The organism is Pseudoalteromonas rubra (assembly GCF_000238295.3).
In the GTDB taxonomy this organism is placed as follows: Bacteria; Pseudomonadota; Gammaproteobacteria; order Enterobacterales; family Alteromonadaceae; genus Pseudoalteromonas; species Pseudoalteromonas rubra.
In genome coordinates this window covers 862,605-1,093,290 of sequence record NZ_AHCD03000035.1, presented here as the reverse complement: position 1 = coordinate 1,093,290, position 230,686 = coordinate 862,605, and the positions used below count along the sequence as shown (strand labels likewise).

The 230,686-nt window shown below is 47.5% G+C and carries 205 protein-coding genes, 21 tRNA genes and 5 pseudogenes (2 of these 231 only partly in view); 145 read left to right on the top strand and 86 right to left on the bottom strand.

Features of this window, described 5'->3' with window-relative positions; translation table 11 throughout:
- A protein-coding gene (locus tag PRUB_RS16145; protein ID WP_010382382.1) for a TonB-dependent receptor crosses the window boundary here: on the bottom strand, positions 1–2,117 show its 5' portion. Its footprint begins 235 nt before the window's first position; 2,117 of the gene's 2,352 nt are visible here — the first part of the coding sequence; the start codon lies at positions 2,115–2,117; the stop codon falls past the left edge of the window.
- Positions 2,118–2,412: 295 nt separating this feature from the next.
- On the opposite strand from PRUB_RS16145, the gene PRUB_RS16140 reads away from it, so the two are divergent.
- Positions 2,413–2,571, top strand: coding sequence for a hypothetical protein (locus tag PRUB_RS16140; protein WP_155946258.1), 159 nt, complete (start codon positions 2,413–2,415; stop codon positions 2,569–2,571).
- Between the two features lie 45 nt (positions 2,572–2,616).
- On the opposite strand, the gene PRUB_RS16135 is transcribed toward PRUB_RS16140, so the two are convergent.
- Both PRUB_RS16135 and dsbB read right to left on the bottom strand, forming a co-directional pair.
- A complete protein-coding gene (locus PRUB_RS16135) occupies positions 2,617–2,919 on the bottom strand; it encodes a hypothetical protein (RefSeq protein ID WP_010382380.1) in 303 nt (100 codons plus the stop codon).
- Positions 2,920–2,926: 7 nt separating this feature from the next.
- Entirely contained in the window at positions 2,927–3,439 is a 513-nt protein-coding gene (gene dsbB / locus PRUB_RS16130) for a disulfide bond formation protein DsbB (RefSeq protein ID WP_010382378.1), read from the bottom strand.
- 175 nt (positions 3,440–3,614) lie between these two features.
- Here dsbB and PRUB_RS16125 point away from each other — a divergent pair, with 175 nt between their 5' ends.
- Together PRUB_RS16125 and PRUB_RS16120 are read left to right on the top strand one after the other, a co-directional pair.
- Positions 3,615–4,022 carry a nucleotide triphosphate diphosphatase NUDT15 gene (locus PRUB_RS16125; RefSeq protein WP_010382376.1) on the top strand — a complete coding sequence of 136 codons (408 nt, stop codon included), beginning with the start codon at positions 3,615–3,617 and terminating at the stop codon, positions 4,020–4,022.
- 15 nt (positions 4,023–4,037) lie between these two features.
- Complete coding sequence (locus PRUB_RS16120; RefSeq protein ID WP_010382374.1) at positions 4,038–5,144, top strand: helix-turn-helix domain-containing protein; 1,107 nt, start codon at positions 4,038–4,040, stop codon at positions 5,142–5,144.
- Here the strand turns inward: PRUB_RS16120 and PRUB_RS16115 are convergent.
- Positions 5,093–6,268, bottom strand: a complete 1,176-nt coding sequence (locus PRUB_RS16115) for a DUF418 domain-containing protein (RefSeq protein WP_040644694.1) — start codon at positions 6,266–6,268, stop codon at positions 5,093–5,095. The two genes, PRUB_RS16120 and PRUB_RS16115, sit on opposite strands and share 52 nt — an antisense overlap.
- Positions 6,269–6,439: 171 nt before the next feature.
- Complete coding sequence (locus PRUB_RS16110) at positions 6,440–6,844, bottom strand: helix-turn-helix domain-containing protein (RefSeq protein WP_010382369.1); 405 nt, start codon at positions 6,842–6,844, stop codon at positions 6,440–6,442.
- Positions 6,845–6,951: 107 nt separating this feature from the next.
- Here PRUB_RS16110 and PRUB_RS16105 point away from each other — a divergent pair, with 107 nt between their 5' ends.
- From PRUB_RS16105 to PRUB_RS16095, 3 genes are all read left to right on the top strand, one after another.
- Positions 6,952–7,557, top strand: coding sequence for a class I SAM-dependent methyltransferase (locus tag PRUB_RS16105; protein WP_242065249.1), 606 nt, complete (start codon positions 6,952–6,954; stop codon positions 7,555–7,557).
- 222 nt (positions 7,558–7,779) lie between these two features.
- A complete protein-coding gene (fadR, locus tag PRUB_RS16100) occupies positions 7,780–8,493 on the top strand; it encodes a fatty acid metabolism transcriptional regulator FadR (protein WP_010382365.1) in 714 nt (237 codons plus the stop codon).
- Positions 8,494–8,806: 313 nt separating this feature from the next.
- The gene (locus tag PRUB_RS16095) at positions 8,807–9,412 is read left to right on the top strand and encodes a peroxiredoxin C (protein WP_010382361.1); all 606 of its coding nucleotides are present in this window, start codon (positions 8,807–8,809) and stop codon (positions 9,410–9,412) included.
- Between the two features lie 67 nt (positions 9,413–9,479).
- On the opposite strand, the gene PRUB_RS26615 is transcribed toward PRUB_RS16095, so the two are convergent.
- The 4 genes from PRUB_RS26615 to smrB all read right to left on the bottom strand — a co-directional run bounded on the left by PRUB_RS26615 (position 9,480) and on the right by smrB (position 11,683).
- Positions 9,480–9,605 carry a hypothetical protein gene (locus tag PRUB_RS26615; protein WP_257721229.1) on the bottom strand — a complete coding sequence of 42 codons (126 nt, stop codon included), beginning with the start codon at positions 9,603–9,605 and terminating at the stop codon, positions 9,480–9,482.
- Between the two features lies 1 nt (position 9,606).
- Positions 9,607–9,918 carry a hypothetical protein gene (locus PRUB_RS16090; RefSeq protein ID WP_010382360.1) on the bottom strand — a complete coding sequence of 104 codons (312 nt, stop codon included), beginning with the start codon at positions 9,916–9,918 and terminating at the stop codon, positions 9,607–9,609.
- Between the two features lie 193 nt (positions 9,919–10,111).
- Complete coding sequence (locus PRUB_RS16085; protein WP_010382357.1) at positions 10,112–10,912, bottom strand: response regulator; 801 nt, start codon at positions 10,910–10,912, stop codon at positions 10,112–10,114.
- Between the two features lie 216 nt (positions 10,913–11,128).
- Positions 11,129–11,683 (bottom strand): endonuclease SmrB, encoded by a 555-nt coding sequence (gene smrB / locus PRUB_RS16080; protein ID WP_010382355.1) that lies wholly within the window; start codon positions 11,681–11,683, stop codon positions 11,129–11,131.
- Positions 11,684–11,768: 85 nt separating this feature from the next.
- On the opposite strand from smrB, the gene prmB reads away from it, so the two are divergent.
- Complete coding sequence (gene prmB, locus PRUB_RS16075) at positions 11,769–12,704, top strand: 50S ribosomal protein L3 N(5)-glutamine methyltransferase (protein ID WP_010382353.1); 936 nt, start codon at positions 11,769–11,771, stop codon at positions 12,702–12,704.
- Positions 12,705–12,760: 56 nt separating this feature from the next.
- A complete protein-coding gene (gene aroC / locus PRUB_RS16070) occupies positions 12,761–13,861 on the top strand; it encodes a chorismate synthase (protein WP_010382352.1) in 1,101 nt (366 codons plus the stop codon).
- A gap of 48 nt (positions 13,862–13,909) precedes the next feature.
- Here aroC and PRUB_RS16065 read toward each other — a convergent pair whose 3' ends face one another.
- From PRUB_RS16065 to PRUB_RS16025, 9 genes are all read right to left on the bottom strand, one after another.
- Positions 13,910–14,521 (bottom strand): superoxide dismutase, encoded by a 612-nt coding sequence (locus tag PRUB_RS16065; RefSeq protein ID WP_010382349.1) that lies wholly within the window; start codon positions 14,519–14,521, stop codon positions 13,910–13,912.
- A gap of 16 nt (positions 14,522–14,537) precedes the next feature.
- Entirely contained in the window at positions 14,538–15,041 is a 504-nt protein-coding gene (locus PRUB_RS16060) for a hypothetical protein (protein ID WP_010382346.1), read from the bottom strand.
- Positions 15,042–15,257: 216 nt separating this feature from the next.
- Positions 15,258–16,118, bottom strand: a complete 861-nt coding sequence (gene yghU, locus PRUB_RS16055) for a glutathione-dependent disulfide-bond oxidoreductase (RefSeq protein ID WP_010382343.1) — start codon at positions 16,116–16,118, stop codon at positions 15,258–15,260.
- A gap of 155 nt (positions 16,119–16,273) precedes the next feature.
- A complete protein-coding gene (locus PRUB_RS16050) occupies positions 16,274–17,833 on the bottom strand; it encodes a chitinase (protein ID WP_198452363.1) in 1,560 nt (519 codons plus the stop codon).
- Positions 17,802–19,988 (bottom strand): Ig-like domain-containing protein, encoded by a 2,187-nt coding sequence (locus PRUB_RS16045; protein ID WP_242065248.1) that lies wholly within the window; start codon positions 19,986–19,988, stop codon positions 17,802–17,804. The genes PRUB_RS16050 and PRUB_RS16045 overlap by 32 nt, the downstream gene beginning before the upstream one ends.
- A 73-nt stretch (positions 19,989–20,061) precedes the next feature.
- On the bottom strand, positions 20,062–20,901 hold the full coding sequence (locus PRUB_RS16040; protein ID WP_010382339.1) for a mechanosensitive ion channel family protein: 840 nt from the start codon (positions 20,899–20,901) through the stop codon (positions 20,062–20,064).
- A 72-nt stretch (positions 20,902–20,973) separates the two neighbouring features.
- A complete protein-coding gene (locus PRUB_RS16035) occupies positions 20,974–21,666 on the bottom strand; it encodes an LrgB family protein (RefSeq protein WP_010382338.1) in 693 nt (230 codons plus the stop codon).
- Positions 21,659–22,015, bottom strand: a complete 357-nt coding sequence (locus PRUB_RS16030) for a CidA/LrgA family protein (RefSeq protein WP_010382337.1) — start codon at positions 22,013–22,015, stop codon at positions 21,659–21,661. Before PRUB_RS16030 ends, PRUB_RS16035 begins: the two co-directional genes overlap by 8 nt.
- Positions 22,016–22,085: 70 nt before the next feature.
- Positions 22,086–22,880, bottom strand: coding sequence for a crotonase/enoyl-CoA hydratase family protein (locus PRUB_RS16025; protein WP_010382334.1), 795 nt, complete (start codon positions 22,878–22,880; stop codon positions 22,086–22,088).
- 218 nt (positions 22,881–23,098) lie between these two features.
- Between PRUB_RS16025 and PRUB_RS26470 the strand changes: the two are divergent.
- The 3 genes and pseudogenes from PRUB_RS26470 to PRUB_RS16015 form a co-directional block, all read left to right on the top strand.
- Positions 23,099–23,272: pseudogene (locus PRUB_RS26470) on the top strand (DUF440 family protein); the annotation flags it as partial.
- Positions 23,273–23,320: 48 nt separating this feature from the next.
- Positions 23,321–24,136, top strand: coding sequence for a DUF481 domain-containing protein (locus PRUB_RS16020; protein WP_040644409.1), 816 nt, complete (start codon positions 23,321–23,323; stop codon positions 24,134–24,136).
- A gap of 12 nt (positions 24,137–24,148) precedes the next feature.
- Positions 24,149–24,589, top strand: a complete 441-nt coding sequence (locus PRUB_RS16015; protein ID WP_010382327.1) for a hypothetical protein — start codon at positions 24,149–24,151, stop codon at positions 24,587–24,589.
- Positions 24,590–24,619: 30 nt separating this feature from the next.
- Here the strand turns inward: PRUB_RS16015 and PRUB_RS16010 are convergent, their stop codons facing one another.
- Together PRUB_RS16010 and ygfZ are read right to left on the bottom strand one after the other, a co-directional pair.
- Positions 24,620–25,099: an FKBP-type peptidyl-prolyl cis-trans isomerase gene (locus PRUB_RS16010; protein ID WP_010382324.1), complete on the bottom strand. Its 480-nt coding sequence runs from the start codon at positions 25,097–25,099 to the stop codon at positions 24,620–24,622.
- Between the two features lie 11 nt (positions 25,100–25,110).
- Positions 25,111–26,028 carry a CAF17-like 4Fe-4S cluster assembly/insertion protein YgfZ gene (ygfZ, locus tag PRUB_RS16005; RefSeq protein WP_010382322.1) on the bottom strand — a complete coding sequence of 306 codons (918 nt, stop codon included), beginning with the start codon at positions 26,026–26,028 and terminating at the stop codon, positions 25,111–25,113.
- Between the two features lie 161 nt (positions 26,029–26,189).
- Here ygfZ and PRUB_RS16000 point away from each other — a divergent pair, with 161 nt between their 5' ends.
- Both PRUB_RS16000 and PRUB_RS15995 read left to right on the top strand, forming a co-directional pair.
- Positions 26,190–26,441 carry an FAD assembly factor SdhE gene (locus PRUB_RS16000; RefSeq protein ID WP_010382320.1) on the top strand — a complete coding sequence of 84 codons (252 nt, stop codon included), beginning with the start codon at positions 26,190–26,192 and terminating at the stop codon, positions 26,439–26,441.
- 40 nt (positions 26,442–26,481) lie between these two features.
- Positions 26,482–26,832, top strand: coding sequence for a protein YgfX (locus PRUB_RS15995; RefSeq protein ID WP_339327536.1), 351 nt, complete (start codon positions 26,482–26,484; stop codon positions 26,830–26,832).
- A gap of 35 nt (positions 26,833–26,867) precedes the next feature.
- On the opposite strand, the pseudogene nadB (PRUB_RS15990) reads toward PRUB_RS15995, so the two are convergent.
- Positions 26,868–27,896 (bottom strand): annotated as a pseudogene (gene nadB, locus PRUB_RS15990) (L-aspartate oxidase); the annotation flags it as partial.
- Between the two features lie 49 nt (positions 27,897–27,945).
- Positions 27,946–29,565: an L-aspartate oxidase gene (gene nadB, locus PRUB_RS15985; protein ID WP_010382317.1), complete on the bottom strand. Its 1,620-nt coding sequence runs from the start codon at positions 29,563–29,565 to the stop codon at positions 27,946–27,948.
- Positions 29,566–29,823: 258 nt separating this feature from the next.
- Between nadB (PRUB_RS15985) and rpoE the strand changes: the two genes are divergently transcribed.
- From rpoE to pdxJ, 10 genes are read left to right on the top strand one after another with little or no spacing between them, the layout of a single operon-like run.
- Entirely contained in the window at positions 29,824–30,408 is a 585-nt protein-coding gene (gene rpoE / locus PRUB_RS15980; protein WP_010382316.1) for an RNA polymerase sigma factor RpoE, read from the top strand.
- The gene (locus PRUB_RS15975; RefSeq protein ID WP_010382314.1) at positions 30,405–31,004 is read left to right on the top strand and encodes a sigma-E factor negative regulatory protein; all 600 of its coding nucleotides are present in this window, start codon (positions 30,405–30,407) and stop codon (positions 31,002–31,004) included. Before rpoE ends, PRUB_RS15975 begins: the two co-directional genes overlap by 4 nt.
- Entirely contained in the window at positions 31,005–31,958 is a 954-nt protein-coding gene (locus PRUB_RS15970; protein WP_010382311.1) for a MucB/RseB C-terminal domain-containing protein, read from the top strand. It abuts the gene before it with no gap.
- Complete coding sequence (locus PRUB_RS15965) at positions 31,955–32,413, top strand: SoxR reducing system RseC family protein (RefSeq protein WP_010382310.1); 459 nt, start codon at positions 31,955–31,957, stop codon at positions 32,411–32,413. The genes PRUB_RS15970 and PRUB_RS15965 overlap by 4 nt, the downstream gene beginning before the upstream one ends.
- 58 nt (positions 32,414–32,471) lie before the next feature.
- The gene (gene lepA, locus PRUB_RS15960) at positions 32,472–34,259 is read left to right on the top strand and encodes a translation elongation factor 4 (RefSeq protein ID WP_010382307.1); all 1,788 of its coding nucleotides are present in this window, start codon (positions 32,472–32,474) and stop codon (positions 34,257–34,259) included.
- 11 nt (positions 34,260–34,270) lie between these two features.
- Positions 34,271–35,206, top strand: coding sequence for a signal peptidase I (lepB, locus tag PRUB_RS15955; protein ID WP_010382306.1), 936 nt, complete (start codon positions 34,271–34,273; stop codon positions 35,204–35,206).
- A 1-nt stretch (position 35,207) separates the two neighbouring features.
- Positions 35,208–35,885 (top strand): ribonuclease III, encoded by a 678-nt coding sequence (rnc, locus tag PRUB_RS15950; RefSeq protein WP_010382304.1) that lies wholly within the window; start codon positions 35,208–35,210, stop codon positions 35,883–35,885.
- Positions 35,875–36,777: a GTPase Era gene (gene era, locus PRUB_RS15945; protein ID WP_010382303.1), complete on the top strand. Its 903-nt coding sequence runs from the start codon at positions 35,875–35,877 to the stop codon at positions 36,775–36,777. The genes rnc and era overlap by 11 nt, the downstream gene beginning before the upstream one ends.
- The gene (gene recO, locus PRUB_RS15940) at positions 36,778–37,485 is read left to right on the top strand and encodes a DNA repair protein RecO (RefSeq protein ID WP_010382301.1); all 708 of its coding nucleotides are present in this window, start codon (positions 36,778–36,780) and stop codon (positions 37,483–37,485) included.
- Positions 37,486–37,490: 5 nt separating this feature from the next.
- The gene (pdxJ, locus tag PRUB_RS15935; protein WP_010382299.1) at positions 37,491–38,222 is read left to right on the top strand and encodes a pyridoxine 5'-phosphate synthase; all 732 of its coding nucleotides are present in this window, start codon (positions 37,491–37,493) and stop codon (positions 38,220–38,222) included.
- 62 nt (positions 38,223–38,284) lie between these two features.
- On the opposite strand, the gene bcp is transcribed toward pdxJ, so the two are convergent.
- Together bcp and PRUB_RS15925 are read right to left on the bottom strand one after the other, a co-directional pair.
- Positions 38,285–38,755, bottom strand: coding sequence for a thioredoxin-dependent thiol peroxidase (gene bcp / locus PRUB_RS15930; protein WP_010382297.1), 471 nt, complete (start codon positions 38,753–38,755; stop codon positions 38,285–38,287).
- A 10-nt stretch (positions 38,756–38,765) separates the two neighbouring features.
- Positions 38,766–39,299: a glycine cleavage system transcriptional repressor gene (locus PRUB_RS15925; protein ID WP_010382295.1), complete on the bottom strand. Its 534-nt coding sequence runs from the start codon at positions 39,297–39,299 to the stop codon at positions 38,766–38,768.
- A gap of 334 nt (positions 39,300–39,633) precedes the next feature.
- On the opposite strand from PRUB_RS15925, the gene bamC reads away from it, so the two are divergent.
- A complete protein-coding gene (bamC, locus tag PRUB_RS15920) occupies positions 39,634–40,701 on the top strand; it encodes an outer membrane protein assembly factor BamC (protein ID WP_010382294.1) in 1,068 nt (355 codons plus the stop codon).
- A gap of 98 nt (positions 40,702–40,799) precedes the next feature.
- On the top strand, positions 40,800–42,170 hold the full coding sequence (locus PRUB_RS15915; RefSeq protein ID WP_010382292.1) for a YjiH family protein: 1,371 nt from the start codon (positions 40,800–40,802) through the stop codon (positions 42,168–42,170).
- A gap of 32 nt (positions 42,171–42,202) precedes the next feature.
- On the opposite strand, the gene PRUB_RS15910 is transcribed toward PRUB_RS15915, so the two are convergent.
- Positions 42,203–42,379, bottom strand: coding sequence for a DUF2897 family protein (locus PRUB_RS15910; protein ID WP_010382290.1), 177 nt, complete (start codon positions 42,377–42,379; stop codon positions 42,203–42,205).
- Positions 42,380–42,741: 362 nt separating this feature from the next.
- Here PRUB_RS15910 and PRUB_RS15905 point away from each other — a divergent pair, with 362 nt between their 5' ends.
- On the top strand, positions 42,742–44,103 hold the full coding sequence (locus tag PRUB_RS15905; RefSeq protein ID WP_155946174.1) for an ankyrin repeat domain-containing protein: 1,362 nt from the start codon (positions 42,742–42,744) through the stop codon (positions 44,101–44,103).
- Between the two features lie 53 nt (positions 44,104–44,156).
- Here the strand turns inward: PRUB_RS15905 and PRUB_RS15900 are convergent, their stop codons facing one another.
- Positions 44,157–44,516 (bottom strand): outer membrane protein assembly factor BamE, encoded by a 360-nt coding sequence (locus tag PRUB_RS15900; protein ID WP_010382285.1) that lies wholly within the window; start codon positions 44,514–44,516, stop codon positions 44,157–44,159.
- A 130-nt stretch (positions 44,517–44,646) separates the two neighbouring features.
- Between PRUB_RS15900 and PRUB_RS15895 the strand changes: the two genes are divergently transcribed.
- Entirely contained in the window at positions 44,647–44,955 is a 309-nt protein-coding gene (locus PRUB_RS15895; RefSeq protein ID WP_010382281.1) for a GIY-YIG nuclease family protein, read from the top strand.
- Here PRUB_RS15895 and PRUB_RS15890 read toward each other — a convergent pair.
- The 4 genes from PRUB_RS15890 to ilvC form a co-directional block, all read right to left on the bottom strand.
- Positions 44,895–45,785 carry a M20/M25/M40 family metallo-hydrolase gene (locus PRUB_RS15890; RefSeq protein WP_010382279.1) on the bottom strand — a complete coding sequence of 297 codons (891 nt, stop codon included), beginning with the start codon at positions 45,783–45,785 and terminating at the stop codon, positions 44,895–44,897. The genes PRUB_RS15895 and PRUB_RS15890 overlap by 61 nt on opposite strands.
- Positions 45,766–46,971: a tetratricopeptide repeat protein gene (locus PRUB_RS15885; RefSeq protein ID WP_010382277.1), complete on the bottom strand. Its 1,206-nt coding sequence runs from the start codon at positions 46,969–46,971 to the stop codon at positions 45,766–45,768. The genes PRUB_RS15890 and PRUB_RS15885 overlap by 20 nt, the downstream gene beginning before the upstream one ends.
- Before the next feature lie 204 nt (positions 46,972–47,175).
- A complete protein-coding gene (locus PRUB_RS15880; RefSeq protein ID WP_010382275.1) occupies positions 47,176–49,083 on the bottom strand; it encodes a methyl-accepting chemotaxis protein in 1,908 nt (635 codons plus the stop codon).
- Between the two features lie 219 nt (positions 49,084–49,302).
- The gene (gene ilvC / locus PRUB_RS15875) at positions 49,303–50,775 is read right to left on the bottom strand and encodes a ketol-acid reductoisomerase (protein WP_010382273.1); all 1,473 of its coding nucleotides are present in this window, start codon (positions 50,773–50,775) and stop codon (positions 49,303–49,305) included.
- Positions 50,776–50,903: 128 nt separating this feature from the next.
- Here ilvC and ilvY point away from each other — a divergent pair, with 128 nt between their 5' ends.
- From ilvY to PRUB_RS15845, 6 genes are all read left to right on the top strand, one after another.
- Positions 50,904–51,794, top strand: a complete 891-nt coding sequence (gene ilvY / locus PRUB_RS15870) for an HTH-type transcriptional activator IlvY (RefSeq protein WP_010382272.1) — start codon at positions 50,904–50,906, stop codon at positions 51,792–51,794.
- Positions 51,795–51,856: 62 nt separating this feature from the next.
- Positions 51,857–52,555 carry a winged helix-turn-helix domain-containing protein gene (locus PRUB_RS15865; protein ID WP_010382270.1) on the top strand — a complete coding sequence of 233 codons (699 nt, stop codon included), beginning with the start codon at positions 51,857–51,859 and terminating at the stop codon, positions 52,553–52,555.
- Positions 52,556–52,888: 333 nt separating this feature from the next.
- On the top strand, positions 52,889–54,688 hold the full coding sequence (locus PRUB_RS15860; RefSeq protein ID WP_010382268.1) for a DUF4856 domain-containing protein: 1,800 nt from the start codon (positions 52,889–52,891) through the stop codon (positions 54,686–54,688).
- A gap of 85 nt (positions 54,689–54,773) precedes the next feature.
- Positions 54,774–56,048, top strand: a complete 1,275-nt coding sequence (locus PRUB_RS15855; RefSeq protein ID WP_010382266.1) for an imelysin family protein — start codon at positions 54,774–54,776, stop codon at positions 56,046–56,048.
- A 10-nt stretch (positions 56,049–56,058) separates the two neighbouring features.
- Positions 56,059–58,287, top strand: a complete 2,229-nt coding sequence (locus tag PRUB_RS15850; protein ID WP_010382264.1) for a TonB-dependent receptor family protein — start codon at positions 56,059–56,061, stop codon at positions 58,285–58,287.
- 108 nt (positions 58,288–58,395) lie between these two features.
- A complete protein-coding gene (locus PRUB_RS15845; RefSeq protein ID WP_010382262.1) occupies positions 58,396–59,373 on the top strand; it encodes a sterol desaturase family protein in 978 nt (325 codons plus the stop codon).
- Between the two features lie 56 nt (positions 59,374–59,429).
- Here PRUB_RS15845 and PRUB_RS15840 read toward each other — a convergent pair whose 3' ends face one another.
- The 3 genes and pseudogenes from PRUB_RS15840 to PRUB_RS15830 form a co-directional block, all read right to left on the bottom strand.
- Positions 59,430–59,714, bottom strand: coding sequence for a hypothetical protein (locus PRUB_RS15840; protein ID WP_010382259.1), 285 nt, complete (start codon positions 59,712–59,714; stop codon positions 59,430–59,432).
- A 284-nt stretch (positions 59,715–59,998) separates the two neighbouring features.
- Positions 59,999–61,414 (bottom strand): annotated as a pseudogene (locus tag PRUB_RS15835) (cation:proton antiporter domain-containing protein); the annotation flags it as partial.
- Positions 61,414–62,742, bottom strand: a pseudogene (locus tag PRUB_RS15830) (cation:proton antiporter domain-containing protein); the annotation flags it as partial. The pseudogenes PRUB_RS15835 and PRUB_RS15830, both read right to left, overlap by 1 nt.
- A 214-nt stretch (positions 62,743–62,956) precedes the next feature.
- Between PRUB_RS15830 and PRUB_RS15825 the strand changes: the two are divergent.
- A complete protein-coding gene (locus PRUB_RS15825) occupies positions 62,957–63,700 on the top strand; it encodes a sporulation protein (protein WP_010382254.1) in 744 nt (247 codons plus the stop codon).
- A gap of 50 nt (positions 63,701–63,750) precedes the next feature.
- Positions 63,751–64,185 carry a GNAT family N-acetyltransferase gene (locus PRUB_RS15820; RefSeq protein ID WP_010382251.1) on the top strand — a complete coding sequence of 145 codons (435 nt, stop codon included), beginning with the start codon at positions 63,751–63,753 and terminating at the stop codon, positions 64,183–64,185.
- A gap of 57 nt (positions 64,186–64,242) precedes the next feature.
- Here PRUB_RS15820 and tpx read toward each other — a convergent pair whose 3' ends face one another.
- The gene (gene tpx / locus PRUB_RS15815; protein ID WP_010382250.1) at positions 64,243–64,830 is read right to left on the bottom strand and encodes a thiol peroxidase; all 588 of its coding nucleotides are present in this window, start codon (positions 64,828–64,830) and stop codon (positions 64,243–64,245) included.
- A gap of 202 nt (positions 64,831–65,032) precedes the next feature.
- Here tpx and PRUB_RS15810 point away from each other — a divergent pair, with 202 nt between their 5' ends.
- Positions 65,033–66,037 (top strand): response regulator, encoded by a 1,005-nt coding sequence (locus tag PRUB_RS15810; RefSeq protein WP_010382248.1) that lies wholly within the window; start codon positions 65,033–65,035, stop codon positions 66,035–66,037.
- A 4-nt stretch (positions 66,038–66,041) separates the two neighbouring features.
- On the top strand, positions 66,042–67,013 hold the full coding sequence (locus tag PRUB_RS15805) for a sensor domain-containing diguanylate cyclase (protein ID WP_010382246.1): 972 nt from the start codon (positions 66,042–66,044) through the stop codon (positions 67,011–67,013).
- 58 nt (positions 67,014–67,071) lie between these two features.
- Here PRUB_RS15805 and PRUB_RS15800 read toward each other — a convergent pair whose 3' ends face one another.
- From PRUB_RS15800 to PRUB_RS15785, 4 genes are all read right to left on the bottom strand, one after another.
- On the bottom strand, positions 67,072–68,583 hold the full coding sequence (locus tag PRUB_RS15800) for a SpoVR family protein (protein ID WP_010382244.1): 1,512 nt from the start codon (positions 68,581–68,583) through the stop codon (positions 67,072–67,074).
- Positions 68,584–68,597: 14 nt separating this feature from the next.
- Positions 68,598–69,878, bottom strand: a complete 1,281-nt coding sequence (locus PRUB_RS15795) for a YeaH/YhbH family protein (protein ID WP_010382243.1) — start codon at positions 69,876–69,878, stop codon at positions 68,598–68,600.
- Positions 69,879–69,901: 23 nt separating this feature from the next.
- On the bottom strand, positions 69,902–71,824 hold the full coding sequence (locus PRUB_RS15790; RefSeq protein ID WP_010382242.1) for a PrkA family serine protein kinase: 1,923 nt from the start codon (positions 71,822–71,824) through the stop codon (positions 69,902–69,904).
- Positions 71,825–72,246: 422 nt separating this feature from the next.
- On the bottom strand, positions 72,247–72,828 hold the full coding sequence (locus PRUB_RS15785) for a Fe-Mn family superoxide dismutase (protein ID WP_010382239.1): 582 nt from the start codon (positions 72,826–72,828) through the stop codon (positions 72,247–72,249).
- Between the two features lie 273 nt (positions 72,829–73,101).
- Between PRUB_RS15785 and PRUB_RS15780 the strand changes: the two genes are divergently transcribed.
- The 5 genes from PRUB_RS15780 to PRUB_RS15760 all read left to right on the top strand — a co-directional run bounded on the left by PRUB_RS15780 (position 73,102) and on the right by PRUB_RS15760 (position 80,843).
- Positions 73,102–73,449 (top strand): Grx4 family monothiol glutaredoxin, encoded by a 348-nt coding sequence (locus tag PRUB_RS15780; protein ID WP_010382236.1) that lies wholly within the window; start codon positions 73,102–73,104, stop codon positions 73,447–73,449.
- 524 nt (positions 73,450–73,973) lie between these two features.
- Complete coding sequence (gltB, locus tag PRUB_RS15775) at positions 73,974–78,434, top strand: glutamate synthase large subunit (protein WP_010382234.1); 4,461 nt, start codon at positions 73,974–73,976, stop codon at positions 78,432–78,434.
- An 8-nt stretch (positions 78,435–78,442) separates the two neighbouring features.
- Positions 78,443–79,858 carry an FAD-dependent oxidoreductase gene (locus PRUB_RS15770; protein ID WP_010382233.1) on the top strand — a complete coding sequence of 472 codons (1,416 nt, stop codon included), beginning with the start codon at positions 78,443–78,445 and terminating at the stop codon, positions 79,856–79,858.
- A 177-nt stretch (positions 79,859–80,035) separates the two neighbouring features.
- The gene (locus PRUB_RS15765) at positions 80,036–80,431 is read left to right on the top strand and encodes a hypothetical protein (protein WP_010382231.1); all 396 of its coding nucleotides are present in this window, start codon (positions 80,036–80,038) and stop codon (positions 80,429–80,431) included.
- A 46-nt stretch (positions 80,432–80,477) separates the two neighbouring features.
- Positions 80,478–80,843, top strand: a complete 366-nt coding sequence (locus PRUB_RS15760; protein WP_155946175.1) for a hypothetical protein — start codon at positions 80,478–80,480, stop codon at positions 80,841–80,843.
- A gap of 304 nt (positions 80,844–81,147) precedes the next feature.
- Here the strand turns inward: PRUB_RS15760 and recN are convergent, their stop codons facing one another.
- The 3 genes from recN to nadK all read right to left on the bottom strand — a co-directional run bounded on the left by recN (position 81,148) and on the right by nadK (position 84,436).
- On the bottom strand, positions 81,148–82,824 hold the full coding sequence (gene recN, locus PRUB_RS15755) for a DNA repair protein RecN (protein ID WP_010382228.1): 1,677 nt from the start codon (positions 82,822–82,824) through the stop codon (positions 81,148–81,150).
- An 89-nt stretch (positions 82,825–82,913) separates the two neighbouring features.
- Entirely contained in the window at positions 82,914–83,489 is a 576-nt protein-coding gene (locus tag PRUB_RS15750) for a hypothetical protein (protein ID WP_010382225.1), read from the bottom strand.
- Between the two features lie 62 nt (positions 83,490–83,551).
- The gene (gene nadK, locus PRUB_RS15745) at positions 83,552–84,436 is read right to left on the bottom strand and encodes an NAD(+) kinase (RefSeq protein WP_010382222.1); all 885 of its coding nucleotides are present in this window, start codon (positions 84,434–84,436) and stop codon (positions 83,552–83,554) included.
- A gap of 92 nt (positions 84,437–84,528) precedes the next feature.
- Between nadK and PRUB_RS15740 the strand changes: the two genes are divergently transcribed.
- The 3 genes from PRUB_RS15740 to PRUB_RS15730 all read left to right on the top strand — a co-directional run bounded on the left by PRUB_RS15740 (position 84,529) and on the right by PRUB_RS15730 (position 87,058).
- Positions 84,529–85,473 carry an HrcA family transcriptional regulator gene (locus tag PRUB_RS15740; protein WP_040644412.1) on the top strand — a complete coding sequence of 315 codons (945 nt, stop codon included), beginning with the start codon at positions 84,529–84,531 and terminating at the stop codon, positions 85,471–85,473.
- Positions 85,474–85,531: 58 nt separating this feature from the next.
- Positions 85,532–86,143, top strand: coding sequence for a nucleotide exchange factor GrpE (grpE, locus tag PRUB_RS15735; RefSeq protein WP_010382216.1), 612 nt, complete (start codon positions 85,532–85,534; stop codon positions 86,141–86,143).
- Positions 86,144–86,260: 117 nt separating this feature from the next.
- A complete protein-coding gene (locus PRUB_RS15730; protein WP_010382214.1) occupies positions 86,261–87,058 on the top strand; it encodes a M48 family metallopeptidase in 798 nt (265 codons plus the stop codon).
- A gap of 1 nt (position 87,059) precedes the next feature.
- On the opposite strand, the gene PRUB_RS15725 is transcribed toward PRUB_RS15730, so the two are convergent.
- Positions 87,060–87,584 carry a M48 metallopeptidase family protein gene (locus PRUB_RS15725; protein WP_010382212.1) on the bottom strand — a complete coding sequence of 175 codons (525 nt, stop codon included), beginning with the start codon at positions 87,582–87,584 and terminating at the stop codon, positions 87,060–87,062.
- 71 nt (positions 87,585–87,655) lie between these two features.
- Here PRUB_RS15725 and PRUB_RS15720 point away from each other — a divergent pair, with 71 nt between their 5' ends.
- Positions 87,656–88,063 (top strand): GFA family protein, encoded by a 408-nt coding sequence (locus tag PRUB_RS15720; protein WP_010382209.1) that lies wholly within the window; start codon positions 87,656–87,658, stop codon positions 88,061–88,063.
- 33 nt (positions 88,064–88,096) lie between these two features.
- On the opposite strand, the gene PRUB_RS15715 is transcribed toward PRUB_RS15720, so the two are convergent.
- Complete coding sequence (locus PRUB_RS15715; protein WP_155946176.1) at positions 88,097–88,261, bottom strand: hypothetical protein; 165 nt, start codon at positions 88,259–88,261, stop codon at positions 88,097–88,099.
- Between the two features lie 63 nt (positions 88,262–88,324).
- Complete coding sequence (locus tag PRUB_RS15710; RefSeq protein WP_010382207.1) at positions 88,325–89,173, bottom strand: DUF72 domain-containing protein; 849 nt, start codon at positions 89,171–89,173, stop codon at positions 88,325–88,327.
- Between the two features lie 178 nt (positions 89,174–89,351).
- Between PRUB_RS15710 and aspS the strand changes: the two genes are divergently transcribed.
- From aspS to PRUB_RS15525, 37 genes are all read left to right on the top strand, one after another.
- The gene (aspS, locus tag PRUB_RS15705; RefSeq protein ID WP_010382205.1) at positions 89,352–91,127 is read left to right on the top strand and encodes an aspartate--tRNA ligase; all 1,776 of its coding nucleotides are present in this window, start codon (positions 89,352–89,354) and stop codon (positions 91,125–91,127) included.
- Between the two features lie 125 nt (positions 91,128–91,252).
- A complete protein-coding gene (gene ruvC / locus PRUB_RS15700) occupies positions 91,253–91,774 on the top strand; it encodes a crossover junction endodeoxyribonuclease RuvC (RefSeq protein WP_010382203.1) in 522 nt (173 codons plus the stop codon).
- Between the two features lie 2 nt (positions 91,775–91,776).
- Positions 91,777–92,394 carry a Holliday junction branch migration protein RuvA gene (gene ruvA / locus PRUB_RS15695; protein ID WP_010382201.1) on the top strand — a complete coding sequence of 206 codons (618 nt, stop codon included), beginning with the start codon at positions 91,777–91,779 and terminating at the stop codon, positions 92,392–92,394.
- 20 nt (positions 92,395–92,414) lie between these two features.
- The gene (gene ruvB, locus PRUB_RS15690) at positions 92,415–93,422 is read left to right on the top strand and encodes a Holliday junction branch migration DNA helicase RuvB (RefSeq protein ID WP_010382199.1); all 1,008 of its coding nucleotides are present in this window, start codon (positions 92,415–92,417) and stop codon (positions 93,420–93,422) included.
- Between the two features lie 982 nt (positions 93,423–94,404).
- Positions 94,405–95,109: a protein TolQ gene (gene tolQ, locus PRUB_RS15685; protein WP_010382197.1), complete on the top strand. Its 705-nt coding sequence runs from the start codon at positions 94,405–94,407 to the stop codon at positions 95,107–95,109.
- Complete coding sequence (gene tolR / locus PRUB_RS15680) at positions 95,096–95,524, top strand: protein TolR (RefSeq protein ID WP_010382196.1); 429 nt, start codon at positions 95,096–95,098, stop codon at positions 95,522–95,524. Before tolQ ends, tolR begins: the two co-directional genes overlap by 14 nt.
- Positions 95,524–96,465 carry a cell envelope integrity protein TolA gene (tolA, locus tag PRUB_RS15675; protein WP_010382194.1) on the top strand — a complete coding sequence of 314 codons (942 nt, stop codon included), beginning with the start codon at positions 95,524–95,526 and terminating at the stop codon, positions 96,463–96,465. The genes tolR and tolA overlap by 1 nt, the downstream gene beginning before the upstream one ends.
- Before the next feature lie 9 nt (positions 96,466–96,474).
- Positions 96,475–97,833 (top strand): Tol-Pal system beta propeller repeat protein TolB, encoded by a 1,359-nt coding sequence (tolB, locus tag PRUB_RS15670; protein WP_010382192.1) that lies wholly within the window; start codon positions 96,475–96,477, stop codon positions 97,831–97,833.
- A 41-nt stretch (positions 97,834–97,874) separates the two neighbouring features.
- Positions 97,875–98,408 (top strand): peptidoglycan-associated lipoprotein Pal, encoded by a 534-nt coding sequence (gene pal / locus PRUB_RS15665; RefSeq protein ID WP_010382191.1) that lies wholly within the window; start codon positions 97,875–97,877, stop codon positions 98,406–98,408.
- A 15-nt stretch (positions 98,409–98,423) separates the two neighbouring features.
- Positions 98,424–99,179, top strand: coding sequence for a tol-pal system protein YbgF (gene ybgF, locus PRUB_RS15660; RefSeq protein WP_010382189.1), 756 nt, complete (start codon positions 98,424–98,426; stop codon positions 99,177–99,179).
- Positions 99,180–99,673: 494 nt separating this feature from the next.
- Positions 99,674–99,749: transfer RNA gene (locus PRUB_RS15655), tRNA-Lys, on the top strand.
- Positions 99,750–99,785: 36 nt separating this feature from the next.
- A tRNA-Lys gene (locus PRUB_RS15650) sits at positions 99,786–99,861 on the top strand.
- Positions 99,862–99,897: 36 nt separating this feature from the next.
- Positions 99,898–99,973 (top strand) — tRNA-Lys (locus PRUB_RS15645).
- 36 nt (positions 99,974–100,009) lie between these two features.
- A tRNA-Lys gene (locus PRUB_RS15640) sits at positions 100,010–100,085 on the top strand.
- 36 nt (positions 100,086–100,121) lie between these two features.
- Positions 100,122–100,197, top strand: a tRNA-Lys gene (locus PRUB_RS15635).
- A 36-nt stretch (positions 100,198–100,233) separates the two neighbouring features.
- A tRNA-Lys gene (locus tag PRUB_RS15630) sits at positions 100,234–100,309 on the top strand.
- Between the two features lie 36 nt (positions 100,310–100,345).
- Positions 100,346–100,421 (top strand) — tRNA-Lys (locus tag PRUB_RS15625).
- Positions 100,422–100,457: 36 nt separating this feature from the next.
- Positions 100,458–100,533 (top strand) — tRNA-Lys (locus tag PRUB_RS15620).
- A 36-nt stretch (positions 100,534–100,569) separates the two neighbouring features.
- Positions 100,570–100,645: transfer RNA gene (locus PRUB_RS15615), tRNA-Lys, on the top strand.
- A 36-nt stretch (positions 100,646–100,681) separates the two neighbouring features.
- A tRNA-Lys gene (locus PRUB_RS15610) sits at positions 100,682–100,757 on the top strand.
- Between the two features lie 36 nt (positions 100,758–100,793).
- Positions 100,794–100,869, top strand: a tRNA-Lys gene (locus PRUB_RS15605).
- A 36-nt stretch (positions 100,870–100,905) separates the two neighbouring features.
- A tRNA-Lys gene (locus PRUB_RS15600) sits at positions 100,906–100,981 on the top strand.
- A gap of 36 nt (positions 100,982–101,017) precedes the next feature.
- Positions 101,018–101,093: transfer RNA gene (locus PRUB_RS15595), tRNA-Lys, on the top strand.
- Positions 101,094–101,129: 36 nt separating this feature from the next.
- Positions 101,130–101,205, top strand: a tRNA-Lys gene (locus PRUB_RS15590).
- A gap of 36 nt (positions 101,206–101,241) precedes the next feature.
- Positions 101,242–101,317 (top strand) — tRNA-Lys (locus PRUB_RS15585).
- 36 nt (positions 101,318–101,353) lie between these two features.
- A tRNA-Lys gene (locus PRUB_RS15580) sits at positions 101,354–101,429 on the top strand.
- A 36-nt stretch (positions 101,430–101,465) separates the two neighbouring features.
- Positions 101,466–101,541, top strand: a tRNA-Lys gene (locus PRUB_RS15575).
- A 36-nt stretch (positions 101,542–101,577) separates the two neighbouring features.
- Positions 101,578–101,653, top strand: a tRNA-Lys gene (locus PRUB_RS15570).
- 36 nt (positions 101,654–101,689) lie between these two features.
- Positions 101,690–101,765 (top strand) — tRNA-Lys (locus PRUB_RS15565).
- 821 nt (positions 101,766–102,586) lie between these two features.
- A tRNA-Lys gene (locus tag PRUB_RS15560) sits at positions 102,587–102,662 on the top strand.
- A gap of 131 nt (positions 102,663–102,793) precedes the next feature.
- Complete coding sequence (gene nadA, locus PRUB_RS15555) at positions 102,794–103,837, top strand: quinolinate synthase NadA (protein ID WP_040644638.1); 1,044 nt, start codon at positions 102,794–102,796, stop codon at positions 103,835–103,837.
- A 109-nt stretch (positions 103,838–103,946) separates the two neighbouring features.
- Positions 103,947–104,037 (top strand) — tRNA-Ser (locus PRUB_RS15550).
- 157 nt (positions 104,038–104,194) lie between these two features.
- Positions 104,195–105,223 carry a GGDEF domain-containing protein gene (locus tag PRUB_RS15545; protein WP_040644639.1) on the top strand — a complete coding sequence of 343 codons (1,029 nt, stop codon included), beginning with the start codon at positions 104,195–104,197 and terminating at the stop codon, positions 105,221–105,223.
- A 155-nt stretch (positions 105,224–105,378) separates the two neighbouring features.
- The gene (recC, locus tag PRUB_RS15540) at positions 105,379–108,678 is read left to right on the top strand and encodes an exodeoxyribonuclease V subunit gamma (protein ID WP_040644640.1); all 3,300 of its coding nucleotides are present in this window, start codon (positions 105,379–105,381) and stop codon (positions 108,676–108,678) included.
- Positions 108,665–112,201, top strand: a complete 3,537-nt coding sequence (recB, locus tag PRUB_RS15535; protein ID WP_010382180.1) for an exodeoxyribonuclease V subunit beta — start codon at positions 108,665–108,667, stop codon at positions 112,199–112,201. The genes recC and recB overlap by 14 nt, the downstream gene beginning before the upstream one ends.
- A complete protein-coding gene (recD, locus tag PRUB_RS15530; RefSeq protein WP_010382178.1) occupies positions 112,201–114,117 on the top strand; it encodes an exodeoxyribonuclease V subunit alpha in 1,917 nt (638 codons plus the stop codon). The genes recB and recD overlap by 1 nt, the downstream gene beginning before the upstream one ends.
- Before the next feature lie 233 nt (positions 114,118–114,350).
- Entirely contained in the window at positions 114,351–114,872 is a 522-nt protein-coding gene (locus tag PRUB_RS15525) for an Mpo1 family 2-hydroxy fatty acid dioxygenase (RefSeq protein WP_010382176.1), read from the top strand.
- 12 nt (positions 114,873–114,884) lie between these two features.
- On the opposite strand, the gene PRUB_RS15520 is transcribed toward PRUB_RS15525, so the two are convergent.
- On the bottom strand, positions 114,885–115,841 hold the full coding sequence (locus tag PRUB_RS15520; RefSeq protein ID WP_010382174.1) for an FHA domain-containing protein: 957 nt from the start codon (positions 115,839–115,841) through the stop codon (positions 114,885–114,887).
- 344 nt (positions 115,842–116,185) lie between these two features.
- Here PRUB_RS15520 and PRUB_RS15515 point away from each other — a divergent pair, with 344 nt between their 5' ends.
- Positions 116,186–116,776: a CBS domain-containing protein gene (locus PRUB_RS15515; RefSeq protein ID WP_010382172.1), complete on the top strand. Its 591-nt coding sequence runs from the start codon at positions 116,186–116,188 to the stop codon at positions 116,774–116,776.
- 1 nt (position 116,777) lies between these two features.
- Here PRUB_RS15515 and PRUB_RS15510 read toward each other — a convergent pair whose 3' ends face one another.
- The 3 genes from PRUB_RS15510 to PRUB_RS15500 all read right to left on the bottom strand — a co-directional run bounded on the left by PRUB_RS15510 (position 116,778) and on the right by PRUB_RS15500 (position 119,129).
- On the bottom strand, positions 116,778–117,689 hold the full coding sequence (locus PRUB_RS15510; protein ID WP_010382170.1) for a M14 family metallopeptidase: 912 nt from the start codon (positions 117,687–117,689) through the stop codon (positions 116,778–116,780).
- Positions 117,690–117,751: 62 nt separating this feature from the next.
- Positions 117,752–118,162: a hypothetical protein gene (locus tag PRUB_RS15505; RefSeq protein ID WP_010382168.1), complete on the bottom strand. Its 411-nt coding sequence runs from the start codon at positions 118,160–118,162 to the stop codon at positions 117,752–117,754.
- 106 nt (positions 118,163–118,268) lie between these two features.
- On the bottom strand, positions 118,269–119,129 hold the full coding sequence (locus PRUB_RS15500; protein WP_010382167.1) for a hypothetical protein: 861 nt from the start codon (positions 119,127–119,129) through the stop codon (positions 118,269–118,271).
- Between the two features lie 228 nt (positions 119,130–119,357).
- Here PRUB_RS15500 and PRUB_RS15495 point away from each other — a divergent pair, with 228 nt between their 5' ends.
- Entirely contained in the window at positions 119,358–119,750 is a 393-nt protein-coding gene (locus tag PRUB_RS15495; RefSeq protein ID WP_010382165.1) for a hypothetical protein, read from the top strand.
- A gap of 34 nt (positions 119,751–119,784) precedes the next feature.
- Here PRUB_RS15495 and PRUB_RS15490 read toward each other — a convergent pair whose 3' ends face one another.
- The 5 genes from PRUB_RS15490 to PRUB_RS15470 form a co-directional block, all read right to left on the bottom strand.
- Positions 119,785–120,723, bottom strand: a complete 939-nt coding sequence (locus PRUB_RS15490) for a LysR family transcriptional regulator (RefSeq protein WP_010382163.1) — start codon at positions 120,721–120,723, stop codon at positions 119,785–119,787.
- Positions 120,724–120,735: 12 nt separating this feature from the next.
- A complete protein-coding gene (aceK, locus tag PRUB_RS15485) occupies positions 120,736–122,460 on the bottom strand; it encodes a bifunctional isocitrate dehydrogenase kinase/phosphatase (RefSeq protein WP_010382161.1) in 1,725 nt (574 codons plus the stop codon).
- A gap of 115 nt (positions 122,461–122,575) precedes the next feature.
- Positions 122,576–123,049, bottom strand: coding sequence for a DUF4124 domain-containing protein (locus PRUB_RS15480; RefSeq protein ID WP_010382159.1), 474 nt, complete (start codon positions 123,047–123,049; stop codon positions 122,576–122,578).
- A gap of 83 nt (positions 123,050–123,132) precedes the next feature.
- On the bottom strand, positions 123,133–124,629 hold the full coding sequence (locus tag PRUB_RS15475; RefSeq protein ID WP_010382156.1) for a DUF3413 domain-containing protein: 1,497 nt from the start codon (positions 124,627–124,629) through the stop codon (positions 123,133–123,135).
- A 4-nt stretch (positions 124,630–124,633) separates the two neighbouring features.
- A complete protein-coding gene (locus PRUB_RS15470) occupies positions 124,634–124,846 on the bottom strand; it encodes a YejL family protein (RefSeq protein WP_010382154.1) in 213 nt (70 codons plus the stop codon).
- Positions 124,847–124,912: 66 nt separating this feature from the next.
- Between PRUB_RS15470 and yejK the strand changes: the two genes are divergently transcribed.
- Positions 124,913–125,929, top strand: coding sequence for a nucleoid-associated protein YejK (gene yejK / locus PRUB_RS15465; RefSeq protein ID WP_010382152.1), 1,017 nt, complete (start codon positions 124,913–124,915; stop codon positions 125,927–125,929).
- 63 nt (positions 125,930–125,992) lie between these two features.
- Here yejK and PRUB_RS15460 read toward each other — a convergent pair whose 3' ends face one another.
- From PRUB_RS15460 to PRUB_RS15450, 3 genes are read right to left on the bottom strand one after another with little or no spacing between them, the layout of a single operon-like run.
- Positions 125,993–126,988, bottom strand: coding sequence for an LPP20 family lipoprotein (locus PRUB_RS15460; protein ID WP_010382149.1), 996 nt, complete (start codon positions 126,986–126,988; stop codon positions 125,993–125,995).
- Positions 126,978–127,592 carry a penicillin-binding protein activator LpoB gene (locus PRUB_RS15455; RefSeq protein ID WP_010382148.1) on the bottom strand — a complete coding sequence of 205 codons (615 nt, stop codon included), beginning with the start codon at positions 127,590–127,592 and terminating at the stop codon, positions 126,978–126,980. The genes PRUB_RS15460 and PRUB_RS15455 overlap by 11 nt, the downstream gene beginning before the upstream one ends.
- 5 nt (positions 127,593–127,597) lie before the next feature.
- A complete protein-coding gene (locus tag PRUB_RS15450) occupies positions 127,598–129,307 on the bottom strand; it encodes a COG3014 family protein (RefSeq protein WP_010382147.1) in 1,710 nt (569 codons plus the stop codon).
- A 202-nt stretch (positions 129,308–129,509) separates the two neighbouring features.
- Here PRUB_RS15450 and PRUB_RS15445 point away from each other — a divergent pair, with 202 nt between their 5' ends.
- Together PRUB_RS15445 and PRUB_RS15440 are read left to right on the top strand one after the other, a co-directional pair.
- On the top strand, positions 129,510–130,088 hold the full coding sequence (locus PRUB_RS15445) for an LPP20 family lipoprotein (RefSeq protein ID WP_010382144.1): 579 nt from the start codon (positions 129,510–129,512) through the stop codon (positions 130,086–130,088).
- 49 nt (positions 130,089–130,137) lie between these two features.
- Positions 130,138–131,451: a transglycosylase SLT domain-containing protein gene (locus PRUB_RS15440; protein ID WP_010382142.1), complete on the top strand. Its 1,314-nt coding sequence runs from the start codon at positions 130,138–130,140 to the stop codon at positions 131,449–131,451.
- Positions 131,452–134,991: 3,540 nt separating this feature from the next.
- Here PRUB_RS15440 and rne read toward each other — a convergent pair.
- A pseudogene (rne, locus tag PRUB_RS15430) lies at positions 134,992–137,977 on the bottom strand (ribonuclease E); the annotation flags it as partial.
- 509 nt (positions 137,978–138,486) lie between these two features.
- On the opposite strand from rne, the gene rluC reads away from it, so the two are divergent.
- Together rluC and PRUB_RS15420 are read left to right on the top strand one after the other, a co-directional pair.
- Complete coding sequence (gene rluC, locus PRUB_RS15425; RefSeq protein WP_010382139.1) at positions 138,487–139,449, top strand: 23S rRNA pseudouridine(955/2504/2580) synthase RluC; 963 nt, start codon at positions 138,487–138,489, stop codon at positions 139,447–139,449.
- Positions 139,439–140,107, top strand: coding sequence for an HAD-IA family hydrolase (locus tag PRUB_RS15420; RefSeq protein ID WP_010382136.1), 669 nt, complete (start codon positions 139,439–139,441; stop codon positions 140,105–140,107). Before rluC ends, PRUB_RS15420 begins: the two co-directional genes overlap by 11 nt.
- Here PRUB_RS15420 and PRUB_RS15415 read toward each other — a convergent pair.
- Positions 140,069–140,656, bottom strand: coding sequence for a Maf family protein (locus PRUB_RS15415; RefSeq protein ID WP_040644442.1), 588 nt, complete (start codon positions 140,654–140,656; stop codon positions 140,069–140,071). The two genes, PRUB_RS15420 and PRUB_RS15415, sit on opposite strands and share 39 nt — an antisense overlap.
- Positions 140,657–140,776: 120 nt before the next feature.
- On the opposite strand from PRUB_RS15415, the gene yceD reads away from it, so the two are divergent.
- The 18 genes from yceD to PRUB_RS15325 all read left to right on the top strand — a co-directional run bounded on the left by yceD (position 140,777) and on the right by PRUB_RS15325 (position 159,026).
- The gene (gene yceD, locus PRUB_RS15410; RefSeq protein WP_010382131.1) at positions 140,777–141,301 is read left to right on the top strand and encodes a 23S rRNA accumulation protein YceD; all 525 of its coding nucleotides are present in this window, start codon (positions 140,777–140,779) and stop codon (positions 141,299–141,301) included.
- An 11-nt stretch (positions 141,302–141,312) separates the two neighbouring features.
- The gene (gene rpmF, locus PRUB_RS15405) at positions 141,313–141,483 is read left to right on the top strand and encodes a 50S ribosomal protein L32 (RefSeq protein WP_010382129.1); all 171 of its coding nucleotides are present in this window, start codon (positions 141,313–141,315) and stop codon (positions 141,481–141,483) included.
- A gap of 11 nt (positions 141,484–141,494) precedes the next feature.
- Positions 141,495–142,538, top strand: a complete 1,044-nt coding sequence (plsX, locus tag PRUB_RS15400) for a phosphate acyltransferase PlsX (protein ID WP_010382126.1) — start codon at positions 141,495–141,497, stop codon at positions 142,536–142,538.
- Positions 142,539–142,597: 59 nt separating this feature from the next.
- Positions 142,598–143,524 (top strand): ACP S-malonyltransferase, encoded by a 927-nt coding sequence (fabD, locus tag PRUB_RS15395; RefSeq protein ID WP_010382123.1) that lies wholly within the window; start codon positions 142,598–142,600, stop codon positions 143,522–143,524.
- Between the two features lie 15 nt (positions 143,525–143,539).
- The gene (fabG, locus tag PRUB_RS15390; protein ID WP_010382120.1) at positions 143,540–144,286 is read left to right on the top strand and encodes a 3-oxoacyl-ACP reductase FabG; all 747 of its coding nucleotides are present in this window, start codon (positions 143,540–143,542) and stop codon (positions 144,284–144,286) included.
- Between the two features lie 209 nt (positions 144,287–144,495).
- The gene (gene acpP, locus PRUB_RS15385; RefSeq protein ID WP_010374019.1) at positions 144,496–144,732 is read left to right on the top strand and encodes an acyl carrier protein; all 237 of its coding nucleotides are present in this window, start codon (positions 144,496–144,498) and stop codon (positions 144,730–144,732) included.
- Between the two features lie 84 nt (positions 144,733–144,816).
- The gene (gene fabF / locus PRUB_RS15380; protein ID WP_010382118.1) at positions 144,817–146,055 is read left to right on the top strand and encodes a beta-ketoacyl-ACP synthase II; all 1,239 of its coding nucleotides are present in this window, start codon (positions 144,817–144,819) and stop codon (positions 146,053–146,055) included.
- A 114-nt stretch (positions 146,056–146,169) separates the two neighbouring features.
- Positions 146,170–146,937: an aminodeoxychorismate lyase gene (pabC, locus tag PRUB_RS15375; RefSeq protein ID WP_010382117.1), complete on the top strand. Its 768-nt coding sequence runs from the start codon at positions 146,170–146,172 to the stop codon at positions 146,935–146,937.
- Entirely contained in the window at positions 146,937–147,947 is a 1,011-nt protein-coding gene (gene mltG / locus PRUB_RS15370) for an endolytic transglycosylase MltG (protein WP_040644456.1), read from the top strand. Before pabC ends, mltG begins: the two co-directional genes overlap by 1 nt.
- A 116-nt stretch (positions 147,948–148,063) precedes the next feature.
- Positions 148,064–149,926 (top strand): DUF885 domain-containing protein, encoded by a 1,863-nt coding sequence (locus PRUB_RS15365; RefSeq protein ID WP_010382113.1) that lies wholly within the window; start codon positions 148,064–148,066, stop codon positions 149,924–149,926.
- 245 nt (positions 149,927–150,171) lie between these two features.
- The gene (locus tag PRUB_RS15360; RefSeq protein WP_010382111.1) at positions 150,172–153,177 is read left to right on the top strand and encodes a TonB-dependent receptor; all 3,006 of its coding nucleotides are present in this window, start codon (positions 150,172–150,174) and stop codon (positions 153,175–153,177) included.
- A 57-nt stretch (positions 153,178–153,234) separates the two neighbouring features.
- Entirely contained in the window at positions 153,235–154,263 is a 1,029-nt protein-coding gene (locus PRUB_RS15355; RefSeq protein ID WP_010382109.1) for a proline racemase family protein, read from the top strand.
- Complete coding sequence (locus PRUB_RS15350) at positions 154,260–155,336, top strand: M24 family metallopeptidase (RefSeq protein ID WP_010382106.1); 1,077 nt, start codon at positions 154,260–154,262, stop codon at positions 155,334–155,336. The genes PRUB_RS15355 and PRUB_RS15350 overlap by 4 nt, the downstream gene beginning before the upstream one ends.
- A gap of 10 nt (positions 155,337–155,346) precedes the next feature.
- Positions 155,347–156,285: a bifunctional Delta(1)-pyrroline-2-carboxylate/Delta(1)-piperideine-2-carboxylate reductase gene (gene lhpI / locus PRUB_RS15345; protein WP_010382104.1), complete on the top strand. Its 939-nt coding sequence runs from the start codon at positions 155,347–155,349 to the stop codon at positions 156,283–156,285.
- Between the two features lie 40 nt (positions 156,286–156,325).
- Complete coding sequence (locus PRUB_RS15340; protein WP_010382102.1) at positions 156,326–156,535, top strand: hypothetical protein; 210 nt, start codon at positions 156,326–156,328, stop codon at positions 156,533–156,535.
- An 86-nt stretch (positions 156,536–156,621) separates the two neighbouring features.
- Entirely contained in the window at positions 156,622–157,035 is a 414-nt protein-coding gene (locus tag PRUB_RS15335; protein WP_010382100.1) for a hypothetical protein, read from the top strand.
- Between the two features lie 154 nt (positions 157,036–157,189).
- Positions 157,190–158,200, top strand: coding sequence for a substrate-binding domain-containing protein (locus PRUB_RS15330; RefSeq protein ID WP_010382098.1), 1,011 nt, complete (start codon positions 157,190–157,192; stop codon positions 158,198–158,200).
- 61 nt (positions 158,201–158,261) lie between these two features.
- Complete coding sequence (locus PRUB_RS15325) at positions 158,262–159,026, top strand: substrate-binding periplasmic protein (RefSeq protein WP_010382096.1); 765 nt, start codon at positions 158,262–158,264, stop codon at positions 159,024–159,026.
- Here the strand turns inward: PRUB_RS15325 and PRUB_RS15320 are convergent.
- Positions 159,011–159,715, bottom strand: coding sequence for a hypothetical protein (locus PRUB_RS15320; RefSeq protein WP_010382094.1), 705 nt, complete (start codon positions 159,713–159,715; stop codon positions 159,011–159,013). The genes PRUB_RS15325 and PRUB_RS15320 overlap by 16 nt on opposite strands.
- 124 nt (positions 159,716–159,839) lie before the next feature.
- Between PRUB_RS15320 and PRUB_RS15315 the strand changes: the two genes are divergently transcribed.
- On the top strand, positions 159,840–161,036 hold the full coding sequence (locus PRUB_RS15315; RefSeq protein WP_010382091.1) for a helix-turn-helix domain-containing protein: 1,197 nt from the start codon (positions 159,840–159,842) through the stop codon (positions 161,034–161,036).
- 109 nt (positions 161,037–161,145) lie between these two features.
- On the top strand, positions 161,146–161,313 hold the full coding sequence (locus tag PRUB_RS15310; protein ID WP_155946189.1) for a hypothetical protein: 168 nt from the start codon (positions 161,146–161,148) through the stop codon (positions 161,311–161,313).
- Between the two features lie 112 nt (positions 161,314–161,425).
- Here the strand turns inward: PRUB_RS15310 and PRUB_RS15305 are convergent, their stop codons facing one another.
- On the bottom strand, positions 161,426–162,925 hold the full coding sequence (locus tag PRUB_RS15305; RefSeq protein ID WP_040644444.1) for an alpha/beta hydrolase: 1,500 nt from the start codon (positions 162,923–162,925) through the stop codon (positions 161,426–161,428).
- 146 nt (positions 162,926–163,071) lie between these two features.
- Between PRUB_RS15305 and PRUB_RS15300 the strand changes: the two genes are divergently transcribed.
- Entirely contained in the window at positions 163,072–164,601 is a 1,530-nt protein-coding gene (locus PRUB_RS15300) for a LytR/AlgR family response regulator transcription factor (RefSeq protein ID WP_010382085.1), read from the top strand.
- Between the two features lie 44 nt (positions 164,602–164,645).
- On the opposite strand, the gene PRUB_RS15295 is transcribed toward PRUB_RS15300, so the two are convergent.
- The 9 genes from PRUB_RS15295 to PRUB_RS15255 all read right to left on the bottom strand — a co-directional run bounded on the left by PRUB_RS15295 (position 164,646) and on the right by PRUB_RS15255 (position 174,010).
- Positions 164,646–165,542, bottom strand: a complete 897-nt coding sequence (locus PRUB_RS15295) for a Tim44 domain-containing protein (protein WP_010382082.1) — start codon at positions 165,540–165,542, stop codon at positions 164,646–164,648.
- 289 nt (positions 165,543–165,831) lie between these two features.
- Positions 165,832–166,563, bottom strand: a complete 732-nt coding sequence (locus tag PRUB_RS15290; protein ID WP_010382080.1) for a DUF3379 family protein — start codon at positions 166,561–166,563, stop codon at positions 165,832–165,834.
- Positions 166,563–167,078 carry a sigma-70 family RNA polymerase sigma factor gene (locus PRUB_RS15285; protein ID WP_010382077.1) on the bottom strand — a complete coding sequence of 172 codons (516 nt, stop codon included), beginning with the start codon at positions 167,076–167,078 and terminating at the stop codon, positions 166,563–166,565. Before PRUB_RS15285 ends, PRUB_RS15290 begins: the two co-directional genes overlap by 1 nt.
- Before the next feature lie 51 nt (positions 167,079–167,129).
- Positions 167,130–168,761 (bottom strand): BatD family protein, encoded by a 1,632-nt coding sequence (locus PRUB_RS15280; protein WP_010382074.1) that lies wholly within the window; start codon positions 168,759–168,761, stop codon positions 167,130–167,132.
- The gene (locus PRUB_RS15275; RefSeq protein WP_010382073.1) at positions 168,755–170,677 is read right to left on the bottom strand and encodes a vWA domain-containing protein; all 1,923 of its coding nucleotides are present in this window, start codon (positions 170,675–170,677) and stop codon (positions 168,755–168,757) included. The genes PRUB_RS15280 and PRUB_RS15275 overlap by 7 nt, the downstream gene beginning before the upstream one ends.
- The gene (locus tag PRUB_RS15270; RefSeq protein ID WP_010382070.1) at positions 170,674–171,663 is read right to left on the bottom strand and encodes a vWA domain-containing protein; all 990 of its coding nucleotides are present in this window, start codon (positions 171,661–171,663) and stop codon (positions 170,674–170,676) included. The genes PRUB_RS15275 and PRUB_RS15270 overlap by 4 nt, the downstream gene beginning before the upstream one ends.
- Positions 171,656–172,084, bottom strand: a complete 429-nt coding sequence (locus tag PRUB_RS15265; protein WP_010382068.1) for a DUF4381 domain-containing protein — start codon at positions 172,082–172,084, stop codon at positions 171,656–171,658. Before PRUB_RS15265 ends, PRUB_RS15270 begins: the two co-directional genes overlap by 8 nt.
- A gap of 6 nt (positions 172,085–172,090) precedes the next feature.
- Entirely contained in the window at positions 172,091–173,041 is a 951-nt protein-coding gene (locus tag PRUB_RS15260) for a DUF58 domain-containing protein (RefSeq protein ID WP_422624322.1), read from the bottom strand.
- A 12-nt stretch (positions 173,042–173,053) separates the two neighbouring features.
- A complete protein-coding gene (locus PRUB_RS15255; protein ID WP_010382063.1) occupies positions 173,054–174,010 on the bottom strand; it encodes an AAA family ATPase in 957 nt (318 codons plus the stop codon).
- A gap of 316 nt (positions 174,011–174,326) precedes the next feature.
- On the opposite strand from PRUB_RS15255, the gene fadI reads away from it, so the two are divergent.
- The 6 genes from fadI to PRUB_RS15225 all read left to right on the top strand — a co-directional run bounded on the left by fadI (position 174,327) and on the right by PRUB_RS15225 (position 181,411).
- Positions 174,327–175,637, top strand: a complete 1,311-nt coding sequence (fadI, locus tag PRUB_RS15250) for an acetyl-CoA C-acyltransferase FadI (RefSeq protein WP_010382059.1) — start codon at positions 174,327–174,329, stop codon at positions 175,635–175,637.
- Entirely contained in the window at positions 175,637–177,736 is a 2,100-nt protein-coding gene (fadJ, locus tag PRUB_RS15245) for a fatty acid oxidation complex subunit alpha FadJ (RefSeq protein WP_010382056.1), read from the top strand. Before fadI ends, fadJ begins: the two co-directional genes overlap by 1 nt.
- Before the next feature lie 147 nt (positions 177,737–177,883).
- Positions 177,884–179,380 carry a GGDEF domain-containing protein gene (locus tag PRUB_RS15240; RefSeq protein ID WP_010382055.1) on the top strand — a complete coding sequence of 499 codons (1,497 nt, stop codon included), beginning with the start codon at positions 177,884–177,886 and terminating at the stop codon, positions 179,378–179,380.
- A gap of 72 nt (positions 179,381–179,452) precedes the next feature.
- Positions 179,453–180,007, top strand: coding sequence for an elongation factor P hydroxylase (locus PRUB_RS15235; RefSeq protein ID WP_010382052.1), 555 nt, complete (start codon positions 179,453–179,455; stop codon positions 180,005–180,007).
- Entirely contained in the window at positions 179,997–181,124 is a 1,128-nt protein-coding gene (locus PRUB_RS15230) for an ATP-NAD kinase family protein (RefSeq protein ID WP_010382050.1), read from the top strand. Before PRUB_RS15235 ends, PRUB_RS15230 begins: the two co-directional genes overlap by 11 nt.
- A gap of 8 nt (positions 181,125–181,132) precedes the next feature.
- Entirely contained in the window at positions 181,133–181,411 is a 279-nt protein-coding gene (locus PRUB_RS15225) for a YfcL family protein (RefSeq protein ID WP_010382048.1), read from the top strand.
- Positions 181,412–181,664: 253 nt separating this feature from the next.
- Here the strand turns inward: PRUB_RS15225 and PRUB_RS15220 are convergent, their stop codons facing one another.
- Positions 181,665–182,840, bottom strand: coding sequence for an NRAMP family divalent metal transporter (locus PRUB_RS15220; protein WP_010382045.1), 1,176 nt, complete (start codon positions 182,838–182,840; stop codon positions 181,665–181,667).
- 166 nt (positions 182,841–183,006) lie between these two features.
- The gene (locus PRUB_RS15215) at positions 183,007–183,852 is read right to left on the bottom strand and encodes an HDOD domain-containing protein (protein ID WP_040644460.1); all 846 of its coding nucleotides are present in this window, start codon (positions 183,850–183,852) and stop codon (positions 183,007–183,009) included.
- Between the two features lie 215 nt (positions 183,853–184,067).
- On the opposite strand from PRUB_RS15215, the gene PRUB_RS15210 reads away from it, so the two are divergent.
- Both PRUB_RS15210 and PRUB_RS15205 read left to right on the top strand, forming a co-directional pair.
- Positions 184,068–185,621 (top strand): AbgT family transporter, encoded by a 1,554-nt coding sequence (locus tag PRUB_RS15210; RefSeq protein ID WP_010382038.1) that lies wholly within the window; start codon positions 184,068–184,070, stop codon positions 185,619–185,621.
- 501 nt (positions 185,622–186,122) lie between these two features.
- Complete coding sequence (locus tag PRUB_RS15205; protein ID WP_010382036.1) at positions 186,123–187,025, top strand: LysR family transcriptional regulator; 903 nt, start codon at positions 186,123–186,125, stop codon at positions 187,023–187,025.
- Here the strand turns inward: PRUB_RS15205 and PRUB_RS15200 are convergent.
- Entirely contained in the window at positions 187,022–189,241 is a 2,220-nt protein-coding gene (locus PRUB_RS15200; protein WP_155946190.1) for a GGDEF domain-containing phosphodiesterase, read from the bottom strand. The two genes, PRUB_RS15205 and PRUB_RS15200, sit on opposite strands and share 4 nt — an antisense overlap.
- A gap of 827 nt (positions 189,242–190,068) precedes the next feature.
- Here PRUB_RS15200 and PRUB_RS15195 point away from each other — a divergent pair.
- The 15 genes from PRUB_RS15195 (at position 190,069) to PRUB_RS15125 (ending at position 202,407) form a co-directional block, all read left to right on the top strand.
- Positions 190,069–191,520 (top strand): tetratricopeptide repeat protein, encoded by a 1,452-nt coding sequence (locus PRUB_RS15195; protein ID WP_010382031.1) that lies wholly within the window; start codon positions 190,069–190,071, stop codon positions 191,518–191,520.
- Positions 191,521–192,188: 668 nt separating this feature from the next.
- Positions 192,189–192,365, top strand: a complete 177-nt coding sequence (locus PRUB_RS26805) for an IS3 family transposase (protein ID WP_198452360.1) — start codon at positions 192,189–192,191, stop codon at positions 192,363–192,365.
- 240 nt (positions 192,366–192,605) lie between these two features.
- On the top strand, positions 192,606–192,845 hold the full coding sequence (locus tag PRUB_RS26800; protein ID WP_081694258.1) for an integrase core domain-containing protein: 240 nt from the start codon (positions 192,606–192,608) through the stop codon (positions 192,843–192,845).
- 591 nt (positions 192,846–193,436) lie between these two features.
- Positions 193,437–193,715 carry a CPCC family cysteine-rich protein gene (locus PRUB_RS26795; RefSeq protein ID WP_010382028.1) on the top strand — a complete coding sequence of 93 codons (279 nt, stop codon included), beginning with the start codon at positions 193,437–193,439 and terminating at the stop codon, positions 193,713–193,715.
- Positions 193,716–193,962: 247 nt separating this feature from the next.
- Positions 193,963–194,271: a hypothetical protein gene (locus PRUB_RS15175; protein ID WP_010382027.1), complete on the top strand. Its 309-nt coding sequence runs from the start codon at positions 193,963–193,965 to the stop codon at positions 194,269–194,271.
- A 489-nt stretch (positions 194,272–194,760) separates the two neighbouring features.
- Positions 194,761–195,075 (top strand): hypothetical protein, encoded by a 315-nt coding sequence (locus PRUB_RS15170; protein ID WP_010382025.1) that lies wholly within the window; start codon positions 194,761–194,763, stop codon positions 195,073–195,075.
- 216 nt (positions 195,076–195,291) lie between these two features.
- The gene (locus PRUB_RS15165) at positions 195,292–195,741 is read left to right on the top strand and encodes a hypothetical protein (RefSeq protein ID WP_010382023.1); all 450 of its coding nucleotides are present in this window, start codon (positions 195,292–195,294) and stop codon (positions 195,739–195,741) included.
- A 92-nt stretch (positions 195,742–195,833) separates the two neighbouring features.
- Entirely contained in the window at positions 195,834–196,364 is a 531-nt protein-coding gene (locus PRUB_RS15160) for a hypothetical protein (protein ID WP_010382021.1), read from the top strand.
- 90 nt (positions 196,365–196,454) lie between these two features.
- The gene (locus tag PRUB_RS15155; RefSeq protein ID WP_010382019.1) at positions 196,455–196,910 is read left to right on the top strand and encodes a Coq4 family protein; all 456 of its coding nucleotides are present in this window, start codon (positions 196,455–196,457) and stop codon (positions 196,908–196,910) included.
- Complete coding sequence (locus tag PRUB_RS15150) at positions 196,898–197,287, top strand: VanZ family protein (protein WP_010382017.1); 390 nt, start codon at positions 196,898–196,900, stop codon at positions 197,285–197,287. Before PRUB_RS15155 ends, PRUB_RS15150 begins: the two co-directional genes overlap by 13 nt.
- A 618-nt stretch (positions 197,288–197,905) precedes the next feature.
- Positions 197,906–198,298 carry a DUF6678 family protein gene (locus PRUB_RS15145; protein WP_010382013.1) on the top strand — a complete coding sequence of 131 codons (393 nt, stop codon included), beginning with the start codon at positions 197,906–197,908 and terminating at the stop codon, positions 198,296–198,298.
- Positions 198,299–198,908: 610 nt separating this feature from the next.
- On the top strand, positions 198,909–200,615 hold the full coding sequence (locus PRUB_RS15140) for a CocE/NonD family hydrolase (RefSeq protein ID WP_162144632.1): 1,707 nt from the start codon (positions 198,909–198,911) through the stop codon (positions 200,613–200,615).
- Between the two features lie 80 nt (positions 200,616–200,695).
- The gene (locus PRUB_RS15135) at positions 200,696–201,319 is read left to right on the top strand and encodes a LysE family translocator (protein WP_010382004.1); all 624 of its coding nucleotides are present in this window, start codon (positions 200,696–200,698) and stop codon (positions 201,317–201,319) included.
- Positions 201,320–201,370: 51 nt separating this feature from the next.
- Positions 201,371–201,874: a hypothetical protein gene (locus tag PRUB_RS15130; protein WP_010382002.1), complete on the top strand. Its 504-nt coding sequence runs from the start codon at positions 201,371–201,373 to the stop codon at positions 201,872–201,874.
- Positions 201,875–201,888: 14 nt separating this feature from the next.
- Positions 201,889–202,407 (top strand): hypothetical protein, encoded by a 519-nt coding sequence (locus PRUB_RS15125; protein ID WP_010382001.1) that lies wholly within the window; start codon positions 201,889–201,891, stop codon positions 202,405–202,407.
- A 65-nt stretch (positions 202,408–202,472) separates the two neighbouring features.
- On the opposite strand, the gene PRUB_RS15120 is transcribed toward PRUB_RS15125, so the two are convergent.
- Positions 202,473–203,129 carry a VC0807 family protein gene (locus PRUB_RS15120; protein ID WP_010382000.1) on the bottom strand — a complete coding sequence of 219 codons (657 nt, stop codon included), beginning with the start codon at positions 203,127–203,129 and terminating at the stop codon, positions 202,473–202,475.
- Positions 203,130–203,319: 190 nt separating this feature from the next.
- Complete coding sequence (locus PRUB_RS15115) at positions 203,320–204,858, bottom strand: choice-of-anchor A family protein (RefSeq protein ID WP_010381998.1); 1,539 nt, start codon at positions 204,856–204,858, stop codon at positions 203,320–203,322.
- Between the two features lie 359 nt (positions 204,859–205,217).
- On the opposite strand from PRUB_RS15115, the gene PRUB_RS15110 reads away from it, so the two are divergent.
- Complete coding sequence (locus PRUB_RS15110; protein WP_010381996.1) at positions 205,218–206,255, top strand: acyltransferase family protein; 1,038 nt, start codon at positions 205,218–205,220, stop codon at positions 206,253–206,255.
- Positions 206,256–206,336: 81 nt separating this feature from the next.
- On the opposite strand, the gene PRUB_RS15105 is transcribed toward PRUB_RS15110, so the two are convergent.
- Positions 206,337–208,052 (bottom strand): S8 family peptidase, encoded by a 1,716-nt coding sequence (locus tag PRUB_RS15105; RefSeq protein ID WP_010381995.1) that lies wholly within the window; start codon positions 208,050–208,052, stop codon positions 206,337–206,339.
- Between the two features lie 409 nt (positions 208,053–208,461).
- Here PRUB_RS15105 and PRUB_RS15100 point away from each other — a divergent pair, with 409 nt between their 5' ends.
- Positions 208,462–209,889 (top strand): MATE family efflux transporter, encoded by a 1,428-nt coding sequence (locus PRUB_RS15100; RefSeq protein ID WP_010381994.1) that lies wholly within the window; start codon positions 208,462–208,464, stop codon positions 209,887–209,889.
- Positions 209,890–209,933: 44 nt separating this feature from the next.
- On the opposite strand, the gene PRUB_RS15095 is transcribed toward PRUB_RS15100, so the two are convergent.
- Both PRUB_RS15095 and PRUB_RS15090 read right to left on the bottom strand, forming a co-directional pair.
- The gene (locus PRUB_RS15095; RefSeq protein ID WP_010381993.1) at positions 209,934–210,878 is read right to left on the bottom strand and encodes an endonuclease/exonuclease/phosphatase family protein; all 945 of its coding nucleotides are present in this window, start codon (positions 210,876–210,878) and stop codon (positions 209,934–209,936) included.
- A gap of 127 nt (positions 210,879–211,005) precedes the next feature.
- The gene (locus tag PRUB_RS15090) at positions 211,006–211,914 is read right to left on the bottom strand and encodes a LysR family transcriptional regulator (protein ID WP_010381992.1); all 909 of its coding nucleotides are present in this window, start codon (positions 211,912–211,914) and stop codon (positions 211,006–211,008) included.
- A 157-nt stretch (positions 211,915–212,071) separates the two neighbouring features.
- Between PRUB_RS15090 and PRUB_RS15085 the strand changes: the two genes are divergently transcribed.
- From PRUB_RS15085 to PRUB_RS15065, 5 genes are all read left to right on the top strand, one after another.
- A complete protein-coding gene (locus PRUB_RS15085; protein WP_010381991.1) occupies positions 212,072–213,040 on the top strand; it encodes an NAD(P)H-dependent oxidoreductase in 969 nt (322 codons plus the stop codon).
- Between the two features lie 26 nt (positions 213,041–213,066).
- Positions 213,067–214,107 carry an ankyrin repeat domain-containing protein gene (locus tag PRUB_RS15080; protein ID WP_010381990.1) on the top strand — a complete coding sequence of 347 codons (1,041 nt, stop codon included), beginning with the start codon at positions 213,067–213,069 and terminating at the stop codon, positions 214,105–214,107.
- 114 nt (positions 214,108–214,221) lie between these two features.
- Positions 214,222–214,830 carry a TetR/AcrR family transcriptional regulator gene (locus PRUB_RS15075; protein ID WP_010381989.1) on the top strand — a complete coding sequence of 203 codons (609 nt, stop codon included), beginning with the start codon at positions 214,222–214,224 and terminating at the stop codon, positions 214,828–214,830.
- Positions 214,831–214,991: 161 nt separating this feature from the next.
- The gene (locus tag PRUB_RS15070; protein WP_010381988.1) at positions 214,992–215,465 is read left to right on the top strand and encodes a DM13 domain-containing protein; all 474 of its coding nucleotides are present in this window, start codon (positions 214,992–214,994) and stop codon (positions 215,463–215,465) included.
- 113 nt (positions 215,466–215,578) lie between these two features.
- Entirely contained in the window at positions 215,579–217,009 is a 1,431-nt protein-coding gene (locus PRUB_RS15065) for a glycerophosphodiester phosphodiesterase family protein (protein ID WP_010381987.1), read from the top strand.
- A 50-nt stretch (positions 217,010–217,059) separates the two neighbouring features.
- Here PRUB_RS15065 and PRUB_RS15060 read toward each other — a convergent pair whose 3' ends face one another.
- The 5 genes from PRUB_RS15060 to PRUB_RS15040 form a co-directional block, all read right to left on the bottom strand.
- Positions 217,060–217,830 carry a MipA/OmpV family protein gene (locus PRUB_RS15060; protein ID WP_010381986.1) on the bottom strand — a complete coding sequence of 257 codons (771 nt, stop codon included), beginning with the start codon at positions 217,828–217,830 and terminating at the stop codon, positions 217,060–217,062.
- 120 nt (positions 217,831–217,950) lie between these two features.
- Entirely contained in the window at positions 217,951–219,303 is a 1,353-nt protein-coding gene (locus PRUB_RS15055) for a DUF1501 domain-containing protein (protein WP_010381984.1), read from the bottom strand.
- Positions 219,304–219,314: 11 nt separating this feature from the next.
- Positions 219,315–221,198 (bottom strand): DUF1800 domain-containing protein, encoded by a 1,884-nt coding sequence (locus PRUB_RS15050; protein WP_010381982.1) that lies wholly within the window; start codon positions 221,196–221,198, stop codon positions 219,315–219,317.
- 167 nt (positions 221,199–221,365) lie between these two features.
- Entirely contained in the window at positions 221,366–222,748 is a 1,383-nt protein-coding gene (locus PRUB_RS15045; protein ID WP_010381981.1) for a sensor histidine kinase, read from the bottom strand.
- Positions 222,741–223,424, bottom strand: a complete 684-nt coding sequence (locus tag PRUB_RS15040) for a response regulator transcription factor (RefSeq protein WP_010381979.1) — start codon at positions 223,422–223,424, stop codon at positions 222,741–222,743. The genes PRUB_RS15045 and PRUB_RS15040 overlap by 8 nt, the downstream gene beginning before the upstream one ends.
- A 136-nt stretch (positions 223,425–223,560) precedes the next feature.
- On the opposite strand from PRUB_RS15040, the gene PRUB_RS15035 reads away from it, so the two are divergent.
- Positions 223,561–223,755, top strand: coding sequence for a hypothetical protein (locus tag PRUB_RS15035; RefSeq protein ID WP_010381977.1), 195 nt, complete (start codon positions 223,561–223,563; stop codon positions 223,753–223,755).
- Between the two features lie 31 nt (positions 223,756–223,786).
- Here the strand turns inward: PRUB_RS15035 and PRUB_RS15030 are convergent, their stop codons facing one another.
- Complete coding sequence (locus tag PRUB_RS15030) at positions 223,787–224,293, bottom strand: lactoylglutathione lyase family protein (RefSeq protein WP_010381975.1); 507 nt, start codon at positions 224,291–224,293, stop codon at positions 223,787–223,789.
- A 93-nt stretch (positions 224,294–224,386) separates the two neighbouring features.
- On the opposite strand from PRUB_RS15030, the gene PRUB_RS15025 reads away from it, so the two are divergent.
- The 3 genes from PRUB_RS15025 (at position 224,387) to PRUB_RS15015 (ending at position 226,417) form a co-directional block, all read left to right on the top strand.
- Complete coding sequence (locus PRUB_RS15025; protein WP_010381974.1) at positions 224,387–225,256, top strand: LysR family transcriptional regulator; 870 nt, start codon at positions 224,387–224,389, stop codon at positions 225,254–225,256.
- Positions 225,257–225,372: 116 nt separating this feature from the next.
- On the top strand, positions 225,373–225,708 hold the full coding sequence (locus tag PRUB_RS15020; RefSeq protein ID WP_010381971.1) for a zinc ribbon domain-containing protein YjdM: 336 nt from the start codon (positions 225,373–225,375) through the stop codon (positions 225,706–225,708).
- Between the two features lie 217 nt (positions 225,709–225,925).
- Complete coding sequence (locus PRUB_RS15015; protein WP_422624410.1) at positions 225,926–226,417, top strand: lipocalin family protein; 492 nt, start codon at positions 225,926–225,928, stop codon at positions 226,415–226,417.
- 11 nt (positions 226,418–226,428) lie between these two features.
- Here PRUB_RS15015 and PRUB_RS15010 read toward each other — a convergent pair whose 3' ends face one another.
- The 3 genes in view from PRUB_RS15010 to PRUB_RS15000 are tightly spaced (at most 18 nt apart) and all read right to left on the bottom strand, a layout consistent with a single transcriptional unit that may run on beyond the window.
- Entirely contained in the window at positions 226,429–227,718 is a 1,290-nt protein-coding gene (locus PRUB_RS15010; RefSeq protein ID WP_010381965.1) for a sensor histidine kinase, read from the bottom strand.
- Between the two features lie 2 nt (positions 227,719–227,720).
- Complete coding sequence (locus PRUB_RS15005) at positions 227,721–229,127, bottom strand: sigma-54-dependent transcriptional regulator (protein WP_010381963.1); 1,407 nt, start codon at positions 229,125–229,127, stop codon at positions 227,721–227,723.
- 18 nt (positions 229,128–229,145) lie between these two features.
- Positions 229,146–230,686, bottom strand: the 3' portion of a protein-coding gene (locus tag PRUB_RS15000; RefSeq protein WP_010381961.1) for an ABC transporter permease. The gene runs 847 nt beyond the window's last position; the window shows 1,541 of its 2,388 coding nt (coding positions 848–2,388); the start codon falls outside the window, past its right edge — the gene reads right to left on this strand; it ends in the stop codon at positions 229,146–229,148.

Below are 230,686 nucleotides of genomic sequence, written 5' to 3'. Positions count from 1 at the left end.
TTGCTGCGAAAGCCCCAGTTAAGTGATAGCTTTACCGGGTGCCGCTGTGCAATCGGCCAGTGGTAACGTAATCCTAATGCTGCAGTCCAGCGCGGTGAACGCATTACTGTACTGTCTGTTGTTACCTGCGTGGCTGTACCGACTGAATCAAATTGGGCATCGGTATACGACAGGTTACCGGAAAGGTGCCAGTCGTGTGTAGGTATGGCCTCAAAACTGGCTTCAATACCCCGAATACTGGTTTCTCCGACATTGTCGATAAAGATCTCAAGGCCGGCTTCTGTCGATTGGCCGCCCCTTAGCTGCATGGCTTTGTGTTGCATATCAAAAGCCGCTACGCTGAGCTGAAGGGTGTCTGCCAGCAATTTGGTCTTATAGCCCAGTTCATAAGCTGTCAGGTATTCGGGGTCAAATGGCTGAGCTGAAGTTGGTGAATTCGGAATGCCGTTAAACCCGCCTGATTTAAAGCCCCGTGATGCACTCAAATAGACAAAGTGTTTGTCGCTGAAGTGATACTCTATTCCGCCTTGCGGAGAAAACACGCGCCAGCTTCGTTCAATAGGACCGCCGTTTTTTTGCCCCTGAGTTTGCAGCGTTCTGTCAATCAAAATGACCCCGGCATTGTCAGCGTCACTTTGCACCTGTTGCATCTTATCTTCGAATGTGAGGCGCCCTCCAAGGTGAAAAGACCAGTGGCGTGTCAGTGCGTATTTGGCATGGGTATATATAGCGGTACTGTTAATGTCTACTTCATTATCAAAACCACTGTCTATGTCCAGACCAATATTGAGCGGGTTACCAGGCCCGCCTATGCTGGTGGGGTTGCTCAGTGGCGAGCCATCTAACGGCCCTGGTACATTTTCCAATGCCTGATATAGTCCACCAATAAAGACCAGATCAGTGAGATGATTGATGTGTTCATCAAAGTGGAATAAGCCGACTAACCAACTGAGTTGATCATCCAGGGCACTGCCGCTGATATTCAGCTCCTGACTGAACTGAAACTGGCGCTGAAAGTCCTGTGTATCACCAATCACAGCGGGATTATTATCGAAATCCCGGCCATAGGTTGCGTAGAACTCCCGATAGGCAGTTAATGACTTTACTTGCCACTGTTGCGGGGTTTGCCATTCGACAGAGAGTAAAGCCCCGGATTGATCCAGTGTGTTAAAGTTGGTACCGAGCGAAGCACTTTGGTGTGATGAGCCGAAGATCTGCAACGGCGGATAAGGGTCAGCAACGCCACTTTGTGTGACCAGATCGTTGTACAGCACCAGCAAGTCGGCCTGATCGTTTTTTGCTGCAAGGATAGACGGTGCGGACCCTGAATTAATTCTGCGCTGATCCAGAGACAACTGCGCCGTTAAATTTGGTGTTATCTGATAACGAAATTTGGCGGTGACAGCCCATTCATCTTGCCCGCCCTCAAACTCACCATTATCACGCCTGACAAAACCATCCCGATTGAGGTGAGTGAATGTCAGGCGGCTACTGAGTGAGTCGCTGAGTTCAAGGTTGGCGCGCATACGGGCATCTCGGCGTTCAAAAGCGCCCAGCGTGATTTCGCCATCTGCAAAAGTATCCGCGATGGGGTCGTGCGTGTAGATTGTGACTGCACCACCTATGGTATTTTTACCGAAAATGGCGCCCTGTGGGCCTCGCAGTACTTCTACCTGACGCACATCGTACAGGTCAAAAATCCCCCCCGGGGAACGAGCATAGTAGACCCCGTCGAGGTAGAGCCCTACACTAGGGTCAACCGTGGGCAGTGGGTCAACCTGTCCAATGCCACGGATGGTTATGTTGGCGCAGTGTGTACAGCCAGAATTTTCGCCAACTGTGGTGATATCTATATTGGGGATAAAGTACGCGGCCTCCAGCAAAGTATTGGCGTTGCGTTCGCGCAGAAATTGTTCAGACATAACAGAAATTGAGACGGGGATAGCCAATGCATTCTCTTTGACTTTACGTGCCTCAACGGTGACTTCCATCAGCTCATCAATAGATAAAGCAAATACGTCGTTGTCACTATCGGGCTGTATATCGGCCCAGGAAATTGAGCTAAACAGCACACAACTTGCGCATAAGCGCGCGATGCTGGGGAGTTTATTGTTCATTCAGTACCTTATTAATGACAATTATTCCTACTCCCTGGAGAATAATCCAGCTCTAATGACCCCATCTATCGGATCGTTGCCATTGAGTATAGCAGCTAAATTGTGGCCCGCAGGGCTAGTGTCTTAACTCAGCCAGGCAGCAGAGCGTCAGCAGAGTGATCAGTAAATCTCAATAATGTGATGGGGTGTGTCGAATGCATTAATTTGTAACATTTGAGTGTTTTTTGTACTTGTTGCTATCCGGATTTTTGTGATTTTATGGTTATGAAACAATAACCGAGAAGGAAGCTAAACCATGAAACTACAGTTGAAAACCAGCAAACTAAAGCGTCTGAATAAACAACATAAACAATTGGACCAGGTCAATACACCTCAGGTGGGAGGTGGATACACGACTAAGCCTTGGACGGTGTGGTGTGAAGAGTTGAGTAAAGGACCTGAGTGCCGCGCATAGCGCCAGAGGCTGACGAGTAGTTAAGTGGTGCGGTGCACCACTTTTTTAGGAGTGTGTTTTACGGAACTCTGAAATCGCATGGTGCAAATGAGGCCGGGCGAACTGTATTTCCAGTGGTACGGTGAGCAGAGGGTACGCCAGTCCACACACAAGTAGCACAGGTAACAGTAGCCAGCCCTCTATAAACGCCAGTGCCATAAACAGTGGCGTCAGTAGCAAAAGCTTGGCGATATTAAGCAGAATCTTGTGCGATGCTGACAGCTGGGCCAAAGCCAGTGCTTTGATACGTTGTTTATCGCGCAGTGCAAAGTCATTTAATTCGGCAAGTTTACTGAGTCTGAAAACCATTTACTTCTCATCTTTTAGCAATAAATACAGCGGCAAAGGCGATAAAACAGAGGCTGTAAAGTGCAAATATGACTTCCATCCAGCCAGGCATCGACAAGCCTGCGAAAAACCAATCTATATTACCACAATCGCCGGTTGCCGCGAAGAAGGCCGGGAGCCATTCATGCAGGGGCATAAAACTTGGAAAATTAGGTACAAAGTCACAGGTAAAAGCAAAAGGATCTGTGGTAGTTTGCATACTGATGTGCTCTTTTGCCAGTAGCCAGCCCCAAATGGCCGATATGCCCCAGCAGCTCAAGGCAATGACTCTTACAGGCAGGCTCGCTGGTGAAGCCAGTCCAATCAAGCCCGCGGCGACAATACCCAATGTGGCTGTACGTTGATAAATACACATGATACAGGGCTCAAGACCCATTCCATACTGGAAATACAGGGCGATAGCTTCTAGCACAAAAGCAGAAAAAAACAGTAAGCCCCATGCAAGCCGGGTACGAGAAAATTCAGCAAGTTTGTTTAACATAAGTGTTCCTTTTTTTGCCCATTATTATGGCTTTGTCAATGCATCCGGGCAACTGGTTTCAGACTAGTCGTGCAGTTTGACTGCTGAATGTAATATTAGTTTCAGGGACAGAGGTGTTTCAGAGATTAAATGTGGTATCTTCTGTGCCACTCAATAGTATAAGGAAAAATGAGCAATGCAGTCTGTTGTACGAGTTGGTGTGGCTGTGGTGATTAAACGCCGGGGACAAATCTTACTGGGTGAACGCATTGGTGCGCATGGTGCCCACACCTGGGCGACGCCAGGCGGTCATCTTGAAGTGGGAGAGACGATAGAGCAGTGTGCGCGACGTGAAGTACTGGAAGAGACCGGACTTGAACTGACCCGGATCACACAATTGGAATACACCAATGATGTTTTTGAATCCGAAGGTAAGCACTACATCACCTTATTTGTGCTGGGAGAGTGCTTAGAGGGTGAAGCTCAGTTACTGGAGCCTGATAAATGTTTGCAGTGGCGCTGGTTCTCACCCGATACTTTGCCGCAGCCCTTGTTTTTATCTTTGCAGAATTTATTGGCTCAAAACCCCACTGGGCTGAGTTAACACGCTGAGGTACAGGTGTCATTTCAAGACCTTATTTTGGCAAGTAGCGCGACAACCTGCCTGTTATTTGCGTTTTTATTGCTGTCTTTGGATCACAAAATACGTAAAAACAGCCGTTATCTGCTGAGCTATTTTGCGTTAATTGGGCTGGTGCAGCTGCTGGATATTGCCAGTGATACCCGTGACACCTTACACCTTTTTATCGTGCCAATGGCACTGATGCTGGGTCCGTTTTTTTATTTATACGTGGGATCTCAGACCCTTCAACAGACTGCCAGTCAGCGACAGCGGTGTTTACTCTTCTTGCCTGCTGGCTTGTTTTTGTTGCACATTGTGCTGGTCAAGACGTCAGTGCTCACAGTGCCGTTAATGGCGCATAAAACAGCCCTGATGCTAGTTGCACCAGCTGAGCTAATCTATGTCATTGCCGCCTGTCTCAGGTTAAAACAAACATCTCATTTGTTCAGCGAGACATCAGGCGCCTCTGAGCCAGTCAAACTGCGTTGGCTTCACTCTTTGTGTTACCTCAATATGCTGATCTTGATGTTTGAAATTATCTATCATATTTCATACTCAACCGGAGCGCTGTCTGTGACGCATAGCAGAGTGTTCATCAATATCGCGTTGCAGTTGTTTTTACTGCTGATAGCCTGGCAGGTGCTCCGTTCACCTGAGGTGATCTATACCGAACAGCAACGTCTGGCAGTGCGCAAAAAGTACCAAAAGTCGGGTTTGACGCCTGCGCTGTCAGCCTATTATGGGCGCAAACTGGATACCCTGATGAATGATGAGCAACTGTTTCTGGACAGTGAACTCACCTTAGGTACATTGGCAAAGCGAGTCGGGCTCAATCCACATAATTTATCGCAGTTGTTAAACGAACATGTTGGCACAGGTTATCACGACTATATCAATGGCTTTCGTGTCCGACAGGCGGCTGAGCTGCTCACAAGCACCGGTTATTCGGTGGAAGAGATTGCTTTTCGCTCTGGGTTTGGTACCCGGGCTCCATTTTATGCTGCCTTTAAAAAACACCATCACCTCACCCCTGCAAAGTGGCGTACTCAGTCTCAGCGACCCGACAGTTTGCGCCAGAGTAATTCAACGGGTCCAGAAGAATAACGCTCCAGCCATCGTTTTGAGCCGTACAACTGGATAGCCCAGACGACCATGATAGTTATGACAGCACCCGATACTTGGGTATTGGTATAGAAACCTAGCCCATAAAACCAGAACGTACAGAGCAGGCTTTGTAGTAAATAATTGCTCAGTGCCATGCGGCCTACCAGACCTAAATAATTCCGCCAGGGCTTCAGCCAGGTGCGCTTACTGATATAGGCCAGTAGAGCTATATAGCCGCATGCGGTAAGTACAGAGCCCCAGTAGTTCCACAGCGTATTTTTGAAAAAGAACTCCGGGAATTGCCAATGTTGGTGCTGATTAAGCCACAGCCCGGTGACAGATAAAGCCATACCAGTTGGAATAGCTAGCAGTGCCACATTGCGATAGCTGCGACAAGACAAGTGACCCGATATAAACCCGAATCGATAGAGCGCAAGGCCAATTAACATCAAACCAGATACCCGAAATCCCCCCCAGGCAGGAAAAGTCGAGAGGTGGAACTCGGCTGCCAGCTGCACGCGCATGCTGACTTGCTCTAACCAACCGGCAGTGAAAGCGTCCAGTTCGGCCTGATTGACGAGTACGGCATGGGCAAAGTGTTGTGCAACGACTTCGGACAACACCGGGTCTGGCAGGTGTTTGAGTGCATTAAATGTCATCAGGCTGTTGGCACTGCCAGCAGCCAGTATCAGTAATCCAAACAGCAGCGTAAGCAAAGCGGGCACACGGACAAATAACAAAGGGAGCAGACCACACAGAGCATAATAGACCAGAATGTCACCATGCCAGATCAGGTAGGCATGGATCAGACCAATGAGCAGCAGAATGGCTAACCGTCTCAGGTAATAGCCATAGGGTGACTTGCCCACAGTCAGTTGTTTATCGCAAATAAGGGCTGTACTGGCCCCAAACAGCATGGAAAAGATCGCCATAAATTTCTGGTCGGCGAAAAGATACTGTATCTGCCACCACAGATGCCCACTGATAGATTGATCTGTGTGTGCCAGGGGAGAGAAATAAGCAGCATAGGGCTCAGAGAAAAGACGAATATTCATTAACAGAATACCGAGCACGGCGGTGCCTCTGATGACGTCGAGTAACGTTTGTCTGGATTGGTACATCATAATGTTCAGCAAAATTTAAATCATGCTGAACGCTAACATGCTCAGAACGTCGGCTTGCTTAATCTGGCCGGAATTGACATCAATGTACACTTAAAATATGCAAGTAAAAAATTTAACTATTTGATACTGTTAATTATAAAGCTTGATTGGACATAGTATTTAAAAACGCGGTTATAGTTTACTTTTTTGTGGCTTTAGGCGCTTTCCTGCCAGTTTCATGAGTCGCTGAAAAGTCGGACAGGCCAGATGATTCGGCGCCGGGCAATGTGCCGCATGATGGAGGCCGTCTCTAATGGCTTGCATAGAAGCTATTTGTTTATCCAGCTCCGCGGTTTTTTGGCGCAGCAAGGCGCGGTCTATGTCTACTCCTTTGGGCAGCAGCATCTGACCGATTTCATCCAGAGATAAGCCGACAAAACGGCCCAGGTTTATGAGTGCGAGCTTCTCCAGTACTGTGGCGTCGTAATAGCGGCGCAGCCCGTGTCGACCAGCGCTGTGGATCAGGCCTTTTTGTTCGTAATACCTGAGTGTGGAAGGTTTCAGCCCGGAGGCTTTGGCGACATCAGCAATATCCATGTGTTCCTCTTTGATATGAAATCGCAGGCAAAGTGTGCCTATCAGTGCTTGACCTAAAGTCGACTTTAAGTTGTAGCATGGTTTATATCACTTGACGAGAGGAGACTATGATGAATTTTGATCCTATGTGGGATGTCCGCTTTGCCGCATCCGATTATGCTTATGGCACAGAGCCGAATGATTTTTTAAAGGCAAAAGTACAGCAGCTTAAAGGCAAGCGTGTATTGAGTCTGGCGGAAGGAGAGGGACGTAACGCGGTGTATCTGGCAAAGCTGGGTTTTGAGGTAACGGCTGTCGATGCCTCCATTAAAGGGATAGAGAAAGCACGGCTGTTGGCCGAGGCGATGAATGTGCGGGTCCAGTTTATTCATGCTGATTTAGCTGAGTTTGAACTGGGCATAGAGCAATGGGATAGTATTGTGTCGATATTTGCACCGTTTGCAAAACCTGTGCGTGTGCAATTACACCAGCGTGTGGTAAAGGCGCTTAAACCCACTGGGGTGTTCTTAACCGAGGCTTATTCACCTGAACAGATCCAGTTCGGAACGGGGGGGGGAAATGATGTGGAAACCATGCTGAGTGCGACTCAGCTGGCTGAAGAATTATCAGGGCTGGATTGGGCGCATCTTGCACAATTAGAGCGACCAGTTGTAGAGGGTCAATATCATACAGGGCAGGCTGCTGTGGTTCAGGGGATCGGCGTTAAACCTTAATGTTCCGGTAAAAAAGTATGGCGACTTGGCCAGGTGTGTTCCTTTATTCGCGCTTTTCCTTCATGATGTTACCTGAGCTAGCACCGTGGTACAGATATGCCTTGTTAGTTCTAAATCATCTGGTACAATCAGTGGATTATTGAGTTGCAGAAGCCTGTCGGTGTGCTACGCACAGAAGCACAGGCTTGTCGACGTACTTTATGTTGTCAAAAGTGGTGTTAAATGAGAATCTTTAAAGCCAAGAGCCCAGCAGGTTTTGCTGAGGAGTATATTGTCGAGTCAATTTGGAATGGCGAATTTCCTCCCGGCTCCATTTTACCAGCCGAGCGTGAGCTGTCAGAGCTTATTGGTGTTACTCGCACCACCTTGCGTGAAGTATTACAGCGCCTGGCGCGTGATGGCTGGCTGACTATCCAGCATGGTAAGCCAACGCGGGTAAACAACTTCTGGGAAACGTCCGGTCTGAATATTCTCGAGACGCTGGCACGGCTGGACGAGGACAAGGTCCCTGAGTTGACTGACCAATTGTTGTCTGCACGTACCAACATCAGCGCTATCTATACGCGTGCGGCTATTAAGTTCAATCCTCAATCTGTGGTCGACATTTTGTCTAAGCATGCGGAAGTCGCTGATACGGCTGAAGCGTTTGCTGAGTATGACTACCGAGTTCATCATCAGCTTGCCAGTGCCGGCAACAATAAAATTTACGTGCTAATCCTTAACGGATTCAAAGGACTCTATTCAAAGATTGGCTGTCATTACTTTTCAGATCCGCGTACCCGCGAACTTGCTCGCGAGTTTTATGCTGATTTGACAGCGCTGGCAGAAAAAGGCGAGCACGACGGCGCCATTACACTGATGCGTAAATACGGTCATCGCTCTGGTGAGATTTGGCAGCAGCTACGTGGTGATATGCCTGACGACATCATGGATTAAGGGTTAACCGACCCGCGTGAAAAAGCACCTTAGGGTGCTTTTTTTGTACCCTAAAATGGTTGTGACCCTGGTTAATCACTGTGCCATCAATTTATTAGATGGCTGCTATCGGATAATTCGATTGTATCCTTTTGAAGGAACAGCATAAACTGAGCGCCAAATAATACCAATTGGTATAAGGGTTGTTTTTTTATAAAACGCCTCAATAATAAGTGACAATTCACAGTGATACAGAAACACATTGCCTTATTGGCCGTGTCACTCTGTGTGAGTGTGGAACTTTGGAACTCAAACTAACTATTTGGAGATAACAATGGGTGTATTAGTAGGCCGCAAGGCACCTGACTTTACAGCAGCAGCAGTTTTAGGTAACGGTGAAATCGTAGATGGTTACAATCTACATGAGCGTATTAAAGGTAAAAAAGCGGTTATTTTCTTTTACCCACTAGACTTCACTTTCGTTTGTCCTTCTGAGCTAATCGCATTTGACAAGCGTTACGAAGAATTCCAAAAGCGTGGTGTTGAAGTGATCGGTGTATCTATCGATTCTCAATTCTCTCACAACGCATGGCGTAACACCCCTGTAAACGAAGGCGGTATTGGTCCGGTTAAGTATGACCTGGTTGCTGACGTGAAGCACGAAATCTGTCAGGCATATGACGTTGAGCACCCAGAAGCTGGCGTTGCTTTCCGTGGTTCATTCCTGATCGACTCTGAAGGTAATGTACGTCACCAGGTAGTAAACGATCTGCCTCTGGGCCGTAACATCGACGAAATGCTGCGCATGGTTGACGCGCTGGCGTTCCACGAAGAGCACGGTGAAGTATGTCCAGCTGGTTGGACTGAAGGCAAAAAAGGTATGGATGCAAGCCCTGAAGGTGTTGCTAAGTTCCTATCTGAAAACGAAGGCGACCTGTAAGCTCGACTTTGTTGTTCTGAGAAAAACCCGCTTTGTGCGGGTTTTTTTATACCCCGATTTTGCCTTGTCATGATGCACGTCCTATCGACCACTTATGATTGAGACGTTTGATTAACTCTACCGAGCCATACGCCAGCATTAAACTGATAACCGGCGTGACCAGTAGGCTAAAAAGTGTCATTTCATTCAGCATCTTACTGTTCCTTGCCTGATGTTTGTTGCGCTTCTTCTTGCTCTGGTGTGAATGACTTAATCAATGCAGCTTTGGTGCTTTCTTTCAGTTCAACCAGATTTGCTTTGATGGTCTGGCTGATGTGAGACTTCATTTCAGTGAGTATTTCCTGAGTTGCAGAAGTAGTCCCGCTATTGATTGCTGACATTGCGCTGACGCTGGCGACGGTTGTGGCATTGACGCTGGCTGTCACACTGGTATTGCCTGCTGCGATAGCGCTGGTGCTCAGACCAAAAGTCAGGATAAGAATGCTAAGTTGGGTTGCGGTTTTCATTGTCTGGTTCCTTTTGCGTTAGTTACGATGACTTTACTGTGTTAGTCGTTCTAACTATTACAAAGGTTGTGCCAGCTTAAAGAAAAATTATAAATATATGAATTATATTGTTTTTTAAGTTTTTGAACTCGCTGGTCAAAATCTAGATTGAGTATTTTGACCAGTCTGGATGGTGGTTTTAACCAATAAATGGTTAACTTTGTTCAAGTAGCTGATAGATCAATTGTTTCACGACCTGAGGTTCGAAAGGCTTATCACATAAAGCGTTCACGCCAGATTGTGCAATATTAGCCAGGTGCGTTTCATTGGCCTCAGAGGATACCATAAGGATTGGCACGTGATTATGCTCGTTGGAGTTTCGAATGGCTTCAGCCAGCTCCTGGCCGTTCACTTCTGGCATATTGAAGTCGGTAATGATCAGATCAAACATGGTGTCTTCTAATATTGTGAGTGCTTCTGCGCCATGCTCCGCTTCACTGATCCGGGTGGCACCCAGGTTGTTCAGTACCCGGCGGATGTGATTGCGCGCCAGGCGTGAATCGTCTACGACCAGGATCCGCAACTCCTGGATATCATACAAGTCCAGCTCCAGCTCTTCCGGAGAGAGAATATCCAGTGTCGCGTTGATGGCTTTACCCAGGTGCGTTTTGTTGAAGGGTTTCGGCAGAATGGCAACCACACCAGATTGCTTGAACGCTTCCAGCTGTATTCTACGCGTCTCACTGGATACCAGCATAAAGGGCAGTTGGTGATCCGCCAGCTCGGTATGGATGTGCTGCAATAAGGTGAGTGCTTCACCGTCAGGCAGATACAGTGCACTGATCACCAGATCGGGCTTGCTGTTATTCAGGCTCTCGATGGCAGCAGCAAGTGTGTCCACGCTCTCGATATTGCGGATCCCTTCTTCCTGAAGTTCGTTGCTGATGATCCGTCTTTGTGTCTGGGACGGTTCCAGAAGTAGGATGCTCAGATCTGAGCTTAAAAGTTCATTCATGGTATGACAGCAAATGTTGAAAATAAATAGTCAGATTACCTAGCAATATAACGTATTTGCAACCGTGTCGCTAGCTTGGTGAGCAGAGTGTTAAAAGGTCTTACACGAAAATGGGATGGGAGAGGCGATAGGCGAAGTTGGGGTGTTTGTCTATTGGGTAAACCTGGATGGCGCGACAGGGCGATGCGACTTTGATTGCACACGCCCGGTTTGTCATTAGCGACGAAATTCCATATTTTGTGGTAAATCGACCAGGATCAGGACTGCACCTTTGCCACCATATTCTAATGGGGCCTGATGGATTGCTAATATATCCGGGTGTTGCACCAGATATTGCGGCACTTTGTGCTTTAACACGCGTTCGCCAATGCCATGTACAACACAGGCACAAGCGACATGCTGTTTTTTGCAGGCATGGATCAACGCAGCCAGCTCATCTTTGGCCGTTTCTTTGTTCATACCATGCATGTCGAGGATCAGCTCAGGCGCGTAATCACCGCGGCGCAGTTGCTTGGCGAGATACTTGTCCGCACCCGGGCGAACATAATTGACGGTGCCATGAGTGTCTATGTCCGGAACATATTCGTCTGAAAAATAGAACTCAGCCTGATGCTGCTTTTTTTGCTCGGCGATCACTTCACCCTTAAAGCGCGTCTGACGTCTGGCTTGTTGCACGGTATCTTGTTTGAACTGACTGGTGCCCGATATTGCCTCGCGGAACAAGGCGAAATCATCAGCTGGCAGTTGTGAGTTTGGTTTATCTGTGTTCATAGCGCCATTTTAAAGAAAAAAAGCGTAAAAACCTAGCGTAAAAACCGTTACAATGCCGCCATGCATTTAGTAGTGAGAGCAACTCATGAGCGACTCTGTTATTTCTCAGGCGATGGCTGAAGAAGCCTATCAGGATTTAGTCACCATACAGGATTGGTTACGCTGGACTGCCAGTCAGTTTGCGGGCAATGGTGTATTTTTTGGTCATGGCACCGATAACCCATGGGATGAGGCGGTTAGCCTGGTTCTGCCATTGCTTAACTTGCCCGTTGATGCGCCGAAAGAGTTAATCAGTGCGCGCCTGACACACAGCGAGAAAGTCAGGCTGGTAGAGTACCTCAGATTGCGCATCGATGAGCGTATTCCGGTTGCTTACCTGACTAATCAGGCCTGGTTTGCGGGGCTGCCGTTTTATGTGGATGAGCGTGTGCTAGTGCCCCGTTCGCCTTTTGCTGAGTTAATCGAAACGCAGTTCACGCCGTGGTTAAAGTCACCGGAAAAAGTGACGCGTATATTAGATATGTGTACGGGATCGGGGTGTATTGCAATCGCGCTGGCCAAAGCTTTTGAACAGGCTCAGGTGGATGCGGTTGATATTTCTTTCGATGCCCTGGCGGTGGCCGAAATGAATATTCATGATCATCAGGCACAGGAGCAGGTATTTGCGATTCAGTCCGATGTGTTCAGCGGTGTACCTGGGCAGCAATATGATTTGATCGTAGCAAACCCACCTTATGTTGATGCGGAAGACATGGCGGATCTCCCTGAGGAGTTCCACCATGAACCAGAACTTGGCCTGGCCTCAGGTGAAGATGGCCTGGATGTGACCCGGACTTTATTGCAAGAGGCTGCCGGACATCTTACAGATGAGGGCTTGTTATTTGTCGAGGTGGGTAATTCTATGGTACATATGGAAGCGCTTTATCCAGGCGCGCCATTTACCTGGCTGGAATTTGAACGCGGCGGACTGGGCGTGTTTGTGATCAGTAAAAAACAGTTACTGGATTACTTTAACGACTAAGTGTTTTCCTGCAGGCAGGGAAGCGCGATGGTGTTTTTTTGGAATGAGGAAAATCAATGGCAGGCAACAGCATAGGCCAATTATTTAAGGTATCGACTTTTGGTGAAAGCCATGGTCTCGCACTGGGCGGTGTAGTAGATGGCGTCCCGGCGGGGCTTGAATTGGACGAAGCGGATCTTCAGGTGGACCTGGACAGGCGCAAACCTGGGCAAAGCCGCTATACAACTCAGCGCCGCGAGGGGGATGAAATTAAAATCCTCTCTGGGGTGTTCGAGGGGAAAACAACTGGCACCAGTATTGGTTTGTTAATCGAGAATACCGATCAGCGCTCCAAAGACTACAGCAAAATCAAAGACGTTTTCCGCCCTGGTCACGGTGACTACAGTTATTGGCACAAATACGGACACCGCGACTACCGCGGTGGCGGACGCTCGTCAGCCAGAGAGACAGCCATTCGTGTTGCGGCGGGTGGCATTGCTAAAAAATACCTTAAGCAGGTGCATGGTGTTGAGATCCATGCCTGTTTGTCCCAGCTCGGGCCGATTAAAGCTGAGCAGTTTGACTGGCAACAGGTTGAGCAGAACCCCTTTTTCTTTCCCGATGTAACCAAACTGGACGCACTGGACGAATATATGCGGGATCTGAAAAAGCAAGGTGATTCGGTTGGCGCCAAAGTCAAAGTGGTGGCAAAAGGGGTTCCGGTTGGCTTAGGCGAGCCGGTATTCGACAGACTGGATGCTGAACTGGCGCACTCTCTGATGAGTATCAATGCCGTAAAAGGCGTTGAGATCGGTGACGGCTTTGAGGTGGTTGAGCAAAAGGGCTCAGAGCACCGCGACGAGCTAACGCCAGAAGGGTTTACCAGTAATCATGCTGGTGGTGTACTGGCGGGTATCTCGACAGGCCAGGATATCATTGCTTCCATCGCACTTAAACCGACTTCCAGTATTACGATCCCGGGTCAGAGTATCAATACGCAAAATGAGTCGGTAGAGATGATCACCAAAGGGCGTCATGATCCGTGTGTTGGGATCCGGGCGATACCGATTGCAGAAGCTATGATGGCAATCACTTTGATGGACCACTTACTCAGACAACGTGGTCAGAATCCACATGTTGAGTTATCCCACGGTCCTATCCCTGCGCAGCGCACTTAACGGCGCTCAGGAGAAAAAAAGCCAGCGCAATGCCGCTGGCTTTTTTGGTTAGCTTACCGCTTCAAGAAAACGACGTTCTACTTCCTGCCAGTTAACCACCTTGTAAAAAGCCTCAATATACTCCGGTCTGCGGTTTTGATACTTGAGATAGTAGGCGTGCTCCCACACATCGAGCCCTAACACAGGCGTCAGACCGTCCATAAATGGACTGTCCTGATTGAGTGAGCTGGTGACCTGCAGACGCTTTTGATCATCCACGACCAGCCACGCCCAGCCGCTTCCAAAACGACTTACCGCAGCCTGGGTAAATTGCGTTTTAAATGTGTCGTAATTGCCAAAGTGCTTGTCAATGGCTGCGGACAGCTCTCCCTGATGCAGCTGCCCGCCTTGTGGCGACATGACTTCCCAGAATAAAGAATGATTGTTGTGACCACCGACGTGATCGCGTACAGCACCACGCAATGTCTCCGGGAGATCATGGATATTGGTTAGCAATTCTATGGTGGATTGACCTTCAAACTCGCTGCCTTCAAGCGCAGCATTGGCTTTGTTGACATAAGTCTGGTGATGCAGAGTGTGATGGATCTCCATGGTTTTGCTGTCAATATGCGGCTCTAACGCATCATAGGCATAAGGTAACGCGGGCAGTGTAAATGCCATACTTCTCTCCTTTAAATTAATGATAATGGTGTGCTGATTGGGGAGTATTGAGTGCCTGAGTGGCCCAGTTGACCAGGTTTTTATGGGCTTTATGGGCGGTAATAAAGTGCATTAACTCAGTTCGTGTTCGCATACAATGGCGCATGGCAATCCAGCCAACTTGCGGGTTGGCATGGTCGCATAGCTGGATCATACTTTGATGGACGTCAATGAGCTGCTCACATGCTTTGTGCGGTAAACCCAGCGCCAGGTAGCAATCAGCCAGGTTGTGTGAGGCGACAATTAGCGCCGGGCAACAATGCATCAGTGCATCTTCCTGGAGCTGCGGATCATACTGATGAGTAAAGTGGGCAATTAAATTGCTCACCAGATACAGTGCGCTCTGGTAGTGGTCTCTTGCGCTATAGAATGATTGATTTTCAAAAGCATCGTTCCCAGCGGTGATGGCTTTTTGCCAGGGGGCTAACGCATGCTCTAACTGCTCTGCCGCGCTATTCGACGTTGAATTAGTTTGCAGCATAAGGACTCCTCGTCAAGGGTTACCGGATTTGAACCACTCAATTGTTACAGTTTGAATATGAAAACATAAATGGGAATGATTGTCATTTATATTTGATCTTAATTGAATGTATGCTGCATATTATTGGGTATCAGAAATGGTGCGGAGTTAAGAAGCTGGGTGGCTAAGGCGGTAACAGAGCGGAAAATTAGCGCGTGGAGGACACGCGCTTACTCATTAAGCTTTTAATGCCAGTACAGCATCAATATCGGCAGCATTGTGGCGCTCTCTCAATTGCTCCCAAGGCTCACCGAAGGTACGGTTGACGATCCTGCCTCGTTGTACGGCAGGGCGTGCATCCAGTTGTTTTGCCCAGCGTACAACATGCTCATATTGGTGAACCTGTAAAAACTCACCGGCGTCGTACATTCTGCCTAGTGCAAGGCTGCCATACCAGGGCCAGATGGCAATGTCGGCAATGGTGTATTGCTCACCGGCAACATAGGTATTATTTGCCAGGTGTTTATCCAGTACATCAAGCTGACGTTTTGCTTCCATGGCAAAGCGGTTGATGGGATATTCTTGCTTTTCATCTGCATAGGCATAGAAGTGGCCAAACCCGCCACCAACGAAGGGTGCCGAGCCTTGTGCCCAGAACAACCAGTTAAAGGTGTTTATTCTGTCTGTGCCTGATGCGGGCAATAGCTGTTCAAATTTCTCGGCCAGGTAAACGAGGATGGAAGCAGATTCAAATACATTGATTTCATTTTCGCCGCTTTTATCAACCAAAGCAGGAATTTTCGAGTTCGGGTTGACGCCTACAAAGCCTGAAGAAAACTGCATACCCTCACCAATGTGGATCATGTGTGCATCATATTCGGCCTCACTGACTCCAAGCGCCAGAAGCTCTTCCAACATAATGGTAACCTTTTGCCCATTTGGTGTGCCCATTGAATAGAGTTGCAGTGGGTGTGCGCCCACGGGCAGTGCTTGCTCATGGCGGGCACCGGATTCCGGGCTATTGATATTGGCCCATTTGTTGTCGCTGCTAGGCTGGTGTGTCCACACTTTGGGTGGGGTATACGTGTTGTTACTCATAAGTTCTCCTTGATTCAAATCGGGGGGTAACAGATTAACTCCACCTTAACGTTAATTTTACCGAACTGCCAGTAGCAAAGAGTCTTAAATTGGCTTCAATATACGGTGGAATGAGGGTAACGAGCGGGAACCGCCGTTACCCCGTTATGGAACGTTTATTGTCCCTGATTCATTTCTGTGAGTTTATTGCCCACAGGCACAGAGAAGTTATAACCATCAAATTTGTCCCAGTTAATTGACCAGGTCATCACACCGCCAAAAGCGGGATAAGGCTGGCTGGGCGTAATCGTACCGCATTGCGTACCTTTGGTCAGACAGTCCAGTGCCGCAATAATATTGGCAATAGGTGCCTGACCTGAGTTGGCCGACTGCGGACCTGAGGGTAGTCCAATGGCAACCTGATCATCTCTCAGTGGCATAAAGCGACTGCCATCGGCAAGATCAAAGCCTTCAATCAGCATTTTTGCGTGGGCGACCATCATGTTAACTGATCCTTCCGGCGCACTGCCTGGCTCGTATGGATTGGGCAGTCCACCATTGTTGTAGAGCTGCACATGCAGTAAATCCAGCGTGTCTCTGAGTTCGTTGATCAATGGAATGTATGCGCCCCAAATGCCGGAGTAGGCTATCATGCCCCCATGTACATAAGGGTGCTCGGGTGCCATGGTTAAGACCATGTCTCCGCCCATATTCTGCTCTATCTGTTTAATTGCCCTGGGTAAACGAGCCTGTATCTGAGAGCCGTGTAACAGGTTTGAGCCACTTTCAAGGTCAATATCTAGGCCATCAAATCCCCATTCCTGAATAATGGCTGTGAGGCTGCTGACAAAATTCGCTTCATCAGCATCTGTGTTCAGCGTAATGGTGCCTTCAGCGCCACCCAGGCTGAGCACAAAAATTTTGCCCTGGGCCTGTAGTGCCTGCATATCGGTTTTGAATTTAGCGGGATCGATGGGTGGGCAGTTAGAGCGGATGTCCTTTTCAAAGGGCTTGAAGTGAACCGTACCATTAGAAGAGCGGTCGTTTTCCGCAAAGGCAATGTCGATGATGTCCCAGGCATCTGAGATCTGATCCAATGGAATAGGGCAGCCAGCCGGGTTAACAAAGTTGTGCCAGTAGCCTATGAGTTTATGGGTTTTGCCAACCGGCGGCGTAATGACAGTGACAGTGGCGGCCGGGCTGCTTGCAGTATCTCCCGATGTGCTGGTCGCAGTTGCATAGATACTGTGTTGTCCAACGGTTGCTGGTGCGTAGTTAAACTCATAAGGTGCCTGGGTATCACTGCTAACTTTTACCCCGTTGGCATAAAAATCGACCATCGAGATCTGACCGCTGAGCGCCTGAGCATTGGCTTTGATAGAAATGGTATTACCCAATACATATTGAGTACCCGAAGTCGGGGCGGTTAAATCAACGACCAGTGGCTGATCTGTAACTGTAACCTGGAGAGATTGTTGGCTCTGATTGCTCTCATTATCGGTTGCAACGGCACTGAGTATAACCGGCCCGGTGTTGGTTGGAGTCCACTCAACAGTCAGTGTATTTTGTGCGGTACTGCCAAGTAAGGTTTGATCAGCAAATAACTCTAACTGCGAGATAGTCCCGTCGGCATCGGAGGCACTGACAGCAATTTGTGTCGGCTGGTTACGCAGCAAAGTGGCATTATCGTTAGGCTGACTAAAGCTAATCTCGGGCGCGATCGCACAGATCCCCAAATCGCGTGTCTCTGAGTTCGTTGATCAATGGAATGTATGCGCCCCAAATGCCGGAGTAGGCTATCATGCCCCCATGTACATAAGGGTGCTCGGGTGCCATGGTTAAGACCATGTCTCCGCCCATATTCTGCTCTATCTGTTTAATTGCCCTGGGTAAACGAGCCTGTATCTGAGAGCCGTGTAACAGGTTTGAGCCACTTTCAAGGTCAATATCTAGGCCATCAAATCCCCATTCCTGAATAATGGCTGTGAGGCTGCTGACAAAATTCGCTTCATCAGCATCTGTGTTCAGCGTAATGGTGCCTTCAGCGCCACCCAGGCTGAGCACAAAAATTTTGCCCTGGGCCTGTAGTGCCTGCATATCGGTTTTGAATTTAGCGGGATCGATGGGTGGGCAGTTAGAGCGGATGTCCTTTTCAAAGGGCTTGAAGTGAACCGTACCATTAGAAGAGCGGTCGTTTTCCGCAAAGGCAATGTCGATGATGTCCCAGGCATCTGAGATCTGATCCAATGGAATAGGGCAGCCAGCCGGGTTAACAAAGTTGTGCCAGTAGCCTATGAGTTTATGGGTTTTGCCAACCGGCGGCGTAATGACAGTGACAGTGGCGGCCGGGCTGCTTGCAGTATCTCCCGATGTGCTGGTCGCAGTTGCATAGATACTGTGTTGTCCAACGGTTGCTGGTGCGTAGTTAAACTCATAAGGTGCCTGGGTATCACTGCTAACTTTTACCCCGTTGGCATAAAAATCGACCATCGAGATCTGACCGCTGAGCGCCTGAGCATTGGCTTTGATAGAAATGGTATTACCCAATACATATTGAGTACCCGAAGTCGGGGCGGTTAAATCAACGACCAGTGGCTGATCTGTAACTGTAACCTGGAGAGATTGTTGGCTCTGATTGCTCTCATTATCGGTTGCAACGGCACTGAGTATAACCGGCCCGGTGTTGGTTGGAGTCCACTCAACAGTCAGTGTATTTTGTGCGGTACTGCCAAGTAAGGTTTGATCAGCAAATAACTCTAACTGCGAGATAGTCCCGTCGGCATCGGAGGCACTGACAGCAATTTGTGTCGGCTGGTTACGCAGCAAAGTGGCATTATCGTTAGGCTGACTAAAGCTAATCTCGGGCGCGATCGCACAGATCCCCAAATCGCTCCAGGCGTCCTGCCAGTGTTGACCTGTGCCGGGCTCGTAGGCCCATGCAGCACTGGAGCTGCACCAGCCAGCGATGTCGCAGCGATATTTGCGATTATTGTGTGCTACCAGCTCACCACTTTGATAGCTTTGACCAGCTCGATAAGTGCTCAGACCTGCGCAGCCACCTGAGCTTGCAGCGCTCACCTCAATGGTCACACTGGCTTCAGCGGTTGCACCTTTGTCGTCTTGTGCAATGACTCTGAGCTGTTTGCTGCCGGGACTCACGGTCACAAAATCATGGCGAAAAGGTGGGGTATTGAGCGTTGTCAGGCGCTGAGCATCTCGCCACATTTCGACCTGCACAACCTGGCCATCTGTGTCAGTGGCCTGCACGGCAAGGCTAACGGTATCGCCAACTTTAAATGCTTGGTTGTTTGTCGGTGTATCAATGGTGAGAGCGGGAGGTACATTGCCGTTGTCATCTCGCACCGTAATGCCAGCTGTTGCAGGTGTACTGAGGTTTCCTTTGGCGTCTACTGCCACTGCGCTCACTGTGTGCATACCCAGCTGTGCAGACCAGGTAAGCTGATAAGGAGGCTGGCTGAGTATACCGACACTGATGTCGTTAACAAAAAACTCAACCTGGGCGAGATCGCCATCCTGATCACTGGCATTTGCAGCAAAAACAGCGCTGTCATTTTTGTTCAGCACAGCGCCATCCTGGGGGCTTACCAGGGTAACCACCGGGGCGTTGCCGCTGATGCACTGGCCAAGTTGTCGCCATACGTCAAAGGTATCGGAATTGTTCGCGGGTCGCTCATTTTGATTGAACCATTTTGCTTCATAAGCTTGAGCCTGAGCACGCACTTGATCGCCTTTGCGGTACACCGTTGAACTGGACCATTCGGCGAGCGCGCTGCAGTCATAGTTGGCGGTATCGGCCTGAGCCCAGCTGTGTACTGCAATCATTTGCAGGCCTGCGGCACAGCATATCTTCATTAACTTTCTTGTGTTCATAGATCACTCCGTTTTACATGTTGTATGTTTTGTAGACAAAACATTGACAGCATAGGGTGAAAAACAACCAGGATCAATCTGCGGACGTATGCTTCTCTTTGATTGTGACAACTCGTTGTGGAAACGGGATTTCTATGTTGGCGGTCTGGATTGCGGCATAAATGGCACCGTTGATAGTCAATTTATGCTCGATGATTTGAGTGGTCGGCACCCAGTAACGGTAGCTGATCAGTACGGCACTGTCGCCAAACGCTTCTATACCAACCTGAGCTTGCGGGGTGCCTGCGACCGCTTCATGGTTCGATAAAATACCATTGATAATCGCAATTGCCTGCTCGGCGTTGGCACTATACGCGATGCCAATTTCTCCTTTCACCAGCGAGTGGGCGAAGGAGTTTTGCATAATTTCACCAATGATATGCTTATTAGGGATGGTGATTTCAACCTTTTCCTCATTGACCAAAATGGTATGACCCAGCTCAATGCTTTTTACCTGACCACACACGCCTTTAACAGCGATTGTATCGCCCACCACAAACGGTCGGGTCGCAATGATGGCTAAGCCAGAGCCGTAGTTGGATAACATGCCCTGGACTGCGAGACCAGCCCCCAGTGAGGCCGCACCGATTGCGGCCACAAACGGGGTCACACTGATCCCTATTTTGCCCAGTGCAATGATGGTGAACATAATAATGAGCAGCACTTTGACTACGTTGCTGATGAAGTTTGTCAGTGTCACATCAATATTGTGTTTGAGCATCAGGCGTTCGGTGGCTTTAGCCAGCTTTTTAGCCAGCCACAGACCGAACAGTAAGATCACCAGGGCACCAAATAATTGCATACTGTAGGTAACCAGGTAGTCTCGGATCAGCACGTAGTAGTGTTCAATTTGTGCAATTTCTTGTTCTATCATGCTGTGCTCCTGCCTTGCTGTTATGATATGTGTGAGCGCTTATCGGTTGATGACATTGGGGTTTCTTTTAGTTTAGCTGATTATGCCCTGTAATAGCGTAAAAAGCACTGGCACCCAGCTCGCTGTGATCACGGCGCTGATTATCATTGCTGCGGAGGCAAAAGCACCGGCGGCAGGATGATGTTCCATCGCTGCGGCTGTGCCGATCGCGTGACAGGCCACACCCAGTGCGACGCCTTTGGCCTGAGGCTGTGTCACGCCGACTAAAGTAAGTAGTGATAAGCCAAATACGCCGCCCAGCACACCAATCAGGATCACCATAATGGCGGCAATACCGGGCAGGCCGCTCAGTGTGTCTGTTACGATCAGTGTAATAGGTGTGGTGACTGACAAAGCCATTAACGACGCCATGAGGGGCTCAGGTGCACTAAACCACTGACAGAGGATAAAGGCTGTGATTGTCGCACAAGAGATCCCCAAAAAGCTGCTGAGGCTAATGAGCAGCAGGTAAGGTCGTATCGCATGGAGCTGTTGGTATAACGGCAAAGCGAGGGCAACCACAGCTATCTCCAGAAAGAAACTGATCGGTGTGGTGGCATTGCGGTAGTCTATATAGTCAATATTGCCGAACAGCAGAACGACACTGATAAGTACAATGCAGAGCAATACGGGGTTGAGCATAGGTGAGCGCCAGCGTTGATTGACGCGTCGCATGATGGCAAACAGGATTAGCGTGAACGCGCAGCCCATGAGCATACTAATCATGAAACCTGCCCTGACTTGCCAGTTTGCCCGTCAGTAGTAAGCCCAGTGCGGGTACCAGGATGATCACGCTTGCCAGCAGCCAGGCATATTGGCTGAATATTGTCAGATAATTTATCAATCCAACGCCAGCAGGTATAAAAAACAGTGCCATATACTTTAAAATAGGATTACAGGAAGGAAGTAAATACTCACTCTTCAATAAGCCGGACTGCAACAGTCCAAACAGGAGTAACAGCCCCAGCAAAGGGGCAGGCAAGTTCAGTGCAAAGCTAGCAGTGATGAGTCTGGCAGCCCAGAGGCACCCAATCAGAATAGCCAGGGATGCGATAAATCTAAGAGCAATCATCATAATAGACACGTTCGTGATTAAGCCTTGCGTTATTCTGGATGCAATCTGTGGCGCACACAATGCGACCTTATTACCATTTGCCTCTTGGGCGATAGGGTTTGGCTTGTTCCGTTTGACGGCCATTATGCATCGCAGTGCGGGTATTTTTCGACAGTAACAACTTAATCTGATACCAGGTTTCCTGTCTCAATAGTTTACGCCGAGGCGGATGATAAGCATGATTGTAAAGGTGTTTGATGGCCGCCAGCGCATCGGGTGATATGTGTGCGAGTTGAGCGAGTCGTTGTTTTATCGTGTCCAGTGGGTCGTCGCTGATTTGTGTAACGAGTCCCAGCTCACAGGCTTTATGGGCATCGATACGTTGTGGATTAGAAGCCAGCCAGAGCGCTTGATCATGACGCACGATACCAGGCAACATCAGACTGGTACTCATGTCTGGACACAGCCCCCAGCGCGCTTCCATAATGGCGAACTGAGCATCGGGTGACACAATACGATAATCTGCGCCCAGGGCGATGTGTAAACCCCCTCCCAGGCAATTACCACGGACTAATGCGAAAACAGGCACGGGCAGAGCACGCCAGCCCAGCGCAACACGCTGTACCAGATTGGCATTACCCGGTAGCCATTTCCCCAGCAATGATAAGATATTGCGGGGCTTTTTCATGACCGCACTGACATCCAGACCTGCGCAAAAATGTGCACCCTGACCCTGGATCACAACAGCGCGCAACTGACGATCTCGTTTGAGCGTATGGATAATGTGATCCAGCTGCCTGAACATCTCAAAGGATAACGCATTTTGTTTTTCAGGCCGGGAGAGGGTAACCCAGGCGATGCCATCAGTTGTCTCTAACTGGACCATATCTTTCCCCTTTTGCAGTGCATCTTCATTATTCTTGTCGAGCCAGCATAGAGTATTTACTTTAAACTTACCACCGTTGTGGGTGGTACTGTGAGTAGGTCAATTTACTGTTTTCATGCATTTGGGCGACATTTTTGTTAAAACTAACTAAAAGCCGTAGCCTTGTAAATTTGCAATTTGCTACTATACCCCTCAATTTTGACAGACGAGGTGATGTAATGTCTGCACGTTTAAGTTCTATCGAAGAAGCAACGCAACAAGCCTATGATATTTTCCTTGAGCTGGCCGGTGATAACCTGACTGCTGAAGACGTTGAGTTGTTCGACAGCCAAAGTGAAGAATTTGGCTTTATTGAAGACAGTGTACCTGATGACAGCTGGCATACTTTGGTTGCCTATGATCAGGAAGCAGTAAGAGAAATCAGTGCAGTGAAACACGCCATCTTTTTCCTTGTCTGTGCTGGGTTGTTACTTAGTGCGCAGGCCCTGGCCGTTGATCCGTTTGAAGATTTCCACGAATATGGGGAATTGTCGGAAGAAGAGATCCATGCGCTTCATGAAGGAGAGTTTTTATACGGTGACGTTGAGTTTGGTGTTTTGCTCAATCGGGGCAATACCAGCAATACCGCGTTTAAACTTAAAAGTAATCTCTATCAGGATTTTAAATACTGGCGTAACCAGTTTAAGTTTGATGGGGCTTATCGTCGCGAGGTTGACCCGGACACCAACATTGAAGATGAAACCGCGTCCCGTTACTTCATTTCCGCACAGGGTAACTATAAAATAGGACAGAAGAATACGTCCTTGTTCCTGTATGGCGACTATGAGCTGGACAAGTTCAATGGTCGTGAATACACCACCACTTTTGTTATCGGTTATGGTAAACGTGTCTTCGAAGGACGCAAAAATACCGTTGATGTAGACGTGGGTCCGGGTTTGTCTATGTACAGGCGAGATGATGAGACCGAGTTAGAGCCTGAACAGGAAAGGGTTGAGCGCGGTCACCTGTTGCGTGCTGCATTACAGTGGGAACGCACCGTTTCTAAGCGCACGCGTTTTAATCAGGATATCAGTTATGAAAGATCTGTATCGGGTCTGGGTGCACGTATTTTTTCAGAAACAGCTTTGATCAGCCAGGTCATGGGCGGTGTTTCCATGAAAGTGGCCTACACCTATCGTTATCACTCTCAGCCTGAAGAAGGCAAAGAGAAAGTCGATAGCGAAATCGGTGTGACGCTTGTTTATAGTTTTAATTAAGGTAGTAAGTGCATGTATAAAAAGACGCAATGGTCTTGGATAATTTGGGCGTTTTTAGGCTGGTTTGCCACTTTTGTCGCCATGGCAATCTATTTGTTGGGCCATAATGCACTACTGTATGGTTTCATTGGTATTTTGGCGCTGATAGGTTACCTGTTCTACGGACTCACTGTGCAGGTAGATAAAGTACAGCAAACAGTGAGCTGGTGGTTTGGCCCGGGCATACTGAAGAAATCGGTTAAGATAACAGAGTTACAGTCGTTCGCGGCCGTGACAAACTCGTTTCGCCATGGCATTGGTGTCAAGATCACGCATGATGGCTGGGTGTATGCTGCGCATGGCTTCAAAGCCATTGAGTTTGTGCTTGAGGATGGCTCACAGTACCGTATTGGTACTAACGACCAGGAAGGCGTGCTTGCAGCGCTTGAGGAGATCAAAAAAAGCGCCAAATAGGCGCTTTTTTAGTGTGTGGGTGCGTGAGTGCTAGTGCGCACATCCGCCCTCGCTGTGGACGTGACCATGTGCCAACTCTTCCGCTGTTGCTTCACGAACTTCCAGAATTTCCACATCAAAGTTTAACGTGATACCGGCAAGAGGATGGTTGCCATCAACGATGACGTCGTCGCCTTCTACGCCAATCACAATCACCGTTTGCTCACCTTCGTCTGTGGTGGCGCGAAACTGCATACCGACTTCTACTTCCATGTCTTCGAACATGCTTTTAGGCACAGCCTGCATTAAGTTATCGTGACGTTCGCCATAGCCATTTTGTGGTTCAACAGACACGCTGAGTTTGTCGCCGGCCTGTTTGCTCATCAGCGCCTCTTCCAGGCCTGAAATTAAATAACCCGTACCTACGATAAACTCAAGCGGTTCATCATCAAAGGTGTTGTCTATGCTGTTGTCATCATTGTCCAACACAGCGTAGTGCATTTTTACAACGGTATTCGGGGCAATCTTCATAATCTTTCCGCTTAATTGTCTTCTAAAGAGTAGGGAAGTGGCTGAATAGCCAGCTCAACTTCCGGGTGCGTTTTGCAACGCAAAACTGCTGAATCAGTCAAATCGTTGGCCATCACGGCCAGTGCATAATAGTCCTGACTGGCGCTGTCGTAGGCCTGGTGGATCACTTTGCCTGCCCGGCGCCAGTTGTCGCCTTCCAGTTGGACTTCAAGCTCTGATTCCTGAGGATGCGCGCTGGCCTGGCCCTTTACGATATAAAGCGCACGTTTATTTTTACCCAAATAACGCATCCGGGCCACCGTCTCCTGACCAGTATAGCAGCCTTTCTTGAAGCTGATCGCACCCAGCGCCTGTAGGTTTACCATTTGAGGCACGTATTCATCGACACTGGTTTCACCAAGTTGTGGTTCTCCAGCCAGGATTGTGGCACTGTCAAACGGTGTTGGGTCAGTGTGAAGCGCAACACCCTGTGGCAGTGTGTAGCCATGCTCGACAATGAGTAAAAGGCGCTGGTCATCCAATTTCAGCGCTTTGTTATTATCACCAAATGTACAGGCGTTGGCATCTTGAGCAAAGCTGAGCCCCAACAGATCGCACGTTTGGGGTAGGTCATCCGTCAGTATGCCCAGCACCTGATGATGCGTTATTTCAATATCAACCTTGGCAAATACGCCATATTTTTTGAGCTCCCGGCAGGAAGCGTCGGTCTCGGCCTGAGACCCGAGCAGCAGATAGGCATCGTTTAATTTACTGAGCCTGAGGGTCGCCCACAATTTACCTTTCGGGCTGCAATGCCCGGCCCAAAGGAAGTTATCATCCGTTAGCAGATTAAGATCCTGGGTGACCTGGCCATGCAGGTAACTTAACTTATCGGCGCCGCTTACAGAGATCAATTGTAAACTAAGAGGATATGCATTTGCTTGTGCCATCTTATTGATCCTTGTTGAAGAATTTACCTAATATTACCGCAAATCTTGCGACTGAGATAGGCGCGAAGGGCGCGATTATTGTTTCTTCACACAGTTAACGCGCACCGCAGGATACGTTATAATCACGGTGACACAATAAAATTTAAGGGTATGTGGAAATTATGGCTGAGTTGTATTCAAAGGCTCGTACAAAATGGGCATGTCGCCGTGGCATGCTGGAGTTGGATATTTTGCTGGAGCCTTTCGTTGATGAAGCGTACGACCAGTTATCTGAGCAGGATAAGTTGGTGTTTCAACGTTTACTGGAAGTAGAAGACCCCGATTTATTTGCCTGGTTTATGGGCCATGAAGCGTGTCCATATCCTGAGCTGGACACTATGGTAAAGTTTGTTCTTGACCGGGTCCGCGCTTAGTTTTTATTTCCAGCAAAATACACCTGACCACAAAATTATTGTGGTCTTTTTTTGTTGCCTGATGTCAGCGTTGCTTATCGTGACGCCAACACTTTGGTGGTGGCATTTGGCAACGTGCTTTTTGGGGTATCGCTTTGCCAGACACAGGATGAAACACTATTTCGTTTTGTCAGGGCAACTGGGTATGTTACCAGAGCAAGGCACACTCATTGTGTCTGCCGGACAGCAGCGTTGGCAGGGGCAACTCAAGTCTGCGCGCCTATATTTTCATTATTCGCTGTTACTAACTGTGCAAACAGATAAAGGAACCCGGCATATCGGGATTATGCGTCACGCTATGCAAGAAGAACACTGGCGACAATTATGCCGCCAGGTATTTTCGATGGTATGAGGCTTCTCCAGGTTAAGCGGAGGAGTGTAATTTACTCAATCAGACTGGCGTTTTGGCGCGTCTGAGCTGAGCACTGTCGGCTCTGTGGTTTCAGCACTGTCCGGAAAGTCCAGCGTATAGTGCAACCCTCGGCTTTCCTTTCTGGCCAGCGCGCTGCGAATGATCAGTTCAGCCACCTGTACCAGATTACGCAGTTCTAGCAGGTTATTGCTTACCCTGAAGTGAGAGTAATACTCCTGAATTTCCTGTTGCAATAACTCAACCCGGCGAAGTGCCCGCTCTAGTCGCTTGGTTGAGCGTACAATGCCGACATAGTCCCACATAAATAATCTGAGCTCGTGCCAGTTGTGGGTGATCACGACTTCTTCATCTGAATCATTGACCTGGCTTTCATCCCATTCAGGTAACTCAGGCGGAAGCGGCTGAGTGTCTAATTTTGCGAGGATGTCTTTGGCCGCAGCATGCGCAAATACAATACACTCGAGTAGCGAATTACTTGCCATGCGGTTGGCACCGTGAAGCCCGGTATAGGCCACTTCGCCTATGGCGTATAAATTGCTGATGTCGGTCAGACCGTTAAAGTCTGTCATGACGCCACCACAGGTATAATGTGCCGCAGGGACGACCGGGATCGGTTCTTTGGTGATATCCAGGCCGACACTCAGGCATTTCGCATAGATAGTCGGGAAATGTTCTATGATGAAGTCTTTGTCTTTATGAGAAATATCCAGATAGACACAATTGGCACCCAGACGCTTCATCTCGTAGTCGATAGCGCGAGCGACAACATCACGGGGTGCTAACTCTTCCCGATCATCAAAATCTGGCATAAAGCGTGTGCCATCCGGGCGTCTCAGCAAAGCGCCTTCGCCTCGCATGGCTTCAGTGATCAGAAAATTCTGAAGCTCGGGGTGGTACAGGCTGGTTGGGTGAAACTGATTGAATTCCATGTTTGCCACACGACAGCCGGCACGCCACGCCATCGCGATACCATCACCACTGGATACATCCGGGTTAGAAGTATAAAGATACACTTTACTCGCGCCACCTGTTGCCAGGGCAATTTTCGATGGTATGAGGCTTCTCCAGGTTAAGCGGAGGAGTGTAATTTACTCAATCAGACTGGCGTTTTGGCGCGTCTGAGCTGAGCACTGTCGGCTCTGTGGTTTCAGCACTGTCCGGAAAGTCCAGCGTATAGTGCAACCCTCGGCTTTCCTTTCTGGCCAGCGCGCTGCGAATGATCAGTTCAGCCACCTGTACCAGATTACGCAGTTCTAGCAGGTTATTGCTTACCCTGAAGTGAGAGTAATACTCCTGAATTTCCTGTTGCAATAACTCAACCCGGCGAAGTGCCCGCTCTAGTCGCTTGGTTGAGCGTACAATGCCGACATAGTCCCACATAAATAATCTGAGCTCGTGCCAGTTGTGGGTGATCACGACTTCTTCATCTGAATCATTGACCTGGCTTTCATCCCATTCAGGTAACTCAGGCGGAAGCGGCTGAGTGTCTAATTTTGCGAGGATGTCTTTGGCCGCAGCATGCGCAAATACAATACACTCGAGTAGCGAATTACTTGCCATGCGGTTGGCACCGTGAAGCCCGGTATAGGCCACTTCGCCTATGGCGTATAAATTGCTGATGTCGGTCAGACCGTTAAAGTCTGTCATGACGCCACCACAGGTATAATGTGCCGCAGGGACGACCGGGATCGGTTCTTTGGTGATATCCAGGCCGACACTCAGGCATTTCGCATAGATAGTCGGGAAATGTTCTATGATGAAGTCTTTGTCTTTATGAGAAATATCCAGATAGACACAATTGGCACCCAGACGCTTCATCTCGTAGTCGATAGCGCGAGCGACAACATCACGGGGTGCTAACTCTTCCCGATCATCAAAATCTGGCATAAAGCGTGTGCCATCCGGGCGTCTCAGCAAAGCGCCTTCGCCTCGCATGGCTTCAGTGATCAGAAAATTCTGAAGCTCGGGGTGGTACAGGCTGGTTGGGTGAAACTGATTGAATTCCATGTTTGCCACACGACAGCCGGCACGCCACGCCATCGCGATACCATCACCACTGGATACATCCGGGTTAGAAGTATAAAGATACACTTTACTCGCGCCACCTGTTGCCAGGGCAACAAATTTAGCAGTGACCGTTTCGACTCGGTTGGCACGGCGGTTGTAGACGTACAAGCCATGAACGACCTTTTGATCTGAGGTGCTCTGGGAGATCAAGTCGATGGCGTTGTATTGTTCTAGTAGCAGAATATTCGGATGTTCCTGAACACGCTCAATCAAAGTCGATTGCACTGCTTTGCCGGTAGCATCGGCGGCATGCAATATACGGCGGTGACTGTGTCCTCCTTCTCGGGTAAGGTGAAAACGCTCCCGTCCTTTACTGTCAAACTCCATATCAAACGGTACGCCTTGCTCAATTAACCACTTGAGGCATTGCTTGGCATTGCTGGCTGTGTAATGTACCGCTTCTCTGTCACAGAGGCCGGCACCGGCGGCCAACGTGTCATCAACGTGTGATTCTATGCTGTCATTCTTCTTATCAAACACCGCAGCTATGCCACCTTGTGCGTACAGAGTTGAGCCTTCGCGCAGTTCGCCTTTACTGAGCACCGTGACGCGGCATGTGTTTGCAAGCGATAAGGCCAGGCTTAATCCGGCTGCGCCGCTGCCGACGATAATGACATCTGTTTGGTGTTGAACTTGTTCTTTCATGTTAGTGGGTCTTAGCTAATTAAACCTGTTATTCTGCGTGTTTTGATAATTCTGCTATGCTTAGCCCAGTAAGGCTGCTAGCTGACATATCCAACACCGAATACGTTTATGACGTGACAATACGGGGTATTTTAAAAAAAATATCAAAAAAACAGAACTTTTTATTCAGCACTTAGTCAGAGTAGCTGTAAAAGATGGCAACAATGCGCGACAATGTGTGTGAAAAACAAGTAATAACAAAGAGGAGTACCGGCTCGAATGAGCGAGCAGGATTTAGATTTAGAGATAGTTCGGCGTGTTCAGCAAGGAGATAAAAATGCGTTCAATTTGTTGGTTGCCAAATATCAGAACAAAGTTGCAGCATTGATCTCGCGCTACGTATCCAATTCGGGCGACGTGGCCGATGTAGCACAAGAGGCCTTCATTAAGGCATATCGGGCTTTACCCAATTTTCGGGGCGACAGTGCGTTTTACACCTGGCTGTACCGAATAGCGGTTAACTGCTCGAAGAACTATCTGGTGGCACAGGGGCGTAAGCCGCCTGCCAATGATGTTGATGCTGAAGAAGCAGAGTTTTATGACGGTGCAGAGCAATTAAGGTCAAATGCATCTCCGGAGAGCTTATTGCTAAGCGATGAGATCAAAGCGGTAATTTTCAAAACCATTGAATCATTACCTGATGATCTTAAAACTGCGATCACGTTACGCGAGATCGAGGGCATGAGCTATGAAGAAATCGCCGTTGTGATGGATTGTCCGGTAGGCACGGTCAGGTCGAGGATTTTTCGGGCACGTGAGGCCATTGACAATAATATTAACCCACTCATAGGTAATAGTAGATGACGCAATCAAACTTTAATGTCAAAGACGGGCAAGTAACATCCAGTATTTTTGATGCCGAACAGGCACTGGATAACGCCAGTCAGGCACAGTTCGATGCAGACAAGTTTGCCCGTTACGCGCTGATAGGTGATGCAATGCGTAGCCAGCAAAATCAGGCACCTTGCATAGATATCACAGCCAGCATGGCTGATGCGCTAGCTGATGAGGTTACTTATGGCGAACAGGCTCCACAGCAAGAGCCGCAAAAAGTGCGTCAGGAAGACAACGTCGTTGCGTTATCAAATTGGCGTAGGCCTCTGGCACAAGTCGCGATCGCTGCAAGTGTTTCGTTAGTTGCTGTGCTGGGCGTTAGTAATTATACACCTCAGGAACAAGCCAACGGTGATTTTCCTGTGTTACAATCGACCCCAGTTACCGGGTCCGTGTCGCCAGTGAGCCTCTCGTCGGAGCCTGCACTAGAAAGTGCGGAAAAAGGTTTACGAGAGTTACAACAGCAACGTATTGGTGCACTGGTGTTAGAGCATCAGCGCCAGTCCAGAATGGCACATGCGTTGACTCAACAAGCACAGGAAGAGAAAGAGGAACAAAAAAAGTAGATGAAGTGGCTTGCGTTACTACTGGGAGTGGGCCTGAGTGCCCAGGTTGTTGCCAGCGATATCATTAATGCAAAACAGCTGCTCACAGATATGTCTTCTGCTATTCAGGAGCGTAACTTTGATGCATCATTTGTGGTGGTAAAAGGTAAAGGTATGGAACCCTATCGCTGGCTCCATGGTAAAGTGGAAGACAGCGAACTGGAAATTCTTAGCCGACAAAATGGTGCAGGTCTGGAAGTGGTGCGCGTCGACAATAAAGTCACTTACTTTGAACCGCAAACTCAACCTTACTCTATAGAAACGGACGCCATTGCGGGTCCTATTCCTGAAATTTTGTTTGGCGAAATAGGTAGTCTGTCCAACAGCTACGATTTTGTGCTCGGTGGTAAAGAGCGTATCGCCGACCGGGCTGCACAACTCGTTCGTCTGGTTTCTAAAGATGAACACAAATATAACTATTGGTTGTGGATCGATATTCAGTCTGCGTTATTGCTTAAAGCTGCGTATGTGACACAGCAAGGTGAAGTGCTGGAACAATTACAGCTCACTCACATCAGCGTGACGGAGCAACCTGCACCGCCTTTGATAGAGCTGAGCAGCAAAGACTTTCCAATGCCTCTGGCTTCTCTGGCAGAGACAGAAAACACCCAGAAATTGCAAAATAACTGGCGTATTGGCTGGCTGCCTGAAGGCTTTAAACTGCTCAAATCAGATCGCCATAAGCTTGATTTAAATAATGAACTGGCGGATTACTTTTTGTTTTCTGACGGGCTTGTTGAGTTCTCTGTGTTTGTGCAGAGGCCTTTGTCGGGACAAAGAGCCAGTGGTGCGCTCAGCTCTGGCGCAACCACGGTTTATGTTCATAATTCTGGTGCGTTTGATGTGTCCGTGGTTGGCAAAATCCCCACGATGACGGCCAAAGCAATTGCAGAGTCGGTAACGCGACCATTATGATAGAGCAAACACTCACAGTGTCACGTGTCGAGCCTGGGACCGTCTGGCTTGTTGCTGAGGAAAAACCGGCATGTGCGGGTTGCAACGGTAAATGCGGCTCACAGATTTTTAGCAAGCTGTTTGGCAGCCATAAGAAAGCCTTACCCATTGCCTGTGAGGAGCCAGTTCAGGTTGGGCAAAAAATGACCCTGACGCTGGATGACAGCAAAGTAGTCGAAAATGCCTTGTGGGTTTACCTGCTGCCGCTGGCAATGGCGTTTGCAGCCATGTTTATGACACACCTTTTTTTGCAAGCGGCTGAGCCCTGGCAAATACTGGCTGCCGTATTGGGTGGCCTGGTTGGCTTCCAAATCGCAAAACAGCGCACAAAAGCACTGCGTCACGACATCAAAGTGATAAAAATTTATCCAATTAGCCTTCCCCTAACGCAAATAGATGGTGATTGCGCCAAATAAATTGTAAAATCGGCGTTTAATCTCTATTTGTGAAAAACAGAAGTTTAGAATCCAGTATATGAAGCACATCCGTAACTTTTCAATTATTGCCCACATCGATCACGGGAAATCGACCCTTTCGGACCGCTTAATCCAGGTATGCGGCGGCTTAACAGATCGCGAGATGCAGCAGCAGGTGCTGGATTCGATGGACCTTGAGCGAGAGCGTGGGATCACCATTAAAGCGCAGAGCGTAACGTTAAATTATAAGGCCAATGACGGCGAGACGTATCAGCTCAACTTTATCGATACGCCGGGACACGTAGACTTCAGTTACGAAGTATCCCGTTCACTGGCAGCCTGTGAAGGCGCCTTGTTGGTTGTTGATGCCGGTCAGGGTGTTGAAGCTCAGACTCTGGCGAACTGTTATACCGCGATTGAAATGGACCTTGAAGTGCTGCCGGTGTTGAATAAAATCGACTTGCCGCAGGCTGATCCATTGCGTGTTGCTGAAGAGATTGAAGAAATCGTCGGTATTGAAGCGCTTGAAGCGGTACAGTGTAGTGCGAAAACCGGTATCGGTATCGATGAGGTACTGGAAATGATCGTACGTGACGTACCGCCACCCGAGGGTGAGCCAGAGCAGCCTCTGCAGGCATTGATCATCGACTCCTGGTTTGACTCTTACCAGGGCGTTGTGTCATTGGTACGTATTAAGCACGGTGAGTTACGCCGTGGTGACAAGATTAAGATTATGTCGACAGATCAGACGCACATTGCTGATAAAGTCGGTATTTTCACACCAAAACAAACCGAAACGGGTGTCCTGAAAACGGGTGAAGTAGGCTTCGTGATTGCCGGTATTAAAGACATCCATGGTGCTCCGGTGGGGGATACAATTACCCTGACTAAGGAACCTGCTGAGGAGCGTTTACCTGGCTTTAAGCGAGTTAAACCTCAGGTCTATGCAGGTATGTTCCCTATTTCGTCTGATGACTATGAAAACTTCCGTGATGCACTGAATAAGCTGAGCCTGAATGACGCGTCTTTGTTCTTCGAGCCTGAGAACTCAACTGCACTGGGTTTTGGTTTCCGTTGTGGCTTCCTTGGCATGCTTCACATGGAGATTATTCAGGAACGTCTTGAACGTGAATATGACATGGACCTCATCACGACGGCACCTACGGTTGTTTACGAAGTAGAAACAAAAGATGGGGTGATCCAGATTGATAACCCATCAGACTTGCCACCTGTGAACGACATCATCGAAATCCGCGAGCCGATTGTAGAAGCGAATATTCTGGTGCCGCAGGAATACCTGGGTAACGTCATTACTCTGTGTGTTGAAAAGCGTGGCGTACAGACCAAAATGAGCTACCACGGTAAGCAGGTTGCCGTGACCTACGAATTGCCAATGGCTGAAGTGGTCATGGACTTCTTTGATAAGCTTAAGTCGACCAGCCGAGGGTTTGCTTCTCTTGACTACAACTTTAAGCGTTTCCAGACGTCTGACATGGTCCGTGTAGACATTCTGATCAATGGTGATCGGGTTGATGCTCTGGCGATTATTGCACACCGTGAGAACTCTCAAGGTCGTGGACGTCAGTTGGCCGACGCACTGCGTGAGCTGATCCCGCGTCAGATGTTTGATATTGCTATTCAGGCTGCAATCGGCAACCATGTGATTGCACGAACCACTGTGAAACAGTTACGTAAAAACGTCATCGCGAAGTGTTATGGTGGTGACGTCAGTCGTAAGAAGAAACTACTGCAAAAGCAAAAAGAAGGTAAGAAACGCATGAAGCAACTGGGCAATGTTGAAGTGCCACAGGATGCTTTCCTGGCGATTCTTAAAGTAGGTAAGTAACAGGAATTATTATGGCAGGTTATTTTTCAGTATTTTTGGTGTTATTGACGCTCGGTTCGGGCTTGATTTGGTTAATCGATCACTTGTTGTATGCGCCCAAGCGTAAAGAGCGAATCGCATTAGCTCAAGGCGCGTCTGAGCAGCCGCTCGATGAAGAAACAATTGAGCAGATAGCACCAGTGCCTGCCATCACTGAAAGCGCCAAATCAATATTCCCTATGATTGCGGCGATTACAGTGTTTCGCTCGTTTATTTTTGAACCTTTCCAGATCCCGTCAGGCTCTATGATGCCGACGCTGTTAGATGGTGATTTTATCCTGGTGCAAAAGTATGCTTATGGCATCAAAGATCCGGTCTGGCGCAGCCAATTGGTTGAAGTAGATGATCCTCAGCGAGGTGACATCGCGGTGTTTAAGTTCCCGCTGGATGAGCGCATTGATTTTATTAAGCGCATCATTGGTTTGCCGGGCGATCGCATTGTGTACCGTGATCGTCAGTTATACATCAAGCCTCGGTGTAACGATGGTGAACAACAACGAGACGGCCTGGCGTGTGGTGAATTCAACAAGATCAATTTGGACATTGTTAATCGCGACGAGTTTAAACAAGGCGCGATGCAAATGGTTCGTTTGACTGAAAGTTTGCCTAACGTGACGCACGACGTATTAGTGACGCCGCAATTGCCAGAGCTGACAGAACGTTATTATCAGCAACCTGGCACGCGCCGTGATGAGTGGGTAGTCCCTGAGGGAAGCTATTTTGCAATGGGTGATAACCGCAATAACAGTCAGGACAGCCGTATGTGGGGATTTGTACCCAAAGAAAACCTGGTTGGTAAAGCGGTATTTATTTGGATGAGTTTTGATTTTGAAAATGGCCAGGACAGCGTTTTGCCTTCCTGGGTTCCAACAGGAGTTCGGTTTGAACGCCTAGGTAATATTCAGTAGCATGAAAAAAAACGTCACAGAATTATATAAGAAAATCGGTTACGAATTCACAGATCAAAGCCTGCTTGAGCAGGCTATGACACATCGTAGCCATAAGGGTCAGCATAACGAACGTCTGGAATTTTTGGGCGATTCGATTCTAAGCTTTGTTATTGCAAATGCGCTGTATAAGCAGTTTCCTAAAGCGCGAGAAGGCGATCTTAGCCGGATGCGTTCAACGCTTGTACGAGGGCAGACGCTGGCAGAGTTTGGTGTTGAGTTTGGTTTGGGTGATTACCTCAGATTGGGTCCGGGTGAGTTGAAAAGCGGTGGTTATCGTCGTGAGTCAACTCTGGCAGACGCAGTTGAAGCGATTATTGGCGCGGTGTTTTTAGACTCAGACATCGAGACCTGTAAGACGTTGGTATTAAAGTGGTATGACTCGCGTTTGGCGGCAATCTCTCCAGGACATAACCAGAAAGACCCGAAAACTTTGTTGCAGGAATACCTGCAAGCACGCAAGTTACCGCTACCCGGTTATACTGTAATTGACACTAAGGGACAAGCGCACAATCAGACCTTTACGGTTGAATGCATTGTGGAAGGGATGGAAAGTATTATCTCAGTAGGCAGCTCTCGTCGTAAGGCTGAGCAAAAGGCCGCTGAAAAAGCACTAAAGATTTTAAAGAATGACTCCTAATACCCATTGTGGCATGGTCGCGATTGTCGGGCGACCCAACGTTGGTAAATCAACGTTATTAAACAAGCTGGTTGAACAAAAAGTCAGTATCACTTCGCGTAAACCGCAAACTACTCGACATCGCATCATGGGGATCCATACTGAGGATAACTATCAGGCGGTGTATGTTGATACTCCCGGCTTGCATAGCGAAGAAAAGCGTGCCATTAACCGCCTGATGAACCGAGCGGCGTCTAGCTCGATTGGTGACGTTGAGCTCGTAATTTTCGTTGTTGAAGGCACCTTGTGGACCAAAGATGACGAAATGGTGCTGAGCAAAGTTAAAGCCAGCGGCCGACCTGTTTTGGTGGTGATCAATAAAAGTGATCAGGTTAAAGACAAAAGCGAAGCTTTGATGCCACACTTGCAGTGGTTATCTGAGCAAGGTGACTTCGTGGGCATCATCCCGATTTCGGCCAAGCAAAACCGCAATGTCGATATGGTTAAAGCGGAAGTACATAAGCACCTGCCTACATGTGAGTTTTTCTTCCCGGATGATTATGTCACGGATCGCTCAATGCGATTCTTGGCTGCCGAAATTGTGCGTGAGAAACTAATGCGCTTTATGGGTGATGAACTGCCGTATTCGGTCACGGTTGAAATTGAGCAGTTTAAATGGCTTGATAATGGTGTATGGCAGATCAACGCACTTATTCTGGTGGAACGCGAGTCGCAAAAGCGCATGGTGATTGGCAACAAGGGTGAAAAACTCAAAGTCATTGGCCGTGAGGCACGTCGCGACTTGGAAGAAATGCTGGATAACAAAGTATTCCTCGAGTGCTGGGTAAAAGTGAAGTCTGGCTGGGCAGATGATGAGAGGGCACTGCGTAGTCTTGGCTACGGGGAAGACTAATTGAACAATGACTTTCGACAGGCTTATTTGCTGCATCGCCGACCGCATAGCGACTCTCAGGTGATGCTCAATATGCTGGTCGAAGGGGTGGGTCAGCTAATGATGCTGGCCCGTATTAAAGGGCGTCAGGCGCTCAGACATAATGCACATCTACAACCCTTCAGCCTGTTGCTGGTTCGCTACAGCGGCCGACACGATTTAAAATACCTTAACGACATTGAGCTACATACTCAGCCTTTGGCTTTAAAAGGACAGGTATTGTATTGTGGTTTCTACCTCAATGAACTCAGTGCACGGGTTATTCCAGTGAATGAACCGCTGGAGTCGATTTTCTCACTCTACCATCAGCACTTATTACAGCTTCATAGCCTGGTCGACAGTGCCAGTAAGCACCAATTTGAACTGACATTGCGTAGCTTTGAGTTTCAGTTACTGGAGCAACTGGGATTCGGGGTTGAATTTGACTGTGATGCCGATGGCGAGGCAATTAGTGAGACTGCCTACTATCAATATACCCGAGAGCTGGGATTTATCAGAACAGATGACAGACACATCGGCTTTTTGGGCCGGGTGCTTCAACAGATCGCTCAGCATGACTTTACTGATGAGCAGGTCAGGCGTCAGGCGAAGGGCTTAAGCAGATATTTACTCAGGCCGTTACTTGGCCATAAACCGCTGAAAAGCAGAGAGCTATTTCAACCAAGGTAATAACAATGAAAGAAATATTATTGGGCGTAAACGTCGATCATATTGCCACATTGCGCCAGGCGAGGGGCACCAGCTATCCGGATCCGGCTCACGCTGCGGCAGTTGCTGAACATGCCGGTGCAGATGGGATCACCATCCATTTACGTGAAGACCGTCGTCATATCCAGGATAGGGATGTGTACGTGATGGCGAAGACCATTCAGACACGTATGAACCTGGAAATTGCAGTGACAGATGAGATGCTGGATATCGCCTGTGAGGTCAAGCCTGCTTATGTTTGTCTGGTGCCGGAAAAGCGCGAAGAGCTGACCACTGAGGGCGGTCTTGACGTGATAGCCAATAAAGAAAAAGTGGCTCAGGCCGTTGAGCGTCTTGCTGATGCGGGTATCAAGGTATCTTTGTTTATTGATGCTGATCCTAAGCAGATTGATGCTGCGAAAGAGACAGGTGCGCCTTATATTGAAATTCACACCGGCGCTTATGCTGATGCAGAGTCAGACGCTGAGATGCAGGCAGAGCTGGAACGGATCCGCACTGGCGTAAAATATGCGCATAGTCTGGGCATTGTGGTTAACGCAGGGCATGGTTTGCACTATCACAACGTGAAGCCCATTGCTGAAATGCCAGAAATCTATGAGCTCAACATTGGTCATGCGATTATTGCCAGAGCCGCCATTGATGGATTAGAAAAAGCCGTCAGAGATATGAAGCGCTTGATGCTGGATGCACGCAGCTAATACCACGTAGCTAATATGATGCGAAAGGATCTAAAAAGGGGCTGAATTCAGCCCCTTTTTCTTTACTGTGCTGCCAGATAGTCGATCACCACCTGGTGATGCTCTTTGGTCTTAAACTTGTTGAATACGTGTTTAACGTTACCATCTTGCCCGATCAGGAAGCTGATGCGGTGGATTCCGTCGTATTCCTTACCCATAAACTTTTTCAGTCCCCACACGCCGAAGGCATCAGCGATGGCATGATCTTCGTCTGACAATAAGTCAAAGTTCAGCTCTTTTTTGGTCTCGAAATTTTTTAACTTCTTAACCGGATCTGGGCTGATCCCTACTGCGACCGTATTATACTGTGCTAGCTGGGCTTTGTGATCTCTGAGCTGCTCAGCCTGAACGGTACAGCCTGGTGTCAGTGCCTTTGGATAGAAATACACCAGCACCTGGTTTGACTCCAGAAGTGTGCTGAGTGCGATACTGTCACCATCTTGATTTTGTAAAGTAAATTGTGGGGCCTGAGCGCCTGCTTGTAGCGTATTCATAGGATGCTCCTTAACGAATGCGTCGAAAAATATAATCCAGATCTAGTGAGTTTGAGAGATGCTCGAACTGTATTTTAAATGCGTCGGCATCAACCTCAATGGGAATATTGACTTCGATTTCACAGCGCATATGTAATGCGTCACTTTCTTCGTATGTATCAGACTTCAAAGAACAAATGCTGATATTTTGCTCTGCAAAAAAGCGCGTCACCTTGCTTAGCGTGCCGGGGGCGTCTAGCCCTTTATATTCCAGGGTGTAACCGGCACTGAACTCGTTTTGTTGATGGCTGGCGGTGCGCTTCATCATGGTCAGTAAGCCAAGCTCCATCCCTTTTGTCGGCAGGGTATGCTCAACCCGGCTGATTGCCGCCATGTCGCCCGATAACAGCATAATGAATGTAAACTCGTTACCGAGTATCGCGATACGGCTATCGATGATGTTGCAATTACATTCACTGACTAGCATAGTCAGTTCACTGACAATCCCCGAGCGATCTTCGCCGATTGCGGTCAAAACCAGTTGTTGGTTGGTAAATGTGGTCATTTAAGAGCACCCTATACGCTGAGAATATGGTAATGCCTAACGGCAGTTTTTAGATGTATAGCCGTAAATACTAACATAATTTGGTTACTTGGGATACCGGCAGCGTGAGGCTTTACGGTTTAGCTGTGCCAGATAATGGGTCGGACTGGCTCACATCTTGTGTTTACAGGGCGAGGCAAGTAACATAGGGCAAATTTTGCAAGTTGTTTAGGCTCGCCGGACGGATATAAAAAGTTGTTCCGGCAGTGAACCAAATCGGCAATCCCCACTCATATAAAGACGATATTCGTTTACCGTAAATAAATATAACAGGGTTTGCTAAGGAGTTTTATTCGTGCAGTATTGGGTTCCAAAAGCACTGACTTTAAGTGTTTTACTTGGTTTAACGGGATGTAGTGTATTTCCAAATGATGCACATCACAGCAAAAACTACCGCGTTAGTGAAGCCATTAGCGTCCCTGAAGGGCTAGAGCAGCCGTATCAGGATCCGCAGTATAAAATGGCGGTTGCTGTTTATGACAACGACTCGGATGACGAAAATAAGCTATATCGCCCCCCTCAGCAAGTGCTGACGCTGGCACAGGGCAGCTGGGCAGAGAGCAAAGACAGAGTCGCCAGAGTGTATTTTGATAAAAACGATGGTATTGACGACCTGGCAGGTTTTATCTGGCAATCGCTGGATGGCGTTATGGCGAACCATAATACTCAGATTGCTAAGGATACCCGTCAGACAGGCACAATCGAAACTGACTGGTATGCATTGATCAAAAAAGATGAAGGCTGGCTGTGGGAAGACATTGTTGAAGTGTCGCGTCAGCGTTTCGCCTTCACTGTTGAGCAAAAAGAACACCAGCGCACCGCCTCTTTGAGTGCGAAGTTGCTAGATTATCAAAGTGAAGAGCAGCCGCTTACTGACATGCTTAAGCAGCAGTTAGAAGTGCGAGCTCTGAATGAAGTGATTGCAGAATTTGACTACCGCTATCGATTGCTGGCCGTTGAGTTACGCAAACAGCAGGGCTTGTTATCTCTGGAAGGCGGGTTCGATCAGGATGGCAATGCAGCCATGCTGACGCTGGTCGAAAAAAGTGCGGTAATGGATCGTCTGTCGAACTTCCTGGAGCGTGTTAACTTTACGGTGATTCGCCTCGACCGAGAGAATGATTCGGTGAAAGTGCGTTATGAAGCACCTGAGCAAAGCGTCTGGGATTCTATCTGGGGCGAGGAAGCGATGGTCTTGCCACTGGCGGACGGCGATTATGTCGTGCAAGTATCTACAACGGATGACGGTCAAACGGCGTTGACCTGGTTGGATAGCGAGGAGCAAGTGCTGGATGCACCGACTATGGAGCTGTTGTTGCAATCTCTGTTAGAGGTGTTGCGCAGTCGAGGTCTGCAAATATAATATTTTATATAAATCAAAATATTAAAATAAAAACAATGAGTTGAAGTAATATGAAAAAGAGCCTTACGCTCTTTTTCTTTTTAGTGGGTAATCATATGATGTCAGAATCTACGGGTTCAGCGTCGCCAAACTGGCGCACGCTATTTGCGTTTATCGTGCCTTCCCTGGTTGGGGTGTTTTTATTTATGACACCTGTTGCAATAGGCGAAGCCATGACCATTCCTATTGCTGTGATGGCGAAGACTCTGCAAGGCTGGATAGCCCCCTTTGCACAGGCCATGATAGTAGCCATAGTGTGTATCACTGGGGTGATGAGTGCTTTTGTTGCTCTGGTAAAGCCCAGGCAATTGCTAAAAAATCACTTGTTCCGGCACTTATTTGCTGTCAGTCCAATTTGGTTAGTGACCCGACTGGCAGGTATGCTGTTTATTCTAATGACCTATTTCAAAGTGGGTCCTGAAGCTATTTACTCGTCAGGGACCGGTGCATTGGTGCTGCATGAGCTTTTGCCTGTGTTGTTCTCTGTGTTTGTGTTAGCGGGTCTTTTGCTGCCTTTGTTACTTAACTTTGGTTTGCTGGAACTGGTTGGTACGTTACTGACGAAGGTGATGCGGCCTTTGTTTGGGGTACCCGGACGCAGTGCGGTGAATTGTGTGGCTTCCTGGCTTGGTGATGGCAGCGTGGGTATTTTGATGACCTCTCGTCAGTATGAAGATAAGCACTACACGCAAAGAGAGGCAGCCATCATTGGCACGACGTTCTCTGCGGTATCCATTACCTTCTGTCTGGTAGTTATAGGTCAGGTTAAACTGGAGCATTTATTTGCCCCCTTTTATCTGACTGTATGTGCCGCAGGTATTACCGCCGCGATTATTGTTCCCCGCTTACCACCATTGCGATGGAAAAAAGATTGTTATGTTGACGGCAGTGATGCAAACCCGGGTGCAGAGCTGGTACCTGAGGGTAAAACCTTGTTTGGTCATGCGCTGGACGTGGCACTGGCAAAAGCAGAAAAAGCGCCTGGGGTAAAAGGGACGCTAAAAGAAGGCGTGCATAATGCGCTGGATATGGTGTTTGCTGTTTTGCCTGTGGTGATGGCGGTCGGTACGTTCGCTTTGATCATCGCAGAGCACACACCTGTTTTTCAGATCCTGGGTAAACCGTTTATCCCTTACCTTGAGTTGCTTCAGGTACCAGAAGCTGCCAAAGCCGCCGAAACCATTGTCGTTGGTTTTGCAGACATGTTCATTCCTTCTATTTTGGCGGCCTCAAACATCGAAAGCGACGTGACACGTTTTATTGTTGCGGCATTGAGTGTCACTCAGTTGATCTATATGTCGGAAGTCGGCGCTCTGCTACTGGGCAGTAAGATCCCGGTTAACCTGTTTGAGTTGTTCTGTATTTTTATTTTGCGTACGCTGGTGACATTACCGGTGATTGCGCTGATGGCGCACTGGCTGGTCGGTTAAGCCAACAGAAGTAGGGCTGGCGCAGTGTGGCCCTACTTATCTTCCTTTTCCTCGGGTTTGGTTTCTGGCTCTGGTTTGGTTTGCTTATCTAGTTTGCCTTTTACATCAAAGCGGGTCATATATTTCAATAACATAATATTACTGATAATGAACCCCAGGACCATGACAATGATCAGTATCACGTGCCAGGTTGGTAAGGTGTTTTCCATCTTGACTTGCTCCCTATCGCAGGGCCTTCATTGGACGTTCACTTCCATTGTATATCTTAAGCGTTCAATACCTCAAGCATAGACCTGAGTTACTTACAGAACAGCCTTGTTACTCACCGCGTCAGGCATCAAAGAGCGGGATCTTTTTCCGTAATAACAAAGTGGTATAGCGCTCTTTCTGTGCTCAGGAAAGGCGGTTTAGGCAAGCTTTGAGAAATATAAGGAACGTGATAATTGTTTGACTGTCCATATATTAGGTAAGGTGGTGAGATTATTGAGATCAGCAGCAGCTTTTTTAAGATGCAATTGGTATCATTCCGCTAACAGCGTTGCGACAATATTGATGGCAATAAGCGTGTGATATGACTAATAAGGTGGTTAATTCTTTAATGGAGCATGTTTTAATTTGGCCGGCTCAGTTTCCTTTGCTACTCAAAGGCCTGGTTGAAAATAATGGGGCATTTATTCTGGATGCACTGGAAGCCTGGCCTGAGTGTGAAACACTGACAGACCAACAAGGTGTACGCTCATCGGTTTTACCTCCGTTGATGTATATTTTGTGGCTTAAACCATTGGAGCCATTCGAGTCTTGTCATTATCAGCATATTGATGACTACGATGAGGCGCACCAGACTTATTGTGATGACTTACTGGCGCATATTGCCGATGCAGGCGTTAGCAAGGATGAGTTGATTGCCAAATTGCTGGGCGTGTTTGCTCAATATGCTGATATTAAGGCGCAGCTTGCGTATCATACTGAGGTCTCACCTGCGACATTGCTGCTGAATAAAACTTACACCCGCGCTCTGTTGCTACTTCTGCATCATGGTTTAATGCTTACAGCACAAGAAGCCTGCGAGCTATGGCGTATTGCTGACGAAGAAATGCGACAGCAACTGAGTGATATGCTTAACTCGGTGTTGCAAGACACCGTAGCGACCTTACAGTTAGCTGTGGAGTGCCTGCAAAGCGATGAAGCCTATGTTGGACTGCTACAACATCTGTGTGATGGTGACGAAGTTGAACGTTTGCTGGATCAGGCACTACTGGCTCATGTGATGTCTAAGCAAGCTAAGCAATCTATTGCTCTTAAGCTCATAGAGAAAGGAGCCAGTGGACAAAGCAAAGATCAATCCGGTAAATCGGCCATGATGTGGCTGGTAGAGCAGGGCTTTGTAAGCGCTGCCGAGGCGCTTAAAGAGCAGTATTGTCCCCAATCCCTCGATGATCTTGGCCGTAATCTGATGCACTATGCAGTGCTCTCTAATTCAACGGTCATACTTGAATTGGTGGAGTCTATGGGGGTTGACCCGAGACTGGCAGATGTCACTGGAATGACGCCATATCGTTTGGCAAATCAAGCACAAGCGGTCGCTGCAAAAAAGTTTCTCGAAGCGCGCGGTATCATTGAGCTATCCTTTGCTGCCAAATACGAGAAAGTCGCACGGGTTTACAGTTTGTACGCGTTGGTGGCAATCCTGATGCCGGTGCAGTTGAATTTCTTTTTTAATGAGTCACACAGTAACAAGCTGTCCGCAACCATTATGATCTCTAGTCTGACACTGTTGTTTTTCGCGCTTGCACGGTGGCAAAAGCGCAGTCCGCTTTACCCTCAGGATGCGTCACCCTGGAGCCTGATAGGTGTGAATGTGTTGGCCTGGCTGAGTATGTCACTGCAATTTTTATTCAGTGTTGTCGTTTTGATTGCGGTGATGGGCAGCTAAAAGCAGAGCACAAGCTCTGCTTTTAATGGGGAGAAAGTGGCGAGAGAATCAAATCACTCTGTGAGCGGCGTATTGAAATCCGCTGGTTTATCAAAATCCCCTGAAATATCATTCAATGCATCACCATTGAAATAAACCACCAGCTCTTTGCGTTGCTCTGAGTCTCGACCCAGATTGAACACATAAGAGTAATGCCAGATTTCGCTGTTAAACGCGTCTTTAGCTACCGGCGTGCCCAATACATATAAAACTTGCTCTTTTGTCATAGCAATTCTGAGCTTATCGACATCGGATTGCTCCAGGAAGTTACCCTGAGGCACGTTTATCCGGTATACCCAGCTGGAACAGGCAGACAGCAATGTCGTCGCAAGAATAATACTAAGCCAAACAAAAAGGCGCTTTTTTAACTGCATGTATGTGTATCCTTATTTTTGGTTGTATGAATGATACAGAATGGATAAAGAAGGTAAAGTAGAATTATTGGTAAGTTTCGACTGTTCACCGTTAAAATAGTTCCATTAATTGTATTGAGTTGTCAAAGCAATGAGTAAACCCCAGCAGCCCTGGTATTTGTACATAATTGAAAATCGATTTGGCCACTGGTATACCGGGATCACCAACGATGTCTCTCGGCGTTTTTCCGAGCATGTTGCTGGCAAAGGTGCCAAAAATTTGCGTGGCAAAGGTCCGTTAAAGCTGGTTTATAGTCTGGCGGTTGAAGACAAGCGCACAGCAGCCCGGCTTGAGTGGCGGTTTAAACGCTTGTCTAAGTCACGCAAAGTTGCACTCGTTCAGGGGGCGGCTGACACAGATAATGCAGATATAAAAGCACTGATATGTTCCGACACCTGATTCAGCTTGGGCAGGTCTACCTTGTCAAATTGGTCTTTTGGGGTGTGGTGATTGGGGTCAATGCCCACGCCAAAATAAGCGAAAGGTATTCCGACTTTATGAAAGGCATAGTGGTCACTGGCACGGAGCCAGTCTACCCGGGGCGTGTCTAAACGACGTGCCAGACTGGTCGCAGACGTATAGACCAAAGCACGGATCTGACTGTCGAATGCTGGCTCAATAGCATAGGTAAACTCACTTGCTTGTTTTGAGGCAAGCACATACAAACGATTCTTTGGGCTTACAGCAAGCATATCCAGATTAATATTCAGGGCAACCTGGCTGGGAGTCAGCGTGGCTGCGAAAAAATGTGCGCCGTAGAGGCCTTTTTCTTCGGCATCGGTGGCAACAAATGTGATTTCCCGATGCCTAAGCCGTGAGGCCAGGCGCTGCGCTATGTCCAGCATCACCACCACACCAGAGGCATTGTCATTGGCGCCGGGGTAATAACGCGAGCCCCTGCTGCCTAAATGATCGTAATGGGCACTGATCACCAGTGCTTTGTGACATACCGGCACGTTACAGGGCAAGGTGGCAACAACATTGTGACCGTGCCCGAGTTTACCGAACCCCTGACGAAAGCGAAAAGACTGATAATAGGCATCTAATCCCGCTTCTGAGAAGCGTGTGTGAATATAGCGGGCACTTTCATTGATGGCGATGCTGCCCGAACCCCGACCCGCGTGTTCCGGGCTGGTCAGTACTTTTAGATCTGTTTCCAGCTGAGTATTCGCGTGCGCGACAGCAGCAATACAACATAGCCATAGAATACTAATTTTTAGCCGTAGCACTGAGCCACTCCAGCTTATTCCGATAGCGTTTCTTGTCATGGTTGAAACTGGCATGGTTCAATGCCCGGTTTAGAAATGTTTTGCTCAGCTCTAACTCACCCTGTACATAGTAGACTTTGGCCAGACCAAAGTAACCTTCGTGGATAGACGCAGACAATTTGTTTGCGGCGCGATAGTGCTTCAGTGCCTTATCGTAGTTTTCAGCAGCAAAGGCTTCGTCACCGAGTGCGATAAGATAATAGGGGTTATCTTTTCGCAGGGCATGCAGTTGTGTTCTGATCTCCTGTGCCTCGTGTGGTCTGTCAGTCAATTCATATAACAGTGCTAAATTACCCATCGCAGTTTTGTTTTCGTCATTGATAAGCAGTGCCTGTTGATACAGAGATTCGGCTTGTGCGTTATGGTCGTTAATACGATAGAGTACGGCCAGGTTCCCCCAGGCTGCTGAGTAGAGTGGATCAATATCTATGGCAGCACGAAAGTAGCTGTATGCCTGATCCATCTCTTGATTGATCATGTGCATGGCGCCTCTGTTGCTGTAAAACATAGCGGTGATGCGTTCTTTACTAATTTTAGATGTGGCGAATTTTTGTTGTCGGCTGTTGGGGTCAAAGTCAATCACAACACGCGCCGGGCGCGTGTATAACACCTCGCGATTATCGCCATTTTTTCGGGCCCCGGAATTGGTCTGGGTTACCACCAAATTAACGTGTCCTGTTAGCAGGCTGTAGCCTTTAGTTTGCGCCCAGTACTCAGGAATATGCACGCGTTGAAACTGACCCTTAAAGCCCAGATAGTCCGACAAGCTATAAGCCAGGATCGACAGCGACAGGCAATTGGCATTGAGGTTGTAAAAGGCATCTGAGGCACTGAGGTTGGCACCGCGCATATATGCGAGGCTTGAGTCACCATTTTCAACTAAAAATTGCAGTAACTGCTCGGCCACTTTGATATTGGAACCATTGTTGCGTTCCAGATACCGGTCTAACGTAGCCCGAATATTGGCGTCTAATGCAAAGATGCTGCTTTGTGTCTCTACTTCATGTTGTCTGAAGGGGGCATTATCGAGCAATACCATGTTGATTTCTGGCTGGACCTTGGTTGTTTCACAGCCGCTGAGTAACAAAGTAGAGGCGGCCAACAAAGGGCAGAGATAGCGTCGGGCAAAACGAGTATACGACAACATAGAGACGTTCCTAAATTCTACAGCTTACTTTCAGTGTAGCTATTTTGGCCATTTAAGAAAGCAAAAATTGTTACAATCCGTTGCAATAAACACGCGTTTTATCGGGGAAATACGCCTTTGGGAAAGGTCAGGAATGAAATGACAAAGCTGGATTTTTTGGTAAAAGTAAGCGGCCACATACAGGTGACCGCCTGGTAATAAATGCTAGAAGCTGGCAACCAGTTTATCGAGTGCTTTGGCCGAATTAGCCAACTGCTGGATCGCCTGCTCAGTGTCAAGTTGCTCACTCATAACAGCGTCACTGATCACACTGATCTGCTCAATACTGCGACCTACATCTGCGACTACGTTACTCTGTTGCTCGGTGGCTGTCGCGATTAAAGTGGTCATATCGTTTATCTGATCGGCAGTTTCACTAATGGTGTTCATCAATTCTACTGACGTTTGCATGTTGCTGACGCTTTGCTGCGCCTGATCAGAGGATTGTGCGATTTGTGTCACAATTGAATCCGATGCAGCGGTAAGTTCCTGGATTGTTGCCTGAATCTCGTCTGTTGACTGAGAAGTTCTGCTCGCCAGTGCCCTGACTTCATCTGCAACAACGGCAAAACCGCGACCGTGTTCGCCAGCACGTGCAGACTCTATCGCTGCATTGAGTGCGAGCAGGTTGGTTTGTTCCGAAATCCCTCTGATCACATCTAAGATGCTGGCAATGGATTGCGTTTTGCTTGCCAACGTTGCGACCTGATCTGCCATTTGTTGTATATCCAGTGCTAACTGATGCAAGGTAGACTGACTTTGTTGCACACAGCTGTGACTGTGTTTGGTGTGCTCGCGGCTCTCATCGGTGAGTTTGGCGGTATTGTTGGCACTGCCTGCTATTTCCTGCACTGTTGCGGCCATCTGGTTTATCGCCGCTGCAACGGAGAGTGTCTGAGACTTTTGCTCATCCAATGACGACGAGTTTTTCTTTGCCTGGGTAAAAACATGCTCACTGGCAATGCGTATATCGCCGCTTTCTTTAGCCACATTACAAATCGCGGCCTCTATCTTTTCAATGAACTGATTAAAGCCCTGGCCCAGAGCTTGTAGCTCAGGCTGCTCTGCATTAGGCACTCGGTAATTGAGCTTGGCATCACCGCTACCAAGCTGACGGAACACGTCAGCCATTTTCAATAATGGCGCACTGAGGCTGCGAGCCATCAACATACTGGCAATACAGACGACAACCACGACGACCAGCGCCCAGATTACAATTTGCCATTGCAAAGAGGAGACTTGTGCAAAGACTTCGGATTTAGGCACTTGTGCAATAACAAGCAGATCGGTACCTGCTATCGGGCTGGCAGCAACCAAAGATGGCGTGCCATTGGCCTCCAGGTCGAGCACAACAAAGTCGTGACTATTGCGCAATTGGCCAGCTGCTTGTGCACCATATAAGTCAAGTAATTTGGTTTTGGCTACTTTACTCGCATCAGGGTGAAGCTGGACTACGCCCTGAGACTGTTCGACCACAAAGACAAAGCCACTTTGCTCAATGGTCATGTTAGCCAGCATGGTTTGCATGGCATCGATACTTTTTGCAAGACCTGCCAGACCAATACCATTGGTTTGCTGATGATTGACGAACATTTTCACATCACCAGGTGCTTCCTGGTAAATACTGATGGAGTACTCCTCAGCACTTTGCGTGAAGTGGAAAAACCAACCGTCTTGCTGCTGGTTCAGTACACGCAAGAAGCCGTTCTGATTCCAGTACTGATGCGTTTCTCTGTTTGCCCAGGAGGCGGTAACCAGCGCGTATTGATTTTGCACACGTGTCAATTCAGTGAGCAAAACTTGCTCATCTAACTGACCTTTGTTGACCGCATCGAGTAAAAATTGGTTGCTTGAAAGTTGTTTTGCCGCACTCTTAAGCTGGTCAATTTGTTGGCTAATCGACTTGTTGATGCTCTCAACCTTGCTGGGTAATTCAGAGCCCAGCATGCGTGTCTCGATCATAGACTTAGCCTGATAGGTTGAAATAAATCCGATCAGACAAGCGACAACAACCGCGATTAGACTGCCCAGCAGAGTAATACGTTGTGTAATTGTTAAACCAGTGTTATGCATTAAAGTTACTACTTCTATATCCCGTGGATGATAATTTTAGCATGGTCAATAATTAACACCTATAGGTATAAAGTCGTTGTCATAATACTGTCATGTTTTATAAAGTAAAAAAGCCCGCTGCATAGCAGGCGGGCCTTGGTTTCTAACAAGCGAACTAAAATGGCAAAAGGGCAGAGTACAAAACACTAAAAATCTATTGTACTCTTATTTTTCAAAAGGTTAGATGATCTTCTTCATGGCAGACATGTAGCCGCGCAGGGTATTACCAACCACTTCAACCGGGTGATTGCGGATGGCCGCGTTGACCTGGATCAGCGCCTGGTTATCCACTTCGTTGCTGTCTTGTGGCAACCCTTTACCAATGACATCTGTACCGATTTTCTCCATAAATGGTTTAAGTAACGGTAAGCAGGCATGGTTGTATAAATAACAGCCGTATTCCGCCGTGTCTGAAATTGTACGGTTCATTTCGAACAGCTTTTTACGGGCAATGGTGTTGGCGATTAACGGCGTTTCATGCAAAGACTCATAATAGGCCGACTCTTCGATAATACCCGCAGCGGTCATCGTTTCAAACGCAAGCTCTACACCAGCCTTAACCATAGCGACCATCAAAATGCCCTTGTCAAAAAAGGCTTGTTCGGTAATTTCTTGTTCACAGTTCGGCTGTTTCTCAAACGCGGTTTCTGCGGTTTCGGCGCGCCAGCTAAGCAACTTGGCATCGTCTTCATGCCAGTCAGCCATCATACCCTGAGAAAACTCACCACTGATGATGTCGTCCATATGCTTATTGTAAAGAGGTCGCATGAGTGTTTTAAGCTCTTCGCTTAATTCAAACGCCCTGATTTTGGCTGGGTTGGACAGGCGGTCCATCATATTGGTGATACCACCATGTTTCAGTGCTTCGGTGATCACTTCCCAACCGTACTGGATAAGTTTTGAGGCATAACCGGCGTCGACCCCTTGTTCGACCATTTTATCAAAACATAACAAGGACCCGGTTTGTAACATACCGCACAAGATGGTCTGCTCACCCATCAAATCAGACTTCACTTCGGCAATGAAGGATGAGTGAAGCACGCCGGCTTTGTGTCCACCAGTCCCTGCTGCATAGGCTTTAGCCTGAGCCAGGCCATGACCTTGAGGGTCATTTTCCGGGTGTACTGCAATTAAGGTCGGTACGCCAAAGCCACGCTTGTATTCTTCCCGAACCTCGGTGCCAGGACACTTAGGAGCCACCATGATAACGGTAATGTCCTCACGCACCTGCATACCTTCTTCAACGATATTGAAGCCGTGGGAGTAGGCGAGGGTAGATCCGTGTTTCATCAGCGGCATTACCGCTTCAACAACCGCACTGTGTTGCTTGTCTGGCGTTAAGTTAAGAACCAGATCAGCTTGTGGGATTAAGGTTTCATAGGTCCCCACTTCAAAGCCATTTTCGCTGGCATTTTTATAAGACTGACGCTTTTCATCAATGGCAGATTGACGCAGCGCATAGCTGACATCTAACCCTGAATCGCGCAAGTTCAGACCCTGGTTCAGGCCCTGAGCGCCACATCCAATGATAACCAGCTTTTTACCAAGTAGTACGTTAACACCGTCCTCAAACTCTTTGGGGTCCATGAAATGGCACTGCGCCAGTTGGGCCAGTTGCTCACGTAGTGGCAGTGAATTGAAATAGTTCGCCATGATTTGTCCTGTCTGAATGTTCTAACATTATGAGTTAGGTTCTAGACTAGTAATAAGTTTAAGTTGCGTAAAATGATATATTTAAACTATTGTATTTCACATTATGAAACACACTAAGTGATAACAAGATGGACCATAAACAATTAAAGTACTTTCTGGCGCTGGCGGATACACTACATTTTTCCCGTGCCAGTGAACGCTGCTACATCAGTCCCCCGACACTTAGCCGGCAGATAAAACAGCTTGAGGAAGAGGTTGGCGCGCCGCTATTTATCCGGGACAACCGCAGTGTCGCTCTGACATCACAAGGGCAGGCTTTTATTCATTATGCACAGGCTACACTGGCAAGTTGGCGTCAGTTTAAAAGTGAATGTCTGGATGAAGACAAGCCGCTTAGTGGTGAACTGAGCCTGTTTTGCTCCGTGACGGCTTCTTACAGTTTTATTTACGATTTATTTGCGCGTTACCGACAGGATTTCCCTCAGGTCGAACTTAACCTGTTAACTGGCGATCCGGCAAACTCTATCGCCCAGGTACAGGGAGAGGTGGTGGACGTTGCCGTTGCCGTTCGGCCTCGTAACCTGCCTCAGGGCCTGGAGTACCTTAGTATTGGTCGCTCACGGCTGCTGTTCATTGCGCCAACGATGAAATGCCCTTTAAGTGAGTTGCTGGAGCAGCACCGCGGAGAGCTACCATGGCAGCAAGTGCCTTTCATCGTGCCTGAGCACGGCGTCTTGAAGGAGCGTCTTGATGTGTTTTTCAAGAAAAAAGCATTACAGCCAAAGATCTACGCACATGTCTCCGGTCATGAAGCCATGGTTGCCTTGACCAGCCTGGGTTTTGGTATTGCTTATGTACCAGAGGTCGTATTGGAGCAGAGTCCATTCAGAAACCAGGTTCAAACGTTGGGGTTGCAAAGCGAAGAGATTGAAATTGGCCTGGTATGCAAAAAAAAGCGTTTGCAGGACCCGGTTGTGAGTGCCTTATTTCGAGTTGCCGCGCGTTTGTTTGCTGCGTAAAGCGTTTGTTCAGCTAGGGTCACTAGACTAGCCTGCATAGTTAGTTTGAACGAGGCTTTTTCGTGTCAACGGTATTAATTGCACAAGATGAAAAAGGACACAGCATCGCACCTTTTGAGGCATTGCAACAGCATGGTTATGTCATGCGGTTTATGAATATTCATGAAGCAACCCGCAAAGGGTATCCGGCTCAACAGGTAGACAGTATTGTGATTGGTCAGGCGCTGGCAACCAGTGCGCAGTACGATACAATCAATACGCTCAAATCCTGCTTCGATGCGCCTCTGATGGTATCGCTTGATGAGGATAATGAAGACTTGCAAAGCCTGATGCTGGAACTGGGCGCAGATGATGTGATTCCCTGTATGGCCAAACCCCGATTATGGCGTGCCCGACTCGATGCTTTGGTACGTAAACATCCGGCCATGTTGACGGCACATTCCCAAACCCCGGACGAACTTCATTTTGGTCAGCTTTACTTAAATTTGCATGAACGCAGTGTTTCGTTGAGACAGCAAGCGGTGAACCTGACCAGTCATGAGTTTGAGCTGCTCTGGCTATTAGCTTCACGCGCCCCCGAAGTTGTCAGTCGCGAAGACATATATAAAAAGGTGGTTGGACAGCATTACCAGGTGAACAGTCGAACCGTAGATGTACGTGTATCATGCTTACGCAGAAAACTGGGGGATACTGCTGTCGGCGCAGAAAAAATCAAAACGGTTTGGCGTAAAGGTTACCTGTTTGTAAAAGATGCCTGGTGACCTTAACGCTTAGCTCATAATTTGGTGAAATTTCCACATTGGATAGTTCCAATTATTCGAACTATCCATTCGCTCTCGTTTGTACATTGTTTCTTTTCTCTGTTCTGTTTTAGTGATATTACCTCCTTGATAGTCTATATAAATCAATTGTATAGCCATCTTTTGCATTTGAAAAAACAGCGCCTGCCCGTTTTACACACAGAGTGAAATTGCGCATTCCTTGATCTAAATCGTGTATTTAGCAACGTAAATAGAATTGATTGCTATTTAAAGCGGTGTATACTTAACGCGACTAAGAATAATTTTTAACATTGCTTTATTAAGGAATGCTCAATGATTTTCAAAAAATCTCTGCTTGCTACTTCTATTTTAGTTGCCACTTTAGGTTTGACCGCATGTGGTGGTTCAAGCTCAAATGACAACAATATCAATAACGGTCAGACACCTGACACATCAACAAATGCAGCGCCGACCGCTGTTACTCTGACAAGTAAGGATGCAGACGCAACAGAAGTCACTGTGACTGAAAACATGGTTGCGGTAGAGATTGGTACGCTGGTTGTAACTGACAGCGATGATGACAGCCACACTTTTGATGTGTCTGATGCGCGTTTTGAAGTTGTTGAAGGCGTTTTAAGATTGAAAGCCGGTGAACACCTGAACTATGAATTAGAGCAGGAAGTTACTGTGACTGTTACCGTTAACGACGGTGAAAATACTGAAAATTTCGATGTTAAGTTCAAAGTATTGGATGAAATGGACTATGACTTCATCAGCCGCTTTGCTGAGGGCGAATCAAGTGTTGCTTACTCAGGCCAGATTGCGCGTCACGTGTTAATCAAAGAATTGTTTAACTATATCGGCAGCGACCAGTTCGTTACTGATGCACAAGATGCAAACGCAACTAAAGAAACGCTACTTACTGAGCTAGACAAGTTCTATGGCGTAACTGAAGAAGACTACAATAGCATCTGGGAAGATCGTAATCTGACGATCGTCACTGATCCGGCTGCGCAAACTAAACTAACAGACATTTCATCATCTCACAAAAACCTGAGCGGTAAAGTAGCTGGTAATGATGCAAAAGGTCAGTACAAAGACTGGACGGAAGACGGCAGCTTCGAGGGCTGGACAGCCATCGCAGCGGACGGTGAGACACCAATTCCAGAGTTATTTGTAAAACAATTATTTGATCACTTAGCTGAGCGTGCGATTACAGGTAATGTAACTGCACCTGGTGGTGAAGAGATTGACACTATCTATGTGACTGAAACGGGTGTTGACCTTAACCAGCTGATCCAGAAGTTCTTATACGGCGCAGTGGCTTTCTCTCAGTCAGCCGATGATTACCTGGACTATGACACAGAAGGCAAAGGCCTGCAGACTGATAACACGGTTGCCGTTGAAGGTAAAACTTATACTAACCTTGAGCACCAGTGGGATGAAGGTTTCGGCTACTTCGGTGCAGCGCGTAACTACATGAACTACTCGGATGACGAGATTGCAGGTAAAGGCGGACGTGACGGCTTCAGCACCGGCTACAACGATGCCAATGCCGATGGCAAAATCGACTTCAACTCAGAGTATAACTTCGGTAACTCGACCAACGCAGCAAAGCGTGACCGTGGTACTGTTGATAATGCAAATCCAACGGACCTGACCAAAGACGCATTTGAAGCGTTCTACAATGGCCGTAAGTTGATTAACGCAACTGAAGGCGCGCTGAGCGAAACGCAAATGGATGAGCTGAAAGGCCACGCAAAAGATGCACTGATGGCATGGGAAAAAGCCATTGCAGCGACAGTTGTGCACTATATCAATGACACAACTAAAGACCTGGAAGCATTAAAAGCAGGCGTTAACGGCGGTGAGTACAAAGCATCAGATTTCGCTACACTAGCTAAGCACTGGTCAGAAATGAAAGGCTTCGCACTGAACTTCCAGTTTAACCGTTTCTCGCCTTTCTATGCAGAAGGCAATGTTGGTAAATTTAAGCAAATGCATGACCTGATGGGGACGCAGCCTGCGATCGAACCAAATGATGTAGATGCTTACATTGAGAAGCTGGGTCAGGCACGTGACATCCTGGAGGAAGTATACGGCTTTGATGCAGAGAATGTTGCTAACTGGTAAGTTATAAACGATTCTTTGAACTGTCAAAAGGTTAGCAGGTTTTGCTAGCCTTTTGCGTATCTAGACTATTCATTTGAGGCAAATAATGAGAATACACTCCAGACCTATCATACTGGCAACGGCCATTGGTTTGGCATTAAGCGGATGTGGCGAAAGCACGTCCAGTTCTGCGGGTCCAGGATATAATCAGGGCACTCCGGTGGTAGAGCCAACAACGTTCGATCAGAAAAAGCTCGTAGCTAACCTGACCGACAACGTTTTTACTCCCACGTTCCAGCAATTTGCTGATAAAGCAAGTACACAGCCTGCGGTGATAAAAGCGTACTGTGACCTGGAAACGGCATTTGACCCAACCTTGCAGGACGATGCAGCGAAGACAGCACGAGATGAAGCATTACTTGCTGCACAAAACAGCTGGAAAGAGGCCATGGTGAGCTGGCAACATGCCGAACTCATGATTGTTGGCCCATTGCTCGCAGATGATAAAGCTCTGCGTAAAGACATCTACTCCTGGCCAGATACCAATTATTGTAACGTTGATCAGGATGTGGCTTATTTTGCACAGGGCGAAATCAATGGTGTTCCTTACGACATCAGCAAGCGCAGTGATAAACGTCGTGGTTTAGATGCCCTCGAGTATTTGCTGTTCAACAACGAGCTTGACCACAGTTGCTCTGCGGCAGCCAGTGGTGACATTCTAACTCAGTGGAATACGCTTGAAGATCAGCAACGTCGCGTCATGCGCTGTCAGTATGCCGTTGAGGTGTCCACTGATCTGAAGGCAACGTCAGAACGGCTGATGTTTGAATGGGCAGGTGAGCAAGGGTACGCGGCTAAACTAAAGAATGCGGGTGAATCTGGTAGCGAATTTACCACAGTCACAGAGGCCGTTAACCTTATTTCCGACGCGCTTTTCTATATGACGGAAGAGCTCAAGGACTATAAACTTGCGACCCCGCTGGGCTTATTTGCTAACCAATGTGGTACAGAAGTGTGTCCTGAGGCAGTAGAGTCACGCTTTGCTAAGCACTCAATAGAAAATATCCAGGCCAACATTGCGGCATTTGAGCAAATTTTCCTTGGCCAGGGCACTGACAGTGAAGATACGACGGGGTTTGATGATTTCCTCGACGAACAAGACGCCAGTCAGACCAAAGAAGTGATGTTGCAGGGTATTGCAGATGCCAAAGCGGCGACAGATGCACTCAATGGTAGCTTACAGCAAGCATTAGATGAAGATACCGCGGGTGTGACGAATACCCACGCTAAGGTGAAAGATGTCACTGATGAGTTGAAAAATGACTTTATTCAAAAGTTGGCGCTGGAACTACCTCAAACATCGGCAGGTGATAATGACTAAAGGACCCATGATGAAAAGATCTGTGTTGGCTATGGCTGTTGCGCTAGCAGCGCCTCAGGTATTGGCAAATAGTGATGCAAACAATGACGACATGGAACATATTCAAATCCTGAGTCATTACGATAAACTTCGCACAGAAGCGGGCTCTGCGACACTGTTAACTGAAGAGCAGTTGGCGGAGTTTGAGTACGATGATATCCATCGTATTTTGGCATCAGTACCAGGTGTGAATATCCGTGAAGAAGATGGTTATGGCTTGCGTCCTAACATCGGCTTTCGTGGTGTAACACCAGAACGAAGCAAAAAAATCACCATTATGGAAGATGGTGTGCTGATTGGCCCGGCACCTTATTCAGCCCCTGCTGCGTATTATTTCCCTGTGACAACTCGGATGACAGCCGTTGAGGTCTTTAAAGGTCCCGCTGCCATCAAACATGGACCTCAGTCTGTCGCCGGTGCACTGAACCTGGTGACTCGAGCTGTACCTGAATTTTCGGAAGGGTCTATTGACCTTGCCATGGGCAGTGACGGCTACACCAAAGCGCATGCCTATTTTGGGTCTGTAGTGAACAATGTTGGGTTTTTACTCGAAGGGGTGAATTTGCAAGCAGATGGGTTTAAAGACCTGGATGGCGGTGCAGATACCGGATTCGAGAAAAATGACCTGCTGGCTAAGTTCAACTACAAGCTGCAACAAGGGGAGTTTGAGCACACGTTCGGACTCAAGCTCAGTTATGCAGATGAGCTATCTAATGAAACGTATCTTGGCCTGACCGATGCGGACTTTGACGCTACGCCATATCGTCGTTATGCTGCGTCTCAGCCTGACAATATGGATACTAAGCACAGTCAGGTGATGTTCTCCCACCATCTGAAGTATCAAGATGTGAGCCTGACATCACGCGTTTATCGCAATGATTATGAGCGCGCCTGGTTAAAGCTGGATGGCTTGACTAACACGGATGCGACCTTGCCTGAGATCCTAGCCAATCCGGAAGATGAGCAATACCAACGTTTGTATCAGGTGATCAGTGGCACGGCTGACTCGATTGCCGACAGTGGCCGTCCCAATTACCTGTCGATGGGCACCAATGACCGCGAGTACTTCTCGCAAGGGATCCAGGTTGACGGCTCCGCCAAGTTTAAGCTGGCAGGTTATGATAATACCTTATCGTTCGGTGTCCGCTTTCATGAAGATGAGATAGAACGTAAGCACTTTAACGAAACCTACGGAATGAGAGACGGCAGTGCGTTTAACTTGGGCCTGGATAAGGTCTATACCTCTCAGAACACCGAAAATACGAAGGCCTGGTCTGTTTACCTGGAGGACAAGGTCACCATAGATGCCCTGACTCTGGGCCTGGGTATTCGTGGTGAGCTAATGGATATGGCGTACCAGAGTACTGTCAATGCGGATGACTGGCAGGACAAAACCACACGGATCTGGTTACCGGGTATGAGTGGTTTCTATCAGTTGTCGGAAGACTCAGGTATTTTGTTTGGCGTTCATCAGGGGTTCTCTCCAGCATCGCCGCAGCAATCGGTTGATATCGAAATCGAGAAGAGTACCAACTATGAATTCGGCGGCCGCTTTAATGATGGGGTAACGCAGCTTGAAGTGGTTAGCTTTTTCAATGATTACAGCAACCTGAAAGAAAGCTGTGGCCAGTCTAACTGTGGTGCGCTGGAAGTCGGTAAAGAGTTTAACGGCGGTGAGGCCCATGTATATGGTCTGGAAGCCCAGTTTAGTCAGCGCTACCCTCTGAATCTGCAAATTGATATTCCTTACGGGTTTGTTTACACCTACACCAAAGGTGAATTCAAAAACGATCGATACACGAACTTTGCTCAGTGGGGTCACGTGAAAAGTGGTGACGAGCTGCCTTATCTGCCCGAGCATCAGGCCAGCTTTAACATCGGTTTGTCGGCTCCTGACTGGCGTGTATCGCTTGCTGTAAAGTATGTTGGCTCCATGTCGGAAGCGGCGGGACGAAGCTGGGATAGCAGTACAGACTCAAATGCGCCAAATGGTAGCTATGATCTGGTGCTTGAAGGCAAAGAGGTGTCAGCGATCACCACCGTTGATCTGTCAGCGGTCTATGAGCTGGGTAAATACGGTCAGGTTTACGCTAAAGTTGATAACCTGCTGGATGAGACCAAGATTGTCAGCCGTCGTCCTTACGGGGCGCGACCTGGTAAACCTCGCCAGTTTACACTGGGTTATAAGTATTCATTCTAAACTGAATGCAGCAATGTCAGATGCACAATCCGCTGCGCATCTGACATAATTATGTATACTTACAGGGCCACTCATTAGTGGCCTTTTTTACAGGAGTCAGTCCACTTTATGATCGAAACGCTCTGGCAAAGCTTATCATCTTTGCCCGGTTATTTACTGGATGCAAATAAACGCATTTATTGGCTGTACTTGCTTAGTGCAGTGGTGATGGCTGGTCTGGTTTACAACAAACTGCAAGGCCCTCGTTCGCTTAAAGGCTTCCTGGGGTTTCTGTTCCCGCGTGATGTATGGCTGTCTGACAGTGCGAAACTGGATTATGGCTTATTTGTCGTCAACAAACTGATCAAAGCGCTGACGTTTGCACCTATTGTCTTAACTATGGTGCCGGTCGCTATAGCAATCTCCGATGGCCTTGAATGGCTATTTGGTGCACCACTGCATTTGGCCTGGGATGATTCAGTGGTGATTTTTCTTTTTACACTGATGTTGTTCCTGGTCGATGACTTTACTCGCTATCTGTTACATCTGGCATTACATAAAATCCCGTTTCTTTGGGAGTTTCACAAGGTGCATCATTCTGCGAAAGTGCTGACCCCGTTCACCATATACCGCTCCCACCCGGTTGAAAGTTACTTGTATGCATGCCGGATGGCTTTGACGCAGGGGGTTGTGGTTGGGCTAGGCTACTTTGTCTTCGGTACGGCGCTGAGTATGTTTGATATCCTGGGGGCTAATGCCTTTGTTTTTCTATTCAATATTTTTGGCTCAAACCTGAGACATTCACACATCTGGTTCAGCTGGGGAGATAAGATAGAGAACTGGTTTATCAGTCCTGCACAACACCAGATCCATCACAGTGCCGATCCGGCTCATTTTGATACTAACCTGGGCTCGGCACTGGCCATATGGGACAGAATGGGCAGAAGCTTGATCCGTGCATCAGCAGTGAGCAATATTGAGATCGGTGTAGGTCGTTACGATGCAGGCCATGATAGTTTGAGCGCCATATATCTGAAACCGCTGCGAGAGGCATGGCTTAGCGTGTTGCCTAAAAAGGCGCGTGAGGATGTGAGGGAAGAGAAATAGGCTGGCGACGGGCATTGCCAGCCTATAAGGGAGAGTAGGCTCCCATAAATTGAGACTTAGTGCACCTGGCCTGGCGAGGTGCGATAGAATCCCAGCGCGTTTAGTTGCTCAATAATCGCTGGGTCATCTAATCTGTCAGGGGTTGCCTGATCGCGTAAAAAGTGTTCTTTAGGGACTGCATGCATGTCCAGCATTTTGTGAAAAAGAATGTCCCTAATTGTCAACGCTGTCATTCCTGAATCTTGAATAGCATCTAATTGCGCTTGCAATTTTGCGAGCGGGCCTGCACTTGCATCATCCACCGCTGCAGGAAAGTAAGAAGCTGATTTATTTTTTAACATGCTTGCCCTCTCGAATAATATGGTCCCCACTCAATGTTCCTGATTGAGGGGTATAAGTGTCAGATTTAAATTGAGAAAATAGATTAGTGCAACCAACCTACTGAGCTCAGTGTACTTCGAATTGAGGGGCAATTACCAACGATGATGTAAAGCTTTGTAAATCGTAGAGTTACAAAACCGTCAGAGTTATGTGCCTGATTTTTAGACGTCTAGATGTAACTATATGATGCGGAATTAGAAATAATTCTCAGTACCCCTATCGATACTGAGAATTCTTTTTTAGTCTATGAAAATAATTTTTCTTTAACGTGTTCTGCGAAGCCGCTACCAGCCTCCAGGTAGAAGTTATAAGTCGAATGTACGCCTAAATCTTCAAGTTCTTTTTGTTGATCCGGGTAGTTGGCGATTGCGGTAACCTGACCTGAAAAGCCTGACGCTTTTAGCTGCTCCAGCGCGTAAATATTTTGCATGTGCTTTGGCATTGCCAGCATAACCATAGCAACATTAGAGTGATTGACGCGTTGCCAGAAATCAGGGTCCGTTGCATCTGCCAGTAGTACGCGACGCTCCAGACTTATATGCTTTTCGACGACTTCAGGTTTGATGTCGACACCTGCGACTGAGCCTGGATAAGAAGCATGAATGGTCTCATAAGCACCGGTGCCAATACGTCCCATGCCAAATATCACTATGCGTGTGTCGGTTAAGTTTACAGGCAGTTCTTCTTCGAGCCGCTTATCACTTTCAAATTTCACCAGCAGGGGCTCCAGTTTCACGTAGATTTCATTGGCTTTCTTGTTGAGTGGCGTGGCCAGTACAAATGTGACAGAGACAGCCAGCGCAACCACGGCGAGCCAGTCGGCGGTGATCATGCCACTGCTGGCAGCGACAGCACATACGATCAGACCAAATTCACTGTAGTTTGACAGTGTAAATGCGCTGAGCAGTGATGTCCGGGCACGTAGTCTGAACATATTGGTATACAGATAATAAATAAAGACTTTGACCGGTAATACGACGGCAAGTAACACGGCAATCAGCACGGCTTCGAGCGAGATATTGGCATTCAGACCGATGTTAAGGAAAAAGCCGACTAGCAAGATATCTTTGACATTGAGCAAAGCTTTGGATAGCTCACCTGCTTTTTTATGCGGTGCGAAAATCATGCCTATGATCAGGGCACCCAAATCACCTTTCAGACCAGCTAACTCGAACCCGTGGTAACCGAGTACCAGTGCAAAGAAGAATCCGAACAAAGGTAAGAGTTCGCCGTGCTTTGAACGGTTGAGTATCCAGAATAGCAGCGGTCGTAACAATGGCAAACCAACCAGCAGAGCAAGCGCCCATATGTTGGGCGACTTTCCTGTACTGATGGCGAGGAAGATCACCGCAAAGATATCCTGCATAACCAGGATCCCGATGGAAATTTTACCATGCAGACTGGCCATCTCGCCTCGCTCTTCCAGTACTTTAACGGCAAATACGGTGCTGGAAAAACTGAACGCAAATCCAACCAGGCAGGCACTTTGCCAGGACAAGTCGACAAATAAAGGCAAACCAAACGCACCTAACATCAGTAACAACGAGGCGAAAAAGGCAATGCTGGTCACCAAGTGTAAGCTGGCAGGCGCCCAAACCTGAGGTTTAATCAGATTCGAGACTTTTAGTTTTAAACCAATACTGAACAGTAATAGTGTCAGAAATCAGGGTCCGTTGCATCTGCCAGTAGTACGCGACGCTCCAGACTTATATGCTTTTCGACGACTTCAGGTTTGATGTCGACACCTGCGACTGAGCCTGGATAAGAAGCATGAATGGTCTCATAAGCACCGGTGCCAATACGTCCCATGCCAAATATCACTATGCGTGTGTCGGTTAAGTTTACAGGCAGTTCTTCTTCGAGCCGCTTATCACTTTCAAATTTCACCAGCAGGGGCTCCAGTTTCACGTAGATTTCATTGGCTTTCTTGTTGAGTGGCGTGGCCAGTACAAATGTGACAGAGACAGCCAGCGCAACCACGGCGAGCCAGTCGGCGGTGATCATGCCACTGCTGGCAGCGACAGCACATACGATCAGACCAAATTCACTGTAGTTTGACAGTGTAAATGCGCTGAGCAGTGATGTCCGGGCACGTAGTCTGAACATATTGGTATACAGATAATAAATAAAGACTTTGACCGGTAATACGACGGCAAGTAACACGGCAATCAGCACGGCTTCGAGCGAGATATTGGCATTCAGACCGATGTTAAGGAAAAAGCCGACTAGCAAGATATCTTTGACATTGAGCAAAGCTTTGGATAGCTCACCTGCTTTTTTATGCGGTGCGAAAATCATGCCTATGATCAGGGCACCCAAATCACCTTTCAGACCAGCTAACTCGAACCCGTGGTAACCGAGTACCAGTGCAAAGAAGAATCCGAACAAAGGTAAGAGTTCGCCGTGCTTTGAACGGTTGAGTATCCAGAATAGCAGCGGTCGTAACAATGGCAAACCAACCAGCAGAGCAAGCGCCCATATGTTGGGCGACTTTCCTGTACTGATGGCGAGGAAGATCACCGCAAAGATATCCTGCATAACCAGGATCCCGATGGAAATTTTACCATGCAGACTGGCCATCTCGCCTCGCTCTTCCAGTACTTTAACGGCAAATACGGTGCTGGAAAAACTGAACGCAAATCCAACCAGGCAGGCACTTTGCCAGGACAAGTCGACAAATAAAGGCAAACCAAACGCACCTAACATCAGTAACAACGAGGCGAAAAAGGCAATGCTGGTCACCAAGTGTAAGCTGGCAGGCGCCCAAACCTGAGGTTTAATCAGATTCGAGACTTTTAGTTTTAAACCAATACTGAACAGTAATAGTGTGACACCCAAGTCGGCCAGCTGGGTAAGTAAGTCGGTACTGCTGTGGCCTAACAGATTGAGCACAAACCCCGCCAGCAAAAAGCCAATTAAAGGCGGGAGTTTAAGTTGGTAGACAGAAAAGCCACAAGCAAAGGCAACGGCAAAGTACAGTAATTCCATAGTGATTCAGTCAAGTCGAAGGTGTTAGCAGTGTAACAAAACAAGCTGATATATAAATGAAAAATTGGTCGCTTTGATGAACAGTGAGTGGCGTATGGTGATGGTTATGAGGTTTATCCTCAACTATTTGGCTGATTGCTATAAATTTTCGCTGACAAACCAGAAAAAATGTGGTTAAGATGCGGATAAGGGGACATCCTCGAGAGGAGATAAGATGTTTAAAAAGCTCTTGGCATCCGTAGGTATTGGTGCCGCGAAAGTAGATACAATTTTAGAAACAGAACACCTGCATCCGGGCCAGAAATTTCAGGCGCAGATCGTTGTTGTGGGTGGAGATGTTGAACAAGAAATTAGCGGTTTAGAGTTAGCGCTGATGACCAAGGTCAAGGTTGAAGGAGACAATGGAGAGTACTACGCAAATCAGGTCATTGAAAAGTGGCGTGTGGGCAGCCAATTTACCATCGCACCGGGTGAGAAAAAAGTGATCCCGTTTGAGGCCAGATTGCATTCAGAAACCCCGATTACCGAAATCAATGCACCGTATAACCATAGTTATGTGTGGTTGGAAACCGGATTGGATATCGACCTGGCTTTAGACCCGAGTGACAAAGATCTGTTGCATATATATCCAAATGAAGCCGTTAAAAACTGCTTAATGGCAATGGAGAAACTCGGCTTTCGAATGATTAAAGCAGATGTTGAGCGCGGTTATCTGAAAGCGTCGAACTTTCAGTCGGTATCTGGTTGTTATCAGGAAATTGAATATCGTCCGGCGAATACGTCTTTGTTCGGACTTCAGGAAGTTGAGTTGTCTTTTGTGCCGGAAGCACATCGTACGCATGTGCTGATTGAGCTCGATAGAGCCTTTCGTGGAGATGGCTATGTAGATCTGACAATTGAGCATGACCACGTGAATCTGTCTCAGTTGTGCGATCAGCTGGAAAGGCTATTTGCCTGACTCTATTCTACGCCTCGCCGGAGGCGTATCTACCCACAGTGATAAAACCCATGCAAGTTAAAACTTTTTACCAGTTGTCACACGACGAGCTGTTCAGTATTTTGAAGACCCGGGTTGCGGTGTTTGTTGTTGAACAGGCCTGCGCTTATCAGGAAATTGATGAGGTTGACAGAGCCGCTGATACACACCATGTTTTCTTAATTGAGCAGGGTGAAGTTCAGGCCTATGCACGGTGTTACAAGCCGCAATCTACTATCAGTGCAATTGGACGTGTATTGGTATCACCAGATTGTCGGGGGAAAGGCGTTGCACAAACTTTGATGGCCCGAGCGATTGAGGCTTGTCATGCTCACTACGGGCCACAACCGATAAAAATCGCAGCGCAAACTTACCTGACTCAATTTTATCAGTCTCTCGGTTTTGTGCCTTGCGGCCAGGCTTATCTGGAAGATGGGATTGAGCATATAGACATGATATTACGCTAGGGTAGGGACTGGTATACAGTGTGCACTCTATACCAGTTTCGCAGTATATTATGCTAATCAGAGTTGTTTAAGTGCCTCGATGGCGCCCTGGTAGTCAGGTTCACTGGCCAGGTTACTGACTAACTGCTTATATACTACTTTGTGGTCTTTGTCTAAAACCAGAACCGCTCTGCTCAATAGCCCCATATCTTTAATATAGAGTCCGTATTTTGCGCCAAAGTCACGCCAGACTGAATCCGACAGGGTATCAATTTGGTCGATGTTTTCTGTTTTACAAAAACGTTTTTGAGCAAATGGCAGATCAGCACTGATGGTGAGCATTGCTACGCCAGCAAACTCTTTAGCCACTTTTTCATTGAAGTACTTGGTTTGTATGCTACAGATCCCGGTGTCCAGGCTCGGTACCACGCTGATCAGAACGGGCTTGCCCTGATAGTTGGCCAAAGTAACAGGCACAAAGTTGCCATCGACAACTTTAAAGTCGGGTGCTGTGTCGCCGACTTTAATACCCTGGCCTAATAAGGTAACAGGCTTCCCCTGAGCGTTGACTTTACCCGCGTCAACCTGGTTCTCAGGCAGCTCACTGGCATGGATTGGGTTGGTAATTGTCAATAAAGATGCAGCAAGCAAGGTTATGATCCGCATAACGTATTCCCTTTTAAATTTTTTGCAATTCTCGTCAGTGTATTATACTGAAATTATATAACCAACCTTTGCAGTAAATTGGATTGTAAATCGGCCAAGCTTTGATTACCATGTAAGTCCTAAAATGCTGCTGTGTCATAACTATAATTAGAAAAATTTCGGCTTCTTACAACGAGTTAGCCGCTAAGCGAAGAGAGCTTTTATGTCAACACCTGTCCTGATATGCGATGATTCAAAATTGGCTCGCCGGCAACTGGCGCGGTCATTGCCGGACGACTGGGATATTAAAGTAGAATTTGCTGAGCATGGACTGGACTGTATTGAAAAAATAAAAGAGGTCTCGCCTGAGATACTTTTTCTGGATTTAAACATGCCTCACATGGATGGATATGAGGTGTTACAAGCAATAAACGAACAAGGATTGAATGTTTTGACAGTCGTCGTCTCTGGAGATATCCAGCCAAACGCGCACCAAAGAGTCATAGAGCTGGGCGCAATAGATTTTATTCGAAAACCCTGTGATGCCACGAAGCTGGAAGAAATCATCACTCATCATGGGATTAAAGACAAAGCCATTCGGGCCAACCTGGTGCATAAACTCGGGGAGCAGCTTGAACCTGAGATCCGTGATATCTATCAGGAGATCACCAATGTGGCCATGGGCCAGGCCGGTGATTTGCTGGCACGCTTGTTGAACGTCTTCGTTGAATTACCTATTCCGAATGTCAACGTCCTTGAAGTCAGTGAGCTGCATATGGCATTGCAAGCCATCGATGCCAGCGCCACAACATCGGGTGTGTGTCAGGGGTTCATCGGCGGTGGTGTCTCCGGAGAAGCCTTACTCCTACTCAATGATTCCAGTTTTAAAGAAATAGCGTCATTGATGAGTTATCAGGGAGAGCTCAATCAAAAAGTGGAACTTGAGTTGCTCATGGACATCAGTAATATTCTGATAGGAGCAATATTGACCGGACTCTCGAAACAGCTCGACATGCCATTCAGCCAGGGCCACCCTGTGGTATTAGGACAGCATTGCGAAGTGTCTGAACTGGTGAAGGCAAATAAAGCCAGGTGGCAACGTACGTTAGCGATTGAAATTAGTTACGGGATCGAAAACCATGACATTAATTGTGATTTAATGTTGTTGTTTACCGAAGACTCACTGAAAACACTCAAATATAAAGTTGAGTACCTGCTAGAAGATTAGAATTATGCCTGCATCTGATTTTGACATGAATGAGATCCATTGGTTAATGGATATGTTTAACACAGTTGATGTCGGCCTGGTCGTGCTGGACAGGCACTATCGAGTGTGCGTCTGGAATGGTTTTATGGAAAACCATTCTGGATTATTGCCAAGCGCAGTTAAAGACAAAGACGTGTTTGACTTGTTTCCGGGAATTGACGAAGCGTGGTTTAAGAGCAAATCAGAACCTGTTTTTGTATTGAAGAATCGCTCGTTTACTATCTGGGAGCAGCAGCCCTATATTTTTCGGTTCAAGAATTATCGGCCAATTACTGGCAAAGCCGACTATATGTATCAAAATGCGACCTTTATTCCACTGACGACAGTAACCGGTGAGGTGGGGCACATCTGTGTCATCATTTACGATGTAACTGACGAAGCCATGAATAAGCTTGAGCTTGAAAAGGTCAATAAAACCCTGGAAAAAATGAGCCGCACAGACAGCCTGACTAAACTGGCCAATCGGGGTTACTGGGAAGAGAACTTAAGGACAGAGTTCAAACGTTTACAGCGTAGCCATGGTAGCAGCAGTTTACTGATGTTCGACATCGATTTTTTTAAGCGTATCAATGATGCTTATGGACATAGCGGCGGTGATGAGGCCATTCGCCATATCTCAGATCTGTTGCAAAAGACACTTCGAGAAACAGATGTTGCAGGGCGTTATGGTGGTGAGGAATTTGCGGTAACGTTAGTTGATACTGACGCCGAAGGCGCCAAAGTGTTCGCAGAGAGGCTGCGCAGTTTAATCGAGAATTCAGTCATTTATTATGATAACAAAGAGATTAAATTAACGGTGAGCCTGGGCATTGCCTGCTGTGACGACAATTTTGAAAAGTACGAACAGTGGATAGAAGCTGCGGACACCGCCTTATATCATTCAAAAGAAAATGGCCGTAACATAGTGACGGTGTACGACCCTTCTATGGCGCATTAACTAAGCCTGATATTTGCAACGACAAAAACAAAAAAGCCCTTATTGAAAGGGCTTTTTGCTATAGAGCGTCTTCTTTACTCTCTTGAGGACATTGGCCCAATATGCTCACCGACCCATCATCCTGAAGCTCTTCAAGCTTAACCGGGAAGCCCCACAATCGATACAGGTGCTTTATTACCTCTTTCTTTGAGTCTGCAAGAGGCACTTTGTTATGTGGTACATATCTCAAAGTTAGTGAGCGGTCACCTCGTATATCTACGTTGTAAACCTGAATATTAGGCTCATGGTTACTCAAGTTATAATGAGCAGACAGGCTATTTCGGACTTTCTGGTAGCCTGATTCATCATGAATAGCACCAACCTCCAGGTGAGGGGACTTTTCCTGATCAATAATGGTGAACAGCTTAAAATCACGCATTATCTTTGGCGATAAAAACTGGCTCACAAAACTCTCATCTTTAAAATTCTCCATAGCAAAGTGCAACGTATCCAGCCAATCTTTACCGGCAAACTCTGGAAACCAATACTTGTCTTCATCGGTTGGGTTTTCACAGATCCGGCGTATATCGACCATCATATTAAAGCCCAATGCATAGGGGTTAATGCCCGAGTAAAATTTACTGTTATAGGGCGGCTGATAAACTACATTGGTATGGCTTTGCAGGAACTCCAGCATGAATGCATCACTCAGTTTACCCTCGTCATACAGGTGGTTAAGGATTGTGTAATGCCAAAATGTCGCCCATCCCTCATTCATAACCTGTGTTTGTCGTTGTGGATAAAAGTACTGAGAGACTTTGCGCACAATTCGGATTATCTCACGTTGCCAGGACTCTAGCAGCGGCGCGTTTTTCTCGATGAAATACAGGATGTTTTCTTGCGGCTCAGATGGGAACTTTACGTCTTCTCGCTCGTCCTGTTGCTTGCCTTGCGGAATGGTCCGCCAAAGTTCATTGACTTGTGACTGCAGGTAGTCTTCACGCTCTTTTTGACGCTTCTGTTCCTCGTACATAGATATCTGCTGAGGGCGTTTATAGCGGTCCACGCCATAATTCATGAGGGCATGACAAGAGTCCAGCAAGTTTTCTACCTCATCTATCCCATATTTTTGCTCGCACTTGGCAACATAGTTTTTTGCAAAAACCAGGTAATCAATAATTGATGAGGCGTCCGTCCAGGCTTTGAACAGATAATTGCCTTTGAAAAACGAATTGTGTCCATAGCATGCATGTGCCATTACCAACGCCTGCATCGGCATGGTATTTTCTTCCATAAGGTAGGCAATGCAGGGGTCCGAATTAATCACAATTTCATAAGCCAGGCCCATTTGCCCTCGTTTGTAAGTTTGCTCAGTCTGGATAAACTTCTTACCGTAAGACCAGTGTGCATAGCCAATGGGCATGCCAACACTGGAGTAGGCGTCCATCATTTGCTCTGCGGTGATCACTTCAATCTGGTTCGGATAGGTATCCAGTCTGTAATGGGCCGCTACACGGGCAATCTCAGCCTGATATTCTTCAAGCAGGTCGAACGTCCAATCCGGGCCATCATTTAGCGGGTTATACGTCATAGGCACTCCCCCTGTTAGGCTGCATTCTGTTGTCGGTTTTTCTTAAACAGCTCTCTGAATATCGGATAGATATCTTCCACCGACCGAATATGCTGCATGGCAAAGTTGTCGAATGTGTCCGCAATACCTTGGTATTCGCGCCACAGACTCTGGTGAGCACGTGTGGTGATTTCGATATAGGCGTAGTAACGCACCGTGTTTAGCAGTTTGTTCGTTAATATATCAGTACAGTGCGGAGAGTCATCCGCCCAGTTATCGCCATCAGACGCCTGAGCAGCATAGATATTCCAATCTCCCTGCGCGTAACGATCAGCGATGATTTCATCCATTAACTTTAACGCACTCGATACAATGGTACCGCCGGTTTCCTGCGAGTAGAAAAACTCCTGCTCGTCGACCTCTTTGGCCTGTGTGTGGTGGCGAATATAAACAACTTCAATGTCTTTGTAGGTCCGTGTTAAGAACTGATATAGCAAAATGTAAAAGCGCTTAGCCATATCTTTAGTTGCCTGATCCATAGAGCCTGACACATCCATTAAACAAAACATAACTGCTTTGCTCGTTGGGTGTGGACGCTTTTCGTAGTTTCTAAAACGCAAATCGTAATTATCAATGAATGGTACCGCATCTATTTTGCGTTTCAGTTCTGCGATTTCTTGCTCTAGTTGTTGGATCTCGGTTTGCTTGGGAACAGGCTCCTGCAACAAGAGCGCTAGCTTTTCTTCCAACTCTTTGAGTTGTTTTCTTTTACTGGCTGTCATGGCAATTCGGCGTGCAACAGATCCTTTTAAAGATCGCACAATGTCGAGATTGCTGGGCATGCCATCGTTACAAAAGCCGGCTCTGTGTGTTTTCATTTGTACCAACTTGTCGAGCTGGCTTTTCTGCAAGTTTGGTAATTCAAGGTCTTCAAACAACAGGTCAAGATACTCGTCTTTCGATATGGAAAAAACGAAGTCATCCTGGCCTTCACCCTGATCGCTCGCATTGCCTTCGCCAGCACCCCCGCCCTGGCCTGAGGGCGGACGCTGAATTTTGTCACCTGTTGTGAACTGATCGTTGCCTGGGTGAATGTGCTCGCGATTACCACCTTTGCCCTGATGGAAAATCGGTTCACTGATATCTCGTTGCGGTATAGAAATGCTCTCACCGCTGGAAATATCAGTGACACTCCTTTTATTGATGGCATCAGAAACAGCTTCTTTTATCTGTTTCTTGTAGCGTCTAATGAAGCGCTGACGATTCAGCGTGCTTTTATTCTTGCCATTCAGTCGACGATCGATGAAATGTGCCATAGAACACCCTCCAACCGCTAATGTTATTGAGATTTTCTAACCCGTAAATACCACTCGGAAAGTAAGCGGACTTGTTTCTGGGTATAGCCTTTTTCCATCATACGATTGACAAAGTCTTCGTGTTTTTTCTGATCTTCAGCTGAGGTTTTTGCATTGAATGAGATAACCGGTAACAGCTCTTCTGTGTTTGAGAACATTTTTTTCTCGATCACCGTCCTGAGTTTTTCGTAACTGGTCCAGACAGGGTTTGCGCCATTATGGTGAGCGCGGGCTCTCAAGACAAAGTTGACGATCTCATTGCGAAAATCTTTGGGATTCGAAATACCCGCTGGCTTTTCAATTTTCTCAAGCTCAGCATTGAGTGCCGCTCTGTCGAATAGCTGGCCAGTATCCGGGTCGCGATATTCTTGATCTTGTATCCAAAAATCAGCATACGTGACATAACGGTCGAAAATATTTTGTCCGTACTCTGAATAAGATTCGAGATACGCTGTTTGCAGTTCTTTACCAATAAACTCGACATATTGTGGGATCAAGTAGCCTTTCAGGTGACTGAGATAGCGCTCCTGTACTTCGGCACTGAATTGCTCACGCTCAATCTGTTGCTCCAGTACATAAAACAAGTGCACAGGGTTTGCAGCAACCTCTGCATGATCAAAGTTGAATACACGCGACAATATCTTAAATGCAAAGCGAGTCGACAGGCCGGTCATACCTTCGTCGACCCCGGCGTAGTCTCGATACTCCTGATACGACTTCGCTTTTGGATCTGTGTCTTTGAGGCTCTCACCGTCATAAACACGCATCTTAGAATAGATGCTGGAATTTTCGGGCTCATTGATACGCGATAGAGTCGAAAACTTAGCCAAGGTTTCAAGCGTACCTGGTGCACAAGGTGCAGTTTTAAGCTCGCTGTTTTCAATGAGTTTTTTGTATATCTTTACTTCTTCCGAAACGCGTAAGCAGTACGGCACTTTAACGATAAAGACCCGATCCAGAAATGCTTCATTGTTTTTGTTATTTTTGAATGATTGCCATTCGGACTCGTTGGAGTGCGCCAAAATGATCCCGTTAAAGGGCAGAGCAGAGATACCCTCTGTACCGTTGTAGTTACCCTCTTGCGTCGCGGTGAGCAATGGGTGCAGCACTTTAATGGGGGCTTTAAACATCTCCACAAATTCCATTAAGCCCTGATTCGCTAAACACAGTGCGCCTGAATATGAATACGCGTCTGGGTCATTTTGAGCGTAATGCTCCAATTTTCGAATGTCGACCTTACCAACCAATGCGGAAATGTCCTGATTGTTTTCATCACCAGGTTCAGTTTTCGCGATGGCAGTCTGGTCTAAAATAGAGGGATAGCGTTTTACCACTCTAAATTTGGAAATATCACCGTTAAATTCATGCAATCGCTTGGTCGCCCAGGGTGACATCACGGTGCGTAAATAACGACTGTTGATGCCATACTCTTTATCGAGTAACTCACCATCTTCGAGGGGGTTAAACAGGCTTAAGGGGTGGTCGTTGACCGGAGAACCTTTAATCGCATAAATGGGCACCTGTTGCATCAGGTATTTGAGCTTTTCAGCAATCGAAGACTTACCACCACCGACAGGGCCAAGCAAGTAAAGTACCTGCTTGTACTCTTCCAGACCCTGTGCGGCGTGTTTTAGATAAGAAACGATCTGCTCAATGGCATCTTCCATGCCATAAAACTCATGGAAAGCGGGATAGCGTGCGATAACGCGATTTGAGAACAGACGGCTGAGCCGCGCATCTGTCGAAGTATCAACCATTTCAGGTTCACCAATTGCCATTAGCAGGCGCTCAGGGGCGCTTGCATATGCAGCTTTATCTTCTTTACATATTTCCAAATATTCCGCAATCGTGAACTCTTCTTCTTGGGACGCTTCGTATCTGGACTGGTAATGCTCAAATATACTCATAATGAACTCCAATAACCTGTTGATGATGCGGTCTCTTAATGCAAGGCTACTTAAAGCTTAGTCGGGTTATTTAAAAATTGCCTAAAAATTCCAGTAATTTAATGTCTATTCAGCTCAATGCATTAGTGTGGAATCTGGACGTCAATTGACCTTAAGGGGCTTTTACCTTCAGATCTCATACAAGTGGTCAAATTAGGATAGTCAGGCAGGTGGCTTTGTGCCAATAGGCCGGTTTGAAGGTGTTTGTCAGTCCCTGATTTGGTGTTGGCAATATATAGCAGAAATTAACAATTCGTCGTACCTTACAGGTAATGGAATTGAAATGTTATTGAGCGGGATAACGGGCGGTGAAATGGGATGGCAATCAGTGATAAAGGGCAACAAAAAAGGCGCTAAAAAGCGCCTTTTGCGTTATCTGAGAATTATGCAAGGTTTGCGTTTGCGAAATCCCAGTTAACCAGTGCCCAGAAACCTTTCAGGTAGTCTGGACGAACGTTACGGTAGTCAATGTAGTAAGCGTGTTCCCACAGGTCTACAGTGATGATTGGCGTTACGCCTGCTTCTGTTAACGGAGTTGCCGCGTTTGAAGTATTAACGATATCCAAAGAACCGTCAGCAAGTTGTACCAACCAAGTCCAGCTAGAACCGAAGTTGTTAACAGCTTTGTCATTGAATGCTTCCTGGAATGCTGCGAAAGAGCCCCATTTTGCATTGATCAGCTCAGCGACTTTACCAGTAGGCTCGCCACCTGCATTTGGTGCAAGGCTGTGCCAGTAGAAAGTGTGGTTCCAGATCTGTGCTGCGTTGTTGAATACGCCACCTTCTGAGTTACATACGATTTCTTCTAAAGATTTGTTCTCAAGGTCTGTGCCCTGGATAAGGCCGTTCAGTTTTACAACGTACGTGTTGTGGTGTTTACCGTGGTGGAACTCAAGTGTTTCCTGAGAAATATGCGGCTCAAGCGCGTTGATAGCATACGGAAGTGACGGTAGTTCAAAAGCCATGTTAATCTCCATTTCGTTGTTAAATTGTCAAAGCAAATAAAAGCAATGTCTTTCTTAGCTTACATTTCTATACGATTTGACGGCATATAGTGATACTATAATTCCTGAGTATTTTACTCAAGTTTTGGCAAACAGCAATGGCAATAGCCAAGACTTGTAAAATGAATGGCTCAGATTGCATTTATTTTGTACGGGCAGAGTAACCGCTGACAGGCGGCGTCTGGCAAAGCGGATGCGATTATGAGCTATGCTATCGTCATTTTGAGGTAAATAATGCAAACCATTGAAAAGATTAAACAGCAAATCGCAGAGAATCCGATCATTCTATACATGAAAGGGTCACCTAAGTTACCTAACTGCGGTTTTTCTTCGCAGGCATCTCAGGCGCTGATGGCGTGTGGTGAACAGTTTGCTTACGTCGATATTTTGCTTAACCCGGACATTCGTGCTGAGCTGCCTCATTATGCCAACTGGCCGACTTTTCCGCAGCTATGGGTTGAGGGTGAGCTGATCGGTGGGTGTGACATCATTATCGAGATGTTCCAAAAAGGCGAATTGCAGCCATTGATTGCTGAAACAGCCGCAAAGTATAAAGAAGACGACGCTGAAAAAGCCGAGTAAGTCTGATTTAATTCATAGTGGGGCATGTGACTGAGAGTTGCATGCCCTTTTTTGTTCTTTTTTCCTCCTTTCTGCTGTTGTCCTCTATTAGCTTATTTGTGCATTTATCATTGATATCTTTTCGCTGGTTTCACGGTGTATTTTAAGTTTTGCAACACTCGGTTTACGCTTGCGTCAAGCTCGCGTCCTGCACAAATTAAGGGGTTGCCAAATTCACAAGATGAATAATGAATATTTATTCATTTCAATAATGGCATTACGTTAACGTAAACTTCCTTCTTTTTGTGCGTTTCCTCCTGTTTTTTTGATTTGATACCGGTGTCATTTTGTGGTTCTCTACCTTTATTCAATATTCTTTTATTTGAGAAGAAGTGATTTGAGTACCTTTTAATGAGAAATATTCATGCAAGTGAATAACTATTCTTTATTGTATTGACTCGAATACTAATCAAGGCTAGCTTTGATTATCTGCCAGTAGTTCGTCTGAAATTACCGGCTGGCAGTTGTAGCAAGGGGAGGAGTCCATGTTATATGACTCGGCATTAGAAAAAGAAAACTGTGGTTTTGGCTTGATTGCACACACGCAAGGTCAGGCGAGCCATAAGCTGATCCGTACGGCAATTACTGGCCTGGATAGAATGCAGCACCGCGGGGGCATAGCTGCGGATGGCAAAACAGGGGATGGCTGTGGCTTGCTGCTGCAAAAGCCCGATAGTTTTTTCAGAGCGATTGCGGCTGAGAATGACTGGCATCTGGGGAAAAACTATGCTGTAGGTATGGTGTTTCTTAACCAGGATCCGTCATTTGCCAGGCAAGCACGTGACATTATCAACGAAGAATTAGAAAAAGAAACCTTAACGCTCGTAGGTTGGCGGACAGTGCCGACAGATCCAGGCATGCTTGGTCCTATTGCCATCGAGCAACTACCTCAGTTTGAACAGGTGTTTGTGTCTGCCCCAGAAGGGTGGCGACCAAAAGACCTGGAGCGCCGGCTGTATATCGCGCGTCGGCGCATTGAAAAACGCCTGGAAGCAGATCCGGACTTTTACATTGCGAGCCTGTCGGGCCTTGTGACTATATACAAAGGTCTGATGATGCCGGCCGATCTGCCAAACTTTTATTTGGATTTGGCAGACATCCGAATGACAAGCGCTATCTGTGTATTCCACCAGCGCTTTTCAACAAACACACAACCGCGTTGGCCGTTGGCGCAACCATTTCGATATTTGGCGCATAATGGTGAGATAAATACCATCACTGGCAATCGTCAGTGGGCGAAAGCGCGGGCCTATAAATTTGCTTCGCCGTTGCTGCCGGATTTGCAAAATGCTGCGCCGTTTGTCAATGAAAGCGGTTCAGACTCTTCCAGCCTGGACAATATGCTCGAACTATTTTTGGCTGGTGGCATGGATATCTTTCGGGCTATGCGCATGTTGGTGCCACCTGCGTGGCAAAAAAACCGAGCTATGGATGATGAGCTCAGAGCATTTTACGACTTTAATTCAATGCACATGGAGCCCTGGGATGGTCCCGCAGGTATCGTGATGTCTGATGGTCGCTTTGCAGCATGTAACCTGGACAGAAATGGCCTGCGGCCTGCACGGTATGTGATCACGCAAGATGGATTTATTACTTTGGCCTCTGAAGTCGGAATTTGGGATTACGAGCCCGATGAAGTCATTGAGAAAGGCCGTGTTGGACCTGGCGAACTGTTGGTAGTGGACACACTGCATGGCAAAATCTGGCAATCCGACGAAATCGACGAAGACCTTAAGGCCAGACACCCTTATAAAACCTGGCTAGAGCAAAACGTTAAGCGACTGACACCATTTGAAGCTCTGGCTGAGGCGGATGCGGGCCAACGGGATTTTGATGACGATATCTTGCTGACTTATCAAAAGCTGTTTGCTTACAGTAACGAAGAAATTGAGCAAGTGATCCGGGTGATGGGCCAAAATGGCCAGGAAGCAACAGGGTCAATGGGAGACGACACGCCATTTGCTGTGTTATCGGAAGGGATCCGCTCGCTCTACGACTACTTTAGACAAAAATTCGCACAGGTTACCAATCCACCCATAGATCCGTTACGTGAAAACCACGTGATGTCGCTGGCGACCTGCATTGGGCGTGAGCAGAATGTGTTTAACGAAACCACCGGGCATGCTAAACGACTACAGTTTGATTCACCGGTTTTGACCTATTCAGATATCCAGCAATTGCTGGCTGCAGATGACGATCATTACAGTGCATGTCGTATTTCACTGAATTACGATCCTCAAGCCGAAAGTCTGCAAAGTGCAATCGCTCGGATCTGTGATGAAGCGCAAGAAAAAGCAGCGCACGGTTGTGTGATGTTGTTATTAAGCGACCGAGCCATTAGTAAAGATACTATGCCGGTACCCGCAGCGATGGCGGTGGGAGCAGTACAGCAACGGTTAGTAAACACCAATCTGCGTTGTGACTCTAACATTATCGTGGAGACGGGCAGCGCGCGCGACCCACATCAGTTTGCTGTTTTGCTCGGGTTTGGTGCAACCGCAGTTTACCCTTACCTGGCTTACGAGACTCTGGTTGCTTTGTGCGACAGTAAAGTCATTGATAAAACCTATCGTGATGTCACCCTAGCTTATCGCAATGCGATTAATAAAGGCCTGTACAAGATCATGTCCAAAATGGGGATCAGTACAATTGCTTCTTATCGCTGTTCTATGCTGTTTGAGGCGGTGGGTCTGTCAGACGAAATCGTTGATATGTGTTTTAAAGGTGTCAGCAGCCGGATACAGGGCGCAGGCTTTGCGGAGTTTGAGGCTGACGGCGTGCAGTTACACAAACTGGCATATAGCAAGCGCAAGTTACTGTCACATGGCGGTTTATTAAAATTCGTCCATGGTGGCGAGTATCATGCCTATAACCCGGATGTTGTTCAGTCACTCCAGGTTGCAGTGCGCTCCGGTAATTACACGGATTATCAAAAATATGCCGATCTGGTAAACAACCGACCGGTAACCAATTTACGGGATTTACTCAAGCTCAATACCAGCGGCCCTGCAATAGATGTTGACCAGGTTGAGCCTGCCACTGAGTTATATAAACGTTTTGACTCAGCGGCAATGAGTATTGGTGCGCTTTCGCCAGAAGCTCATGAGGCCCTGGCGATTGCTATGAACCGGCTTGGTGGCTGTTCTAACTCCGGTGAAGGCGGTGAGGATAAACTCCGTTTTGGTACGGAGAAAAATTCGCGTATCAAGCAAGTGGCATCAGGCCGTTTTGGGGTGACGCCGCATTATCTGCAAAGTGCCGACGTGATCCAGATAAAGGTCGCGCAGGGCGCGAAGCCTGGAGAAGGCGGGCAGTTACCGGGTGAAAAGGTGACGCCTTATATCGCTAAATTAAGATACTCAGTGCCTGGGGTCACCTTGATCTCTCCACCGCCGCACCATGATATTTACTCCATTGAGGACTTAGCGCAGCTGATCTTTGACCTCAAGCAAGTCAATCCTAAGGCCATGATCTCTGTCAAACTGGTGTCTGAGCCTGGAGTAGGCACCATAGCGACCGGTGTGGCGAAGGCTTACGCAGACTTAATTACCATAGCGGGATATGACGGTGGTACAGGCGCCAGCCCGCTTACCTCGGTTAAGTATGCCGGCAGTCCCTGGGAGCTTGGCCTCGCTGAGACTCAGCAAGCTTTGGTTGAGAATGGGTTGCGTCATCGTATCCGTTTACAAACGGATGGTGGGTTGAAGACGGGCCTGGATATCATCAAAGCGGCCATTCTGGGCGCTGAAAGCTTTGGCTTCGGCACCGGGCCTATGGTTGCGCTGGGGTGTAAATACCTGCGTATTTGTCACCTCAACAACTGTGCGACAGGTGTCGCAACGCAGGATGAAACACTGCGACAGAAGCACTACCATGGCCTGCCAGAAATGGCGATGAACTACTTCCGCTTCATTGCTCAGGAAGCAAGAGAGCTCATGGCGTCGATGGGGGTAAGCAAGCTAACCGACCTGATTGGTCGAACGGACCTGCTTGAGGTGCTGGAAGGCACGACTGCAAGACAGCAAAAGCTTGATCTGCAACCCTTACTGGCAAAACCTGCGAATCCTTCGGGCGAAACGCTCTTTTGCAGTGCGCCAAATACATCGCACTATCAAGGTCAATTGAATGAGAGCTTACTGGATAAGGCAAAACAGGCGATTGACGATAAGACCGGCACGTCTTTGGTGAATCGGATCAAAAATACGGATCGCTCCGTGGGCGCCATGTTGTCTGGCTATATTGCGTCTCGTCACGGCAATCAGGGGATGGCCGCAGATCCTGTCGTGATTGAACTACATGGTACTGCCGGACAAGCATTCGGTGTCTGGAATGCCGGAGGTCTGGAAATGACCCTGGTTGGCGATGCGAACGACTACGTTGGCAAAGGCATGGCGGGTGGTAAGTTGGTACTGCGCCCACCGGTCGGTTCGAGCTTCCAAACGCACCTTGCCACGATCGCTGGTAATACCTGCTTGTATGGGGCCACCGGCGGTAAGTTATATGCAGCTGGTCGTGCCGGAGAGCGCTTTGCAGTGCGTAATTCAGGTGTTCAGGCCATAGTGGAAGGGCTGGGTGATAATGGTTGCGAATACATGACTGGGGGCGTGGTATGTGTGCTTGGTCAGGTGGGAGTTAACTTTGGTGCTGGTATGACTGGTGGTTTTGCCTATGTGCTGGACGAAGCAGGGGATTTTGATAAACGTTATAACCCTGAGCTAGTCGAAGTGTTGTCGCTGGAAGGGCTGGCAACCATGCAGGAGCACTTGCGGGGTTTGATCGCAGAACATCTTGAGCACACGGCATCATGCCGGGCAGAGCAGATCCTGGCTAACTTTGAGTTGTATGTACCTATGTTTAGGCTTATCAAACCAAAATCTAGCGACGTGAAGAGCTTGTTGGGGCACCGTGCACGCAGCAGTGCTGAATTACGTGTACAGGCACAGTAGGGGGAAGTATGAGCGAAAATGTCTATCAATTTATCGATGTTCAGCGCATCGACCCGAGAAAGAAGCCAATCACGACGCGTAAGAGCTCTTTCGTTGAAATTTACGAACCGTTTTCCAAGCAGCAGGTAAGCTCGCAAGCTGATCGTTGCCTGGATTGTGGTAACCCGTATTGCGAGTGGAAGTGTCCGGTGCACAACTATATTCCGCAGTGGCTAAAATTGATCCGTACGGGCAGGATCCAGGAAGCTGCGGAGTTGTCGCACCGGACCAATAGTCTGCCGGAAGTATGCGGTCGGGTGTGTCCACAAGACAGGCTCTGCGAAGGCTCATGCACATTGAACGATGAGTTTGGTGCTGTGACCATAGGCAATATTGAGAAATACATCACAGACACGGCATTTGCACAGGGCTGGAAGCCCGACATGTCTTATGTGACCTGGACCGATAAAAAGGTAGCCATCATTGGCGCGGGCCCTGCCGGGCTCGGTTGTGCGGATATTCTGGTACGTAATGGGGTAAAACCTGTGGTATTCGATCGCAACCCAGAGATCGGCGGTTTGCTGACGTTTGGCATACCATCATTTAAGCTGGAAAAATCGGTGATGGAGAAGCGTCGAGAGATATTTACGGAAATGGGTGTGGAGTTTTGCCTGAATACTGAAATTGGCACAGACATCAGCATGGATGAACTACTGTCACAGTACGATGCGGTGTTTATCGGCGTGGGCACCTACCAGTACATGCGTGCCGGGCTGGACAATGAAGAGGCAGATCAGGTGTATGACGCACTTCCGTTTCTGATTGGTAATACTAACCGCGTGATGGGATACGACGAGAATAAGCAGGCGTATATCGACATGGCAGGTAAACGTGTAGTGGTGTTAGGTGGTGGTGATACCGCGATGGATTGTGTGCGCACTTCTGTGCGCCAGGGCGCGCAGTCGGTAACTTGTGCTTATCGTCGTGATGAAGCCAATATGCCGGGGTCACGCCGTGAGGTAAAAAATGCCAAAGAGGAGGGGGTTAAGTTTAGCTTTAACGTTCAGCCTAAAGGCATCGAATTAGACCAAAACGGCAAGGTAACGGGTGTGCGCATGGTCCGAACTGAGCTGGGTGAGCCAGACGAGAACGGGCGTAGACGGGCACAGGAGGTCTCTGGTTCAGAGCACCTGATTGAAGCTGATGCGGTGATCATGGCGTTTGGCTTTAAACCTCATAACCTTGACTGGCTTGCAGCGTATGACGTTGCCATCAATGAGTGGGGCGGTATTGTTGCCCCTGAAAAAGGCGCATTCACACATCAAACCAGTAATGAAAAAATCTTCGCAGGTGGTGATGCGGTACGTGGTTCTGACTTGGTGGTCACAGCCATCTTTGAAGGCCGGAATGCTGCAGAAGGGATCATGGACTATCTTGGGGTATAAAGTTGTGAAACTTCACTAAGAGTGATTCTGCTTCTAAATAAGCCTACCGTAACTCAGCTGCGCTGTACGGTAGGCTTTTGTTTTTTGGGGGAGTAATCGCTCTGTTCTTGGACTGGGTTATCAAGTAGAGTACGCTCAAGCCTGCTACTGGAGCTGTAAGCATTGATTGAGGGATCCATGAACTATATTACTGTCGCAATTGCTCTGGTAACTATACCGACTAGCTCAGATATTAGTCTGATATTTAAAAATAAAGCCTCATCCTCAGAACATATTGTTATTGATGATCAGACTGAATTTCAGTTTTTAGGAGCGCTCAGTAATGGAGATAAGGTTTTTAACTATCGTCGTTATTTTAACGGGGGACTGAGGGCGTCTCAGCGCCTAGTCGTGATTGATGTAAAGCACGATTTAGTGGGCATGTACGAGATAAATGATTGGGCAACGCACATCGATGAGTTGTGCGTCTATTTCGATTATCCGGCTTCAACAGGAAATTCTATTTGTCTGGAGAGCGGGCGACTTCCTGTACAGGCCTGGATAGATGGCGCACTTCCCACACTATTTAGGTAGATTGTTCGACAACCTTAAAGTCGGTATCTGCACATTTAGGAACGTTTTGAAAGTGAATATTCAATCAATGCTCCCAGGTTTCTTTGCCGTCGGCCTGCTAGCCAGCCTCAAAGTATGTGCTGCATGTACTGTAATTGACACATCCTGTTCAGTTGCTAAGGCGAGTCAAAAACAAGAGTTTATCTGTGAGGCTTTCATTTGTGGAAATATACACAGGCTGTCTGCTGGATGGGAATATGATAACGGTGCTAGAGTGTCCATAATCGTAAAAGGAAGCGAAAAGGAGGTTACTATCAATGGCCTGCCTGGCGTTGAAATATCGAGTCCAGATGACAATGATATGCTTTGTGTTTCAACTGTGTCAGACACAGTTGTTTATTGTGCTAAAGGGCTATCAGGTTATGACAACTAAAGATTGCGGGACGGAAATCGTTTATGTCTAGCTATGTTGACTCGACTCGCATAGTACGTTTGAGCTGACAGTGCAGAAGCAATTAAAGTAGCAGCTTTAGGCATATAGTAAGAATGACTAGTTTGCAGTCGAGCGGAGCACAGCGTATAACTTTGTAAGGCTGGCTCACCTCGAACTTTCAATTCAGTACAGATTCGACAATCAATCTAGATATAAGTAAACGACATTAGAGGATTTATAAATCATACAAAATCGAGCTTGTCGTTTGCCGGTTTACTTTGTCACAACCCGCCAATCTGCCGCGTTACGCCCCTTGCACCTCAAGCAGCTCTTTAGCACTGGCAAGTGTGGTGCTGCTGATTTTATCGCCACCAAGCAAGCGGGCGATTTCATCAATGCGTTGCTCCTGGACCAGTGGGAGCATAGACGTAAAGGTTTCTCCTCCTTCAACGCGCTTAGATACAAAGAACTGATGATGGCCACTACAGGCAACCTGAGGCAGGTGCGTTACACAGATAACCTGAGTTGACTTACCAAGTAAGCGTAATTGTTTACCGACCTGAGAAGCGGTTGGGCCGGAGATCCCCACATCGACTTCATCGAAAATCAGGGTGGGGGTAGTTACGCGATTTGCGATAATCACCTGAATGGCCAGACTGATCCGCGATAGCTCACCACCGGAGGCCACTTTGGCCAGCGCTTGCAGAGGTTGACCTGGGTTGGTCGAAACCAGGAATTCAATTTGATCCATGCCCAGTTCATTAGGGCGCCTGTCTTCATGTTGGCTGAGTTGAATCGCAAACTGGCCGTTTTCCATTGACAGTTCATGCATGCTTTCACTGATCAGATCATTCAAAGTCAGCGCCGCCTGTGCGCGGCTTTCGCTAAGCTGTGCAGCTGAAATCTGATAGGCATGTAGTGCTTCCGCGATTTCATGTTGCAGATCTTCAATGCGTTCGTTGTTAGAGCAAATGGAAGCCAGTTCTTCATGTAACTGCTGATGATGCTGGTGCAGTAACTCCGGGTTGATCTGATGCTTACGTGATAAGGCCATGGCCTGTGCCAGCCTGTCTTCAACGCTCTGGAGACGCTCCGGGTCTTGCTCTATGTTTTCACCATAGGCGCGCAGCTCCCGGCAGCCTTCTTCGAGTTGTACCGCGGCTTCTCCTAATAGCTGACTGATCTCTTGCAATTTGGGATCATAATTACTGAGCTCAATGAAAGTCTGTACGCTATGTTGCAGCTGACCCAATACTGTCTGATCGTCCTGCTCTGACAGGCACATTAATTCGCGCTGGCAGCTTTCTGCCAGTGTCTGGCTGTGGCTGAGTCGTGTATGTTCAGTTTCAATCTGCTCATACTCACCTTCTTCCAAAGCGAATTCATCCAGCTCCTGAACCTGGTATTCAAGCAGCTGTTTTTTGGCAGCCTGTGCTTGTTGTTGTTTAATGAGCTCGGCATGCTCTTTTTGCAGCGTGTGATAGTGCTGGTACTGAGCGCGTACAGCATGCAGCAAAGTGTCGTGCCCGGCGTAGGCATCTAGTAAACCGAGTTGGTGTTCGGGCTTGAGCAAGAGCTGATGGGCGTGCTGACCGTGGATGGCGATGAGGCGTTGGCCGAGCTCTTTTAACTGGGCAGCGGTCACCGAATTGCCATTAATAAAACTCTTACTACGGCCATTTTGCATGACGACTCGGCGTAATATGCAGTTTTGCTCTTCGTCATCCAACATGAGATCGCTCAGAAATTGCTGTGCGTAGGGGAGCTGCTTGATATCAAACTGAGCGGAGATCTCTGCTTTGGCGGCACCCGGACGAATACTGGCAACATCTGCGCGTTCACCCAGACACAAAGACAATGCATCGATTGCAATGGATTTACCCGCTCCGGTTTCACCTGTGATAGCGGTCATACCTGAGCGCCAGTCGATGGTTAATTCGTTAACAATGGCAAAGTTTTTAATTTGCAGACTGATAAGCATGCTGTATATCCAAACAGTGTAATTACTGTTAATTTATACAGCATTCTTAGGAAATGCAACTTGAAATTGCACTTTGGTGTGTGAGTGCCTTACAGAGCCGCTGCTTTTTGCTGTTGTGCTGAAGAGTCGTCACTTTCGCTCGATGTTACAGACTCTTCTTCATTCTGTACGGCTTCCTGAGTATCGGCTTGAGCCGGCGTATCAGGGGTTTGGATCCGTGATATCAGCGCAGGTAATATTTCACTGTAAAATGCTTTATTGTAGGCAAGCCCGGCAGACGGTAACTCGCTGACAAACATAAACAACTGGTCGGCCAGTAAATCCATATTGCCATTTTCCCTGCATTTATTCAGTTCTTTACCTATTGTTGCAAGCAGTTGATCTGTCACACGCTCCAGTGCTTCAAGATTGTCATCATTATGGGCCTGAACAACAAAAAAGTTGCCGACAATGGCGTTAAACTGGGGCGCATGCTTAGGGCGGATCAGTTTATAATTCACAAATTCGCTGATTTTACTTTTAAAGTGGCTGCTGATCTCTTTCAGGCGCTCATTGAACACGCGCTTTTCGGCTTCGCGTGCTTTTTTACGGTTATTCTCAATTACCACATAGACACCTAAAATGGTGATCAACAAAGTAATAGATACGAAAACAACGTAGCTCATGTTGGTTTACTTTTCCCTAAAATAGAAAACAAATTTCACTTATTCTGCTGAACTTCCAGCGCTTAGTAAAGCCTGCTGCCCCAATTTAATTTTTGTCTCAGAACATTGTAGTAGGAATAACTGTCAGGATGAATTAAACGAAGCTTTTTCTCTGCTTTTTTTACGACCACTTCATCTCCGGGGAGCAGCGCGAGTACCACATGACTGTCGCAGCTGACCTGCAAGCTTGCGGTATTCTCCGGGCTGAGCTTGAGTTTGACCTGTTTACTGGCGTCGACCACGAGTGGTCTGCTGGATAAGGTATGCGGGAACATAGGCACGAGTGCCATGGCATTCAGTTCTGGAGTTAAGATAGGGCCACCGCCCGACAACGAATAGGCAGTAGAGCCCGTTGGTGTGGTCACTATCAGGCCATCGGAGCGCTGAGAAAACACAAACTGTTCGTCAATAAAGGCTTCGAATTCGATCATGTGGGCGACTTTATCGGCGTGCAACACTGCTTCATTAACGGCCAGGTTAGCACTTTTTAATTCGGCATGGCGAAATACTTCAACTTCCAGTAAAAAGCGCTGTTCCTCAACAAACTTGCCACTCAGCACCTGTTCCAGTTCGGCTTCAAAATCGTCCGGATCAAGGTCGGTTAAAAATCCTAAATTGCCTCGGTTTACACCTATGACAGCCACATCAAATCTGGCCAGCACTCGGGCTGCCCCAAGCATATTACCGTCTCCACCCACAACCACAGCCAGGTCGCAGCGTTCGCCCAGCGCAACCACATCGAGTATATGTGAGTCGGGTAAATCAGCTATCTGCCTGCCAACGCGTTGCTCCACAAAAACTTCATAGCCAAGTGCTTGCAAAAAAGTATAGAGGCGTTGTAATGTCAGGGCAGCGCCATCATGGTTGGGCTTTCCAATCAGGCCGATGGTATTAAATGGTGTGCTCATTCAGTGAGTTTCCTTGGCAAAATATCTGTTGCCAAGATTATCTTAAAATGAATTCGCTTGAAACTCGCAAATTTAGCCTTATTTATAATGTTATGAAACTTAGTGCACGTGATAAACAAGTCTTCTCTGCCGTAATGAGCCTTTACTGTAATGGTGATGGCCATCCTGTGGCATCGAGTAAGATAGCAAAACTAAAAGGTATGGCGGTGTGCTCTGCGACAGTGCGCAATGCCATGGCTCGCCTCGAAAATCAGGGGTTGCTTTTTTCTCCTCATACATCGGCAGGGCGAGTTCCTTCCGATTTGGGGATCAAATACTGGCTACAGGAGTATTTCGGGCTTGAGGATATTGCGCCTTATTGGGAGCCTGAACGCGAACAATTAACAGGCTTTGCCCATACATTGAGTCAGAAATACCAAGTGTGTTGTATAGTTGGCTTACCTCAGGTGAGTGAACAGACCATCTTTCGGGTCGAGGTACTAGATTTTGACCGTAAGCACTGGCTGGTATTACTGATTGACCGTACAGGCCAGTCCAACAATATATTGATCAATAAACCCGAGTCGAATTCCGATCAGGTGCGCTATCAGTTTGCGGCCTGGATGAATACCGTATTTAGTCAGCAAACACTTAAAGAAGGGCTGCACAGAATGCGGGCGATGGCCAAAAGTGCGATGGCCGACTGCCGGGGCTCTTTGATGCAATGGAGCCGTGAGTTAAGTTTGCAGCTGGGCACAGATAACAGCATTGTGGTTGGAGAGCGGTATTTGTATAACCGTCTGGAAGGGAACAATGAACTGAATCTGGGCGTGAGCTTTTTGCATCAGGTAGAAGAGCATCTGGCATTCAAAAACGGCCTGTCCGTGTTACTTGGTAGCGAACTTAGCTATTTGAATTTAGAGCGTTTTGTTGTTCTGAGCGTGCCATATTTTACGGCCAGTGAGTATCAGAGTCGTTTTTGTTTGATTTGTCCGGCCGATGCGCCAATTGAAGCAATTATCGGTGAATTTACGCAAATCCCCAAAAAAGAAGCTTGAATAACGAATTTGAATCCCCATAATTACGGCAGTTGTAAAGAATCGGAGAGAGTTTTTCATGTCTGAGCAGACAAAAGCCCAAGAGCAGGAACAAGAGTTAGTGCAAGAAGACGTACAGGAAAATACGGCTGAGCAAGCAGAACCAGCGCAAGAGAGTGCACAAACTGAGCAAGCTGAGTTGAGCCCAGAAGAAGAGATTGCAGGTCTGTATGCAGAGCTGGAAGCGGCGAAACAAACCATCGAAGGTCAGAAAGACAGTGTGGTACGTGCCGCAGCAGATTCTGAAAATGTCCGTCGCCGTGCCGCGCAGGATGTAGAAAAAGCACAGAAGTTTGCTTTGGAAAAGTTTTCAAATGAGTTGCTGCCTGTGGTTGATAACTTAGAGCGTGCCATTGAGTTTGCTGATAAAGAAAACGAAGCGACTAAGTCAATTTTAGAAGGCATCGAAATGACGTTAAAATCATTTAACGATGCACTGGCTAAGTTTGGTGTTGAAGCGGTAAGCCCGCAAGGGGAAGCGTTTAACCCTGAGCTGCACCAGGCAATGTCAATTCAGCCTAGCAATGATGTGTCGCCGAACACAGTATTAGCTGTAATGCAAAAAGGTTATACGTTAAATGGTCGTTTGCTTCGCCCAGCCATGGTGATGGTTTCAAAAGCGGCTGATTAAGCGACAGAAACGCAAAATTATAAAGCCCGCATTAATGCGGGCTTTTTTGATCTGATTTGCATAGCCCAGAGGCTCCTTTTAAACTAATTAGTACTATGTTTTAGCAGGTATGACCCAATGAATAAAAAAATCATAGCTGTAACCGCCATTGCCTTAACACTGGCTGGTTGCAAAACGTCCCCGACCGGGCGTACCCAGATAGCCCTGTATTCAGAGCAGCAGATGGATAAAATGGGGGTGGCGAGCTTTGAGCAAATGAAGCAGGAACAGACCATAGAACGTGATGTCAGTACAAATCGCTATGTAAAATGCATTGCAGATGCATTAATCGCGCAGTTACCAGCACAATACACTCAACAGCAATGGGAAGTGGTTGTTTTTAAAGAGCCCAGTGCGAATGCATTTGCCCTGCCTGGCGGTAAGATAGGGGTTCATACCGGGCTGTTGACGGTGGCCAAAAATCAACATCAGCTCGCTGCTGTGATGGGCCATGAAGTTGGTCATGTGATTGCCGAACATGCCAATGAGCGGGTTTCTCAGAACAACCTGTTACAACTGGGGCTACAGGCCGGCAATGCGGCGCTTGAAATGGGCAATGTGCAGTATCGAAATGCCATCATGCAGGGCCTTGGGTTAGGTGCACAGTATGGGATAGCGCTGCCATTTAGTCGCACTCATGAAAGTGAAGCGGATGTCATTGGACTTGACCTGATGGCAAAAGCCGGGTTTAAACCAGAGGGTGCCGTTGAGCTGTGGCAAAACATGGAAAAAGCCGGAGGAGAGCGCCCAATGGAATTTTTATCCACGCACCCATCGCCGCAAAACAGGATAGCTATGCTGCAAAGCAAGATGGCACAGGCAAATACACTGGCTGCTGATGCTAAGCGGCAGGGGCGTAACCCATCTTGCCGGTAAACTAAAGGTGCTGGGCGGGGCTTTGATAAAAGTTACTGCCCAGTTTGTCGAGTACAATAAACAGTCTGAGATCCAGCTCTAGTTGATGGTAATCCGGCTCCATATGACAACAAAGCTGATAAAACGCTTTGTTATGATCCAATTCTTTAAAATGCGCAAGTTCGTGAACAACCAGTGCCCTTAATACTGCCTCCGGGGCGTGTTTCACCAGCTGAGAAAGTACAATTTCATAACGTGTTTTGACTTTTCCGCCGTGTTGTTTACGTGTCTGGCTGTGATGCCCCAGTGTCCCTGTCATAAGATCCCGGCCTTTTGCATAGTTGACTTTATGGAGACGCGGCACGTTTTTCAGGTATTTGTTTTTGTAAACATGACAGTAATCGTAAAGTGCTTGCGCATGTTGCAGCTGATGGCCTTGCGGATATTTATTTTTAAAGTAGTTGGCGAGTTTACTGGGCTCCAGCAAGGCCTCGATCTGTGCTTGCAAGCTGGGTGGATAGTGCTGAAAATACTGCAAATAGTTCATAGTGGCGGTAGTAAATCGGAAACAAACATTTTAAGCTAGTTAGCTCATGATCATAGCAGGAATAATAATAAATGTATCAAGCCAGTTGTTTATGTGGTGCGGTTAAACTGGAGTTAAACGGGCCCATTTCGAGTATCATCCATTGTCACTGTTCCTTGTGTCGTAAATCTTCAGGCACAGCTTATGCGACGAATGGGTTTGTCAATCGTGCCGATCTGCAGATCGTCGCCGGAGAGGAGCATATTCGTCATTATGCCTTTAAGCCTGGCAGGCTACGACATTTTTGTGGCGTTTGCGCATCGCCTTTATTCAGTTCTAATGAGGACAACCCGGACAAGCTCAGGCTGCGGCTGGGGATCCTGGATTCTGATATTTTGGAGCGGCCTATGTCGCATAATTATGTGACGTCGAAAGCAAACTGGGAAGAGTTGGATGCCAGCTTACCTCGCTATGAGGCCAAAGAGCCGGGCAGGGAATGATGAGCAGGGCCAGCAAGCCCTGCTGTTGACAGCTTAGTTGTCTGTCATTGTACAGCAATCCGATGCACGTGAGTTGCCACCTGATTTTTGCAGTGCCGCTCTTCCTGCACCGCCAACCGCGCGCGTGGCTTTTGCTGGCAATGCCGACTGGTCATCAGAGAGTTGCTTAACTGGTTTTTTATTAAGTTTTAATTGCATAATATTTTCCTTATTGTTGTTTGCCCCTTTAACATCCAGCAAAATCCGTTCACTGTCAAGTGGTTAAATTAACGTCTGTTGTTGGGGCTGACGCTCAGCAGGAAAGGGATCAAGTACTTGATGCGGTATCCCGAGATCCTGAATAAATTGTCTGGCCAGCAACGGGGCATCATGGTTATCGGCCGTGTGAAAAAATACATAAGGCGTGCGGCCTTCATTTAACCAGCCACGAATTTTGTTAAGCCAGGGTGCATAAAATGTGCGGTTTGCCGTTAAATCTGAACAGCCAACAAAGCGCAGCATCGGTGCCTGAGCAGTGGCGATGACATTCACGGGAACCCGGGGCTTCTTTTGCTGAGCATCTATGATGGCGGGGGTCGCCGGGGGCTCACTAAACAACGGTCGCGTGTCCATGATAATACGATTCACATCTGTGTGCATTAAGAGCTGGTTAAAGCGTTTTTCTGCATCCCCCTTGGCAAAGAAATCCCGATGCCTGACTTCAATACCCAGTGTCAGCTCTTTTGGTAATTGTGCTATGAAGTTTTCAATCCGGCCCAGGTACTCGGGGCTGCAACTGGCGGGCAGCTGCAGCATGACCATGCCAAGACGCGAAAACAATGGCGAGAATAAATCGAGCCACTGTTTTAGTTCTTGCTGACATTGGCTTAACGCCAGCTCGTGAGAAATGTGCTTCGGGATTTTAAAGGTAAAGCGAAAGGTATCGGGGACGGCGTTTGACCAGGCAGTGATCGTTTCTGGTTTAGGGCTGGCATAAAAGCTGGTATTGCCCTCGACACTATTAAAGATCTGTGCATACTCGCGCAACATATCTGCGGTTTTACAGTCACTCGTAAAAAAACGGCCTTTCCAGTGCGCTGCGCTCCACTGAGGGCACCCCAAATACAGCATCTCATTCGCTCCCATATTGCTTTGCGTTGGAGTCTAGCAAAGTCCGGATGGAGAAAAAATCGTAACAGCGAAAGAATCCGGCCTTTGTGGGATGACAAAGCGTGGCAATTTTATATAATTGGCGATTAAATTTATCATTCATTATGCCCTTTAGAGTAAGTAGGCAAATAGGATTATTATGCGCTCAATATACTGCGGAAAATTAAACAAGGACCATGTAGGTCAGGAAGTGGAGCTATGTGGCTGGATCAACAAACGTCGCGATCTGGGTGGCCTTATCTTCATTGATCTGCGAGATCGCGAAGGTTTGGTCCAGGTTGTGTTTGATCCAGAAGTAGATGGCCTGATGGATGTTGCTAATACATTGCGTCAAGAGTTCTGTGTTAAAGTGACAGGTACAGTTCGTGCGCGTCCTGAGAGCCAAATCAATCAGGACATGGCGACCGGTGAAGTAGAGATCCTCGGTACTGGTCTGACAATTATTAACCGCGCTGAGCCACTACCACTGGACTTTAACCAGGAAAACTCAGAAGAGCGTCGCCTGACCTATCGCTACCTTGACCTGCGTCGTCTTGAAATGAGCGACCGCATTAAACTCCGCGCTAAAGCATCAAGCTTTGTGCGTCGCTTCCTGGATAGTAATGACTTCCTTGACATAGAAACGCCGGTACTGACTAAAGCAACCCCTGAAGGTGCGCGTGATTATCTGGTACCAAGCCGTGTACACAAAGGGAGCTTCTATGCATTGCCACAGTCGCCTCAGTTGTTTAAACAGTTGCTGATGATGTCTGGCTTTGACCGTTACTATCAAATCGTGAAATGTTTCCGTGACGAAGATTTACGTGCGGATCGTCAGCCTGAATTCACACAAATCGATTTAGAGACGTCGTTCATGACATCTGATCAGGTGCGCGATATCACAGAGCGTTTGATCCGCGAAATGTGGCAGGAACTGCTTGAGGTTGATCTGGGTCAGTTCCCGGTAATGAGCTACGAAGAAGCAATGCGTCGATATGGTTCAGACAAGCCTGATTTGCGTAACCCGCTTGAGCTGATTGATGTTGCTGATCTGGTTAAGGACGTTGAGTTTAAAGTACTTGCCGGCCCTGCAAATGATGAAAAAGGCCGTGTGGCTGTGTTGACTGTACCGGGTGGTGCGTCATTGTCTCGTAAGCAAATTGATGAGTACACAAAGTTTGTTGGTATCTATGGGGCTAAAGGCCTGGCATGGATGAAGGTAAACGATCTGGACGCTGGCCTTGAAGGCATTCAATCGCCGATTGCCAAGTTCCTGAATGAAGAAGTGATCAAAGGGATCCTGGCACGCACAAATGCACAGACGGGCGACATCATCCTGTTTGGTGCTGATAAGCGTAATGTTGTCAACGAAGCAATGGGTGCACTGCGTCTGAAAGTGGGCCTGGATCTTGAGCTGACAAACCTGAACCAGTGGGCACCGCTGTGGGTTGTTGATTTCCCAATGTTTGAGGAAGACGACGAAGGTAACCTGCACGCAGTACACCATCCGTTCACGGCACCAAAAGATATTTCAGCGGCAGAGCTGGAAGCCAATCCGGCTGGTGCAATCTCAGATGCCTATGACATGGTATTGAACGGTTACGAAGTCGGTGGTGGTTCTGTACGGATCCACAACAATGATATGCAGCAAGCGGCTTTCCGTATCCTGGGTATTGATGAACAAGAGCAGCAAGACAAATTCGGCTTCCTGCTGGATGCATTGAAGTACGGTACGCCACCGCATGCTGGTCTGGCATTTGGTCTGGATCGTCTGGTCATGTTGCTGTGTGGCACAGATAACATCCGTGATGTGATTGCGTTCCCGAAAACGACTCAGGCATCGTGTCTGATGACCAATGCCCCAAGCGTTGCTAATCCGGACGCACTGAAAGAGCTCGCGGTAACAGTAACCGCGCAGCAAAAAGATGCTGAATAATTACAGCGAATAGCATGAAAGAGCGGCGACTAAGCCGCTTTTTTTTATTCTGCGAGTCGTACAGATAACTGGAAATTCATACAGTATTTTGGCATGATAGCGAAAAAACAACGAGAGTATGCGCCTTGGCAGTAATTTTAGGCATAGATCCAGGCTCCAGGCTGACCGGGTACGGCGTAGTTAAACGTCAAGGCAGTCAGTTTCAGTATCTGGGCAGCGGTTGTATTCGGCTTGGTGATAAGCCATTTCCACAACGACTACAGATGATTTATCAGGGCGTAAGCCAGATTATCGAACAGTTTAACCCGCAGGGGTTTGCGATTGAGCAAGTCTTTATGGCGCATAACCCTGATTCTGCTTTAAAGCTCGGTCAGGCACGTGGTGCAGCCATTGTTGCAGCCACGATGAACGAGATTGAGGTATTTGAATATTCAGCCCGGCAGGTCAAACAAGCCGTTGTTGGCACGGGCGGAGCGAATAAGTCTCAGGTTCAGGAAATGGTTAAACGACTATTAAAACTCCCGGGTACTCCCCAGGCCGATGCCGCTGATGCGCTGGCCATTGCAATTTGTCATGCACATTCAGAACAAAACCTGATCAAGCTGGCAGGTAACGCGAAAAAAACCGTACGAGGAAGATTGAGGTAATTATGATAGGCAGACTCAAAGGTATTCTGGTAGAAAAACAACCACCAGAGATCCTGTTAGACGTAAGTGGCATCGGTTACGAAGTACAAATGCCGATGACGTGCTTTTATGAGTTACCTCAGGCGGGTAATGAAGCAACCATCTATACTCATTTTGTGGTGCGCGAAGATGCACAATTACTGTTTGGCTTTAACCATAAAACTGAGCGGGCGTTGTTTCGCGAGTTGATCAAGGCCAATGGTGTTGGCCCTAAGCTGGCATTGGCGATTTTGTCGGGTATGTCGGCGGAGCAGTTTGTACAGTGTGTTAATCAGGGCGACGCGTCTACTTTGGTGAAAATTCCGGGTGTAGGCAAGAAAACCGCTGAGCGACTGGTGCTTGAGATGAAAGATAAGCTGAAGAATTTTGGTCATGATTTACTGACTCCATTCAGCGATAACGCCATCTTAGCGCCTCAGGAAGATCCCACTGTGGCAAATACACCTGAAGACGATGCGCTGGCAGCATTGCTAGCACTTGGCTATAAACCTGCACAAGCGCAAAAAGCACTGAAAGCGGTGAGTAAACCAGGCATGGATACCGAAGGGCTGATCAAAGAAGCCCTGAGATCTATGATGTAAGAAAGGCTGATTAAGTAATTATGATTGAAGCAGACAGACTCATAGAGCCGGAAGTGCAGGGCAGTGAAGAGGCCGTAGACAGAGCAATACGACCTAAGTTGTTGGCGGACTATACCGGTCAGCAGCACGTCAAGCAGCAAATGGAAATCTTCATTGAAGCGGCGCGCAGTCGTGAAGAAGCACTCGATCACTTGCTGATATTTGGCCCGCCGGGGTTGGGTAAAACGACCCTGGCAAATATTGTGGCGAATGAGCTGGGTGTGAATATTAAAACCACCTCAGGGCCGGTGCTTGAAAAAGCTGGCGACCTTGCTGCAATGCTGACCAATCTGGAGCAAGGGGATGTGTTGTTTATTGATGAAATACATCGTCTGAGTCCTCAGGTTGAAGAGATCCTTTACCCAGCTATGGAAGATTACCAGCTCGATATTATGATTGGTGAAGGGCCCGCAGCGCGGTCAATTAAACTGGACTTGCCACCGTTTACTTTAGTGGGGGCTACGACCCGAGCGGGCTCTCTGACTTCTCCTTTGAGGGATCGTTTCGGTATTGTGCAACGCCTTGAGTTTTACTCTGTGGCTGAGCTGGCATCGATTGTGTCGCGCTCTGCGCATTTTCTTAATCTTGAAATCAGTGACGCAGGTGCGGTTGAAGTGGCGAAGCGTGCCAGAGGCACCCCGCGTATTGCTAACCGTTTGCTGCGGCGGGTTCGGGATTTCGCTCAGGTTAAAGGGGACGGCAGCGTAGACGAACGGATAGCCAGCCAGGCGCTGGACATGGTTGACGTTGATAAGTGTGGTTTTGATTACATGGATCGTAAGTACTTACTCGCAATTATTGAAAAGTTCACGGGGGGACCTGTGGGTTTGGATAACCTGGCAGCGGCCATAGGTGAAGAGCGTGAAACCATAGAAGATGTGATAGAACCTTACCTGATCCAGCAGGGCTTTATTCAGCGTACGCCCAGGGGGCGGATCGTGTCAGACAGGGCCTATATGCACTTTGACTTAGCGAAACCAGACGCCTAAGGCAAACTCTTCACCCTCAGACGACCTGCAGGCAGCGTGCAATGCGCTTCCTGGGTCTGACACTCCTCTCTCCGTACTCATATTCATTTCATGCTCATTTTGCTTCATTTATTTTAAGCGGATCAAGATTTTGATGTGCGGGTAAACTGCGGACAAAAAAAAGCCCGCACAGTGTGCGGGCGAAAACAACAAGTTGAAGGAAGTAATCCAGGGAACAGATGAGTACATTAAGGTGTTATCCAAAACTTCCTCATCATGACTGCAGAATAAATCAGACTTCTGCGGCCTAAGTAACTGTGCATTTGCATTGAGAGATGCTGCTCGCTCAGTACGGGGAGTATAATAAGGCGACTGAGGGATTTTATCAAACTAGAAAAATTGCAGTTTTGCTATAAAAAAAACTAATGCGATGAGTTTTTACAGTCCCTTATTGAACAAAACATAAACTGATGGTGTTTTGTAAGTTTATGTAAAATAAAGATTTGTCTTTATTATACTCAATTTGTGAATATTAGATTATTTGTTGTTAATTGGTATTACCAATCGGTTTTTGAGGGTTTATTCGGAGATAGTGAATAAAACTTTACTTTTATGCAGGTTGCATAAATAAATAAACACGCTCAACGCTGTACTGTTCCGACCACATTAATTTTCTGTCACAAACACGCGCTAGGCTTTGCAATTAAGGGTCAAGTTCGCTTTGTTATGGGCCGTTTTTACTGCTAACCGTGGGCTATGTAGGTGGGGTTTTGTGTGAGCTGTATTTGCGCCGATGTTAAGTATAGGTCCGTCAATCGGGCCAAAATAAAGCGTCAAGGGGCTGAATGTGCGAATTATCGGCATTTAAGTGGATTTTACGGCATTGAGATTGTAAGCCCTTATTAGTGTGGTTAAACTACCTGAACCTTTTTGCTGGCTTACAGTCAATACGGTGACGGCTGCCTTGGCCGAGAACACAATTATTTTCTAGGAGTATAACAACGTGGAATCGGGACTTAATTTCGTAGATCTAATTTTAGAAGCCAGTATTCTCGTGCAACTTGTAATGTTGACACTGGTCGGCATGTCGGTTGCTTCATGGGCCATTATTTTTCAGCGTCGCAGCATACTGGCGCAGTCTCTGGCAGATGCGAAGAAGTTTGAACAAAAGTTCTGGTCGGGAATGGATTTGGGCAAGTTATATAATGAAATTACGGCCAGAGCGGGCAGCTCTAGTGGCTTAGAGGCGCTATTTGTATCCGGGTTTAAAGAATTTGCACGTCACAAAAAACAAAACACGGGATCGGCGAGCATGATCATAGAAGGGACACACCGCTCTATGCGTGTGGCTCTGTCGCGCGAAGTTGAGAAAGTGGAATCCGGATTGTCATTTTTAGCAACGGTGGGTTCTATCAGCCCTTACATCGGCCTATTCGGTACTGTTTGGGGGATAATGAATGCATTTATTGCGCTGGGTGAAGTGAAGCAGGCAACGTTGCAAATGGTTGCGCCTGGTATTGCTGAAGCCTTGATTGCTACGGCCATGGGCCTGTTTGCGGCTATTCCGGCGGTCATGGCATATAACCGCTTTGCAAAGAATGTAGAAAAGCTGGAGTCAAACTACATCAACTTCATGGAAGAGTTTGCCAATATTCTGCATCGCCAGGCTGCCAGTTTAACTGAGGCTAAGCAAAATGTATCAGCATAAGAGGCGTCGCCCTGTCGCAGAGATCAATGTGGTGCCATACATTGATGTTATGCTGGTGCTGCTAATCATCTTTATGGCAACGGCACCGCTGATCACGCATGGTGTTAAAGTGGACTTACCGCAAATGGAAGAGTCAGATCTGGTAGACACCAAAGATGCGCCACCCATTATCGCCAGTATCGATGCTGAGGGCCGTTACTACGTCTCAGTAGGTACCGATCCGGAAGCACCAATGGATGCCGTCGAAGTGGCAGCCATTATTAAGCTGAAGTTACAGCAAAACCCGGAGACCCCGGTGATGATTAAAGGCTCAGGGCATGTGTCGTATCAGGAAGTTTTGTTACTCATGGACTTTTTGAAAAATGCCGGTGTGCCGTCTGTTGGGCTAATGACTAAATCGTTTGAGGACAGTTAATGGATGCTTTAACCAGCGGCATATTTAAGTCATTTTTACTTCATTTCGCTATAGCCGGGTTACTGTTTGCAACGGCTAATTTTCAGTTTTCCAGCCCCAGTGTGATGGAAGTTCAGCTTAATCCGACCGTTAATGAAATAGAAGAAGCCAAAGCTGTGTCAGCGATCTCGGTTGACCAGCAGGCTGTAGAAAAGAAGATTGCTCAGCTTCGTGAAAAAGAAGCGCAACAAAAACGAGCCGAAGAGAAACGGATCCGTGATTTAGAGCGTCGTGCTGTTCAGGCACGTAAAGACCGTGAAGCCGAAGCTCGTCGGATCAAGAAACTAGAGCAACAGCGTCTGGCTAAGCTTGAAGAAAAGCGTAAGGCCGAAGCGCAGGCGAAACGTGCCCAGGAAATTCAGAACAAAGAGCGTCAGCAGGCTGAAAAAGCCCGACAGGAAGCCCATGCCGCTGAGCAGGCCGCTAAAGCCGCTGCCGAAAAGCGTAAAGCTGAGGAAGACAGGTTGAGACAGGCGGAAGCCAAGCGCAAGCAACAAGAAGAAGAAGCTAAACGTAAGGCTCAGGCTGCTGAAGAAGCACGCCAAAAAGCTTTGCAAGAGCAATTGCTGCAGGAGCAATTGGCGCAGGAACAAGCCGCCAGAGCCAAGGTCCGCCAGCAACAGATCCTGACGGAAGTCGACAAGTACAAAGCACTGATCATGCAGCGGATCCAATCTAACCTGTTGATCGACGAAAAAATGAAAGGTAAACAATGTCGTCTGAATATTCGTCTGGGCTTCAATGGCCTGGTGACACAAGCAGAGTCACTCGGTGGTGACAAACTGGTATGTGAAGCGGCTTTACGAGCAGTACGAATGGCAGATACGTTACCTGTTTCTGAAAATAAAGATGTTTTCGAACAGCTTAAGAATATTAACCTGACGATTAAACCAACTCTATAAAGGAAGACCATGTACAACCATTTAAGAAATTTACTCTTGGTTCTGGCTTTCGCTGCGCAGGGGGTCGCCTACGCAGCACTGGAGATCGTAATTACAGAAGGGGTCGACAGTGCCCGACCGATTGCGATAGCTCCGTTTAAATACATTGGCAATGGCGAAGCACCTGCTGAGCTAAGTTCAGTGATTGCAGCGGATTTGATCCGTAGTGGTAAGTTTAAGCCGGTGGCCGAGGAACAAATGCCTCAGCTACCGACAACGGATGAAGAAGTAGATTACGACGCCTGGGTTGAACTGGGTGTCGAAGCCGTTGTTGTGGGCACCATTACTCAACAGCCAGCGAATCGTTTTCTGGTGAAATATGAGCTGATCGATGTGATCCGTGCTCAAATCACTGGTGGGGAAACTCGCATGATGACCAACGGCAAATTGATGAAAAGCCAGGATCATGTCCTGGAGGCGCGCCAGAGTGTTATTGATGCGCAGAGCTTTCGCTATTATGCGCATCAGATCAGCGACGTTGTTTACGAATCTCTGACGGGTGAAAAAGGCGCATTTCGTACTAAAATTGCCTATGTCATTGTTCGTGAAGAGCAGGATAAACCTTATCAGCTGGTTGTGGCAGATTATGACGGCTACAATGAACAGGTGCTGTTACGCTCTAAAGAGCCGTTGATGTCACCGGCCTGGTCACCGGATGGTAACAAGTTAGCGTATGTTACGTTTGAGAATCGTCAGTCACAAATTTATATTCAGGATATCTACACGGGTAAGCGTGAGATCTTAACCAGTTATCCCGGGATCAATGGTGCTCCGCAATTTTCTCCGGACGGCACACAAATGTTGATCGTGTTGTCAAAAGATAAGGGCGGCGCGACAGAAGTCTATCTGATTGACCTTGAAACGCGCAAAGAAAGACGTCTGACTAAGCACCGTAGTATAGATACTGAGCCAACCTGGCACCCAAATGGCAAAGAAATAGTCTATACATCTGAAAGGGGTGGTAATGCCCAGATATATAAGTTAAATTTAGATACAGGAAGATCACGGCGTGTAACTTTTGACGGCGACATGAACTTAGCCGGGTCAATCACGCCAGATGGTAAACAACTGGTAATGGTAAATCGTACATTAGGCCGTTACCATATTGCCAAGAAAGAATTGGATTCTGGGCTGTTTCAGGTATTAACGCGCACCAGACTCGATGAATCACCGAGTATTGCGCCGAACGGCTCTATGATTATTTATAGTACCTTGCATAATAATAAGCAGGTACTGGCGTTGGTGTCGATGGATGGCCGCTTCAAGGCTCGCCTGCCGGTATTAGACGGACAGGTTAAGGCACCAGCTTGGTCGCCATTTTTACAGTAATTTTGCTGGTAAGACTTATAAAAGATATAGGAATATACTCGATGCAACTTAACAAAACTCTCAAGGCCCTTTTGGTCGCGTTGCCTGTGATGACGCTGGCTGCATGTAGCTCTTCATCGGGCACAGGTGAAGGCGCTGGCAGCGAAACAAACGCAGCTACTGCTGACAATGGCAGCAATGTTGACGTGGGTACAATGACGCCTCAGAAATCAGCAGAAGAGCTACTGAAAGAAAAGTATAAAGCGTTGCGTCAAAAACAAATCGTATACTTCGACTTTGATCGGTCTACAGTACGCAGCGAATTTGTAGAACTGCTGCAAGCACACGCTGATTTCCTGGTTAAAAACCCAAGCGTAAAAGTACTGATTGAAGGTCATGCCGATGAGCGTGGTACGCCTGAGTACAACATCGCACTGGGCGAAAGCCGTGGTAAAGCCGTTGCTAAGTATCTGCAGAGCCTGGGTGTATCTGACAGCCAGATTTCTGTTGTAAGCTACGGTGAAGAGAAACCAATGGACAAAGCGCGCAACGAAGAAGCTTTTGCTAAGAACCGCCGTGCGGTACTGGTATACTAATTGTAAAGAGATGCTATGAAGCCGAATACTATTTTGGCAGCCATCATCTTAGTCAGCGGGAGCTCCCAATTGTGGGCAGCTCCCGCTGCTGTATCTGATGCTGCTGGTGCTACCCAAACTATTGAACAACGTTTGTCTGTGCTTGAAAATCTGATGCGTAACCGCAACCTGATCCAGGCTGAGCTGCAAACGCAACTTGATCAACTTCAGGACGAAGTGAGCCAGATCCGTGGTGTGACAGAGGAACAAAGTTACAAACTCGAAAAAGTACTGCAGCGCCAACGTGAGCTGTATCAGGAAATCGAAACACGTGTCACCCAAGTCTATGAGCAAAGCAAGCAGCTGCAACCCGTTGTGATGCCTGATAGTGCGACTGCGCAGGCTGTGAGCACGGACTTATCTGAAAATGAGGCGTATGACAGAGCGGTTGCTTTGATCATGAAGGATAAGCGCTACGATGCCGCGATTCCTGAATTTGAAGGCTTCTTAAAGCAGTTCCCAAATTCTGTTTATATTCCTAATGCACATTACTGGCTGGGTCAGCTTCAGTCCATCAAGAACCAGGATGCTCAGGCCATGGTGCACTTCCGCACAGTGGTTGATCAGTTTGCCGACTCTAATAAGCGACCTGATGCGATGTTAAAGCTGGGAACCTTACTGCAAAAAGTGGGGCAATCTGCTGAAGCAAAGGTTCTGTTTGAGAATTTAATCAAAGAATACCCCAGTACCACAGCGGCAAAACTGGCGACAGAACGACTCAGCAAAATATAAATGGCTGAATTTTTCTCAGAGTGATTTAAAATTAGGCGCTTAGACGCGAAAATTGAAAAAAACAGGCGATTTCGGTTGCACAAGATTTTTAAATAAGTATTATAAGCGCCCGCAGCAGCCGATAGTGTTACACACTTCTTGCAGCGAAACAATTTAGTGGGTCATTAGCTCAGTTGGTAGAGCAGTGGACTTTTAATCCATTGGTCGATGGTTCGAGTCCATCATGACCCACCATTCAAATTTGGTCTATAACTTAAGTAACTTTCGAGCGGGTCATTAGCTCAGTTGGTAGAGCAGTGGACTTTTAATCCATTGGTCGATGGTTCGAGTCCATCATGACCCACCATTCAAATTTGGTCTATAACTTAAGTAACTTTCGAGCGGGTCATTAGCTCAGTTGGTAGAGCAGTGGACTTTTAATCCATTGGTCGATGGTTCGAGTCCATCATGACCCACCATTCAAATTTGGTCTATAACTTAAGTAACTTTCGAGCGGGTCATTAGCTCAGTTGGTAGAGCAGTGGACTTTTAATCCATTGGTCGATGGTTCGAGTCCATCATGACCCACCATTCAAATTTGGTCTATAACTTAAGTAACTTTCGAGCGGGTCATTAGCTCAGTTGGTAGAGCAGTGGACTTTTAATCCATTGGTCGATGGTTCGAGTCCATCATGACCCACCATTCAAATTTGGTCTATAACTTAAGTAACTTTCGAGCGGGTCATTAGCTCAGTTGGTAGAGCAGTGGACTTTTAATCCATTGGTCGATGGTTCGAGTCCATCATGACCCACCATTCAAATTTGGTCTATAACTTAAGTAACTTTCGAGCGGGTCATTAGCTCAGTTGGTAGAGCAGTGGACTTTTAATCCATTGGTCGATGGTTCGAGTCCATCATGACCCACCATTCAAATTTGGTCTATAACTTAAGTAACTTTCGAGCGGGTCATTAGCTCAGTTGGTAGAGCAGTGGACTTTTAATCCATTGGTCGATGGTTCGAGTCCATCATGACCCACCATTCAAATTTGGTCTATAACTTAAGTAACTTTCGAGCGGGTCATTAGCTCAGTTGGTAGAGCAGTGGACTTTTAATCCATTGGTCGATGGTTCGAGTCCATCATGACCCACCATTCAAATTTGGTCTATAACTTAAGTAACTTTCGAGCGGGTCATTAGCTCAGTTGGTAGAGCAGTGGACTTTTAATCCATTGGTCGATGGTTCGAGTCCATCATGACCCACCATTCAAATTTGGTCTATAACTTAAGTAACTTTCGAGCGGGTCATTAGCTCAGTTGGTAGAGCAGTGGACTTTTAATCCATTGGTCGATGGTTCGAGTCCATCATGACCCACCATTCAAATTTGGTCTATAACTTAAGTAACTTTCGAGCGGGTCATTAGCTCAGTTGGTAGAGCAGTGGACTTTTAATCCATTGGTCGATGGTTCGAGTCCATCATGACCCACCATTCAAATTTGGTCTATAACTTAAGTAACTTTCGAGCGGGTCATTAGCTCAGTTGGTAGAGCAGTGGACTTTTAATCCATTGGTCGATGGTTCGAGTCCATCATGACCCACCATTCAAATTTGGTCTATAACTTAAGTAACTTTCGAGCGGGTCATTAGCTCAGTTGGTAGAGCAGTGGACTTTTAATCCATTGGTCGATGGTTCGAGTCCATCATGACCCACCATTCAAATTTGGTCTATAACTTAAGTAACTTTCGAGCGGGTCATTAGCTCAGTTGGTAGAGCAGTGGACTTTTAATCCATTGGTCGATGGTTCGAGTCCATCATGACCCACCATTCAAATTTGGTCTATAACTTAAGTAACTTTCGAGCGGGTCATTAGCTCAGTTGGTAGAGCAGTGGACTTTTAATCCATTGGTCGATGGTTCGAGTCCATCATGACCCACCATTCAAATTTGGTCTATAACTTAAGTAACTTTCGAGCGGGTCATTAGCTCAGTTGGTAGAGCAGTGGACTTTTAATCCATTGGTCGATGGTTCGAGTCCATCATGACCCACCATTCAAATTTGGTCTATAACTTAAGTAACTTTCGAGCGGGTCATTAGCTCAGTTGGTAGAGCAGTGGACTTTTAATCCATTGGTCGATGGTTCGAGTCCATCATGACCCACCATTCAAATTTGGTCTATAACTTAAGTAACTTTCGAGCGGGTCATTAGCTCAGTTGGTAGAGCAGTGGACTTTTAATCCATTGGTCGATGGTTCGAGTCCATCATGACCCACCATTCAAATTTGGTCTATAACTTAAGTAACTTTCGAGCGGGTCATTAGCTCAGTTGGTAGAGCAGTGGACTTTTAATCCATTGGTCGATGGTTCGAGTCCATCATGACCCACCATTCAAATTTGGTCTATAACTTAAGTAACTTTCGAGCGGGTCATTAGCTCAGTTGGTAGAGCAGTGGACTTTTAATCCATTGGTCGATGGTTCGAGTCCATCATGACCCACCATTCAAATTTGGTCTATAACTTAAGTAACTTTCGAGCGGGTCATTAGCTCAGTTGGTAGAGCAGTGGACTTTTAATCCATTGGTCGATGGTTCGAGTCCATCATGACCCACCATTCAAATTTGGTGTATTACTTAAGTATCTTCGAGCGGGTCATTAGCTCAGTTGGGTGAGAAAAACGAAGCACCGCTTCGCAGTTTTCGAACGCGAGTCAGGACGACGAGCCGGGCCTAAACGTCAGGACGACTTAATGGCACTTTAACACCGAGCGGGTCATTAGCTCAGTTGGTAGAGCAGTGGACTTTTAATCCATTGGTCGATGGTTCGAGTCCATCATGACCCAGCATTCAAATTTGGTGCATTACTTAAGTATCTTCGAGCGGGTCATTAGCTCAGTTGGTAGAGCAGTGGACTTTTAATCCATTGGTCGATGGTTCGAGTCCATCATGACCCAGCATTCAAATTTGGTGCATTACTTAAGTATCTTCGAGCGGGTCATTAGCTCAGTTGGTAGAGCAGTGGACTTTTAATCCATTGGTCGATGGTTCGAGTCCATCATGACCCAGCATTCAAATTTGGTGCATTACTTAAGTATCTTCGAGCGGGTCATTAGCTCAGTTGGTAGAGCAGTGGACTTTTAATCCATTGGTCGATGGTTCGAGTCCATCATGACCCAGCATTCAAATTTGGTGCATTACTTAAGTATCTTCGAGCGGGTCATTAGCTCAGTTGGTAGAGCAGTGGACTTTTAATCCATTGGTCGATGGTTCGAGTCCATCATGACCCAGCATTCAAATTTGGTGCATTACTTAAGTATCTTCGAGCGGGTCATTAGCTCAGTTGGTAGAGCAGTGGACTTTTAATCCATTGGTCGATGGTTCGAGTCCATCATGACCCAGCATTCAAATTTGGTGCATTACTTAAGTATCTTCGAGCGGGTCATTAGCTCAGTTGGTAGAGCAGTGGACTTTTAATCCATTGGTCGATGGTTCGAGTCCATCATGACCCACCATTCTTGTTACTTCTCTCCTTTATCATAATCTTTTAAATATTCCTTCAAAATACCGACTTCAACTAGGATTATCGCCCCGATTTTCGTATAATTCGCGGATATCCCGTATATGTGGACTAGTGGTCGAGAGAATGAGTCTAGCAGAACAAATTATGCCGGAGGATTATATTTTTCCTCCAAAACCTGCCCCTTTAACTAAGCAGGAACAAGCCGAATATAAAACCAGAATTAAAGCGTTGTTAAAAGAAAAGAACGCTGTTTTGGTTGCCCATTACTATACCGATCCCGAGATTCAGGCTCTGGCTGAAGAAACGGGCGGATGTGTCGCTGATTCACTGGAAATGGCGCGCTTTGGTGCCAAGCAACAAAATGCTGATATGATCATCGTTGCTGGTGTACGCTTCATGGGTGAAACGGCCAAGATCCTGACACCAGAAAAAACCGTTGTTATGCCAACTCTGGCAGCAACCTGTTCACTGGATGTAGGCTGTCCTATCGATGCGTTTTCTGCATTTTGTGATCAACACCCGGACAGAAAAGTGGTTGTGTATGCAAACACCTCAACCGCGGTGAAAGCGCGTGCTGACTGGATTGTGACTTCGTCATGTGCACTTGAGATTGTAGAGCACCTGGATTCAGAAGGTGAGAAAATCATCTGGGGCCCGGATAAACACCTGGGTTCTTACATTCAAAAGAAAACCGGTGCGGACATGATCATGTGGAACGGCGCTTGTATCGTTCACGATGAGTTCAAAACCAAGGCACTGAAAGACATGAAGGCATTGCATCCGGATGCTGCAGTATTGGTACACCCTGAATCGCCGGCTGAAATTGTTGACCTGGCAGATGCCGTTGGTTCAACAAGTCAGTTGATTAAAGCAGCACAGGATATGCCGAATCAGAAGTTCATAGTGGCGACTGACCGCGGTATCTTTTACAAAATGCAGCAGCTGTGTCCTGAAAAAGAGTTCTTTGAAGCACCTACTGCGGGTGAAGGGGCAACCTGTAAGAGCTGTGCGCATTGTCCGTGGATGGCGATGAATGGCCTTAAAGCCATTGAAGAGGCGTTGATTGATCCAAATGGCAAAGAAGTCTTCGTTGATATGGCACTTCGTGAGGGTGCTTTGCGCTCACTGAATCGCATGTTGGACTTCTCAGCAAGCCTGCAAAAGTAGGCTAAGTTGCTTAGATACTAAGCACTTAGGCGTGTTTTTACAAAAAATACTTGCTAAAGCGTTACGCTTTTCATAGTATTAGCGCCGCACCTTAGCGGTGCTACAGTGCGGAGAGATGGCTGAGTGGCTTAAGGCGCACGACTGGAACTCGTGTATACGTTTATAGCGTATCGAGGGTTCGACTCCCTCTCTCTCCGCCATTCCTAATTTAAAAAAGGCGTCTATCGGACGCCTTTTTGCGTTTTACTTTTTCCTGTCTTAGTGCCTAATAGTTTCTGGTGACGTTATACTTGGTAGTACACAGTTGGCTAAAAAGCCGTTACTATATTCGGCATTAATCGAGTCTGCGAATATCCAATGCAAGAAGAACTACTCAATTCAGTCATCAAAATAACAAAAACAAGAGACATAGATTCACTCGAGTACAGCCTGCTTTCGACGATTCAGGAGCTAGTAGGGTGTAAGCATCTGTGTGTGTATAAAAACTTTAATACTCAGGAAGACCTTGCAGTAGAGCGAAGCATTGGATTAACCATGCATGGTGAGCGGGAATTTGAATGGCTCGACAGGCAAGTGATTGAGCAACCTCAGTCTGAGCTGATTTCTTGTTTGCAGTCGTCCTGTATCATTACGGTGCAAAGCGCCGATGGCATAGAAAAGCGCTGGTTGCCTATCAACATTCACGAAACACCGGTAGGCGCGATAGAAGTGCACTCAGGTGGTCTGAATAGCAGTGAGCAGGTACTGCTTAACGCCTTTGTGCGAATATACGAAAATTATCTGACTATATTGCACGAAAATGAGCGGGACAAGCTGACTGGGTTATTGAATCGTCAGACCTTTGAAAAGAAACTCAAGCAGCTGCTAGAGAAGCAAGTCATAAAACAAAACCGCCACATTCGCGATGATCAGGACCCACGGACATTCCATCAGGGCGCCACATCCTGGTTAGCTATGGTAGACATAGATCACTTTAAACAAGTGAACGACAACTATGGTCATGTCTGCGGCGATGAAGTGCTCCTGTTGGTTGCGCAAAAAATGCAACAGTTCTTCCGTTCAACGGACTTGTTATTTCGCTTTGGTGGCGAAGAGTTTGTCTTAGTGTTTGAACCCACGGATCAGGCGTCCATTGAGGCAAAACTAGAAAAGTTCTTAGCGCTTATTCGTAACACGCACTTTCCGTTTGTTAAGAAGCTTACGGTGAGTGCCGGGCTTGCGCGGATCAGCCCGTATGATTTCCCAATCAATGTATTGGAGAATGCAGACAGAGCTTTGTACTATGCAAAAGAAAATGGTCGTGACCAGCTGGCATTCTTTGAAGCGTTGTTAAATGACAATAAGCTGGAGCGTCATGACGAAGGCTCTGGGATCGACTTGTTTTAAACGGCTCGCACATTCAGCGGTAACACCATTCAGTTACCGCGCCCTTGACTCATTTTCCTCAGGTTACAGGCAATCAGGCACGTTGATATTGGCCTGCGAAATCTCTTACACTGACCAAAGCCCGAATACTTGGTCAAAAAGCCCGAGACATCATTATGTTGCATATAATCCAATCAAATCGCATGGAAGCCCTTCAAGCGCAATTTACGACATTATTGAAGCAGGCTCCGCTTACGGATCCCTTTGCCAATGACATTGTACTGGTTCAGTCGCCAGGTATGTCTCAGTGGCTCAAGAATGGATTGAGCCGGGATATTGGGTATGCTGCACAGGTTGAGTTTCCATTGCCATTAAGCTTTATCTGGCAGCTGTATCAACAATTTTTGCCAGATGTACCGAAAGAGTCGCCATTTAATAAAAATAACATGAGCTGGAAGCTTTTCACTTTACTGCCACAGCAGCTCTCGAACCCACTATACGAGCCGCTCAGAGCATACCTTGAGGATGCCAGTGATCGGTCGCAAAGTGAGCTAAAGCGCTTTGCTTTGTGCGAGAAAATCGCCGACGTGTATGACCAATACTTAATGTACCGGCCAAATTGGTTAGAACAGTGGGAGCAAGGCACGGATATGCTTGATGATGTCGATATTAGTATCGCGCCCTGGCAACCTGATCTGTGGCGGATACTGGTAGCACACACGCATCATCTGGGACAAAGCCCCTATAACCGGGCTAATATGCACCAGCAATTACTGACAAAACTGGCAGAAGCCGACCCGACAACCTTGCCTGAGCGGATCTGCATATTTGGTCTTTCTGCCATGGCGACTAACCAGTTAGAGATATTTACCGCACTGGCGCAAAAGAGTGATGTATTACTGTTCTTTTTTAATCCCAGTGAGCACTACTGGGGCGATCTGGTTGATGAGAAAACTCAAGCTAAGATCCTGGCCAAGTATCAGGTAAGGCCAGCAGTGGATGCGCAGCTACAAAAAGAATCCGGGGAAGCCAGCTATTACAATACGGGTAATCCCTTGTTGTCCTCTTGGGGTAAGCTTGGGCGAGATTATCTGGAGCAGCTATTGCAAACTGATGCACGCTGGCTGGATGGCTTTGTTGATCAGTTTGGCGACAGTTTGCTGGCCCAGTTACAGCAGGAAATATATCAACTGGCTTTTAAGGGTGAGTCTCTGGTCGATGACCCAAACTGGTACGTAAGTACGCAAGGGCGTCTGCCCATAGATCAGGCGGACAGCTCGTTACTACTGTGTGACTGCCATACCCCTTTGCGTGAAGTTGAGCTGTTACATGATCATTTGCTGGGTTTATTTCATGATGACCCGACGCTGACGCCCAAAGACATCATCGTCATGATGCCAGATGTGGGTACCTATAGCCCTTATATTGAAGCCGTATTTGGCAGTGCATCAGGGGCGAGAAAAATACCTTTTGCACTTGCGGACATGAGCATAGATCAAGAAAAGCCAGTGCTGAATTCCTTTGTAACACTGGTTGGCCTGCCATTTAGTCGTTTTAGTGTGTCGGATATACTAGATCTGTTAGGGGTTGAACCCATCAGTAACCGCTTTGCTGTTGAACAGGGTGAATTTGTTCAGATCCAGACCTGGCTTCAACAGGTGGCTGTGAAGTGGGGTCTCAGTGGTGAACACAAAGGTGATTATGGATTACCGGAAATTGCCCTCAATACCTGGAGACACGGGCTCAGACGGCTGCTTTTGGGGATTGCCAGTGCCGATGAGCTGACGGCGTACAATGAGATATATCCGGCAGATGCGGTAGAAGGCATGGCTGTAAATACTCTGAGCAAATTGATTGCCTTTATTGAAGCACTTGAGCAGGCGCGTGAGCAGTTATTAGTCGCGACACCGCTTAATGAGAAATGCGCAGTGTTGAGGCAGATGCTGACAGACTTTTACGATCAGGACACAGAGCAGAGCTGGGATCTGATGCAGTTGCATAAGGTGATCGACGGACTGGAAAAGCACTATGAGAATGGCGACTTTTCCGGTGCCGTTGACGCAAAAATTGTGTTGCATCAAGTTCGCCAGGGCATCAAAGACAAGGGCGTGGGGCAACGGTTTTTGGCCGGTGCGGTGAACTTTTGTACTCTGATGCCAATGCGGGCGGTACCGTTTAAAGTTGTTTGCTTGCTGGGTATGAATGACGCCGATTATCCGCGACAAGTGCAACCCATTGGTTTTGATTTAGTGCCTTATTCGCGACGCCGTAAAGGTGACCGCTCTCGTAAGCTGGATGACCGTTATTTGTTTTTGGAAGCGCTGCTCAGCGCACGCGAGCATCTCTATATCAGTTATCTGGGACGCTCTTGTTACAACAATGAGCCTCAGGTACCGTCAATCCTGGTCAGCGAGTTATGCGAATATCTGGACCGCGCTTTTTGCTATCCAGATGAGTCACTCAAACCCAGTGAGCAGGTATATCGTCAGGCCCCTTTGCAGCCGTTCAGCGATCAGCACTATCAGCCAGGTACTTTGCACAGCTTTAATCCCAACTGGTGCCCGTCACAGCACGAGATACAGAGTGAAGTGGCGCAGCAGAGCACTAAGCCCGGTATTGAAGTTGAGTTGCCTGAAGAGCTGGAGTTACCCGACTTTTTGCGCGCTTGTCTGGCACCGCAGCGCTGGTTTTATCAACATACACTGGGTGTACGTCTGGTCACGCTGGGAGAGGACACGCCGGACAGTGAACCATTTGCTTTAGACCCTCTGACGCGCTATCAATATCTGGATGAAATTTTGCGCAGTGAACTGACCGATGCCCCTTTGCCTGAAGCTCAACTGCTGCAGCGAGCTCAGCTGCCACAGGCTAATGTGGGGGTGGTGGAACTGCAAAAGCTTAAAGGGCGTGTTGCAGCCATGTCGGGGCATTTAAAAGACGTGATGACTGAGCATGCGGAACCCATAGAAGTATCGCTGCAAATTGGAGCAACACATTTACTAGGCTGGCTTGCCAATGTCTATCAAAGCAAACAGGTATTTTATCGTACAGCCAGCATCAAAGGTAAAGATAGGATCCGTGGCTATTTGATGCACCTGATAGCGAATTGTGTGACCCAGGATATAGAAACTCATATTTATGGGCTGGACGAGCAAGTTGTGTTTGCGCCGCTTGGCCATGATGAGGCACATAAGCAGCTGTCAAAATGGCTGGCGTTTTATGCCCAGCTGGTTACCCGGGCTGTGCCGTTTTTCCCGGCCACCAGTTACGAATATTGTAAAACGCAAGATATGAGCAAAGCCCTGAATAAATTTGTGGGTGGTCAGTACATAGGGTTTGGTGACAGTGAAGATCCTTATGTCGCTTTGAGTTTCCCGTCTTTACAGGCTTGTGAAGCCGAGTTTGTTCAGTTGAGTGGTGATCTGCTGACTCCCCTTATTGATCTTGCACAGGAGACCCGCTATGAGACGGCTTGATCCTCAATCCATGCCTCTGTCGGGCCATAACCTGATTGAGGCCAGTGCCGGTACTGGTAAAACTTATACCATCACAGGTTTGTATTTGCGTTACTTACTGGGGTTAATTAATAACGAAACCCAAACTACCCCCCTTAGTGTTGAGCAAATCCTGGTGGTGACGTTTACCGATGCTGCCACCCAGGAGATCAAAGATCGGGTACGCAAACGGATCGTGCAGGCACGGGATGCTTTGTTGGGTAGCGAATGCAATGACACGCTGATCATTGAGTTGCTGGCACAAGTGGCTGATCAGGAAGCTGCGTATCATTTGCTGGATGCCGCTGCTAAGTCCATGGATGAAGCGGCCATTTTTACCATTCATGGCTTTTGCCAGCGTATGCTCAAGCAGCATGCATTTGAATCTAACCTCAGTTTTAATCTGGAATTCATTCTGGATGACAGCGAGTTGTTTAATGCCGCAGTGGAGGATCACTGGCGACGCTTTGTTTACCCGTTAGACTCAGACAAAACTGAGTTGGTTCTATCGCACTTTTCTCATCCGCAGGCGCTGGCAAAACGTCTCTATCCCTTGCTCAAGCGTGGTGACGCCCGATTGCAGCCAGAACTGGATTTGGCTGTTGTGCTGGCGCAGCGGGCCGAATATCAGAGCCGCGCAGATAAGTTTAAACAGCAACTGTTAAACTCAGACTTTTTTCAGGTGCTGCGCGACTCTGGTATTGCGAAGAATAAAGCGCCCGGGCGACCTGCCAACATCCAGGCGTTAATCGACTACTGTATGGGGGATGATTGGTATTTTGAGTTTGGTACCAGTAAACATTCCTTTGCTTTGTGGGGAGAGGCGCAATTAAGCGATCCGAAGAACTACACTAAAACGGGTAAACCGGTTGTACACCCGGCCCTGGGTTGGTTTGATGAAATGGCGCAGTTACATCAGAGTGTTGCCAGGGGACTGCCTATTGCGTTGTTGCAACATGCACTGGGTGAAGTGCGTACTCTGATGGCGCAGGCTAAGCTAGAACACAGCCTGATCTCGCCGGATGATCTGCTACAGAATTTGCATCAGGCATTACATGGCTCACAAGGTGAGGCGCTGGCAGAGAAAATTGCACAGCTTTATCCGGTCGCTATGATTGATGAGTTTCAGGATACAGATCCGATCCAGTTTGGCATATTTTCACGCGTTTATGGCACTGACAGCAGTTGCGGTCTGACCATGATAGGCGACCCGAAACAGGCCATTTATGGCTTCAGGGGGGCGGACATCTTCACCTATATCGGTGCCAAACATCAGGTCGACGAAGCCCGGCAATTTACACTGGATAAGAACTATCGTTCAGCCAAGCGGGTAGTCGCTGCCGTGAATGCGGTTTTTACTGCGCAGGCTGATAGTTTTATATTCAATCGTGACATACCTTTTATTGAAGTTGAGGCGGCAGGTAAAGACGCCGACAATACCTTTACCCTGGATGGTGTTGAACCAGCGGCACTGCAATTCAACGTACTTGAGGACGACGATTCGCCCGTAACGACCAAAGCCTCGGCCTATCCTCTGCTGGCACAGGGATTTGCTGCACAGATTGCGCAGATCCTCACTCTGGCTCAGCAAGGGCGTGCTTGTATAGGTCAGCGTCCCGTGCTGGCTGCAGATATTTGCGTATTGGTCCGTGACAGGGGGGAAGCGGGCGTTATCAAGCACGCTTTACAGGCGGCTGGTGTGAGCAGCGTATACCTCGCCCGGGACAGTGTTTTTTCGCAGCCAGTGGCTGTTGCGGTCTGGCAGTTGTTACATGTAGTGCATGGCAGTTATGACGAAGCGGCGTTGCGTGGCGTACTGGCCGGGCCTTTGTTTGCGTTGAGTGAACAGCAAATTTTTGCACTGCGCACCCAGGAAGGGCAGTGGCAGCGTTATCTGATGCAGTTTGCTCACTTGAAACAGCTTTGGTATCAACAGGGGGCCATGGCCTGTTTGGAGTCTTTACTGGTAGACAACCAATTAGTCAGACTGTGGCAGCGAGCTGGCTTTGAAGTAGAGCGCTGGCTGACTGATTACCGTCATCTTGCCGAGTTGTTGCAACATAAACAAATCGAGCTTGAAGGTACGCAACGGGTCATGCGCTGGTTACAATCTCAGTGTGCTAATCCGAGCTATGAGGGCACTCAGCTGCGTCTGGAGAGTGACGCTGATCTGGTTAAAATTGTTACAATGCATGCGTCAAAAGGGCTGGAGTACCCCCTGGTCTACCTGCCTTTCGCCAGTGCCTACCGGGAGGCTAGCGAAGCGATTTACCATGACAACGGGGAGCTGGTACTGGATCTGGATGCCGACGATAGCGCACGGCAAAGCGCTGAGCGGGAACGCCTTGCAGAGGATATCCGTCTGCTTTACGTGGCATTAACACGGGCGATTCATTTTTGCAGCCTGGGTTTGTATAACTTGCCACTGGGGCGCAGCAAAAAACCAGGGATCCAGCAGTGTGCACTGGGGCACGTGCTGTTTGGTACTGATAAAATTAGCGACGCGACACAGTGGCATGAACAGCTTCGTAGCTTATGTGCAGGCCATGAGGGGATGGCTTATCAATCATTGCAGGCCGTATCTTGTGTCTATCAGCCAGAGCGGACAGAGTCGCTTCAGCGTTTGCAGAGTCGAGCCGTTGAAGTGGTGATAGAACAAAACTGGCGAATGACCAGCTTTAGTCAGTTGAGTTATCACGAGACAAGTGCTGAGCGGCCTGTGGGGGCGCAAGATGAAAACCACAAAATAGACTTGCCTGAACCCAATGTGATCAAGCGTTATACTCCTTATACTTTTGTTAAAGGCGCACGAGCGGGGAGTTGTTTGCATGAAATTTTCGAGCAGATTGATTTCACGGCGCCACACGAACCTACCCGGCCAGACAAGCTGACTCTGGCTGAGGCAACTCAGACTTGCCTGGAGAAATATCATCTGGATATTGTCTGGCAGGAGACGCTTGAGCACTGGATCCAGGGGTGTTTACATGCCCCCTTAATGCCGTTACCAGAGCTGACACTGGGTCAGTTGTCAGTATCTGACTGCCTGGTTGAAATGGAGTTTCAATTACCTCTGAAGCGTTTGTCCTATACCCGGCTCAACAAGTTGGTTGCGCAAATTACCGGCGTACCCAGCCATCTGCGTTTTGATGAAGTGCAGGGCATGTTAAAAGGTTTTATCGATCTGATCTTTGTCTGGCAGGGGCGGTATTTTATCCTCGACTATAAATCAAATTATCTGGGCGACACGGCGGCAGACTATCAGGCTGACAATCTGGCACTGGCGATGAGCTCACATCAGTACCATCTTCAGTATCTGATTTATTCTGTGGCCTTACATCGACTATTAAAACACCGCCTTGCAGACTACAGCCCTCAGCAACACCTCGGTGGCGTGTATTATTTGTTTTTGCGTGCGTTACCAGACGGTGCCGGCTGCTTCTTTACGCAACTGGATGAAAGTACGTTACTACAACTGGACGCCTTATTTGATGCGGGAGAACAATAATGACACAGGGGATGTTTGAATTTCAGTCTGATGATCTCGACCATCAGGCGTATATTGCGCTGCTGATACATACCCGGCGTGCGCGTGCTGCTGATGTCGCCCTGGCAAAGTTGTTGTGTCAGGAGCAGTTTGATGCGGTATTTTATCTTGTTTTGCTGCTGCAGCGGGCTGAACAGAGTCAGCATACCTGCCTGTTGCTGGCGGATATCGACTGGCAGAACCCTTTTTCGTTAAGTGCTGAAGAAATGAGTGCATTTGCGGGTATGTCAGGCGCAGCGCATGCTTTACCCTATACGCCATTTAATAGCCCGGACGCAGCCTTATGTGCGTTGCAATCGCATCCGGCGGTAGGAGAAAACAAGCCTTTAAGGTTATTTTCAGGCCGGTTATACCTGGCGCGGTTAGCAGAATATGAAGCGTATCTGAGTAGCCGTTTTTTACAGATGGCTCGGCAACCCATCCAACTGAATGAATCACAACTAAGTGGCTTGCTGGAACAGTATTTTCCCAGCGGCAATGCTGAGGGGGTAGACTGGCAAAAGGTCGCTTGTGCAATGGCTGCATCGAGCGGGTTTTGCGTGATCACCGGAGGTCCGGGAACCGGTAAAACCACCACAGTGACTAAGTTACTGGCTATCTTGCAATCTCTGTATACCGAGGTGCCACTGAGTATTAAACTGGTGGCTCCAACCGGCAAAGCGGCGGCCAGGCTCAGTGAATCAATTATTGGTGCAAAAGGACGTTTGAGGTTGGCCCCGGAGCTTGCCAGCCTGATCCCCGAACAGGCGCAAACGGTGCACCGTTTGCTTGGCGTGATCCCACATACCAATCGCTTTATTCATCACGAACAAAACCCGTTGCATATCGATTTGCTGATAGTAGACGAAGCGTCAATGGTCGACCTGGCTTTGATGAGCAAGCTGGTCAGGGCTTTGCCTGCTCATGCCAGACTGATCCTGTTAGGTGATAAAGATCAACTGGCATCGGTGGATACGGGCAGTATTCTGAGTGATTTGTGTGAGCATCTGAAGCTGGGGACACAGCCTGCTTATACTGCCAGCCGTGCGGCGTTTTTAAATCAGGTGTGTTTTGCGGGTCAAGCCGTTTTACAAGGCAAGGCAACGCGTTATGCATTGGCTGATGCCACAGCGTTTTTACAGCAAAGCCACCGCTTTAAAAGTGACAGTGGGATTGGCCAGCTGGCGAGTGCGGTGAATCACAATCTACCCGAGCGACTACAACAGGTGATCAACCACGGCTTTAACGATCTGAGTTTTTATGGGTTGAGTGTGGAGCAATACAATGCGCTGTTGGAACGAGCGGCTGACCATTACAGTCGATATCTGACGGCCATTGCGGACAAACGAGAGCCAGAGGAGGTGCACGGGCTGTTTAGTCAATATCAGCTGCTGGCTGCTGTCAGAGAGGGCCCTTATGGTGTCTCTGAGCTTAATAAACGAATTGAGCAGAAACTCGCTCAGCGTGGGCTGATAGCCCCTTATAATCGTTTCTACGCCGGGATGCCGATTATGATCACGCAAAATGATTATCAGCTCAAACTTTTCAATGGCGATATTGGCATTCTGCTGCCCGGTGAGCAAGGTCAGCTTTACGCGACCTTTATCGATGAGCAAAATACTGTCAGGCACTTTTACCCAGCAAGGTTACCCAGTTATGAGCTGGTGTATGCGATGACGATCCATAAGTCGCAGGGATCGGAATTTGAGTATACGGCGCTGATCTTGCCGCCTATTCAGCGCGCAGGCAAAGGGGTAAATCGCCAGTTGGTGTACACAGGTATTACACGTGCAAAGCGACATCTGGAGCTCAATTGTCAGCCTCAAGTGCTACAACTGTCTATGCAAGCGCAAGCCGGGCGACATTCGGGAATGTCGGATAGGTTACGTTTAGGTTAAATTTATGTTTTTATCTTGTTTGTTTTTTTCTTTGGTCTACAGTAATAGATAACGGAGATGACAGACAGTGTTCATCACCGTTGATAACCCAGTGATTTATGCCGCCAGTCGCCTGGCGGCATTTTTATTTTCCCTTCCCGAAAGTTGCATAGGCCACATAGTGGTACAGTGTTGACTTTTTCAGCAGATTGCGGCTTTATAAAATAAAGTAATTACTCAAAAGAACAAAAAAGATGAAAACACTTGAGCAACACCTGGTCAATTACGCCTTGTATCACAGAGATAAACGCAATATTGCAACGCATTTTGTTGGCGTCCCACTGATTGTGTTTGCCGTTGTCTGGATGACATTCTGGCCATTGGGAAGCGTTTTTCAGGCGCAACTGAGCTTGTCTGGCTGTTTAATTTTTCTGGCTAGTATGTACTACTTATATTTGTCGCCTGCGCTTGGCAGTTGGATGATAGCCTTTTTGTTGATGTGTCAGGGGGCTGTTATTTTGGCATTCGACGCAGTCGCATATGCTGGTCTGGACGTTGTCTGGTTTTATGTCATGGGGCTCGGGTTATTTGTGACTGGCTGGGTTATCCAGTTCGTAGGACATTATTTTGAAGGGAAGAAACCCGCTTTTGCAGATGACCTGATGGGGCTGTTGATTGGGCCACTATTTGTCATGATGGAACTGCTTAATAAAGTCGGATGCTTTAAGACACTGGAACAAACAGTAAATAATGAGGCCGGTCCGTACCGGCCCTGAATAATACGTTTGTTAAATTGAAATACGAGTTTCTAGCTGGCAACCTTTAACAATGGTGATATTTTGACAATTCAGGCGAATTTTTCCGTTGTTGGTTTCCAGCACATAAGCTAACTCTGGTGCTTTATCGCCGCCCGCTTCGGTCAGTTGCTTGCGGGCACGGTGCACCATAATGTTCATATGATTAGTTTGCACGCCAAGCGCTTTGGCCAGATCTTCACGATAAAGCCACCCTTGAGATTCTGTGTCCATCCCATTTTGCTTGTCGTCGATACGTGTTCTTGCCAGTAGCAGCATCAGATAGTGGTGAGTACGACAGCCCAGATCAATTTCCTGGCCTTCCAGCTCCAGCGTTAAATCGGTTTTTTCTTCATCCTGACTAACACTAAAGTTGAGTGCGATGGGTTTTACAATCGGCTGGTTGTCGAGATGCTTGGTCATGGTTGACGTGTTGGCGCAGTAAAAAAGCCATTGTTGACCAAATAAGGAGACCACCCCTCCGTCAATCAGCGCTTGTCGGTCTGAGGTATTTAAATCTTCTAAAAACCAGTAATTTAGTAAAGCATCAAAGTAAACGATATGGCTGGCTTCTTCGTCATTGGGTAGCAGTATCTGGTTTTCCAGTTCGATCACTTGATTGGCGTTTGTCTGTGAAACCAGGTACTGACAATTGGCATTTAAATTTGCCACAACATAGGAGTTTTGTCCGGGCGCTGCAAAGTCAATTTTATCATTTTCGGAGAGTTGATAGGGCAGGTTTTTATCAATCTTCTTGTCGTTGATCCAGATCCCATTGGTGCTGACGTCGCGGATCAACCAAGTGTTGTTTGCATGTTCAATGATGGCATGATGCCTTGATATGCCAGGCTTATCGACGAAGGTATCTACATTAAATTTGTAACGCCCAAAAGTGTGATAACTTTTTAGGTAAATTTTTTCTAGTTTCTGTTCATCGATTAAATATGCCATAAGATTTTCCTAACTTTCCGTATAAGTGACGCACACGAATTTGCACTTCGGTGGAGATTCTACCTTGTTGAAGGGACTATTTCCTTAGTTACCTTCAGTTTATAAAAAGAACCCGCCGAAACGGGTACTGTTATTTCAGGAAGTATTCACAATAATAACAGCCGTAAAGACAGGCTATTATCGTGTCCGGGCAAAGACAATTGCGAACATTATCATTGTAACGAGTCAGCTCGTATCTTGCCATTACAGTGGATTACACCATGCGGGTTAGTCCCTTGCATAAAGCGCAACGATGAACCATATTTTCTGTATGGTTCGGCCAAAGTGTCGATAGTGGAGGGGATATGAGTGAGTATAAATCGCTACAAACATTAAAGTTAGAAGGGGTCTATCAGTTTTGTGATTACTATGATGCGGAGCCGTTAAGTTTGTCGAGTCCTGCGGTCAAAGTGATCACTGATTTTGCCAGACGCCAGCCACAAATGATCTTAAAAGACGTAGACATAGATCATGCGGTTTATATGATGCTAAATGGTCATGTGCGGTCAAAACTGGTGGTTGACCATGATGACACCTTCCTTGGGGTAGTCAATTCTAAAGACTTGTCTGGCCGAAGGGTTTTAACCATCGCACAGAAGCGGCAAGTAGCACGTAGTGACTTAACCGTTGAAGATGTCATGACTAAAAAGCAGGATTTGCACGCAATGCGTTTTTCGACGGTGGCAAGCGCTAAGATAGGTGATGTATTACAGACTCTCAGGGAACTTGGCCAGCAACACGTTTTGTTGATGGATGAAAAAGGGGGCTTGAGGGGCATGATATCGTCTTCTGATATTGCCCGAGCACTGCATGTGCCCGTGAATATATTCCAAAAAGCTCACTCTTTCAGAGACATCTTTGAGATAATTCACGAGCATGGAGAGCTAATGGCCTGAGTTACCCCTGAGCTCGCAGAAAATTAATTGCGCCTTCAATCGCCGCAACCTGGCCATCAATACAGTTTTGTGGCGTTGTGTTAGGGCTATCCGGGTAGACCTCTGTGGTCGTAACATACCTTGCGTCTGTCATGCCCATACACAGACCTAGACTGGTTGCATCATAGTTGATAACACCGAACTGCTCAATTGGCACGCCTATGAGGGCATTATGCTCATCCGCTTCGGCAATATGTGTTACCGTTTGCACGGTGTGGATTATTGCCTGCTGAAAGGCTGCTTCAGGCTTTTGAGTGTGGCCGACCAGATAAAAACCATCCGGAATATTCCAGTTATGATTGACTTTACCGTCACGGGCAGCGAGGGCTGGACGAAACTCACTGTTATCTGTGTCAGTCGTTTCATGCAAGTCTATATGCAATATAACGGACGCCATATCCGGCTTGAGGTATTCCATAGCAAGATGTGACTCCTGGGCTGGGCTGTCGGCATAAAATGAACGATTTGGGTCGACAGCCGCCGGGTTCCACCTGTTTATTGTCTCGTAACCCCAAGGGCTAATACAAGGCAATATGAGTAGGTTGAACTTGCCTTCATACGTTTTAGCGTGTTTATTCGCAAACGCTAGTGCGCCTAAAATGCCACTGGTTTCATAGCCATGTACGCCACCCGTGACCAGTACCACAGGTAAATCAGGGCGCCAGTTGGCAGACTTTAATGCGTACAAAGGGTAGTGTGTTTGGTAATTTAGCACACCATATTGTTCAACTTGATAGTCTGCCCTGAGTGCATTGATTTGAGGCTCAATGTCTTCGAAATAATCACGCTTTTTGGTCTGCTGAGCGAACCATTGTTGCTTTTCGGCTGCTTGCCAAGGCTTACCGGTGTGTCCGATAGAATACTGATCAGTCATAACATGTCTCTTTTGTCTGGATATCTGCATGCTAATTAGATTGTGAGCCTGGGGCAAGTGGGTTACGCCATGTAACCCAGGTTTTTCAGACGCTGTTGTTGCTCTTTGCGTACTCTGAATGCCAGTAGCTTGATGATCCCGTTGTTTGTCTTAACCTGAGTCATAGTCAGACCAATATAATTGACAAATTCAATTGACTGAATGTTTTCAGCCGGTATATAGCGTTGGCGACCTGTCAGGCTAAAAAATGATAAACCCTGATTACACAGTGTCACACGTTTATGACCTGCCATGCTTAGTAAAAAATTGATGGCGAATGCGATGCTAACCACACTGGCGATGGTGATTTGCATAGTGGCCAGGAAAGACAGATTGAGTTCGGTAAACAGCCCTGCTAATGCTAATAGTGCAATAACGAAAGCGCCAACTACACAATAAAAAGTTGTATTGATTTCCAGTTTTAGTTCATTCATTACTTGTTCCTAATTTGACGTATTCCCGAGAGGCAGGAAATTTAGGAGAAGAAAATGGAAGAAATATGAATACCCCAAATTAAAACTAACAATTGCGATTTTAGGGTTAAAGTGTATGCCAATCATCCACCAAAGGGTTGATAAAGCCGCATTGTCGATAAGACTGATAGATGAAGTTTTTTGCCTTTAATTTTGCCAGACCGCGTTTTAACGCGTTATACGCCTCTTCCCCTTGCGGGTGAAGTCTGGACACGACAAAGTGTCGACTGTCCTGAAGTGCGACTTTAACCCCTTCTATGGCTTCAATCCGGTAGCCCTGACCTTCATAGTAAAATGGTCGGGTGTTGTTAAAGGAAACCAGCATGGCATCCACCCAGCCATTGCTGACCAGTTTCGCCATAGTGATCCAATCATCTTCATGATGTAATTGTTGAGGTGCAAGCGCTTTGAGCGTAACCCAATCAACTAACCATGCTTTACTGCTCACAACACTGATTTGGCTGAGATCTTTAGATATTTTGTCCCGTAAACGAGTTTTGTTGGCGGGTGAGGTATAGATCCCCGCAAAATATGCCCCTTTGTGAATGATAGGGGGAGAAATATACACCTTTTGAGCAATGGTGTTTGCCTGAGAACGCCAGATGGTATCAAAGCTCATGAGGAGTAACCCTGATTCAAGCAGTTTTAAGTTTCTTGCATCATAGTTTCCCAGCGTGAAGCTGAAGGTATGCTGGAAGCCACCTTCCAGCAATGCGCGTTGTGCGATGAGAAACTCTACGACATCACGCTGGCACCTGGGGTGGTTGAATATTTCTTCAGTGAAGTCAGAGATAGATTGATCGGCCAGTATTTCTTTGGCGTATTCATAAATGTCTTGCTCGATCGAAATTGAAATACGTGCGTGTGCAGAAAAAGAAAGGCCTAAAATAAGTAGCAGTTTCAAGTATAAGCGGTTTAGGCAAGACATAATGACTTCCTGTGTTTACTAAGGCAAGTCTAGTTCAGGGCACGCTAATTGACTATTTTTTAAGTGACAACCTTGAGTTTGTAGAATATGTTTGAATGCTATGGAGTGTGTTTGCCTAAACGGCATGCGCGTCCAAAGACTCAGGCACATCAGCAAGGGACAGGTATGCTGGATCCGGTCTCTGTGCATGGTTGCAGGTTGGCGTTATATCAATTACAAGGAGCTAAGATGAAATTTGAACAACTGTTGAACCACTTTGACATGGGCATCTGTGTGGAACAATTGCAAAAAGAGTCCTTGTTGGATATTGCTTTGTTATTTGTTTGCATTGACGAAAAAATAGAAACAGAAGAAATGAACATTGTCCGTGACTGGGCCAATACGTTGCACTGGAATTCGGCCATTACGTTGCAAGACTACATGGACGATGCGCTGGGCAAGTGCCTAATTGCGATTAAACAGGATGAGACAGAGTGTTTTATTCAACATAGGTTGAGTCATATCGTTGATAAGCCGATGCGCGAGCTTGCTGTGTCAATCGCGCATCGCATTAGTGAAGCGAATGGTGAAGTGTGTGATAGTGAGAAACGTGCACTGGCTATGTTAGAAAGCGAGATATAGGGTTTTCGCCCTATATCTGAGCGCCTGTGGCAGGCTATTTCAGGGCTTCTGCGACTTCAGCGATTTTTTGTCTCAGCCAGATATGACTGGCGTCGCGATGCAATAGTGGGCTCCAGATCATATCCAGTTCAAAGGGAGGGATAGGAAACGGAGGCTCTAAAATAGCCAAATTCGGATCATCGCTGTAGATGTTTGCCGCTTTTGATGGCAACGTTGCGATGAGGTTTTGCTCTTTCGCCAGGTGGATGGCGACATGGTAGTTACGTGTAAATGTGGCGATGTTTCTGTGCTTGCCGAAGTGTGCCAATGCTTCGTCAACCCAACCCAGTTTTTGCACATCAGCCGGGTCCATCCCTACACCTACGCCAAATCCCGTTTTACTGACCCAGATATGTCGCGCTTTTAAGTAGGCATCCAGATTAAAATGCGCTCTGATTGGGTTGTCTGACTTAATCAGGCAGCAAAAACTGTCTTTCCAGATCCGCTTATGATGAAATGACTGAGGTAAATTTTCAAAACGGTTAATTGCCATATCGACTTTACCATTTTCCACGTCATGAAATGTCACATCACTGGGAGTCAGGATATCGAGAGTCGTATCAGGCGCTTCCATATGTAATTTATTCAATAGCTTAGGTGCTAAAGTGCTGGCTGCATAATCGCTGGCCATAATGCGAAATACGCGTTTGCTCTGCCCAGGTTCAAACTCGCGATTGGGTGCCAGTGTTTCTTCCAGCGTCATTAGAATACCGCGGATCACGGGCTGGAGCTCTAGCGCGCGTTCAGTCGGGACCATGCCTTCACTGGTGCGCACCAGGATTGGATCATTAAACAGATTGCGAAGCCGCTTCAGGCCATTACTCATCGCAGGCTGAGTGATACTTAGCTGGTTTGCGGCACGAGTGACGTTGCACTCTCGCAGTAGCGTATCGAGATAGACCAGTAGATTCAGGTCAATTTTGCTTATGTTCACTGTGTTCCTTTGTTATTTTATATGTCGATAGAAGCGTTGTGAGGCCGGATAAGGATAAACTTGCTTAACCACGTGAGCCTGTATATCCCGTTGCGCTTGTTGCCAGTATTCCACCTTCAATAAGGCTTCGTGCGACTGTTCAAACACCGCTCTGAGTTTAGGGTCTGTGAGTACAAATGTACATAACTGTTGTGGAAATACGTCGTTTGGTGCCGCTGAGGGCTCGGCCACACCACTATATAAGTCTTCCAAAGATGGACTGGGCATGGGTCGGAAGTTCATGTCAGTAAGATATTGCACCTCATCATAATCGTAAAAAATAACCCTATGGTGCTTGGTGACCCCAAAGTTCTTGAGCAACATATCACCCGGAAAAATATTTACGCTGAGCATTTCTTTGATAGCGTGGCCATAATCTTCGATGACTTTGTTAGCGGTTGGCTCATCGGCGGTTTGCAAAAAGAGATTCAGCGGTGTCATTCGGCGTTCAATGTACAGATGTTTGATCACCAGGTAGTCCCCTTCGTCTCGCACACTATTACTGATTGTGGCTTTTAGTGTATCCAGAAGTGATGGAGAGAATTTTCGTTTGGGAATAACGACTTCGGAATACTCGATGGTGTCAGCCATACGGCCAACACGGTCGTGACTTTTCACCAGTTGATAGCGCGCCAGCACCGTATCTCTGCCAAACGGTTTACTTTCGGCAAAAACATCTTTAATCACTTTAAAGACAAACGGAAAATTAGGTAACGTAAACACCATCATAACCATACCCGGTGTACCTGGCGCTATCGTGAACACATCTTCGCTGTGTTGTAAGTGAAACAGGAAATCACGGTAGAATTCAGTTTTTCCTTGTTTATGAAATCCGATGGCGTTGTAAAGCTCTGCCGTTGTTTTATTCGGCATCAGCTGTTGTAAAAAGCCCACCATGGCTGAAGGGGCATGAGTTTCTACCAGGAAATACGCTCGGGCAAAACCAAAAATAATCCGCATTTGCGCACTTTTAGTTAACAGCGCATCGATGTACAGGCCGCCCTGAGGGTGATGTAAAAGGGCGATAATAAAAGGTTGGACACCAGATTTGGATACCACCCTGCCTACGATATAGGCGCCTTTGTTACGATAAAAGGGGGCGGTGAGAATATCGAAGCGCAATCCGTGATGGCTGTGGTGCGTACTTGGTGCTTGTTTGATAAATGCTTTGACCAGCATTCTGATATCCTGCTCCAGATCGCGAAAGCCGCACTGCAAGTCCATGTGCGAAATCATACTGCGAATAGTGGGCTTTAACCCAGAGATGACCGGAAAATAGCTGCGAAATTCCGCTTCTATGGGTAATGTGGTTGGCTTAGTCAGCGTTGTTTCAACAAATATAAAGTCATTCTTGTAGTAGCGTCGGTGAAAAAGCCGACAAAAGACTGAGTTAAAAAACGTCTCAGCCAGCTCTGCCTGAGGATGAAAAGAAAGGAGCTCAGCGTAATGTTGTTTGACCTGGTGCCATAACGCTTCATCAGGCGTATCTTGCGATGTTTGAAGTTTTAGAGCCGTGACCGTGTCATTGACACGAACGTCGTACAGAGTGATCCGTTGCTTGCTTATTTGCTCGATTTCCCCCCACTTTTGCTGCGCAAAAGCGTGCGGAGCACGCGCCGTTATTTGTTGAAATAACGCGTAGTGAGCGTGAAAACCGGAAAGAATTTGCTCTGCAATTTTTTGAACCTGGTAACTCATCGGACCTCCTAATCTGCGAGTTACTTTAGCGCACAAGTGCCAGTCTCTCAAGCTTGTATTCGGGTCATCCGTTATGCGCTCCTTACCAGAGGTTATGTCGTGACAAAAAGGGCCTTTATTCGAGTCGCTTAAGGCGCTTTTCTAAGCTTGCTATCTCTTTGTTCAGTAGCTTAACCTCCTTGAGGTAGGCTGTATTGATAGACTTGATATTACGCTTTACATCTTTTAGTGTTTTGGCTCTCTCGCTTTTTTCCATCATGCGCGAAATGCGCCGTTGTTCATCCCGGGTAGCTTCATCTCGTTTTCTACCTAAGATTGCGGCCTGATGTTTTTTGGCTCTGAGTGTCTTTTTTAACCGCAGAACCAGTTGCTGTCGCTCAATATTGTTCAATGTTTTGGTATGCTGGCCTGTGGGAGCCGGTGCCTGTGGATTTGAGTGGCTTAAAGTGTGTTGCTCAGCATTGGCTGCGCACGGATGCTGGCTGTATACAACTGTCTTACCGGTAACACATTTGTAGTAACTGAAGGTTGTTTTTGCCTGACTTAACGTGGGCCATAACAGCCAAAACATGATAATCAATATCTTCATCGTGTGTGCTTCCCTGAAATCTGCATTTACATTTCAAGATAGTAAAATTGTTCGATATCGCAAGTGTTGTGACAGACGCCGCGCTACTTTGTAGCAGGCGTCTGATTGAATTGTTTCAGTCGCTTAATACTCTGAATTAAAAAGGGGACATCCAGCTTTTGATCTAAGGTAAAGCCTTCTTTTGCAGAAACCTGTTTATAGCTCCCGTCTTGTGCTATCAGTGTAATACGGTCTTTTTTGTAAGCAACTAACACACCACGAGAGTAGTTCACCCCCTCATTGAGTGTGTCTGTGGCAACATTATTGCCCAGCATACTTGCCGTTGCGAGTGTGCTGCATTGGAAATGCTCTGCTGCAATGGTTGTCATAATATCGCTGATCTGAATTAGCTCGGTATGTCCTTCAAACGCAGGGATATTGGTAAAAAAGCGGGTTGTGGTCACTATATCTGAGCTGTTTGGCTCGACAATGAGGATAGTCGGTGGTGTTTGCTCTGTAATAAGTGGGCTTTGCTCACTATATGATACCCGTACATTCGCATTGTCGACAGGACTAATATAGGTAAATTTAGGCAGTCCAGAGACCGACAAGGATAGGCGGGTAGACCATACTGGTGGCGCCTTACTGTCCATCAGAGACTGTTTGTAGTAGGCCGGAAGACCATACAGCAGGTTAAATCTGAAATCTTCACGTAATGTAGGGGCCAGCAGCTGCTCTGAACCATGCCAGCCTAGTTGCATTAGCTGCTGTTCAGTTTGCTCTGACAGTGTTTTCACTATATTCAGGCTGACTGGAGTATCCTGAGCCGGACAGGATGCCAGTGAAGCTGGTGGGTGATAGTTTACTTCGTTGGGTCCGACATTTAGCGATCTTGCCTGGTTGTACTCTTGCATATCGAGTAGCTCATGTCTGGCAAGGAGTGTTTTGGCGGTAGTTGGATAAGACAATGGCAGTACATTATCTTGCATTGTAATGTCGAAGTAGCTATTTGCATCTGCCCAGATATGCATAATATGGCTGCTTGCAAAGCAAGTAACCAGGATTGTGCTGGCGAATTTAGGAAAGGAGTAGCGCTTTAAACGCTCCAGATGACGCCAGGCGTGATTACCAACAATCAGTTCAAATCCTAAAATAGCGGCGATCATGGCGAGTACGATCAGACTATTGATAGCAGGGGAGCTACTGATGGTCTTCCAAAACAAGGAAAGAATCTCGGGCAGCGCCTGTAGGTTCAAATGATAGCCAAGCTGGAAATAGACAAAGGCATCAACACCCAGTACGGTGATCCCTAAGGTGGCAATACAGGCGGCCATGCCCCGAATATGCCTTGGGTAAGGGAAGATCAGACTGAGTGGAAAAATACTCAGTACAAATACACAAAAGGTAATGAAGCTGGTGTGGCTTAGCCAGGTTACCAGCATATATAGCCAGCCAAGCGCTGTTGTTGGCGCTTTGTCAGCGGCCAGATAGCTTAATGTAATGAGTAATACTAAGCCGATGTTGGCAAAGGTAAACCAATGCCCCCAGCTCAACAGCTGGCTGGCCTTTGACGAAAAAGGGCTGTGTGAAGAAAGATTCATTCAGTTACTTTACCGACTGGGTCAACGCCTTGGCAAAATTTTCAGCAACCGCTTGTCTTTTCTGTTCTGGCACATGCTCTTTGATGATGTGCGTGATAGAATTTCCCAAACACATTAAGCTTAAATCAACGGTTGCCTGATTCTCTGTCAGTACGTTTAACAGTTGGTCGACAATTTGTTCTACTTGTTCGTTGGAATATTTAGACTGGATAGGCATCGGTTGGTTCAAATAAAAAGAGTTATAATTCTTTCTATTCTAACACCAGAGGCGTTAAAAACAAAGATGAGCATTGAGGTGAACAAGCTTGTTGTACACTATGTCGACAAGCAAGACGAAGAAACACAAATTCATTTGCGTGAAGATGAGATGCAGGTTAATGACCGAGTAGCGGTATTCATAGAGCAACTTCATCATGCTTATAATAGCAAGCCTGGGAAAGGCTTTTGTGCCTTTGATCCCGACAAAGATAGCCGTGTCGCATCAGCCATGCAAAGCTACCGTAATAATGAGCTGGCATTTTGGCATCTAACGCAGCAGGCAACAGAAGTTTTGAAAGAAGAGTTGAACAAGTATGCGTTCAACGAGACTGGTTATCTGGTGTTTTGTCATTATCAGTATGTTGCCAGCGATTACTTGCTGATAGCGATGATCAATATCAAAGAGCACTATTCTATTACGTCTGATCTGGACTTGGCTGCGTCGAGGCACTTGGATATCTCACGTATGCAACTTGCAGCACGCATTGACTTAACTGCGTGGGATACGCAGGCAGATGAAAATAGATATATTTCTTTCATTAAAGGCCGAGCTGGCAGAAAAGTTGCCGACTTCTTTCTAGATTTTCTGGGGTGTGCTGAAGGTATCGACCCCAAACAGCAGTCGCAAACGATGTTACATGCCGTGGAAGACTATCTGGCCGAGCAGCAGTTTGGTAAAGATGAGAAAGATGCAATTCGCAAAGAAGTCTTTGATTATTGTAACGACTGTATTAATAGTGGCGAAGATGCAGATGTCGAGTCTTTATCTGATACCGTATCTAAATCATCCGATGTGCAGTTTGAAGACTTTTATAAACAACAAGGTTATGAACTGGAAGAGTCATTCCCGCTCGATAAAAAAACCGTCACGACTATGGTCAAATTTTCAGGTCTGGGTGGCGGTGTGAGTGTTGGGTTTGAGCGCAAGCATCTGGGAGAGCGTGTGCTGTATGATCCGCAAAGTGATACTTTGACGATTAAAGGCGTGCCGCCAAACCTCAAAGATCAGCTGGAAAAGTTCTATCAGGAAGAAAGTGAGTAAATAAAAAGGGGCTAACTTGTGTTAGCCCCTTTTTATGTCAGTTACATATGTGCTTTGGTAGGCTCAAGACTTACCTGTAACAACAAACTGCGCCAGTTGGGTGCCCAACTTGTTGGCTAATTTGGTCATCGCATTACTTTTAGCGGTGTCCTTGTAGCTCGACGCGGCTTTCACTTTGGTATTAAAGTGCGCCTGTTCTTTGCCGTTTTCCATCACCACCAGGTAGCTCTCTGCCACACTGTAAAAGGTCCCGGCTTTGTTCATATCCTGCCAGTCAACGGTGAACTTAAGGGCAAAATCTGCCTCACCTGTGGTCACCTTGATCCCCTGTGAACTAAGCGCTTTTGCCAGGATGTCACGCACTTTACGATGTGCCTGGTGATCACTTTCAATACTAAAGCTGATGCTGTTAATAAGTGCATCGGCCTGTTGTTGTTTGTCGCGAACAGAGGCCGGTAAGGGCAGAGGAGCAGCCTGAAGCTGGGTAAGATGGTGATTTTGCTTACTTCGTTTGACCAACAGCTCCTTAACCGCAACGGCTTGTTTCAGCTGTTGAGATTTACTGCTATTGGCAGCTATTGCGAAGGCTGTAATATCTTCATCCAAAGCCCGGACGGTCAGCTCTGTTTGCATTGCGGCTTCGGTGCGGTTAAAAGCCGCCAGTGCAAAGGCTGTTTGCTGATCCGCACTGACATATTCATCTTCAATTTTAACACCTTGCAAATGAATATCAGGCACTTGAGAGTTAATCAGTTCATCAACATGAAACTGCATCGATTTTTCGCTGGCCGATTGCTCTATTCTGGTATTGGCTGAGATAGTTACATTCAATTGCTTAGCCAGTGCCAGTCGGGCAGATTCCTGTGCCGCCAGTTTTGCTTGTTGCAGATCGCCGGTATTTTGTGCGCTGCCAACACCATAAATCATATAGCTGGAACTTGGCATGGCGGTGATCCATGCTGGCTTGTTGTCAACAGGTGTCTGATTGGCATTATTAGCGCCACAGCCGCTAAGTACTGCGACACTCAGCAGCGTTGCGATCAAGGGGTTAGAAGCCAAAGCGCGAGCGCTCCTGCAGCTTTTGAATTTTCTTCTGTCCATTCCATACCTCACGGTTTGTGGTCATATCGATCAATCTCAGGTCAACCTGATAGAAAGTTACGCGATCGCCGCCTTGCTGATCTACGAAAGAGTTGATGGTGCCTGACAGGGCATAATCAGCGCCTTGTTCCTGACCCATTTCATTCTGTGTTTCCAGGCTGGCATTCAGCTCCTGATCTTTTCTTTCGTCGCGGATCTCCTGACGAACATCTTTGTTCGCAACAAAGTCTGCCTGGCCGCTGCGTAATATTGAACGCTTAAGGTCATTCAGAAAGGTATCAACTGCGATGTGCTGATGTGATTTGTTGCGCACTGACTGGATTATAATAGCAGGACGCGTGCCCTCTTTTTGTAAGTGATCGTTAACCCATGGAAAGCTCAACATATCGTTGATCATGGCCTCTGCAACCAGTTGCGAGTCCTTGCCGTTCCACTTGTCAGAAAGGGCAACCTCTTGATTTGCATCTACTCTTTGTACTTTTGTTGAAGAGCAGCCAGTAATGGCTAAGCTACATGCAACAACCAAAGGAGTTAGCTTTAAAAGTGTGGTTTTACAGTTCATAACAATTATTCCATTGTAAACAGAGTGGATGGTGCTGCGGATTTGGCACTTTCAATGAAAGTGCGAGTATGCCACAGCGTCATATTTTCGTTTATTTCTAATGTGTCAGATTGCTCAATGACTCTGCCTGAGCGCAGCTTTGTCTTAAGCGTAATATTGACTGTGCCCTGATTTACAGGCACTTGTGCCAGTTTTATATGAGACGGAAGTGACTGCCATTGACGCAGGTCGGCACTCGCGGTGACCGCGTTGACGACACTGGTTGCTAATTTGGCAAAGCCATCAAATGCCTGAAGACCAGTGCTTTGAATTGCTTTGTGCGCTGTCATCGCCTTGACGACTTCTCGCGTAAGCGCGATTTGCATCTCTCTGTTGGCATTTTTAAGTGCGCTTTGTAAAGTCAGCAGGCTGACTGAGTGATAGTTGTCCAGTTCAGAGACTTTTTGGCCATCAATCCACAGCTCTGTCCTTTCTATTTTTTGTTCGAACGGCTCAAGATAAGTCACCGCAATACGACTTCCATGTTCAAGCGCATCAATCAACCCGGCAGTCTTGGCACTTTGCCAAAGCGAATCGCCCAAAGGCAAGCGCTTGGTTAATGCGCCCATTGCTACATCTCCCAGGTCACCGGTGGCATAATTCTGCATCATGTCGAATAAGCTGGTATCGGCATATAGCATCTGGAACCACCACATCTGTGCTTTTCGCTCCGAAGACGTCCCCCAGAGAATAGGGGTCACAACCAGTGCTTTGGCATCATGATCGGCTTTCAGTAATAAATTAAATTCTTTGCGTTGTGGACCAATCCCTGCATTTTGAACGACAGTGAGAAGAGGGCCTGATTGTTTTGTTTCACGGATGCTATCGCCCCATTTTTTTTCAAGCGCGCGAAGTTCATTACCATATCCACCTGCTTTGCGCATGACTCGGGTCAAATCAGCATAAGCTTGTAGTGTTACGGTACTGTCTAGATCGTATTGTTTAGCAAAACCTTGTTCAAATGCGGCTGCGGCTCTTTGGTACTGGATACGGGCTGCGTCTAGTTCATTGCTGCTTTCGTACAGAATGCCACTGATATAGTGGGCAAACGCATCATCTCTGTAGTCGACGTTTTTTAGCAGGTCGTTAGGAGCCAGAAGCGGCTGTAGAATACGCATAACGCGGTCGGTGAGTCCGTCACCACTGGGCTTGCCATCATAACCACCTGTTTCGTTCGTGAGTGTTGACAAGTAGGTATCGAGTTGACGCATTTCGACCAGAGCCGCATCCAGGTAGTACTGTCTTTGAGCAGGGTTTTGGTTTGCGAGTGCGTTATAGTTGAGTGCTTTAAATACGTTTATCAGAGGACGGTGGAACTCTTTACCTGAGAAAGTAGTGTAAGTCGGGCCGCTGAGCAGCGCCAGCGCTTGCTCTGAAACGCTGATAGTATATTGCTCTTCAATAATGGCTTTGGCTTGATCAAGGTTGTCATTGCTTAATTTGTACTGTTGCTCGAGGTGATACAAAGTACCTAGTTCAAGGTAACGTAGTAACTTATTTTTACCTGATGCGGAGTAGGTTGTTTCTATCGCCGACTTGGCTTGCTCAAACTGACCTTGCTGAGCAAGTAAAATCGCGTTTTTGTTGGCGGGTGTTGTATTGCATCCAGTCAGAACCACAATCAGGGCCACGGTTAACCAAGCTCGATAATGCAAAGTGTTGAATAGAGATAGCATTACGCTTCCTTTGCTTGTAATAAAGTTTACGGTGACTATACCAAAGAAGTTGGATATATTTGCACTAACTTAAAGATTATTTTGCTTTTTTTGAAGCTGAATATTGTAAGAAATCGTTCTTACAATTTATTACTGTAAAGCAATCAGGCTTTTGTTAAATTTAAATCATCGCTTAGCAATCAATAGCTCGAAGGACAATATCATGAAGATCAAACCGCTTATTACTACTATGCTCGTAGCAGGGATGTTAACAGCCTGTAGCTCGACCGGAGAAAAGACAGCTTCTGAGTCGAAGATTAATATACCAGATTGGGTTTTAAACCCAGCTGTTGAAAATGGCATCGCTGCTGCGGATTGTGTGAAGTTTTCAGGCAATATCTCAATTGACCAGAAAATGGCCGTCGCGAATGCAAGGTTAGCGCTGGCACAGCAAATTGAAACGCGTATCGAAGGGTTGGATAAGACTTTTTCTAACCGTACTGATGCGAATGAAGAAACAACGGTCGGTGCGACGTTTAGCTCTGTATCAAAGCAACTAACAAAGCAAACACTGAATGGCTCTCGTGTAATTAAAGCCGATGTGGTTGAGATTGGTGGCAAAGATTATTTCTGTGCCCTGACCACATTATCACCGGCATTAACAAAAACCTTGTTTAAAGACTTAGTAAAAGAAAGCAAGAAGCAAATTAATCCGCAAGATGAGCAATTCCTGTATCAGGAATTCAAAGCGTTTAAAGCTGAAAAAGATCTGGAAAAAGAAATCGCCAGATTAACCAATTAATTGTATGCGCACCTCACAAGGGTGCGCTTTTCATTGATAGGAGTGGGCTGTGAAAACCATACTTGCATTGACGATTGCATCTCAGTTTGCCGCCGCAGTAGCGGTTGCCAGTACATCTAGTTTGTTTAATGAACTGGAAGCGGCAATGCAAACCTATGACAGCAGCGCCCAGGAACAAACGGAATTTGAGCGCTATAAGGCGCAACATTTACAAGAATTTAATGATTATGTTGAGGCGCATTTTGAAGAGTTTGATGCGTTTCGCGATCAGCTGATCCAGCAATGGGGTGAGGCGAAAGTGTCTGACCAAAGCCAGTTTGTTGGTTACTCGGACGATAATCGAGAACGCCTGGAAGTTGACTTTCAGAACAATGAGTTAATTCTCAGTGTGCGGCACCATGCAGGAACACATGTCTCGGATCAGCAGATATCTCAAGCTATTGAGAGGTTCAGACAATCTGAACAGAAGCTGTTTCAGTCTTTTTTGAGCGGTGAATCACTAACAAGTGGTTCCAGCGAGCGTGAGCAGGTTGCAATAGATAATGGACTGCGCGTTAAATCCATCATCGCCGCAAAAGCTCAGATTAAGCAGCAAACACAGGAACAGAAAAAGTTAGCAGAGCAGCAGGCCGATGAAGCGCTGGCATTGCAATCGGAGCCGCAATTGGTAGAAGCTGCAAATAAGCAGCTGGAAACAAAAAAAGCTGAGTTGGATGAGCTAGCAACCAAACGCATTAAAAATCTGACTAAGTCTGTCAGACAGATTTCTAAAACTGAACCACAGCAGATCACTCAGGTACGGATAAAAATGCCGAAAAATGGTCTGGCACACAAGCGCGCCTCTGAGTACCAGGGTCAAATCGCAAAGCAAAGCGAACGCTTTGAGATCGATACTAGTCTGGTGTTGGCGGTGATGCATACAGAAAGTCACTTTAATCCGCTCGCTAAATCACATATTCCTGCATTTGGTTTAATGCAGATCGTACCAACCAGTGCAGGCGTTGATGTAAATCGATTCCTCTATGAGCTGGATGAGCCAATGAGCCCGCCTTACCTGTATGTGGTTGATAACAATATTGAGGCAGGCACGGCGTATTTACACCTTCTCAACGATCGATATCTTAGCGCAATAAAGGATCCACTAAGTCGTAAGTACTGTATGATAGCGGCTTATAATACAGGCGCCGGTAATGTCGCCAGTGTGTTTAATGCCGACGGTTCTCGAAATATTAAGCGCGCGGCGCGAGTGATTAACTCATTGTCACCTGAGCGCGTCCTGGAAGCACTACAACAAGGTTTGCCCTACAATGAGACACGTAGGTATCTGAAAAAAGTGCTGGCGACAGAGAAGTTGTATATCTAATTTTGAGGCTGGTTTGTCCAGCGCTATTGGCGCTGGCACGGCCACTCCTTTCGCCTTCGATGTAAACCATTTTTTTCCTTACACTTCTCCAATACTATTGTGCAGCAATCTAGTTTAACGGTTATTCGTTCGGATAACTTCCTGAATCAACCTTTATCCTGACATCGCCTTTCACACATTTAATTTTTGGACATTTTTATCTTGAAACGGGCCAAGCTTAGAGGAGTGGCTCATTTTAGTCGCCTGCCTTCTAAGCTGCTCAGAGAAAAATTGGTCAAAATGGGAGGTTGTAAATTTGCAGCGGCAACAACTCACCTGTTTCAGCCCTGACACCTCAGTTCTTGCAAGTGAATATCATACTGAGTATCTAATGAATGACAGAGTTAAACTCGCTAATACAGCATTAAGGATTCCTTTTTTACTATCAGGCCACACACTTTTATCTTCTTAACAGATAGGTCCCTGAGTGATGGCTGGACGTGAAAGGGGCTAACTTAAGGCTTTCTTGCGAGAAAATTAACTGCTTAACTATGCAGGCTGACATGACAGGCTCACTCTTGAACGCATGAGCAAGGAGGATCAAAAAGGGCCGCATATGCGGCCCTTTTAAAAGGTTTTATATCAAACCTATTCGTAGCTGGCTGGTGATGCCATAGCCGAGCTTGCTCTTGCTGTCGGAGACTTAGAGCCAGAGCCCTGACCACTGTCGCTCACTTTTTCGCGCATGGAGTCTGGCATTGCCAGGACTGTAATGGCGATATCAGCGCTTTCATCAGCAGCGGCTTTTGTCATTGGTGCTTCAGCAACATGCTGATAACGCACACGGACCGATACCGCTGATTCAGTGGCCTTCACTAGTGGAGTGGTTTCAACAGCTACCTTTGCAACTTGTTTAGCAGCAGGCGCTTCAACAACTGGCTCAGCGGCAGGTGTTTCTTCTACTTGCTCAGTAGCAGGTGCTTCTGCGGCTTGCTCAGTAGCAGGTGCTTCTACAACTTGCTCAGCAGCAGGGGCTTCAACGGCTTGCTCAGCAGCAGGTGCTTCTACAACTTGCTCAGTAGCAGGTGCTTCTGCAACTTGCTCAGCAGCAGGTGCTTCTACGGCTTGCTCAGCAGCAGGTGCTTCTGCAACTTGCTCAGCAGCAGGTGCTTCTACGGCTTGCTCAGCAGCAGGTGCTTCTACGGCTTGCTCAGCTGCAGGTGCTTCTGCAACTTGCTCAGCAGCAGGTGCTTCTGCAACTTGCTCAGCAGCAGGTGCTTCTGCAACTTGCTCAGCAGCAGGTGCTTCTACGGCTTGCTCAGCAGCAGGTGCTTCTACGGCTTGCTCAGCTGCAGGTGCTTCTACAACTTGCTCAGCAGCAGGTGCTTCTACAACTTGCTCAGCAGCAGGTGCTTCTACAACTTGCTCAGCAGCAGGTGCTTCTACAACTTGCTCAGCAGCAGGTGCTTCTACAACTTGCTCAGCAGCAGGTGCTTCTACAACTTGCTCAGCAGCAGGTGCTTCTACAACTTGCTCAGCAGCAGGTGCTTCTACAACTTGCTCAGCAGCAGGTGCTTCTACAACTTGCTCAGCAGCAGGTGCTTCTACAACTTGCTCAGCAGCAGGTGCTTCTACAACTTGCTCAGCAGCAGGTGCTTCTACAACTTGCTCAGCAGCAGGTGCTTCTACAACTTGCTCAGCAGCAGGTGCTTCTACAACTTGCTCAGCAGCAGGTGCTTCTACAACTTGCTCAGCAGCAGGTGCTTCTACAACTTGCTCAGCAGCAGGTGCTTCTACAACTTGCTCAGCAGCAGGTGCTTCTACAACTTGCTCAGCAGCAGGTGCTTCTACAACTTGCTCAGCAGCAGGTGCTTCTACAACTTGCTCAGCAGCAGGTGCTTCTACAACTTGCTCAGCAGCAGGTGCTTCTACAACTTGCTCAGCAGCAGGTGCTTCTACAACTTGCTCAGCAGCAGGTGCTTCTACAACTTGCTCAGCAGCAGGTGCTTCTACAACTTGCTCAGCAGCAGGTGCTTCTACAACTTGCTCAGCAGCAGGTGCTTCTACAACTTGCTCAGCAGCAGGTGCTTCTACAACTTGCTCAGCAGCAGGTGCTTCTACAACTTGCTCAGCAGCAGGTGCTTCTACAACTTGCTCAGCAGCAGGTGCTTCTACAACTTGCTCAGCAGCAGGTGCTTCTACAACTTGCTCAGCAGCAGGTGCTTCTACAACTTGCTCAGCAGCAGGTGCTTCTACAACTTGCTCAGCAGCAGGTGCTTCTACAACTTGCTCAGCAGCAGGTGCTTCTACAACTTGCTCAGCAGCAGGTGCTTCTACAACTTGCTCAGCAGCAGGTGCTTCTACAACTTGCTCAGCAGCAGGTGCTTCTACAACTTGCTCAGCAGCAGGTGCTTCTACAACTTGCTCAGCAGCAGGTGCTTCTACAACTTGCTCAGCAGCAGGTGCTTCTACAACTTGCTCAGCAGCAGGTGCTTCTACAACTTGCTCAGCAGCAGGTGCTTCTACAACTTGCTCAGCAGCAGGTGCTTCTACAACTTGCTCAGCAGCAGGTGCTTCTACAACTTGCTCAGCAGCAGGTGCTTCTACAACTTGCTCAGCAGCAGGTGCTTCTACAACTTGCTCAGCAGCAGGTGCTTCTACAACTTGCTCAGCAGCAGGTGCTTCTACAACTTGCTCAGCAGCAGGTGCTTCTACAACTTGCTCAGCAGCAGGTGCTTCTACAACTTGCTCAGCAGCAGGTGCTTCTACAACTTGCTCAGCAGCAGGTGCTTCTACAACTTGCTCAGCAGCAGGTGCTTCTACAACTTGCTCAGCAGCAGGTGCTTCTACAACTTGCTCAGCAGCAGGTGCTTCTACAACTTGCTCAGCAGCAGGTGCTTCTACAACTTGCTCAGCAGCAGGTGCTTCTACAACTTGCTCAGCAGCAGGTGCTTCTACAACTTGCTCAGCAGCAGGTGCTTCTACAACTTGCTCAGCAGCAGGTGCTTCTACAACTTGCTCAGCAGCAGGTGCTTCTACAACTTGCTCAGCAGCAGGTGCTTCTACAACTTGCTCAGCAGCAGGTGCTTCTACAACTTGCTCAGCAGCAGGTGCTTCTACAACTTGCTCAGCAGCAGGTGCTTCTACAACTTGCTCAGCAGCAGGTGCTTCTACAACTTGCTCAGCAGCAGGTGCTTCTACAACTTGCTCAGCAGCAGGTGCTTCTACAACTTGCTCAGCAGCAGGTGCTTCTACAACTTGCTCAGCAGCAGGTGCTTCTACAACTTGCTCAGCAGCAGGTGCTTCTACAACTTGCTCAGCAGCAGGTGCTTCTACAACTTGCTCAGCAGCAGGTGCTTCTACAACTTGCTCAGCAGCAGGTGCTTCTACAACTTGCTCAGCAGCAGGTGCTTCTACAACTTGCTCAGCAGCAGGTGCTTCTACAACTTGCTCAGCAGCAGGTGCTTCTACAACTTGCTCAGCAGCAGGTGCTTCTACAACTTGCTCAGCAGCAGGTGCTTCTACAACTTGCTCAGCAGCAGGTGCTTCTACAACTTGCTCAGCAGCAGGTGCTTCTACAACTTGCTCAGCAGCAGGTGCTTCTACAACTTGCTCAGCAGCAGGTGCTTCTACAACTTGCTCAGCAGCAGGTGCTTCTACAACTTGCTCAGCAGCAGGTGCTTCTACAACTTGCTCAGCAGCAGGTGCTTCTACAACTTGCTCAGCAGCAGGTGCTTCTACAACTTGCTCAGCAGCAGGTGCTTCTACAACTTGCTCAGCAGCAGGTGCTTCTACAACTTGCTCAGCAGCAGGTGCTTCTACAACTTGCTCAGCAGCAGGTGCTTCTACAACTTGCTCAGCAGCAGGTGCTTCTACAACTTGCTCAGCCTTGCTCAGCAGCAGGTGCTTCTGCAACTTGCTCAGCAGCAGGTGCTTCTACGGCTTGCTCAGCAGCAGGTGCTTCTGCGGCTTGTTCAGCAGCAGGTGCTTCCGCTGCTTGCTCAGCTGTGGCATTGAGCTCAGCTTCAAACTCCGCAGCAGCCTGATCTGCAACTGGTACAAATGCAGGTGTTGCATCTTTATTCTCAGTACGTTTGCGTTTCTGGCCAGCTGCTCTCAGGTGACGTGGAGAGCGACGAGAGCGAGTGCGCGGCTGTTCGCGTTGCTCTTTGTCTTCTTCCGCTGTTTCTTCACCTTTTTGGCTGTCCTGAGCTTGATTCTGAGTAAGCTTAACCTCTTCATCCGCAGGGACATCAGATGCAGGTACTTGAACTTTAACAGCTTGTTGGGTCACTTCTTTTGTGACTGTCTCCGCTTTTTGCTCTGTAGCAGGCTGTTGCACTTGCTCCGGTTTTTGCGTTGAATCGTTTACAGTTTCAGCTACAACTGCTTCATTAGCAGTTTGAGTCGCTTTTGATTCTCCTTCAATGCGCACCTTTTTCTTCAGGTTACGACGTTGGCGACGAGGTTTGTTCGCTTTTTCCTGCGTTGCTTGCTCTGCATTGTCCTGCTTTTGCTCAGAACTTTGCTCTGTATTTTGCTTCGCTTTATCAGAATCATTGCGACGACGTTGGTTTTGACGACGGCGCTTGTTGCGACCTTCGCTGCGTTCCTGGTTGTCGTTTTGATCTTCTTTACGTGCCTTATTATCGCTGTTGTCTTGCTCAGCCTTACGGTTGTCATTGCGTTCATCGTTGCGGCCGTCATTACGACCATCGTTACGGCGGTCATTACGATTGCGATTTTTACGACGCTGCTGATTGCGACGGCGGTTGTCCTGACGTTGGCGAGGCTGTTGCTTAGGCTGCTCTTCCTCTTTTTGCTCTTCCTCAGTACCAAACAGACCTTTCAGCCACTTGCCAATGCGACTTAGCAGGCCCGCTTCCTCTTCTACTTTCTTTTGTGTCTGAGGTTGCTTTGTTTCTTGCGCTGGTTGTGGTGCTGGGGCTGGCGCTGTTGGCATAGCGACGCCTTTCAGAACCGGCTCCTCTTTAACCACTGGGGTAGCAATTGGCGCGGCGACAACTTCAACTTCAGGTGTTACAACCTGATCATAGCTGACGCTTTCCGGTACATCATCTTTGCGCAGACGGACAACGTCATAATGAGGTGTTTCCATGTGCTGGTTAGGAATGATCACTACATCACAGTTATGGCGTTTTTCGATGCGCTGCACAGCCCGGCGCTTTTCGTTAAGCAGGTAAGAGCCTACTTTTACCGGTACTTGTGCATTAACCTGAGCGGTGTTCTCTTTGATGGCTTCTTCTTCGATCAAACGTAAAATGGACAAAGCAATCGATTCGTTTGAACGTATGGTTCCCTGACCATCACAGCGTGGACACGTATGCTGGCTGGCTTCACCTAACGATGGACGCAGACGTTGACGAGACATTTCCAGCAGGCCAAAACGTGAAATCTTGCCGATCTGAACGCGAGCACGATCTGCGCGTACGGCGTCTTTCAGACGATTTTCCACTTCACGTTGGTGACGAGGAGGCGTCATATCAATGAAATCGATGACTATCAGGCCACCCAGGTCACGTAAACGTAATTGGCGGGCAATTTCGTCTGCGGCTTCTAAATTGGTATTTAATGCTGTTTCTTCGATATCACCGCCCTTGGTTGCTTTTGACGAGTTGATATCGATAGAGGTCAGTGCTTCCGTTGGGTCGATAACGATAGAGCCACCTGAAGGAAGACGTACCTCACGCTGGAAAGCTGATTCTATCTGACTTTCGATTTGATAGTGTGTGAATAACGGAACATCATTTTGATACAGCTTAACGCGGTTTATGAAGTCAGGTCTGAAACGCTCGATATGCGCTTTCGCTTCTTCAAATACACGTGCTTTATCAATCAGGATTTCACCGATATCGCGACGTAAATAATCACGAATAGCGCGGAAAATGACGTTACTTTCCTGATGAATTAAGAATGGTGCCTTACCGCTGTCAGCTGCATTTTGGATCGCTTCCCAGTGCACAAGTAACGCTTTAAGGTCATACTCTAATTCTTCAAAAGACTTGCCAACACCTGCTGTACGTACAATTAGACCCATACCTTTTGGCAGGTTCAGGCGGCTCAGTGCTTCTTTCAGCTCGATACGCTCATCACCCTCGATGCGGCGAGAAATACCGCCAGCACGTGGGTTATTTGGCATCAGTACCAAGTAGCTCCCAGCGACACTGATGAAAGTCGTTAGCGCAGCCCCTTTCTGGCCTCGTTCCTCTTTATCGACCTGAACAATGACTTCCTGGCCTTCTTTGATCACATCTTTAATGTTTGGACGACCATTGAAGGTGTAACCTGAAGGGAAGTATGTTTTGGCAATTTCTTTAAGAGGGAGGAAACCGTGGCGCTCAGCACCATAATCGACAAAAGCGGCTTCTAAGGAAGGTTCTATACGAGTGATTTTACCTTTGTAAATGTTGGCTTTTTTTTGTTCATGACCAGGGCTTTCGATATCTAGATCGTACAGACGCTGGCCGTCAACCAGTGCAACGCGCATTTCTTCTTGCTGCGTCGCATTGATCAGCATACGTTTCATATTTTTACTCTACTTAATTTTTTACACTTTGTCTGTGCACCTTAGTTCAGGTGTTTAGTGTTCCTATTTTTATAATGCAGTCTCACGACTGGGAGACGGGAACAATCATTTACTTCCGCATATAACGCTTATGCCACACTGCTTTTAAGTGGCGGGTTACAGAGTGTTTCACTCGGCTTACGGATGTCGCACGGGTCTAAATCTAACCCGACTAATCTACACAAGACATTAATAATTATTGCTTTTAATTTCGGTTGTTTAGCTGTGTTTAATCAATACAATGAACTATTACACGCTTCATTTAAGATTAAACGCACGTATTTGTCACTGGGTCGGGTCGATAAAGCTGTGGAAATCTCAGCTCTAATCTGTATGATCCTCCACCCAAGATGTGCATCACAGCGGCATCAATGCGATAAAAAGCACGCTCGCAAAGATAGGCGGGCCGATTATCCCACTAATACCTGCGTGATAGCAACTAAATTATTACTCAATTCAGTGATTAGGCAATGTCAGAAAAAACCGGCTTAAAGGTAAGTTTTGTAACCATAACGGAAGACCAACTCGGTCAGCGTATAGATAACTTTTTGCTCACCCATCTCAAAGGGGTACCGAAAAGTGCAATCTACAAAATTCTTCGCAAAGGGGAGGTCAGGGTTAACAAAAAGCGGATCAAGCCAGTTTACAAGCTACAACTGAATGATGAAGTGCGCATTCCTCCGGTTAAAGTGGCGGAAAAATCTGAGTTTGTACCAAAGAACCTGGACAAAGTCGCAGGGCTGGAAGATGCCATTCTCTACGAAGATAAGTATCTGATAGTTATGAATAAGCCTTCCGGCATGGCGGTTCATGGTGGCAGTGGTTTGAGCTATGGGTTAATAGAAGCTATCCGTGCATTGCGTCCGGATGAAAGAAACCTCGAGTTGGTGCATCGATTAGATCGCGACACCTCAGGTTGTCTGTTGATTTCAAAACGCCGGGCAATTCTAAAAGGATTGCATGAACAGCTCAGAGAAAAAACCATGGAAAAAAACTACTGGGCGCTGGTGTGCGGAGAATGGTCTGCTAAACATAAAAATGTCACCGAACCGCTGCGGAAAAATACGTTGCAATCTGGCGAGCGGGTGGTACGCGTAGATCATGAAGAGGGTAAAGCCTCTCATACCCGCTTTCGTGTGTTAGAGCGTTTTGATGGCGCGACTTTGGTTCAGGCATCGCCGGTAACGGGTCGTACTCACCAAATCAGGGTGCACACACAATGTAAAGGCCACCCAATAGCCTGTGATGATAAGTATGGGGATCAGGTGTTTGACAGTAAAATGCGCCAGTTAGGCCTGGGTCGGTTATTCCTGCATGCCCGTGAATTGAGGTTTATTCACCCTAAACACGAAACCACATTGCACGTCGAAGCACCATTGGACAAAGCACTGGAACATTGTCTGAAAACGCTAAGGGGTAATAATGGTGCGTAAACTGGTCATTTTTGATTGGGATGGCACGGTAATGGACACTGTGCCTAAAATTGTGAATACCTTACATAAGGTTGCACAATATCATGAACTGCCCCCTATCTCGGACGATGCTGCTAAATCAATTATTGGCTTGTCGCTTGAAACGGCTGTAGCGACCTTGTTTCCCGAACAAAAAGACAAGGCCGCTGAGCTGGCAAAGAGTTATAAACGTCTATATAAGGAAGACACAACACCCATTGCTGTGTTTGAAGGGGTCGAAGTACTGTTGGCTGATCTGAAAGCACAAGGTGTTTTGCTTGCAGTTGCAACGGGAAAAAGCAGGGTGGGGCTAAATAACTTGCTGGCACATAGTGGCCTTAGTCACTATTTTTGCCTGACTAAAACGGCAGATGATGCAAAGTCAAAACCAGATCCTGATATGTTGCAGCAGATCCTAACCGAGCTTGCAGTCGATGCTTGCGATGCAATTATGGTCGGTGACACTGGCATTGATATGCAACTGGCCAGCAATGCAAACGTACCCGCTGTCGCTGTGACATTAGGCGCAGCCAGTGAAGCGCAATTAATAAAGTATGCACCACTGGCCTTGTGCCATAGCTATGCACAGCTGAGTGATTTTTTATTGTCCGAGCACGTCGACGCCGAACTCAGCCAGTGATTTAGTCAGTTCAATCAGGGGAAGGCCAATCAGAGTATTGGGGTCTTCTCCTTCCAGTTTGTCGAAAAGGCAAATGCCCAGCCCTTCACTTTTAAAACTGCCCGCACAATTGAGTGGTTGCTCTTTGGCGACATAGTGTTTTATCTGAGCTTCGCTGAGTGTTCTAAAGTGCACTTTAAATGGGATGACTTTTGTGATGGCTTTCTGCGTTTCAAGTTGATAAACAGATAGCCCGGTCAGAAAAGTCACGACCTGGCCACTGAATTGTTGAAGCTGAGCATGGGCGTTTTCAACGGTATGAGGTTTACCGAGGATCTGACCATTAAATAATGCCACCTGATCTGAGCCGATCACCAATCCACTGCTATAATACTGATGCGCTGTTTGCGCTTTGGCTTCACTTAATCGGGCCACCAGTTCGGCTGGCGTTTCTTGTGGGTGTGCTGACTCATCAATGTCAGGTGAAAAACTGTCAAATTGCAGGCATAATTTTGCCAATATTTGCTGCCTAAATGGTGAGCTGGAGGCTAAGATTAGTGGTGATTTCATAAGTACCGGGACCGCGTTAGAGAAAATTTCCCATAGGATAATCACAACGCGGCTAAAAACAATATGAAAGTTTAATTTTGCTTTGACTAAAGCAGTAACTATCTATATGATGCAGCCCCTATGCAAAAGGTGAAAATTCCCATCACCATTGATCCTTGCAAAGCGGCACAGCGCCGGGCCAGTTATGACGGTGTTATAGCGCTTGAAGAACTTTCTCGTTTGCAGCAAGTTGTGCAAGATCAAGTAGGTGAAATAGCGGTAACTATTCGTTGCGAAACAGACCAGCAAGGTTTGGTTGTAGTGCGTGGAAGCGTACAAGCCAAAGTCACAGTGTTGTGTCAACGTTGCAACGATGAACTAGGGTTGGATTTGGAACAAGACTTTGCGTATTCGCCAGTCGGATTAGGTGCAGAGTCGGACGAACTTCCTGAGTGCTATGATGTTGTGGAGTTGGATGAAGAAGGTGAAATTAATCTCCGGCAAATTGTCGAAGATGAATTGATACTGGCGATCCCCATCGTTCCTAAGCATGAAGAAGGATCTTGTTCTTTTTCTGATAAGCCAGTTAGCTTTGGTGAGATAGAAGAACAAGAGAGCAAACCAAATCCATTTGAAATTTTAAAACAACTTAAGAAAGATTCTTAGGAGATAGGCTAATGGCGGTACAAAAAAGTAAAGTGTCACGTTCACGTCGTGGCATGCGTCGTTCACACGATGCTATTAACGGTCCTACACTAACTGTAGATCAAGTTTCTGGTGAGACTCACCGTCGTCACCACGTAACTGCTGACGGTTACTACAAAGGCGAAAAAGTAATTTCTAAGTAAGAGATTGCTTTATGCACGCTGATCTAACCATAGCGTTAGATATGATGGGGGGCGATTACGGCCCCCGTTCATCAATACCCGCCGCAATCGAAGCGGTAGAAAAACACCCCCGTTTGATACTGTTGCTATGTGGCAACCGTACCGTTCTTGAAAGTGCACTGGAAAAAGCCAATGCGCTGTCTCATCCACGTTTAATCATTAAACACTGCGATGAAGTCGTCACCAATACTTGCGAACCTGCTCAGGCGCTGCGTAATAAACGCAACTCTTCCATGCGCGTTGCACTGGATCTCGTAAAAGCCGGACAAGCACAAGCTTGCGTGAGCTCAGGTAACACAGGTGCACTACTCAGCATGGCTCATTATGTATTAAAAATGCTGCCAGGCATCAAACGGCCAGCTCTTATTACGTCCGTACCAACAGAAAAGAAACAACCTGTATACCTGTTGGACTTAGGTGCCAACGTTCAGTGCGACCCTGAAACCTTATTACAGTTCTCGATTATGGGATCCATTGTCGCGGGTGCGGCGCTTAAACTGGAAAGACCCAAGGTACATTTGCTTAATATCGGACTGGAAGACATTAAAGGGCATGATGGCATCAAGCAAGCTGCTAAATTAATGCAGGACTGTCCAGTCATTAACTATCAGGGTTATTGTGAAGGCAGTGATATATTTTCGGGTAAGTCAGACGTCATTGTCTGTGAAGGGTTTGTTGGCAATGTTGCATTGAAAACCTGTGAAGGAATTGCCAAACTTATCATGTTTAAGTTTACAAAAGCGTTGAAAAAGCACCTTTTTTATCGTTGCTTGGCATTTTTACTCAGGCCCGTCATAAAAAAACTGTATAAACGTGTGAACCCCGACCAGTATAATGGCGCAAGTCTGGTAGGATTGCGCGGTATTGTAGTGAAAAGTCACGGAAATGCGTCGAAGAAGGCATTTATGGCTGCTATCGAAGAAGCGGCCAGAGAGATCGACAGACGTATTCCAGATAAGATCCAGGCGACCTTTGAAGAAATGGCGCCGATTGAAGAGACATCTGCCAGATCCTAGTTTCATCCAAATAGTGTTGCTAAGGAAACGGCAGGATATAGAAATCAAAAGAGCACACTATGTCACAAAAGATTGCTTTACTATTCCCAGGCCAGGGCTCTCAGAGCGTTGGTATGCTGGCGGAATTATTAGAAACTTCCCAGGTTGTTCAGGACACGTTTGCAGAAGCCTCTGCAGCGCTGGGTTACGACTTAGCTAAATTAGTCGTTGATGGTCCTGAAAGCGAACTAAACGAAACACATCGCACTCAGCCTGCATTGCTGACTGCCAGTGTCGCGATTTTCCGTCAATGGCAGACTGAACAGGTCGACGCTGAGTTGGTATTGGCTGGTCACAGTCTGGGTGAATATTCAGCGCTGGTATGTGCGGGTGTGCTTGATCTGGCCACGGCCGTTAAACTGGTAGAAAAACGCGGTCTGTACATGCAACAGGCAGTGCCGGCAGGTACGGGGTCTATGGCGGCAATTATAGGCCTGGATGATGATGTCATCGCGACAATCTGTGCAGAGCAGGCTGAACAGCAAGTGGTGGCCCCGGTAAACTATAATTCACCGGGTCAGGTGGTCATTGCTGGCCATAAAGAAGCGGTTGAGCGTGCATCTGCTGCTTGTAAAGAAGCGGGTGCTAAACGCGCATTGCCATTGGCTGTAAGCGTGCCTTCTCACTGTGCGCTGATGAAGCCGGCTGCACAGCAACTGGCTGCAGATCTGGCAGAGATTGAGTTCTCTGCGCCGACATTCCCTGTCATTAATAATGTTGATGTCGCGCAGCAGCAAAGTGGTGAAGCAATTAAAGATGCACTTGTTCGCCAGTTATACAGCCCGGTTCGTTGGACCGAAACTGTTCAGCAATTGGCGAAAGAAGGGATCACACAGGCTTACGAATTTGGTCCGGGTAAAGTACTGACCGGTCTGGCCAAGCGAATTGATAAATCTGTAGCGTGCAGCGCCGTCAATGATGCGGCCGCAATCACGTCTGCAAAATAAATGACGGAATTATATATGACAAACCTATTTGATTTGACAGGTAAAGTTGTACTTGTCACGGGCGCAAGCCGAGGCATTGGTAAAGCAATCGCGAACGCGATGGTAGCACAGGGTGCAAAGGTAGCTGGTACTGCAACAAGTGAGTCAGGTGCAGACAGAATCTCTGAGTATCTGGGTGACAATGGTAAAGGGTACAAGTTAAATGTAACCGACGCAGATTCAATCGAAGCAACACTACAGGCGATTAAACAAGACCTGGGTGATGTAGATGTGCTGGTAAACAATGCCGGTATTACGCGTGATAACCTGTTGATGCGTATGAAAGATCAAGAGTGGGATGAGATTCTTGATACCAACCTGAGCTCAATTTTCCGATTGTCTAAGGCTGTTTTGCGTCCTATGATGAAGAAAAAATCAGGTCGTATCATCAATATTGGCTCGGTAGTTGGCACTATGGGTAACGCAGGTCAGGCAAACTACGCTGCAGCGAAAGCGGGTGTCATTGGCTTTTCGAAATCGATGGCTCGTGAAGTCGCTTCACGGGGTATTACTGTGAATGTGATCGCACCGGGTTTTATCCAAACTGACATGACTGATGAGCTAACTGACGAGCAAAAAGCAGCAACGCTCGCGAACGTGCCGGCAGGACGTCTTGGTAAGCCAGAAGAGATCGCAGCAGCAGCAGTTTACCTCGCATCAGACGCCGGAGCCTATGTTTCAGGCGAAACTTTACACGTAAACGGCGCTATGTACATGGTGTAACAATTGTCAGCGAGATTGAAGTTTTTGTGATCTTGCGGCAATCTTACTTGAAATTGCTAGTAAAATAGGCGATAAAAGTAGAAAATATTTAGTAACAGGTTTGACCAGAAAAAAAAGTCATGGTCAATCCTTGAATCACAGTATGATGCGCCGTAAACTACGCCGCAATCTGAAATTAACGCGATAGCGTTTAAATAAAGGAAAGAAGAATGAGCGACATCCAAGAACGCGTAAAAAAAATCATCGTTGAGCAACTAGGTGTTAAAGAAGAAGAAGTAAAATCAGAAGCGTCTTTCGTAGACGATCTGGGTGCTGATTCTCTTGATACTGTTGAGCTGGTAATGGCTCTTGAAGAAGAGTTCGACACTGAGATCCCTGACGAAGAAGCTGAGAAAATCACTACTGTTCAGGCAGCGATCGACTACGTTACTGCTCACGCTGAGTAATTAACGGCTTTAAATTGGGGCAGCGTTCGCTGCCCTGATTCTTTATACCCCCCATCATTTCGAAAATCCCTTTTGGAGGAAACCGTGGCTAAACGTCGAGTCGTAGTAACTGGCTTAGGTATGTTGACGCCGTTAGGTAATGACGTTGAGTCAACCTGGCAGGGCTTGTTAGAAGGCCGAAGTGGTATTCGCAATATCACACACTTTGACACTACTCAGTTCGGTACTAAATTTGCGGGTCTGGTCAATGATTTTGACGAGACTCAATTCATGTCAAAGAAAGACGCCAAGAAAATGGACTTGTTCATTCAGTACGGTGTTGCTGCGGGCGTACAGGCGCTTAAAGATTCCGGATTGGAAATCACAGAAGACAACGCCAATCGTGTAGGCGTAGCTGTGGGTTCTGGGATCGGGGGCCTGACACTGATTGAAGAGAACCATGTTAAGTTACTTAACAGTGGTCCACGTAAGCTGTCTCCATTTTATGTACCTTCGACCATTATCAATATGATATCGGGTCATTTGTCGATTATGCACGGTCTGAGAGGTCCTAATATCTCTATCGTTACGGCATGTACGACAGGTCTGCATAATATTGGTCATGCGGCACGTATGATTGCCTACGGTGATGCAGATGCTATGGTTGCCGGTGGTGCCGAGAAAGCATCAACGCCAATTGGTATGAGTGGCTTTAGCGCAGCCCGCGCTCTGTCTACACGTAATGACGACCCACAAGCTGCGTCTCGCCCCTGGGATAAAGATCGTGACGGTTTTGTGCTGGCTGACGGTGCAGGTGTGATTGTACTGGAAGAGTACGAGCATGCTAAGGCGCGTGGTGCCAAGATCTATGCCGAACTGGTTGGTTTTGGCATGAGTGGTGATGCATACCATATGACATCGCCGCCTGAAGACGGTGCTGGTGCTGCGTTAGCGATGGAAAATGCCCTACAAGATGCGGGTGTAAATGCTCAGCAGGTTGGCTACATCAATGCGCATGGTACGTCTACGTCAGCGGGTGACAAAGCTGAAACCTCTGCGGTTAAGTCTGTGTTCGGTGATGCTGCAAAAGATGTAATGGTGAGCTCGTCTAAATCAATGATGGGCCACTTGTTGGGGGCTGCAGGCTCAGTAGAGTCTATTATCAGTATTTTATCACTACAGCACCAAAAAGTGACACCGACTATCAACCTGGACAATCCAGACGAAGGGTGTGACTTAGATTATGTGCCACATACTGCACGTGATGCTAAGTTGGACTATGCGCTATGTAACTCATTTGGGTTTGGCGGAACAAATGGCTCTTTGCTATTTAAAAAAGTCTGATAGTTGATAAATCATAAAAGCCCGGCAGAGCCGGGTTTTTTTATGCCTTTTTGACGTTGTCTCAACAATGAATATGGTACAGTTGGGCTAATATTTTTGAGGTGATAAAGAGTGATGCAGCAGGTTAATAGCCGAGATCGGGGATTAAATTATGGCGATGGCTTTTTTACAACGATCAGAGTGTATGAAGGCAAGCTGGACAGGTGGGAAGGACACTTACAACGTCTGAAGCAGTGTGCAAGCGCGTTGTATTTCCCGGCGCTTGATCTGAGTGCGTTGTCAGAGCACTGCGAAAGCGTTGCGACGCAGCTAAATGACGGGGTGCTTAAGGTGGTGATCACCCGAGGCGAGGGCGGCAGAGGCTATGGATTACCTGACGAACCGCAACCAACTACTTTGGTCTCTTCATCGCCTTATCCTGCTCACTATTCAGAATGGCGTGAAAACGGGGTGTGTCTTGCTCTGTCTGATGTTCGCCTGGGTCATCAACCTTTGTTAGCAGGATTAAAAACACTGAATCGCCTTGAGCAGGTCCTGATTAAACAAAACGCCGCAACTAAACAAGCTGATGACGTATTGGTCATGGATTTACAGGGGGAGGTGATTGAAAGCTCCGCCGCTAATATTCTGATCTGTAAAGATAAGCGTTGGTATACCCCGGATTTGTCTCGCTGTGGGATCCAGGGCGTGTTTCTCTCAAGCCTACAACAGCATAACACCATAGAAACGGCCACATTGGACTTAACTTCAGTATGTGCGGCGGATGCTGTTTATCTGTGTAACAGCCTGATGGGTCTTGTACCAGTGCGTCAGATAGCGCATCAGCAATTTAGTCTGAGTCAGGCACAGGCATTGGCTGCGGAGCTTGTTGTTAAAGCATGATGAGAAAACTGATTTTACTTTTGTTGTCTGGCTTGGTCATTGTTATGCTGACTGCCGCCCAGTATGTGTCGCATGTTAGCGATGCGCCTTTGTTAAGTGATACTCGCTATTTTGAGGTTAAACGGGGTGATACTTTTGCGGCAATTTGCCAGCGCTGGCAGCAAGCGCATTGGATTGACCGTTGCCTGCCTTATCAAGTTTATGGAAAATTGTTCCCTGAGCGAGTTAACGTTAAAGCGGGTGTTTACGAATTGCAAGGCCTGAGCGTGCTTGACGCGTTGTCAAAGTTATCCTCCGGTGCACAGGCCGATTTTATGTTTACGATTATAGAGGGGCAAACCTTTAAACAGGTATTGGCAAACCTCAAAGCAGCTCCTTTTATCGATTTTGACCTGACTGACACGGATCTTGCTCTGCACGTTGGGGGAGATGCAGATGAGCTGTTTGGCGCTGTGGACTCTCACCCGGAAGGCTGGCTGTATCCTGAGACCTATCATTATCATGCCCACAATAAAGCGTCCACCTTGCTCAGGCATGCCAGTGAACGTATGCAAACCCAGCTGGCTTTGGCCTGGCAGCAACGTGCACAAGATCTGCCTATAAGTTCAGCCTATGAAGCATTGATCCTGGCGTCCATCATTGAAAAAGAGACGGGTAAAGCACAGGAGCGGCCAGTGATAGCGTCTGTTTTTGTAAACCGTCTGAACCGAAAAATGCGATTGCAAACTGATCCAACAGTGATATATGGTCTGGGTGATAGCTTTGACGGAGACATTAAGCGTCGTCATTTGCGCGAGTATACGCCGTATAATACATACAGAATTAAAGGGTTACCTCCAACGCCTATCGCAATGCCATCATTTGATGCAATTAAAGCGGCAACTCAGCCCGCACAGACTGATTACCTTTATTTTGTTTCCAAAGGTGACGGCAGCCACTATTTTTCCAAGTCCTTAAAAGAGCATAACCGGGCGGTACAGCGTTATATATTGAACAAACATAATGGCTAAGTGCTTGAAAATGAGTGAGTGCCCTTAATCTCTGATCTCAAGCAGCTGTATATTGTAGACAAATATGGTATACCAGCATCACAACACTACACAGAATAAAAAACTGGAGCTCTGAAATGAATAAGTTGAACGCGCTCACGCTGGCCGTAGCGATGGCTCTGACTGGCTGTGCTCAGGATAGTCGGGTCAATCAGACCGATTCAGCAGCCATTGCCGCTGCACCATTATCTCGTGCCGACATTGACAAACAAGTTAACGCATATACGCAAACCTTCATTAATCATCAGCCCGCACTGGCAACCTCATTAAAGTTGCCTGCCGAGCAATACGGTAGTTATGCCGACAGATTGCCCGACTACTCAGCATCTGGCATGCAGGCACTGCAAATTGATATGAATAACGCTGCGGAAAAACTAAAGCACCTACAATCGCATAAAATGAACGAAGATGACCGCCTGCACCTGCGTGTGAACGAGGTATTGGCGCGTTACTATGCTGGTGATGCACAATTTAGTGGGGGCTATATCGACACCTGGGGCGGGCACCTCCCATATATCGTTAACCAGCTTTCCGGACCTCTGGTAGACATTCCCAATCTACTCAAAGATCAGCACAGCGTTGAGAACCTGCAGGACGCACAAGATTACCTGAGCAGGCTGGAAGCGTTCGCAATACTCACCGAGCAAGTCCGTGGCAAACTGGCAGAGGATGCCGAAAAGGGCATTATTTTGCCTAAGGTCTTGTTTCCGAATACCTTTGGCTATTTGAATAACTTCATCGCGCATGCCAGTGATAAGCACCCGCTGGTCACTTCGTTCGAGCAGAAATTATCAACGCTGACAGCTGTAACTGCAGAGCAACGCACTCAGCTTATCGCGACTGCGACTGGGCTGGTAAATGAACAAATTTATCCAGCTTACCGCCGGGTGATCGCAGATCTGAAAGTATTGCAAGAAAAAGCACCTGAAAAAGTCGGGATCTGGGCTCAGCCAGGCGGGGAAGCTTTCTATCAGCATGAAATTACGTATCTGGCTGACTCAGATCTTAGCGCACAGCAGATCCATGATATTGGTCTTGCCGAGGTTAAACGGATCACAGAGCGGATGGATCAGATCCTGCGCGAAAATGGTTATACCACAGGCTCTGTGGGCGATCGTATGAAGCAGCTCAACGATGAGCCGCGCTTCTTATACGAAGACAGTGACGCAGGAAGAGAAGCCTTATTAACCTTCTTACGGGGTGAAATTGAGACCATTAATAAAAAGGCACCGCAATACTTCTCGACATTACCGCCGCAAAAAGTTGAGGTTCGTCGTATTCCCAAGGAAGTTGAAGCGGGTGCACCGGGTGGCTATTACAGTGCGCCTTCTTTGGATGGCAGCCGTCCGGGTGTATTTGCCATCAACCTTAAAGACATGAAGGCGGTGCCAAGCTTTGGCATGAAAACGCTGACTTATCATGAAGCGGTGCCCGGTCACCACTTCCAGATTGCCCTGAACATGTTGCAAACAGACATAGGTCTGATGCGTCAGAATGCGTCATTCAATGGCTATATCGAGGGCTGGGCTCTGTATTCCGAACTTGTTGCCTACGAAATGGGTATGTACGAAGGCGACCCGTTCGGTGATCTCGGTCGTTTGCAGGCCGAAGCCTATCGTGCTGCACGCCTGGTGGTTGATACGGGTCTGCATTACAAACAGTGGACGCGTCAGCAGGCGATAGAGTACTTCGCGGAGGCCACAGGCTCGGCAATGAGTGATGTCACGTCGGCCATTGACCGCTATATTGCCTGGCCGGGACAGGCGCTTGGTTACAAACTGGGTATGATCAAACTCGTTGAATTGCGTGATAAAGCCCGCAATGCGCTGGGTGATAAGTTTGATGTCAAAGCGTTCCACGATGTCATTTTGCTTAAGGGCGCAAGGCCACTGGCCATTGTAGAAGATGATGTTGACCGCTGGGTGGCATCACAAAGTTAAAGAAAAAGGTGGCGCAGCCACCTTTTTTTATCTCTTTATTTGGCCTTAACAGGTCAATACCAATTTCATTTCTGTTTTTTAATTCCAGATAACGCCATTGCATTACTGCTGTGTCCTTGATTGCTACTTTCATTGCTGAACAAACAATAAATGAATAAAAAATATTGTATACAATATAAATTCATTGTAGGGTGAATAGGTCTGACACAGACAAATCATCAATGGGAACTCAACAGGAATTAGAAATGCGTAACAATCAAAATAATACGCAGGCGATCCGTCATACCCTGGCTGCGAGTGCAATAGCGCTCGCATTAGGGAGCGCGGTGCCTGTACTTGCAGCGGACGGTAACAGTCTGGTTAGAGGTAATATCGTCAGTGGACAGGGCAGTGAGCTCAACGAAGTTGAACTGGTGTTTATTCATAAAGCTAAGGGGTTGACCTTCAGCACAACAACCAATGCTCAGGGTGAATATATCCTGCGTAACCTGCCAGTTGGTCAGTATCAGGTTACGATTAGCAAAGATGGTTTTGAGTCGGTTATGGAAGAACAGATTCAGGTAAACATCGGCCAGTCAGTGCTATTGGATGCACAACTTTATCGTGCAGGTGCCACTGATATTGAGCGTATTGCTGTGTCGGGTACCGCCATTCGTCGGGTCGATATGGCTTCATCAACTGCGGGTGTCACTTACACAGATGAGGAAATCAAAGCCATGCCCGTTAATACTGGTTTTGAAAGTATCGCATTGCTGGCTCCTGGTACTGCAGAGCCTGGAGGCTCAGACTTTAAAGGTGCGTCTAGCTTTGGTGGCTCCTCTTCAGCTGAAAATGGCTATTATTTTAACGGTCTGAATGTCACCAGTATTCGCACTGGCTTGGGGTCCATTCGTTTGCCCTGGGAGGCCATTGCGCAAACTCAGGTTAAAACAGGGGGTGTCAGCCCAGAATTTGGGGGCGCACTCGGTGGGATTGTGAATGCAGTATCTAAATCCGGTGATAACGATTTCAAATTAGGTGTCGAAATGCGCTATGACCCGAATAGTCTGCGAGACCAGCATGACTCTATCTACCAGAGTAATGGTGTTGTGGGTTATGACACCAATACTCAGCAGTCAGACGAGTCCTTTAAGGAAATTCAGGTATGGGCCAGCGGCGCGTTGATTGAAGATTCGTTGTTCTTCTATGGATTACTGGCTCCACGCAGAGAAAACCATACCTGGGCAAGACAAACTGTCTACAACGATCGTGATCGCGAAGAAGATCGCTGGTTTGCTAAGTTAGACTGGTTTATCAGTGAAGACCACTCCGTGGGCTTTTCAGCGATGAACAACAAACGGACCTGGGATACCACATCCTATGGATATGACTGGGAAACCAATGTAATAGGTGAGCAACGCGGTGTTGCTGCCCCCGGCGAAGACGGCGGCAAAGTATACAGTCTTAATTACAACGGTTATATCAATGATTTTTTCTCAGTCTCCGCTGTATTGGGTCGGGTATCGGAAAATGTCGAAAACGTGGTCGCATCTACAGAGCCGGGCGTGTGGGATGAGCGTGATGGCTTTGTCACCGTGTCGTCTCATACCGCGAGTAGTGTCACAGAAGAAGAGTTTGTGCGCGATCAGTTTAAACTCGATTTTACCTGGGATCTCGAAATGCACTCTGTGTCATTTGGTCTGGATTACAGCAAGATCACGGTTGACTATTATGAAGGTCAAAATGGCTTAGGTGAGGCACAGGGGTGGTGGACTATCTTAACCGCGTCAGAAGGCGATATTTCTGGTGCGCCACAGGGCACGGATTACATTGAGCGCCGGGTGCGCACCAGAGAGGTGGATTCTGACTCGACTGCACTGGCATTCTATGTAAACGACAGCTGGCAGGCGACGGATAATCTGGTACTGAATTTGGGCTTCAGATACAGCGAATTTGAAAACACGGTTTCCGATGGGCGTGCTTTCGTTGATATGAAAAATCAGTTTGCACCCAGATTGCAAGCCATTTATGACTTACATGGTGATGGCAGTGCAAAAATCTTTGCAACTTATGGTCGTTATTTTCAGCCCGTCTCGGTCAATATGAACGTGACACAAGGGTCTTCTTCCATTGAATGGTTTGAGTATTATGCATTGGACGAAGTGGATGCCAATGGACTGCCAGTACTGGGGGCAGATGGCTCTCCCAGCCGAGGTGCACAGTTGCGCGATCGCTACTGGCGTCAACGCGGTATTACGGAACCCGGATTGATTGCTTCATCAAGCTTAAAACCCATGTACTCAGATGAATTCACTCTGGGTTATCAGCAAGAAGTGTTCGGCGATATGGCACTGGGTATTCGTGCTATTTATCGGGATCTGGGACGTAGCGTAGAAGATACCGACGTGGGCCCAGTGTTAGCGAAAAAGCTGGCTGAAATGGGAATTTCAGACAATGTCGGGCAAAGTTCCTACTATGTGCTGAATAACCCGGGCGAAGCCATTACCATGAGCTATGACTTCGACGGTGATGGTCAGGTGGATGAGATAAACCTGAGTGCAGAGGAGCTGGCATTACAACAAGCTAAGCGTAAGTATCTGGCGTTGGAGTTTACGCTGGAAGGCAGTATCACCGATCGTTTGAGGATCAACTCATCTTATACCTGGTCTCATAGCTACGGGAATACCGAAGGATTAGTCAAAACTGACAATAATCAGGCGGATCCAGGTTGGACGACATCATATGATTATGCCGATTTGATGGACAATGGTTACGGCAATTTGCCTAATGATCACCGCCACGCGTTTAAGTTTGCCGGTGCATATGAACTGACTGATGAGTTGACATTGGGGATGGTTGCACGCGCCATTTCAGGCCGCCCGACCAACTATTTATCTTTGCACCCCCGTAATGTTGATAGCTGTAAGAACGGCAGCCCCTGGGATGCGTGTGTGAGCCGGGATTACGGTCATGTTAGCCATTATGATGAGAACGGCAATGCGGCGCCGCGAGGCAGCATTGATACCTTACCTTGGTTGACCAACATAGATTTATCCATGACTTACAACACTGAAATTTCAGGTCATGATTTGATGCTCAAAGCCACAGTATACAACCTGCTGAATAACGATGCTGCGTTGGACATCACCGAAACGAGAACACGAAATAGCTCGGTAGAAGGTCAGGAACTGGAGCTCAATCCAGATTATGGTCTGGTGACCCGCCGTCAGGAGGAGCGCTACATTTCCCTGGTTGCTCGTTTTACTTTTTGATCGTTTGTTTCCCTGGTTAGTCGGGCTTCGTGCCCGGCTTTTCTTTATGGAGAAGTGATGAAATTAGATTTTAGCCGGTGTCAGATGCCACAACACTGGACACAAGTAACAGCATTGGACATGCATACGGCTGGCGAACCGCTGCGTATTATTACCTCAGGTGTGCCTGAGCCGAAAGGGAATAACATGGCAGACAAACGCCTGTATTGCCTGACGCACTATGAAGACATGCGCAAAATGCTGATGTTTGAGCCACGCGGACATGCAGATATGTATGGTGCGTTGCTGACAGAGCCGCAGCGTGCAGACAGCGCCTTTGGCGTCTTGTTTATGCACAATGAGGGGTATTCCACCATGTGTGGTCATGCGGTAATTGCGTTGACTGAGTTGGTAAGAACCCAAAGCTCAGAGACTGTGGGCGAGCATCAGTTGAAAATGGATACGCCTGCGGGGCAGATCTGCGCGTTTTATTCTGGCGACAAAAAACAGGTTGGATTTTACAACGTCGCGTCTTTCGTTTGTCAGCTGAATGTGCCGGTAATACTGGCCGGAATGCGCACTGTGTACTGTGATATTGCATTTGGTGGTGCTTATTATGCGTATGTCGACGCTGATCAACTCGATCTGGCTCTGAGCCTGCGAAATAGTGAAGAGATCATTAGTCTGGGCAGGAAAATAAAACGCGCATTAGCAGGCAAGGTTCAACTTGAACACCCTGAAGACATGTCGTTGGGTTTCTTATATGGCGTTGTGTTTTATTCCAATTTACAGGTGAGCGGGTCACATTGCCATAGTCGTCATGTGTGTATTTTTGCTGATGGTTCGCTAGATCGCAGCCCCACAGGGACAGGTGTTAGCGGCAGAGCCGCATTGCTGGCTGCACGGGGAGCGCTTGGCAGGGGCGAGACTATCTATATTGAAGGGATTCTGGCATCCGGATTTGATGTCGGTATCGATGCGGTTTGTCAGTATGGTGGTCGGGATGCGGTGCGACCAAAAGTAACAGGCGAAGCATATGTCACCGGGGAACATACATTTTGGCTGGATCCTGACGATCCAATTCAACAAGGATTTATTCTACGATGAATCAGTATCTACAACGACAAACTAAATTACGCAATTTGCTGAAGTCATCCGGATATCAGGGCATGGTGGTATTCGGCTACGAAAATATCCGTTACTTGTGCGGGTTTAGCGGACATGCAGCAACGTTGTTGCTCAGCCTTGAGCAATGTCAGCTGATCACAGACTACCGCTATTATGAGCGTGCGCAGGCTGAAACGCAGCAGGCTGAAGTCATATTGAGACACAGAGACACTGAAAGCCTGGGTCAGTGCCTGAGTTGCTTATCCGCAGAGCTAAAGGCACTGGCATTTGATGCTGCACATATTGATGTAGGTCAGTGGCAAGAGATCAGCCGCGAGCTTTCTGGTCGTGTATTAACACCCTGCACAGGTTTTATTGAGCAATTACGACAAGTGAAAAGTGAGCAGGAAATTTCCTGCATTCGTCAGGCCGCTCAAATCGCTGATCAGGCATTGGCGGATACCTTGCCACTCGTGAAAGCAGGGATCAGTGAGCGCGACCTGGCCCTGGAGTTGGATTATCGTATGCAAAAGCTGGGGTCTGAGGGAGTATCTTTTGACACCATTCTCTTATTTGGCCCACGCAGTGCCTTGCCTCATGGTAACCCCTCGACGCAGAAGCTTCAGTATGGGGACTTAATCTTGGTTGATTTTGGGGCTGTTGTTGATGGCTATCGCTCTGATATGACCCGTACTTATGTCTACGGTAAACCCAGTGTGTCGCAGCGCAGCATGTTTGATACGGTACAAAGTGCCCAGCAAGCAGCGCTGGCAAGGGCCTGTGCAGGCGAAGACTGTCAGGTGCTCAATGCGGCTGCGCATGCGGTCATGATGAACAGTGATTTTGCCCAGTATGCAGGAGAAGGGCTGGGGCATGGTCTCGGGCTTTTTCTGCATGAACAGCCCTTCATCAAACCGGGCGTTGATTACCGCCTGGAACCAGGCAATGTGATCACCATTGAGCCCGGGATTTATATTCCAGACGTTGGTGGCGTAAGGCTGGAAGAAGATATTGTGATTACACACTCTGGCTATGAGTTGTTGACTCATACCCCACAAGATTTTGAGCTATAAAGGAGTCATTATGAAAGTGATAGAGCGAGAGCAGGTACAGCAGGCACTGAGTTTTCCCACTTTGATTGCTGCGCTGCAACGGGGGTTTGCGAGCGCGCATATCATGCCCAGGCGCAGTGTCTTTGAGCTGGATGCGCAGGCCACGCATCATGACGCTTTTGCTGTGCTGCCAGCATGGAATGACTCAGTGATAGGTGTTAAGGCTTTTACCTACTTTCCGGGCAATGAAGTACATGGCAAAGCCAGCCTGTATTCAAAAATCATGTTGTTTGGTCGTGAGCACGGTGAACCTTTGGCGTTGGTGGACGGCACTCAGGTGACTTTATGGCGCACGGCTGCTGTTTCTGCGCTCGCGGCATCTTATTTAGCCAGAGAAGACGCGAGGCACCTGGTGATGTTTGGTGCAGGGAAACTGGCACCTTATATGGTGCGTGCCCATCTGGCGGTAAGAAATTACGAGAAAGTGACGCTGGTTGCCCGAAATCCGGACAAAGGAGCAACCCTGAAAGCGACTCTGGCGCAGGACTTTCCCGAGGTCGACTTTGTGCTTGGCCAGAGTAGTGCGGGGCTCATAGGTTCAGCAGATGTAATTTGTGCTGCGACGGGCAGCCATACTCCGTTGTTTGACGGGCGTTGGCTGAGTCCGGGAACACATATAGATCTGATTGGGAATCATCATAAAGATGCGCGAGAGATTGATACCGCAACATTGCTTGCCAGCCGGGTATATGTTGACAGTAAAACCAATGTTCTGAATGAGGCTGGGGAATTGCTTATCCCTATTGCGGAAGGGGTGTTTAGTGCGGATCAAGTAGCAGGAGAGTTGGCCGACATGGCTCGGAAAAACTGTTTCCTGAGGCAGGATGGCAGTGAAATTACGTTGTTTAAATCGGTTGGTACTGCGCTCAGTGATTTGCTGGCCGCTAAACTGGTGCTGGAGCAAAGTTAAGATGTGGAAATCGACAAGGAGGAATAAACAACGTTGTCGTATGTGTCCAATCATTGGGCTGGTGGTTGTGAATGATAAACGCTTGCTTAATCCGCTGGTTTGCCATCAGGCGCATATGTTGGTGACGTATCAATACGATGGGCAACCCAGGAGCGATACCTTGCTGTATGATCCGATTTTGCTTGAACGATTCAAGTCAGGCCAGTCATGTCAGGTGCTTGCTGATGGTCAGGGTATTGTTCAGGCTTAACACTTTCAAACACTCTCTCACTGAAAGGTACGCAAAGACTTTATACACTTTACCCGAATAAAATAAACACAGTCAGGGTAAATATTATGAAAAACTGGATAGCATTCTCTTTGGTCGCCGTATTCGCAAGTGGCTGCGCGCATCACAACAACGTCCGTCCGTCAGCAGATGGCAAGCACTATGTGAACTTGACAGCAGAAACCAGAGAGGCGGCAGGCAAGGAAGCACTGGAACAGGCAAACCATTATTGCGATGAACAAGAACGTGGTCACGCCTATATTCAAAATGAAGATATTACCTATATGGGGTCAATGCCCGAGCAGGAATATCTGCAAAAGCGTAATATCGCAACGGCGGTTGAAGCAGCTGGTACGGCGATGTGGATTTTGGGTGAAAATGCCGTAGATGATGTGGGCGCAGCCATGAGCATTGGCGGTGGTATTGCAGAAGATTCAATGGGCGAACCGTATCAAATCACTTTGGCATTCAGCTGTAAGTAACCCTATGCCTGAGATAAAAGCGGGCCTTTGATACTCGGTTCTTACTCTGATTTATCACCCGCTCTGGCTCTGGCTGGAGTCCAAAGGTTGTTGTTTTTTAGAGCGATTTGGTTACACTATTAACAAGTCGTTAGATATTGTACCAGGCATTTGCATGCTCACCCGGGTTGCTCATTTTTCACTTCTATTGGTTATCCTACTGTGCTGGCAGGGGCAGTCTTTTGGTGCCACCGAAGCACAGAAGCCAATCAATATCGCGGTTGTGGGCAAGACCAAAAACGACAGCTTTTATCAGCAATCTCACAAAGGTTGTCAGCGCTTTGCCCGGGACTATCCAAATGTGCATTGCATTTATGATGGTGCGGATGACTATCAGGACGTCAGAACACAGGTATTGATTGTCAAAGAGTTGATCCGAAAGGGCATTGACGGATTACTTATCTCCACCACGGATTCTCAGTTTCTAGTTGATGGCGCGCTCAAATTGGCAGCAAAACATGCCGTCCCGGTTATTACTTTTGACTCCGATCTGCTTTCAGAGCACGAAGCCTACCGGCTCGCGTATGTCGGCACCAATAATTTTGACTTCGGTAAAGCGCTGGGTGAAGAGGCTAAGCGTTTTAAAGTCGAACTACAGCAGTACATATGCCTGCAATCAGGGCACCAGACGACCCCAAACCTGAACCAACGTATTGCGGGTGTTCGCTATGCGTTGTCCGGTCAAAGCACGAAGAGACTGTCAGGTGAAAATGGGTGGGTTGAACATTATCGCTGTCCGTTGTTTACATTTGGCAGACGGGCTGATGCATTGGATCAGCTCGTTACTATGATGAAATACCCTGATCCCCCCATTTTTCTTGCTGTTGCCGGGTTTGCGCAGTTTAATCCTGATTACATCACTCGCATGGCACAGTTCAAATCCCTTATTGCTGATAAGAAGCGGGTGATCATTTCCGCTGATACTGAAAACAGCCAGCTCAAGGCGCTGCAAAGAGGGTTGTCAGTGACCAATATCGGGCAGAAGCCCTTTGAAATGGGGCGTCTTGGTGCTGAGCTTCTGCATCAATTTATTACGCGAGGCACTGCACCTGCTCAATCCCACTATTTTTTGGATTTTCATTATTGCAATAAAGGAAATTCGGATACTTGTACAACCAACCATTGATATTTACCTTAGTGATACTAAAATAATTTAATAAACATAATCTTAAATGCTCGGTAGGTAGATGAAGAAGTCCTTGTTATTGTTGCTGTTGTTATGCAACAACGCGTTCGCCGGGCCCTTGCAATTTGTGTCAATTAATTACCTGATTGAGCAGGAAGTGGGCCGTCTGGTTTTACCTGAAATCTATCAAAAGCTGAATGTGTCAATTGTCATTACACCTTATCCGGGGAAGCGTGCACAGCAGCTGGTACGCAGCGGAAAAAGACATGGTGAAATCATGCGCATTTTTAGCTACGGTAACGAAAACCCTCACACCGTTCGCGTTCCTACGCCGTATTATACGTTAGAGACAATGGCATTTATTCGCAATGATGGCAAAGTTAACATCCAAAGTGAACAAGACTTAAGCCGGTACCGAATTGCCAAAGTGCGTGGTGTAAAACACACCAACAATATCACTGACGGGATGCCCCGAGTCGAGGACACTGATACCACAATCCAGGCGCTTAATCTGGTATCCAAGGGGTTGGCTGACGTTGCGCTGACCAATCGCATTGATGGTTTGGTGATGCTGGCACAGGCGGGGATTGAAAATGTCATACCCCATCAGCGCAGCTTTCGTGAACTCGCGCTCTATCACTATATTCATAAAGATCAGCAACATTGGGTCGAAGAAGTGGATGCCGTATTGCGTGGCATGAAGCAAAGCGGTGAACTGGCAGAGTTAATAAGAAAAGCAGAGAACCAGGTTATCACGCAGCACTGTCGGCAAAGCACAACGGCGACTGCACTATGCCAACAGCATATGCTTCACGAGGAAGATTGAGCAGCGCGATTGGCGCGCCAATGGCGTATCTTATTGCCAAAGCTGAGCTTTAAGCGCCAGTAAACAATCACAAGTAAGATGAGCAGGCCCGGTAGCTCTAACATACCTGAGTCGACAAAAGACTGTGGTAGCATCTTGGCGGCACCTTGTGACACAAATGAGCCGACCGATATAAACAAGGCAAAGCACATTCTCCATAAATGACGCATCAATCGCGGTGTGGAGGCAAGCCCTTGCGCATACACCAGGCGCATGTCGCCAATAAAAGACAGTGCGGCGAGTAGTGCAAAAAAGTAGTAGTCATAGACACTGATGCCATGTTTTATTTCAGCCTGGCTGGTGCCCGCCTGATTGCTGAAGTAAACACAAGCAATCACAATCAGCAGGGAGCACACGGGAAATGTGTAGTCAAACCTTCCCTGTGTATTAGGTGCAGATTTGACGGCCAGCCACCCCGACAGAACCAGGTAGGTTGTAAAGATGCCAGCGATGGCGGTGATGATCATAGGCTGTAGTATTGCGATCATTGTACCGCTGACAGCCATTATCAGCATGGTATAGACAAACCATGTCCCTGCCGAAGCGTGCAGTGACTTTCCTTTTGCTACGGCGATAGCGGTTGCACCGGCGGCAATGGCAACACTCCCTGTGATTATGTGCGCAAGCATAGTGAATGTAATCTGTTCCATCTTATGATCCTGTATATTGCGATGTGGTTGAGTTGCACTTTATACTGACTAGTCAAAGACTGTCGTCCGATACTAAAGGTTAGGACATGGATAATAATTATAAGTATTTAATTCATGGGGTTGAGTGATTTTGTTTGAGGCTGAATTAGCGTTTGTCTACACCTTTTTACTCGGTGCTGTGGGGCTGGCTTTGACCGTGTTAATTGACAGGGCGAGGCGCTGGCATTGCTATCGGGCGCTGGTACTGTTTCTTTTTTCGCTGCTTGTTATTTTGTCGGGTCCGTTTGTCTTTACACATTATCCGTCAGCCCAATATATCTATATCGCAGCTATCGTGCCTGCCTGGTTGCTGTTGTTTCCTTGCTTTTATTTATACACTCAAGCTTTAACATCACCCGTCCCCTGGCAATTTAATCGCGCTAGTATGTGGCATTTTATCCCAGCCTGCGTTTCATGTGTGCTGTCAGCGAGCCTGATACAATTGCCTGAGTCCGCGCTATTTGCCATTTTCTTTGCAGAGGGGGACGTCGAGCTGACGGCCGATGCACGTTTTACAGTCTGGCTGATCATTGCCTTGATGCTGTTTTGGCCGGTGCAAAGTTTGCTTTATGTGCTCAAAGCCTGGCGCAAGGTGATGAATTACAGACGTAAGTTGCAAGCGGTATTTTCAAACACCCAGGAACGTGAACTGAACTGGTTAGTTGTGGTACTGATATTGATGTTATTTACCTGGTGCTGGCTGGCATTGACACTTTTTCAGGATTTAAGTGCGCAACCCACGTTACTGCGTGAAGGGGGTATAGCAGTCCTGAGCACTATTAGCATTTGGTTTGTGCTGTTTTGGTCATTACGGCAAAAACCAGGTTTTGACAAAATCTATGGTTTCACCGAGCAGCTTGATGTGACAGGCGATGAGCATCGTGTTGTGACTAAGGAGCGTAGCGAAGTTAAATACCAGCACTCAGCGCTGAGCGACGAGAAGTCAAAACGCATTGCACAGAAGATCCATCGCGCGGTGGTGGCTGAGCAACTTTACCTGGATCCCGATCTGACTCTATACAGACTGGCTGAGTCTATCGGAGTATCAGCCAATTATGTGTCTCAAACCCTGAATCAGACCGTGGGACAATCGTTTTTTGATTATATCAATAAGGCACGGATTGACGCAGCGATTAAGCTGCTGCTGGCTGATGATAAGACTGTACTGGACATTGCTATGGCGGTCGGCTTTAACGCGCGCTCGTCTTTTTATAAGGCATTTAAAGCACATACAGGAATGACACCGGGTGAATATAAAAAAACGGTACGTGCCAGCAGGTAGATATTTCAGTGTATAAATTTTGTTGCATTTTGGTTGATTTAATTTGTTGTGTTTCTAGGGTTCAAGGGCTAACGTAAATGTGGCGATTAAATAAACAAGGAAACAAAAAATGAAAGTGAAAATAAATAAGCTGAAAAACCTTTCTGGCAATAACCGTTTATCTGCTAATCAAACACCTCAGGTGGCAGGTGGTAAGCATATTGAAATTACTAACTACAGACAGTGTGTTGCCAGTGAACCTAACTGGGGTTGCACAGGCGGTGCGTGTCGGGATTGATAACCGGCAATTGCTAGCCTCAGCGTCTTATTGCGACGCTGAGGTGCTGGCTTATTAAAGCAGCTGCATTAAACCGCAGATTAAAATGGCCTTTAAAATGTAAACCAATGGTTTAGCGTTTAATCAGTAAATCCGGTAGCGGCACGACAATCTTTTGTTTATTCACAGGCTCATCGGCCAGAAACCTGCGGATGGTTTGTGTGACCTCTGGTGAGCGCATAAACAGATTGTGACCTGCATTTTCTATTATTACCTGTGTAACGCGACTAAAGTTTTTGACAGCCTCTCGCTGGCTCTGCGGGTACGTGCGCCCATCTAGAGAACCTGAAAGCACTAATGTTGGTACATCAGATACTGGCGGGGTTCTAAACTCATCACCTAAGTCAAGTCTGTCGATCACGCCCTGAAGTTGTGGCATTGGAAAGTTTAGATACGGGCCAAGCAAAGCTGAACCGCTTTGGCGATTCACTTGTTCCAGCCGTTGCTGTGTAATCCCCGATGCAATGTCCATGGCCAATGGCATCAGTCTGAAGCTAATTTGTGCTTCGCGAAAATAACCTCTGTTTGCGATGTGCTGCAGTGGCTCAATGACCCCCATATCCAAAGCCCGGTAAAGTGCCAACAGGCGTTTCAGGCCTCGATGTGGATCGGCTATCATCCCAGATGCCAGACGCTGCATATGCCAGCGTTGAAACAGAAAACCTGTGTTCTTTCCTGTATCGTCAGAGATATGTAAGGTTATTGGCGCTGTTTCAAGGCGCTTATGGACTCTTCTGATCAGCCCGGCAACATCAGGGTAGAGCGCTTTGGCTTTTGATTGCGTGTTAATCGCATTCTGTACGCGGGCAAAGTAAGCGTCCGTCTGAGCTGGGAGTTTAACTGTCTGACCGAGCCCCTCGACACTGGCTAGTATCAGCTTATCCAGATTGTTGGGCATGGTTTTGGTTGCAGCCAACGCCAGATGAGTACCATAACTGATCCCCCACAAAGTCAGTTTGTCCGCTTTTAGGTGACGTCTGAGGTCATTCAGATCTTTGGCACTTTGCTCTGTCGTATACCCCTTCATGTCTATTCCTTGATTTTGCCAGAACGCGGCACACTCAAGCGCAGCGCGTTGGTACAAGTGCGCCACTTCCTGATCTGTTTGTCGTTTAGCTAAAGGAGTGGAAATGCTTGACTGGCATGCTGGTAATTCATCGGATTTACCGGTACCACGCTGATCCAGTGCAATCACATCTCCAAATTCACGCAGAGCCATAAACAAAGGAAAGCGAAAGTTGGCATATTCAGCCGTTTTTATGCCAGAGCCGCCAGGTCCTCCGGCCAGGTAGATGATAGGGCTGCCTGGTGTTTTAGTGGTGGCAGGAAAACGTACATAATGAATGCGAATATCCCGGCTGTCAGCCTGGTTGCGGTTTTCCGCAACGGTGATAAATCCTGCAAAGGCTGCCACTTGTTGGTTGTCCTGGGTTTTGAAAGTAATAGCCTGTTCGTTGTCATACATCAGAGGGGGCAGCTCCTGAGCGAAAGTACCTGAGGTCACTATTGTGCTAAGGAATAGTAGTACGCGTATGATGTAACTGCGAAAGTGCGTGTATCTGAAGTCTTTCATAGTGATATTCTTGTTTGCTAATTGTGCCTCCAGTTAACCTTGTTCCATTCGAATTATCATGCGATATTCTATCAAATGTATTGATTTTAATAGTAATATCGACAAACGGTTGAATTCAACCGGTCAAAGGTCGAGGTGGGGGAAGTGTGCAGTATTGTGATAACCGGCATTTACAAGTCATATTTTGTACGCTGCTATTATTAGTGTCAGCTAATTCGCTAGCACTAGACTGGGCACACATAAATTATCAACAGATACGTGTCTGTCCGGGTGGTGAAGTAATACCAAATTTTGAAGATGATGCGTGCATAACACAGTCGTTTTTTAGTGCTGATCCACAGAGACGGGCTATCTGGATAGAAGCTTCGCTGCATTTGCCTGAACGCTGGCAAGAAGGCGCTGAACCACTTGCATTTTACTTGTTTGCGAAAGCCTCCAGCAAGGTTTATCTCAATGGCAGGCTGCTGGGCACTAATGGTCGTGTTTCGCTGGATGGCAAACATGAGCTTGCCGGGCGCATGGACACCCGCTTTTATGTGCCCCCTGACTTAATCAGAGCAGGTGAAAACCGGGTAGTGATACATTTGTCTTCCCACCAGAGTATCTTGCGCCTATCTTCCCCTTTACATTTGGCGGCGCTGGGCAAGTATCAAAACAGCACTGATTACTTTGGCATTGAGCCGTATATGCAACTCAGTGTGCTATGTATCCTGTTACTTGGAGGGCTGTATTTGCTGATACTAAGGTTAAGCCCTTTGCGGGCAAAGATCCCTTCCGGCTTGATTTGGTTAATTGGTATCGCAGTTGTTCAGCTAGCCGTTGAACAACTGCGTGGCTGGTCCAGTTACCTGTATCCTTTGCATGACGTCAGACTAGTACTGATCTTAGTTTGTGCCATGACCTTTGGCTTTGGGCTACTGGTATATTTACTGCGTCTGTGTCAGTTCGATATCAAAGCAAAGCTGAGCGTTCTGGCTGCGGGTATGGGTCTCACCTTTATATTGGTATTTTTTAGTCCCGGGTTTGACTTAAAAACGACGCTGGCCGTGACGATTCCTGCGCTTGCCGGGGTGGGGGTTGTGTGCTGGTACTATTATCGGCATCGTACCGGCAAAGCTTTATTATTTGCTGCAGCATTGTGTGTTTTTGTTATGGCAGCAATGCTGAGCTTGCAATCGTTCCACAGTCTGCTTTTCTACGTTATGGTAACCCTATTGCTGGGCGTACTATTGGGGATGCATATTCGCCAACTGGGCGAACTTCAGATACAAACCATGGCGGATCAACAGGCCATTGCCAAGTTGCAGGTGAAACTTGCCCAACTGAATAAAACGGGCAGGCAGCAGTATCTCACGCTGACTTTTGGTAGTGCAACTGAGCGAATTGATGTCGGACAGATATTGTGGTGCCGCGCTGCGGGCGATTATGTTGAGTTACATCTGGATGGAGGCGGTGAGCGCCTGTATTCGGGAACACTGAAAAGCCTGATTGATAAACTACCTGGCACATTCATGCAGGTCCACAGATCTTACCTGGTTGATTTAGATAAGGTCAGGCGAATTACGCTAAATAAGGATAAAACGGAATCTGGATATGCGTTTCTTTATCTCAGTGATGGTAATCGCGTGCCCGTCAGTCGGCGTTTGCTAGGTCAGGTGAGGGGATCTATTGAGTGAAATAAAGTGTGCTACCAGGCGGTGCTGGTAGCACAGATGTCGAATTAGTCGATTAAATCTTCTACGCCGACGATAACCCAAGGCGCATCGCCTTGTGTCTTTCTTTCCAGGTGCCAAACTTCGTGAATTGGCTCTTCCTGCTTATCGCCAAGGTCACGATATTTACCTTTGAACATGACACTGACTTCCCAGGCGACCGGTGTGGTTTCTGCACGTACCAGCTGAGCATCAACAAACATCACTTCGGTTGCTACCTCACCGTGTTTTACACGGTCCTGTTTAAACTCTTCAACCAGCTCCGGGCTCAGGTACTCGGCCAGGGTCGCAAAGTCACTCTGGTTCCAGGCATTCTGAACTGTGTGATAGTGGTCACGGGCGCCTTGCAAGAAGCCATTTACATCAAAATCTGCAGGCAGGTTAAAGGGGACCTGTTCCTGCTGTTGACCAAATCCACCGCTCACTGGGGCCGATTGTGGTTGCTGGCGAAATTGTGGTTGCTGGCTTTGCGGTTGCCCACCATTGTTTTGGCCAAAGTTGCCACCACCAAAGTTACCACCTTGCGGCATACCTGCCATATGGGGTTGTTGGCGTTTGGTCATAAAGGATTTGATCACCTTGAACAACACAAAAGCCAGGATGGCAAACAAGATCATTTCCATAAACTGGAAGCCTTCAAAGTCATCGCCCATCATGGCCGCGATCAGGCCGCCGGCAAGTAAGCCACCCAGTACGCCTGCCATGATGCCCTTTTTATTGGACTTAGGTTTAGCGGTATTAGGTGCCAGAGTCTTAGTATCGACTTGTTTTTTTTGTGCTGTGGTGCTGGTTGCGTGGGTTTTACCCGCGCTTTTCTTGCTGCCGAATTTTTTCCGTGCTTCTGCACTGAAGCTGGTAGATACCAGAACGGCAATGAGTGTCATTAAAACAACAAATTGTTTCATGGTGTTCCTCTGAGTTTTAGTTCTGAACGCATTGTAGTTAATCAATGCGGTGAAGCGAAGCGATTTCAAGCGCCTACTCCAGCAATATGGCTAGATTTATGCGTAAGATTTTGAAATATAATGGCTTTTTATGGTTTTTGATTAGCGTCGAAATATTCTTGCTAATTGCTCGAAAATATCTGTTATAACTGTGCTTATTATCAGCTATTTGTTCTCAAACTTGGGGAAATGATCAAACCTCAGCACCCATAACCTGTCTGGGGCTGAGGTATTAATCTGCAAGTGGCGCTTACAACCAACGCAGTGATTCAGTCACGGCGGTTTGATACTGCTCCAGTGGGGTATCGAGATTTGCTACTAAAATGGTGTCAGCGCGATCTCCGGGTTTGATACTGCCGCTGAAGCGCTCATCAGCAAAACGTTCATTTTTGCTCTCGGCATCATCACTATCGGTTGGCACGATAAAAACAGTGACCGGCCCATGATCTGACTGGAAGATCAGGTGTAAGCTGCGTTGTCCTTTAAAATTACAAAATGTCGCGTAGGTCACTTTGCCAGGCATAGCTTCAAGCTTGCCACCAAACATCGCCAGTTTCTCGTTGACTTCCTGAAGTTGCACCTCGCGTGTTAATGCGAGCGCTTCGGCTTCGTAATACACGTGCTGTAAGGCATGTTCGCCAGCATGTAATGGTGCATGGACTGACGTAGCGAAGTATAAGGATACCGCAAGTAAAGCCGAAGCTGCCGTGGCAAGCGGCGCTTTGAAGCGTCGGTACCAGGCGAGTTGTTTGACTTCGGTGGTCTGCTGCATCGAGGTATCTGCATCTGCTTGCTGTTTCGCCAGGATTTTCTGTGCTAAATCATCGGGCACAGAAATATCTAACGCACTATGCAGTGTCGCATCAAAATCTTGCATCTCTTTGACGAGACGCTGTTTGGCCGGATCGGTGTCTGCCTGAGCAACTACATCCTTATCATTGGGATCGGCAAACAAGCGGCGGCGAAATTCGAGTTCATCCATCAGTTTGATGCCCCTTTTGCTGTTTCGGTCACTTGTGTTAAAGCCTCTTTCAATTGGTTTCTGGCACGGTAAAGCCTGGTCATCACAGTATTCTTGTTGAGTTCCAGGATCTGTGCGATTTCTTCGCCGGAGCAACCCATCACGACTTGCAATAACAGTGGTTCACGGTACTCAGATGACAATAAGCTGATCTGTTTTTGGATCATCATTTGCTCAGTCTGTGAGTCGGGTGACGCACTGCTGGTATCAATCAGGGTATCCTGCTCAACATCGGCATAATCAAATTGTTTGCGTTCAAAGCGGCGCGCATTCTCACGCCGCAATATGGTTAATAACCAGGACTTGGCGGCGCTGTCGTCCTGCAAAGCGTCAAGTGAACGCCAGGCGCGCAAAAAGGTTTCCTGAACCAAATCCTCAGCAATGGTCGGGTCCTGGCACAACCAATAAGCAAAGCGATAAAGCTCCTTGTTGTAGACCTGGACCAGACTTTCGTAACGTTTTTGTTTTGTGGTCATGCTAATAAGACCTTGTCTCTAGCAAAGTTATTTCATCAAACCGAAGAAAAATTAATACAACGGTTCAAGATGCTGTTTTTTAGAGCTTTTAACCTGCTTATGTTGTGCCGCTAACAGGCGATACAGCAACACCAGATCAACATTCTCCTGCTTGGCACTATAGAGCGCGCCTTGCAACTTTGCAATTTCGTTTTGCAACTCTTGGCTAAGTTGGTGACGCCAGGTATGAAGTTGCACATGGCCTTGAGCATGGGCAAGGGCTTTTAGCCCCTGGTAGCAGGCGGCTAAATCAGCGGCTTTGACGGCACGTTTGATCTGCTGCAGTGCTTGGGTTTCGTCCGACGTTACTTGTGTCTGTTCGAGTGCCTTCACCTTGGCTGGCTTTGACTGGCGAGTCAGAAACCACATCACTAAGGTGACGAGCCACAATAGATAGCCTGACGCAAGCAATGCCCAGTCAAGCCAGGTTTTTTCTGCATTCTGGACGACAATCTGCGGCTCGAAGTCGGTATCTGCTTGCCTGGGGGCTTCAATAACGGGGGCTGGTACAACGGATACCTGGTTTGGATCGGCCTTCACCTCAATTGTGCGAGATGGCAAGGTTGCATATTGCACTTTGTTAATGACGGTATTAAACCAGGGCACTTTGATCTCTGGCAGAGTGTACGTCCCCGGCGTTTGAGGGAGTAGGGCGTAGGAGGCGATCAATTGAGAGATCACCCGACCATCACGGGTCATCTGTTTGCGATCAGTCTCATCTGGATAAGTTCTGAAACCATCTACATCAGGCACCTCTATGTCAGGCAGTTGTTCTTTAGTTACACCGAGTGCTGTGAGTGTCAGAGTACGTGTGATTGGTGTGCCGACCATGACGGCCTGGTCGCTTGGCTGCCATTCTTCGCTGAGGTTGACCAGTTCGCTGGGTAGCCAGGTGCCTGAGTAGGTGTCGGGGATTGGCTTGACCTCAACCTCAATGCTGTCACCCATCGCCGATACAGCCAGGCGACGGTAGCCTTCGCGTATTTGACCATTAAAGATGGGTGGCTCAAGTGTAAAGGTACCGCTTTTTTGCGGTTGGATCAGATACTCGCGAGTCACCACCATATAACGGCGACCATTGACGATTTCGTAGTCTTCACTTTGTTTGCCCAGCTGGGCAATTTGTGCCTCTTGCATTTGTGGCGCACTGAGCTGACCATCAAGCAGATCCTGACCTATATAGAGCTTCACTGTGTACAGCGCAGCTTGCTGCACATGTAATGTGTCTGGCTTGAGGGTCGTTTTAATAAAGAGGTTTTGTTGCGCTTCGCCATCTTGTTCGCGGGCAAGCACTTTGAGTTTGATAGGGCGGGACTGTTGGCCTGCTACCTCAAAGCTGGGAATGGTAAATTCGCCTGCTTTGCGCGACAACAGCTGCATTTGCCAACTGGTCGTGCTGCTCATGCTGCCATTGATGATGCTGGTTCTGGAGCTGGTGCTGATTGGGCTGGTGACAAACTGGCTACTTAGCCCGCTGGTGTCAGGGATCTGACCCGACACCTTACCGTTGGCTTCTATGGTCAATGTAAAGTATTCACCGACCAGCACTGGATTTTTGTCCACACTGGCGCTGAGTTGATCTACGGCCCAGACAGGCATCATTGTAATAAGTAAGATCACGGATCCCAGTAATCGCGTTACCATGATTTTTCGACTCCTCGCGGGTGACGCTGGCGCACCCGTTGTTGTGATTCTAATAACATTTTGTTGCGCAGCAAGATGGCCGGATCGTCCGGCACTTTACGTAGTAACTGGTCGAGTTGCTGCGCTTTTTCTTTCTCTTGTGGTGTCAGTGGGCGACTTTGCATCAGTTGCTGTGCGTGCTCCGACTGCTCCTCACCCTCAGCAGCCTGTTGCTGAGCTTGTTGTACAGACTGAGCGGCCCGCTCAGTCTGTTCCTGTTGCTCATTTTGTGCAGCAGATTGCGCCAGTTCAGGCGCATTGTCATTGTTTGATTGTTCAGCGCTATCTGAGTCCGAACTTTGCTGCTCTTGCGCGTCACTGTCAGATTGCTCGCCATTTTGCTGCTCGCCTTGCTGGTTACTTTGTTGCTGTTCACCACCTTGTTGTTGCTGCCCGCTTTCCTGCTGCTGGTCGCTTTGTTGATCATTACCTTGCTGCTGGTCATCCTGCTGTTGTTGCTGATCTTGTTGATCGCCAGATTGTTCCTGGTTGTCAGACTGATCGCCATTTTGCTGTTGTGACTCTTGTTGCTGGGCTTTTAGATCTTCAACAAGCTGCTTATTGTCCTGTGCTTGTGTGAAGTCAGGGTCCAGTTGCAAAGCCTGTTCATAGGCCGCAATGGCCTCGTCCAGTTGTCCTGATTTAGCCAGCGCATTGCCATAGTTGTACTGGCCAATGGCCGAAGTAGCGTGTTTAAGTTGTTCCGCTGCCTGCTCGTACTCACCGGCCTTGTATAAAGCGGTCCCTTTTAAAGCGGGATCCTGAGCACTCTGGGCTTGTTCGAAGTCACCTTGTTGGTATGACTCCAGTGCCTGTTGGTCCTGATTTTTAAACCAGTTACTCCAGTCTGCACTATATCCGACTTGCGGCTGTATCAGTGCCACGACTAAAATTGCCAGCGTAAGTGGCTGAGAGCGCATTAACCACAGCGCCAGCGGCACTATGATAAATAGCAGGTATTTACCAGCATCCAGATGCCAAAGAGCCTCACCAGGTTGCTCATTGCTGTCTAAGTCTGTCACTTTATTAGGGGCGAATGTTTTGATGTCGCTGTCGCTGTGCGTGTAAGTGGCATAGCGGCCTCCCTGGCGCGAGGCGAGGGCTGACAGACGCTCAGGGTAGAGTTTAGGAACTACAATTTGTCCATAGCGGTCTTTCAAAAAGCCCCCCTCGGGCAAGCCGATTGGTGCACCTTCTAATGTGCCGATACCATACACGTGGAGAGTATAATTTGTGCCGTTAAATAAATCTGAGATATCTGCCAGTTCGTCTTGCTCTACCTCATCGCTGATCAGGATAATTTCACCTTCTGCGTAACCGGCCTGATCGAGTAAGATCTTGGCCTGATCCAGGCCTGCCAGCACGTTAGCGCCTTTGCTGGGCATAATTTCAGGACTCAGGCTGGGCACCAGATTTTCTAGTGTTTTAATATCATCCGTTAATGGTGACACCACAAAGGCATCTCCTGCATAGGCAACCAGTGCCGTATCACCTTCGGTAAATTGACCAATCATATCCAGGGTTTTGAAGCGGGCCTGGGTCAGTCTGTTAGGCTGAATATCTGTGGCATACATTGAGTACGACATATCCATGACCAGTACCCGGGCTTGTTTGCTTTTAAAAACGGGTACCGTGTGCTTTTCAAAGCTGGGTCCTGCTGCGGCCAAAATACTGAGTAACAGCAACAGACTGACCAGCCAGGGTGTACTACTGCCTTGCTTTCGGGGGCCATCTTCCAATACAAACTGTGCAAGGTGTGGGGCGATCAGTTGGCCGTCGTTACTACGATGACGTTTAATCCACTGTATGCCTGTTAGCAGTAGCCAGGGAAGGAGCAACCACAACAAAGCGGGGCGAATAAAAATAAACTCGGTCATAGTGGCTTCACTCGCAATTGTCTGATGGCTTTACTGAGTAACGTCAGGCTCCATAACGCCAGCGCTATCAGTAAGGGGACATAAAAGAGCGACAGTCTGGGCCTGAAGGTTTGGTTTTCATCGGCTATCGGCTCAAGCTTATCGAGCTCCGCATAAATCTGCTGTAGCCCTTTCACGTCTTTGGCCCGGAAATACGCGCCACCGGTTTCAGAGGCGATGTGCTTGAGGGTATTCTCATCTATGCTGCTGCCAGTCATACCGCCCATGCCAAACAAACTAAACCCACCCTGGCCATCCGAACCGACGCCAACGGTATAGATTTTAATACCCTCTTCGCGGGCGAGGATCAGCGCTTCTTCCGGTTTCAGGTTACCGGCAGTATTCTGGCCATCGGTAAGCAGGATTAAAATACGGCTGCTTTGCTCTTTTTGGTTAAAGCGCTTAACCGATAACCCGATGGCGTCACCAATGGCGGTTGCGCGGCCAACCAGACCAATCTGTGCTTCGAGTAACATCTGGCTGACGGTTTGTAAATCCCGGGTCAGCGGGGTTTGCAAAAAGGCGGTATCGCCAAATAAGATCAGGCCCAGTCGGTCCCCCTGACGCTCAACGATGAAGTCAGACAAAACCGCTTTGACCACCGACAGACGGTCGACATATTTGCCCTGGTAAGCCATATCTTGCTCGGTCATCGAGCCAGACAAGTCAACGGCCAACATAATATCGCGCCCTTCGTTGGGCAAGGTAATGGGGTCATCAAGCCAGCTGGGGCCACTTAGTGCCACAACCAGGCATAACCAGATCAATGTCTCTAACACATTAACGCTGCGTTTCGGGCGAGCCATATTTTGCCCGGAGCCGCTTTGTTGCTGATAGCCGGGCATCCGTAAGCGGATCTGAGTTTGCGCAGTGGTTGGCTTGAAGCGCGCAATCAGCCAAGGCAGGGGAAGCAATAGCAGCGCCAGTGGCCAGTCAAGTTCAAACATTGACGGCCTCCTTCGTTTTGAAGGTTTTAATTGCCGACATCAGCTTAGTGCACGCCAGCGTCGGGTTGCTGCTGTATAAAGAATTGAGGTCCTGCTGATTAAATTGCTGGCCTGTGAGTTTGTTTAGTAACTTCAGCCACTGTGCTGTAGGTTGAGCTGCGTGCTCATTACCATAATAGTGTCGGGCTAGACGTTTGAGTATGCCGTGTAATGCCAGTGCATCCTGGGCATGTTGTTCACTCAGCTGAATGGCTTCGCGTTTGGCTGCATTATGCTGCCATTTTTTAACAGCCAGCCAGACACTAACGCTTACTATCAAAATGACTGCAATGATCACCGCCCAGCTGGCAGGGGTAAGCGGCCACCAGTCAACCTGCTCGGGTGGGATCACATCATGAAGCGCGTCTAAGGGGTTCTGCATCATCATTTACCTGGAGATCTGGGTTTCAATTGGCGCTGAGGCACAAAATGTTTGCATGGTCATTCCGGCACGCTGTAAGCGTGCCAGTCTGTTCTGAAAAGCTTGCTCGGCCTGCTCGGCAAACTGGGTTCTGAATTGCTTATCCGCTAACGGTAAAGTCCAGCTGCCAGACGCGGAGCTGACTTCTACCGCATCTTTATAAGCCGGTAAGGTGTGTTCAAACGGATCGCTGATCTGGCAGCCAATCAGTTCACAATGCCGGCTAAGGTGCTCAAGCTGCTTAAAACTGGCTTCATTGAGCTGGCTAAAATCTGAGACCAAATAGATAAGACTGCCGGGCTTGGCCAGGTGTGACAAACGTTTCAGATTATTGTCAAAGCTTGGGGCCTGATTGTCACCGCGCTGAGCAAGGCTTTGTGCATGGATGTCACACAGTTGGTGACAAAATGCCAGCACTCCTTTGTCACGTGCGGTGGGTTTAAGTTCATGGTGACCGTGTTCGCTGAACACGACGCCACCGAGTCGATCACCACGGGCGCACGCAGACCAGGCAACCAGGGCACTCAGGTGGGCAGCCTGCACAGACTTAAGCAACAAGCGGCTGCCGAACAGCAACGGGCTGGACAGATCGCAAAAAATAAACACCGGACGTTCCTTTTCTTCCTGATAGAGCTTGGTATGCGCTTCTCCGGTGCGCGCAGTCACACGCCAGTCTATGGCACGGATATCATCCCCGTACTGATACTGACGTACTTCTGCAAACTCCATTCCCCGGCCTTTATGCGGGGCCAGGTACTGTCCGGCCTGATCGCTGCGAATAGCGCGTTTGGGCTTGAGGTCCAGCAGGCGCGCCTTACTTTTATAGTACAACAGCTCTTTGAGCGTCAGTTCAACACCATTACTGTGGCTTTGTGTGAGCCAACTAGTGTGATCAACGGATTGCATAGCATGCTTCATAATCGCAACCACTTACGGAACGGGTACCAGTTCCAGAATACGGCTGATCACCTGATCTTTGCTGATCCCATCTGCCTGTGCTTCATAGCTCAGAATGATACGGTGACGCAGCACGTTATGCAGGACAGCCTGAATATCATCCGGCGTGACAAAGTCTTGTCCTTGTAACCAGGCATGAGCGCGAGCACATTTATCCAAAGCAATGGTCGCTCGCGGGCTGGCACCATATTCAATCCAGGCGCCCAGCTGCGGGTCCAGCTTGGCGGCTTCACGCGTGGCGATGATTAATTGCACCAGATATTGTTCAAGCGGCTCAGCCAGATGCAGTGAAAGCACTTTTTTACGTGCTTCAAACAAGGTTTGTTGTGAAATAGGGGTGAACTGCACACTTTGTTCTGACAGTGCTTCGCCACGAGTTAAGCGCAGTATCTCCAGCTCAGTGCTGGCCTGCGGGTAATCAATATTGAGATGTAACAGGAAACGGTCAAGCTGCGCTTCTGGTAGCGGGTAGGTCCCTTCCTGTTCAAGCGGGTTTTGTGTTGCCATTACCATGAAAAGCTCGGGCAGTGGATAGGTTGTTTTGCCAACCGTAATTTGCCTCTCCGCCATTGCTTCGAGCAGCGCAGACTGCACTTTGGCCGGCGCTCGGTTAATTTCGTCCGCGAGGATCAGGTGGTGAAACAGGGGGCCTTTTTCAAACACAAACTCACTGGTTTGCTGGCGGTAGATGTCGGTACCGGTAATATCTGCAGGCAACAAGTCCGGGGTAAACTGAACGCGCTGAAAGCTTCCTTCAATGCCCTTTGCCAGGGCATTTACGGCACGGGTTTTAGCCAGTCCCGGCGGGCCTTCAACCAATAAGTGGCCATCTGCCAGTAGGGCGATCAATAGCGCTTCTGTCAGTGCGCTCTGACCTAAAATTTGTGAGTCGAGGTAGTTTTTCAGTTCACTAAATGCGTTTACTGCCATGGTGCTTTGTCCTTGTTGTGACAAATTTTTTGCTTATTTATAAGGATTGAGGCGCAAAACTCAAGGGTTTGCGGGCGTTTTTTTGTAACTTGATTAGACACTGAATTGGGTAAAAGTTCATAAATCTTCATTTATTTTTCAGTGACTTTTTGAATTGAACAAAAATCAGACTAGATTTAAAAGCGGCAATTGGATAGGCCCTGTGAGTCGTGCTTGAATTACAAGATTTTCTAATTAGCTATTGGCATTAAGGATTCGGTTGTTTAGAATCAAGCGACAATAACAGGTCAGACCTGTCAGCGGGAGAGCAAAATTCATGTCTGAACAAAACATTCTAAAAACAACAAAAGGGGATCGCATTGCCATCGTTTCTGGTTTGCGTACGCCCTTTGCTAAACAGGCCACGGCCTATCACCATGTACCAGCACTGGACCTGGGTAAGGTCGTCGTCAATGAAATGCTGGAACGTCTGAATATCGATAAAACAGAGATAGATCAGCTGGTCTTTGGTCAGGTTGTGCAAATGCCTGAAGCACCTAACATCGCACGTGAAATCGTGCTGGGTACAGGCATGCCTGTGTCAGTCGATGCTTATTCTGTTTCACGTGCTTGTGCCACCAGTTTCCAGGCTGTGGCGAACGTTGCGGAATCTATTATTGCAGGTCATACGGCTGTGGGCATTGCCGGCGGTGCAGATTCATCGTCGGTATTACCGATTGGTGTGAGCAAAAAGCTGGCAGGCAGCCTGGTTGACCTCAACAAGGCGCGTACTTTGTCACAGCGTCTGAAAATATTCTCAAAGCTGAGACTGAAAGACCTGATGCCGGTACCTCCTGCGGTTGCTGAGTACTCAACGGGCTTGTCTATGGGTCAGACTGCTGAGCAAATGGCCAAAACTCATGCAATCAGCCGTGCTGATCAGGACGCACTGGCGCACCGTTCACACACCCTGGCTGCCAAGGCCTGGGATGATGGCTTGTTAAAAGATGAAGTCATGGCTGCACACGTTGAACCGTACAAAGGCTTTATTGATAAAGACAACAACATTCGTGCGAACTCGTCATTGGAAGGTTATGCGAAATTGCGCCCGGTTTTTGACCGTAAGCACGGCTCTGTGACGGCGGCAAACGCGACACCACTGACTGATGGTGCGGCTGCGGTACTGATGATGAGTGAAAGCAAAGCCAAAGCACTGGGTTACGAAATTCTGGGTTATGTACGCAACTATGCATTTACCGCTATCGGTGTGCACGAAGACATGTTGATGGGTCCGGCTCACTCCACGCCACTGGCTCTGGAGCGCGCTGGTCTGACTCTGCAAGACCTGGATTTAATTGAAATGCACGAAGCGTTTGCGGCGCAAACCCTGGCTAACATGAAGATGTTTGCCTCTGATAAATTTGCTCAGGAGAAGCTGGGTCGCAGTAAAGCACTGGGTGAAATTGATATGGATAAATTCAACGTAAACGGTGGCTCTTTGGCCTATGGACACCCGTTTGCAGCAACAGGCGCGCGTCTGATCACACAAACCCTGAATGAGCTGAAACGCCGTGGGGGCGGACTTGCGCTGACTACCGCTTGTGCGGCTGGTGGTCTGGGTGCAGCCTTTGTATTGGAGAGTGCGTAATGTCAGTATTTAGTTATGAATTAAACAGCCACCGCGTGGCCATCGTCACCATCGATGTGCCGGGCGAGAAGATGAACACGCTGCGCGATAGCTTTGCTGATGAGCTGTTGACTATTCTGGAGCAGGGCCGCAATGATGATGTGACTGGCATGGTGTTTGTCAGCGGTAAAGACGATAACTTCATCGCTGGTGCCGACATCAAGATGTTGGATCAGGCAAAAACGCGCGAAGATGCGCTGCGCTTATCCGAAATGTGTCAGCAAGCGTTTTTCAAAATGCAGAAACTACCATTCCCAACTGTCGCTGCCATTCATGGTGCGGCTCTCGGTGGTGGCCTTGAATTTGCACTGGCATGTGATTATCGCGTATGTAGCGACGATGACAAAACCAAGCTGGGCCTGCCAGAAGTGCAGCTGGGTCTGTTACCGGGCGGTGGTGGTACACAGCGTTTACCGAAACTGGTTGGTATTCAAAAAGCGCTGGAGTGGATGCTCACGGGTAAGCAAGTACGTGCCAAGCAGGCTAAAAAGGCCGGCCTGGTGGATGACAGTGTACCACACAGCATCTTGCTGGATGTGGCCATTAAACTGGCCCGGGGTAGCAAGCCAAAAGCACGCAAGCCTAAGCTGGACAAACTGAGTCAGCTGCTGGAATCAAACCCGTTTGGTCGCAACATCATCTTCAAAAAAGCGCAAGAAAATGTTGAGAAGAAAACAGGCGGCCACTATCCGGCGCCGCTGGCTATCATCAAAGCGGTCCGTGCATCGGTTGAGTTGGGCGAACTGAAAGCCTATAAAACAGAAGCCGAAGGCTTTGCCGATTTGGTCATGACAGAGGTATCTCAGTCATTACGTGGCATTTTCTTTGCCACCACCGAAATGAAAAAAGAATGGCAAAGTGACGACGCGCCTAAAATCAATCGTGCGGCAGTGCTTGGTGGCGGTCTGATGGGCGGCGGTATTGCCCATGTCAGCGCAGTGAAAGCTGGCGTGCCGGTACGAATTAAAGATGTGGCACATCAGGGGATCAGCAATGCCCTGAGTTACAGTTATAAGATCCTGTCGAAAAAGCAGAAAAAACGTATCTTGTCCAAGGCTGAGTTACAGCTGGCGATGAACCGCATCACAGGCACAACCGATTACACCGGTATGCGTCATACCGATATCGTCATTGAAGCGGTATTTGAAGACCTGGCACTGAAGCAAAGCATGGTGGCAGACATCGAGCGCGAATGTACAGAGCAAACTATTTTTGCCAGCAACACTTCGTCATTGCCGATTGCGCAGATCGCTGAAAACGCGGCGCGCCCAGAAAATGTCATTGGTTTGCATTACTTCTCACCGGTAGAAAAGATGCCACTGGTTGAGATCATCCCGCACGAGGGGACCTCAGAAGAGACCATCGCACGCACGGTTAACTTTGCTCGCAAGCAAGGTAAGACGCCCATCGTGGTAAAAGACAAAGCGGGCTTTTACGTTAACCGCATCCTCGCGCCTTATGTGAATGAAGCGGCGAACTTACTGCTGGCGGGTGAGCCGATTGAGAAAATCGATCAGGCCCTGGTTGAGTTTGGCTTCCCGGTTGGGCCTTTGGCACTGTTGGATGAAGTGGGCGTAGACATTGGTTCAAAAATTGCGCCAATCCTTGAAAAAGAGCTGGGTGATCGTTTCAAAGCGCCAGATGCATTCGCTCGTATGATTGACAGCAAACGTCTGGGCCGTAAAACCGGAAAAGGTTTTTACAAATACGAAAGCAAAGGCAAAAAAGTGGATGAGTCTGTCTACGACTTGCTGGGTATTACACCGGCGCCGCGGCTCAACAAGCAAGAAATTGCCAGCCGCTGCGTTGCACAGATGCTAAATGAGGCCGCTCGTTGTCTGGACGAGGGCATTATTGCCAGCGCCCGAGATGGTGACATTGGTGCCATTTTTGGTATTGGCTTCCCCCCATTTTTGGGCGGACCATTCAGCTACATGGACAAGCGCGGTCTGAACAAGGTGTGTTCTGAGCTCTCTACCTATGCGACCGACAATGCGGTGTTTACACCCGCAGAGCCGCTTTTGGCAAAGGCTGAAGCAGGCGAAGCCTACTATAGTTAAGTCCTTGTCTGAGCATGTAAAAAAGCCGCATTTATGCGGCTTTTTTATTTTCGGCTAAAATAAGGGGATAATTGTCGTCACCTTGTTTGCTCATCTTGCAATGGTAATTGCAGGTGATGGTGCGCGTCAGTGGCCCGGGGATAAGGCATGCACAGCAGGTACTTTTTCACTTTTATTGCCACACTTGTTAGCGCGACGGTGTTGGCAAACGTGGTCATGTTGTACATCAGTGATGATGCCAGCGATGTGATCACACGGTTTGAACAGCACTGGCAGCAACAGGCCGACATTATTTTGCGAGAAGCACAGCTGCTCGATGAACTGGAGCGTCAACTGAGTGACATGGACCCCGAGCACCAGGTCAGAGATTACTTGCCAGAGCAGCGAGCATACAATATCAATACGGATGCTGAAGTCGCTTTACACATAGTGACGATGATTGCTGAGCTGGACCTGAGTGATGCCGAACGGCAGGCGCTTGATGAAGTACAACGCATTCTGAATGAGTCTCGACAATCAACCCAAGACAAGCCCTTGGACACTGCATTTGTCCAGTTATCTGAAAGCCCCTTATCACAGCGACATCGCCGCTTGGACATCGCGCTTCAGTCACTACGATTAGGTATGGAGGCGAGAATTGAGGAGACCAAGCGCCAGCATCAGGCGGCCCTGACCAGTGTTATCAATAAGGGCTCTGTCGAAGCCTGGTTGCTGTTGTCCTTGGTTGTCATACTTGCCTGTGCAGGTGCGGTGGTGTTACGTGGCCAGCTCAGGACCATTGAGGAGCGGGCGTGTTTGTTTGATGCCATCCCGGATGCACTGCTTTATTGTGAGTATAGTGGCAAGATCACCCGGGTTAATCATTCGTGCACCGAATTGTTTGGCTACTCCGTTCAGGAGTTGCTGCGCATGTCGGTAGAAGATCTGATCCCCGCGCGATTTCGTGATTTGCACAGCAAAGAGCGGCGCAATTTTACGGGTCGGGCACAAATGCGCCGTAAAGGGCAAAATGGGCTTAATATTATCGGTGTGCATAAGTGTGGTGATGAAATCCCCCTGGACATTGCCATTGCCCGAACGGCATTGGGAAAAGAAACTTACTTTGTGGCGGTGATCCGTGATCTTCGTCATGAGTTGCAACTGCAAAAAAAAGCAGAAGTCGATTTTTTAACTCAGGTCTACAATCGGGGTCAGATAGAGCAAGTTATGAATGACGAGCTGAGTCGGGCAAGTCGCTATCAACGCTCTTTGTCAGTCATGATAGTCGACATAGATAAATTTAAGGTACTGAACGATACGCTGGGCCATCAGGCTGGCGATCGTGCATTGGCCGAGTTAAGTCGTTTTTTGGTCCATTCAGTGCGCCCCAGTGACGGGTTGGGTCGTTGGGGAGGAGACGAATTTGTGCTGGTTTGTCCAGAAATCGATGCACAAGAAGCCTTACAGATGGCACAGCGTCTGGTGCGGGCATATTGCGAACAAAACCAGTATGAACTGAGTTTAAGTATCGGCGTGACCAGTCGTACACAAGTGGACGAAAAATCGGATTTGGCCCAATTGATTGGAGAGGCAGATCAGGCTTTGTATCAGGCCAAGGCACAAGGCCGCAGCAGAGCGGTGTTATTTGAATCCGTTCAGCACTGACTTTTTACTTTAGCCCCAAAAATCCGTACAATCTGCGGCCATTGACCAACCTGAGGGCCACCTGCGAGTTGTATGCACCACATTGACGATCTGATCTCGATATTTAATGCCTTATTCTATCCAAAGTTCAATACCAAGCTTGTGGCAGGCACAGATGAGCCAATCTATCTGCCAGCAGATGCGGAGTGTGATTATCACCGCATTGTATTTGCGCATGGTTTCTATGCCAGTGCCTTGCATGAAATTGCCCATTGGCTGGTTGCAGGTAAAGCGCGCAGGGAGCAGGAAGATTATGGTTACTGGTACTGTCCTGACGGGCGCAGCAAAGATCAGCAACTGGCATTTGAACAGGTAGAAGTTAAACCTCAGGCTATCGAATGGGCCCTGAGCACTGCGGCTGGGTTTGCATTTAACGTTTCCGTTGACAATTTAAATGGTGAGCCGACTTGCCGTTTTGCTTTTCAAAAACGTGTTCATGCACAGGTGACGGAGATGGTCACAGCCGGCTTCAACGTTCGCACTCAGGCTTTACTCAAAGCGTTATCTCAGTTTTACTCGACCCCCTGGCCACTCAGTGCTGGCCAGTTTGAATGGCATTGTCCACAGGAGTTTGCAGATGCAGTTTAAACTAGGATTGATAGTCAACCCGGTTGCCGGGTTGGGCGGCGCAGTGGCGCTGAAGGGCAGTGATGGTAGCGACACCGCTGAACTTGCCCGATCTATGGGTGCTGAGCCAAAAGCACATAGCCGTACGGCGCAGGCGCTGGCTTTGTTATACCCCTACCGGGATGTGCTGGAGGTCTATACCGTTAGTGGTGAAATGGGGGAGGAGCTTGCTAAAGCGCATGGTTTTACCACCCGGGTCGTGATGACCTGTGGTACGCCCACGACCCCTGAGGACACTGAGCAGGCCGCCAGGTTACTTGCCGAAGCGAAAGTAGACTTGTTGCTGTTTGCGGGTGGAGATGGAACCGCACGCAATATTTGCGCTGCGATCGGGAGCGAGGCTCCCGTGCTGGGAGTGCCTGCCGGCTGCAAGATCCACAGTGGTGTTTATGCCATCACGCCGAAAGCGGCGGGCCGGGTCGTTGAAATGCTCATCAAGGGTGAATTGGTCACCATAGACGATGCCGATGTAATGGACATAGATGAAAATGCGTTCAGAGCCGGAACGGTGCGTGCTAAGCGCTATGGTGAAATGCAGGTGCCCAGTGAACTGCGTTACGTACAAAGCGTAAAAAATGGTGGCAAAGAAAGCGACGAACTGGTGCTGGCCGATATCGCTGCGTATGTGATTTCAGAGATGGAAGAAGACGAGCAATATATCATGGGCTCAGGCTCAACCGTAGCGGCGATTATGGAAGAACTGGGGCTTGATAACACCCTGCTTGGAGTAGATTTGATCCGCGACCATACTTTGTTAGGGAGCGATCTGACTGCACAACAGTTGCTGGATAATGTCGGGCAGGCACCGACCAAACTGGTCATCACCTTAATTGGCGGACAAGGGCATATTTTTGGCCGGGGTAATCAGCAGTTGAGTCCGGCGCTGATCCGCCAGATCGGCAAAGACAATATCATCGTGGTTGCAACTAAAAGCAAGTTGCAGGCACTCAATGGTCGCCCTCTGATAGCAGATACGGGCGATCAGGACTTAGACAACGAACTGAGTGGCTACATCAAAGTAGTAACAGGTTATAATGACCATGTAATGTATGCCGTCGGGCATCAGGATTTAATTTAGGAGACAGAATGTCACTTCAAGCGTATATAGAAGCTGCACAGCAGTTTTTTGATGAATTAGTAGAAAAAGCAAGCGATGATGAATTGTTTGCTGGTGGCTACTTACGCGGTCATTTTGACCTGGCAGTTGGATATGCTCAGGTTGAAGAACTGACGTTATCAGTCGATGAGCTGAATGCAAAAGTTGAATCCAGCCTGGTGAAAGCATACCGCGACGGTGAGCTTAACGAGGAAGATAAGCATCACGTGGTAACTATCTGGGAGCGACTTAAGCAGTTAGGCGCTTAATTTACCCAAATAAAAAGGCGGTTGATACCGCCTTTCTATACCAATTTGCTTAATTAAGTGATCTATTTTGAGGCGAGAAAATAGGTTCGATAACACCGCTCCCGCGTCCTGCTACTGCTGAGGCACCTACATCCATGTAGGCGAGACAAAATTTTGCTATTTAGTTGTTCTAAATGAGAAATTTTTAACGCTGTTAGCGTCCTATTTGCTCCTTCAAATAGGCCTGGTATTAAGTGAAATTGGTATTACTACTTCAGAGCACCCAGCGCCACACCACAAATAACACTGCAAACGCAATCAAATAGGTTAGACCTGTCCAGGTCAATATTTGTACCAGCTTACTTTGCTGCGCAAACAGTTCTTTGCGGATCAGTGAGAAATTCAGCCAGGCAAAAAATGGTGTGGTTAAAAACGCCAGTGTCATGGCAAACATCAGCATGTCTTTGAGGTTAGCCTTAAAAAACAGCACCAGCACCATACCGAATATGGCTTGCAGGGCAATAAACAATGACAGGCTGGCTTTGTTTTTATGTGGTTTGATCAGTTTCACAGCATCGTCCAGGGTTCTGGCATAGCCATCCAGTACCGTGATGGTGGTGCCAAACATGCATAGAAAGGCTATTGTGGCTATCAACCAGCGCGCCCACTCACCCAATGTCAGTGCATACATGTCTATCAGTTGTTTAGAAAAAGCGACGCCTGCCAGTTCGATTTTTTGACTCTGGCCATACTGTAGTAACACACCCAGCGAAAAGAACACCACGGCCAGAAACAGCGTCAGAAAGTAGCCAAGGTTAAAATCAAATAAGCCCTGTGCTTTACTGAGCGACTGAGTGCGAGTTTTGGCTTTGAGCCAGAGCGAATTGATGGCTGAGATCTCAATCGGCGCCGGCATCCAGCCCATCAGGGCCACCATAAATCCCAGTAATGCAAGTGAGTAGGGGGACGGGGCCGGTTGCGGTGACGGATGCGCCTGACCCTGTGACACTGCGACCAGCAAGGCTGCCAGTGTGGTAAAGCACAAGATGGCCATGATCCACTTGCTGGCTTTGTCGAGCAGTTTATAGTGACCAAACAATAAGATCCCAAGGCAGATAAATAGCAAGGCATAGCATAAAGTGGTCAACGAGATAGACCAGGGTAGCGCATATTGCAGCAGCGCAGCAGTGAGCAACAGTACCCCCGCCGTGTTCACTACCGCAGCGATGACATTGAGCACCACAAACAGATAGAACAAAGCCCGGTTTTTATTGTGATAGCCCGTGACCAGGCTGTTACCGCTATGCAGTGTGTATTCCACCCCAAAACGGAAAAAGGGGTATTTGAGTAGGTTAACCGCAACCACTAACCATAAGAGTTGCCAGCCGAATAAGGCGCCCGCCTGGGTGGCGGCGACCAGATGAGAGCCTCCGACTGCGGCGGTGGCCATGAGGATCCCGGGGCCCAGGTTCCTGAGTTTAGCAAACATTGATTCCAACACGACGTTCCATGATTTTTGCCACTCATGTTAACGATTTGAAAGCATTTGCCAAGTGGAAAATGACTGGGCTAATGAGGTTGGGGGATCAAAAGCCCTGTCAGGACGTGTAACTGAGTTAACTGGTGAAGTATTCTTCGGTATCGTCTTTGAGGTCCTGATAATCGTCTTCATCCAGGTTAAGTGCATCAAGCACACTTTGTTTCATCAGCGGCCAGTCTGGTGCTGCGACAAAACGTTTGTTGGTGTGGACCAGGTTTTCCGCCATTTTCAATGTTGAGAAGGTCAGCATTTCTTCATCGCTACGTTTTTCCTGAAGATACGTAATGTCGTGATGGCGCAGAATAAGCTGACAAATGGGCTTGGGCAAATTCCAACTGTTTGCCAGGTAATAACCAATCACAGCATGGTTGGTCTGGTAGCGGGCTTCTTCGAACTCAACCAGCAAGGTATCGTAATTTCGGTTTGCGGCGCCCAATACCTCGACATAATCCGGGTAATTGAACGCCATGGCGGGAATGCCTGCATCATGGAACAGGCCAAGCATGTACAGGTTTTCGACCGGTACTTTGCTTTTTATCTTATTGCCAATCAGTGTCGCCACATCGGCAATTTCCTGAGCACTGTCCCAAAAACGTTCCAGTTTGATGCAGCACTTGGATTGATCAAAGGCTTGTTTGAGCAAATAGCCTGTCACCAGCATAGTAATGCTGTTGAGCCCCAAAAACATCACGGCCTGGCGAATGTCCGTAATGGTACGTGAAAAGCCATAGCTGGAGGAGTTAATTACTTTTAATACTGCGGCGGAGGTCGCTACATCTGTTGCTATCAGCGCGGCAATTTCGCCTAGCTCAGGTTCTGGTTGTTGCAATACCTGATGCAAACTTTGCAACAGCTCAGGCTTTGCTGGCAGGCAAAACCCATGATTCATATCCTTAAGCACGGCGTTGTCTATTTCGATCATAGCGGTCTCGTTGAGAAAAATACTGAAAACACGATCAGCCAGCCCGGAGTCTGGCTGGTTTTCCAAGTATAGTAGCTGAGTTGAATTACGCATTCTTTGCGATAACGCAAAATAACGCATAAATAATACCCACGTAATGGATTAAGGAACAAATGAATTGGCATTGTTACGGTTGTTAAGTTAAAGTTGGCTAATTTTCTTTTTAGGGATTAACTATGGAACAAGCGAAAAACGCGAATAACGACACCAGTTTCGTTATGCGATTCCTCAACAACATTGAAAGGGTGGGCAATAAGCTGCCTGATCCTGCCATGATCTTCCTCGGTGCCATGCTGCTGATTTGGCTATTGTCCTGGATGCTGTCAGGTGTCAGTTTTGATGCCATCGATCCGCGCACCGGAGAGGCGATTGTTGTTCATAACCTGCTAAGCGGCGATTCTCTGGCCGGCTTTTTGGCCTCAATGGTTAAAACCTTTACTGGCTTTGCGCCTCTGGGCGTAGTTTTGGTTGCTATGCTGGGCGTCGGTGTGGCCGAGCACTCAGGCTATATTAATGCCGGTCTTAAGCTGATGTTGAAGCGCACGCCTCAGGCCCTGCTAACTCCCTCTATCATTTTGATCGCAATTGTAAGCCACACAGCGACCGATGCCGGTTATGTGTTGGTAATTCCATTGGCGGGTGTGATTTTCTATGCCATGGGCCGTCACCCGCTGGCAGGTATTGCAGCGGCATTTGCCGGGGTAAGTGGTGGCTTTAGTGCTAACTTTATCCCTTCAGGTATTGATCCTTTATTGCAGAGCTTCACTCAAAGCGCAGCCCAAATCATCGATCCTGAAATATCGGTCAACCCGCTGAATAACTGGTTCTTCACGTCGGCGTCGAGCATCTTTATTATCCTGCTAGGCTGGTACATTACTGATAAAATTATTGAGCCGCGTCTGGCATCAACCAAAGTCGATGGTGATACTGATGATTTGCCTGAGTTTAACGAAGTAACCGGTAAAGAGCGTTCGGCATTTTACGCGGCGTCTGCTGTCATGCTGGCAGGTATTGGTTTACTCATCTACGCAGCCAGTGGTGAAGACTCGGCGCTACGCAGTGAAAGTGGCGCATTGACCGATTTTAGTGCGCCGTTAATGCAGTCCATTGTACCGCTGATTTTCTTACTGTTCTGGATCCCGGGTGCCGTATTTGGCTTTATGGTTGGCACCTTTAAGTCATCAAAAGACATGATAGATGCAATGAGTAAGTCGATGAACTCGATGTCTTATTACATCGTCATGGCGTTCTTCTGTGCGCTGTTTATTGCGGCATTTAGCCAGTCTAATCTGGGGGCATTATTGGCCATCGAAGGGGCTGAAGTCTTAAAGGCAATGGCGCTACCAAGCTCTGTGACTGTGATTGGGATTATCTTCCTGACTGCTTTTGTGAATCTGTTTGTTGGCTCAAGTTCTGCAAAATGGGCACTGTTGGGCCCAATCTTTGTGCCTATGCTGATGCAACTGGGTATTTCACCTGATCTGTCTCAGGCAGCGTATCGTGTTGGTGACTCCAGCTCAAACATCATTACGCCATTGATGCCGTACTTCCCGCTGGTGGTGGTTTACTGTCAGAAATATGTGAAAGACACCGGGATTGGTACATTGCTGGCACTGATGTTGCCATACTCTATTGCCTTCTTGATTGGCTGGAGCTTATTCCTGCTGGCATACTGGGGCCTGAGCATTCCTCTGGGTCTGCAGTCTAGCTATATTTATCCGGCAGGTTAATCTGCTGAACTATGGATGAGGCTGTTATGCCTCATCCTGTTTCTGTTTCAAGCAACTGTTCACGTCCGCTTGCAAAGACATCCAATCAACATCGTATCTTCTCATAGACATCTTTTTCACCCATTCTGGCAAAGTAGTGCGTTGCTGATAGCAATAAAGAAAAAAGCCGACTTCTGTCGGCTATATGGATCTGCTATTGGTTGGGCCAAAAGCACCAAGGGAAATCTTACTGCCTCCGTGCAGTAAATACTCAAGGGAGGTTGAAAATCCAAGTAACCAATAAGAGTACATACCGGTTAAAAGCAGGCGCATCATACCCTTGTTAGATGACTAAATTATGACAAACTGTGCTGGCCTTTTAGTTTTGTTTCTTTTCTGAGGTGAGTCTGCTTTAGGTAGTGAAAAGTTGAACGCCCTGTGCGTCAATAGAGAAAAGTACTTGAATAGATTAGAATAGTTACAGACGAAGGTCCTGCAGGGTCAAATGACGAGGAAGGTGAGATGTTACGAGTTACGCTTGAGCAGTGGCGTATGTTTCGCGCTGTTGTGGAGTATGGCGGATTTAATCAAGCGGCCAAGGCTATTCATAAGAGTCAGTCGAGCATACATACGGCAGTACAGAAAATAGAAACAGCGTTATCGGTTAAGCTATTTCAGGTGGAAGGCCGCAAAACGCACCTGACTGAAGCAGGCGACATGATGTTACGCCGCGCCAATTATTTGCTCGACGAAGCCGAGAAAGTCGAAGCGGTTGGCCAGACTCTGGCAAAAGGGGTTGAGAGCCACCTGCGTATTGCCGTCGATGAAATTTTTCCTCAGTCATTGCTCTACAAAGTGCTGGAGACAACTTCTCAGGCTTATCCATTGCTTCGTATTGAATTGGTTGAGTCTATTCTGTCAGGGTCGTTTGAGGCGCTTCAGAACGCTAAGGTGGATATTGCTATCTCGCCTATGGTGCTGACGGATGGATTCAGTGAACAGTTATGTCAGGTGGAGTTTGTGGCTGTCGCGCACCCGGAGCACAAGTTGCATCAGCTCGAGCGTGAGTTGACGCTGGAGGACCTCAAATCATTCCGGCAAATCGTAGTCAGAGATTCTGCGTTGGGTAAGGGGACAGACAGCGGCTGGTTGGGGGCTGATCAGCGCTGGACCGTAAGTCATTTGCGCACTATGGTGGATATGGTTACTCAGGGGCTGGGTTTTGCCTGGTTGCCCAGAAGTGCTATCACAGCGCAGCTCAGCTCGGGCGCGTTACAACCGCTGCCATTGACTCACAATCGCACTCGTCAGGCTCAGCTCAACCTGATTTTTAAAGATGGAGACACACTCGGCCCGGCTGCCAGGGCGTTTCTTGGTGAGCTGAGATTTCAGTGTATGGCGCTGGAAGACCAGCAAAGCGATTAAGTGGCCGAGGCTTCGTGTGAGTTCGCCAGCACCTGCTCAACGGCGACTGGGCGACTAAACCAGTAGCCTTGAAACTCTTTAACCCCAAGTTCGAGCAGTTTATTCAGCTGCTCCCGGGTTTCAACGCCCTCTGCCAGTGCCGCAATACCGAGGTTATCACACATGGTCAGGATCCCCAGCAACAGCGCCTGTTGTTTTTGGTCTGAGGTGATCTGCGTGACCAAAGAGCGGTCCAGTTTGAGTCGCTTAATGGGTGAGGCCAGTACACGTGCAATATTGGAATACCCTATCCCGAAGTCATCAATACTCAGGCTGAACCCCATTTTATCCAGGGCTTCCATGATCTGGTTGTGATCATCGGCAAAACTATACTCGGTGAGCTCAAATTCAAACATGCGCGGATTCAGGCCATAGCTGTGCACTATGGCCAGTGTGTTGCGGGCAAACTGCTCGCAGGCAATGTCTCGGGAGCTGATGTTGATGGCGATAGGCACGTGAATATCCGGGTGGCTCTGTAAGGTATGACACACTTTGTGCAGTATGCGCTGTGTCAGTTGATTAACCAGGCCAAATTCCTCAGCAATGGGCACAAACTCTCCGGGAGATACCCAGCCCAGCAAGGGGCTGTGCCAGCGGGCCAGGGCTTCATAGCCAATTATCGAATGGGTGTTATCGTGCTTGCTTTGTAAAACAATTTGCAACTCGTCATGTTCCAGTGCTTTTTCAAGCAATAGGGCCATTTCGTGGCGTGCCAGCGTCTGACGCCGGGTGCCGTGGTCAAAGATGGCCAGATCATCGCCTGCACCACGTAATTCACAAGCCTGCTGGGCATTTTTCAGCAGGCGTTCGGGGATATAGCCATGCTCAGGGTAGGTGGCAATGCCCACAGCATAACGGGCGTGGAACTGATGTTGACCCAGCTTCAGCCAGAAATCGAGATGCTGATGCCAGCGTTGTGCTACTTCCAGCACTGGTGCATCGGGCTCGATAATAATAGCCAGTCTTCCGGCACCAATATAAGCAATCTGATCGAGCAAACTGGGGTCGTGCTCAGCCACCTGATTAATGTGGCCATATAAGTGTTTGTGCAGCTCTCCATCAATCAGGTAATCCAATACATGCTTGTTGAGGTTTTCAGCAATCAGCAGGGCAAATGGCCGGCCGCGATCAATATGCACCTGTAATTGCTCGGTAAGCCAGGTTTTATTCGGTAAGTTAGTCCGGGCATCAAAGTATTTGGCTTGCTGGTGGGCGACATCCAACGCCAGCAGATCCTGCTGAAGCTGATGCTGATCGGAGACGTCATTAAGATACCAGGCACACAGTTGCTCGGAATGATATTCCCGCGACGCCAGCTCTATCGTACTTTCGCCGACATGAAAGGTATTCAGATCTGCTTCGATCAGGTCGTTGTTGTTGAGCAATCGACTCAGGTCGTCCTGAGTTACGCGAGCGAAATTGCAGGGCAGGGGTTGAGTTTGGATCCCCAATAATCGGCGTGCTTTTTCATTGGCTTCAACAATATTAAATTGCTGGTCTACCAGCACAATGGCGTGAAATGATTTTTGAAAGAAGCGTTGATAGATTTGTTTCTGAGAAGCCAGTAGTTCGTTATTGCTTGCCATATGCAAGTTCAGTCGGCTGGCGGCCAGACTAGTGCGCCACACGGCCAGCGGCACCGTGCAATTAAAGAAGAAAAACAATAAAAAATGAATGTAAATGTCTCCGTCTACCAGCATGCGCTCACCTGACGGGATCATCGAGACATTAACCTGTTGTACTATCATCAGAAACGGGACGATATTCAATGCTGCGTAAAAAATCGCGGTTCGCTTACCCAGCAGCAGTAAAGCCAGAATAGGCGTGATGTAAACAAAAATGGAACCAAGCTGAGCAAGGGGCAACAAGGGGATAAACAGTTTAATGGCCACTCCGGCGGCCACAATGGCAATCATCAGCAGGTGAGCACACAACTGGTAGGCACTGCGGCTCAGCGTAAGCAACACACCTATGGTGAGTGTAAAGCCCGATGTAAGCGCCAGAACATAATTAAGTTCAAATGCCAGTGCAGCAGGCAAGCTGTTGATAAAGATCCCCAGACACAATAAAAGTCCGGTCACCAATATAATGCGCAGTGCACTGACACGCCAGTTAGGCACCTCGCTTGGCGATTGGGTTTCTTCCTCAAGTAAGAAAAAGCGGCTTAAAGAACTCAAAACGTTACAGTTATTATTATTGTTTTTCCCGATACTAAGGCCATAAGGGTCTCAATTCAATGGGTAGAGACAGTAAAAGCTGCGCTAAATCAGCTTAATTGCGTTTTTTTTCAACATACTGGAGGGGAAATAGTCAAACAAAGGGCTGAAATTTAAGGGAGATTCAAAAAACATGCGTTAAAAGAGGGCTTTTTGCTGTTCAGGTCCTGGAGTAGCTTTAAAGCACAGATCAGGCCCTTGCAGTGATTCCCGTCCGGCCTGAAATTCGCATGTGTTTGCCGGCCTTTATTGTTTCCGTGAGTAACTGACGAAGCAACAATGTCTAACGTGTCTCCCGGACACTTACGAGCAGAGAGCCTGAAAATATCATGCAGGATTGTCTGTTTGCATGTGAACAGCACACATCTTTTTAGTATCAGGGGAAATTTGTAATCTATGTTTCATTCCGACCATTGAGTAGCTGTTAGCCAAAGACAACTGACAAGTATCACAATTTACTGTAGCTCGTGATGTGCGCACATATAGGCACAAGTAAAACGTATGTTTTGAACTATATCAAACTTCGCATTCTGCTCTAGTCTGAGTCTCATTGATATAAGATCTCTCTACTTACAGACTAATTAAATCTTGAGCAATGAACATCGTGATGGTAGGTTTGGTGTTAATTTTGGGTTAATTTTTTGGTTTTTCTGTTGGTGTTTTGAGGTTATGTCTTGGAGTACGTTGTTGATCTGAATTCTCATTTTTGCACTGATAGTGCCAAAACTGGTTCACACATCTAAATAAAGCACACACATATCTTAGATATTTATTGGAAGGATACATAAATGACTGAAAGAGTAAAAACAACATATGTCCTCATGCTTGAGCAGCTAGAGTCGAACTTGAGAGGTCGTATTTCTGAACATGTGGCCTCAAGCAAAGTAGATGATTGTCTCTTGCCTTTGAGTGACTTCATTAATGATGTTTACCAAAATGACAAGGAAACAAGTTTAGTATCGAGATTATCAACCTTAATAAAATCGTTGGAAAGCCAACTCAAGGAGTCACCATTAAATGAAGATTCGCAAAAGTCAATTCTGAGTCCACTGCATGGATTTCTCGATGATGTAGCTGAGTTAGCTGAGTTAGATAGGGTGCACCAAGAGCTTTCTAACAAGATAATACAACCATTTGAGGATGCGCACAAACAATCAAATAGATTCTCGATCTCATTCGGAATTGTTGGTTTGATTTCGGCTGTTATAGGTTTAAGCGGATTTTTGCTATCTATTAATAGTGAAGATAAACAGCAAGCTTTATTGGACACCATAAGTCAGTTTTCGAGTGAAGTAAAAGATCATAATAGCGGAATACTTAAACAAGCGCAGGCAACCCTCAAAGAGGAGGCAAAGAATAACAAAAATGACATAATCGACGTGGTTTCAACGGATATTTTATCCGTTAAAACGCTAATTTCAAATAATTATAGTAATCAGGGGACATTTAGTACAGGTATAGCCAGGGAGCAGGGTATAGGTACCGGTGCTAGACTTAGTGAAAACCCATTTGAAGACTATCTCATTTCGACAGAGAAAGGTGACATTCAAGGTGCTAAAGATGCGTTAAAGACCATGATTAATATAGGTGCGCCTTCCAGAATACAATTAGCTTCAGCTCTTGGCATTCTTCATTATGGTGATGGCGAGACCTTAGAGATTACAAAGCGTATATGGTATTCACATAAGGAGCAGTTCTCTTCAACTGAACATCAAGGCACTTTGTCTGCAGTTACTCACTACGCACAAAAAGTTGACCAAGAGAAAGCAAATGCTCCATTTATTGAAGATGTATCAAAATATCTGGTTAGTAACACTGATAACCAGGAAGACAAGGCATTTGCATATAATCAATTAGGGAAGATATATTACGGGCTTGATATTAATAAAGCGAAAGAACATACCTTAAAAGCACTTAAATTTTCTCCAGATGATACATCTTATTTACATAACTTATCAATGATATATGAACGTAGTGGTGATTACTCCCAAGCTTTACACTATTCTGAGCAGTCGTTTTCAAAAAGAGATGTAGACGATCCAGATGCAGACCATATTAGTCAATACATCGACGTGCTCCTGAAGTTAATTGATGTTGATTCACCCTCAGAATCTAATGGGGAACATACTGAGAAAGTAAGAGAGTTGTATGTGTTATTAAAAGAGGTAGATCCAAGAGAAGCGCTTTTATCTTTGATCAAGAACGATGGACTCAAAGACATTGTGGAATTGGAGCAATAATCATCCGATAAACTCGGATGTCAAAAAGCTGCGTGCCACTTGTTGACGCCGATTATGGTGGCTTGGGGGTCAGCTTCATCGCGATCTCCCAAGTCGATATATTAAACATATTTATCTGTACATCGCTTGAAATCATTGAAAATGCTGAATGCCGTTACGGTTATAATGTGCTTTCCACTCGCTTGTGCTCTTTACGGAGTTTTTGGAAATCAGACTAACGAAATCAGCATGAGAATGGCGTTGTTTCCTGGATCATTGAATTAATCTAACCAGATCTCAAAAGTGGACACAGAGACTAAACTTTGAAAGAAAAACGTATCATTAACTGACGTGCCCACAACAAAACCCTTATCGCCAGAGGCAGCATCCAACTTTGGTTTTCCGAGGATGCGATTATTGTAACTCCCCCATAAACTGCGACAGTTATTGAGTAGAATTTCCATTAACAAAAGAAGGAAGTTTTACGATGAGAAAAGCAAGTTCACCGAGTCACAAATTGTTGCCATGAACAAAAAAGCTGTGCGCACAAGCAGTCGCATAGCGTGAGTTGAGCATTTCCTTAAGCAGTTTGGGGTAAGTGTGGCACTTGCTTTTGAGGTGCAGGACTAAATCGAAGTGTCTATTACTGCAAGCATAAATGGCCACCAGATGATGAGGTAATCGATGCGTTGTTATTGCTTGAAGAGCGCCACCCTCGCTGGGGTTTGCCTATGTTGTTTGAACGACTGCGACATCAGGGCAAAGCATGGAACAAGAAGCGTGTTGAACGAGTTTACAATATGCTAAAGCTCAACCTGAGGAGAAAAAGAAAGCGCCGTGCTCCGACATGCAGCCAGAGCCGTTGAGTACACCGGAAAAGCACAATGATTTTTGGTCCATGGATTTCATGAACGACGCTTCAGGACATTAAATATTATTTTCGACAAGCACTGGCCATCGAAGTAGATACCAGTTTGACCACTGAGCGGGTTAACAGAACGCTCTAACGAGTGATTGCCTGGAGAGGAAAGCCGTCGCAAATAAGGGTTGATAACGGACCTGAATTTACATCCAGCTTGTTAGAAAGCTGAGCTCAGGACAAAAATATAAAGCTGGAGTTTATCCAGCTAAGTAGTCTTTATCAAAACGGTTTTGTGGAGCCTTTTAATTGTAGCTATCGAGAACAAGTATTAGATTTGTATCTGTTCGATTTACTACAACAAGTGCGCGAAATCACAGATGAATGGTTAGAAATATACAATTATGAAAGGCCTCACGATGCGCCGGGGGACAGATACCAGTTGGCCACCTTGATGCTGCATAATTCTACTAGTGAGCTTTACTAAGATTGGGTGGAGTTACAGAAATTCGCATGTGTTTGCATGCGAATATCACGGGTTATTTGTTCTGTAGCCGTGAGTGGCAAGCAGGCTTTGCAATTTGCATGTTATCCTCACCTGCCAGCTGAAGCCTGTTAAGAAAAACTTAGCAGTAGCTCCATTCAGGGTGGACGGCTATATACATACTCATCCCGCAGTGGCATAGTGATTTTGGCCACCTAATTAAGCGTGTTATATTACTGTTTTGATTGAGGGAAAAGTTTGTCATACGTAATCTTTCTAGTACCTCTCTTTGTCGTACTTTACAATTTGAGGGTGTTCATTTTAAAGCTGCAAAACAAAACGACAGAGTCATTTATATTTTTAGTTGTGCCTATCCTGGTCGTTTCAATTTATCTGGTGAGTTCACGCCAGGAAAGCTTGCTGTTAGTTGCCATTGATCCTGCTACTTATGCTCTGCCATATTATTGGTTAAGGCAATATGTGAAGCGAGCCAATTAAAAAGGTACCTGACAAGGCTTAATACGTTAAACAGGGCTTTGTCGTAGCGGATTTTGATATAAGTTCGTATGTGTTCATTTTCGAGATGGTAAGTGCATGTGTGAAAAGAAATTTACGTGTCCCTGTTGTGGTTATAAAAGCCTGGAATTAGAGCCTCCGGGGACATTTACAATCTGTGAAGTCTGTGACTGGGAAGATGACAACGTGCAGTTTCATGATCCAGATTATGAAGGGGGTGCAAACTTATACAGCCTTCGGCAAGCTCAATATAAATATTCAGAAGGATATCGGGCGAGGCTCCACAAACCGGCATTTAAAAAAGACTCCAGCTGGGTGCAGTTGGCCAAAGTACCAGAAGTTGAGGCAGGTGGCTGAAGTTGTTCCTGTTAAGGGGATGTGCATGTGACAGTTGTGTGGTTTAGGTCGATTTTCTTATCCTAACTTATTCTATGACCGGGTCACGAGTGTAGTGCTTAATCTAAAGCAGTTTACGTTTTAGCGACGCTGATATGAAGTTTTATAGCATACTCACCGAGACGCTGTTTGCTTTTATCAAACTGCGAATCCAGGTTTTTTGGGCTGTGTCGAAAACAGCGGCCATGATAGTATATATGGTGTTTCTATGGATGAATCAAACAAAGTTGTAATTTTAAAAATAATACTCATTTTACTAATTTTACTTTTGCTTTTTCCTTGTTATTTAGCAATGTATGGGATCTTTTTCGCACTCACTGATGGTGGTCCTCATAGCCATGAAGGTTTCACTGGAGCAGGGCTCATTGCATTTAATTCAGGCATTGTTTGGTTCCCTCAGTTGGTGTTGGTTTATATGTTTAGGAACCAGCTGAACAATATATTCAAGCTTGTATCAATAGCCCCTTTCTTGGTTCTATTTGTGTGTTTCTTAGTTTCTATATCGCAAAGCGTTTAAATAATTGGATATTTGTAATTTTGCCAGTATCACTGAGTCGTATAGCATGGCTCACGAGAATACATTCCATAATTGGAACCTTTCCTTCAGCCAAAGCATAGCTTTGTTTGCGATATTCAATTTCTTTGTTAAGCCCGAAAACATCCAGGAAAGATGTTTTCGTTGCTTTTGCCTGGAATCGTCGTTGTCAACACATCATGTGGAATGTGGCGTTATCATTAAAGGGACTTGCGTCAGTAAAACAAGTAACAAGCTGAGGGAGTTAGATCTTTGCTATAAATCAGATGTATGTTCAAAACTTTTTTAAGGGGTAAATCAAGTATGTATTTTAGGGAAATTTCACTTGAGCCCATGGTAGATGATGGAATAATATACTTGTTGCTATTATCTGGCTAGCTAACTAATTTTGTTCGAACGACAGAGGTATCTATCACTATGATTAATAAAATAAATATTTTGTTTTTTCATAGAGGAAGGTGTTAGGTTTACGTGAAAGTTGAGAGCGCAGCAGAAATTTACCAAAGAAAACGGACTAAGTTCTTGCCGGTTCTGAAAGCCTGCATTGTGGTTTTTATGTGTGTTGTGGTGTTTTTCTTTGTTACTGAAAAAGAGTCGGTTTGGATGTTTGTACTTGCTTCTATTTCCACAGCAATCGGGATAATCATACAAATGACTCTAAATACTTGCCCCAAATGTGGTGCGGCTCAGTTTAAATATTTGAAATTTAATGGGAAGTTGGTCAGAAGCCAGCGCTGGGACTTAAACCCAATTGAGTGTCCTTTATGTGGTGAAAAGCTAAAGTAAGCCTAAAAGATAGACCCTTTTGTTATGAGTGGCTATTTACTATCTGATGGTTTCGCTAAGAAACGGTGGTGTTTGGAAATAGTAGTGGGAAGGTAACTTTTAATTATACGCTATTTTTATTGAGCTACTACAACTAGGCTTAGTTTTAAATTAGTATCAATAATATTATTTTAAAAACCATTGTTCAGGGCTGTTTTTACTTAATTAAGGAATATTGTGGCTCTAGTAAAATTTATAAGAAACTTACTGCTTGTACTTCTTTTAACTTACATTGTCGTTTTGACGAGCAAGACAGTACAAGTTTATCTTTTATATAAAATGAGCGCTATGGGGTCTGGTTGGGATGATGGCGCGGCATATGTTTTTATTGAAAATAAAGTTGATTATAAGCCTTTGATCCTTGATATGTTGGATGAAAATGAGATGAGCTCTTATGAGACGCTTATTACTTTTACATTTGCCGAATTTCTCTTAGATGATGAAGATGTTTATTCGAAACTAAAGAAAATATCAGAAAGTTACCCCAAGAAACATGTCAGGTGTTTCTGGCATGACGTTTTGAATGGGCGTTTTGAGCAAGTGCCCATTTCTTCGCAAAAACCCAGCGGAGATAAGAATCAATTTGTTGCATATCGGTTCGTGGATCAGGGGACTGCTTGCAAGTAATATGACATATAGAATCTTAAACCGGGGAGGTACTAATACAGATTGTTGTGTCATAACTTTCTTTAGCTTGTTAAGCATCAGGAGATTTCTTCATGTATAAGCACTGCTTCTTAGTTTTAACAGTAGTTAGTTTTACAACTTTGGCCCTACCACATGGAGGGTATTGGAAACCTGACTTTACAAAATCTGTTTGCATACTGGGCCAGACTGCAAATGTAAAAGTTCTGTCAGGTATAAATTTTAGTGTTTTCGCAAGTTTTTCATATAAGGGTAAAGATTACGAAGTGTCTGCTCTGCAGGACAGTTATCAGATTGAGAAAGAGACTCATATCCTTAGCTTTACTATTCCCAGCGTTTTAAATTCCTCGCTTGAAAAAGTTGATTATCCAGTTGAGGCTTTTATGGATGGAAGAAAATTAATCAAAGTTGAGTTTGATGATTTTCAGTATTTTTATGTGAAAGGGAAAGAGGTAAATACTATTCTAAATCATGAAAGTAAATCGGACGTTTTTTCGGTGCAGGTGAAGTCTGCTTCTGGAGATTCACACTCTTTAGATTTTAACCATGAGCACTTTTCTTTGGCCGCGAAAATGTATCTGACTTGTGCTGAAAACATTACTTAACAAAGAGTAAATCGAGGGTTCGCCTTCGAATTATCCGGCTCATAGTTTTGAGTGACTACTCGCTGCGCTTTCGTAAGGTTTACCAATCAAATGAATAAATATAAAGTCGTAGAAAATCTAATCGGGTGGAGTGTCCCATTTCTTAATTTATTCAGAAGGCCAGAACCTTGGCCCTATAAGCTTGATGATCTGCTTTACTTGGATCAGGGGACATTGGGCGAGGAGCTGCATCAGTTTTTACAATCTCGGAATTTAGGCTATTTACCTAAATATGAGGAACATGACGCATATCATGCACTTTTGGGCTACGGCACCACGGTTACAGAGGAGTTGAAATTACAATCATTTATGTGGGGTAACAAAAATGCTACTTTCGCGGGGAAAATACTGTTTATTTTGGGCTACATACTTTTTCCATCAAAACATGATGAATTTAGACAGGAAATAAAACGCGGGATGCGGGCGAGGCCATTATGCGAATTCGATATTGCTTCAATGATCCCACTACAGTTAGATGAACTGAGACGTGATTTATGCATAAACTAGTATCCTTTGTCGCAATAAGCTTTTTTCTGTTCATTGTTTGGGTTATCTATCTGGCAAATACTGGGCAAGACAGCATCTTCTTTGATTTGGTAAGATCAATCCCTAATGGAGATAAACTTGGTCATATCGGTCTGTTTGGTACTTTGACAGTTCTATTTATTGTTAGCTTTAAATTTAGAAGTTTAGTATTCGGCAAAGTGCATATTTATTATGGTGCAGTGATAGTTTTGACTTTGGTATGTCTGGAAGAGTTAAGTCAGGCATTTATATCCGCACGTACATTTGACCTGTTTGATATGGTCGCAAATATAGTAGGTATATTATCCGGCACAGTCATTTGCCATGTGGGCAAAATGAGATTTGCACAAACAGAGTAATTTGGTTTGAATCACATGTAGGGACATTGAACTAAGCTTTGATATGAAGCGGAAATCGATTGCACTTTTTTAGTGGCAAACGTGTTTAGTTCAGCATTGACATGTCCAATTGAAATGGCAGTAGGGAATTTATGCTCCGGTTATTGATAATTGCAATAGTATCTACGTTTTTGCTGATCCCTATTACAGGTTTTTCAATCAATGGGACGTACGGGGCTTAAGTGTACTTGGCCAGATCTCAGCAGTGGTAGCAAAGTGAAAATAAATATAGATTTGTTTAGTCGGTTCAGCAGTGTTTTATTGGCCGTTAGTTTAGGAATAATCATATTTAGCCTGGTCGCGCCTGCATTGTTGCCTGACGAGCAAGCCATCAGGTTGGGGGCGGAGCCGTCTGTTGTTAACCCTAAATTGGTCTGGGCTTGTCTTTTATCCCTATCCGTATTTTTGTGTATTCAGCAGCGGGTTCGCTGGTTAAAGGGCTTAAGTTGGGCTGCGTTGTGGATAATGTTGTTTTTGAGTGTGATTGCTTAAGAGCGATAAAATATTAATAAAACTGGTATGGAAGAAAAGAGTTGTAGACTCAGTGCGCTACAAAGAGGGCGGAAAACGAGTTGAGTAATGAGTAAAGTTCGAGCTCACAGAGAAAAACAAACCAAATCATATCAGAGGTTAGATGCGACGATTAGCCGTACGTTTTCAGCCTCTCATATGAGTAATGCAAAATGGGTTAAGCTGCTCAAGGCAGTGGCATCTTTTGAAGAGCGTAGCTACCCGATCACATATAAATTAGTAAGTTGCGAACAAATCAGGCAATCCCGGACGGAGCCTTACGAAGAACACATTGATAATCTTTGGTTCTGTGAGCCTGCGTTTTATAAAGAGATTGAGTGGCTGGAATTCACTTTTGACGAATGCAATGAGTTGACTCGCCTGATTGAAGCACTTTCCAGGATCGCCGAATTTCCAATTACTAAAACGGTAACGGGATATCGGGTCATAGGATATTCATAGTTGTACTAAATCAATGGTGTGAAGTTCCACCAGTTTCGCTGTTTCTTTGATATTGGTTGTGTGAGGTGCTACGACACCCGCGCGAAACTCCGCCCGGGTGGGTGTCATGTAAGCTGATTGCTTACGTACCCATAGCTTCTGTCAGCTAGTCGCCCAGCGTGTCATTGTTTTTACTCTTTTATAGCAATCAAACCTTGCATAATCGCTAGGTACGAGAGTCGCAGGGCTCTCTAAGGTAGGCAAATAAGTACCCTCAGCGTTACTGTGAGAGCGAACACGAAGCAGTGTACTTGGCATAGGTCATGGTTTTATTTTACTATTGCAGGAAGTTATTTCTGCCCGTTTTTCACACGACCAGTAAAGCACGCTTGTTTTGAGAGGGCCTGCACAAAGCTCTCTATCTGTTGGCTTACCTTCTCTAAAATACTGATAAGCTCCTTGGTGCGTTAATCCAGCCCATTCGTTCTATTTCGTAACTTTACCTGTTTTCGCTCCACCGCTGCTGTGTTATAACGTAACCCAACCGTTAGGCTAAATTATTCAAGGAAGCATAAATATGAAGGTGGTCTATCTTTTTTTAATCCTCGTGTTTTGTACGTTCAACAGTCGTATGTTAGTTGCAAAGGAAGCTGCTAGTCCGCTTACCGTGCCTTTGTCGGACAGCACTTTGCTCAGGGCGACTGTATTTCTGCCTGAGACAGACGAGGCGAAGCCGGTTATTTTACAGATCACACCCTATGGCCGGGATGAAGCGACCGAACGTGGTGAGTTTTTCCGAAATCATGGCTATGTGTTTATCGCCGTTGATAGCAGAGGAACGGGTGATTCACAGGGGGAGTTTGTCCCTTTTGCAGATGATGGTAAGGATGCATATGACATCGTGGAGTGGGCCGCGAAGCAGTCATTTAGTGATGGCCAGGTTGCCACTCTGGGTGGCTCGTATCGTGGTTTTGTTCAGTGGTCGATGCAAAAGTTCTCACCGCCGTCCTTAAAATCTATGATTGCCATTGCCTCTGTATATCCAGGTAAGGATTTCCCTCTCAGAAACAACATTTTTGTTAATTACACTATGTCCTGGTTAAACATGGTGTCAAAAGCAGGTAAGGGCGCTTCTTACGGAGGGGGACCTTGGAATGAACTTTACTTAAAGCAGAAAAATAACGGACTCGCATTTTCTGAATTAGATAAATTAGCTGGCAATCAAACTACTGAATATCAAACCTGGTTGCAGCATCCAAAGTATGATGACTATTGGCAGGGCTTTGTACCAAACGCCGATAATTACCGGGCGATCAATGTGCCTATCCTGTCTGTTACCGGGCATTATGATGGAGATCAGCATGGCACTTTGCTTTACTATCTAAACCATCAAAAATGGGGTCGTCCAGAGGTGTTTGATCAGCATTATTTGATTATGGGCCCATGGGATCATGGTGGCACTCGTTACCCAAAACCGGCTCTGGGGCAGTTGCAATTGGGCGAGCGCAGCGTGCTGGATATGAAGCAAGTGTATTTGGATTGGTTTAACTGGACCCTGAAAGGCAAAGATAAACCACGCTATCTCAAAGGAAAGATCAGTAAATATATCCAGAAAGCGGGTACTTGGCATGCCAGTAAGCAGTTGGCACAGGGCCACTGGCACACACTGTATTTAACACGTACTAAGCGGCCAGCGTTATCTGCATCCCCTTCTGTTGTGGTTGATGCCGACCGTCGTCACTCTCACTATGTTTATGATCCTATGCGTAAGGTCAGTGCGCCATCAGCGTTTGATCTTAGTGGAGAAGCGCCTCTTTGGCATGCTGATGGTGAAAAGCTTGTCTTTGATAGTGCAGAGCTTTCCGAAGATCTTGTATTATCGGGTCAGATTCAGGCGAGATTGTGGCTGAGTATCAATGTCCCTGATACGGATTTTCATGCGAGCGTATTTGAAGTGTGCCCTGAGAATAAGCCGTTGCTATTGGCTTTTGCAATGAAAAGAGCCAGGTATCGTAACGGCCTTCAAAAACCAGAAATGGTGACGCCTGGTCAACCGTTTAGCCTGAATATGGACGATTTCAATTATGTTTCACGTGTATTGTCCAAAGGCTGCAAATTACGCTTTGTTGTCTCATCGAGCAGTTGGTATCATCAGAAGCATTATAACGGGGAAAGTGCGGTTGCCTATCAAACCGCTAAAGATGCCAAGGTCGCAAAAGTCACGTTATGGCATGATAACACCTATGTAAGCCAACTACGATTGCCGGTGCTTGAAACGGTACCAGCGAGCTACGATGGGCCTTTCCCTCTGGCATCTAAAGTAGGGAAAGAACAATAAAGACAAGGCTTCCGCTGAGGTGATGTCTGTATTTGCTCTTTATGCCAATGGTATAAGCAATGATTTGTAGGGAAAACATCATGCAATTTGAAAGCTGGATAACTTTTTGCTCAATCGCGTTACTGGCAACCGCCACACCCGGGCCTGCGGCTTTGTTGGTGTCTATGCACAGTTTGAGTTTTGGATTAAAAAAGTCGATGTTGACCGTACTGGGTAATATCACCGGGCTTTTCATGATGTCCGGGTTAGCTGTACTTGGTCTGAGCACGGTGATCCTGCATTCGTCACTTGCCTTTACCGTTATTAAAGCCCTGGGCGCATTATATCTGATCTATTTGGGTGTCAAATTATGGCGAAATGGGCTGAGTAAACTAGACGTCAATGAAGTCAGCTGTGCTAAAAGTAAGGCACTCAATTTATACGGTCAGGGTGTCCTGGTCGCGTTAACTAATCCCAAAGCTATCGTTTTTACAACAGCGCTCTTTCCACAGTTTATTGTTGTCTCAGAGCCATTATTTGCTCAGTTCTCTGTGTTGGTTTTGAGTTTTATGTCTTTGTCGGTGTTGTGTTTGTCCAGTTACGCTTTTGTAGCTCAACGCGCAAAGTCTAAAGCACGCAACCTGGTGTCGGGCACATGGCTGGGTAAATTGTTTGGTTCCACGTTTATTGGCGCAGGCTGTTTTCTTGCTACAACCTCCAGGTAAGCAAGCAGCGATTAACCGGCCAATTTTCTATATTAAGCATTGGATATACAGATGAATAAACATTTTATTCCGGAGTCATTTGAACCGCCAGTGAACCTGGATACTGAGTACTTTCATTTCAGGGTACTGGACGTCAGTGTTGCCGAGCCTGATTACGAAGCCGTAATGTCGAGTCAGCAAAATTTGCAGGGGATCTTCGGCCCGGATTTTGACTGGCCTAAAGCAGATATGACTCTTGATGAGAGCAGAGCAAGCCTGAAAGTGCATCAGCGCGAATTTGCCGCCCGGGAGGCATTTGCCTACTCCGTTTTTGATTGCTCGCAAAAACGCTGTCTGGGGTCAGTATATATTGATCCAAGCCGTTCACCTGAATACGACTGTGAAGTGTATTTATGGGTGCGATCAGACAGTCAGGCATTGGATCCCGTGCTGTATAAAACGGTTCAGAGCTGGCTTGGCGACCATTGGCCATTTAACAAGGTTGCTTTTGTAGGAAGAGCGATTTCCTGGCAAGCCTGGGGGTTGGAAATCCACAAAGAGCGCAGCGAAACTTAGGAAGGTTAAAGTCCATGAAATGGTTTGTATTGAGCCTGTTTTTGTTCTCATCCGGGCTATTTGCATGTAACCCTAATGCAACGACGTTTTCCAACGAACTCCGGGAGGGAAGGCAGCTGGAAGAGGCTTTTGCATTGCAGATAGCTCAAGAAGCTGATTTTATCGGGATTGGTCGCGCAGTCAAAGTACGTTCTGTTGATGAAGAAGTCTGGGGTTACCAGCAAAGAGTCTTTTTTACCGTGTATAGCGTGCTCAAAGGGACTGCAAGCGCTGAGGTTTCTGCGCTGATGTTAAAAACGGATACGCTTTCAGATGCAGAACGCATTGATGATATCTACGTTTGTGGCAAAGCTCAGAAGCCAAGTGTAGACGACGCGTATGCTGTGGAGACTTATAAGTACTTGTTTTATATCAAGGATGGAATTTTGTTACGGACGAATACTTATCCGGAAGCGCCATTGCCAATGAGCCCGGCAGAGGAGGTGGAGTTTTTGCGGCTTAAACAGCAAATTGACAGTCATCAATCACATTAACTCAAAACGGTTAAAAAAGGGATGCCAGAGCGGCACCCCAATTCATTCACTAGCTGACGCAGGGATTATTCCTGGTCGTGAAACATCTCTTCAAGCTTAAGCCCTGAGAGCTTCTTCAAAGAGTTCAGTAAGTAATAGAGCGCAATAAAGAAGACAATCATGGTAGGTACCATGATCACCGGGTAGCTCAGCGCGGTCATTCTGCCCAGTTCACTATTATAGGCCTCTGTGCCTGCCGGGCTGACGACAATCATTTTTGCCAGAACATAGTTTAGCGCTGAAGATAAGAAAAATGCACTGGCGAGGATTTTGGAGGCAACCTGTTGCACTTTGATTAACTTATCGCTGTTGCCTTTTTCTGCCAATGCCTTTTCTATTCCTTCAATGTCCATGACGGTGTCATTGAACATCAGCGTTTTTAGCAAGGGGTACTTAGTATACTGGCTGACAATAATGCCAATACCGATAAGCCCGGGGATCAAGGCTTCTTTGATGGCGATATATTTTGCATCCAGCTCCAGCAGACTAATCCCACCGGTGAGCAAGACGGAGACAATACCCAGACCAGAGATAAAGCTGAATTTTCCTGTGTTTTTACGCTCCCACAGACCAAACCCCAGTGGAAAGGCCAGCGCGACTACAACGCCGAGTGCCGGACCCAAGTATTGCTCTCCCGAAAACTTAGTCAGGATAACCACCGGAATAATAATGTTAAAAATCATTTGGCTAAAAAAGCCGCTTTGTTTCTTATTGGACGACGACACTTTGTCCCCTGTAGTTCTAAACAACGAATGGCCTGAGTGTACGGCAAACTGGGGTTAAAGGGCAACTTTAGGCCTAAAGTGAATATGAGACAAAAAAAGAAGCTGCACCCGGCAGCTTCTTTTTTATTGATGAAATCTTAACTTGAGATTAGTTACAGAAGTTCTTCACCCAAGTGAGGTCGTTCACGCGATGCGGAACGTGGAAGAGCTTCGTCGCTTGTGCAGTTTGCGGATCAATCTCATAGATTGCCGCATCAGCATTACGCTCACGGCCCGACACATACAGTGTCCCTTCTGGTGAGATGGCCAAACCGGACGCCCAGTTAACGCCATGCTTGCCAATCAGGGTTAGCTCCAGATTTGCGTCTGCGGTGTACAGCGCAGTGCCGGTGAGCACGTAAAGCGTGTTGCCATCCGCTGAGTAGGCAATATCGCCGTTTTTAAAGTCTTCGTTCGAGGCTTTCATTTTACCCAGTACGCGCTTTTCACCGGTGGCTACATCGTAGTCATAAGCATATGTGCGACTGGTAGCCTTCAGAACGTCACCCGAGATGTCATAGGCAAGACGGATGACTTTATAGCCATCGGTTACTGATTCCAGGGTTTGCGTTTGTGCAGACAGATCATAGCTGTAAATGTGTGAGCTACGGGTCTTAGCGCTTTGCTGGTCGATGAAGTAAAGTTTACCGTCATGTGCAGCGATATTTGATGCTGTGTTATTCAGGTTAATTACTTTGTCCGACTGGCCTGTGCCCAGGTCTATCTGGTGTACGTAGCCTTGCTCGGCATCGCCGTAATAGTTAATGGCATACAAGCCACCGTTACATACAGCGCTGTCATCAGGCAGCTGACCTGTGAAGCTTCCGCCGCGTAACTCCATAGAGCCATTAAAGCTGTTTGCGATGACTGGCATGGTTGCCGTACCGTGTGGGGCTGTGATATCGGCTTTGGGTGCTAAAATCACGCCTTCGGTTTGCAAGCCGGCCAGGTTTAGTGCTGTGGCATCTGGGAAATTAAAAATGGTGCGTTGTCTGTGGTTGCTCAGCGTTGCATAGCTCTTGTTATTGAGCGGTGCAAAATTAGCGCCGGCACCTGAAATATTGAACACAACCGTGGCGTTGTCTGGAATACCCGACACATCAAATGTATGACTTGACTGAACATCCTGACCGGATAAATTAAATACCTGCAGTTCACTGGTATTATCGCCTGTCAGGTAAAGGCCACCCCATTGCTTGAGTGTTTCTCCTGTTTGTGACAATTCAGCCAGGCTGGCAGACAGGGCTAACATATCCGACTGAGCATCGGCAAAGTCGACAGGCAGAGTGGTAGCGTTGGCAATGACCTCGGCACCGGCTTCAAGACCTAAACGCACGGCTTCGCTCACCTTGTCTGTTTGGCCGCCAGCAATGATATGACCAACATATTGTCTGCCATTGATATACTGAATATCACCACCAGCAACCAGATAATGCGCATTCAGTGCACTGTTATGGCCATACCCGATAGAATAGCCATTAAGGCTGACATCATCGCCTGCGAACACGGCACCCAGTGCATTTCCCGATGTTGAATAAAAGTCATCAAATACCAGTGCGGCATAGCCTTTATCCAGGTCATGCTCAGATGACGCGCTTACCGAAAATGCACAAGCAACCAGTGCGCCTGCGAACAGCTTTTTCTTCATTAAGTTCTCCACGAGTTAGGCCTGCACTTAGGTTATTGCGCAGCTGCCTTGTCAAAAATTCGCCTATTCTAGTTCTTTTATACTAATTTGTCTCTACTTTTCTTTCATTTTACGTTTGCCGCGTGTCAATTATAGGACCTAATGTGTCTTTTTATTGTCACTGGCATACTTGTTCGAGCGTGATAAATAGCAGCTAAAATCATCGTCATCGTCTTGGAACAAACCAACATCAGGCGATAAATGTTTGATGCACTTTGGTTAATAAACGCATCCTGTTGTTTATTTCGCTAAGAAGAATACAATTTCTTTGCCAGGTTTGGCTGTTGCACGTCATAAAAATAATAAAAAAAGGATCCAGTATGGAGATCAGAAAACTCAATGCCCTGAGAGGCATTGCGGCAATCATCGTGTTTGTAACGCATTTCAGCGACATAACAAACTGGCTGCATGGGGCGCTGGGAGGCGGAGCCGGTGCGTATGGTGTGATGTTATTTTTTCTGCTGAGCGGTTTTTTGATGTCGCACTTATATCTGGATAAAGACTTTACCCTAAGGGGTGTAAAGCATTACTTTGTCGCCCGTTTTGCGCGTGTTGTACCACTTTATCTGCTGGTGGTCTTTGCTTCGTTCGCCCTGACTCAGGGAGGCAGCGATCTGCTCTATCATATCCCCGATCATCAAGTGCTGTTGGCGCATGGGTTGTTTTTATATGGTGACAGCGTGCTCTGGTCTATCCCGCCGGAAGTGCAGTTTTACGTTTTATTCGTGTTGTTTTGGTCATTCGCTGCGACAAGGCGTGGTTATATCTACCTGCTGATAGTCGGGGGACTGTTGCTGTTGTTTTTTACTAATTTCCCCCGCATTTACGGTGACATGTACGGTGTGCCTTACAACCAGTTCACTGTGTTGCGCAGTCTGCCTTATTTCTTTATCGGAGTGATATTCGGGTTACATTATAAAACCCTGGTTATTCCCTCATATCTGAAAAAGCACGGATTTATTTTGGCTTTGTGCCTTATTCCACTGATGTACCCTGAGCTGTCTCCGGTGACATCGGATGCAAAAAATCGCATGTGGCTGAGTTATGAAGTGTTGCTGGTAATGAGTACCGTGTTCTTCTGTGTGGTTTTTCTGGTGCCAGACAATAATATCCTGCTAGCTAACAAGGTAGGTGATTTCTTCGGTAAAATCTCTTATTCACTGTATTTATTACACATGCCAGTAATCACTGTCATACATCAGTTTGACTGGGCTGTGGAGATTAAACTCATCGCTTCGTTTGCATTGAGCACTGCGATTGCGTTTGTGTCATTTGTTTGTATTGAAAAGCCACTTGCCAGGTATATTAGGGGCGCGCAGTATGCTTACAGGGCCAAGCCGGTAGCTGTGTCGGGTTAACCCTGGGGTTCTTCGGTAAGCAATCTACTTTACAGGTGCTTAGGAGATGCACAAGCGCCTGCAGGCGCTTGTGCAATCAGGTTAATGTAACGATGAACTGATTATGATGGAAAGCAAAACGGGGTCATAAACAGTGACACTTGCTTGCGTAGTATCTGATCTTTCGTTATTACTCACCGTGAGCTTCATCTGATAGCTGCCAATATTTTCATAGGTATGCTGTGCGGAAGATTGACTGGTTTCTTCATCAACGACACCATTACCATCAAAATCCCAGCCGTAACTGAGTGTGCGCCCATTGGGGTCTGAAGACGCATTCGCAGTAAATGTGGTCTGCGTGCCTACCATGACAGAGTAGGAAGATTGATCCAACGCAGCGATGGGTTTTCCTTCTAAAGCCAAAGCGGCTGCGTGCACATCAATTCTGGGACGCGTTATGCCGTTTCGTGCATCTGTTACATTGACGCCCGTTGACTCTAATACCTGCTCAATCCGATCTACACTGGCATCCGGGTTGATCTGTTTGAGTACGGCAATCGCACCGGCAACATGCGGCGCAGACATCGACGTACCAGACATGTTAATTATGCGAGATCCAGATACAGACGATGCAATACTGCGGCCGGGTGCAAGCACGTCGACTTGTTCGGACATATTAGTTCCCCAGATTACTTCGCCATTTGCGTTCCATACAATAAGCAGGTCATCATCTGCGCGCATTGTGCCGCCTACGGTAATTGCATCACTTACGCACCCCGGGTGACCTACAGCCCCATCAAAATAGTCATTGCCTGCGGAGATAACGGTTGCAATACCCATTGTTCTGAGGTCCTCTATGGGGTCCGCAAGCACGCGATCATCACAAGCTTCACGGAATTGTCCACCGCCCAGGCTGAGATTGACACTGGCGACATTGTCTAATGCACCGCGTTCGACTTCTTCGATGACCCAGTTAAATGCCGCTAATAGGTCTCTATCGTATGAACGTAAACATGGATTACCATCGCCACAAATTGCAGTGTTGTTGTCAATGCGGGTGAATACCTGCACGCCAACAATATTCGCCTCAGGTGCAATGCCACTGATGCCGGTAATGGAACCTGCTACTATTCCGGCAACATGTGTTCCATGGTCACACTCACCAAGCGCGTCATTTTCACATATGCTCGCTGAGCCTGGCCCAACTCCTGTGGTCGCTCCGCCGGCACATAAACTTGTATCATGGTTAGCGTTATTTGATGAGAAACACGCTTCCTGAATAACCCGATCACCTAAAAATGGATGGTCAGCCTGAACTCCGGTATCAAACACAACAACCGACTGACCTGCGCCTGAATAGCCCATGTCATGAGCCTCGGGCGCGTTTATGTGTTCAGCTGACTCGACAAGGTGAACTGAGTTGGCAGTATCTTCTGAAATCATGTCGAACAAACCACTGTGTGCTAGGGCATCCAGTTCGGTGTCGCTGACTTCCATCATCATATATCCCCAGCGTGGGAGGCTGCCGCTTACCTCGACACCGAGCGTTTGTAATTCTGAGTTAGCTTCTGAGAGGCGAGCCTGCATTTGACTCTGTTTGGCAATTTTCTCGGTACGGTAAACATAGGTATCTGGCTGTTGCGTTTGCTTTAACCTGGCTATCACACGAACATTATTTCCTTGTTGTGTTTGAGATTTTAACGCCTGATAGCTTTTGTTAAGTTGAGCACTTAGGGCAAGATTATCCAGTTCCGGTGTCGCAATGGCTTCTGTCATCCAAAGACAAGAAAGCACAACCCCCAATGATCTTTTAAACATAAATATCCTTGGTATTTTTAATTAGTTTGTTTTTCCTTTGTGTTAGTCCAGACGTTAATTGAATTACCATAATCTGGAACAGAACCGGAACCAGCATAATGGCGAAAGGTTAAATTTAGTTGACAGTGTACGGCTGTTTGAGAAAGCAGTAGTAAAGTCAGCTAGTTAGTTTTGGGCAATTTATGTGAATGTTTGACTCAGAGGGCCGCCTGAAAAAGTACACGCGCATGTCGGTCACTTAATTCATCCCCTAATCTCGTTTGTTAGTCGAATCCTTCCCTTCTTTTTGTGAACTCTAGCGCTGAAATCGGGTCAAGAGTCTAGGACGTTCCTCTTTTGCAAATATATGTTGTAAAAGAACCAAGCCATGATAGAAACACCGCGTTATTGAGGGAGTAAACGACCCACTATGGGATCAGATAATTCACCTGCATTAAGCCTGGGCGAGCCGCTTCAGGTATGTGATAAAAAAAGAAAACGGGCGGTGCGCAAGCGCTGGATATTAACAGGCTCTACCAGTGCAGTTTTAAAGCAACTGACTTTACCTATGCTGTGGGCAATTCTGGCACTGTTTAGTGCCGACCTGATGGAGCTTTATTTTGCATCGCGTTTGGGTGTAGAAGAGCTCACAGCGATGAGTTACACCTTGCCTGTTCAGGCCACTTTATTTGCTTTTGCGATTGGTCTGGGGATTGTTGTGGCGACCCGTTTAACACAGGCAAAAGAGGTTGAGCAGCTGGCAGCGGTGAGTCTGATCTTCACCATACTCACAGGCGCAAGCTTGGCGATGATCATATGGCTTGGTTTACAGCCGTTATTGACCATGCTGGGGTTTGCTGAGTTTTCTGCTCGTGAGCAAGTCTGGCCGACACTCGAGCGTTATATGCAATATCGACTGGGCGCAGTCGTATTCTTTTTTATTGTTATGGTGGTGTTTGGCGTGCTTCGGGCATTTGGCAATATGCGCGGCGCGGCGCAGTTACTGGTGATGTTTGCCGGTACACAAATCCTCATTAGCGCTGCATTGTTCACGCCCTGGGCGCAATCTGCGTTATCGATGAGTGGCCTGGAAAGACTGGGAATTGCCCATTTTGCAGCTGCAACGAGTGCCAGTTTTTATGCGCTGTATTTATTGCGTGTTAAAGAGAACATCAGGCTCAAAGTACACCTTTTATCACAGCGTAGCCGACAAGCGTTTCGCCGTTTGTTCAGGCTGTTTATTCCCGTGGTAGCTATGCAGTTGCTTACGCCGCTGGCTCAGTCGTTATTAATGATGATCGTAGCTTCGCAGGGGAGTGATGCTGTGGCCGCGTTTGGCGTGGTCATGCGTATAGAGCCGCTTGCATTGTTGCTGCCTATGGTGCTGACGACGTCATTACCCATTTTTGTTGGTCAAAATTGGGCTGCGAATAAGTCTTTACGGGTACGCAGAGGCATTAAGCAGGCAATGGCTGCCTGTTTGGTCTGGCAGAGTCTCATTGCGTTAGTGCTCTTTTGGGGTGCCGATATGTTAGGGGTTGGTTTCTGTAAACAGTCTTTTGTGAGCCATTCTATTGAGCTGGCGATGTGTATTTTGCCTATATCCTATGCTGCGCTGGCGGGGGTGATGCTGTATGTGAGTTGTTGCAATGCCATTGGCCGCACCGGCCTTGCACTGAATGTGACTTTGGTCCGATTGTTTGCTTTGTCCTTGCCTGGTGCGTATATCGGTGCTCAGTTGAACGGTTTTCAGGGGATTATCTGGGCGTTGGCGTTGGCCAACTTTATGGTTGGTGCCTGGCTTATTTACGGCGCTGTACACACGCGTAGGACCCAGAATACGCTTGCGCTTGGCTAGTGTTATAGGTGTGGGCCTACACAAGCCGGCCCACCTATTCATGACTATTTAAGGTCAATACTCAGCGCACAGTGATCCGCAAGCATGTTTTTTGGGGTCATGTCTGCGAAATAGTGGAACTGCGCACTGCCTGACTGAAACTGGTCTTTGAGTGTTTTAGCCACGAGAATGTGATCTATGGGTGCCGGGTAGTAAGGGTGGCAACCAGTCAGCATCTGATTTGCGTTAAATAAAGGCGCGTTGTCTATGTCGTTAGGCTGTGCATTTGCAGCACCTTGTGGAAAATACAAATCCCGGCTTAGGCGGTTGTAAGGTGCCGTGAGGCGATGGTTAAAGTCGCCAAGCACGACAAAGTCTGCCTTTTGTTTGGTTTTTTGTTCAACCCAGCCGTCCAGTATCGGGGCTTGTTTCGACAGCAGCTTACAGGCTTCTTTATCTGAACGCTGGTAGTCATCAACAAAACAGCCACTTTTCAGGTGCACATTCAGCAGGTGCAGCGCTTCACCTTGATAGGTCAGTTGGATCTCCAGCCCATTTCTGAGACCTGGTTTCACTTTTGAGAAAGTACTGTGCTGCACGACCTTATCAACGGCCAGCGGTTTTTTTACCACAAAAGCGATTTTTTGCTGGGTTGAGTTATTGCCACTTTTGCGGCAGGTGTATGTTTTACTGTCGGCTCTGTCTGACATCACTACGTGCCAGTCTTTTTCCCCGAATACCTGGCGCACGGCTGAAGCTGAGGCGACTTCTTGCAGTGCAATAATATCGGCATTAAGTGACTGCGCGTATTGTCTCAGGGCTTGAATGTCTTTTGTGGTTCTTGGCTTACATCCCGAGTTGTCAGATGCAGAAAGGTGTTCAATGTTCCAGGTTGCAACACGCAGTGGCTGCTTCGATGTGGCATGTTCCTGATGACCATGCGATAGCGCGGGTGTAGCACACAGCAGTGTGAATAAGGCTGCAACGGGCTTTATATTTGAAAGAGTCATGAAGTGTTTAAATTCATAAAATTGCAATAGTGTTATAGTGTATCAAGATTATTGCCATTTGATGATAGAAGTTAGAATATTTGCGTTAAATTCACTAAAAAGCCAGACATGGCAGGGGCGTTGTGTCTTACGCCCTGTTACTACCGCAATGTGCCAGTAAAAAGTCGATCAGCACTCGTACGCGCCGGGCTTTTTGACTATTACGATGAAAGTACACATAGAGCGGCGCATACGGACACCAATAGTCTGGCAATATCGGTACCAAGGTGTTTGTTGTGAACTGGCTGGCCACCATAGGCTCAACAATGCGGCCAATGCCTATCCCTTTATGCGCTGCATCCAGCATCAGATCGGTGTCGTTGACAGTCAGAGCACTTGGCATATCTACACTGAGCCTTTCCCCATTGCGATCCAGATATAAAGGCGCTATTTGGTTTGATGCGATAAACCGATAGTTGATCAGTTTATGATGCCTCAGCGAGTCAGGACTTTCGGGCAGCCCATAACGTGCAACATAATCATGAGAAGCGAATAAGGCTTCTTTCATGGCGGGCGTAAGCGCTCTCGCTACCAGGCCTTCTTCAACCCGATCACCAAAGCGAATGCCCAGATCAAATCCCTCTTTGAGAATATCAATGGCGGCATCGGAGACCGATATTTCCAGGTCGATTTCTGGGTATTGCAGGCAAAATTCGGCATATATTGGTTTGAGTAAGTACTGGTAAACAAATCGTGGTGTAGTCAGTCTCACTTTGCCGGACGGGATCTGACCGAGATCACTGACTTCTTCCAGCGCAGAGCTGAGGTCATTCACAGAGTCATAGGTACGTTCGAACAGCAATCGACCTGCTTCGGTTAATTCAATACGACGGGTCGTTCGGGTAAACAAGGGCAGGCCGAGCTCCGCTTCCAGTGCTTTGAGTGCATTGCTGACAGAAGGGGGAGCCAGTTCCAGCTTCTTGGCTGCCTTGGTGATACTTCCTTCAAGCACAATGGTGTGGAACATAATCAACTGGTTAAAAGCTGCGCCATTCATATGCGATAACTCATCGTTTTATTATTAGTTTTAAGCTATCAATTTATTAGTTAATTGGCATCTAATTTTTAGTAATTGGGCGCAATATACTGTTTGCCAGATTATGACAAAGCCGTGCTTAGGCCGGTGTTGATTAAGTTTATGCAAAGAGGTAACTATGAGCAAAGTGGTCGTGATTTCCGGGCATCCAGACCTGGCTGCTTCAAACACCAATCGAGTGATCCTGGATGAAATTTCTCAGGCTGTCTTTGAGGTGGAAATTCGGCGTTTAGATGAACGCTATCCAGATTTCAATATTGATGTTGAAGCCGAACAGCAAGCATTGTTGTCGGCAGATGTCATTGTGCTGCAATTTCCCTTTTACTGGTATTCAGTGCCGGCATTGCTCAAAAAATGGCTGGATGATGTGCTGAGTTATAACTTTGCATATGGTGCGAGTGGCGACAAACTCAAAGGGAAGGCATGCATTTTATCGTTCACAGTGGGTGGTCCTGAGTCATCCTACGATCCACTTGGCTATAACCACTTTGAAATTGAACAAATGATCCGACCTTTACAGCAAACAGTGTATTTAACCGGTATGCAATTTATTGAACCCGTTTATACCCATGGCATGGTGTACATACCTGGCGTTTACAACGAGTTATCGGACGTACAGAACAAAGCCAAAGCACATGCATCGCGTTTGTGTGAACGTATTCATAACGTGACACATGATCCGGTCATACAAATCGAGCGGTTTGTGCGGGTGTGGTTTTCTCGATTTGATGTCTTGCCTGCTGACTGTGCTGAGTTCACCTGCTCCTTATCTGAAGACATTAAGCTCGACATGATGGGGGATCAATATCAGGGCCATGAGGGATTCAGAGATTGGTACACAGCAGCGAGGCGCACCTTTAAGCCCGGCTGCGAGCATCTGGTTGAGCAAATCGAGGTGAGCGAGAAGGGCAAGGGGATTTATCGGGTGGAATTACGTGTTCGGCTGATAGCCGAGACGTATAGTGACTCACCTTTAGGCGGGCAGGCTGTAAACTTACTGGTTAATGAAGTCTGGCAGGTTAATCTGGTCGGCAACTTTTTTCAGATTACAGACTATCAGGTTATGACAGCCGAGCAGGCAAAGTAGTGCGTATTATGACAAGGTTAATTCTCATGAAAATATCTTTATTCATCATGGTTGTATTTGTACTTGTGTCGCCTTTTGTACATGCCACTCCAAAGCCTGAGTTACCCAGGCTGCATCAGGCTGTGATCAGTGGCGATATATCACTGGTAAAGCGTTTGCTGAGTGCCGGGGCAGATGTCAATCAGCTGGATACCAGAATGGGAAACAGTCCGTTGCATATCGCTGCACAGACCGATCATACTCAGATATTGGCACTGCTGATCAGAGAAGGCGCATTTATCAATTTACAGGCACCGCGCTCCGGTTTTACGCCGTTAATGATAGCAACCTGGTATTCAAAGCCAGACAACATTATTGAATTATTCAAACATCCCGAACTGAACATCGAATTGACAACGCCAACGGGTGCCAAGGCTGAGCAGTTAATTGGAGGCTGGGACAAACAAATTACAGCCAGTGAAGCACGCCGTTATGACGAACTGGCGGCGCTTTTTGCCCACAAGCGTGCTCAGCAACAGGCCATGTTAGCGCAGCAGAAGATCCTCAACGTGATTGAAAATAGCGCGATGAGTGAAGCGCAGAAAGTTACTCAGATCACAGAGTTACTTGCAGCTGGTCAGAACGTTAATCAGCGCCGCCCCGTCTATTCTAACCGCAATGACTGGCACACCCCATTGCTGGTTGCTGCTAGAGAGGGGTATGGCAGTGTGGTTGAACTGCTACTGGCGCATAATGCTGACCAGACAATACCGGGCTACCCTATGAACGCCATTGCCCTGCATAAGGCGGGCTATATGGGACATGCTGATATAGTCAGACAGCTGATTAATGATAAGCGTGGCTCTTTGGTTCTAAATGCACAGGGTCCAAACAATGGCTATACGCCGCTTCATGATGCCATCTGGCATGGACACATCGAAGCGGCCAAAGTGTTTATTCAAGGTGGCGCACAATTGCAGCTCAAAACTTATGAAAATGACACGCCACTGGATCTGGCTGAACGCTATCATTATGTGCAGATCATAGAGGCCTTACTGAAACAACATCAGATTGCACAATTCGATTGAGTATTAAAGCAATGACAGCAGGGAAGCTGTGCTTTAGAACAACAAGGATAAATTGAAAAGTAAACTGGTAAGTGTAAAAATAGTCAGAATAAAGTTACATACAATGAACCCATAATGACCGTAAAAGTTACCCGCAGTATGCTAAAACGACAGGCCATCATAGATGGTGCCCTGAGCGCGTTTCAGCAATATGGTGTCAGCGACACCAGCATGGACAAGATTGCCGAAACTGCTCAGGTTTCAAAGCGTACCGTATACAATCACTTTGCAAGTAAAGAACAGTTAGTGACGCATATCATCAAAGAAATCTGGCGTCAGAACATTTTGACGTGTGACATAGAGTATGTGCACGACACAGAATTGGATGTACAGCTGGCTGCGTTACTGAAGAATGAGCTGGACTTTCTGAGCAATCAGAATTTGCAGGAACTGATCCGAGTAGCGATTGGGTACTGTTTGTTTAATCCTGATATTTTCACTGCTGAAATGAGTGAGTTTTTTGATCAGGAAACCGCCTTGATCCGCTGGATTAAGCAAGCCATGTTACATGGACAGTTGCGTCAGGCAGATCCTCAAAGCGCACATGCCCAGCTGATCAGTCTGTTAAAAGGGCAGGCCTTCTGGCCTCAGATTTTGCATCAACAACCCGCACTGACTCAAGAACAGATTGACGTACTCACAGCGGAAACCGTGGCGTTCTTTCTGGCCTATTATCGGGTCTAACTTTTGCCACACAAAGATGTACAGTGTAGGTAATTGCACTAGGGGCAAATATTCAATATAACCTCAAAAGGTACAGTCATAAAAACACTGTGTGATGAGTACCTGGGTGTGCGCTGAGTTGTACTACACTTTAGCCCATCAGCTATAAGGAAAAGAGACTTATGACATTACGTGCGTTCACACTCATCATTACCCATGGCCTGGTTGGATTCGCCGGTTTCGCGGGTGGCATTTATATGCTGCCCATTCTAACTGCGCCACCCGCCCCTAACGAGGGGGCTGTCACAGCTGCATCTTTAGGGGCTGATTATTCGGCACAATTTCGTAAATCTTTACAAGACAGTGATGCATTACACTGGGGGGAAGGCATGGTGTCGATCAGCAAAGATCACATTACTTTGCTTGGCGAGCTGGCCCCGGGGCCGGATTATCGTTTGTATTTGTCTCCTCAATTTGTGGAAACAGAAGCTGATTTTAATCGCCTCAAAAGTACCATGGTTGAGGTCGGTGACATCAAAACCTTCAGTAACTTTGTGGTCGATGTACCCCAGCAAATCAACCCGGCTGATTACAATACGGTGATTGTCTGGTGCGAGGCATTTGGAGAGTTTATTACAGCTGCACAGTATCAGTAGCGGCCAGTCATAAAAAGGTCACTGACTGTTCCTACTTCGGTAATAGTGTCCCTCTATTGTTATTTCCTTGAAGAATAAAAACGCTTTCTTTGGACGTAAACTTAGGAATAACAATGAAAAAAGTAACATCTCTCTCTGCTGTGATTGCGGCTTTGCTACTTGCTGGCTGTGATGACGACAAAACCGAAGTCGTTGAAGTAGAAAAAGCGGTTGTCACCACAGACACGCAAACTCAGGTAGTGGAAGTCGAAAAGACCATTGTGGTTACCGATACCATTACTGAGATCAAAACCATAGAAGTCCCGGTTGTGGTTGAAGTACCAGCGGGTGGTGCCAACAACATGCAAGTCGGTACGCGCCCGGATTTTCTGGTGCAAGACATGGATGAGGGTGAGCTAAAAGATAAACTGGCCCAATGTTCGAATGGTCCTTTCTACAAGACAGACTTTTCAATCGGCCACCGTGGTGCACCGATGCAGTTTCCTGAGCACACTAAAGAGTCGTATCTCGCAGCGGCCAAAATGGGTGCGGGTATCTTGGAGTGTGATGTAACCTTCACCAAAGACAAAGAGCTGGTATGTCGCCACTCTCAGTGCGATCTGCACACCACCACTAACATCCTGGAAACTGACCTGGCACAGAAATGTTCAACGCCGTTTGTACCGGCAGATCCTGAAAATGGTGTTGTGGCTCAGGCTAAGTGTTGTACCAGCGACATTACGCTGGCGGAATTTATGACGCTTGAAGGTAAAATGGACGCTGCAAACTCTATGGGTACCACAGTTGAAGAATACATGAATGGTACGTCGAACTGGCGCACTGACTTATATGCCAGCCGAGGCACATTGATGACTCATGCAGAAAGTATTGCTTTGTTCAAAGAGCTGGGTACTAAGATGACGCCTGAGCTTAAGTCTCCATCCGTCACTATGCCGTTCGATGGATTTTCTCAGCAGGATTATGCTCAGAAAATGATTGATGAGTATAAGGCTGCGGGCGTTGATCCTAAGCACGTCTGGGCACAGTCATTTAACCGAGATGACATCAACTATTGGATAGCGCAAAATCCGCAGTTCGGTGCACAGGCCGTTTACCTGGATGACCGTTATGAAGCGCAAACGGCTGAGAATGAAAAGGGGGTTACGCCGCAGCAACTGGTCAATAACCCTGAACTCTTAGTCCCCACAATGGCTGAGCTGGCAGCAGACGGCGTGAAGATCATTGCACCACCTATGTGGGTACTGGTAACTGAAGAAAATGGCGAAATGGTGCCATCTGCGTATGCCAAAGCAGCGCGTGACGCAGGCCTTGGGATCATTACCTGGACACTGGAGCGTTCAGGCCACCTTGCAGCTGGTGGCGGCTGGTACTATCAAAGTGTCAATGGCGCACATCGTGGTGAAGGTATGATTAACAACGATGGTGATACCTTTAAGCTACTTGATGTACTGGCGAAAGATGTGGGCGTAATGGGCGTATTCTCTGACTGGCCGGCTACGACGACTTATTATGCTAGTTGTATGGGCATGCCAGCAAGTATCTAATCCGACATAACAGGCCGCAGTCTCATAAATGAGCTGCGGCCTTTTTGTGCTTAAAAGAATTTACTAAACAGTAAGCGGACCGAGAAACTGCCGTCGCTATCGACCAGCGGGCTGTCGGTGATGCTGTCATCAAACCAGGTGTAGTCAAACGCAAGCTGGGTAAATCCGTCAAAAAAGATGGGTGTTGATACCGAGAACCCGAGCGCGACATTGGTGGCATTATCGCCCTGATAGTAGGGGCGCATGTTGGTGGCTTCGTTCAGCCTTACCCCGTAATAATAGTCAACATGATTGCTATCCAGATGGCTGATAGTGAGACTGGGCTCATAGAAAAATGGACCGGATTTAAAGACCTTACCCAGCCCTGTTGACAGCTCGTAGCCATCCGATTTATCCAGCACATCGTGTACCGCAGAGATATTGAACTTCCAGTTGTTACGCTCGTATCTGATACCAAGGCCAGCATCCATTGAGAAGTCACGCTCAGCCATACCTTTAAACACATCGCTGTCTGACTCATCGAAGCCCTGAAAGCGCGGGGCTGCCTGCAGCAGGATCTCTATGTCGTTGACTTCCAGCATTTCATAGCTGATGAATGGTCCCAGCACTGAGAGTTTATCTCCCCGGTAACCTAAAATGGGCAGGGGGATCACACGCCTGTCGTAGCCCTGGTATATTTCTTCACTGACGCCCAGCCCGATGCCGTACAAAAACCCTTTGGGTTCAAGCTGAGCTCTTGCCGCGCCCCGTTCATCGGTTTGAGCCTGAAGTGGCAATGAGGCAACCAGCAGGGTACCAATACAAAATGCGTGTTTAAACATAGTGTGTCCTTATCTGAGTTTATTATTCTGTTCTCACGTATGCATGATGAACTGAAGCCTGAACTCTGAGTCAGGCTTCTCCTCTTACGAACTATAGACAAGGAACGTTTAGTCTTGATGTCATTTAAATAAAGAAAGTGGGCCGTTAAAGTTATTCAGATTGGGAAAGATGCCGTTGAGCGTGCCCAAGTCTAATCCCATCCATTGACCCAGGCTGGCAGCGTACTGATCAACTGAGGTGGTCGGGATGAGGCGACCACCACCAGCATCCAGTTCATGGTTGAGCTCTGCGTTAGGAATATCACCAAAAATGGTACCACCATTGACCGCGCCTCCCATCACAAAGTGGTGTCCTGCCCAGCCATGATCGGTGCCATCACCATTAATGGCCAGTGTTCGGCCAAAGTCAGATGCCGTGAATACGGTGACCTGCTCACTGAGGTTGAGGCTTTCCATTGCAGTGTTAAACGCCACTAACGCACTGTCCAGCGTGGACTGCAGTTTGGGCAGGTTTTGTGCCTGCCCGGAGTGGGTGTCAAAGCCGCCCATCGCGACCACATAGACTTGTCTTGAGGCCCCCAGTTGCTGGCGCGCAGCAATGCTGTTACTCACGGTTTGCAATTGTTTGCCTAACGAAGTTGCCGGAAACTCTGGCAACGTAACGGATGTATTGGCTTGCGCTGCGTTAAACTGGCTGTTGGCCTGGTAAGCACTGTTAATGGCAGCGGTGACGTCCTGCTGCAAAAAGTGTTGCGCATTCTGCGGTTGATTGCTGAAATGTGCGACCAGCTCTGGATGTTCGTCAAACTCTTCTAAAGCCTCAATGGTGGCGGCTTGTCCGTCACTGACATGATATGGAGCGGTTTGCTTACCGGTCAGCCATAATGCGCCATCTGCTGTGGTAATAGCATTAAATGGCGTATTGGCTGTGTGACCTTGTGTCATCAGGGCATCATTGATCAAGCCTCCCCAGCCAAACTGTGCACCCTCTGCAGCGCCGGACATCCAGGTTGATTGTTGGTCGTTGTGTGAGAACAATCTGGAAGGCAGGCGAGCCGTATCCTGTGCGATCATCGCGGCGGTAATCGGACTCAGTAGCGGACCAACATTGCCGACTACGGCCAGCTTATTTTGTTGATATAAGTTTGCCAGCCCGGCTAATTCCGCGGGCAGGGCAAAGCGACGGGAGCCAAAACGCCCGGGTGTTGCAATCGGTAACAGGTTGGCCAAGGTGCGTGGGGTCGTGTACTTACCCAACAGACTTTGTCTGTGGCCGGCCCATTGTGCGTAACTCGCCTCATCATAAGGGATTATGGTGTCATGATTGTCCATGCCACCGTATAAAAATACGCAGACCAGGGCTTTGTAATCATTATCCTGCGCCGGACTGTTTGCCAGAGCCTGACCTAACTGAAACATCGAAGAAGCCATTACGGAGGCACCGCTGAGTTTGATAAAATCGCGTCTGTTCATGGGCTTTGCTCCTATTTCTGAACTAAGTAATCAGGTGAGGTCATAACCAGTAAAATGGCCAGGTGTACGAGCCGCAGCGGCTCGGCGTCGTCATTTTGTGCCACCGTTTGCAGTATGCTCTGGATCGACTGCTTGCTGGTGGCACTGAGTTGACCGGCGCATAGTAATAAGTCGAGACGGTCTATTAGTGCGCCGAGATCAGCTGTTAGCGTCAGCTCTTGGTCGTAGCTTGCCAGAAAGCTCTCCGCGGCGTTTTGTGCATTGAGTGGAATATTCTCTTCGTCATAGATGTCTTGTAGCTCCTCGACATCTACTTCTTGTTGTAACCCTGTGATGTAGTAGGTCATGAAGTTGGCGTAGCCGGTAATGGTGCTGGCATTGGTGATTTGCAGCTCAGGTGCCACCATGCCATTGGCCGCGCTCACGCTGCCTGGTGCGGTATAACCGGGGCGGAAGAAGTTAAAGACACTGGGTGAGCGATAAGGGTGTTGGCCCAGCATGCTGGCATCTCGGGTGTCCCACAGCATTTCCTGGTACTCCGGGGTGATGTTTTTGACTGCAAACGCCCGTGCCCATTGTGTAAAGCGTAAGATAGGTTCACGGATCTTGCCGCCACGCTCAGTGGCGTTTGCTCTGGCATCCGGGTCAAATAAAATTGCTGCCAGTGTTGCGGTTAAATCGCCACGACGGCCATCTCCTACTGAGGTGCCATCGGGCAAAGTTGTACGGCCGTTGCTAAATGCTGTGCCAACACGTGTTACGTAGCCGGGAGAGGGGTTTGACGTGACCAGTCGCTGGATCAGTTGCTTTGCAACGAAAGGGGGCACATTTGGATGGGCAAAAATATGATCCAGCGCCTGTGTTACCGAGGCTTTGGGACCTGTCCCGGCGGCAATTGTGGTTCCCAGGAAGGTTTTACTCTTTTCAGAGTGATTTTCCGGGTAGACAGTCATGGGGAGGGCAAACTCGTTTATCTCCAGTTCTTCGGACGTGTCATAGTCCATATCCAGGCCCGTAAACACCCGTGCCAGGCCGGTGATATCCTGATTGTTATACAGTTCTTTTGTTGCACCATTTTCATCTTGCTGTTCGGTACCGTCCGGATTCAGTGCCACAACGCCAACCGTAAACAGTTGCAGTAATTCGCGGGCATAGTTTTCATCTGGCATCCGGCCGGTGGCTTCATCTCCTTTGAGGTTGCCCATATAGGTCAGATAAAAGCCCATGGCGGGAGCGTAGGTCACCGTTTCGAGTAATTCCCGGTAGTTGCCAAAGGCATGTTGGATCAAAATATCCTGATAAGAAGCGACTGCTTCCGGGATATCGGTCAGTTCTTCTCCACCTGCATTGGATACGACCAGCAGTTCAGACAGGGCAAACGCCATTCGCTGACGCAACTGGTCTTCACCGGCAATGGCATTGCGCCAGAATGCCACACTGGTTGATTCAATATACAGCGCATTAAAGTCATCTTCTGCGGTTGGCGGTGGGGTAAACTCGCTTACCACTGGCATGATCAGGCTAGGTGGCAGTTTAAGTTGTGCTTTAAACCAGCTCGATGCGCTTGTTCCTGTCAGGGTATCTAAGTCTTGTGGCCGGGCTCCAAAGGTAGCTTGTTGTAAAAATCGTGATGTAGTGAGGGCAGTGGTAAAGGCCGGATCGATTTCAGATGTGTTGTCATCGGGTGTTTCGTCTGCGCCCCCATCATCGGGATCGTTATTATCGTCGCCAGAATTATTGTTAGTATCTCCCTGTGAATTATCGGGTTCTGGCTGTGGGGTAGTCGGATTGTTGGTATTGGTTGTGTTGTTTGGGCTGGCATCACTGCCGCCACAGCCGGTCAGGCTCAGGCAAAAACTGAGCAGCAGTATGTTAAGCGGGGTTAGTCTGAACATGGTTTCACTCTCTTACTTGCGGATACCTTAAGTTTAGAGTGAAACGAGCGAAAGCGGTCATACAGTTGTCATACGGCTTGTTTACAAAATTGTATGCTCTTAGATGCACTGCATTTTGTTACTTCGAGCCTTATATCTGTTGCTACATGAACCGCTGCATTAACGACTTAATTACTCAGGGCCGGGCGTATCGGGATCTCAATATTAAACACCGCACCAGGTTGGTTTTCGAGCAAGCATAGCTGGGCCTGATGGACCTCGCAAATAGCGCGCACAATACTCAGCCCGAGGCCATTACCAGGGCGACCTCGGCTGATGTCGGCACGATAGAATTTATCAAACACTTTGGCCTGATCCTTGAGTGGGATGCCAGGACCATTGTCCCCGATTTGCAGCAGGGCACTTTGGGTATGGCTTTGCAGTCTGAGCCATACGTGCGCATTTGGCTGGCTATGTTCCAGTGCATTTTCCAGCAAGTTACAGATCAACTGACCGAGCAGGTCCTTGTCACCGTGACAGTGCACAGCCGGCACAATGGACACTTCAAAGTGCCGGCCGCTGTCTTCAAAGACCGGTAAGTAACTTTGTGCCAGCTCATCAATAAGTGCCGACAAGTCAAATGTTTTAAAGCCCTGAATGTGTTTTCCTGACTCTATGGCATTAAGTCGCACCAGATTATTAAAAGTGTTGATAACCTGGGCCAGCTCGTTGCTCGCTTTGTCTATGTGTCCCTCCAGTATTGTCGGGTTATCGAGATCCTGATACATACTCTGCAAGCGGTTAGAAATGCGGGATAAAGGGGTTTTTAGATCATGGGCGATGCCCACCGACATGGTATTCAGATTGCCATGCAGGCGGGATATTTCATCAAGCATGCGGTTTATTGCGACGCTCAGGGTAATGATGTCTGAGTTTGATGTCGCCACCTCGGTGCGTTTAGAGTCCGGAGAATGTGCGACCTGGGCCAGTTGTTCTGATAATGCTTGCAGGGCGCGGCTGCGCTTAACCTGAACACAGGCGATTGCCGCCACTATCAGGGGCAGGCTGAGCAGGGCAAACCAGGACATCAGTTGTGCATAAAACGCGCTTTTATGGGTTTGCAGCTCATCCTGTTTTTGCCAGTAATGAATACGCAGGCCATCGGGCAAGTTCACTGTGGCAGACAACAGTGCTGCATCACCTTCCTCGCCAAGCGATACGGTTTGCCATTGAGGAGTGAGCGACGCCGTCAGTTGAGTCTCAGCGCCAAAAAGCAGTTTATCTTGCTCAAACACGGCAATCAGCCAGCCTTCATCCGCGAGGTGCGCGCGTGCCTCATGCTCTGGCAAGATAACCTCATCTTCGAGTTCAAACTCCTGCAATACGTGTTCAAAGCCATGCTCTTCAAGCATGCTTTCGATGTCGCTGAGAAACTCACTAAACTCGTGTTGCTGTGTTTGTTTATCCTGCCACACCAGTAGCTGCCCTAAGAGCCATAGCAGTAACAACATAGCAGCCCAAAGTGCGCCGCCTGAAAGCAACGCTCGCTTTAAATGATAACGACTAACCATCCGTGGAACCTGTGAGCAAATAACCACTGCCGCGAATGGTTTTGATCATGTCAAACGTAAAAGGCTTGTCCAGTTTATTGCGTAAGCGGCTGACATGGGTTTGCACCAGACTGGTTTTGGGATCGAAACTAAACCCCCAGACCTGCTCCAGTAACATGGTTTTGGTGATCAGCTGTTCGGGGTGCTGCATCATATATTCCAGGATCTGATATTCCTTGGGCATCAGCTCAATTTCTCGCCCGGCTCTTAACACCTGACGAGATGTGCGGTTGAGTCGCAGTTCGCCTATCACCAGCTCCAGCGTATCGGCTCTGAGAGGCTGGCGTCTGGCCAGGGCTTTTAAACGCGCATACAGCTCAGCAAAAGCAAAGGGCTTGACTAAGTAATCGTCGGCACCGGCTTCGAGTCCGGCGACCCGATCGGCGGTATCACTCAGTGCGGTGAGCATGATAATCGGGGTGGTGACTTTACTGGCACGTAAAATCCGTACTGCGTCGAGGCCATCCATATTGGGTAACAGACGATCAAAAATGATCACATCAAATGCGTGGGCTGACGCGCTTAACATGGCGCGCTCTGCGTTGTCACAATGCTGTACTTGCGCATTGTGCTGGGCAAGCCCGGCGCAGATAAATTCAGCCGTGTCCGGGTCGTCTTCAACTAGTAAAATATGCATACAAACCTGAGGTTGTCGTCACTCGATTAAAGCATATCGTATTTTTGCACGAGATTGGCATACAATTTTGTATTGTGCTTAGCCTGCGTCTGTGTATAAATTTAAGCCTATCTAGTGTGAAGATAAGGAAATTTCCATGACAGACAAGCAAGCGAAAGCCGAGCCTAACCCGGGCTTGTATATTGGAATTGGTGCAGGTATTGGGACTGCGATTGGCGTTACGTTTGGGGTAGCATTTGATATTCTGGCTTTTTCTATTGCTCCGTGTGCCGGAGCTGGCATAGCGCTGGGTGTTGCCCTGTGGGGGGCTAACAAACAAACTCCTAAGTAAGCAGGGCCGCTATGAACGGCCCCGCCAGGTGCTATTCCTGATATGCACCGGCACTGTATATCAGCTCGTAACTGTGGCTGTATATTTCCACGATATTACCAAATGGATCTTCCATATAAATCATACGGTAGGGCTTTTCGCCGGGGTAATAATAGCGCGGCTCTGCCATACGTCGTTTGCCCCCTGCGGCCACTATTTTATCTGCCAGGCCTTCAACATCCGGGTCTTGTACACAAAAATGGAAAATACCGGTTTTCCAGTATTCAAAGTTGTTATCCGGGTTGGTTTGGTTATCAAACTGGAACAGCTCTACACCAATGCGATCGCCAGTGGACAGATGTGCGATCCGAAAACGTTTCCAGCCAGGACCAAATACATCACTGCACATTTCACCAATGGCGCTGCTGTCTTCAACGATCTCAGTAGGGGCCATGATCACATACCAGCCCATAACCTGAGTGTAAAATTCAACGGCTTTTTCAAGGTCGGGCACTGAGATACCGATATGTGAAAAGTTGCGAGGGTAAACCTGGTTCATAAATACGCTCCTGTGTTTGAATAGTGAGCAGGTTACAAATGTCAGGCTATAATGTAAAATTATTAAAAATTATCAAAATAAGTATTTTTTGTAATGATTAATAACACCTGGCTCCGCACGTTTTGTACCCTGACGGAAATAGGGCACTTTACCCGTACGGCTGAACACTTGCATATGACTCAGTCAGGTGTGAGCCAGCATGTACAAAAGTTAGAGTCGCACTTTGGTGTGGCCTTGTTTCTGCGTGATGGGAAACAGGTCGTACTGACAGAAGCGGGTAAACGGTTGCGTATTCAGGCATTAAAGATACTGCAAGATTTGTCGGAACTGGAATGCAGTATCGGGGAGGATCCGCCTTTTGAAGGAGAAGTCAGGGTCATGTCGCCCGGGAGCCTCGGGCTCAGGCTCTATCCGCAGTTGTTGACGTTACAAAGCCATCATCCCGGGCTTGTCATTGATCACAGATTTGCGCCAAATCAGGCCATTGAAAAGGCCGTAGCCGATGGCAGTGCTGAGCTGGGTTTTACCACTGTTGCGGCTAGGTCTGCGGAGGTAATGAGCGAGGCGATAGCGACGGAACCCTTGTTGCTGGTTACGCCGGCTGAGGTGGCTGAACCGAGCTGGGAGAACTTGCAGTCACTGGGATTCATCGACCACCCCGATGGCGCACATCATAGTGAATTGCTGCTCAGCGCGAACTTTGCACAGTTCCGGCATTGCGCACAGTTTGCCCGCAGAGGGTTTTCTAATCAGATAAGCCTGATCCTTGAACCAGTCAGTCGGGGCATAGGGTTCAGTGTTTTACCTGCTTTTGCGGTTGAGGCCTTTGCCCGGCAAAAACTAATACGGATACATGTGCTGAACCAACCCGTGAGCGAGACAATTTATCTGTGCACAGCGCGACGTGCAATCCTGCCTGCCAGAGTGCGGACTGTGATGGAGCATGCAAAAAGCAGTTTATAGTACTGACCAGTTTATTCTTGTCTGCACTAAATCAATAAATATTGGCTTAGCACTGGCACATCCGCGTGCGAGCCATTACTATGCAGGCCAAATGAATCAAAATGTAGTAAGTCAGCATGTCTTTACCTCCTTGCCCGAAATGTAATTCTGAATACGTTTATCAGGATCAAAGTAATCTGGTGTGCCCGGAGTGCGCCTATGAATGGAACCCAAATGAAGTCAACGAAGACGACGTAATCACAGTGAAAGATGCCAACGGCGCATTGCTGGCCGACGGCGACAAAGTGACTGTGATCAAAGATCTGAAAATCAAAGGCAGCTCTCAGGTGATCAAAATTGGCACTAAAGCTCTGGTTCGTCGTGTTCTGGACAAAAAAGACCACGAACTGGATTGCAAGGTCGATGGTGTAGGCGAAATGATGGTCACCGCGAAATTCGTGAAAAAGGCCTAAACGGGTCATTCGCTCAAACCATCAAGTGCGCTCAGCCTGTCATCCCGTGTTCCAACACGGGATCTTCCAACCAAGATATACTATTACTGCTAAACTCTGTCTGACAGGCACGTATGTCGTGAAAAGCCTGCAAACCTGTGAACCTACTTCTTTGCAATGTCGTATTAACCGTTATTAGTTATACAAGGAGCAGACATTGAAAACAGTCTTAATTATCATGATGACGCTTGTCCTCAGTAGTTGTCTGGGCATGCCACAGGGCGTTCAGCCTGTGGGAAATTTTGAGCTCAATCGCTACCTGGGCAAGTGGTACGAGATTGCCCGCCTGGATCACTCTTTTGAGCGCGGCCTGACCCGGGTGACGGCGCAATACAGTATGCGCGAAGACGGCGGCGTGAAGGTCATTAATCGTGGCTTCAACGCTACAGAGAACCAGTGGCGCGAAGCCGAAGGTAAAGCGTTTTTTGTCAACCAGGACGACGAGGCTTACCTGAAAGTGTCGTTCTTTGGTCCGTTTTATGGGGCTTATGTTGTGTTTGAGCTCGACCACGATAACTACCAGTATGCGTTTGTGTCTGGCCCGGATACGGAGTACTTGTGGCTACTCTCTCGAACCCCACAAGTTGATCAGGCGATCACCGACAAGTTTGTCAGCATGGCGGCTGAACGCGGTTTTGATACCGATGCGCTGATCTTTGTTGAGCAGTGATCTGGCTTTGCTCAGGCCACCCCCAGCGGTAACTGAATTCTGGCTCTGGCACCTGTCTTATCGGTACGATTGACCAGCGTTAACTGGCCACTGTGCTGCTCTACAATGTTTTTACACAGCACCAGACCAATGCCTTTGCCGTTTGGTTTGGTTGTGTAAAAGGGCACGAACAGGTTGTCCGGGTTAGTGAGTCCCTGACCTTCATCCAGAATATCTATAAACGCATATTGTGCTGTGTTACCAACGATAATATCAACCATTCCGGTTTCATCGCTGGCCTCCAGCGCGTTGGTGATCAGGTTAACCAATACCTGTTCCAGCAGGCTGACATCCACATGCAGTACAAAGTTCTGTTCAATTGAACAGCGGACCCGGGTGTCATATAAAACCTGCATGGGGCTGAGGAGGGCGTCTATACTCACCGTTTCTGTATGCAGCTGGTGTTGCCGGGCAACGCTGGCGTAGCGATTGACGAATGACATCAGCCCGTCACTGCGCTGTACTATTACAGCCAGCGCCTGCTCAAAATCAGCTTGCGTATCGGCGCCGGGTGGTAACATTTGCAGTGTCTGTGCCAGTGATTTGATGGGAGACAGTGAGTTGTGGATCTCATGGCTCAGAATGCGGATCATTTTTTGCCAGGCATCGCGCTGCGCCTGACTCACCACAGACTGCACATCGGTCAGGATCAACAAATGGGCATGGCTGTCGTCAATGGGGATCTGGCTTTGCCGGATCTGCCATTGCTGAGCCAGCGACGGGTGACTGAATTGCCACTGTCCGTTAGTTTGCGTCAGGCTGAAATGAGCGGCCCTGAGTCGTCTTTGTGTTTGCCAGGGTTTGCCGGTCCAGTTTGAAAAAGCGTCGTTGGCATGAACCAGCGTGTTGCTTTCATCAAACACTACAATGGGGCTGGGCAGCTGCTCAATGAGCCTGAATAATAAGATTGCCTGATGATCCCGTGCAGATTTATACGCTTGTAAATGGTCACATAGTTGGCTGGTTTCGGTTTGCAGCTGGGCCAGAATGCCGTTTTTGTCGGTACTGTAAAAGCGCTGACCATAATCTTCGAGCCGCATGGCTTCAATGGTGGTTGTCAGATGGTAAAAAGGCTGAACGAGACGCTCTTTGACATGCTGTAACAGCAGCGCAGCCGGGCACAACCCCAATATCCACAGTGTAATGATACCCAGCCAGCCACTGCCCAGACTGAATAGTAACGCGGTGCTAAGCGAGGCTAGTAGCAGCCAGATGAGCATGCAAAATAGGGTCGCGGATCGTTCGTAACTCAGCGCCACCATATTTATGCCTGCCGGGTTTTAATGTTGAATTTATCCATACGCCGATACAGCGCACTTTTACTGATCCCCAGCAGGAGTGCGGCATCTTCAACACTATCCTGACACTGAGCCAGTGCCATTCGGATGAGTTTTTTCTCTGCCTGCTCCAGTGTTACCAGCTCTGATATCGGGTTGTTGAGCTCGGTTTTGACGGCTTTTATTTGCAACTGCCGGGCGGTGATCTCGGGCTCGTCACACATCAGTATGGCACGCTCCATGATATGACTTAACTCCCGTACATTTCCCGGCCAGTGGTAAGCTTGCAAGGTGTCGCATGCACAACCAGACAAAGCTAGCTCAGGCAAGCCGTAGGTTTGCGCATGGTGCGAGATAAAATGTTTTGCCAGCGGGATGATTTCATCACTGCGCTGGCGCAGGGGTGGCACAGTCAGCTCTATGGTGTTGAGTCTGAAATACAGATCCTGGCGAAATCCCCCTTGTGTTTGCTGCGCCTCTAAATCTGCATTGGTGGCGCTGATCAGGCGACAATCGGCGTGAAGCGTATGCTCTGCGCCTACAGGCTCGTATTCGCCATTTTCCAGTACCCGCAATAGCTTAGCTTGTTGCGCGTCGCTCAGAGTGGCAATTTCATCTAAAAACAGGGTGCCGCCAGTGGCCTGAGCAAAACGACCCTCGCGGTTCTGCCTGGCATCGGTAAAGGCGCCTTTAACATGACCAAATAGTTCGCTTTCGAACAAGGGCTCTGGGATAGCCGCCATGTTCACACTGATCAGTTTGCCTGCCCGGACACTGTGTTGGTGGAGATATTGAGCAATCTTGGATTTACCTGTGCCGTTCTCACCGCGAAGCAAAATATTGGCACCGGTTGGCGCAACCCGGTCTAGCTGTTTTTTGAGTGTTTGCATCTGCGGGCTGAGCCACAGCAGCGTTGTGTCAGACGCTTTTTGAGCTTGGGGTATTGCGCTTTGCTGAGCCTGGGCCATTTGTCTGAGTCCCAGGTGTTTTTTGATCATCATCAGTACGGCGTGGTTGTCCCAGGGCTTAGCAAAAAAATCCACAGCGCCTCGCTGCATGGCTTCGACAGCCAGGGTTACACTCGACCAGGCAGTCATAGCAATAAACGCCGGGCTGGATGGGGTTGCTTTGGCATGCTCAGATAAAAATTGCAGGCCTTCCTGACCTGATGTGGTATCCAGCTCATAATTCATATCGAGCAACACCAGGTCGACGGCGTGTTGTGCAAGCGTGTCTGCTGCCGCACTCAATGAGCTGCATTGAAGGGTGGTAAAGCCGCTGTTTTTCAGCAGCATGTGAAGACTCAGGCGAATATCGGCCTTGTCATCTACGATAAGTAGGGTGCCTTGCATGGTATAACTGGCAGGCGCTTTGAAGCGCCTGCATATCCTCATTGACTGTTGTTCGATTTGTTATTCATTTCTCAATGCCCGGATTGGGTCCTGGCGGATCACCTTTTGTACTGGCAGATAACTGGCAATCAGTGCGACCAGTAACATCACCGGAATGCTGCTGATAATGGCCAGCCAGTTCACATCGACTGGTCCGTCGCCGATGCGAGACCACACCAGATAACCGAGGCTTGCAATCATCAGGCTCACGGCCAGGCCGGTAAAAATAGGCACAAAACTCTGTTTTATGATCATGGCGGCCAGCTTATGCGTGTGTGCACCCAGAGACAAATGAATGCCCAACTCGTAACGGCGCATTTGCACGCTGTAGGTAAGTACACCGTATATTCCCGCGCCAGCCAGGCTCAGTGTCAGTGTTAGCAGCGCCACGGTCAGCATGGCCTGAAGCCAGGTCTGTCTGAGTCGCTGACTGAGCATATCATCCACTTTCCTGAAAACCGAGAAGTTTAAGGTCGGATGAATATCCCTGAGTGACTCGCCAAGCTGCGCTTTTGACAAAGGCCCGCTGGCTTTGATAATAAACGCACTGCTGCCTTCGGTGAGCGGCACGTAGTAGCGCTCCAATTCATACCCTAGTGGGCCGGTGGGCACGTATACATCGCCTACGACTCCAACAACTTGTCTGGGGGTTTCCTGGTCGATATACAGCGTTTTTCCCAGCGGGTTGTTTGTGCCATACAGGCGTTTGGCCAGTGAGTCTGAGATGATAATTTCGTTGTTATCTTCACCGGATGCTGCAATTGGGGTAAAGCTGCGCCCTTGCCTGACAGGCAAAGATAAGGTGGTAAAGGCATCCTGATCTAAAAACGCCATGCTGGTTATGCCCAGTAGCGAAATTTGTTCGTCATACAGGTAGTTTTTCCAGCCCATGACCAACGGAGAGGTCATACTGGCTGCCACAGCATTGACATTTGCTTGTGTGCTCAGGGTGTTTTTAACCTGCCGGGTGAGTTCAAATGAGTCAATCTCAGTGGCGCTGCCATCAACACGCACATAGTAGAGGTGTTCGGTGTTGAATCCGGTCGGGTGGGTCATTTTATGATAGGCGGGCAGAAGTTTATTGGCCGCCAGAAACAGCAATAAACTGGCAAACATGACTTGCAGTGCCACCAGGATATGGCGGGTACGGGCTGAGATTTGTGTACCCGTGCCTTTGCCGCTGGCATGCAGGGCGCCTGTCAGGGCATGGTAGTTCACCTGACTGCTGGTGATGGCGGCAATGAGCAGGGTGATAAGCAGCGCCAGGATCATTGCAATCACAATAGTGGGTGCATCGAGCGACAAAGCCTGCATACGAGTGAACAGATAGCTCAGATCTTCGGCCAACAGGACATTCAGCCACTGCGCGCCTAGCAAGCCCAGCACGGTTGCGGCGCCAATCAGTAAAGCACTTTCACAAAACATACTGATGAAAATATGGCGCGGTTTGGCTCCCAGTGCAGCCTGAATTGCCATAGTCCGTTGCTTTTGTGCGCCCCGTGATAAAAACAGGTTGGTGACATTGGTCAGCGCAATCAAAACCAGCACTGCCGCGGAAAACA

Coding starts and splice junctions, on each gene's coding strand:
- acpP (WP_010374019.1), top strand. CDS start 144,496: ATGAGCGACATCCAAGAACGCGTAAAAAAAATCATCGTTGAGCAACTA.
- PRUB_RS15235 (WP_010382052.1), top strand. CDS start 179,453: ATGCACCACATTGACGATCTGATCTCGATATTTAATGCCTTATTCTAT.
- fadR (WP_010382365.1), top strand. CDS start 7,780: ATGAGAATCTTTAAAGCCAAGAGCCCAGCAGGTTTTGCTGAGGAGTAT.
- gltB (WP_010382234.1), top strand. CDS start 73,974: ATGTTATATGACTCGGCATTAGAAAAAGAAAACTGTGGTTTTGGCTTG.
- PRUB_RS15780 (WP_010382236.1), top strand. CDS start 73,102: ATGCAAACCATTGAAAAGATTAAACAGCAAATCGCAGAGAATCCGATC.
- PRUB_RS16115 (WP_040644694.1), bottom strand. CDS start 6,268: ATGATGTACCAATCCAGACAAACGTTACTCGACGTCATCAGAGGCACC.
- PRUB_RS15500 (WP_010382167.1), bottom strand. CDS start 119,129: ATGTCTTGCCTAAACCGCTTATACTTGAAACTGCTACTTATTTTAGGC.
- PRUB_RS15925 (WP_010382295.1), bottom strand. CDS start 39,299: ATGACCACATTTACCAACCAACAACTGGTTTTGACCGCAATCGGCGAA.
- PRUB_RS15140 (WP_162144632.1), top strand. CDS start 198,909: ATGTTAGTTGCAAAGGAAGCTGCTAGTCCGCTTACCGTGCCTTTGTCG.
- PRUB_RS16065 (WP_010382349.1), bottom strand. CDS start 14,521: ATGGCATTTACACTGCCCGCGTTACCTTATGCCTATGATGCGTTAGAG.
- nadA (WP_040644638.1), top strand. CDS start 102,794: ATGAGTCTAGCAGAACAAATTATGCCGGAGGATTATATTTTTCCTCCA.
- pal (WP_010382191.1), top strand. CDS start 97,875: ATGCAACTTAACAAAACTCTCAAGGCCCTTTTGGTCGCGTTGCCTGTG.
- PRUB_RS16000 (WP_010382320.1), top strand. CDS start 26,190: ATGGCTGAGTTGTATTCAAAGGCTCGTACAAAATGGGCATGTCGCCGT.
- PRUB_RS15850 (WP_010382264.1), top strand. CDS start 56,059: ATGAAAAGATCTGTGTTGGCTATGGCTGTTGCGCTAGCAGCGCCTCAG.
- PRUB_RS15965 (WP_010382310.1), top strand. CDS start 31,955: ATGATAGAGCAAACACTCACAGTGTCACGTGTCGAGCCTGGGACCGTC.
- recD (WP_010382178.1), top strand. CDS start 112,201: ATGACACAGGGGATGTTTGAATTTCAGTCTGATGATCTCGACCATCAG.
- PRUB_RS15025 (WP_010381974.1), top strand. CDS start 224,387: ATGATTAATAACACCTGGCTCCGCACGTTTTGTACCCTGACGGAAATA.
- PRUB_RS15175 (WP_010382027.1), top strand. CDS start 193,963: ATGGATGAATCAAACAAAGTTGTAATTTTAAAAATAATACTCATTTTA.
- yghU (WP_010382343.1), bottom strand. CDS start 16,118: ATGAGTAACAACACGTATACCCCACCCAAAGTGTGGACACACCAGCCT.
- PRUB_RS15230 (WP_010382050.1), top strand. CDS start 179,997: ATGCAGTTTAAACTAGGATTGATAGTCAACCCGGTTGCCGGGTTGGGC.
- PRUB_RS15820 (WP_010382251.1), top strand. CDS start 63,751: ATGCAAGTTAAAACTTTTTACCAGTTGTCACACGACGAGCTGTTCAGT.
- PRUB_RS15215 (WP_040644460.1), bottom strand. CDS start 183,852: ATGATCGAAATAGACAACGCCGTGCTTAAGGATATGAATCATGGGTTT.
- PRUB_RS15110 (WP_010381996.1), top strand. CDS start 205,218: ATGGAGATCAGAAAACTCAATGCCCTGAGAGGCATTGCGGCAATCATC.
- lepA (WP_010382307.1), top strand. CDS start 32,472: ATGAAGCACATCCGTAACTTTTCAATTATTGCCCACATCGATCACGGG.
- PRUB_RS15030 (WP_010381975.1), bottom strand. CDS start 224,293: ATGAACCAGGTTTACCCTCGCAACTTTTCACATATCGGTATCTCAGTG.
- PRUB_RS15905 (WP_155946174.1), top strand. CDS start 42,742: ATGACTAATAAGGTGGTTAATTCTTTAATGGAGCATGTTTTAATTTGG.
- PRUB_RS15350 (WP_010382106.1), top strand. CDS start 154,260: ATGAATCAGTATCTACAACGACAAACTAAATTACGCAATTTGCTGAAG.
- PRUB_RS16140 (WP_155946258.1), top strand. CDS start 2,413: ATGAAACTACAGTTGAAAACCAGCAAACTAAAGCGTCTGAATAAACAA.
- PRUB_RS16015 (WP_010382327.1), top strand. CDS start 24,149: ATGTATAAAAAGACGCAATGGTCTTGGATAATTTGGGCGTTTTTAGGC.
- smrB (WP_010382355.1), bottom strand. CDS start 11,683: ATGAACACAGATAAACCAAACTCACAACTGCCAGCTGATGATTTCGCC.
- ilvY (WP_010382272.1), top strand. CDS start 50,904: ATGGACCATAAACAATTAAAGTACTTTCTGGCGCTGGCGGATACACTA.
- yceD (WP_010382131.1), top strand. CDS start 140,777: ATGCAAAAGGTGAAAATTCCCATCACCATTGATCCTTGCAAAGCGGCA.
- PRUB_RS15210 (WP_010382038.1), top strand. CDS start 184,068: ATGGAACAAGCGAAAAACGCGAATAACGACACCAGTTTCGTTATGCGA.
- tolA (WP_010382194.1), top strand. CDS start 95,524: ATGGATGCTTTAACCAGCGGCATATTTAAGTCATTTTTACTTCATTTC.
- PRUB_RS15080 (WP_010381990.1), top strand. CDS start 213,067: ATGAAAATATCTTTATTCATCATGGTTGTATTTGTACTTGTGTCGCCT.
- PRUB_RS15545 (WP_040644639.1), top strand. CDS start 104,195: ATGCAAGAAGAACTACTCAATTCAGTCATCAAAATAACAAAAACAAGA.
- fabG (WP_010382120.1), top strand. CDS start 143,540: ATGACAAACCTATTTGATTTGACAGGTAAAGTTGTACTTGTCACGGGC.
- PRUB_RS26795 (WP_010382028.1), top strand. CDS start 193,437: ATGTGTGAAAAGAAATTTACGTGTCCCTGTTGTGGTTATAAAAGCCTG.
- PRUB_RS15330 (WP_010382098.1), top strand. CDS start 157,190: ATGCTCACCCGGGTTGCTCATTTTTCACTTCTATTGGTTATCCTACTG.
- PRUB_RS16025 (WP_010382334.1), bottom strand. CDS start 22,880: ATGGTCCAGTTAGAGACAACTGATGGCATCGCCTGGGTTACCCTCTCC.
- PRUB_RS15085 (WP_010381991.1), top strand. CDS start 212,072: ATGAGCAAAGTGGTCGTGATTTCCGGGCATCCAGACCTGGCTGCTTCA.
- nadK (WP_010382222.1), bottom strand. CDS start 84,436: ATGAGCACACCATTTAATACCATCGGCCTGATTGGAAAGCCCAACCAT.
- PRUB_RS16135 (WP_010382380.1), bottom strand. CDS start 2,919: ATGGTTTTCAGACTCAGTAAACTTGCCGAATTAAATGACTTTGCACTG.
- ruvB (WP_010382199.1), top strand. CDS start 92,415: ATGATTGAAGCAGACAGACTCATAGAGCCGGAAGTGCAGGGCAGTGAA.
- PRUB_RS15520 (WP_010382174.1), bottom strand. CDS start 115,841: ATGGCATATTTAATCGATGAACAGAAACTAGAAAAAATTTACCTAAAA.
- PRUB_RS15105 (WP_010381995.1), bottom strand. CDS start 208,052: ATGTTTAAAAGATCATTGGGGGTTGTGCTTTCTTGTCTTTGGATGACA.
- PRUB_RS15005 (WP_010381963.1), bottom strand. CDS start 229,127: ATGAGGATATGCAGGCGCTTCAAAGCGCCTGCCAGTTATACCATGCAA.
- PRUB_RS15785 (WP_010382239.1), bottom strand. CDS start 72,828: ATGGCTTTTGAACTACCGTCACTTCCGTATGCTATCAACGCGCTTGAG.
- PRUB_RS15840 (WP_010382259.1), bottom strand. CDS start 59,714: ATGTTAAAAAATAAATCAGCTTCTTACTTTCCTGCAGCGGTGGATGAT.
- PRUB_RS15915 (WP_010382292.1), top strand. CDS start 40,800: ATGTCAGAATCTACGGGTTCAGCGTCGCCAAACTGGCGCACGCTATTT.
- tpx (WP_010382250.1), bottom strand. CDS start 64,830: ATGCGGATCATAACCTTGCTTGCTGCATCTTTATTGACAATTACCAAC.
- aspS (WP_010382205.1), top strand. CDS start 89,352: ATGCGCTCAATATACTGCGGAAAATTAAACAAGGACCATGTAGGTCAG.
- PRUB_RS15860 (WP_010382268.1), top strand. CDS start 52,889: ATGATTTTCAAAAAATCTCTGCTTGCTACTTCTATTTTAGTTGCCACT.
- PRUB_RS26615 (WP_257721229.1), bottom strand. CDS start 9,605: ATGCTGAATGAAATGACACTTTTTAGCCTACTGGTCACGCCGGTTATC.
- PRUB_RS15740 (WP_040644412.1), top strand. CDS start 84,529: ATGAAACTTAGTGCACGTGATAAACAAGTCTTCTCTGCCGTAATGAGC.
- PRUB_RS15790 (WP_010382242.1), bottom strand. CDS start 71,824: ATGAGTATATTTGAGCATTACCAGTCCAGATACGAAGCGTCCCAAGAA.
- PRUB_RS15010 (WP_010381965.1), bottom strand. CDS start 227,718: ATGGTGGCGCTGAGTTACGAACGATCCGCGACCCTATTTTGCATGCTC.
- rpoE (WP_010382316.1), top strand. CDS start 29,824: ATGAGCGAGCAGGATTTAGATTTAGAGATAGTTCGGCGTGTTCAGCAA.
- PRUB_RS15825 (WP_010382254.1), top strand. CDS start 62,957: ATGTTTAAAAAGCTCTTGGCATCCGTAGGTATTGGTGCCGCGAAAGTA.
- PRUB_RS15515 (WP_010382172.1), top strand. CDS start 116,186: ATGAGTGAGTATAAATCGCTACAAACATTAAAGTTAGAAGGGGTCTAT.
- tolR (WP_010382196.1), top strand. CDS start 95,096: ATGTATCAGCATAAGAGGCGTCGCCCTGTCGCAGAGATCAATGTGGTG.
- PRUB_RS15075 (WP_010381989.1), top strand. CDS start 214,222: ATGACCGTAAAAGTTACCCGCAGTATGCTAAAACGACAGGCCATCATA.
- PRUB_RS15795 (WP_010382243.1), bottom strand. CDS start 69,878: ATGGCACATTTCATCGATCGTCGACTGAATGGCAAGAATAAAAGCACG.
- PRUB_RS15020 (WP_010381971.1), top strand. CDS start 225,373: ATGTCTTTACCTCCTTGCCCGAAATGTAATTCTGAATACGTTTATCAG.
- PRUB_RS15445 (WP_010382144.1), top strand. CDS start 129,510: ATGAAGATCAAACCGCTTATTACTACTATGCTCGTAGCAGGGATGTTA.
- PRUB_RS15090 (WP_010381992.1), bottom strand. CDS start 211,914: ATGAATGGCGCAGCTTTTAACCAGTTGATTATGTTCCACACCATTGTG.
- PRUB_RS15060 (WP_010381986.1), bottom strand. CDS start 217,830: ATGTTTAAACACGCATTTTGTATTGGTACCCTGCTGGTTGCCTCATTG.
- lepB (WP_010382306.1), top strand. CDS start 34,271: ATGGCAGGTTATTTTTCAGTATTTTTGGTGTTATTGACGCTCGGTTCG.
- PRUB_RS15220 (WP_010382045.1), bottom strand. CDS start 182,840: ATGGCCACCGCCGCAGTCGGAGGCTCTCATCTGGTCGCCGCCACCCAG.
- era (WP_010382303.1), top strand. CDS start 35,875: ATGACTCCTAATACCCATTGTGGCATGGTCGCGATTGTCGGGCGACCC.
- PRUB_RS15470 (WP_010382154.1), bottom strand. CDS start 124,846: ATGCCTATCCAGTCTAAATATTCCAACGAACAAGTAGAACAAATTGTC.
- rnc (WP_010382304.1), top strand. CDS start 35,208: ATGAAAAAAAACGTCACAGAATTATATAAGAAAATCGGTTACGAATTC.
- PRUB_RS15275 (WP_010382073.1), bottom strand. CDS start 170,677: ATGACCGAGTTTATTTTTATTCGCCCCGCTTTGTTGTGGTTGCTCCTT.
- PRUB_RS15270 (WP_010382070.1), bottom strand. CDS start 171,663: ATGTTTGAACTTGACTGGCCACTGGCGCTGCTATTGCTTCCCCTGCCT.
- PRUB_RS15320 (WP_010382094.1), bottom strand. CDS start 159,715: ATGGAACAGATTACATTCACTATGCTTGCGCACATAATCACAGGGAGT.
- PRUB_RS15130 (WP_010382002.1), top strand. CDS start 201,371: ATGAATAAACATTTTATTCCGGAGTCATTTGAACCGCCAGTGAACCTG.
- plsX (WP_010382126.1), top strand. CDS start 141,495: ATGCACGCTGATCTAACCATAGCGTTAGATATGATGGGGGGCGATTAC.
- rluC (WP_010382139.1), top strand. CDS start 138,487: ATGTCAGAAAAAACCGGCTTAAAGGTAAGTTTTGTAACCATAACGGAA.
- PRUB_RS15885 (WP_010382277.1), bottom strand. CDS start 46,971: ATGTTGTCGTATACTCGTTTTGCCCGACGCTATCTCTGCCCTTTGTTG.
- PRUB_RS15420 (WP_010382136.1), top strand. CDS start 139,439: ATGGTGCGTAAACTGGTCATTTTTGATTGGGATGGCACGGTAATGGAC.
- PRUB_RS15895 (WP_010382281.1), top strand. CDS start 44,647: ATGAGTAAACCCCAGCAGCCCTGGTATTTGTACATAATTGAAAATCGA.
- PRUB_RS15415 (WP_040644442.1), bottom strand. CDS start 140,656: ATGAAATCACCACTAATCTTAGCCTCCAGCTCACCATTTAGGCAGCAA.
- PRUB_RS16085 (WP_010382357.1), bottom strand. CDS start 10,912: ATGAATGAACTTTTAAGCTCAGATCTGAGCATCCTACTTCTGGAACCG.
- aceK (WP_010382161.1), bottom strand. CDS start 122,460: ATGAGTTACCAGGTTCAAAAAATTGCAGAGCAAATTCTTTCCGGTTTT.
- PRUB_RS16110 (WP_010382369.1), bottom strand. CDS start 6,844: ATGGATATTGCTGATGTCGCCAAAGCCTCCGGGCTGAAACCTTCCACA.
- PRUB_RS15910 (WP_010382290.1), bottom strand. CDS start 42,379: ATGGAAAACACCTTACCAACCTGGCACGTGATACTGATCATTGTCATG.
- PRUB_RS15770 (WP_010382233.1), top strand. CDS start 78,443: ATGAGCGAAAATGTCTATCAATTTATCGATGTTCAGCGCATCGACCCG.
- PRUB_RS15880 (WP_010382275.1), bottom strand. CDS start 49,083: ATGCATAACACTGGTTTAACAATTACACAACGTATTACTCTGCTGGGC.
- PRUB_RS15710 (WP_010382207.1), bottom strand. CDS start 89,173: ATGCTGTATTTGGGGTGCCCTCAGTGGAGCGCAGCGCACTGGAAAGGC.
- PRUB_RS15050 (WP_010381982.1), bottom strand. CDS start 221,198: ATGTTCAGACTAACCCCGCTTAACATACTGCTGCTCAGTTTTTGCCTG.
- PRUB_RS15810 (WP_010382248.1), top strand. CDS start 65,033: ATGTCAACACCTGTCCTGATATGCGATGATTCAAAATTGGCTCGCCGG.
- PRUB_RS16060 (WP_010382346.1), bottom strand. CDS start 15,041: ATGCTGCAAACTAATTCAACGTCGAATAGCGCGGCAGAGCAGTTAGAG.
- PRUB_RS15070 (WP_010381988.1), top strand. CDS start 214,992: ATGACATTACGTGCGTTCACACTCATCATTACCCATGGCCTGGTTGGA.
- PRUB_RS15100 (WP_010381994.1), top strand. CDS start 208,462: ATGGGATCAGATAATTCACCTGCATTAAGCCTGGGCGAGCCGCTTCAG.
- PRUB_RS15355 (WP_010382109.1), top strand. CDS start 153,235: ATGAAATTAGATTTTAGCCGGTGTCAGATGCCACAACACTGGACACAA.
- PRUB_RS15145 (WP_010382013.1), top strand. CDS start 197,906: ATGAGTAAAGTTCGAGCTCACAGAGAAAAACAAACCAAATCATATCAG.
- PRUB_RS15510 (WP_010382170.1), bottom strand. CDS start 117,689: ATGACTGATCAGTATTCTATCGGACACACCGGTAAGCCTTGGCAAGCA.
- PRUB_RS15365 (WP_010382113.1), top strand. CDS start 148,064: ATGAATAAGTTGAACGCGCTCACGCTGGCCGTAGCGATGGCTCTGACT.
- PRUB_RS15805 (WP_010382246.1), top strand. CDS start 66,042: ATGCCTGCATCTGATTTTGACATGAATGAGATCCATTGGTTAATGGAT.
- yejK (WP_010382152.1), top strand. CDS start 124,913: ATGAGCATTGAGGTGAACAAGCTTGTTGTACACTATGTCGACAAGCAA.
- PRUB_RS15975 (WP_010382314.1), top strand. CDS start 30,405: ATGACGCAATCAAACTTTAATGTCAAAGACGGGCAAGTAACATCCAGT.
- fadJ (WP_010382056.1), top strand. CDS start 175,637: ATGTCAGTATTTAGTTATGAATTAAACAGCCACCGCGTGGCCATCGTC.
- PRUB_RS15055 (WP_010381984.1), bottom strand. CDS start 219,303: ATGAACAGACGCGATTTTATCAAACTCAGCGGTGCCTCCGTAATGGCT.
- dsbB (WP_010382378.1), bottom strand. CDS start 3,439: ATGTTAAACAAACTTGCTGAATTTTCTCGTACCCGGCTTGCATGGGGC.
- PRUB_RS16010 (WP_010382324.1), bottom strand. CDS start 25,099: ATGAAGATTGCCCCGAATACCGTTGTAAAAATGCACTACGCTGTGTTG.
- pabC (WP_010382117.1), top strand. CDS start 146,170: ATGCAGCAGGTTAATAGCCGAGATCGGGGATTAAATTATGGCGATGGC.
- PRUB_RS15495 (WP_010382165.1), top strand. CDS start 119,358: ATGAAATTTGAACAACTGTTGAACCACTTTGACATGGGCATCTGTGTG.
- PRUB_RS15450 (WP_010382147.1), bottom strand. CDS start 129,307: ATGCTATCTCTATTCAACACTTTGCATTATCGAGCTTGGTTAACCGTG.
- PRUB_RS15065 (WP_010381987.1), top strand. CDS start 215,579: ATGAAAAAAGTAACATCTCTCTCTGCTGTGATTGCGGCTTTGCTACTT.
- aroC (WP_010382352.1), top strand. CDS start 12,761: ATGGCAGGCAACAGCATAGGCCAATTATTTAAGGTATCGACTTTTGGT.
- PRUB_RS15265 (WP_010382068.1), bottom strand. CDS start 172,084: ATGCAGAACCCCTTAGACGCGCTTCATGATGTGATCCCACCCGAGCAG.
- PRUB_RS15150 (WP_010382017.1), top strand. CDS start 196,898: ATGCATAAACTAGTATCCTTTGTCGCAATAAGCTTTTTTCTGTTCATT.
- PRUB_RS15290 (WP_010382080.1), bottom strand. CDS start 166,563: ATGGATGAACTCGAATTTCGCCGCCGCTTGTTTGCCGATCCCAATGAT.
- PRUB_RS15040 (WP_010381979.1), bottom strand. CDS start 223,424: ATGCATATTTTACTAGTTGAAGACGACCCGGACACGGCTGAATTTATC.
- PRUB_RS15295 (WP_010382082.1), bottom strand. CDS start 165,542: ATGAAACAATTTGTTGTTTTAATGACACTCATTGCCGTTCTGGTATCT.
- PRUB_RS15260 (WP_422624322.1), bottom strand. CDS start 173,041: ATGAAGCATGCTATGCAATCCGTTGATCACACTAGTTGGCTCACACAA.
- PRUB_RS16090 (WP_010382360.1), bottom strand. CDS start 9,918: ATGAAAACCGCAACCCAACTTAGCATTCTTATCCTGACTTTTGGTCTG.
- PRUB_RS15310 (WP_155946189.1), top strand. CDS start 161,146: ATGAAAGTGAAAATAAATAAGCTGAAAAACCTTTCTGGCAATAACCGT.
- PRUB_RS16035 (WP_010382338.1), bottom strand. CDS start 21,666: ATGATTAGTATGCTCATGGGCTGCGCGTTCACGCTAATCCTGTTTGCC.
- mltG (WP_040644456.1), top strand. CDS start 146,937: ATGAGAAAACTGATTTTACTTTTGTTGTCTGGCTTGGTCATTGTTATG.
- PRUB_RS15280 (WP_010382074.1), bottom strand. CDS start 168,761: ATGGTAACGCGATTACTGGGATCCGTGATCTTACTTATTACAATGATG.
- PRUB_RS15240 (WP_010382055.1), top strand. CDS start 177,884: ATGCACAGCAGGTACTTTTTCACTTTTATTGCCACACTTGTTAGCGCG.
- ybgF (WP_010382189.1), top strand. CDS start 98,424: ATGAAGCCGAATACTATTTTGGCAGCCATCATCTTAGTCAGCGGGAGC.
- PRUB_RS15225 (WP_010382048.1), top strand. CDS start 181,133: ATGTCACTTCAAGCGTATATAGAAGCTGCACAGCAGTTTTTTGATGAA.
- recN (WP_010382228.1), bottom strand. CDS start 82,824: ATGCTTATCAGTCTGCAAATTAAAAACTTTGCCATTGTTAACGAATTA.
- nadB (WP_010382317.1), bottom strand. CDS start 29,565: ATGAAAGAACAAGTTCAACACCAAACAGATGTCATTATCGTCGGCAGC.
- PRUB_RS15475 (WP_010382156.1), bottom strand. CDS start 124,629: ATGAATCTTTCTTCACACAGCCCTTTTTCGTCAAAGGCCAGCCAGCTG.
- ygfZ (WP_010382322.1), bottom strand. CDS start 26,028: ATGGCACAAGCAAATGCATATCCTCTTAGTTTACAATTGATCTCTGTA.
- PRUB_RS15335 (WP_010382100.1), top strand. CDS start 156,622: ATGAAAAACTGGATAGCATTCTCTTTGGTCGCCGTATTCGCAAGTGGC.
- grpE (WP_010382216.1), top strand. CDS start 85,532: ATGTCTGAGCAGACAAAAGCCCAAGAGCAGGAACAAGAGTTAGTGCAA.
- PRUB_RS15305 (WP_040644444.1), bottom strand. CDS start 162,925: ATGAAAGACTTCAGATACACGCACTTTCGCAGTTACATCATACGCGTA.
- PRUB_RS15205 (WP_010382036.1), top strand. CDS start 186,123: ATGTTACGAGTTACGCTTGAGCAGTGGCGTATGTTTCGCGCTGTTGTG.
- PRUB_RS15115 (WP_010381998.1), bottom strand. CDS start 204,858: ATGAAGAAAAAGCTGTTCGCAGGCGCACTGGTTGCTTGTGCATTTTCG.
- PRUB_RS15480 (WP_010382159.1), bottom strand. CDS start 123,049: ATGAAGATATTGATTATCATGTTTTGGCTGTTATGGCCCACGTTAAGT.
- ilvC (WP_010382273.1), bottom strand. CDS start 50,775: ATGGCGAACTATTTCAATTCACTGCCACTACGTGAGCAACTGGCCCAA.
- PRUB_RS15340 (WP_010382102.1), top strand. CDS start 156,326: ATGTGTCCAATCATTGGGCTGGTGGTTGTGAATGATAAACGCTTGCTT.
- PRUB_RS15045 (WP_010381981.1), bottom strand. CDS start 222,748: ATGGTTAGTCGTTATCATTTAAAGCGAGCGTTGCTTTCAGGCGGCGCA.
- PRUB_RS16040 (WP_010382339.1), bottom strand. CDS start 20,901: ATGATAGAACAAGAAATTGCACAAATTGAACACTACTACGTGCTGATC.
- PRUB_RS16095 (WP_010382361.1), top strand. CDS start 8,807: ATGGGTGTATTAGTAGGCCGCAAGGCACCTGACTTTACAGCAGCAGCA.
- PRUB_RS15125 (WP_010382001.1), top strand. CDS start 201,889: ATGAAATGGTTTGTATTGAGCCTGTTTTTGTTCTCATCCGGGCTATTT.
- prmB (WP_010382353.1), top strand. CDS start 11,769: ATGAGCGACTCTGTTATTTCTCAGGCGATGGCTGAAGAAGCCTATCAG.
- PRUB_RS15035 (WP_010381977.1), top strand. CDS start 223,561: ATGACAGACAAGCAAGCGAAAGCCGAGCCTAACCCGGGCTTGTATATT.
- PRUB_RS15730 (WP_010382214.1), top strand. CDS start 86,261: ATGAATAAAAAAATCATAGCTGTAACCGCCATTGCCTTAACACTGGCT.
- PRUB_RS15750 (WP_010382225.1), bottom strand. CDS start 83,489: ATGAGCTACGTTGTTTTCGTATCTATTACTTTGTTGATCACCATTTTA.
- PRUB_RS15525 (WP_010382176.1), top strand. CDS start 114,351: ATGAAAACACTTGAGCAACACCTGGTCAATTACGCCTTGTATCACAGA.
- rpmF (WP_010382129.1), top strand. CDS start 141,313: ATGGCGGTACAAAAAAGTAAAGTGTCACGTTCACGTCGTGGCATGCGT.
- PRUB_RS16045 (WP_242065248.1), bottom strand. CDS start 19,988: ATGAACACAAGAAAGTTAATGAAGATATGCTGTGCCGCAGGCCTGCAA.
- PRUB_RS15900 (WP_010382285.1), bottom strand. CDS start 44,516: ATGCAGTTAAAAAAGCGCCTTTTTGTTTGGCTTAGTATTATTCTTGCG.
- PRUB_RS15285 (WP_010382077.1), bottom strand. CDS start 167,078: ATGACCACAAAACAAAAACGTTACGAAAGTCTGGTCCAGGTCTACAAC.
- PRUB_RS15715 (WP_155946176.1), bottom strand. CDS start 88,261: ATGCAATTAAAACTTAATAAAAAACCAGTTAAGCAACTCTCTGATGAC.
- PRUB_RS15135 (WP_010382004.1), top strand. CDS start 200,696: ATGCAATTTGAAAGCTGGATAACTTTTTGCTCAATCGCGTTACTGGCA.
- recC (WP_040644640.1), top strand. CDS start 105,379: ATGTTGCATATAATCCAATCAAATCGCATGGAAGCCCTTCAAGCGCAA.
- tolB (WP_010382192.1), top strand. CDS start 96,475: ATGTACAACCATTTAAGAAATTTACTCTTGGTTCTGGCTTTCGCTGCG.
- PRUB_RS15015 (WP_422624410.1), top strand. CDS start 225,926: ATGATGACGCTTGTCCTCAGTAGTTGTCTGGGCATGCCACAGGGCGTT.
- ruvA (WP_010382201.1), top strand. CDS start 91,777: ATGATAGGCAGACTCAAAGGTATTCTGGTAGAAAAACAACCACCAGAG.
- PRUB_RS15845 (WP_010382262.1), top strand. CDS start 58,396: ATGATCGAAACGCTCTGGCAAAGCTTATCATCTTTGCCCGGTTATTTA.
- PRUB_RS15325 (WP_010382096.1), top strand. CDS start 158,262: ATGAAGAAGTCCTTGTTATTGTTGCTGTTGTTATGCAACAACGCGTTC.
- PRUB_RS15855 (WP_010382266.1), top strand. CDS start 54,774: ATGAGAATACACTCCAGACCTATCATACTGGCAACGGCCATTGGTTTG.
- PRUB_RS16125 (WP_010382376.1), top strand. CDS start 3,615: ATGCAGTCTGTTGTACGAGTTGGTGTGGCTGTGGTGATTAAACGCCGG.
- PRUB_RS15970 (WP_010382311.1), top strand. CDS start 31,005: ATGAAGTGGCTTGCGTTACTACTGGGAGTGGGCCTGAGTGCCCAGGTT.
- PRUB_RS15095 (WP_010381993.1), bottom strand. CDS start 210,878: ATGACTCTTTCAAATATAAAGCCCGTTGCAGCCTTATTCACACTGCTG.
- PRUB_RS15120 (WP_010382000.1), bottom strand. CDS start 203,129: ATGATTTTTAACATTATTATTCCGGTGGTTATCCTGACTAAGTTTTCG.
- PRUB_RS16105 (WP_242065249.1), top strand. CDS start 6,952: ATGATGAATTTTGATCCTATGTGGGATGTCCGCTTTGCCGCATCCGAT.
- PRUB_RS15155 (WP_010382019.1), top strand. CDS start 196,455: ATGAATAAATATAAAGTCGTAGAAAATCTAATCGGGTGGAGTGTCCCA.
- PRUB_RS15360 (WP_010382111.1), top strand. CDS start 150,172: ATGCGTAACAATCAAAATAATACGCAGGCGATCCGTCATACCCTGGCT.
- pdxJ (WP_010382299.1), top strand. CDS start 37,491: ATGAAAGAAATATTATTGGGCGTAAACGTCGATCATATTGCCACATTG.
- bcp (WP_010382297.1), bottom strand. CDS start 38,755: ATGAATACGCTACAAGCAGGCGCTCAGGCCCCACAATTTACTTTACAA.
- fadI (WP_010382059.1), top strand. CDS start 174,327: ATGTCTGAACAAAACATTCTAAAAACAACAAAAGGGGATCGCATTGCC.
- PRUB_RS15765 (WP_010382231.1), top strand. CDS start 80,036: ATGAACTATATTACTGTCGCAATTGCTCTGGTAACTATACCGACTAGC.
- PRUB_RS15505 (WP_010382168.1), bottom strand. CDS start 118,162: ATGAATGAACTAAAACTGGAAATCAATACAACTTTTTATTGTGTAGTT.
- PRUB_RS15455 (WP_010382148.1), bottom strand. CDS start 127,592: ATGAACTGTAAAACCACACTTTTAAAGCTAACTCCTTTGGTTGTTGCA.
- PRUB_RS15195 (WP_010382031.1), top strand. CDS start 190,069: ATGACTGAAAGAGTAAAAACAACATATGTCCTCATGCTTGAGCAGCTA.
- lhpI (WP_010382104.1), top strand. CDS start 155,347: ATGAAAGTGATAGAGCGAGAGCAGGTACAGCAGGCACTGAGTTTTCCC.
- PRUB_RS15720 (WP_010382209.1), top strand. CDS start 87,656: ATGTATCAAGCCAGTTGTTTATGTGGTGCGGTTAAACTGGAGTTAAAC.
- recB (WP_010382180.1), top strand. CDS start 108,665: ATGAGACGGCTTGATCCTCAATCCATGCCTCTGTCGGGCCATAACCTG.
- PRUB_RS15725 (WP_010382212.1), bottom strand. CDS start 87,584: ATGAACTATTTGCAGTATTTTCAGCACTATCCACCCAGCTTGCAAGCA.
- PRUB_RS15160 (WP_010382021.1), top strand. CDS start 195,834: ATGTATAAGCACTGCTTCTTAGTTTTAACAGTAGTTAGTTTTACAACT.
- fabD (WP_010382123.1), top strand. CDS start 142,598: ATGTCACAAAAGATTGCTTTACTATTCCCAGGCCAGGGCTCTCAGAGC.
- PRUB_RS15800 (WP_010382244.1), bottom strand. CDS start 68,583: ATGACGTATAACCCGCTAAATGATGGCCCGGATTGGACGTTCGACCTG.
- PRUB_RS15255 (WP_010382063.1), bottom strand. CDS start 174,010: ATGGCAGTAAACGCATTTAGTGAACTGAAAAACTACCTCGACTCACAA.
- PRUB_RS16030 (WP_010382337.1), bottom strand. CDS start 22,015: ATGATGATTGCTCTTAGATTTATCGCATCCCTGGCTATTCTGATTGGG.